The sequence below is a fragment of the Paenibacillus sp. QJM3NY_38 genome (genome assembly GCF_056173265.1).
In genome coordinates this window covers 6,675,172-6,905,857 of sequence record NZ_CM149665.1, presented here as the reverse complement: position 1 = coordinate 6,905,857, position 230,686 = coordinate 6,675,172, and the positions used below count along the sequence as shown (strand labels likewise).

The following is a 230,686-nucleotide window of genomic DNA, read 5'->3' as shown; positions in this document are numbered from 1 at the left end:
CTACTTCGTTTCGGCAATTGACTGGCAATGCGCGGGGCTGTCTCGTTTACGAGCCGCTGTTTCTTATCCCTTACAGCATGTTCACGACGTACACCTCGATCTACATGTACCAACTTGGGGTAACCGAGACGGGAATCGGCTGGATTACCTCCATCGGTTTGCTTGTGCAGGTGCTTTCTTCGTTTCTCAGCGGGTATTTAACGGACCGTTTAGGCAGAAAAAAAGCGCTGCTGTACTTCGACGTACTAAGCTGGACCGTGGCTACGCTGCTCTGGGCGGTCTCGCAGAACTTCTGGTTTTTTGTGATCGCGGCTGTTATCAACGGTTTTCAGAAGGTGCCGCATACCGCCTTTTACTGTCTGCTGGTGGAGGACACCGCACCGAAGGAGCGGACCTATGTCTTTACGCTGCTGCAGCTGATTAGCGTTGTCGGCGGCTTGTTTGCACCGATCGGCGGGCTGCTGGTGTATCATTTCACGCTTGTGCCCGGGGTGCGCATCATGTTCGTGCTGGCCTGTATCCTGATGACGATCCAGTTCATCGGGCGCCACTATGCGACAAGGGAGACGGATATCGGTTACCGCAAGATGAAAGAAACGAAGGCAATGAGCCTGCGGGAAGGGATGTCCGACTATGCTTCGGTGATGAAGAGCATGCTCGGAAACCCGCTGCTGCTGATGATCTTCGGCGTGTATATATTATTTAATTTTCAGATGACGGTGAAGACGACCTATGTCTCCATTTTCATGGTGGAATATTTGCATTTGGGCAGCGGTCTGATCTCGGTCTTCCCGGCATTCTCCTCCGTTATTATGCTCATATTCATGCGGTGGATCATGCCCCGGATCGGGGAGCAGCATGTGCACCGGACGATGGTATGGGGGTTCGTTATATCGGTATTGTCCAATGTCATACTGGTGTTTGCGCCGCAAGGGGATCTGCTGGTGCTGAGCTTGAGCACCGTCATTGCCGCAATCGGCACCATGATGACGTACCCATACTTGGAGACTGCGGTGGCCAACGCCATAGACGATGAGAACCGCGCCAAAATATTCGCGCTGCTCCAGGTGCTCATCCTTATTGTCATTTCGCCATCCGGCATCATTGGCGGCTGGGCGTATGGCATTGATCCGAGAATTCCCTTCTTGCTAGTTGCCGGGGCATTTGTGATCAGCATCCCGCTTATGCTGCTGTACGGCAAAAAGGTAAAGGCGGCGCCTGTCGAAGCCGGAGCTTAACATAGGCATGAGATTGAGCTCATGGTTAAAAAAGGTTGGGTGTGCATTTTAAGCGGCGAAAAGCGAAGAAATATGAATGGAGAGGCACTCCGGGCAAGGGGGAGCCTCTTTATTGCGTTGGTTATTGCAATTTGGTTAGTGTTCACTTATGATATGATCATGAAAAAGAAACCGCATTTCGATAGCAAGAAGAAGGATATTTTGCAGGCTGCCATGAAGCTCTTCGCCGAGAAGGGCGTGGACGGCGTATCGGTGAAGGAGATCGGCGCGGCGGCGGGTGTAACGGATGCGGCGATCTATAAGCATTTTACGAATAAGGATGCCGTGGCAGCGGAGGCGTTCGAGGAATACTGCAGCAGCTATACGCGTCTGGTGGATGATTATGCTTCCCGGTCCGGCTTGTTTGCAGAGAGGCTGTCGGCGCTCGTCAACCGGGTGCTGGCTTCGTATGACGAGGATAAATACGGCTTGCTGCTCTTGTCCCAGCATCACGAGCTGTTTACGGAGGTGCTCAAGAGCAGAGGACGCCAGCCGCTGGACGCTTTGCATGATCTGCTTGAGCAAGCGGTGTTGCAGGGGGATATTCCGCCGCAGAACACGCGATTAACCGCTGTGTTGATCATCGGTGCATTCAGCCAGCTGGCGATCGCAACGATGCAAGGGGAGCTGGAGGAACCTTTGTCGCCGCTGGCACCTGAAGTGACGGCGCATTTATTGGCATTAACAGGTTTGGGAAAAGGTCCGGCGTGACCTTTTCTTTTTACCATCAAGTTAGTGTTTGTTAACTAAATTATGAGGGGGAAGAAACATATGAAAAAGGTTTTAATTATTCAAGGCAATCCCATTGCGAACAGCTATGGCAGCCAGCTGGCAGAGGTCTATACGAGGGGGGCGGCCGAATCCGGGGCGGAGGTGCGGGAGCTGGTGCTTTCGGAGCTGGAGTTTGACCTGAATCTCTCCGGTGGCTATAAGGGTAAACAACCGCTGGAGCCGGATTTGCAAAAAGCGCAGGAACTGATCTCTTGGGCGGATCACCTGGTGTTTGTGTACCCGAATTGGTGGGGAGGCATGCCGGCGCTGCTCAAAGGGTTCATCGACCGGGTGTTTCTGCCGGGCTTTGCCTTTAAGTACCGCAAGAACTCGCCCTTGCCCGAGCAGCTGCTCAAAGGGAAAACGGCCCGTCTCATCGTCACGATGGATTCGCCGTACGTCTACTACCGTTTCTATCTCGGCCAGCCGGGGCATCAAATGATGAAACATTCCATTCTGAAGTTTTGCGGCGTAGGCAGCGTGCGTGCCACGAACATTACGCAGCTTCGCAAAATGCCTGAAGTGGCAAGAAAGCAATGGCTTGAGCGTGTACTCAGAATGGGACGGAAATTAGCCTAAAGCTGGCAGGGTGTGTGATGTACAGTTCCTTCCAATGGCTTGACTTCTCGGGCAGGAGGATTATAATTCATACAACAAATGAAACGACCAAAGAATTGAATGGGTCATGTTTCAAAATCAAATCTTGATGTATATGCCGGGGAATAGGGCCCAGGCGTTTCTACCAGGTTACCGTAAATGACTTGACTACATGAAGGTTGAGAATCCCACCACCCAGCTAAAGCTCCGCAATGATGGAAGCCGTGCTGGAAAATCATCTGAATTGGAATCCGGCAGGTTTTAACAGATGAGGTGATGTGCAGACTAGATAGCATACCATTGCTGATGCACGGGACTTCTCTTCCTCTATGGATATAAGTACAGGCACCCCGGGCAGATACGCTGCCCGGGGTGTTTGGCGTGTTATACAGCGGATCGATTTTGTATTCTTACCGTTCATTTAAAAAAGGGGAGCGTGCAATCATCATGAGTTCAATCCAGAGACAGAAACGATACGAGGTCAGCCGGCAGTTGGGGAAGGTTGCCTTAGGACAGGAGCCCGCCGACCTGGTCATCAAGAGCGGCACGCTGGTAAATGTGTTTACAGGCGAGCTTCAGGAGCGAGTGGACGTGGCCATGGCCTCCGGACGCATTGCTTATATCGGCAACGCGGATCACACGATCGGGGAGGGGACTCGGGTTATTGAAGCGAATGGCCGATATATCTCGCCGGGCCTGCTTGACGGTCATATGCATGTGGAGAGCACAATGCTCACCGTGACCGAGTTTGCCAAGGCGGCTATCGTTAGCGGAACGACCGGGGTTTATATGGATCCCCATGAGATTGCCAACGTATTCGGCATGGAGGGCGTGCGCTGGATGCATGAGGAAGGGCAGCAGCTGCCGATGAAGGTGTTCACCACCGTTCCTTCGTGTGTGCCGTCAACCTTCGATCTGGAGGATGCCGGGGCGCAGCTGGGCGTAGCCGACATTGAGGAAGGACTGACATGGCCCGGTGTTGCCGGGCTTGGCGAAGTGATGAATTTCCCGGGCGTCGTGTATGGCGATCCGACCATGAGCGGGGAGATCGAAGCCACGCTGCGTGCAGGCAAGACGGTGACGGGGCATTTTCCGGCAGAGGATGACCGGATGCTGCAGGCATATATGGCAACAGGCGTAAGCTCCGACCATGAGACGGTAACCCGGGAGCAGGCTTTGGAGAAGGTTCGCCTCGGTATGCATCTGATGATCCGCGAGGGTTCGGCATGGCAGGATGTGAAGGAAGTGGTTAAGGTCATAACGGAAGATAAGGTGCGTACAGACAATATTTCTCTGGTTACGGATGATGTGTATCCGCAGACGCTGCTGAGACTCGGACATATGAACCATGTGGTCCGCCGCGCCATGGAAGAGGGCGTGGACCCGGTTACGGCGATCCAGCTGGGAACGATCAACGTCGCTCGTTATTTCGGGATGGACATGGAGCTTGGCAGCATTTCACCTGGCAAAACGGCGGATATTTTGCTGATTGATGATCTGTTGAGCATGGTGCCTTCGGTCGTGATCACGGATGGCGAAGTGGTTGCAGAGAACGGCCGACTCGTGAAGGCGTTCCCGGTATATCAATACCCGGAAAAAGCCTTTAACTCGGTCCAGCTGCAGCGTCCGCTTACTGCGGACGACTTTCTGCTGCGCAGCAAATTCAATGCAACGCGCACGGAAGTGAATGTGGTGCGCGTCATCGAGAACAGCGCCCGTACCGCCAAAATGACCGCGGTGCTCTCCGTGGAGCAGGGCGTCATCCAGCCGGACCTGAATCAAGACGTGGTTCAGCTGGCATGCATCGAGCGCCACAGCGCAACCGGGCAAATCTCGCTCGGTTTTGCGAGCGGCTTCGGACTCAAGTCCGGCGCGGTTGCGTCCACGGTAGCGCACGACAGTCACAATCTGCTGGTGATGGGCACGAATGCCGAGGATATGGCACTCGCCGCAAATGAGCTGGCAGCGTGCGGAGGCGGCATGATCGTGGTAAGGGACGGCAGGGTGCTGGCGAAGGTGGCGATGCCGATTGCCGGTTTGCTGGCGGACCGTCCGGTTGAGATCGTAGCGGAGGAAGTCGCAGCACTGGAGGAGGCTTGGAAGGAGCTCGGATGCTTCATTCATGCCCCGTTCATGACCTTCTCGCTCATTGCGCTGCCGGTGATTCCGGAAATTCGCATTACCAATCGCGGGATCGCGGACGTAACGGAATTCAAGCTCATCGAGACCGAGATTGGCGCGGTTCAATAAGGGTGCAGATATATCGAAGCAGGTTGGCCTGATGGCGAACCTGCTTTTTTGTAGTGTAAATACAGGGTTTTAAAATGCGAGCAGAGACAGCGAACCGTTCCATATTCCTCGATGAGCACAAAATCGCAGTTCACTTAGTGATTTTCGTCACAAATTTATAACTTTTTGCCCCGGTTTCTATCCTGATATTGTGATGTTTATCACAATCCTTTAGGGCGTGGTCTGCGACAATACAAAAAGAATCAAATTTGAAGTGATCACGTGAGCTAAAGGAAGGGGTATCTGATATGGATCCGGTTATGCTGGCGCGAATTCAATTCGCATCGACAACCATTTTTCACTTTATTTTCGTACCGTTGTCCATCGGATTGGCGTTTCTGATTGCCATCATGGAGACGATGTATGTTGTTAAAGGTCAGGAAGTCTACAAGAAAATGGCCAAGTTCTGGGGAAAGCTGTTCCTGATTAACTTTGCGGTCGGGGTTGTGACAGGGATTCTGCAGGAATTCCAGTTCGGCATGAACTGGTCGGATTACTCAAGGTTTGTCGGCGACGTATTTGGCGCACCGCTTGCCATTGAAGCGTTGCTGGCGTTTTTCCTCGAGTCGACGTTTATCGGGCTGTGGATATTCGGCTGGGACCGGTTATCGAAGAAAGTCCATCTGCTTAGTATCTGGCTGGTGTCCTTCGGCACCCTGATGTCCGCATTCTGGATTCTGGCAGCGAATTCGTTCATGCAGCGTCCCGTCGGATTCGAGATGAATAATGGGCGGGCGGAGATGAATGATTTTTTGGCACTGATTACAAACGGTCAGCTGTTGGTGGAGTTCCCGCACACGATCTTCGGGGCACTGGCAACCGGGGCGTTCCTCGTTGCAGGTGTGAGTGCCTACAAGCTGATGAAGAAGCAGGATTTAGATTTCTTTAAGAAATCATTTCACATCGCCATCATGATTGGGCTCATCACCTCCATTCTGGTTGCGGTATTCGGCCACCAGCAGGCGCAGTATCTGGTGGATACGCAGCCGATGAAGATGGCCGCTGCGGAGAGCCTGTGGGAAACGAGCGATGATCCAGCGCCTTGGACGGTCATTGCGGCCATCGATCCGGATAAGCAGGAGAACACGATGGAGTTTAAAATCCCGTATTTGCTCAGCTTTTTGTCCTACAGCAAGTTTTCCGGTGAAGTCATCGGGATGAAGGAGCTGCAGGCGCAGTACGAACAGCAATATGGTCCTGGAGATTATATCCCTCCCGTGCGCACAACATTCTGGAGCTTCCGGATTATGGTGGCCGCCGGCAGCGTCATGATTCTGCTGGGATTGTACGGAGCGTGGCTGATGCTGCGCAAAAAGGTCGAGAAGGCCGGCAAGTGGTTCCTCAGACTGATGCTGCTGGGCATTTCGCTGCCGTTCATCGCCAATACGTCGGGATGGATTATGACGGAGATCGGACGCCAGCCTTGGACGGTATTCGGACTGATTACCACGGAGAACAGTGTTTCACCGAACGTCAGCGCAGGCTCGATCTTATTCTCGCTGATCATGTTTACTGCCATTTATGCGGTGCTGGCAGCCGTTATGGCGTATCTATTTATCAAAGTCATTAAGAAAGGACCGTATGCGGCGGAGGAAGAGGACCACCACGCAAGCGATCCGTTTAATAAGGAGGGCTACAATGCTGTCTCTTAACGAACTGTGGTTTGTGCTCGTTGCCGTATTGTTTATCGGGTTCTTCTTCTTGGAGGGCTTCGACTTCGGGGTCGGGATGTCCACGCAGCTGCTGGCCAAAAATGATACCCAGCGCCGGGTGCTGATCAACTCGATCGGCCCGTTCTGGGACGCCAACGAGGTCTGGCTGCTGACGGCGGGCGGCGCCATGTTCGCCGCTTTCCCGAACTGGTATGCGACGCTGTTCAGCGGCTTCTACATTCCGCTTGTCTTTCTTCTGCTGGCCTTGATCGGACGCGGGGTGGCCTTTGAATTCCGCGGCAAGGTGGGCGATGTTCGCTGGAAACGGGTGTGGGACGGTGCGATCTTCACCGGCAGCGTGCTTCCGCCATTCCTGCTCGGCGTTGTTTTTGCCTGCCTGATTCAGGGGCTCCCCATTAACGAGGAGATGCAGCTGCATGCCGGATTGTTTGATGTTGTGAATGGCTATACTGTGGTTGGCGGACTGACGATGGTGATGCTCTGCCTGCTGCATGGCTTGATGTTTACAACACTGCGCACGATGGGGGATCTTCAGGAACGGGCGCGCCGTATGGCCCGGAGACTCCTGCTTCCCGTAGCGGCCCTGTTCGTGGTATTCGGGGTGATGACGTATTTCATGACCGATATCTTCGAGAAGCGTGGCGTGGTGTTAACCGTGCTGCTGGTGCTGGCTTTGCTCGCATTCCTGCTGGGCGGATATTTCATGAACATCAAGCGGGACGGCTGGGCTTTCGGGATGACCGGGGCGGTTATCGCCCTGCTGGTAACGTCCGTGTTCGTGGGCTTGTTCCCGCGCGTGATGGTCAGTTCCATCAATTCCGCATTTGACCTGACTATTTATAATGCGGCCTCCGGACCGTATTCCCTCAAGATTATGACGATTGTGGCCGTATCGCTGCTGCCGTTTGTTTTGGGCTATCAAATTTGGAGTTACTTCGTTTTCCACAAACGGGTACATGAGAAGGAGCATTTGGAGTACTGATGGGAAAAGATCTGCTGGGATACAAAGGCGCCAAGACGGTATTCTTCCTTGTCGCCGTATGTACCCTGGCACAGAGCATGGCCATCCTTCTGCAAGCCAAATGGCTGGCGGGAGCCGTATCCGCCCTGTTTGCGGGATCAACGCTGCAGGAGCAGGGGGAGACCATTGCCTTGTTCCTGCTTGCATTTCTGGCACGCCACGGGATCTCGGCTGTGCAGCAAGGAATCGCACAGCGCTTTGCGGAGGAGACGGGCACGAGCCTGAGGAAGCAGCTGCTGGATGAGCTGTTTCGGTACGGACCGTCCTTTGTCCGGTCGGAAGGAACGGGCAATGTGGTTACGCTTGTGCTGGAGGGCATCGGCAAGTTCCGCAAATACGCGGAGCTGACCATACCGCGGATGATGGGGGCGGGCATTACCCCGGCTCTGGTATGGCTGTACGTGTTCATGACGGACCGGATATCGGGCATTATTCTGCTGGTGACCATGCCGATCCTGATCGTCTTCCTCATCCTCGTGGGGCTTGCCGCGAGAAAGCAGACCGAGCGGCAGCTGGATTCCTACCGAATGCTGTCCAATCATTTTGTAGATTCGCTTAGAGGTCTCACTACCCTGAAGTTTCTGGGACAGAGCCGCAAGCACAGTGAGAGCATACAGCAGGTCAGCGAGGGATATCGTGCAGCTACCATGCGGACGCTGCGCGTGGCGTTTCTGTCGTCCTTCGCACTGGATTTCTTTACGATGCTGTCCGTGGCATCTGTTGCAGTAAACCTGGGCTTGCGCCTCATTAACGGCAGCCTGGAGCTGCTGCCCGCGCTGCTCATCCTGATCCTAGCACCGGAGTATTTCCTGCCGGTGCGCATGGTCGGGGCGGACTTTCATGCCACGCTGGACGGCAAGCAGGCAGGGGAAGCGATGCAATCCATGATTCGGGAGGCCCGAAAGGGGCATTTGGGTGGAATCCCGGGTTCTGTTGCTGCGGAGGGTTCGGTCAATGGAGCGGGTCCATTCGGGCCAACTGGAGCGCTTGAAACCCTGGCGGCAGGAACGATGGAACGGACCTCAACGGGCTTAACATTTAAAATTCAAAATAATTTCTCTAATTCCAGCCGCAGACCGCAGCCGCCATTCCAATGGGATCACCACAGCGTGCTGGAGCTGTCCGGAATCGGCCTCAGGCACGAAGAGTTGGGGCCGGCTTCCTTGGAGGATGTCAGCTTCCGGATACCGGGTCAACGCAAGATCGGCATCGTCGGGGAGAGCGGGGCCGGCAAATCCACGCTCATCGAGCTATTGGGTGGATTCATGGCGCCTACATCCGGCGTGATGGAGCTAAACGGCGTGAAGCTGGAGGACTGGAACCGGCGGGCGTGGCGGACCGAGGTCACCTATATGCCGCAGCAGCCGTATTTATTCGGTGCTAGCCTGGCGGATAATGTTCGCTTTTATGCGCCGGAGGCGACCACAGCGCAAGTCGAGGCAGCGGTAGAAGCGGCGGGTCTGTCGGATCTGGTGAAGAGCTTGCCTGGCGGACTCGCAGAGATGATCGGCGGCGGCGGGCGCACTTTAAGCGGCGGTCAGGCACAGCGTGTAGCCTTGGCCAGAGCGCTGCTCGGGGGCCGGCGGGTTCTGCTGCTGGATGAGCCGACGGCCCATTTGGATATCGAGACGGAATACGAGCTGAAGGAGAGGATGCTTTCCCTTTTTCAAGATAAGTGGGTATTCTTCGCGACGCACAGACTGCACTGGATGCAGGATATGGATTACATCATCGTTCTGCATCAGGGGCGGGTGGCGGAAACGGGAACCCATGATGAGCTTATCGCTCGGCAAGGCGTCTATTATGGGTTGATTACATCGCAGATGGAGGGAGTACAATGAAGCAGGAATCGTGGTTTCGGCCTTACGTAACAGCAAACTTCTGGCGCTTTCTGCTCATTGTGATGCTTGGCGTGCTCACGATCCTGTTCGCCGGGATGCTGATGTTCACATCCGGGTATTTGATCTCCAAGTCTGCCCTAAGACCGGAAAATATCCTGATGGTATACGTGCCGACCGTAGGGGTTCGGACCTTCGGCATCGGACGCGCGGTCATCCATTACGTGGAGCGCCTGGTGGGGCATGACACGATTCTTCGCATCCTGTCCCAGATGCGCCTGCGGCTGTACCGCATTCTGGAACCGCAAGCCATCCGTTTATCCTCCCGGTACCGCACCGGGGATCTGCTGGGCGTGCTCTCCGAGGATATCGAGTATTTGCAGGACGTCTATATTCGTACGGTCTTTCCATCGATTGTTGCGCTTGTGTTATACACCGTGGTCATTCTGGCCGTCGGCCTGTTTGATCCGGCATTTGCTCTTCTGCTCGCGCTGTATGTAGCCGTGCTGATTCTGGTACTGCCGCTCGTTTCCCTGCTGCTCACCAAGCGGAAGAACCGGGAAATGAAGCAGGCCCGAAGCAACCTCTACCAGAAGCTGACCGACGCGGTACTGGGCATTCATGAATGGTATGTCAGCGGCCGGCAGACGGAATTCCTGACCGGATATGAGGCGGATGAAGCGGAGGTCGACCGGACCGATCGCTCTCTCAAGCGCTGGTCGCGTCTTCGGGCTTTTATCGGCCAATGCGTGGTTGCCGTGACGGTGGTATCGATGGTGTATTGGTCAGGAAGGCAGTATGCGGACGGCTCGATCGATGTTACGCTGATCGCGGCTTGCGTTCTGGTTGTGTTCCCGTTAATGGACGCATTCCTGCCGGTATCCGAAGCCGTGGAGCGGATTCCGCAGTACGGCCAATCGGTCGCAAGGCTTCAGGCGATAGAAAGCGCAGAAACATCTGAAGGGAAGCGGAAGCGGGGTCAACAGCTCAATAAGGGAGAGATCGAATCTGTCATAAGCAGCGGTGTCCATGTGAAGGCGGATGGCGTCAGCTTCCGTTATGATCAGGCGGCAGGCGGCAAATCCGGGCTGGAACGATCCGGTATGAATGGGGAAGGGGCTACGTTAACGGATGTATCCCTGGATATTCCTCCCGGGGCAAAGGTGGCCATTATAGGGCGTTCAGGTGCAGGCAAATCCACCCTGCTGCAGCTGATTCAGGGTGTGCTGGCACCCTCAGGGGGCAGCCTGACTTTAGACGGAGTGGATTCAGTACGGTTTGGCGATGAGATATCTTCCGTTATTTCGGTGTTGAACCAGAGTCCGCATTTGTTCGATACGACGCTGGCAAACAACATCCGGCTCGGACAGCCGGATGCCACGGGAGCGGAAATACGGGACGCGGTTGCTTTGGCACGGCTAGAACCGTTGGTGGCTTCCCTTCCGGAAGGTCTTCGCACCCGAATGCAGGAAGCCGGGCAGCGTTTCTCCGGAGGAGAGCGCCAGCGCGTGGCTTTGGCCCGAATCCTGCTGCAGAAAACGCCCGTTGTCATTCTGGATGAGCCTACGGTCGGGCTGGATCCCAAAACGGAGCGGGAACTGCTGTCCACCATATTCGCCAGCCTGCAGGACCGGACCTTGATCTGGGTGACGCATCATCTGGTCGGCGTGGAGCGCATGGATGAGATCCTCTTCATGGAAGACGGTCAAATCGTCATGCGGGGTACCCATGATGAGCTGATGGAGCGATATCCGCGGTATCGGAGCTTGTACCGTTTGGATCGTCCGGCGATATAGACAGCGATAGCAATTTGCCAGCAGAAGAACCGACCTTTCAGGAGGGCGGTTCTTCTTTTTGTTGCCTTCTTTTTTTCTTATAAGCCCGATAAAAGATCAGAATCCACGTGCCTTCTGGAAAGATGTAACATTAGTCTTAAGCAGGATCAAGGGTTAATTACAACGTTAGGGGTGTGGTGTAGGGTGGATTCGAAAGAGTTGGTGAACGTGTTTCGTCATTTTGCTGAACGGGAATGTCCGGGATCCAGTGTGTTCTATGAGTACTTGGCTCGCCATATAGCCGATGATGAAGAGGTGCTGCAAGTCGCTGCGTTTGTTCCTGCAGGCCAGCCTGTCCCCAATATGCTGTTTGGCGCCGTTCAATATTTGCTGCTGCAGGGTGAGGGGCCGGATCTGAGGGCGTATTACCCCGGTCTTGTGGAGCATCCGAAGGAAATGAGCTCCTGTTATCCCTATTTTCGTTCATTTGTGCTGAAGCATCAGGCAGCCATTATCAGGATCCTGGAGAGTAAACGGGTACAGACGAACGAAGTCCGCCGCTGTGCGTATTTGTACCCGGTGTTCTGCTCGATCTATGATAAGGTCCGTAAGCCGCTTGCCTTGGTGGAGCTTGGAACCAGTGCCGGATTGCAGCTGCTGTGGGATCAGTACAGCTACTCCTATGGAGATGCCGTTCGTTACGGCCTAGCGCGGTCGAAGGTTCATATTACATCGGAGATCAGAGGAGGTCGGACGCCGTTCCTGCCAGCTTCCATTCCCCCGGTCGTCTATCGGATGGGGATCGATCTGCATGTGAATGACGTGCGGAATCCGGAGCACTTTTTGTGGCTGCGGTCTTTAATCTGGCCGGGGAATCACGACAGGGTATCCATGCTGGAGCATGCGGCGGAGGTATTGAAGCAGCAGTCCGGGATACAGTTCCGGGAAGGGGACGGGACCGAACTGCTTCCCGATATCGTGAAGAGCATCCCGGAGGAGGCCGTCATTTGCGTATTTCATACGCATGTGGCCAATCAGATCCCGGAGGCATCCAAGCAAAAGCTGCTGCATCACTTGAATGAAATCGGAAGCGTCCGCGATATCGTCCATGTCTACAACAATATGCAGGATGGCGATCTTCATGCGGATTATATCCTCAGGGGCGTGCGAAGCGAGTTTACGGTCGCGCGGACGGACGGGCATGCTCGCTGGTTCCAGTGGCTGTTGTGAAGCGGCAGTAGTCCCGTTAGCTTGATTGAAGAAGCATAGCGAATCGTGAGGCACCTGCCATTGTTCCGTGTGAAGTGACGGCAAGCAAGCGAGCCTGGAAAGCAGCCGAATCAAGGCTGTATGTATGGAAGTCGCAGCTGTTCATCCGGTCTGTTTTTTTCTTGGGCAAGTCTATGTCATAATAGGGGAGATGGAATAATAAGCGCTTAAATTCAAGGAAGCCAAAGGAGGAAGTTGGGATGGATTATCGTATTGAGAAGGATACCCTGGGTGAGGTTAAAGTGCCTGCGGATAAGCTATGGGCAGCGCAGACACAGCGCAGTTCCGAGAATTTCCGGATTGGAACCGAAACGATGCCGAAGGAAATCATTCGGGCGTTTGCGATATTGAAGAAAAGCGCGGCTATCGTGAATGGCAAGCTCGGCAAGCTGGAAGCAGACAAGGTCGATGCCATTACGACCGCCGCCGATGAGATTGTGGCCGGCAAGTGGGATGAGCACTTTCCGCTGGTGGTTTGGCAGACCGGCAGCGGCACGCAGTCCAATATGAACGTGAACGAAGTCATTGCGAATCGGGCCAATCAGCTGCTTGAGCAAAAAGACAGCGCCCTGCGCGTTCATCCCAACGACGACGTCAACAAATCCCAAAGCTCTAACGATACGTTTCCGACAGCGATGCACATGGCCGCGGTCGTGGCCGTGGAAGATCATGTGCTGCCCGCGCTGCGCCGCTTGAAGAAAACGCTCGAGAAGAAAAGCGATGAATATAAGGACCTGATCAAAATCGGCCGCACGCATCTTCAAGATGCCACACCGCTGACCCTCGGACAGGAAATCAGCGGCTGGCACCGGATGCTCGAGAAGTGTGAATTGATGCTGGCTTCCGCCGTAGAACCGCTGCGTGAGCTGGCTATTGGCGGTACTGCCGTCGGCACCGGCATTAACGCACATCCGAAATTCGGAGAAATGACGGCTGCTGAAATCAGCATGCAAATTGGAAAAAGCTACACGTCAGCCAGCAACAAGTTCCATTCGCTGACCAGTCATGACGAGATTGTATTTGCCCATGGGGCGCTGAAGGCGCTGGCTGCCGATCTGATGAAGATCGCCAACGACGTTCGCTGGCTGGCAAGCGGTCCCCGTTCCGGGATTGGCGAGATCTCGATCCCTGCCAACGAACCGGGCAGCTCGATCATGCCGGGGAAAGTGAACCCAACCCAGAGCGAGGCACTGACGATGGTAGTCTGCCAAGTGATGGGCAACGATGCCACGATCGGTTTTGCAGCAAGCCAGGGTAATTTTGAGCTAAACGTCTTTAAACCGGTCATCATCTATAACTTCTTGCAGTCCGTACGCCTGCTGTCGGATGCGATGGATTCATTCGACCAGAATTGCGCGGTCGGCATCGAAGCCAACCTTGACGTTCTCCGTACGAACATGGAGCGGTCGCTGATGCTGGTGACAGCGCTGAATCCGCATATCGGATATGAGAATGCAGCGGCCATCGCAAAAAAAGCGCATAAAGAAGGGACAACGCTTCGCGAGGCGGCTCTGGCAAGCGGGCTGTTAAGCGGAGAGGATTTTGACCGGATCGTTCGTCCGGAAGAAATGATCCATCCGAAGGAGTAAGGGCTCATGTTTGGAGCTTGATCGGAAAACATGCCTCGGTTGACCCAAAGCCCATTTCACTACGGTGAAATGGGTTTTGGTTTTTAGATTTTTTCTTTTCCCAAGCTCCGCAGCGGTTATAATAGGTGTCAGGAAATTGAGCATGATTGACAAACCATTTACATGAAGGACGGATGATAACTTGAAGAAACATCAGTGGATTGCCACGCTGCTCTCTCTGATATGCACCGGGCTCGGGATGTTTTATATCGGGACGCCGGGTATGATTATAGGCGGAACGCTGCTTATGGCGTTTCAGGGAGCGGCTTTGTTTATTTTTTTCATGACATTGGGATTTTTGGGCCTGATTATTGGTCCGCTTGCTATTGGACTACATATTATAGGTCTGATTATACCGGTTATTTATTTCAACTACCGATCACCCAAGAAACCGATGTTCGACGAGAAGCGGAAGCGCCAACTCGCCTCTCCTTGGAAAATCGTCTTGCGGACGGTGATTGGACTTGCCCTGTTCGCCGGGTCCATCTACGCGGGGTATACCTGGGGATCTGCTCCGTTCATGAAGACGGCCGCCGAGAAACGAGAGGTCCAGGAGGCGGCAGAGTCCTATTTGGAACAGAAGTACAACGAACCCTTTAAAGTTACGAACGTGGACTATACCTGGGCCATCGGCTCATACAATCTGAGAGCCCATCCGGTACAGTCGCCTGAGCTGGAATTCACGCTTAGCAGCAATGAAGCCAGCCCTCCCAGCATATCGAATGATACATATTTGAATCTGCTTTGGGGACAGCAGCTGAGAGACCGGCTGAAACCACTGCTGGCTGAACTTTATCCGGACCAGGCGTTTGCGAATGCTTATGTTAACTCCGATATCGACACCATCGAGCGTGATTATAACCAACTCGTAAATACCGACGGGGATATCAGTCAGAATATCAGTTTAATCGTATTCGCGGATCTGACGGCAGACAATCTGGCGCAAGAGAAGCAACGGGTGCTGGAGCTGATTCGGCGGCTGCCTTCGGTGGCGGTACCGGGGGAGACGGACCTTCACATTGAATATTATGGGGCGGATTTGAAGACGCCGGACCGTGTGAAGAAGCTAGAGCAGGATTTTGATATGAATGGGAAGCAGAGCACCCATATTTTCAGAGAGTTTGATATTTCGAAAATCACGTCCACGGATGACATTGAAATCAGAGGACTGGATTGAGAAGTATGGAAAAATTGAAGGATTGGATTGCCTCTATTCCGAATAAAAGCCAGGCGGAGTTCGTGACTCTGCCTGGCTTTTTCAAGTATTCGTTAGGGGGAAATGGGAGCTTCAGCGCTGGGACAGATGAATGATGCGCCCTTTCTGGGTCTGCTTCATGGTCAGCTTCAGATTTAAGGCTGTGGCCATGTCTCGGACAGGTACGTAGAGGGTGTTCTTGATAAAAAGAGGGCCGTTATACTTGCTCTCATCAAGCTTGCAATGGTCCGATTCCTCGGGGCATAGCTTGGCCGGCTTATAAATGTCGATATCGTTCACGTTCATCTCTTGCGTTGCCCGCCGAACGATCGTATACCCCCATCTGTCGTTGCCCCATATCGATACCGGGGGGCTGTTCGCAGCCTTCACGTCATATTGATGAAAGTTGTCCAACTCCTCCTTCAGCGTATAGGAAATTTCATACCCCATTGCATCGGCTAAGGACTTGAGCGGAACGTACGCTTTGCCTTTGTGAACAAGAACGCTAGTCATGGGGGTGCCTGCTGCCTTCACGGAATAGTTCTCTGCATCGTTAGCGGCTGCTTGTTCGCTGTTCCAGATTAGCGAAGCGGCCAGCAGGACACTTGTCAGCGCGAACAACGATATTCTTCTGAATTTCACGATCATCATAACCTCCTTCCGTTTTTCGAATGGGTATAGGCATCCAAATCAAGGAGCCTATCTATAATATAAACCCTTTTTCAGGACATTTGGTTAGTTAAAATCCTGCTTATTGGAGCTGACCATATCCTACATGCTCACGGTGTTTTTCGCATCCCGATAACCGGACAGTTTGTTTACGAAGAACGTAATCAGGAACGAGCAGAGCATGCTGGCTGCCATGGAGATCAGGAAGCCAATGGTGTTATTCGATGTGATGGGACCGATAAAGGAAGGCACGTAGGCGGTTCCCCGAACGCCGAATAAACCGACGAGCATGCCGCCAAGACCTGCGGAAGCAATCGCTCCAGCAAACACGAGTTTGTTCGAAAACATGAAGGGATAGGCGGCTTCAACGAAGGTGCCAAAACCCATATTGATAGCAAACCCGGGAGCCGCTACGGCCGCTTCTCCCTTATCCCGCGGGGCGATAATGTTGGCCAGCGTGATTCCTGCGGACACCATCACCAGACCGACCATATCCACCGCGCCGAGGAAGCTGTTGCTTGTTGTCTCCATCTCCAGCAGTACAATTGGCAGGATGGCCGCATGATAAACGCCGCCAATGATCGCGGGCCAGATCAGCAGGCCTGCAATCAATCCGGCTATAGCCGGGCTCCAGGAGACAAGCGTTTCGATCAGGAAGCGGATGCCTTGCCCTGCACTCAGCGCAATCGGTGCAATGAGGAAGTAAACCAGCAGACCGGCAATCAGTCCCGATATACCGCCTGCAACAATGTTGACCGTGGTTGCGGGGAAACGCCACTCCACGCACTGACGGAATATGTAATGGACGATGATACCTGCGCCAATTCCGCCAATGATGCCTCCGATAATGCCCCCCTCGACGGAGAGGACACCTGCCACGATGCCTGCCACGATGGATACCTCGTCCAGTTCGGATACCTGTTTGGCAGCGATCACAGCAACGATGACCGGCAGCGCCTTAATCAATAGATCAAACACTTCGGTCAGCGAGGATAACCCCGGGATTTTGCTGACTGCGAGAATCAGGGCCATGCCGATAAACCCGGGGAGGGATGCCATCATAATGCCCCGAATATTGATGCGCCGCCATGGCGACGAGCTTCCGGACGCTCCGTGAAGGTTCGCGGCTGCATTTCCGATGACCGGCCGATACGTTAGTCGCCAATGCTTGCTGAGGGAAGTAACAAAGGTGACCGCGCGGGTTCGGTTGGTGGTTCCGGTGGTACCCGAAGCGGCGATGACATGCGCGCCTTTGGTTTGGATGATGGCCATGGAAGCTCCGCCAGTACCGGTCACTGGCAATCGGAACTTGGCAGCAGCCTCAATGGCGTGCCGGTTACTGCCCTCAGGGTCGGCACTCATAACGATGATGCCGTCAATCTCGCCGAGTTCAATCTGCTCGGCAATCTCCCGGTCCAGCCGTTCAGCCGCCTGATTGACCTGCTTAAGAGTGCCCTCGGCAATAACGATGGGCTCCCCTTGAGAAATGCTCCAGCTGTAAAGCGCGGCGGGCGTTGTATCCTTGGCTGCATCCATGGAGACCTGGGCAGCAATAAACTGCAGCGCCCCGCAGGACAGGCCTGCGCTCTCCAGCTGCATCAATATCTCATCCAGCAGCTTGCGCGGGTCTTTGCCGCCGAGATTGTACAGATTGCCCCCGCTGCTCCCAATGATAGCGATTTGACGATTCATGACTTGCTGCCCCCCATATGTATAAAATTCGATTATTTCTATATTACAGCAGAGTTATAACTTGTTAAAGTGTTAAAATGCCATTCCGGTATACGAAAAGCCGCCATGCATAACCCGGTAAGGCTGCATGGCGGCTTGGCTATCTGTTATCTATTCGTTGTTTTCGCTTGCAGCTGCGACGGCAGCTGCCTCTTCCGCTGCTGTTTCGGCTGTTTCTTTAACAATTTGCAGCTTCGTGTAGCGGTGGGTCTTCTTCTCGATGATGGTAAACGTCAGTTCACCGTAAGTCCATGTATCGCCTTTGGCAAGCTCGGAGTTATGTCCGTACAGCCAGCCGCCGATCGTATCCAGGTCATCGGTGCTCAGGTCGATGTGAAGCAGATCGTTGATCCGGTTAATGGATACCTTGCCGTCGGCAATAATGCGGTTCGGCTCAGGCTGGGTCAACTCGCGTTCTTCATCCTCGTCGAATTCGTCGCGGATTTCGCCGACGATCTCCTCGAGAATATCCTCGATCGTGATCATCCCCGAGGTGCCGCCGTATTCATCGATCAGGATGGCCATATGCGTGCCTTCCTGCTGCATTTTCCGAAGCAATTTCTTGATCGGTATCGCTTCGGATACCGTCATGGCCGGATGAATCAGCTTGGTCAAGTCGATGTTGGAATTGTCATCAAACTCCAGAAAGAACTGCTTGGTGTTCACCATGCCGACGATCTGGTCCTTGTCACCGCGTACAACCGGAAAACGGGTGTACTGCTCGCGCTTGATGATCTGCAGATTAGTGGCAAGCGGCTTATCGACATACAGGCAGATCATATCGGTACGGGGTACCATAATTTCTTTGGCAAGCATATCATCAAAAGCAAAAATTCGGCTTACATAACCGTATTCAGCTTGGTTGATCTTTCCGCTCTCATAACTGTCGCTCAGAATCATGCGGAGTTCTTCTTCCGAGTGAGCTTCCTCGTGCTCACTGGCGGGATGCATGCCGAACAGACGAACGATTTTGTTGGCGGATCCGTTCAGCAACCAGATGAACGGGTACATGATCCGGTTAAACCAGATAATAGGTGTCGCACAGAGGAACGACACGGCTTCCGCTTTATTAATAGCAATCGTCTTCGGCGCAAGTTCACCGATAACGACGTGAATATAAGTCATGATAATAAATGCAAGCAAAAACGAGATTAGCGATCCGATGGCCGCAGGAATTGCAAAGCTATCAAACACCGGGTGAAGAATTTTCTCGATGGTCGGTTCCCCGAGCCAACCAAGACCGAGCGCCGTGATGGTAATTCCCAGCTGACACGCGGACAGATATCCATCCAGATTCGAAGTTACCTTTTTGACGGCAAGCGCGCCTTTGCGCCCTTCCATTACCAATTGGTCTACCCGGCTGGGGCGAAGTCTTATGATAGCAAATTCCGTCATAACGAAAAAAGCGGTAGCTGCGATAAGCACAGCGACTAAGAATAAATTTAAGCCTATACTGTCATCCAAACAAAACACATCCTTTTTTATCTGATCCGAATTAGTTTTTTAATAACCATCACTTACTATGCATGGCTGTCAACATAATTCGACCGGAATTTTAAAGGGTCTAGTTTCATGTGCTTTAGGAGCAGAAACATATCGGTATCCGTGCGGCATGTAACGTTATGCAAGGAAAGCAGAGACACATGGTATTTCGACTCCAACATCAACCGAACGGGTTCCGGGCTCTTGGGTAACGGCGTTGGCGATGGAAGAGTCCCTTCAGACGCTTCCATTCCCTGCGTAGCAGCAGCGGAATCGGTAATGTCCACCAGGGGGACATGCGTAAAGGAAGCAATCAGAAGAAGGCCAAGTGTTGAACATATAATTCTGTTTATCCTTCGTATGGGGTCCAAGTCGGATCGTCACTCCTACAATTCATAATCGATTTGTTCATAAAAAATATATGGCTTAATTGTCAGCGTATGAGTATGAGTCATTTAAGTTGTTGTACGTAATTTCACCACGAATGCGAGTTTCAAAACAAGGTATATTGCTAAGATTATAAAATTTATAGTTTTCAGCGAAGCTGAACAAATTCGATAATCGCAAGAAAAACTTCCTCTAAACGCGGTCTGTCTACTGTGAAAGTACATCGATAGAGTTTTTCTTATTAATCATAAGAAAAAGTAAGCCGCTATGTCAAATAACCGTCGCCCTCGGGTGTGAAAAACCTTATGCATCAAGGGTTGCCGGCGATTCTCTGCCGAACACAACAAAAGGACAACCCTTTCGATTATCGAAAGAGTTGTCCTATTAAGCAACGGGCTATTTATGGTATGGCAGCTGTCTGATATAGCTGTCCGACAGATGGAGCAGCTGCAGCGCGCGTTCGAATTCTTCCTTGGTCGCCTGGATCTTCTTCTCGTCCGCGTTCGGAAGCGGATGCTTGGTTCCATCCTCAAAGCCGATTCCCGGGATGTACAGGGTCGTATTGTTAATAAAGGTACCGGAAGGAAGGTAATACCGTTCCGGCAGCAAGTTATTATCGGTGTTGTTTAACAGATCCTGGCCGAAATGAAGCTGATTGTCCATCGATACGCCGAGCAGGTTAGCCACCGTGGGCATGAGGTCGATCTGCCCGCCGACTTGCTCCCTCACTTCCGGCTGAATGCCTTCTCCGTGAATCAAAAGCGGAATATTGATCATATCCCCGGAGTTATAATCACGGCCATAAATTTCGTGCATCAGCTCTTTATCCTTGTTGTCCAAGGAATAAATCGGCAGTCCGAGGTGGTCTCCGTAGAGAACAATCAGGCTGTTATCCCACACGCCGTCTTTCTTCAGCTGCTCAATGAATTTACCAAGCGCATCATCGGCGTAATTCTGCGAACGGATGTAGTCGCCGACGAAGGTGCCTTCATAACGCTCCGGCAGTGTCATCCGATATTTATCTTCAGGAATCGTGAACGGATGGTGAGCCGACATGGAAATGACATGGCTATAGAACGGTTTATCGGCTTCGTTCATCTTCTTCAGCTCGGCTGCGGTTTTGGAATACAGGGCATCATCCGAGGCACCGAAGAACAGCTTATCTTCATCGCCGAAGAATGCTTTATCGTAATAACGGTTGAAACCGAGCGCCTTGTACAGCTCTCCACGGTTCCAGAATTCCACCACATTGGTGTGGAAAGTCGCAGTATCATAACCTTCCCCTTGCAGCAATCTCGGCAGGCTTGGCAGAACTCTGTCCGCATAATGCTGCGTTGCCGCTCCCCGCGGCGGAATGTAGAAGGAAGTATTCACCACAAACTCGGCATCCGAGGTATTACCTTGGCCGACATTCTGGTAGAAGTTCGGGAAGTATTGGCTCTCGCGGGCCAGCTTGTTGATGTTAGGCGTAATTTCCTTGCCGTCAATCTTGAGGTCGACCAGGAACTCCTGGAAGGACTCCATCTGGATAATGATCAGGTTCTTCCCTTTGGCGACACCCGAGAGCAGGGCTTCCTGATCAGCCGCTCCGAGGCCCTTCAATTCGTTGACTTTATCCTGCGTGATGGTCTTGGCGTCCACGAGCTCTTTGTTCTCCTGCTGGAAAATCGTATAGGCCTCATAGTTAAGAATGCCCATCTCCTGAGCCTTCACGATTTCGTTCATGCTTGCGCGGTTCGGCATAATTTGGAACAGGCACAGCATTAAAGAGACAACGAAAACAATAGGGATAATTTTGCGCTTTTCTTTCTTGGCATGCCGAATCTTCCATTTTTTAACGCGGTCACTTCGCCATAATAGAAAAAACATACCGATGATATCCGTGAAGATCAGCAGATAGTAAGGGTCCATTAAGGAGAATACGCTATTGCTTACCGCGGTTACCTGATTGACCTGCTCCAGCGCGTGATACGTAACAATGACACCGTAATATTTATAATACATAATGGCTGCGAAGAATATGGCGGTCAGCAATAAGTTAACACTCATATAGGCAGCGAGCTTTCGCTTGGAAGCGAACCATTCGATTAAGCTGAATACAAGCCAAATAAAAGGAATTTCCGTAATGAGCGGCTTCCATGGCATGACATCATCAAAAATAACCATCCAGGCCAGGTAGCTTTTGAGCAGCATAATGACAGAGAAAAATATAAAAGGCTTCGTAATCGTTAACCGAAACCGCGAGGTGGAAAACACCTGTATCGCCTTCCTTTCAGTGCCGCGGTATACCTAATTCTAAAACTCCAGCGGCCATTCGTTATTTAAGAATCGATAGACGTTATTCTTACTGTTGATATACATTCCGTATACCATTTATTTTACAAAACTAATGAACAGAACTTATTATGACCTCTTCGGAGGAGGTTGTCAAAGAGTTAAAGTAAGTCCCCAATCTTCTTATAACAACATGAAATAGACAGCCAAAAAAACCGGCCATCGCCGGTTTTGTCAGGGTCTTAGCAATATTAATAAAGAAAGGACATAATCAGTGGTGCGGTTCCTAGGGTGAAGAGAGCGGCGACAATCATCGAAATGCTGGAGATCGTCCCCGAAAGGGAGCTGAATTCGAATGCCTTGGAGGTGCCGGTTCCATGGGCGCTGGTCCCAAACAGCACACCTCTTGCGATATCGCCCCGAATCCGGAAGATCCGCATGACGGCCGGTCCGATCATGGAGCCAAGAATCCCGGTCATAATGACAAAGACGGCGGTCATGTTCGGCACCCCTCCAATGACCTCCGAGACGTTCATGGCAATGGGCGTTGTTATGGAGCGCGGCACGAGACTGGTGGCGAGCGAGCTGTTCAAGTGCATCCATTTTGCGAGAAATGCAGAGGATATCATCGCAAGTACCGATCCGGTCAGCACGCTGAGCATAATTTCGGCCGCATGCTTTTTAAGGGTTTGGAAGTTTTTATACAAAGGCACGGCAAAAGCGATCGTAGCCGGTCCAAGCAGCTTGCTGATCCACTGCGCCCCTTCATTGTATGATTCATAGGATACGCCTGTTTGTGTCAATATCACAACAATTAGTACAGGAGTAATCAGGAGCGGTGACAAATAGACCTTTGGCAGGCGGCGATACAGTTTTTTGGCCCCCCCATAAATCCCGATCGTTAACAATAAGCCGAGAATTACCGTCAACAGGATGTTCATGGTGTTTTTCGCTCCTTTCTGGATGAGATGAAGCCGGCGGTTAGTCCTGAGCTGACCATCACAATGACGGTGCTGAACAAAACCACGGCTAGAATCTGGAGCCCTTCGGCCTCCAGCATCGGGAAATATTTCATGATGCCGACCGCAGCAGGGATAAAGAACAGCAGCAATTCGGCGAGCAGCCAATTAGCGCCAAGTTCGATCCACTCCAGGCGGAGGACTTTGGTTTCGAGAAGTATGAATACAACAACGATTCCGAGAATGCTGCCCGGAATCCCTATATTCAACCAAGCGGCCAGTTGATCCATCCCTAAGGAGAGAAGCATGAAACCGGCCACTTGGAGCGTTCCTTTCAGCATGTTGATCATGACCGGCCTCCTTTATTTTCATTAGTAATGAAATTTTACAACGATAATTTTCATAGGTAAAATGCATATATCGAATGATATGCATTCCATTTATCTATACATAGAAGAAACCGGAGGGAGTATCGGATGGATATACGGCACCTGGAGTATTTTCTTGAGGTAGCGAGGAACCAAAGCTTCACCAAGGCCGCCGAGAAGCTGTATATTACGCAGCCAACGATCAGCAAAACGATTCGCAACATGGAGGACGAGTGGGGCGTAACTTTGTTTTATCGGCAGGGCAAGCGGATTGAGCTGACGGACGCGGGTCATATCATGTATCAGCAGGCTCAGCAAATGGTGGATTCCTTTCAGCGGGTATCGGCCGAGCTGGAGGATCTTATGAACCTGAAGCGCGGCCATCTCCGTATTGGGCTTCCGCCTATGGTAGGCTCAAGCTTTTTCCCGGAAGTGATCGGGCAGTTCCACCGGGAATATCCGAAGATTACCATTCAGCTGATTGAAGATGGGGCCAAGAAGGTCGAAGCGGATGTGGAAGGCGGTCAGACGGATATCGGCGTCGCGGTGCTGCCGGTCAATGAGGATGTATTCCACTATTATTCCTTTGTGAAAGAGAAGCTGAACCTGCTAGTCCATCCGTCCCACCAGTTGGCGGGCAGAGATCATGTGCACCTGAATGAGCTTGCTGACGAGGCGTTTGTATTGTTTCGAGAGGACTTTACGCTGCATGACCGGATTATCCGCGAATGCGTCAGCGCGGGCTTCGAGCCAAGGGTGGTCTATGAAAGCTCGCAGTGGGACCTCATCAGCGGTATGGTGGCTGCCAATCTGGGCATCGCACTGCTGCCAGAGACGATCTGTAAGGAAATCGATTCTTCTCGCGTTACGATATTGCCGCTGGATAATCCATCGATCCCCTGGCAGCTCGGGATGATCTGGAGGAAGGACCGGTACCTGTCGTTTGCCGTCAGGGAATGGATCAGCTTTACCCGCGTACTGTTGGGTGAGCATGATTAAGTTTGTTTTAAATTAAGGGACATTTCATACATTTTCACTCCTTGGACATAATATCCATAGTAAGAGAACCCATTTTACATGCCTTTAATCCAAGGAGGAATGACATTCGTGAGTGGTCAAGAACATGATGGTAATAATGGAACGAACCCAGAACGGGAAGGATTTGCCCAGAACCGCGGCGAGACGGAGCGGGAGGATACGCTGACGAACCGCCAGGGGCATCCTATTTCGGATAATCAGAATGTGAGAACGGTAGGGAATCGGGGTCCGATGACCCTGGAGAATTATCATTATCTGGAGAAAATCACGCATTTTGACCGGGAACGCATTCCGGAACGCGTCGTGCATGCTCGTGGTGCTGGAGCTCACGGTTACTTTGAAGCTTACGGGAAAGTGGGCGATGAGCCTGTTTCGAAATATACCCGGGCCAAGCTGTTTCAGGTTGAAGGCAAGCGCACACCGGTGTTTGTCCGGTTCTCCACCGTTATCCACGGTGCCGGCTCACCGGAAACTCTTCGGGATCCGCGCGGGTTTGCCGTGAAATTTTACACCGAAGAAGGCAACTGGGATCTGGTCGGCAACAACCTGAAAATATTTTTTATCCGTGATCCGCTCAAATTTCCGGATATGGTCCATGCGTTCAAACCGGATCCGGTATCCAACGTTCCGGGGCCTGTCGGCATGTTCGACTTTGTCTCCCGTTCCCCGGAAGCGACGCATATGATCACGTTTGTTTTCTCCCCATGGGGCATTCCGGCTAACTACCGCCAAATGCAGGGCTCTGGTGTGAATACATACAAATGGGTCAATGCAGAGGGCAATAGCGTGCTGATCAAATACCATTGGGAGCCGCTCAAGCAAGGCATTAAGAACCTTACCCAGGAAGAAGCAAGCAAGATCCAGGCCATGAATGACAGCCACGCGACACAGGATTTATATGAGGCCATTGAACGCGGGGATTATCCGGAATGGGAGCTATGCGTTCAGATTATGAGCGATGATGAGCATCCGGAGCTGGAATTCGATCCGCTTGATGCTACCAAGCTGTGGCCGGCAGATCAATTCCCGTTCCTGAAGGTAGGCAAAATGGTGCTGAACCGCAATCCGGAGAACTACTATAACGAAGTGGAGCAAGCGGCCTTCGGCACGGGCGTGCTGGTGGATGGGCTCGATTTCTCGGACGACAAGATGCTCCAAGGTCGCACATTTTCTTACTCGGATACCCAGCGGCATCGGGTGGGCACCAACTATTTGCAGCTGCCGATCAATGCGCCGAAGAAGCGGGTCGCTACCAATCAGCGCGGCGGGCAGATGTCTTATTACGTGGATAAGGCACCAGGGCAAAGTCCACATGTGGATTACGAGCCGTCCATGACCGACGGTCTGGTGGAAGCCGCTCAGACAGCGAAACCGCATCAGCCCCATTATAATGCCAACCTCGTCCGGCAGAAGCTGGATCGCACGCTGGATTTCAAGCAGGCCGGGGATACGTACAGAGCCTTTGAGGATTGGGAGCGAAACGAATTGATTAGCAACTTGGTGGGTGCGCTGATCCAATGCGATATCCGGATTCAAGACAAGATGGTGGAATATTTCACGAATGCGGATGAGGATTATGGACGCCGCGTGCGGGAAGGACTCGAGCAGGCCAGAAAGGGCTCGAACGAGAACGTACGGGAGCAGGCGGTAGAGGATGCAAACCGCATGGGCCATGAGGCGGATCCTTACTAAAATTCGCTAGGCCGAAAGCGGTCTTCCGGTTATCATTTAGCTATGGCAATAAAGAAAGCCGCCTGCACAGTGATTAATGTGCAGGCGGCTTTACCATTTGAGGTTGTAAAATATTTGCGGAATGTTAAGATGTTGCAAGGAATCAAAACGATACATATCGAATCAACATAGAACCATGGGAAGAGGAGGCTTGCTTTATGGCAATACAAGCGGGAATCATCGGCTACGGCCTGTCCGGGTCGGTGTTTCATGCACCTATCCTGAGAAGCGTGCCGGATTACGAAATTCACACGGTTGTGTCATCAGATCCGGACAAGGTTCATAAGGATTTGCCTGATACGTCGGTTGTCGATAGTGTGGATGAGCTTTTGTCTAATCCGGATATTGATGTTGTCATCATTACGAGTCCGAATGCAACGCATTACGAATATACCCGGCTAGCCATCGAGGCTGGTAAGCATGTGGTCGTCGAGAAGCCGTTTACCGTAACATCCGCCGAAGCGGATCAGCTGATTGATCTTGCCAAGCAGAAGGGAGTCCTGCTGACGGTATATCACAACCGCCGCTGGGACAATGACTTTCTGACCGTCCGCAATTTGCTGGAGACTGGGGCGCTCGGCAAGCTTTCCATTTATCAGGCGCAGTTCAGCCGCTACCGTCCGGAGGTGCAATCGGAGCGGTGGAGGGAACAGGGAAATCCCGGGTCCGGCATTCTGTACGATTTAGGTTCGCATCTGCTTGATCAGGCCTTGTTCCTGTTCGGTCTGCCGGAGACGCTGTGGGCGGATTTGAGGACGGAGCGCAAAGGGTCCAAAACCCATGATTATTTTCATCTGGTGTTGGGTTACAAAACGTTTCGCGTTATTCTGCATTCCGGTTCGCTGGTCCGGCAAGCCGGCCCGAAATTCGAGCTGCACGGGGATAAGGGAAGCTTCCTGAAGTATGGAACAGACCCTCAGGAAGGACAGCTGAAGCAGGGGATGCACCCGGGGGATGCGGGCTGGGGCGAAGACCAGCCGGACCAGTACGGGGAGCTTGCTACCGAGCTGAGCGGGCTTGCGGTTCAGGGCGAGATTGAGACGCTGCCCGGCCGCTACCAGGCCTTTTATCAGGGACTAGCCGAAGCGATTCAGAAGGATGGCCCGTTACCCGTCCAGCCTGAAGAAGCCCGCAATGTTATTCGCATGATCGAGTATGCATTGCAGAGTCATCAGAAGGGCCGATTGATTAAGATCACGTGAGACGCCGCTGAATCACGGTATTGTAGCTCTCGTTGGCTAACACATAGTTTGCTCCGATTTGTGGGATATTAGGTGATGCTACCCTTGGCAGGTCTTTCATCAGGGGAGTCGATCCATATCACAACAATGAAGGAGAGAGAACGGATATGAAGCAACGTGGTATCCTTCGTCCGGCCCTTATGCTTCTTATGAGCTTGGCGGTGATGCTGTCCATCGCCGGAGCGGCTTTGGCGGGCGGAAGCGGTCCGTTTCATTTTGGGTTCAAAAAAAGCGTCAATGGCCAGCTGCCCTCCATCAACGAGGAGGGTTTTAAGGAGCTCCTGCAAAAATACGATGCGATCTTTATGGGCGATGCCGAGCAGAAGGAGCTTTATCTTACGTTTGATAACGGATACGAGAACGGATATACCTCCCGTATCCTGGATACGCTCAAAGAGAAGAAGGTGCCCGCCACCTTTTTCGTGACCGGACACTACGTGAAGACGCAGGAAGATCTGCTGAAGCGGATGACGGCGGAAGGCCATATTATCGGCAACCATTCCTGGAATCATCCGGATGTGACCACGATCTCGGCAGAGAAGCTGACCGAGGAGCTGGAACGGGTGAAGAAGGAGGTTATGCGCATAACCGGTCAGCCGGACATGAAATATTTGCGTACGCCGCGGGGCATTTTTGATGAGCGGTCGCTGGCGACCAGCAAGCAGTTGGGTTACACCAATGTCTTCTGGTCGCTCGCGTATATGGATTGGGACGTGAAGTCCCAGCGTGGTGCGCAGTATGCGTATGATAAGGTAACCGCGCAGCTCCACCCGGGCGCTGTGATCCTGCTGCACTCGATCTCCAAGGACAACACCGAGGCGCTTGGGCGAATCATTGACGAGGCCAGGAATCGGGGGTACGAGTTCAAGAGTTTGGATCAGATGCAGAAGAAAGCCCCGTAAGCATATGTTGCATACAGCGTGCAGAACGCCATCCTGTCAGGATGCCTTCTGCACGTTTTTTGTTTCGAACGAACTTGGATGCTTCGCTTTCAGGAACGAATGTTTGGTATAATACCCTTCATAGAACATGAACGAAGGAGACCATCATGCCTCATACTATCCAAATATCCGTCAGGCCGCTGGTGGAATACGTCTTTCGCAGCGGCAGCATTACCTCGGGTTTTCGCACGGCGACATCCTTGACCGAGGGGACCCGGGCGCATCAACAGGTGCAGCGCGACTATGGTGAGAACGATCAGAAGGAAGTTCAGCTTGAAGTGGAGATTCCTTACGAGGATCTTCTGTTTGTCGTGGAAGGTCGCTGCGACGGTCTGATTCAGGAGGAAGAGCGGATCATGATTGACGAGATCAAGTCGACCTCCGGCGATTTGGGCGTGATTACGGAGCACACGTACCCGGTTCATTGGGCACAGGCGCAAATGTACGCCTATATGTACGCCAAGCAGCATGAGATTCCGAAGATGGCGGTGAGATTAACCTACTTCCAGGTCCCGAGCGGAGAGCGGAAGCAGTTTGTACAGGAATGGAGCTTCGCTCAGCTGGAATCCTTTGTCTTGGAGGTCGTGGCGGCTTATGCGCCTTATGCCAACCTGCTGCGGGAGCATGGCGAGCGGAGGGATCGGAGCATCCGCGAATTGAAGTTTCCGTTTCCCTCTTACCGCGAGGGGCAGCGGAAGCTGGCCGGGGCCGTCTATAAAAGCATCGGGGAAGGACGAAGATTGTTTGCCAAAGCGCCGACAGGCATAGGGAAAACCATATCCACGCTGTTTCCTTCGGTTAAAGCGATCGGGGAGGGCCTGTTGTCGCGGATTTTTTATCTGACGGCCAAGACGATCACCCGAACCACCGCGGAGGAAGCCATGGCGCGTATGGAACGTCAAGGACTCTGCATGCACACGGTCACGCTGACGGCGAAGGACAAGATTTGTTTCCGTGAGGCGGAAGGCTGCAGTCAGATGGGCTGCGCCTTCTCGGAGGGTTACTACGACCGGATTAACGGAGCCATACTGGATTTGCTCTCGAATGAAACATTGATCACGAGACCCGTTATTGAAGAGTACGCCCGGAAGCATACGGTGTGCCCGTTTGAGTTCTCACTGGATGCCGCGTATGCAGCCGATGCCGTCATCTGCGATTACAACTATGTGTTCGATCCGCGCGTATCCTTCAAGCGGATGCCGGAGGACGTGAAGAAACGCAGCGTGCTGCTCATTGACGAGGCTCACAATCTGGTAGACCGTGCGCGGGGAATGTTCTCGGCCGAGCTGAATAAATCGGCTTTTCTGGAACTGCAACGAGCTTACAAAGAGAGCAATCCCGCGCTTTACAACGCGGCGAAGCGGGTGAATAACCGCTTTAAAGTGCTGCGTAAGGTCAGTGAGGAGGAAGAGCGGATTGTCGGGTCCCAGCAGCCGGAGATGATGGTTGAGCTGCTTGAGGATTTCTCGCTCCAGGCGGAGGCAGAACTGATGACCGGCAAGAGCGGGGATGAGGCCGATGCGCTCCTGGAGTGCTATTTTGCGGTGCAGGGGTATCTGCGCATCTCCAAGCTGTATGACGACCGATTTGTCACGTATGCGGAGATGAGTCAGAGCGAGGTGTTTCTCAAGCTGTTTTGCCTGGACCCCTCTTATTTGCTTCAGCAGGCGGGAAAAAACTACCGCTCCAGCGTATTTTTCTCGGCAACACTCATGCCGCTCGGATATTACCGCGACATGCTGGGAGCAGAGGAAGAGGACTACAGCCTCTCGATTCCCTCTCCCTTCTCTTCCGAGCAATTGGATGTTCGAATTTTACCGTTATCGACGCGCTTCAAGGATCGGGAGCGCAACAGCGAGGCCATCGTCCGGATGCTGAGTGCGCTGGTTCAGGAAAAGCCGGTAAACACCTTGATCTTCCTGCCGTCTTATCCTTACATGCAGGATATTCATGAGGCGTTTGCCAGAATGAATCCGGGAGCGCGTACCTTGCTCCAGGGGCATGGGATGAGCGAGGAGGAGCGGGAGGCATTCCTGAACGCCTTCCAGGCGGATGCGGAAGTTCCGCTGATCGGCTTTGCCGTGATGGGCGGTATTTTCTCCGAAGGCATCGATTTGAAGGGAGAACGGCTTTCGAGCGTCGTGGTCATCGGGGTAGGACTGCCGCAGCTATCTTTCGAGAATGATATCATCAAGGATTATTTTGATCGTACCGGCAAGCGGGGATACGATTACGCCTACGTGTACCCCGGCATGAACAAGGTGCTGCAGGCCGGAGGGCGCCTGATTCGATCGGAGCAGGACAGCGGGACGCTGACGCTCGTTGATGACCGCTTTCTGAATCGACAGTACGGGATGCTGCTGCCGGAGGAGTGGAGGCATTACAGGCGCATCTAATTTTTTCATGAGATGTTGACACCTGGAAATACGACCCCTATAATACGGATATATTAATTAAGCTGAAGGAGGCTGATGTCAAATGGTTATGATGCATAGTGGATGGGTCGCATTGACGTTGGTCTCTTTGGACGGGAAATTCTAATGGTATAGGGGTATAAGGCATGTAGCTATACTTGTCTTTAACTCCATACTGAAAGAGCCCGCAGGAGACCGTGCTTGGTATCCTGCGGGTTTTTTGTGTCTATGCAAGGGCTTGGCATGACCTTTATCGGCTTGGCCGTACGGGGTTTGGTGCCTTCTTCTTGTATATATTCAGATTAGCCGCGGATACAAATCTGCGGTTTTTTTTGTGTTTGATAACAACCAATCCAATAACGATAAGGGGATATAACGAATTTGACTAAACAAGACATGACCATGCTGCAAGCCTATGGATGGAATGAACATTGGAGTTTGATGGCCGGGCAGATCCCGCAGCAGGATAAAGCGCTGGTACCTGCACGCATCACAGCCCAATTCTCGAAGCAGTACCGCATTATTACGCAAGAGGGAGAGCAGTCCGCGATTGTCACGGGCAAATACGAATACGAAGCAGCCAGCAAAAGCGATTTTCCCGCTGTTGGCGACTGGGTCATGGTGGAGCCGCTGCAAGGGGAATCCCGTGCCGTCATTCATCAGCTGCTCCCCCGAAAGTCCGCGGTGACGCGCAGGGAAGCGGGAAGCGTCCCGGATGAGCAGATCATTGCCGCAAACATGGATACCGTGTTTATCATTAACGCGCTGAACAAGGATTTTAATGTCCGCCGGATTGAACGCTATCTGATTGCGGTCTGGGAGAGCGGAGCTGCACCCGTCGTGCTGCTTACCAAGGCGGATTTATGTGAATCGCCGGAAGATTATGTCGCGCAGGTAGAGGCTGTTGCACCGGGCGTGCCGGTTCATGCGGTGAGCTCCTTGATGGATCAAGGGAAGGAGCAGCTTGGGGAGTATCTGGTGCAAGGGAAAACGGTCGCCATTACGGGTACCTCCGGTGCCGGCAAGTCGACGCTGCTGAACTGGCTGTCCGGTCAGGAGATGCAGCGGGTTCAAGGAATACGCGAAGAGGACGCAAGGGGACGGCACACGACGACGCATCGAGAGCTCTTTGTGCTGCCGGGAGGCGCGATTATGGTGGATACGCCGGGCATGCGGGAGCTGCAGCTGTGGGATTCGGAAGAAGGGTTCGAGGCAACCTTTGCGGACATTGCCACGCTCGCCCAGCAGTGCCGGTTCCATGATTGCCGTCATGAAACGGAGGCCGGCTGTGCGGTCCAAGAAGCGCTGCAGAACGGAACACTGGATGCAAAGCGATATGCGAACTACAAGAAAACGGAGCGGGAGTTGGCCCATATCGCCCGTAAAGAGAGGGTCAGCACCCGCCGCCAGAACAAGACCTCGGGCAAGTCGTCCCGCAAGAGCGACCGAGACCGCAAAGGGGCATATCAGCAGCTGCTGTACGATGATGAATAATGGATGTTAAGGGAAGGCCGGAGTCGATTTGACTTCGGTCATCTCCAGGTATATAGTTAGGTAACCAAATAAATTGGCAAACTATCTATTTATTCGAGCCGTTGCCGAAAAGAGGTGGACCATGGCAGAGGATCAACATCCAGATTTACATAAAGAAAGGAACGGGAACAAGGATAAACATTCGCGGGAAGGACCATGCATGAAGGATGGCAGGCGGGAGGACAGTGTTGCCGGGAGGCTCTTGTACAGCATTCGCATGTTCCACAAGCAGGAATGGGATCAGCACTTGATTTCCGGCTATACGCCCGGCGAGATCCGCGTTCTGATGGGACTCAAACATCATATCGAGCCTGATGGTCCTGGCATGAAAGTGTCCGAAATCAGCAGCATGATGAATGTTACGTCTCCGACGATCACCCAATTTATTAACGCTCTCGAGAGCAAAGGTCTGGTGGAGCGGGTGATGGATGTACAGGATCGACGTGCGGTGCGCGTACAGCTTACCGAGGAAGGGCACCGCGTTGTCCAGAAAACCTATCAGAACGTCAAGAACAACTTTAACGAGCTGGTGGATTTTCTAGGCGAAGAGGACAGCGTCAAACTGACGGAGCTGTTAACGAAGGTGTATCATTTTCACGAGCAAAAACGCAAAACGAATGAAACGATATCAGACAACGAGTAGGGGTGGGGGATTTGTTAAAACTGTTTCACTACATGAAACCGTACCGGACCGCGGTCATTTTTGTCCTGCTGTTCACATTTTTCCAATGTCTGTCTGATCTGTACCTGCCGACCTTGATGGCAGATATCGTGGATTATGGCATCGTTGAGGGAGATGTGCCTTACATTTGGCGTGTGGGCGGCTTTATGCTCCTGGTAGCAGCAGGGGGCATGGTCTGCTCTATTGCCGCGAGTTATTTGGCATCCAAATCCGCTACGGGATTCGGGAAGATTGTTCGGGGACGCGTCTTCTCCCATGTGGAGAACTTCACGCTGCAGGAATTCGACAAGATTGGTACGGCATCCCTGATTACCCGTACAACGAACGATATTACGCAGGTACAGCAGGTCACGATCATGATCCTTCGCATGATGGCGATAGCACCGATGATGTGTATCGGGGGGATTGTGATGGCCGTGTCGAGAGACCCGGGACTGACGACGGTGCTTCTGATCGTCCTGCCGATTCTGGCACTGGCTATTTTCCTTATCGCCAAAAAAGGAATTCCACTCTTCAAAGCGATCCAGGTGAAGATTGATACGCTGAGCCGCGTGCTGCGGGAGAATCTGACCGGAATCCGGGTCATCCGTTCCTTCAACCGGATGGACCATGAAACCGTCCGCTTTAACGACGCGAACGAGGACCTGACGGCCACCTCGATCAAAGTCAATAAAATCATGGGGGCGATGATGCCTGTCATGATGCTGGTTATGAACTTTGCCACGCTGGCGATTGTCTGGTTCGGAGCCCACCGCATAGATGCCGAATATATGAAGGTCGGCGACCTTATGGCATTTCTCCAATACGCGATGATGATCATGTTCTCGCTCATCATGTTATCCGTCATGTTTGTCATGATTCCGCGTGCACAGGCATCGGCGGTTCGGATCAATGAGGTGTTGAACATGATGCCGGAGATCCATGATCCGAAGCAGCCGAGCGATGCCGGCGTGGAGCACGGCTCGATTGAATTTCAGGATGTCACCTTCTATTATCCGGGTGCGGAGGAGCCTGCCATATCCGATATTTCCTTCCGTGCCGGGCCGGGTGAAATCACCGCAATTATCGGCGGAACCGGTTCAGGTAAATCGACGTTGATCAGCTTGATCCCGCGTTTCTATGACGTGACATCGGGGCGGATTCTCGTCAACGGTACGGATATCCGGGCCATAATGCAGGAGGACCTGCGGGGTCGGATCGGATTCGTGCCGCAGAAGGCGCTGCTCTTCACCGGTACCATTACGGAGAACATCCGCTACGGTAAAGAAGATGCAACAGACGAGGAGATCCGGCATGCCGCGAAGGTTGCTCAAGCCGCCGATTTCATCTCCTCCATGGAGGGCGGATACGATGCCGAGATTTCGCAAGGCGGCAGCAACGTATCCGGCGGTCAGAAGCAGCGGCTCTCGATTGCAAGGGCGCTGGTTCGACGGCCCGAAATTTATGTGTTTGACGACAGCTTCTCGGCGCTGGATTTCAAGACGGATGCCAATCTTCGGGCTGCGCTCCGCGAGGAAACGACGGAAGCTACCGTTCTGATTGTCGCTCAGCGGGTAAGCACCGTCATGGACGCTGACCGGATTATCGTGCTGGATGAGGGACGCATTGCCGGCATCGGCACGCATGAGGAGCTCATGGCTTCCAGCGATGTGTACCGCGAAATCGTTACCTCGCAGCTGTCAGAGGAGGAGATCGCATGAGTGAGAAGCAACGGGGAGGACATCCCCGGGGACCGGGCGGTCCCTTTGGCGGCCCGCACGGGCCCGGAATGGCGGGGGAGAAAGCCAAGGATTTCAAAGGCACTTTTCGCCGGTTAACGCGATATCTCAAACCGCATACCGGCAAGCTGCTGATCGTTTTGATTGCAGCTATTCTCAGTACGATATTCAGCATCGTGAGCCCGAAAATACTGGGGGATGCGACCACGATCCTGTTCAAGGGCTTCATGGCCAAGATGCAAGGCGTGCCGGGGGCCGGGATCGATTTCGACGCTATTCGGACGATCATGCTCTGGCTTGCAGGTTTATATCTCTTAAGCTCGCTGTTTGCATATATCCAGCAATATGTTATGGCTGGTGTGGCCCAGCGGACCGTGTATGATTTGCGTAAGGATGTTTACAACAAACTCGGCCGTTTGCCGCTGAAATATTTTGACGCTCGGACGCATGGGGAAACGCTGAGCCGGGTGACCAACGATATGGACAATATCAGTAGCACGCTGCAGCAGAGCCTGACGCAGATGATTACCTCCGTTGTCACGCTGGTCGGCGTTATCGTGATGATGCTCACGATCAGTCCACTGCTGACGTTGGTGGTTATTCTGACCTTGCCGCTTAGCGTGGTGGTCACCATTGTGGTTGCCAAGCGCTCGCAGAAGCATTTTGTGGCTCAGCAGAAGCATTTGGGTGAGCTGAACGGGCATGTGGAAGAAATGTACACGGGTCATAAGGTTGTGAAGGCCTTTGGCCGGGAACGACAGTCCATGGAGCAATTTGATGAGGTCAACGACAAACTCTATGATGCCGGGTGGAGAGCCCAGTTTATATCGGGTACCATTATGCCGCTGATGGGTTTTGTCGGAAATATCGGTTATGTGATCGTCAGTGTCGTCGGCGGCGTGCTCGTTACCCGCAGAGCGATTGAGATCGGGGATATTCAGGCATTCATCCAGTATTCACGCCAATTCACGCAGCCGATTACCCAGCTTGCGAATATCGCGAACGTCATTCAATCCACCATCGCATCGGCAGAGCGCGTATTTGAAGTGCTGGATGAGGAAGAAGAAGTGTCAGAGCATACAGCTCCGGCAGCGCTCAAGAAGCCGCTTGGCGATGTGTCTTTCGAGAACGTGAGCTTCGGCTATAAAGCGGACCAGCTTCTGATCGAGGATATGAATGTGGACGTGAAGCACGGGCAAACGGTCGCCATCGTCGGACCGACCGGTGCCGGGAAAACCACGCTCATTAATCTGCTGATGCGGTTCTATGAGCTGAATAAGGGCAAGATTACGATAGACGGCACGGATATTACCGCTCTTCGGCGCGGCGAACTCCGCAGCCTGTTCGGGATGGTGCTGCAGGATACATGGCTCTTTAACGGGACCATCCGGGATAATATCGGATATGGACGCGAAGGCGCCACGGAACAAGAGATCATCCGAGCGGCGGAAGCGGCTCACGCGGATCATTTCATCCGGACGCTGCCGGACGGCTACGATACCGTTCTGAACGAGGAGGCCTCTAACATATCGCAGGGGCAGAAGCAGCTTCTTACGATTGCGCGTGCCATACTGGCTAATCCATCGATTCTGATCCTCGACGAGGCAACCAGCAGCGTGGATACCCGAACGGAGCTCTATATCCAGAAAGCGATGAATGAGCTGATGAAAGACCGTACCAGCTTTGTCATAGCGCATCGACTGTCCACGATCCGGGATGCAGACCTGATTCTGGTTATGAATAAGGGCAGCATTATCGAGCAGGGAACCCATGAAGAGCTGCTGTCTCAAGGCGGCTTCTATGCGGACCTGTATAACAGTCAATTCAGCGACCAGCATGAAGCTGGATAGCGAGGCAAGGAATGTTATAATAAGAGACCCATCCGCGTGCGGAGTGGGTCTCTTATTTGGGGTGATTAATGATAGGTTTTGGTAGGTTGAGAGTAAGCTGGCAGGCATATTTGTTATTGCATTTTCATATGGTTCTTTTATAATGATGTTTATGTTTATATCTTTAAAGGGAGCCATGATCATTATTGAATAAGTCCGAACTGAACCGAATTACGCAAGAGCTTCTACGTCGGTCGGGCAGCAGTGTCACCGTGGAGATGGAGGCGTATTTCCCAGGGGGCCGGTTAATCGGCGGGAAATATGTCATGAATTCGCACAGCGTGACGATGTATACCGAAGTCATACGCCAGCAGTGTTTGCAGCTGTTTGGCACACTTGAGCTGTTTTCTGCTTATTTTGCGGTGGTATTTGCACATGAGCTTGGCCATTCGATGGACCTGACGCTGACAGAACTCTGCGACCGGATGGATCGAACGGTGGATGAATGGGAGCAGAAGCAGATCGCGCTTCAAATCGAGGAAAATGCTTGGAATAACGCCATGCCATGGCTTCAGGATATGGATCCGGAATTCATACGGATCATCGTGGACCGTTCGCTTGAGGCATACGCGAGGAACCGGCATCAGAAATCGCGTAGGCCTGCATAGGTAATCCAGGCCCAGGTCATAACATAACACAGGCACCCGTCAGGGTGCCTTTTTGGAATGGTAAGAAACTATAAGCTTTAGTGATTACTACCTTGGAGGCTTAGTTGAAGGGTCTCTAATATCGTATGTTATACAAAATAAAACCAAAGATGGCAGCCACCACAATGAAGGCACCTGCAGCGGCAAGGGTCATTAAAAAATCACTAAGCAGGCTTTGCTGCGGGATGCCGCGCAGCTTCTCTTTGGCTTTTTTCTCCGAGACGTCTTCTTTAATTCGATCCAAATACTCAGGGCCTAGAACCATGGGCTGTCCCTCCCGAAATCGATGTGTAAGCTTATTATACCGGAAATATGTTATTTTTGGTTGGATTTAGGTCATTTCTGGTGTGTAGTCCCATGTTATAAAAAAAGAAGTGAAGCTCGCATGGGCTTCACTTCTTTTAGATAAGGCGTCACTAGAGGGATCGCGGCGTCCGCTTAGCTCTCCGGGTCCAACTGCTTCAACGGCTCAATGGCCGGCCCTTCCAGCACCTCGCCGTTATAGCGATAGCGTGATCCGTGACATGGGCAATCCCATGAGCGTTCGCCCTCGTTCCATTCCACCTCGCAGCCGAGATGGGTACAGGTCGTATCCACGAGATGGAGATTCCCCTGATCATCCTTGTAAGCCCCGGCGCGCTGACCGTTATGGCGGACGACTGCGCCTTCGCCGGCTTTTAGCTCGGTTATATCGGCGTGGGACAATTCCACCTTGCCGGACACGAAATCCTTCGCAACCAAGGCATTCTGGACGACGAATGTTTTGATGCTCGGATCGGCTTTGAAGCGGGACGGGCTGTACACCTCAGAGTAACGGTTCTCTTTCTCCAGAATTTGATCGCTAATGATCTTTGCGGCTAGCGTACCAGTCGTCATTCCCCATTTCCGGAAGCCTGTCGCAACAAAGATCCGGTCTTGATTGGACGTAATCGGCCCGATATAAGGCATATTGTCCAGTGTGATCAGGTCCTGAGTCGACCAGCGATATGGAATGGCGGAAGCGCCCAGCAGCTTTCCTGCAAAAAGCTCCAGATTTTCGTAATGCTGATGGGTACAGATGCTGCGGCCCGTCGGGTGATTCTCGCCTCCGACGATAACCAGCTCCTCACCGTCATAAGAAGCTGACCGCAAGGAACGGGTTGGCTGATCTACGCTTAGATACATCCCTCCCGGATAGGCGGTTTCGGGTTTGACAGCAATGGCGTAGGAGCGTTCCACATGCAGCCGCGTGAAGAACAATCCCTTCTCGTCAACGAACGGAAAATGAGATGCCGACACGGCGTGATTGCAAGTGATCCGATGTCCGCCCCGTTTGGTCAGCAGCGTAATCGGTCCATCGGTTTCGGCCTTTTCATCCATGGTCGTGTTCTCATAGATCCGCCCCCCGAGTTTCAGAAATTGTTCCGTCAGATGTTTCAAATACTGCAGAGGATGGAACCGATACTGCCCGGGCATCTTGATGGCTCCCCGAATCGGCATAGGCAGGGGAAGGCTGTCCTGCCACTCTCCCGGAATGCCGAGCTTCTCATAAGCTTTGATTTCATCCTCGAGCTTTGTGAGATACTTGTCCTCCTGTTGAGCGTAGATATAGGCATCCTCCAGCTTCAGCCCGAATTTCCCTTCGTCTCCGCCAATAATATCCCTAATGAATTCGATCGCTTCGCGATTTCCTTCGTAGTAGAGCCTTGTCTTCTCCTCTCCAAAATGATTCATAAATTCATGATAGATCAGCCCATGCTGTGCTGTTACCTTCGCGGTTGTAAAACCTGTTGTTCCGTTCAGAATGCGGCCTGCATCGACGACGACCACATCTTTACCTGCTTTCGCCAGCAGATAGGCTGTGGTGATTCCGGTTATGCCGGCTCCGACGATGGCCACATCCGCTTCGATATCCTCGGCCAAGCGTGGGAAGTCGGGCAGTTCGGTAGTCGCTCTCCACAGCGACACCGGGTATTGCGGCAGTCCTTGGTACGATGAATTGGATGGGTTCATTCACGATTCCTCCTCAGTTTCTAGGGGTCTTGCCCTTAAACTCAGACTCTGTCTTCATTATTACCACATGGGAATGATTAGAAACGAGCTGATTTCGATCGCGGCTTTCTTAACGTTTTCTGGATGATTGTAAATAATTTGGGACATTTGTGCAGAATCTAAGGAGACAGCGTGAGATTCGGAATTTAGTGAAATGAGGGTGGTATCGGATGACCAGCGAATCATATTTAAAGGCGGAGGATGCCAAGAAGTGTCTGCAAGAACATCTACGTAATATCGGAGATATCGAGCAGCGCGAGCTGAAGAATGAAGGGGAGCACGCGTTATTGATTTATCTTAAGAGCATGTGCGATCCCATCATGGTTAACGAAAATTTGATTAACCGTTTTTATGAACTGAAATCCTTGGATCTATATGACCAATTCCTCCGGTCCTTTCCCTCAACCGTGGAGCCGAAAGATGAACAGGAATTGCTTCGGAATATACTAAGGGGCTGCGTTGCCGTATTTCTCCGGGACAGCGTGCTCCTGTTTGACGCCGTATTGGTTAATGCAGGCGCCATTCAGCCTGCCAGTACGGAGAATGTCATTCAGGGTCCCGATGATTCGTTTACGGAAAATATCGAGGTGAACCTGAACCTGATTCGCCACCGTTACCAAACCGCGAATTTAAAGACGGAATTCATGACCGTCGGCAAACTGTCGCAGACCCGAATCATCATTATGTACGATGCTTGCAAAGTGGATGAAACGGTATTACAGGAGCTTAAAAAGCGATTGTCCGAGCTCAAAGCGGATATTGTGCAATCGGCCTCCGAAATTGAGAGACACACGATGCATCCTAAGTTTCGTTTGTATCCAACACTCATGCTAACCGAACGTCCTGACCGGGCCGTATTGAATATCTCCCAAGGCAAGATTGCAGTATTGATGGATTCAACGGGGTATGCCCTTCTGCTGCCGGCCATATTCAATGATTTCTTCACGGCGATGGATGACAAAATACAGCTTCCCCCGATCGGCTGGTTTCTCAAGGGAATCCGGTATATCGCCTTGTTTGTCACCGTGCTGATGCCAAGCCTTTATGTGGCCTTCACCTCCTATAATCCGGAGATATTGAGGATGCAGGTTACGCTGCTTATTGCGGGGAGCCGGGCTACGGTGCCGTATCCGTCCTTCTTTGAAGTGATTTTCATGCTGCTGGCGATGGAATTTCTGACGGAGGCGAGTGTTCGGCTGCCCAAAGCGATCGGTCAGACCGCTACCACGGTAGGGGGTCTCATTCTGGGAACCGCGGCTACGGAGGCGGGATTGGTTAGTAACATCATGATCATCCTGGTTTCCGCCGTAGCGATAACAAATTTTGTGATCCCGATAACGATGATGAGCTCAGGCATCCGTGTCACGAAATATTTGTTCATTGCACTGGCCACCTTATTCGGCTTAGTCGGTATCGTTTTGGGGATGGTGGCCATGATCATGTACCTTACGAGCCTCCGATCCTTCGGTAAACCATACTTGAAGATGTTTGCTGTGGACTGGAACAAGAAAGGAGATCAGCGAAGTGGTTAGAAATAAATATTTTTATTACCTCTTCCTGCTCAATGCAACCATCAACCTGATTAATTATGTCCCTCGCATCTTGATTACGGATCGCTTTGACGGTGCGCTGATGTCGATTCTCGTGTCCATTCCAATCGGCACCTTGCTGTTGGTTACTTTCGTTAAGCTGATTCAAAAATTTCCAGGACAAGGGCTGCCGGAGATTTTCCACTCGGTTATGTCCAAATGGATATCCGGCATTCTGCTTTTTTTATACGGACTCGCGTGGTTTTTCTCCAGCGTGATTACCTTGGTCAGTTTCGTTGATATTACCTCTCGCTACATCAGTCCCGATGTGTCTCCCTATATTGTTCTGGTGGGATTTCTGGTGGTGGTTGGACTTAGCGCGAGGCTGGATTCCGAGTCCATTATTTATGCCCTGGAGATGATTCTGTACATCTGTGTGCCTATCATCGCCTACATGTCATGGCGTGTCTTCAGCAATCCCTATTTCAGCTGGGATTCCGTTAGACAAATCATAACCTATGCATGGAATATGCCCAATTATGAAACGGTGGCGGCGGCAACTTTTATTTTTACCGGCTACGTGAACATGGTGGTATTCAATCGGATATTTCACCGATTCAGAGTGCGCCATGTTTGGGCGATTGTGGTGGTTAGTATACTTACCCTTCTGGTTTCGATCTTTGCCCCCATTGGCATATTGGGCGCTGCGGGCGCCGGACAACACGTGTATCCTGCCTTCTCGACGGTGGACTCGCTTCGGATCCGTTATTTCATCATTGAACGGATGATTTACGTCTTTTACGTGGTGTACATGTGCCTCTCCCTCGTGAATTCCATCATTCACTGGCATGTGGGTAAGGATCTGATTCTGGGAAGCTTCGGATTAAAGGTCGATAAGGGCGAAGCGATGACAAAAAGGAGGAAAATCGAATGGTGGGTGATTCTCCTCTTTTCCCTGATTACCTTCGGGACGTCGTTTATCGTGAACCAATACATATTAAATGATATGGCGATTGTCTTTCTGGATGTTCGGTTCGCAGGGGAATTCCTGCTCATTGCCCTGTTATTCTATGCGGTATGGAGGAAAAGGAGGAAGAAAGCATGAAAGACCTGAAACGATGGCTGGTCTGGCTCATGTGCTGCTCTTTTTTGTTTCTGTCGGGATGTGATTTTAGGGATATCGATCTCAGACTTTTTGTTGTGTCCATTGGCATTGATGTCTCGAAGGAAAATCCCGGCATGAACCGATTCAGCTTCAAAATCGCGATTCCTTCGGGAGACCCGAAGACCGGGGATAAGAAGTCATTGCTTATTACGCAGGAAGCGACAAGCATCGCTGAAGCAATCAGGGAGGTTAAATCCAAAGTAGATAAGGAGCTTGACTTCGGACATTGCAAGGGAGTTATGTATGGCGAAGCATATGCCCGGGAAAATATCGGTAAAATTCAAGACTGGACCGTTCGGAGGCGAGATATGCAGCTGCTGATGTACCCAGGGGTTGCTGTTCCTACAGCGGAAGCCGTATTAAAGGCTGAACCCCCAACGGAGCGGATTGCCGGAAACGCGATATTTCTGGCGCTCAGTGAGGATGGGACGGAATCCCCGTTCATTACCAAGACATACTCCTTCGATCTGACCCGCCGAATGATGGAGGAAGGTGAAGATCCGGTTATGCCCGTCGTGGAAACGACCGAAGACCAAGTTCTGAATATCAACAAGGTAGCCTTGATGGATAAAAGCAAGGTGAAGGTGATTCTGAATCAGGAGGAAACCAGGCTGTATAACCTGCTTGACCTCCGAAATTTAAGCACCAATTTCGGGACGAGGGTTGAGGGAGAATTGCTTGAAGTGAATACGGACAGGACCCGGGCTAGATATAAGATCACAACGGATAAAGCAGGGGAAGAAACCATTGAGTACAAGATTCGGATAACGGCGATTTTGGAGGAGAAGGAGGATCCCGAACAACTGGATCCGAAGGATCTGCGTAAGATCGAAGAGCAATTTAGCAAGGAAATATCCCAATCGGTCAAAAAACTGCTGGAGAAGATTCAAAAAACGGGCCTGGATCCGCTCGGTTTCGGCCTCCGATATGGAGGCACGCACTGGAACAATCAGACGGAGATGGAGGAATGGCGTGCCATGTACCCCCATATCAAGTTTAATGTAGCGGTCAGGTTAAGGATAAAGTCGACCGGTTATAAACGTTAGACAAGGCACAACTGTCTATCGTACAGGAAGATGTTACAATAAAGAATAAGCATCTATCTTGTATGAAGGAGGTTTCGCATATGGAATTTAGAAGATTGGGCGGAAGCGGACTGAAGGTTAGCGATATCAGTCTCGGGAGCTGGCTGACGTACGGGGGATATGTGGAACGGGAGAATGCCGTGAAGTCGATTCAGACCGCGTATGGACTCGGCGTTAATTTTTTTGATACGGCGAATGTGTATGCGCAAGGGGCGGCTGAGGTGGTTGTCGGGGAAACCTTGAGAGCTTTCCCACGGGAGTCCTATGTCCTGGCCACGAAGGTATTCGGCAAGATGGGGGACGGACCCAATGATCAGGGCCTTTCCCGCAAACATATCAGAGAGCAGTGCGATGCGAGTCTGAAGCGGCTGGGTACCGATTACGTCGACATCTATTACTGCCATCGATATCATGAAGAAACACCGCTAGAGGAAACGCTGCGGGCGCTGGATGATCTTGTCCGCCAAGGCAAGGTGCTCTATATAGGCGTCAGTATGTGGACCGCTGCCCAGATGGAGGCGGCTTTGGCCGTTGCGGACCGGTACTTGCTGGATCGCATCGTGGTGAATCAGCCGCTGTACAACATGTTCGAGCGCAAGATCGAGGAGGAGATCATTCCTTTAGGCGAGAAGAAGGGCATTGGACAAGTGGTTTATTCTCCTCTAGCTCAAGGGCTTCTGACTGGCAAGTACGCCTCCAAGCAAGCCGTGCCGGAGAACAGCCGCGCATCGAAGATTGGAGCCGACCGGCTCAAAATGAGTGAAGTCCGCATTCAGAAGGTGCAGGCTCTGGGTCTCGTTGCAAGCGAGCTGGGTATGACCGTCGGCCAATTGGCCTTGGCCTGGATTCTGCGTCAGAACAACGTAGCCAGTGCGCTGGTGGGCGCCAGCCGTCCGGAGCAGGTGGAAGAGAATGTGAAGGCCTCCGGCATGAAGCTGTCTTCGGATACGCTGACTGCCATTGATGAAATACTGAAGGCGGATTCGAATTAAGAAAGAATCAAATCATTGATTTCGGGGGCGGAGCATACGCGGTTGCGCCCGCTGTCCTTGGCGCGGTACAGCTCGCGGTCCGCTTGCTGAAGCAGCTCCCTGGCATTTTTCGACCGAATCGTATCGGGGTGAACAGCAACTCCAATCGACACGGTGATCCGAATCTTGGTTCCGTCTTCCAGGACAAAGATATGGTCCGCTACGGCGGCCCGGATTCGTTCCGCAATAGCGGCCGTCTCGTCGATGGTCGCTTCCGGAACCAGCACCGAGAATTCTTCCCCGCCGTTGCGGGACACTTCGTCAAAAGAACGGGAATGCTCCCTCATCACTTTGCTGAGCTGCTGCAAAACGGCATCTCCGGCCGCATGGCCGTAGGTGTCGTTTATTTTTTTGAAGTGATCAATGTCCACGACAAGAACACCCAGCCGTTCGCTGAAATGCTGGGCTTCGAGAAAACGTTCCGACAACAGCTGCTCGAACTGGCGCAAATTGTGAAGACTGGTCAGGTAATCCGTCTCCGCATTTTTCTTCAACTGCAGAAATAGTTGATTGGACGTGTTGATATACTCGGTCAGCATGTAGATGACCACCGTGGCGAGCATGGATATGATGAGGTGCTCCGTGAAGACGGTATACACCTTGTGGTGGTCCGGGATATTCATCCACATAATACATAGGAGCACCAGCATGCTCGATACGCTCATGAGCAGCATTTTGCTTAAACGACCCCAATGGGTACGAGAAAGCGTCCCGCAGATGATTCCGATCAGCAGCATGCCGGCTCCCGCAATGGCAGAGGAAGCGGACATGCCGAACAGGATCAGCCGCCCGAGTGCAATCAGCACGCCGGCAATTAGGGAGGGAAGCCAGCCCAGGTAGCTGGCGATCACGACAATGGCCAGATGCCGCAGATCCGCAAAAAATCGGGGGTCAATCGGAAAAGAATAATACATCAAGATAATCCCGTAAATGCCAAAGAGCAGTCCGGCGTTGATCTTAACGTTGATGGACGGTGTCACAACGCCTGTTACATATTTTTTGGACAGCAGTCCGGATAAGTATAAGAAAGTCACAAATATACAAAAGTTGGTAAATAGTATATTAGTCATGGGGGATCATTCCTTTCATGTACCTTGCACAAGAGCGGCAAGGCGATGAAGACATTCACCCCCTATTTTATCGGAAAATGGAATTGTATGTCGAATATTAAATGCTTTATTTTGTTAATTTTGAGGAGCCTCTAAAGGCAGGAGAACTTCAAACATCGTCCGTTCCGTATCACTGGTCACCTGAATCGTGCCATGATGGGCATCCACGATGGTTTTGACGATAGCCAAGCCAAGGCCGGAGCCGCCGGTTTGATCGGTACGGGATTCATCCGCCCGGTAGAACCGCTCGAACAGATAGGGGATTGCATATGGGGGGATCGGGGGACCGTAATTGATTACCTGTACAATGGCAAACTTCGCATCACTTGATACCTTCAAATCCACCACCCCGGCCTCTCGCCCGTGCCGTACCGCATTGGACAGCAGATTCTCGAAGGTACGCATCAGCTTATCCCCGTCCGAGGAGATTATGATTTTCTCCGTTTCAGGCGTGAAGATGACTTGTACTCCTCCCTGCTGCCCGGTGAGCGAAAAGTCTACGGCCAATTGTGCGAGCAGCTCCACCAAATTAATGTCAACCCGGTTTATCGGGGAGTACCCCATCCGGGTGTATTCAAACAAATCGTTCACGAGTCCGCCCAGGCGCAGCGACTTATCGTACGCGATATCGGTATAATACCGGAGTTCGACCTCATCCTTGTAATGGTCTTCATTGACCAGCCGCAAGTACCCGATGATGGAGGTGAGGGGGGTACGCAGATCATGCGATACGTTGCTGATCAGCTCGTTCTTGGACTGGACTGCCATCCGCTCCTCTGCCAGCGATAGCTTCAGCTGCTTGGCCATTTGATTGATTTGCGTTGCCATCTGGCCCAGTTCGTCATTCGAGCTGACGATAATCTCTTGGTCCAATTCGCCCTTTGCCAAACGCTTTGTTCCCTCCATTAAGTGATTGATTTGACGAATGGTGCCCTGGCTCAGGAGCAAAACCATGCAGATAAACAGCACGATGCCGATGATCGTCGGGATGATGGGAAAACCGAAGAAATCCTCCAGAATACGATCAACTCTGAATAGGGTGTTTACCCAGGGCTCCTTCCAGTATTCCCGGCCGATCAATCGGATGATCTGCTGCGCGATGAACAGGATGGACAGGGTCAGGGCTCCACCGACAAAAAACAGCGTGATGATTTTCCATTGCAGCTTACGCATGGATTTTGTACCCGACGCCCCATACCGTTTGAATGAGCTTATAACCCAGCTCCTTCTCGAGCTTGTCCCGCAGGTTGCTGATGTGCACCATAACCGTATTATTGGAGACGTAATATTTCTCCTTCCAGACCTGCTGGAAAATATCCTCGGCGCTAAAGATTCTCCCCGGTTGGCGGGCAAGCAAATACAGAATTTCGAATTCTCTTGCCGTCAAAGAGATCGCTTTGCCATTGGCCGTTACTTCATGTGTTGTCCGGTTAATGTCGAGCCCGTCGATCTGGATCCGGTCGCTGTCCTCCCGAAGCAGTTCGGCATTGTACAGGGTGGAGCGCCGCAGCAGTGTTTTGACGCGAGTCGTCAGCTCCAGCGGATTGAACGGTTTGATCATATAGTCATCCGCGCCGGTCATCAGCCCCAGGATTTTATCCATGTCTTCACTCTTGGCGCTCAGCATCAGGATGGGTATGGACGAGGTTTCCCGGATTCTGCGGCAGGTGTCAATCCCGTTCAGCTTTGGCATCATGACATCGAGAATCACGAGATCCACCGTACCACCGTGCGTGGCCATCGCCAGCAGTGCTTCCTCCCCGTCATGGGCTTGGATTACGCGGTAACCCTCATTCTCCAGATAAATGGAGATCAGCCCGGATATTTCTTTATCGTCATCTACGATTAATACGCTTCTCATTGTGATATCCTCCAGTAAAACATCCATTGGAAACGATGATTCCATACGAACAGTGTACCCTAAATCAACCGCATAAAGTGCAGATTTGCCTTCAAAAATAGCGAGTTTTTGTGCAATTATCATTTAAAAAGGCCGGCGACGAGATTCGATAAAATGCCTTGACGATCGAATCCGTAATCCATCAGTTTCCGGGTTTCCTTAAACCGCTGATCTGCATCCCCGGTTCCCATCACGACGGATATCAGTCGGTTCCCACCACGCGACGCCGTTCCAGTAAAGCAATAACCGGCAGAGCGGGTATACCCGGTCTTAAATCCGTCATTACCCTCGTAAGAATATGGCTCCCCAGGGAGCATGAGATTGGTGGTATGCAGGGAAAGCTTCTTCTGCGGTACAGGCAAATCGCGCTGGCTGGTTATCTCGAGCAGATCGGGATGTTTGTTTACCAGCCATCTGGCCAGCATGGCCGTATCCCTGGAAGTCATGACGGTATCCCCTTCGGAGGCCGCTTCGGCAAAAGGAACCAGGTCTGCGGCAGGCAAACCAGATGCATTGGCGAATACGGTCCGATCAGAAAGGCCGATTTCCTTCGCCCGGGCATTCATGGTGTCCACGAACCGGGCCTCCGACCCGCTGAGATGCTCTGCAATAGCTACAGCCGCATCATTGGCCGAATGAATAATGAGCGCTTCGAACAGCTGCCTCAGCGTATAATGTTCGTCTTCATGCATGCCGATGGCCGAGCCGGGCACCTCTGCGGCATATCGACTAATCGGCACGTTCTCGTCCCAAGCATGCTGACCGGAACGAACGGCATCCAGCACCAGCAGCTCCGTCATCATTTTGGACATGCTTGCGGGAGGAAGGGGTAGATCGGCATGCATCGCATAAAGCACGCGACCGGTATCTGCATGAATCAGGATGGCCGAGCTCGCTTTGATGGGAGGCGGAATAAATATCTTCGCGATGAACACGACCAACAGAATGACGAGAAACAGCAGAAGAAGCAGACTTAAACGTGCTCGTCCCTTTCGGCGTTTTATTCGTTTGCTTCGAATCGTGCCGGTTTGCTGACGGGATCGTTCAGGGGATGAGGGTACTTGATTGGGATGCTTGGATATGGATTCCATGGCGGTCAATCGCCTCCTTTGGCGGGCTATACGTTTCATCGTTTATGTATGTTCTAATGCTAACCATACAAGCTAAAGGAATTTTTAATTGAATCTAAAGAAATCTTAAAGATTACCAGCGGCAATTTCGGCAAGGGATGTTGACCTTGAGAAGAATAGGATTTATACTTGATCTAAAAATAAATTAAAAGGGTGAATACCTTGAAATCTTTAAATCTGACGACGCAACGCCAAGCGGTGTACGATGTCCTACGGGAATCGCATGATCATCCGACTGCTGCGGATATCATGAACCGGTTGGTGGAGAAAGGATATAATTTGGCGTACGGGACGGTTTATAATTCCCTTCGTTATTTGACGGATAAGCAGTTGATTCGAGAATTGAAGCTGGGCGAGAGCGCGAGTCGGTACGACGCCCGTACTGACGATCATCAACATATTATTTGTGAAGTATGCGGTAAAGTGGACGAGGTCATGACGGAGGTGCCAGAGGATTGGGCTGCTACGGTAGCCGGTGAAACCAATTACGTCATCCATCATGCTCACGTCGTATTCGGGGGGGTGTGTCCAGAATGTCAAACCAAACGGAAGAAATGACGGCACTGGGAACGGTCTATTCGTTTCCTGATTTCCAGTCCGGCAACCTGTATGTTCGTCCGACGACGCCGATGGCGATAGGGGATGCTTGTCCCACAACCCTGCGGGCTGCGTTATTAAGCCGTTCGCCCGGACGGGTGAATGAAATGTTCATTACCTTGACCGAGAACTGCTTCGAGGTGATGATGTTCCGTAAATGGGAACCGCGTCTTCAGTCGGCACTCAATACAGGATTGATTATTGCCGATATGACGGGCTGCCGGAATATGACGGCGTTCAACAAGGAGAAGGAGCTCCTGCTGCCCGAGCATTCCTCTATTCCGATTCTGTACCTTGTAGGGGAAGAATTAATGAGCAATGCGGGCTCAAGCCTGTTGAACGAAGAGCTCATGGTATGGCCTGCCCGTTCCAAAGATACGATGATGTATCAGGTGCAGCGAACCATCCGATTGTTCTCACCGGCTGCCGGATTGTCAGGTGGAGAAGAGGTCATGCGAGGCCTCGTTTATAAAGACTTATCCATTGATCGGGATAAAATGACGATACACCGGGGCAGCACTCCGATCCATTTGACCAAGACAGAGTATCATTTGCTGATGCTCCTGCTGGACAGCGAAGGAGCCGTATGCACGCGTGAGGACCTGATGTGCAAAATTTGGGATACGGATTTTATGGGCGGCAGCAACGTGGTCGACGTCCATATCAAAAGCTTGCGTAAAAAGCTGAGCGACAACGCGGGAGCCCCGCGTTATATTGCAACGGTTAGAGGAGTGGGATACCGCCTGGCGGACTAATCCCCCTCCCTTTTTTTTGTACATTCACCGCACTCTAGAAGGTTCATCCGAACTTCATATTACGATCATAAAAGGGTCATATAACACTCATGCGACAATCATGATCCAATGGATTCTCCAATGATACAATCAATTCATAAATTTAGATTCAGTCTAAAATCAATTATAGAAATGATGGAGGGTTCATATATGGATAGAATGACAACCAATCAAGGGGCTCCGGTTGGAGATAACCAAAACTCTAAAACGGCAGGACGCCGCGGACCAACGCTGCTTGAGGATTACCATCTGATCGAAAAAATCGCTCACTTCGACCGTGAACGGATACCGGAGCGCGTCGTTCATGCCCGTGGGGCAGGTGCACACGGCACATTTGTTGTGGAGAATGACATGAAGCCTTATACGAAAGCGGCATTCCTGCAGGAAATCGGTCAAGAAACTCCTGTGTTCGTTCGCTTCTCAACGGTTATTCATGGAACGGGGTCACCGGAAACAGCACGGGACCCGCGCGGATTTGCCGTGAAGTTCTATACGGAAGAAGGCAACTATGACATTGTAGGGAACCATATCCCTGTCTTCTTTATTCGGGACGCAATCAAATTCCCTGATATGGTGCATTCCTTGAAACCTTCGCCGGAGACCAACATCCAGGAGCCCGGCCGGTACTGGGACTTCATGACGCTGTCCCCGGAATCCACGCATATGATGACCTGGGTGTTCTCCGATCACGGCACACCGGCGAACTATCGGGAGTTGGATGGCTTCAGCGTCCATGCCTTCAAGTGGGTGAATAGCGAAGGCAAAGTGACCTACATTAAATACAAGTGGGAGTCTGCACAAGGCGTGAATACACTGAATGCAGACGAAGTGGTCGAAGTCCAGGGCAAGGACTTCAATCACGCCACCCGTGATCTTCATGAGCACATCTCAAACGGGAATTTTCCGAAATGGCGCCTGCAGGTGCAGCTGATGTCCCCGGAAGAGATGGATGAATTGTCCTTTGATCCGCTGGATCCTACAAAGACCTGGCCGGAGGAGCGCTTCCCGTTCGTAACGGTTGGCACAATGACCTTGAATCGCAATCCGCAGAACTTCTTTGCTGAAGTGGAGCAGGTCGCTTTCTCCCCAAGTGCGTTGGTGCCTGGCATCGAGCCGTCGGAGGATAAATTGCTGCAAGGCCGGTTATTCTCTTACCCGGATACACAGCGTCATCGACTGGGTGCGAATTATTTGCAGATTCCGATTAACTGCCCATATGCTCCTGTGCGTAATCATCAACGGGATGGCTTGATGAACGTGAATCAAGATCCTTCACCGGTAAACTATGAGCCGAATAGCTATACAACAGGCCCTGTGGAAGATCCGTCTGTAAGTGAAAGCGAAGCACCGCTCGTCGGGCGTGTCGTTCGCCAGCGTATCGAGAAAACGGATGATTTCACACAGGCCGGAGAGTTGTATCGTTCGTTTACCGAGCAGGAGAAGGATCATCTGATCCGCAATCTGGTTGATGACCTGAGTCAGGTCAAATCCGATATTCAGCTTCGTGCCGTATGCAATTTCTACCGTGCGGACGCCGAATACGGCGCACGACTCGCTGCCGGGCTTGGTGTAGACCTAAGCGCATTCATCCCTTCCAATCAGTCGAAGTAACGTATTCTGAACGTATAAGAGCCAGCCACCTTGGTTTCCGCTGTGCAGGATGGATGGCCATTATATAGACGGTAATCCAGGATTGCCGGCAAGAGGGGTACCCGTTTAACAGGGTATCCCTCTTTTTATGGAATTAATTACCTATACATACTGCATAATGAATGGTTCAGGAGATGCCGATAAGTTGAAGGGAGTATTTTTATAGAAGACAGGCGAGATTCACTGCAGTTTAGAAAGGAAAGAAACCCATGAAGAAAAAAAGTGCCAATCGTATTCGAAGAAATCTGATCCTCACATTTCTCCTCGTGCTCCTTGTGCCCAGCTGCGCCATCGGTTTTATCACCTACCGTGACGCCAAGGGAACGATCGAGGATGAAATTCTGCGCAGTGCATCGCTGAGCGTTGATACGGCGAATGAGATTATTAACCACACGCTGCAATCCAAGTTTGATGACCTGAATTATTTAAGCACCACGATGAAGTCCGCGGAAATCGACAAGGAGCTTAAAGCGCAAGCAGGTTCAACAATCAATGCGCTGAAGCAGTACTTAGGACTTCATCCGGAGACGGTGGACGTATTTATCGGTACGGCGCAGGCCGGAATTATCAAGGCATCGAGTGAAAAGCTGCCGCCGGGCTATGACCCTAGACAAACCGGTTGGTACCAGGAGGCGATGAATGCATCGGGCCAACCGATTATTACAGCCCCCTATGCTTCGAATGCAGGCTCACTGATTGTTGTAACGATCGCCCAGATGCTGCCTGACGGCAAAGGCGTCGTGGGCATTGATCTCAACCTCCGCAGCATCCAGAGTCTGGTCGAGGTGCAGGTAGGTAAAGAAGGCTACACGATGGTGCTGGATCAAAACCACAAATATTTGTTTCACCCCGATTATGAAGCAGGAACGGACGCGTTGGCTGAGGAAACCTGGATCTCCAAGATGTATGAGCAGCCGACCGGTCATTTTCACTATGTTCATGACGGCATGGAGAAACAATTGAATTACATTACAAATGAACGAACCGGCTGGAAAATTGCCGGGACCATGTATGTTCAGGAAGTCGACGACGCCGTTAATGGCATCCGCCATACGATGATTGTGGTCATGACCGTGTCGCTGCTAACCGCCTTAATTCTGGTGACTTGGAATGTAAGCTCAGTGATCAAGCCGATCCGCCGTATGCGCCAAGCGACCGAAGTCATTAGCGGGGGGGATCTGACGCTTCGCATGAAAGGCTTCAAGCGAGATGAGATTGGAGAATTGGCCGATCACTTCCAGCAGATGGTGGATAGTCTCAGAGACATGGTTCACGGGGTCAAGGCGATGACGGAGAATGTTTCCGCATCTTCCGAGGAATTGTCCGCAAGCGCCCTGCAAAATACAAGCGCCGTCGAGCATGTCACGTCTTCCATTCAGGAGGTTGCCGCCGGCAGCGAACGCCAGTTGAACGCCGCGGAGGAGATTCTGAAGCGGATTCTTCAAGTATCCCGGCATGCAGATGAGATTGCGGAAGTGTTGGAGAAGGTTACAGACGCCATGAACCAGACGGAGGAATTGGCCCAGGAAGGGAACAAGACGGTGATTACCGCAGCAGCGACGATGCAGGATATCGATCATGCGATGAACGATTTGAATGGGGTTATCCATCAGCTGTCTGAGCGGACCGAGGAGATCGGCGGTATCGCATCTGCCATTACCGACATTGCCAAGGAGACGAGCCTACTGTCGCTGAATGCCTCAATCGAAGCTGCGAGAGCCGGGGAGCAGGGCAAAGGATTTGCGGTTGTGGCCGCCGAAATCCGTAAGCTTGCGCAAAGGTCGGAAAGCTCAGCGGATTATATATCAGGGCTGATTGCAGGGATACTTGCAGAAGTGGAACGAACCATGGAGGTGACGGAAGCCGCCAGGCAGAAGGTGTCGGACGGCGTTGACGCAGCGGATCTGACCGGGCGCTCCTTCTCCCGTATCAAAAAGGCCGTGAATACAGTGTCCGGCCAGGTAAGAACCACTTCGAGAGCGGCTAAGGAATTGGCTCAAGATACGGCCTCCACGAAAAAGTCCGTTGAAGATATCCGCGGGGTGTCGGAGCAAACCTCCAGTCAGACTCAGACGATATCGGCTGCCTCTCAGGAACAGCTTGCTTCTATGGAAGAGGTGAGCGCGTCTGCTGCAGATTTAAGCCGGTTAGCCGAAGAACTGCAGGAGATGGTGAAACGCTTCAAGATTTAAGAGTTTCCGGGGCGTGCAGTATGTCTCGAATATTTCATGTTGAAGCAGCAAGGGAACTTATATTCCTTTGCTGCTTTTTGGTTTGTGGCAGGAAAGGGGGGCTTTTTGAAGAATAAGACCAAAGTGACTTTATCTATAGGAGCAGGGCCTTTATACTGGAGTCAACTGCTAGAAGCGTAAGATTAACGGATCCACAAGCTAGAAATGATGAGAGTGGGGCATATAACATGGCACAGCATATGAAAGATCGGATCGTCGCTTTGGCTGGTCCGCGCAAGGCGGCAGACATGGCTAAGCTGGTGGAGAAGATGGGAGGAACCGCGCTGCTTCGTCCGGCCCAGGGAACCGTATTTTTGGATGATGAGGTATTGCGCCGTTCGATCGAAGCTTGGCTCAAAGCGCCTGCACCGTGGGCGATATTTACGACGGGAATCGGCCTGGAAGCCATTTATGATACGGCCGAACAGATGGGCCTTTTGGATACATTGAATGAAACGCTGCAGCGCACCTCGATTGCGGCAAGAGGGTACAAAACGGCAAATGCGCTGAAAAAACGCGGCCTGGCGCCGGTCGTCCGAGATGATGATGGCAGTACGTCGGGGCTGATCCGGTCACTTGCGCCGCATGACTTGTCGGGCAAGCGCGTCATTCTGCAGCTGCACGGCGAATCTGCCCCTAAGCTGGTGGAGTGGCTGGAGAGTCGCGGGGCGGTAGTAGAGCAGATCCTGCCGTATAAGCACATTCCGCCGCTGGAGGAGGATGTTTCGCAGCTCGTGGAGGAAATTGTGGGCGGCAAGGTTGATGCGGTTGCTTTTACAAGCGCGCCCCAGTTCCGTTTTCTTGCGGATTATGCACGTGCCCACGACAAGCTGGAGGCTGTGCTTGAGGCATTCCGCGGACCGGTCCTGGCCGCCGCTGTCGGCAAAGTTACGGCCCAGGGGCTTCGCGAGGAAGGCATTGAACGCATGGTGGTTCCCGAGGAAGAGCGAATGGGCAGCATGATGGTGGCGCTTGGCCGCTACTTTGCTCAAAGCCAAGAATAATGTCATGATATAACGTAATGAAGTTGGGGAGATTTCATTCCATGCCAGCTTCTTCATGCATGTTCTCAGGGATCATGTGAAATATTGAGTAGTAATATAGGAGGATGACCGATGGATAAGAGAAAAGCATTGCTGCTTGGCAGCTACACGCACCCGAAGTTTCATCCGCTGCAAGGCATCGATAAACAAGTGACACATCTGCTGAACGACATGTTCACCGTGCAGTGCACGGAAAATCATAAAATGCTGCATGAAAGCAATCTTTACCCTTACGAGCTCTGCATCGCCTACAGCGACCTATGGGATGAGCGCGTCTCGCCCCGGCAGACCGCAGGCCTGTTGTCTTACGTAAGCGGCGGCGGCGGCTTGCTCGTGATTCATAACGGCGTTACGCTGGCCAATCGTTATGAGCTGGCGCAGCTGATCGGCGCCCGTTTTGACGGACACCCGCCCATGGAGAAGCTGTATTTCGTTCCAGGGGAGACCGATCACGATATTACGGAAGGCGTGGAACCTTTTGTGCTCGATGAGGAGCCTTACCGATTCATATTCAGTCCGTTTACGGAAAAAACCGTGCTGCTGCATTATGAATATGAAGGGAAGCAGTGGCCTGCCGCCTGGTGCCATACGTATGGCATCGGACGCGTGGTTTTCTTGATGCCGGGCCACCACGAGCCATCCTTTCTCCAGCCTCAGCTGCGTTTAATGATTACGCAAGCGGCCAAGTGGGCGGCGCGGGTTCCGGGTTAAGGCATTTCGAAATGATGGGCAGGAGGGACGCGCGTGAGCGGGAAGATACTAATTGTTGAGGATGAAGCGAAAATATCCCGTTTGCTTGAAATCGAGCTGGAAAGTGAAGGATACCAGGTCACCAAGGCAGACAACGGGCTGGATGCGCTGGAGGCATACCGCAGTCAGGACGTGGATTTAATTCTGCTGGATGTCATGCTACCCGGAATGAGCGGGATTGAGCTGCTGCGGCGGATCCGTGCCCATGACTCGCACACCGCCGTGCTGCTGCTGACAGCCAAGAGCTCCGTTGAGGATAAAGTATCGGGGCTTGATCTAGGAGCCAATGATTATATAACGAAGCCGTTTCAGATCGAAGAGCTGCTGGCGCGGATTCGTGCTGCGCTGCGGCTTCAGGGTAAGCAGGATCCGGAAGAGCAGGCGGCAGGAGAGTGGCTTACGGCAGCGGATTTGAAATTGAACGAAGGCACGCGGGAAGTCATTCGCGATGGCAGAAGGATCGATCTGACGCCGCGTGAATTTGACTTGCTCGTCTATTTACTGAAGAACAAACGGCAGGTGCTGAACCGCGAGCAGATTCTCGCTGCCGTATGGGGATACGATTATTACGGCGACACCAACGTCGTCGATGTGTATATACGATACGTCCGCAAGAAAATCGATCATGATAGCGCAAATGAGCTCATTCACACCGTCCGCGGCGTCGGCTACGTGCTCAAAGAGACCCCATGAAGCTGAGCAGTAAAATCCACCTCTATTCGTCGGTGCTGATGGCGGCCATTCTGATAGTCATGAACTTATCCGTGTACTATGTGTTTAGCAAAATGACGGTGGACAGCCAGCTGGAGCAAGCGGAAGCGGAGGACTCTAGAATTTCGCGGGAAATGGCCAAAGCCGCGGATACGATTCCGGCGAGCGATCTTCTACGAAGCTATGTCCCTCTGAACGGGAAGATTCAATTGCTCGGGCCGGATGAAAGCTATCCGTCCACTTCAGTGACTTCCTCAGGTGAGGATATGGATGAGCTTAAGCTGCCGTACGATACGCAGAAGCAGGTGAAGGTCGTCGAGTATGATAATATCCGGTATACGATGGTTTCCCTGCCTATCATTTGGAGAGACGGGGTCGTGGTTAATATACAGGTGGCCCGCAGTCTTGCCGCTACGATGGAGACGCTCCAAGTGCTGCGCATCGTACTGGTTGCCGTAACCGCGATTGCCTTGGTTCCGGTCATCCTTTCGACGCGAATATTGGGACGTTTGATCGTACAGCCGATTACGGCTTTGATCCGTACGATGCGGGAGATCCGGCAAAGCGGGCGGTTCCGGCGCATCGAGCTGAAGGAGAGATCGAAGGATGAATTGGTGGAGATGGGGGCTGCGTTCAACGACATGATTACGCTGCTGGAGAGCAATCATGCGAGGCAGGAGCAATTCGTGTCCAACGCTTCCCATGAGTTAAAGACGCCGCTCACTATCATCGAGAGTTACGCAAGTCTGTTAAAGCGACGAGGTCTGGACCGGCCGGAGTTGTTCATGGAATCCGTGGAAGCGATCCATTCGGAAGCAATTCGGATGAAGGAGATGACGGAGCAGCTGCTGCTGCTTGCCCGCAATCAGGATCAATGGCAGGTCGAGATGGAGCAGGTGGATCTCGTGGCATTATCGGAGTCATCTGCGCGTGCCTTTCGCGATGCCTATAACCGCACGGTGGAGGTTGAAGCTGATGGCGAGGTTCTCGGCTGGACGGACAGCCGCAGGCTGAAGCAGCTCTTGTTCATTCTGCTCGATAATGCGCGCAAGTACAGTGACGAACATATTGTCATCCAGGTTGGCAAGAAATCTTCAGAGGTTTATATCCGGGTCATCGACCGCGGAATCGGCATTGCCAAAGAGGAGCTGGAGCACGTGTTCGACCGTTTCTACCGGGTGGATGAGGCTCGTACCCGCCGGGGCGGGGGGGCCGGTCTTGGTTTGTCCTTGGCGAAGGATATCGCTGAGGCCATCTCGGCTTCGATTGAGCTGGATAGTCTGCCGGGTGTCGGTACAACCGCCACGATCCGGCTGCAAGAATCGAAATAAAAGGCTAAAACGTTCCTTTTTCTCATCGTATTCTAACTATGCTGCGCTATACTGACGGTAAAGACAGATTGTATCCGAGGTGATTCGATGCGTAAAAAAGTCAGTCTGCTGCTGGGTATCGTGATGCTGGTAGCGATTATGATTATTGTGAATGCGGTATGGAGTCCTTTTAGCCGTTCTACTTCCGCTATGTCAATGGATGAAGTGGTGGAGGAGGTGCTCTCCCAATATCCTGGCGGCGAAATAACGAAGACCGCGCTGGACGGCGGGGTGTATCGTTTAGAGCTTCAGTCGGGTACCGGAACATATGAGATGACGGTGGATGCTCGTCAAGGTGATATCGTGTCCATAGAGCAGCGGGATAAGACCGCTGTGAAGCCAGATCCTGAACCGGCTGGGCCAAGGGAGCCGGATCAGCCAACGGAACCGGATCAGCCAACGGAACCGGATCCAGACACTCCTCCTTCCGAGCCAGCGGATAACGGTGGCAAGGGAGCAGCGGAGGGAGCTGCGGGCGGGGAAAGCGGAAACAGAAGCGGCACTTCGGAACCGCCTGCAACGATGATTACCAAAGAATACGCGATCAAGCTTTCTTTAGACAAGGTACCCGGAACGGTGGAAGATGTGGAATATCGCGAGAGTAAGAGCAGCCGTTACTATCTGGTGGAGGTTGAGAGAGCGGACGGGCGTGAAGCGACCATTCAAGTCCATGCCATTACCGGTAAGATCATGACGGTGACTTGGGATGATGAGGACGACGATGAATAAATGAGAGGTCTTGTCCGCGTTTTCTCATCGTTTTCTAATCTTTCTCTCCGAAAGCTCTCATGTTGAGACGGTATATTGGTTTTGTAGAGATCAACAGGAGAGAAGAATGAGGAGGCGTAATATGATGAAGAAAAAAATATGGTGGGCAGGCGCACTGTCCGTAGCTATCGCGGCGAGTGGAGTATACGGTTATAACGCTGTACAGGCGGCAGGATCAGGACAGACGACTGCAGCGGGAACTCAGGCAGCAACGAAGCAACAGCAGCAGCTGATCGGAATGGAAAAAGCGGAGCAATTGGCACTGGCTGCTGCCAGCGGCAAAGTGGAGAGCATTGATATAGACCGAAAAAAGGGCAAGCTGGTGTACGATGTGGAGATCCAGCAGAATAACCGGGACGTGGATGTATGGATTGATGCCTATACCGGCAAATCCCTTGGCGTAAGAGCCGACCGGGATGACGATGATGATGATCGTGATAACCTTCCAGGCAATCTGATCGGTGCCGGCAAGGCATCCGCTATCGCAGTTAAACACGCTAAGGGCGGTACGGCTGTGGAAGTGGATCTGGACCAAGATGACGGCAGATGGGTGTATGACGTCGAAGTGAAGACGGCAAACGGATCATCTGACGTAGAAGTCCATGCGATCAGCGGTAAAGTGATCAAGGCAGAGTATGAGAAATACGACGACCATGATGACGACGATGACGACCATGATGATGACTATGATGACCATCACGATGGGGATCATGATGATCGCGACGATCATGACGGGGATGACGACTAAGCCATTCTTCAACTGCATGAGATAACACCATAAGCGAACAGGCGGGATCATTTACTTTCCCGCCTGTTCGTTTTTTTAATTGTATTTTACATAATAAGCATGGCTGGAATGCAATTTCTTGTTATCCGCCGGATTCCCCTCATATTTCATGTGAAATCAGGGGAAATTGATAAGGCAGCTTCTCTATACTTATGAAAGCAAGTCCAAGGATAGATGTTTTTACCAGCGTTAAAGGTTATAATGGAACCAGACAACGACCGGGAGGGATGTACCGTGAGTGATCTTTTTAAGAAAGCCATCTCGTTAGGATTGGGCCTTACCGTGGTCAGCAAGGAAAAAGTAGAGAAAATCGTGGATGATCTGGTCAAACGCGGGGAGCTTGCTCCTGCGGAGTCCAAAGCGCTTGTGAACCGTCTCGTCGAACGCGGCGAAGAGGAGCAGTCGCAGATCAAGAACTATATTTATGAACAGGTGCAGCGTGTATTGTCCGAGCTGGATGTTCCCAAAGAGAGTGATGTCGCCAGCCTGGAACAGCGCATTGCTACTCTGGAGAAGAAGGTTGTAGAACTGGAAGGATCGCGGCAGGAATAGATGGCGGTCCGAATTCGACATGCCGGACGTTACCGGGAAATCGCCATGGCGCTCATGCGTCATGGCTTTGGCTATATGGTGGAGGAGATGGGACTGTTTCATGTTCTGTCGCTGCCTGTCCGCTGGAGTTCCAGGGAACAGCCGGAGACGATTACGCTCGGGGAACGCATCCGGCGAGTGCTTGAGGATCTTGGTCCCGCCTTTGTGAAGCTCGGGCAGTTGGCGAGTACAAGATCGGACCTGCTGCCTGACCATATTATCCAGGAATTGGTGAAGCTGCAGGAACGGGTGCCTCCATTTTCTTCTACGAGCGCAAGGGAGCTGATTGAGCAAGAGTGGGGCATGCCGATCGATGAAGTGTTGAGTGAGTTTGAAGACAAACCGCTGGCAGCCGCCTCGATTGGGCAGGTCCATGCCGGGAAGCTGAAATCCGGAGAGCATGTAGCGATCAAGGTTCAGCGGCCCGGTGTAGCCCGGATGATCGGCCGTGACTTGGAGATATTGCGGGATTTAATCTCGATTGCCGAGCGCCACTGGGAATGGGTGAAGCAGTACCGTGTGGACCGGATCGTTGACGAGTTTGCCAGAGCGATGATGGCCGAGCTGGATTACAGCCATGAAGCCCGAAACGCAGAGAAGATAGCCTCCCAGATGCCGGAGCATGAATATATCCGCATTCCGCGGATTTATTGGGAGTACACGTCATCTAAAGTCCTGATGATGGAGTATGTCGATGGCCTCACCTTAAGCCGGAGGCAGGAGATCGTGGACAAGGGACATGATCTGAAGGCGATCGCTGAACATTTGATCGATGGCATGCTGCAGCAGATATTTATTGAGGGATTTTTTCATGCCGACCCTCATCCGGGGAATTTACTTGTCAGAGAGGACGGCAAGCTGGTCTTTCTGGATTTTGGGCTGGTGGGACATCTCAGCGAAGATATGAAGGACCATCTGTCCGGACTCATTATTGCCTTGATGCGGCGGAATTCGGAAGGGATGATCCGGGCGGTTTCCAGAATGGGTTTGATCCCGGACGATTGCGACATGGATTCGCTCCGGTCAGACATGGACCGGCTGCGTGGAGAGTATTATGACGTGCCTTTCGCTCAAGTGCGTATCGGTAAGGCATTGACGGATCTGTTTGCCGTTGCCCAGCGGCACCGGATTATGCTGCCACCGGATATGACGCTGCTTGGCAAATCATTGCTGACGCTCGAAGGGGTCATCGAGATGCTGGACCCGAGTCTGAGTATTATCGATATGGCGGAGCCTTTTGGCCGAAAGCTATTGAAGAAGCGGTATAATACCCGCCGGATCAGCAGGAAGGTGCTGGACGGGGTAAGCGGACTTGCCGAGAGTTTGCTTGATCTGCCCGGACAGGCCAGGCAGCTGTCGGCCCTGATCAGCAAGGGGAAACTGCGGGTGGAGATCAGTGTTCCCGAACTGCAAACCCTAATGCGCAAGCTGGATCAGATCAGTAACCGGCTCTCCTTCAGCATTGTGCTTCTGGCTTTCAGCATCATCATGGTGGGTCTGATTATCGGTTCGTCGCTCAGTCGAGAGCCGATGATGCTGTGGAGATTCCCCGTGATTGAAGTCGGATTCATTGTGGCCTTGCTCATGGTTGCATGGCTGTTATATGCCATTTTCAAATCCGGCAGGTTCTAGGTAGATTCGGCTCTTGCCCGCTTGCGCTGCTGCACCCAAGTCTGGACTCCGATGAGGATCCATTCTATGAGGTGAAAGAATAAGGCAATAAGAAGCGCTTGCAGCCAGCCGCCGACAGGAATGCCGGGCACGACCAGAGACGCTATGTACAGCAAAACCGTGTCGGTCACAACGGTAACCGCCTGTTTGATATAGATGGAGCTATCCTTGCGAAGCAGCAGTCTTAGCAGGGTGATAACCAAAGGATGAAGGATGCCTTCGAAGATCAGGAACCCAATCAGGATGGTGAGCGAGAAGCCGAGCCATACGCCTTGACCGCCGTAAGCCAGGATTTCACCTGATCCGGATGGATCTGATATGGGGAACCACCGGGCATATAACATCGCAAAGAGTTCTAACGGTATAATAATAAAGGCCGACAACAGCGGGATAAGCCACAGCTTCTTTCGTAAGGGTACGGTAGGCTCCCCGTCGCGTCTTGAAATATAATTCATCATCAGATTGATAAGGCCGAACAGAATCATCAGGATGAGTGCTGACAGAATGATCTGTATGGTATGCATATCGGGGACACCTCCTTAGTTGGTGTAAACTGGATTTCTATATCATAGACATTACCAAAGTCAGGGTCTTTTGTCAGTTGAAAAGAAATACAACGACAACGTTTGTTCTTCTTAGAAACGAATTCGATCGACATTTTGTCGGACTTATATGTAAGTATGTTTGTTTGCTAAATCCAATTGATTTGACGCAACAGATGCTAAATAATTTAAATGAGGTGGAACGTTTGCCGAACTTTCAACAGCTGGGCATTGACGAACAAAGAGTACGGAAACTGAAGGAGCAGGGAATTGCCGTGCCGACTCCGGTACAGCAAGAGAGTATCCCGCTGCTGCTGCAAGGAAAGGACGTTATCGCCCGGGCAAAGACCGGCACAGGTAAAACGCTGGCTTTCATGCTGCCGATTCTGCAGCAGATCGATCCTAAGCGGGCGTACCCGCAGGCGCTCATTATTGCGCCGACACGGGAATTGGCATTGCAGATTACGGAAGAAGCCAAAAAGCTGACGGCCGGCGAGCCGGACGGGATCAAAATTCTGGCGGTCTATGGCGGTCAGGACGTGGAGAAACAGCTGCGCAAGCTCGAAGGCGGCCGACATTTGATCATCGGAACACCGGGCCGGTTGCTGGACCATTTACGCCGGGGCACGCTTGAGCTGGGTGGTGTGAAGCAACTGGTACTGGACGAAGCCGACCAGATGCTGCACATGGGCTTTCTGGATGAGGTGGAGGCACTGATGCACGCGCTTCCGTATCGGCGCCAGACGATGCTCTTCTCGGCCACGATGCCTGCCGGCGTGAAGCAGCTTGCCGGCAACTATATGAAAGACCCCGTCGATATTGTCATTAAGGGGGCTTCCCCGATTCCGCTGGAGCAGATCCAGCAGGTTGTGGTCGAGTGTACAGACCGTTCCAAGCAGGATGCCCTGCGCGCGATGATTGAGGAGCATAACCCTTTTCTCGCGATTATCTTCTGCCGGACAAAGCGCAGAGCATCAACATTGAATGAGGCGCTGCTGGCCCATGGGTATCAATCGGACGAGCTGCACGGCGACCTGTCCCAAGCGAAGCGGGAAGCGGTCATGAAGCGATTCCGGGAAGCCAAGCTGCAGCTGCTGGTGGCAACGGACGTTGCCGCGAGAGGGCTTGACGTCGAGGGCGTGACGCATGTCTTTAACTACGATATGCCACATGATGTTGAAAGTTACATCCATCGTATCGGACGGACCGGACGGGCCGGTGGAAACGGGATGGCTATCACGTTTGCAGCCGGTAAGGATCTTAACGATCTACAGCGCATCGAGGAAGGAATTTCCCTGCGCTTGAAGCGAGTCCGCTATGATTCCAGTGCTGGAGGCCTTCGGGAAAGCACGGGCGGCTCAGGCAGGGATACGGGCAGAGCGGGAAAAGCTAGAAACATCTCTTCGCTTGAAGCCGATCAGGAACGCGGCCAAGGCAGAAGCCGAGCGGATCGCGGTACGGGTTCAGGGCGGAGCCGCGGCAGCGAGCAGAGCAGAGGAAGGGCCGGATCGTCACGCAGAGATGAACGTGGATCCGGACGGGCAGGAAACCGTGACGGCCGTGTAGACGAGGGACGCGGACAATCTGCGGCTGGAGGCCGCAGCAGCGGTAGTCGTGACGGCGGGCGTGCAGGCGAAGGCCGCGGACCATTGTCGGCTGGAGGTCGCAGCAGTGGCAGTCGTGACGGGGGACGTGCAGGCGAAGGCCGTGGATCACAGGCCGGAACACGCGGTGGCAGCAGCCGTGGACCGTCCAGAACCGAGGGGCGTGGAAATCAAGGCGGTCGCGGCGGACAGGGCGGTACCCGATCCTCTGAAGGCCGTGCTGCAAGAGGCCAGAGTGGTGGCCGGCGCGGTGGACGAAGCCGCTAGAAGTTCCAGAAAAATTTCAGGAAGCATCTGTTTCAATCCGGAAGATCCCGTTTAAGTAGAGAGCGTTACCCAGTCAATGACAAGGAGGCGTTACCATGTCTGAACATAATCATGTAGTGAACAAGCAAGGTGAGCTGGATGTGAGTAAGGTCAGTGACGCAATGGACCGGATTGATGATGGGGAGAAGGAGAGAATCCTGGCCGATTTTGATGCCTTCCAATCCTATTTGAACAAGCGAATTCAGCTTGCCGAGAGCATTGGATTGAATGAAGAGCAGCTGGCGCAGGCAGCAGAAAAGGTGGCTGGTTATCTGGCTGCAAACGAGGAGCCCCGTAATTCCGAAGAGAAGCTTCTTCAGGAGTTATGGAAGGTCGGAACCCAAGCGGAGCAGCATCAGCTGGCTCATCTGCTTGTGAAGCTGGCTCAGAAACGAACGGCTCCATAAGGCAAAGCGTGAGATGGAAATCCTTCCCGGCTGACTTGCCGCGGAAGGATTTTTGGGTTCAAGAGTAGTAATTAGCATACTTATAAGGATGTAGGGATGTAGGGATGTAATGATGTAAGGATGTAGGGATGTAGAGGTGGATATTAATTTCTATACATAATATGCATGCAAAGCTAGACGTGCTGTCCGCCGCCGCTTTGGTATCATATCGAGGTGCGGTGCAATGAAATGGTATCTGGGTGCGCAACGATTTGGTATCTGGGGCAATGTTATGGTATCTAGATGCAATGATATGGTATCCGGGACGATGTTATGGTATCTAGGTGCAATGAAATGGTACTCAGGTGCTACGAAATCGCTATGACGATGGCCAGAACCCTGCCGAACGCCGAGGCTAACGGACATCAGATACGTTATTTCCCTGTAATGAGGTCCATTTATCGTTATAGCGGACACCAGAACCGTTATTTGGCCTTGAAACAGCCAAAATATCGTCTTTCCAGATGAATAACGGATCTTCTGTCCGTTCGATTCGCTTAAAACCCCATTTTTTGCGAAATAAGGTCTTCTGAGTCCGTTAGGTTAGGCTGCGAGTGAACGCAGGAAGCTGATCCATCGCTCGGCAACACTTGCAATTACAGCTCTTTTGTTACACTGCCGGACGCACGTTCTACCGTTGGCTTAACATACTATTTGGTACATCCTGCGAACTGCTCCATATTGATCTCCAATGTCCTCGTTACATGTGAGCCATAGAAACAAATGAAATAATAGTAGGGGGAGTTGCCTGAATGTCTCTGGTGATTCATGAGCAGAGAAAGCCCAAAATGCAGCCTTTTTATTGGGTGATTACATTTGAAATGCACGTGCTGGGAATACTGCTTGGCCTGGCCCTGACACTGGGTCCATTGATGCTGCTGTACCTCTGGGCCAATGTCTGGACCTGGATGAGTCTGGTTGCCATACCCGCCGGTATCTTCATGATGATTCGTCTGTCCAGAAGCCTGAAAGGGCATATCTGGAACAATACGCATCTGGACGAGTATTTGTTATACGAAGATTTTATTGAATATGAGAGATGGGACCCGGAAACGAAAGACTCCCTGAAGGGGAGCCTTAGAATCGGTGACATCAAGGAAATATACTATGGTCGATACATCTTTCAATTCAGTTATGCTTATAAGAAGAGCAAAATGACCGAATCCGTGCCTATGGCGGAGTTAATGCCGATTATGTATCTGGTTGCGGGAGAAGGGCAGACGGAACGGGCGGTGGCCATTCCTTTCACGGATCCGATGGAGGCCAACCGGTGGCTGGAGGTTATCGGCAGAGGGGACATTCCCTTATACCTGACATCCATCATCATTCATGATCTTGGGGATGAATCGGTTGCGTCTTTGCTTCGCGAGGACGAGGATTTAGAGCGTGCCGAATTTGATGGCAATATGGAACGGCAATTCCGGCCTTACCTGGACCGTCTGGTACAGGAAAATGAGAAGGAAGACCGGGAATTGACGGAGGAGGAGCTTAATCAGCTGGAATACGAGATGAAACTCCTCGAGTACGAAGAGACGCTGCAAAAGCGAAGATCGGCTTTCCGTGGAACCGGTTTGCTGGCTTGGCTGATTTTTCCGGTTCAGTTCGCTATCGGTTATTGGCTGACACGCCAGGCAGAGCTGGGTAACGCGGACCCGGAACGTCCGTTATTCCCCATTTTACTTGTTGCACTCTCCGCGATCCTGTTTTTCTTCCTGGTGAAATGGATGCGCTGGCTCCAGATCATCATGTTCTCGTTGATTACCTTTATATCGTTTATGTTTTTGGATTTTTCCGAGATCGAAACGGATCCCTCGTACCAAATGTCCAGCATGCTCCTTGCTATAGCCATGCTGTCACTGCCTGTGGTCGGTCTCTTCTATTTGGGCATCCGGCATGTGCGCAAAGGTCGGGATGCAAAGAATCTGCCGCCGATGCCGGGGGCGAATCAGCCTCTTTCCGACAACGATAAGCCGGGGATTCAGCCCGGAGATCATCTGTCAACGTAATACGAAAACAAGAAAAACGCACCCCTTCACATTTGGGGGTGCGTTTCGTATCGGTATCTGTAGGTTTCCATAGGCTGGCTGGTAAAGGCGGTGTCGAGCTTCTTCTTCTCGCCGGGGGCGAGGGTTACGTTCTTGTACATCTCGGTGAAGACTTCATCATCGTTCTTATCGTACACGAAAAGGGTGATGTGACCATGAAACGTTTGGCTATCATGGTAGTTGCCGGCATAGATCTCAATGTCCGCATCATCCTCGTTTTTATAAGCGCCGGCGTGGACCACGATGTAGTCTTCAAAGCTTTGGAGCTCGGAACCCGCCTTCTTGTCCTCAAAATTTTGATCCAAATCGGTCAGCATCGTTTCTTCTTTGTAGAGCGATTCCTGGGTGATAAGACCAATGGGGATCGTCAGTATAAAATAGAAGGCCAGCGTCGATAACCCAGTGCTGCGAAGCACGGTCTTTCGGTCATAACCCCCTTTGATTAAGCCGATGAAGGCAATTAGTGCCAGCACAATGACAATGAGATGCCATGGTGATATAAACATTTCGGGATACAGTTTCATTTCTTTTCCTCACTTACTGTTGTTGAAATACGGAATATTGCAATATTTCTCCAAACCTTAAATCATTACCCTGCTTACTTGCTGATTAAACAGCTGTTATTAGCTTATGTAAATTTTGTTTGAAGAGGTCATATATTCATCATAATGGATTTCCGGGCTGCGGGGTAGAGGCGTTGGACTAAAATTTGGTTTAAGACGATTTATTCGATATGATGGAAGGAGATTGGCTAGGCTGTAGAGCTTGGAAGCATGCCATCCATTCAAAACAAGCCGGGAGGAGATTCGAAGATGTCAGTTTACGAATATCATGCAACAAATACCAAGGGTCAGGAAGTCTCGCTCGATCAGTATGCAGGCAAGGTTCTGGTTATTGCAAATACGGCAAGCCAGTGCGGACTTACGCCGCAATATGGAGAGCTTCAGGAGCTGTATGACCAATATAGCCAGCAAGGACTGCAGGTTCTTGGTTTCCCGTGCAATCAGTTTGGCGGACAGGAGCCGGGTACAAGTGAAGAGGCCGAATCATTCTGTCAATTGAATTATGGCGTGAATTTCCCAATCTTTGCGAAGATTGACGTGAACGGGGAAGATACGCATCCGTTATTTCAATATTTGAAATCCGAGCAGCCAGGACCGAACGAAGGCGGAGAGATCGCTTGGAATTTCACAAAGTTTCTGGTAGACCGCGAGGGCAAGGTGGTTCAGCGATTCGAACCGCGAGATACGCCGGAATCGATGAAGGGCGCCATTGAATCTCTGCTTGGCTAGTGGCAGAAAGTAACGATTACATTAACAGGGCTGTTTTCTTCGGGGATATTCCTCTGGGGAGAACAGTCTTTTTTTTATTTTTATGGCACATTCCGTTAGACCAGTCCAAGCAAGATCCTCCAAGGCAGAACGTATAGGATAGGGGGAACGCGCTTGAATTTCATGAGGCTGGACCCTTATAGCTTACCCTGATACGGAACCTGTATTCTTGATCTAATCTTGAGTATTGGCGATGAGAACATCATGAGCATCATGCTCTTTAGGTCAACATCTTTTATCATTCCAACCATGTGAATTTATGAACAATGTGTGAATAACGCAATTGCCTATTGAACTGTGAAATTAATCACATTATAATAAAGGCATGAAGTGAAAACATTCACAAATAATATTACCAGTCACCGCATTCATGCTCAACAAGCGTTACCAAGCATGAATCCAGGCAAAAGAGCTCATCTTAATCAAATATACAGCTTCACACTTGGAGGAGGAAAAACCATGAAAGTAGCAGTTATCGGTTGTACCCATGCAGGAACGTCCGCCATCGTGAATACCGCCAAACTTTACCCGGAAGCACAGATCACCGTTTATGAACGCAATGATAACATCTCATTCCTGTCTTGCGGCATCGCGCTTTACGTTGGAGGCGTTGTAAAAGACCCTGACGGTCTGTTCTACTCTTCGCCTCAGAAGCTCGACGAGCTGGGTGTTGAAACCAAGATGAAGCATGAGATCATTTCGGTGGATACGGATAAGAAAAGCTTGAAAGTTCGGAACCTGGTTACAGAAGAAATTTTTGATGATGCCTATGACAAACTGATTATCACAACCGGATCATGGCCAATCGTACCGAAGCTTGAAGGCATCGATCTGAATAATATTCTGCTCTGCAAAAACTACAATCATTCCAATGCGATCATTGAAAAAGCGCAGGAAGCGAAACACATTACGGTTGTCGGCGCCGGTTATATCGGCGTGGAACTGGTTGAAGCCTTCCAACAGAACGGCAAGCAGGTTACCCTGATTGATAGTGCCGACCGCATTTTGAACAAATATCTGGATCCGGAATTTAGCGGCAAGATCGAGGAATCCTTCCGTGAAAAAGGGATTGAGATGGCTCTGGGCCAGACTGTGACTTCTTTCCAAGGCAAGGATGGCAAGCTGAACAAGGTCATCACCGACAAAGGTGAGATCGACACGGATCTCGTGATCCTCTGCATCGGCTTCCGTCCGAATACGGAGCTGGTGAAGGGGCAGGTGGATATGCTGAAAAATGGCGCCATCGTCGTGGATCAATATATGCAAAGCAGCAAGCAGGATGTATATGCAGCAGGCGATTGCTGCTCCGTGCACTATAACCCGACCGGTAAAATGATGTACATTCCACTGGCTACTAATGCAGTCCGGATGGGTACGCTCGTTGCACGCAATCTTGTGTCGCCGACAACCCCTTATATGGGAACGCAAGGTACGTCGGGATTGAAAATATACGAACACAACATTGCCTCGACGGGATTAACCGAAGGAGCCGCCAAGGACGAAGGCTTGAAGGTGGAGACGGTCACCATTACGGATCATTACCGTCCGGAATTCATGCCTACCTTCGAAGAGGTTACGCTGAAGGTGGTATATGAGCAAGACAGCCGCCGCATGCTTGGTGCACAGGTCATTTCCAAAGTGGATATGACGCAATCGATTAACACGCTGTCGGTATGCATACAGAATCGGATGACGATTGATCAATTGGCCTTCATCGACTTCTTCTTCCAGCCGCATTACAATAAACCGTGGAATTTCCTTAACACGGCTGGACTGCAGGCATTGCCGGCGGTCGAAACAAAAACACCGGTACATTCGTAATTGATTCACCAAGAAGACTCCCTGATTCGGGGGTCTTTTTCTTGTTTTTGAAGGATTATGGATTTTGACAGCGAATTGGAAAATATCCGGACATGTAGATTTCGACTTTCAGGAGGTAGGATAAAGTATGAATAAAAAAGTAATGTTGGCCTCAGCTGCATTGTTCTCCATGCTGCTGACTGCCGCTTGTTCCAATGATCAGGCTGATCCGCCTGCAGAGACTCCGCCGGCTGTTGTGGACAGTGGGGGGACAGGTCAGACGGGGACGTCTGAAGAACAGCCGCCTGCAGAACCCCAAGGTGAAGACCAACCGGCCGACAACGCAGAGGTGAAGCCGATCGGCGAACCTGCCGCAGTGGGCGATACGGTGGATTATCACGGCACGGTCATTACGCTGAACGGCGTACGTGAATCCGAGGGTGATGAATATTTGAAGCCCCAGCCCGGCCATACGTTTAAGGTGGTTGACATTACCGTGAAGAACAATGGCCAGGAGCCGCTGGTCATCTCTTCCGCACTGTCTTTTTCCCTGACGGATTCGAGCGATCTTAACTATACGGTTCCCATTACGGATGACGTGAAAATGCTGGACGGCACCGTTGCCCCAGGCGGCGAGCTGACAGGTGAAATACCGTACGAAGTGAAGCAGGGGGTTAAGGGACTGCAACTGAGTTATGGCGATCCGATGAAAGAAGGAAGAGCCATTTGGGCAGTGGAATAAAAAAATAATATTGGTTTCGGGATGTACGAATGATGAAAGGATTTTGCTGAGGCAAGGTCCTTTTTTCTATGTGATTGTGAAGACGCTGCTTTACATGCGGGAATGTTTTCAGTATGATTAAACCGTACAGTCGGTTTTTTAGCTGTGAGCGGTGTTCATCATCTTCACAGATTCATTTTTATTAAGAGAATCAGGTTTTGGTACGTGAATTCCGGACTATTATTTCCAAGCAAGGAGTGCTTACATCGATGTCTTCAGAAAAAGCGCAGCGAAAGCGCGACATGATTCTGGATAAAGCGAAGGAACTGTTCATCCAGCGCGGGTATGCGGCAACATCCATGGATGAACTGGTCAAGTATACGGGTGCCAGTAAGGGAAGCATCTACTATCACTTTGAGAGCAAGGAAGATTTGTTCGTCAAGCTGCTGGCGAAGCAGAATCAGGAATGGATGGAAGCCTGGGACGATCAAAAAGCCCGTTACGCCAGTTTCGAGGAGAAGCTGTACGGCATTGCCGATCATATGGTCGACGACTTCCAGAATCCGCTGACCAAGATTGCGGAGGAATTCTATATCAATCAGCCGGAGAATAAGACGATTTTGGGCGAGTTGCTGGCCATCCTGCAAGGTCCGCGCACGCTTTACCGCGAGATTTTAGCGGAAGGAGTAAGCGAAGGGCGAATACCTGCAGAGGATGTAGAGGAAATATCCATCATATTTGCATCGCTGCTCGATGGGATGTCGGTGTCGCACTTTGAACGGTCCCAGGAGGAATCAAGGCAGCTGTACCGCAAGGGAGTCACTTATTTTTTAAACGGTGTGTTATCTAGCCGAGGATCGTAGTGTACCGGAGGATTTATCGGAAACGCTTCTTCTCGATTTGCAAGCGGGGCGGGCGTTTCCGCATAAATATATTTAAACCGAATAGTCGGTTTTAATTAGGGGGATAAAACATGAGGCATTTGTTTGGCAACCGCGCGTTTGTGCTGCTGATGGTTTCGGATTTCATGCAAAATATCGGGATCTGGATCCGCAACATGGCATTGTTGTTCTTCATTATGGAGAAGAGCAACCATGATCCGGTTGCCGTATCGCTGCTTACCGTAATTGAATACGCGCCGATCTTTGTGATCTCCATGATTGGCGGCGTGCTGGCGGACCGTTGGCGTCCCAAGCGAACGATGATCTGGGGGGACATTCTGAGCTTTTTATCCATATTGCTTATCCTGTTCGTTGTGTATGCGGGATATTGGCAGGCCGTGTTTGCGGTGACCCTGGTTTCGGCTGTTGTATCACAATTCTCGCAGCCATCGTCCATGAAGCTCATCAAGCGCTGCTTGCCGGCTGAGCATGTGCCCGCGGCCACGGCTTTGTCCCAGACCTCAATGTCGCTGTTTATCATTTTGGGGCCGATGGTCGGTACGACGATTTATCAAGCTTTTGGATTACAGGCATCATTAATCAGCTTGTTGGTTCTATTCGGTGCTTCGGCGATCGTGCTAATGTTTCTTCCTTCCAGTGTGGATGAACCCTCTAACAATTCGGAATCGACCGGTTCCTTTATGAAGGACATGAGGGCGGGCTTCACTTATATCGGTTCCAGTCGGCTGTTGAAGGTGCTGCTGGTGGTCTACGTTTTATTGGCGCTCGGCAGTGGACTTGTTCAGCCGCTTGATATCTTTGTCATCACGGAGCGTTTACAGTTGGCAATGTCCAGCGTTCAGTGGTTCACCGCGCTAGAGGGCCTAGGTATGTTAATTGGCGGCGTCCTGGCTGCTGTCATTGCGGGGAGAGTGAAAGGCAACTACTTGTTGTTCGCCGGGCTTGCCTTCCTTGGCCTCTCGACCTTTGTCGAGGTGCTGTCTCAGTGGCCGATCCTGACCGGCACGATGCGCTTCGCAACTGGGGTGCTGATGGCGATGGCGCAGACGGTTCTGATGGCCGTGATGATGCAGCAGGTGGAAGAGAAATTCATCGGTCGGCTGAATGGCGTGATGACGCCGTTGTTTACCGGCATGCTGCTCATTGGCTCCGGGTTTACGGGATGGTATATGTCGGCAACCTCCATTGTGGTCGTGTATTTTACGGCAGGTGCGCTCTTCCTGCTGTCGTCCTTGATTAGTATGAAGCTTCCGATCTCGAACGTTCAGGCTCAGGAAAAGGAAACGCCTGTTGGGGTAGAGGCTGCCGTCGAGGCGTAGGATAGTGGTTAGAACATGTTGCTGGTAAACTGGCATAGGCTGGGTTTAGAACTTGTTGCTTGTAAGCTGGCATAAGCTTGCTGGTTTAGAACAAGAGGGCTGGTAAAAGCACCAACCAAGCGGTGTCGGGATTATTTCCTGGCACCGCTATTTTTATAAGTACCGCTGGCTCGAATTGAGCGTATGATTGATCTTAAACGTGATCAAGGGCAGCCAGAACACAAGGCTGTCCGATCCTGACGCACAAGGTCGTGATATAATTCACGTTCTTGCTCTGGCGGCTGCGGTACAATATGGGTAACTGTAACTGTAACTGTAACTGTAACTGTAACTGTAACTGTAACTGTAACTGTGACAGAAACATCAGAAGCTGCATTCGAGAGATTTCAGGACGGAATGCGGGAGAAATGGGGGAACGGCCATGGCCTATAACAAGCCTGATCGCATTGCGGAGATCACCGTGGAGAACGGGGTGAAAAAAGCACATAACTCCGTCATGAACGTAACGATATTAGGATTTTTGGCGGGTGCTTTTATCGCGCTCGGCTTTTTGCTGGATATTCGCGTGATTGCCGGGGCGTCCGAGGCTTGGGGAGGCATTGCCGGTTTTATAGGCGCGGCGATATTCCCTGTCGGACTGATTCTTGTATTGCTCGCAGGCGGAGAGCTGCTGACGGGCAACATGATGGCCGTGTCCCTGGCCAGATTCAAGAAGCGGATTTCCACGAAGGAGATGATACGGAATTTGGCTCTCGTCACGGTAAGCAATATGGCGGGGGCGTTGTTTGTCGCTTACTTCTTCGGTCATGTGACCGGTCTGACAGGCAGCGGCGTTTATCTGGAGAAGCTGGTGGATATGGCGGGACACAAGCTGGACGACAGCTTCCTGCAAGCTTTCTTGTCGGGCCTCGGCTGCAACTGGCTCGTAGCGCTCGCCGTGTGGCTGTCCTACGGATCGGACCAGATGAGTGGCAAAATTCTCGGGATCTGGTTTCCGACGATGGCGTTTGTAGCCATCGGCTTTCAGCACGTGGTGGCAAACATGTTCCTCATTCCGGCCGCGATATTTGAAGGGTATTACAGCTGGGGTGAGTATTTCATAAATTTCATTCCGGTTTGGCTTGGCAATTTCGTCGGAGGCGCGCTGTTTGTGGGGGCTGCCTACGGGACCGTATATTTGAAGAAGAATGATAAGGTTGAGGTCATTCCACGCGGCGAACAAGATGCTGCGCTGCCTTCCGCTCCGGCTACCGGCACTGCTCAACAGGTTCATTCTGCGTAGAGATGTTTCTTAATACCGTAAGTCTGGCAATACTCAAACAGTGGAAAATAGCTGCGATGGACCCATCCTTTAAGAAGGGATCGGATGATCGCAGCTTTTTTGTTGTTGGCGGAGCGGACTCTTTGTATAAGGCGCAAAAGAACAAGCCCCCTATTTTTTTAAAATGGTAAGGCACAGTCGTAATAATCACATCTCTCCGATACAGTAAATGTGCACGGATGAGCAAGCTGGATTGATTGTGCAGGAAGTTATGCCAGCCCTTCTTGGGGATGAACTGCGGGATGATCACGGAACCTGGTAGTCGGATTCGCTTGCCTTCCCCTGTACGGTATGGATAATGCCATATAAAACAAATTCGCCATGCCGGTCTCGGGGGAGGAGACATGGGCATGGCGAATTTTTGGGAGTGGTCCATGATTTGGCAAGGAAGAGAAAGGGTCTGGGTTCCTCTTCGTTGCTCTTGATAGGAATATACCCGGAAGGAAGTAGAGTGAATCACCGATGCAGAAAAAAATGTAAGACTTTACTGGAGCCCTGATTTTCTTTTAAGATAAAGGGATATGATTCAGCGTGTACAAGGGGGAATAGACGAAATGACTCAAGCGATGATTCATCAGGAAAACGGCGTGTTTCCGGCGGTCTGTCCGTTGGATTGTCCCGATACTTGCGGCCTGCTGCTGCATAAAGAGAACGGAAAAATCGTGAAGGTTACCGGTAATCCGGATCATCCGATTACGCAGGGAGCCATCTGTAATAAAGTCCGTAATATGGCACATCGGGTGTATCATCCGGAGCGCGTGTTATATCCGCTGCGGAGGGTAGGGCCCAAAGGTCAGGGAGCTTTCGAGCGAATCAGTTGGGATGAAGCGGTTCAGGAGATTGCTGAACGCTACAAGAAGCTGATCGAGGAGCACGGCTCTGAGAGCATACTGCCTTACAGCTTCTACGGCAACATGGGGATATTAAGCGTGGACGGCATGGATCGGAGGTTCTTCAACAGGCTGGGCGCCAGCCGGCTGAAGCAGTCGATCTGTAATTCCGCAGGCAATGAGGGCTGGAAATCCGTTATGGGGTTTAATGGAGGCACCGTCCCGGAGGATACCGTCCATGCCGATGTCATCATCGTCTGGGGCGGCAACATCGTCAGCACCAATATGCATCAGGTGGTGTTGGCAGAGAAAGCGCGCAAGGCCGGTGCCAAGGTCGTTGTCATCGACGTGCATAAGAACCAGACGGGGCAATGGGCGGATTGGTTCATTCCGCTGTTTCCGGGCACGGATGCGGCACTGGCCGTCGGCCTCATGCACATCATGTTCCGTGACGGTATGGTGAACGAGGAATTCCTCCGGCAGTATACGATCGGTCATGAAGCCTTGCGTGAGCATGTGAAAGACTATACACCAGAGCATGTATCCTCCATTACCGGAATTCCAGTTGAGGATATCGAGAAGCTGGCCGAGCTGTACGGCCGGGCGGATACTTCCTACATTCATATCGGTAACGGTCTTCAGCATCATGACAATGGGGGCTTGACGGTGCGCAGCATCGCGGCGCTTCCGGCCTTGACCGGACAATGGCTGAAGCGGGGCGGAGGGGCCGCCAAGTCGAACGGCGGCTACAACAGCATGGACAGCGATGCGCTCGAACGTCCCGATCTCCGGCCGAATCCGGATTCCCGGACGATTAACATGAACCGGATCGGCGAGGCGCTTGCCATGACCGAACAGCCGATTAAGTCGGTCTTCGTCTATTGCAGCAATCCGCTGGTTGTCGCTCCCGACACCGAGCGGGTAAGGGAAGGGTTTGCACGGGAGGATCTGTTTACGGTTGTGCATGACCTGTTTATGACGGATACGGCCAAGTATGCGGATATCGTGCTCCCGGCAACCTCCTCGTTCGAAAATACCGACCTGTTCGCTTCCTACTGGCATCAGTACATTCAGCTGCAGGAGCCGGTCATCCCGTCGCTTGGGGAGAGCAAGAGCAATGTAGAGCTGTTCTCCATGCTGGGGCGGGCTATGGGGTTCACTGACCCGGCCTTTCATGAGACGGAAGAGGAGATGATGGCAAGAGCGCTCGACTTCCCGGATAACCCTTATCTGAACGGCGTCACGCTGGACAAGCTAAAGGAACACCGCTATGTGAAGCTTGATATGACGCCGCTTGAAACATATCTGGATCGTTTGCCGACGCCTTCGGGCCGGATCGAGCTTTACTCCGCGCAGTTGGAGGAAGCAGGTCTTCCGCCTCTTCCGACCTACGTTCCGCTCAAGGAAGGTTATGACGGTGTAAGGCGCGGCCGCGGGCACAAATACCCGCTTATGTTCATTTCGCCGCCGAACCACAACTTCCTGAATTCGACCTTTGCGAATGTGGAGAAGCATCAGAAGCTGGAGAAGGAGCCAACCCTGCAGATCCATCCGGAGGATGCAGAGGAACGCGGTATAGAGGACGGAGACATGGTTACGGTATACAACGACCGCGGAACCTATGAAGTTCGGGCCAAGGTAACGGATAAAATGCTGCCGGGCACCGTTGTCAGCCAAGGCCTGTGGTGGGAAGGCGAGGGCCGCAAACAGCGTGCCAATGCCCTTACACCCGACAGGCTGTCGGATATGGGCGAAGGGGCTACCTTCTTCTCAACGGTGGTCGAGGTCAGTACTAAAATAACCGGTGCATAAAGATGAATACATTGACTGTCTTGCGGGTCTATATGACCTCAAGGCAGTCTTTTTTTTAGAGATAAGAAAGTATAAACATCCGAGGCTTAGTAACCCCTTATCTCGGAAGAGAAACTTCCGCTAAATGCGTCTGTCTATTGAGGAAGCGTCGATAGACGTTTTTTTGTTGGCTGGAAAGGGTGAAACATTCCGGTAGAAGTATAAAAAATCGGGGTTTTATTATATAGATTCAAAATATTTCCATAGGTAGAATGATACTAAGTCAATTGCAAGCGGTTTCGAAAACGGTAAATATTCAGAGACCCGGCGTGCTTTTACATCATTTCGTAACGGGAGGATAACTTATGCCGCAAGCTACTGCAGAACAGCAACCATCGCCCATTGCCCGGCAGCCAAAAGTCCATAGTAAAAATTTTCTTAGGCGATTCATGAAGCAATGGGATGTTCAGCTCATGGTGATACCCGGCGTCATTCTAGTTTTCATTTTTGCCTATCTGCCTATGTACGGCGTAATAACCGGATTTATGGATTATAACCTATTCACCGGCTCGAGAATTTGGGATAACCCGTGGGTTGGTTTTAAACATTTTGAAGCTTTTTTTGCCGCCCCCGAGTTTGAAAGGATTTTGCGCAACACGATTGTGATCAGTTTATTGAAATTCTTTATCGGATTTCCAGCACCGATCGTACTGGCACTTTTATTGAATGAAGTTCGCCATATGTTATTCAAAAGAGTCGTCCAGACGATTACATATCTGCCTCATTTCTTATCATGGGTTATTGTGGCAGGGTTCACCACCGCCTTGCTATCAACGGAGAACGGAAGCATCAACATTCTGCTGGAGAGCCTAGGGGCCATTGATGAACCGATCAATTTCCTTTCGTTAAAGGAGTATTTTTGGTCGATCCTGATTTCGGCCAACGTATGGAAGGAGATCGGATTTAACTCGATTGTATTCCTGGCTGCGATTGCGAGTATTGATCCTGCTCTCTATGAGGCTGCCGACATCGACGGTGCAAGCAAGTCCAAGCAAATCTACCTGATTACGATTCCTTCGATTATGCCGGTCATCATTATCTTTATGATTCTTGCGATCGGCAACTTGCTCAATGCAGGCTTTGAGGACATCCTGCTCCTGGCATCCAATCCGGTGCTGCGGCCGGTATCCGATGTTATTGATACGTATGTCTATCGAGTAGGCCTAGGGTCACACCGTTATTCTTATGCGGTTGCTATCGGATTGTTCAAGGCGATTATCAGTGTTGGACTGCTTACGATCGCGAACTATCTGGCTCGAAGATCTGGTAATAGCTTATGGTAACAATCAGCAGCCCTCAGGAGGTACGGCATGTTAAAAAGAATTAGCTTTGGTGATAAGGTCATGCTTATCGTGATTTACGTGTTCCTCAGTTTATTAGCCTTCTCGGCACTCTATCCTTTCTGGAATGCGGTGGCTGTTTCCTTCAACGTAGGTGTCGATACCGCAAAGGGCGGAGTCACCTTCTGGCCAAGAGAATTCACAACCGAAAATTATAAAATCATACTCCAGGACGACCGACTGCTTAACGGGTTCTTCATATCCATAAGCCGTACCGTAATCGGCACCGCAACCTCCATATTCATGACAGCGCTTCTCGCATTCGGGATGACCCGAACTTATCTGATCGGACGAAAATATTACACATTGTTCTTTATATTCACCCTCTACTTTGGTGGAGGGTTGATTCCAACGTATCTCCTTATCCGTTCACTCGGTCTGATGGACAGCTTTCTGGTATTTATTATTCCATCCTTAATCAGTGTGTGGAACATGATTATTTTTCGGACCTTCTTTCGAGGTCTTCCCGTAGGGCTGGAAGAGTCAGCCCATATTGACGGCTGCAGCAATTGGGGCACATTCTTTCGGATTATTCTCCCATTGTCCGGACCGGTTATCGCTACGCTGGCTCTGTTGACTGCCGTTGGACACTGGAACGACTGGTTCCTGCCGAGTATCTACATCACCAGTGATCATTTACTCCCCATTCAGACGATTCTGCGGCAGACCTTGAATGCCAATATTGTATCGGGTTCAAGCTCCGTGCTCGATAGCGCTTCTGTTGCCCTACTGGATCAAGCAAGGCAAATCACTTCAAAATCGCTCACAATGGCGATGATGATCGTGGTGACCTTACCGATCATTCTTGTCTATCCTTTTGTGCAAAAGTATTTTGTCAAAGGTGTACTGGTAGGCTCGCTGAAGGAGTAGTTGACGAACGGTTTAAGGCGAATAGCTTTGAACATATATATTTTTGTTAATGAGAGGGGTTAAGTGAATGAGAAAGACGAAAAAGCCGTTGCTCGTATTGGTCTCGTTGCTATTGATAATGGTTACGGCTCTAGCGGGATGCGGAAAATCGGCAGCTCCAGCTCCAGCACCACCGGCAGCAAACAATGATGGCGAGAAGAAAACCGATCCGCCAGCAGAGGGGAATCGTGACGGCAAATGGGTACTTGGTGAGAAGCCGCTGGAGTTTTCAGCATATTCTCACTATGAGAACTCGGACTTCCCTAAATGGGAAAGCACGCCTGTCGGTAAATATTTAAGTGAAGAAAAACAAGTGAAAATCAACATGATTGCGGCTGCTGGAGCACATACGCAAAAGCTGAGTGCGATGATGGCTTCAGACGACCTGCCGGATATGATCTGGACAGACAAGAACCATCCAGACTTGGAGAGACTCCGCAAAGAAGGAAAACTGGTAGCCTATGATGATTATTTGGATAAGTATCCCAACCTGAAGACATGGATGGGCGATCTGAACATGTTACGTTCAGATGATGGCAAACTGTATATGTTCCCTAACTGGTATTCATCCAATCCTTACGGTAACGCCGGTTACGTAGTTAACAAGAAAATCTATAAAGAGCTGGGCGAGCCTCCGCTCGAAACAACGGACGATCTATATGATTATCTAGTGAAAGTTAAAGATAAGTACGGCAGCAGCATCATTCCGTTCGAGCCGCACCGTGCACAGGAAAGACAGGGACTTGGCGTGTTATACACGGCCTTCGGAGAGGGAGCAAGTTACACGAATCTGAATGCTAGCTTGCTTGCGGTTCCAAAAGACGGAAAACTGACGTCAGTACTTACAGATCCGGTATTCCGAGAGGCTCAGAAATATATTGCTAAACTGTACAGAGAGAAGCTCATCTCTCAAGATGCCTTTAACCAAACGGAAGATCAGATTTTGGAGAAAGTCATGACAGGCAGAGTGGCAGTATTTGCAGGAGCAAGTCCCACAACGATGGCAGGCGAAGCGCACCCTGAATTGATCAAACAAGATCCGGATGGCGGGTATTTCATGATTTGGCCTATTCATAAGCCAGGTCTGGATAAGAATAAGATTTATCCAGGCACCTACACAAGCTTTGGATGGAATGCTGCCTATATTACAACGGCTGCTGAGGACCCTGAAGGGATTTTCGCATTCCTCGACTGGTACACAGGTCCGGAAGGGATGAACGTCCAATTCTTCGGTCCAGAAGGAAAGAACTGGGACGGATTCGATGAAGATGGTAAGCCGAATTTCACCGAGAATTATGATCCGGCAGAAGTAGCAGAAATTCAATCTAAGAATGAGCCTGTTATGTTCGTAGGTAATACGAGTTATATTGACCCTGCCAAATATAAATACATGGAGAATCTCCCCTTCGAAGAGCAGGACTGGAGAACACGTTACCAACAAACGATTACTTGGCCAACTCAATTAAACGTTACAGAATTTGTTAACCTCAATCCGGCTCCAGATTCGGATGAAGGCATTATCAAAGCATCTGTCGATGAACTTTTCCTCGAAATCTATGCTAAGTCCGTCATGGCGAAGAACGACGAAGAGGTTGATAAAATTCTCGATCAAGGAAACAAGGATTTGATGGATTTGGGCTATGGTCAGCTTCTGGAATGGCGGACGATCAAATGGCAGGAGAATTTAGCTAAATTGAACGGAAAATAATAACACAGTAATGTCAGGGGGGACTTCCCAAAGAATCCATAAGGTTCTTTGGGATATCTCTGTTTTGCGAACATAATTGTCTGGAGGGGGTTCTATGTACAAGGTGCTGCTTGTGGATGATGAAGAACTAGATCTCGAAGGCATGAGAAGATTCATTCCTTGGTCCGATCTGCATATGGAGTTAGTGGGGAGTGTCAATAATGCATTGTCGGCATGTGAAATTATCAAGAGCGAAGATGTTGATATTTTAGTCAGTGACGTCAATATGCCTTATATGTCTGGACTCGAGCTGGCACGGATTGCGCTTGAACATAAACCTAACATGCGAATCATATTCGTCAGCGGATATCAGGAATTCAGCTATGTACAGCAAGCACTCTTATTGAAGGCTTACAGTTATGTTCTCAAGCCGATGAACGATAGGGAGCTTGTTGCTTCCTTAATCAAGGTAAAGCGGGATCTAGATGAAGAAAACAAGCAGCGCGAGGTGGAGATGGCTTATCAGGAGATGATCCCCATTGTCAAAAGCGATTTTCTTATACGTCTGCTTGAGCGGGAAGAATCGGAAGAATTACTGACAAAGATGAGTATCTCTTATGAATTCGACCAGTTGAAATGGCCGGTTCGCGTCGCAGTCATGGAGCTCGATAATGTTTCATGGCGTCAGGCGGGGAGCCTTTCCTCACAGAGGGAATTGGCGAGAATATTCCTGCAACGTATTCAAGAGGCGATTACGGATAGTGGGAGCGGCATGCTTCCTTACTGTAAGCTGTCTTCGCAACGAGTAGCGATACTGCTGGAGGACAGTAACGCTACTCCAACGATAAGCACACTGATGGATAGCGTTCAGCAGCATTTGATGACATCCATGACAACGGGCATTGGTGAACCCGTACGCACCTTGGATCAACTTCACCTGTCGTATAGGCAGGCTGTTGAAGCGGTGGAAGGCAAGATGTTTCTGGGCAAGGGAAGTATTATCAAGTACGAAGACGTCAGTGCCGAGCCGGGAATGCTGGATGCAAGGATGCTTGATGAACGCATGAACGTCCTCTTAAAGGCAATGGAGGAATACGAGCTGGTTCAAATCTGTGATGAACTGGAAAAATTATTCGGCTCTATAAGGAGTCTGCGCTCCCGTTTTACCGTGCATAATATGTCGAATTATATTATATGGAAGCTCGAACAATATTTAAGCAGTCGCAATGAAGACTTGTTTGACCTGTTAGGCATGGATATTCATCATCTGGATATCTTGATGCAGTTCGAAACCGTCAGCGATATTCGTTCATGGTTCATCCAGCGTATATTCGAAATTTCCGAAAGATTATATGAGAAATCCAATTCCAAGGATAGTAAATTCATCCGCAGTGTCATCCAAACGATGAAAGAACGAATGAGTGAGAATATAACGATAAAGGATATTGCCCAGCATTTTTCTTTTTCGCCGAGTCATATCGGATTTTTGATTAAAGAGCGGTCAGGAAATACGTTTAATGAACTGCTTGTACAACTGCGCATGGAAAAAGCGTGTGAATTGCTAAAACAGCCTGGCCTTAAAGTTTATGAAGTCGCCGATCAGGTAGGATACCGCTATCTTCCTTATTTCAGCCGGCAGTTCAAAGAAAAATTCGCCATGACACCCATGGAATATCGAAAGAGAGAATTGGGATGAACAATCACTGGATTTCATCATCCGGAACAGACGGCAAGAAGCTGGGGTATATACCCGTCGGTTATAAGCTCATGCTGACTTTTACGGTCTTTACTTTGCTATTGGTTTCTGTAAACTTTTATATTTCGCATTCGATGTATGATGAGACTATGCGCGAACAGACCCGCGTCAACATCCAGGGGACGCTTCAGCAGATTCGGGATAACGTTGCCTATAAGGTGGATGATATCGTCCAGACATCGGCGACATTGTATGATGATCCTGCATTCATTCAGAGCATCCGCCGGGATTTATCGGGTGCTGAGAATCATGTCCGTATGAACAATGTGATTCTCCCAAAGCTAGAGAGCGCTGCAAAGGCGGTTGGCCTTAATTTAAGGCTATCCGTCTATTTTCATAATCAAACGGTGTACGAGAAGTATAAAAATTGGAATCACGAAATCAACCAAGATTTCAACGAACAAACCTATGATATTTACCATATGACCCGGGTTTCCAATGAGTTTTGGTATTTCACACTGCCGGGAGAGAAATACAATGCAACCATGATCTGGAGGCAGGTGGAAGAGGATGAGCGGGATGGACGGATTTCGATGATTCGACGAATGGTGGATATGAACAATCCGCTGCAAATTAAAGAAGTGGGAATCATGCGGTTCAGTGTGCGCTTGTCGCAGCTGTTCGATAGTGTAGATTACGCGAAACTTGGGGACGGAAGTATGTTATCGGTACTGGATCCCTTTGGGAATGTGGTGTTTACCTCTGGCCCATCTGTTGAAGATAATAACGACACCCTCGTCAAAGTAAATGAACCTACGGGGTTAACAGCACACGATCAGAAGCATTATTTGATCATCGAAGAAGATTTGCCACAGAAGAACTGGAAGATCGTTGCGCAAGTTCCGCTTAATATTATTGAACAGGAAGCGAAGAGAGTACGAACCGTTTTGATAGTCATTTGTATCATCTGCGTAGTGTTATTTACATATACGGGGTATGTTATTTCCCGATCTTTCTCTAAACGAATCCTGAAGATTGTAGGGGTACTCAATGCATTTCGGGAAGGGGATCTGCATAAACGGATCGCTTATCGGGGCAAGGGGGAGTTCCCTCAAATTGCGAATGCCTTGAATGCGATGGGCGAGGATATCGAAGCGTTAATAAAAAAAGTGTATTTAACCCAGCTACAAAAGAAGGAAGCAGAGCTTGAAATGCTGCAAACGCAGATTAATCCTCATTTCTTATACAATACGCTATCCTCCATTAATCAGCTTGCGAAATTCGGGGAGACGGAGAAACTTCAGGATATGGTGGTGCAGCTGGCACAATTTTATCGGCTTACCTTAAATTCAGGCAGAATATTGATACCCATCGCTTTAGAGATTGAGCAGGCCAATGCGTATCTGGATATTCAAAAAGTAAAATATGGTCAGCGCATGGAAGTCACTTTTGATATCGACACGAATATATGGCCTTACGAGACTATAAAACTGATTTTACAGCCCTTCATTGAAAATGTGCTGAAGCATGCTTGGAGTGGAGATCGTATTCATATTCGGGTTTCAGTCCAAAAGGAAGGCGATGATATCCTGTACAGAATCATAGATGATGGCCTGGGTATGAAGCAGGAACGAATCCAAGAGATATTGGATCCCCAGGATCATAGTCACACGGGCTGCGGGATTCGAAACATTGACCAGCGGGTGAAGCTGCATTATGGGAGCGAATACGGCGTGTCCATCTTCAGCAAAGTCGGAATCGGGACTTCGGTTCAAATACGCATACCTGCAAGATCCAGAAATTCAAACCCCGATAAGAAGGCGGCGGGGTAGACGGGGAGCTCTGAACCAAGGGATTCTTCAACAATTGAGGATCCGCTGTTTAGCGTCCTGTTCGCTGTTATGGTAAAGCGTCAATGAGTGTGCTTGCTAAAAATGGATCTCTCAAGCGATACTAGGATTTGGGCGATAAGAAGTGACAAGCAATGTTCATTCTTACAGGATTATAGGACAGCAAAAAGACGGCGTTCGCCTCTTTTTTGAAGAATAATTAGAAAAAGCCCGCATGGGCTTTTTTTTAACATATTAGAATTTATAAAGTTTTTTGGGGTCTCCGCAAAGTATTTGGAATAAGCATCGGAGCATAGGCTCCACTTTGTGGGGCTATTTTAGGTTATATGCGTAAATATACTGCTGCGAGGCTACTGGGAGATAATAAACATGAAATGGTTGGAGCAGTACCCTAAGGAAGTAAAAGGTTTTCTTGTTGCAAGTCTCGTTGCCTCTGCAGGCGGGTCCTTGATGTGGCCGCTGACAACGATGTATGTATTCGATGAACTGGGACGAAGCATGAAGGATGCGGGTTTTGTCATACTGATTCAATCCATGGGGGGAATTGCCGGTCAACTCCTTGGCGGTGCGCTGTACCACCGGGTTGGGGTGAAAAAGCTCATTGTGGGCTCGCTGCTGCTGAATGCCCTCGGACTGTTCACCCTTCCGTTCATTAATGGACTATGGGGCTTGTTCATCGCGATGATGGGTTTCATCGGATTCTGTAACGCGATATCGATGCCAGCCATACAGGCATTTATCGGCTTCCGGTTTGCCGATCGGCGGGGCGAATTGTTTAATGTCATTTATGTTGCGAATAATATCGGCGTAGCCTTGGGAACGGCCATGAGCGGTTTCCTGGCGGAGATATCGTATCATTTAAGCTTTGTCTTAAATGGCGTCACGTCCTTCGGATTTGCGATTTTCTTCCTGTCCTATCTGACGAAGCTGGGCGGAACAGGCGCATCGCAAGGGTCCCATCATCCCCAGCCCAAGAGTCCGCTGCCGGCGGGCCCCGGCGCTTGGGCATTGCTCGGGAACACCCGAATCTATCTCTTTATGGGATTGGGTTCTCTGTTTCTGTGGTTCGGTAATTCCATCTGGAATACAGGGGTGTCTCCGTTCATCATCTCGGAGGGGATGTCCAAGACGGCCTACGGTTATTTATGGACGCTGAACGGGATCCTCATTTTTGCCGCGCAGCCGCTCACGAATGCCATCAAGCGTTGGGCGGCCCGTACGGAGAGCAGTCAGATGACGGCAAGCGCTTTGTTCTATCTGGCAGCTTATGTCGTCATTGTGACGGTGCACAGTTATCCGGGCATGATCCTGGCGATGGTGTTGGCCACATTGGGGGAAATGCTGATTTCGCCTGCGATCCCGGCTTTTATCTCGGAACGTGCAGGACAAGCGGCTCCGTTCTATATCGGCGTGACAGGCGGCATGGGTGCCGCAGGCCGGGTGATTGGGCCTTATGCGATGGGAACGATGTATGACGGCGGAGGGTTGACGCCGGTGGCATGGTTGGCTGTAGGTGTTGCCGTGTTGTCATTCCTGTCATTTGCCGTACATGCCCGGATTAGTAAGGACATTCCGCTGCATCAAGACGCTCATGACAAGAATACAGGTCACCTTAACGCATAGCCCAGGTTTTAATAGTTGATATAATTTCAGGATAGAGGATTAAGCAGCAGGCCTTCTTCGGGGCTTGCGGCTTTTTTTGTCTAAGGTTTAGCGTGAAGGGAGCCGATATGTTAGGCGCGGATTTCAAGCGATTGGCCGGAGAGGGCGGCACCGATTGTCGTGGATATTTATGCCTCTATTCATGAACAATAATTCTTGACCCGTGAAACTCGTCTGCAAGAAGCAAACCGGTCTGGTATAATAGAGGGAATGGTTATCAAAGCGAGGGATGGCGATGAAGACCGGTCAAGAGACATTGACCATCCGGTTCTCCGAGATGAAGGATGCAGCTGCACTCATGGAACTCGATGAACTGGTATGGGATCGCAATACGGCCCCTGCCCCATTGGAGTGGAACTCAAGAGATCATTATCTTCTGCATTGTCCGCCAGGCACACAGCTCGTGGCCTTGCATGAGGGGGAACTGTGCGGTTACATCGGATTCCGGTCGCCCACAAGCCTTCACAGTAATCGTCATGTGCTGGAGCTGAACATCGCGGTTCACCCTGCTTATCAACGGCAGGGCATCGGGCAGCGGCTGATCGATGCTGTGAAGGATATGGCGCGCGCAGAGGGCATTTTGAAGCTGAGGCTGCGGGTGTTGTCCAGCAATCCTGGCGCATTTGCTTTTTACAGGAACTGCGGGTTTCAGGAAGAGGGCAGGCTGATTCAGGAGTTTTATGTGGATGGACGTTACGTCGATGATATCTTAATGTGCTGCTTCTTATCATGATTGATCACATTATGGTATCCCTCTAGGCCGGTTACCGAGCGGCAGAGAGATGAAGGTCATAGGGTTGAACAGTCCGGCAGCTTGCCGGGCTGTTTCGTATGTTAAGGCCAACCAGGGTTTTCTGGTTGGCCTTATGTTATTTGGCCCGCCACTTAAAACGGCTTCTGGACAAGGGCATACGCTATTGCATATAGTAGATGAAAAGAAAAGAAGGCGGAGGTTATTTTCCATGACTATGGGCATTGTATCGCTGAATGTGGGAAAGCCTGTAACGGTTGATTACCAGGGAAAGGACCTGTCCACGGGAATCTATAAGCAGCCTGTGGAGGGTCCCTTGTTCCTAAGTTCATTGAATTTCGAGGGGGATGGTCAGGCCGATCTCGTCAATCACGGCGGCGTGGATAAGGCGGTGTGCGCGTACCCCTTCGAGCATTATCCTTATTGGGAACACTCCTTGGGCAAACAGATGGCGTATGCTGCCTTTGGCGAAAACCTGACGCTGCGGGGGATGCTGGAGGATCGGGTCTGCATCGGGGATGTATACCGGATAGGCGACGCGGTGGTACAGGTCAGCCAGCCCCGATATCCTTGCTTTAAGCTGTCGCAAAAGCATGGCGTAAAAGATATGCCGGCAAGAGTATTGAATACGGGCTACAGCGGGTTTTACTTTCGAGTCCTGGAGGAAGGGGATGTCCGTGCCGATTCAGCGGTCACTCAGCTTGAGTCCCATGCTTCCGGCATAACGGTGCAGGACGTGCTTCGCATGATGAAGGATGGACGGAAGGATGAACGCGGATTGTCCCGCATGCTGGAGATCGATGTGCTGTCAGCCAGCCTGAAGTCGCAATTCGGCAAATGGCTGGAGACCCTGCGGGAGAATCAGGAGTGAGACGATGGTTCTTGCCAGGCTTCTAAGCCAAGGTCAGCCTATATTCTAGAACACATACAGACAACAAAACCGGCTTGCGTCCTTATCGTAGGATTCAAGCCGGTTTTGTTCCGGATATAGAGATTACCTCATCCGCTTCCATTCGCTCTGAATCATGCCGTAGACCGCGTGGTTAACATAGCCTTGGGGCAGCTTCTCGGCTTCCCTTATGACTCCCTCCAGCACAAACCCCAGGCGTTCCGGAATGGCCCGGCTGCGATGGTTGGCCGTTGCACAGCGGATCTCCACCCGGTTCAGGCCCATGCGCATTAGCGCGTGATCCGTGAACGCGCGGCATGCGCTTGTCATCAGGCCTTGCCCCGTGAAATGCTGATCCAGCCAGTATCCGATACTGACCGAGCGGTTGTTCCAATCGATCTCATGAAACGAGATGGTGCCTGCCAACTCCTCCCGGACCCAGATGCCGGCCGAGAAGCCGCCGTTCTCGGCCGCTTGCTTCATGGCGCCTTTGATATAATTGACGGTATCGTTGACTTCGGTGACGGCATCCACCCACGGAAGCCACTTGCGCAGGCGGTCCCGGGAACGATCGGTAATCTCGAACATCGCCCGTGCATGCTCTATGGCAAGCGGGCGCAATTCAACATGGTCATCTAATGTGTATCCAAACATAAGGTATCTCCTTTGTTCACTCGTGAAGTGTATGTAGCTTTAACGAGTCCGCTTCACTTTTTGCTCCAATGCGTAAATATCTTCTTCAAGGGAAATCATACGCTGACTGACAACCGTTCTGCAGTCGCTGAGCGCTTGATTGTATAGATGAGGCCCTAAGGTCTCCGTGAAAAAATCAAGAACACCCTCTGCGGCTAGATGGCCGAGGGTTTCGCCGCGCTCGGTCTCAAAGTATTCCTGAACCAGTCCAATCAGCTGTTCGCGTTGTTCTTTAGGGAATTTGGTAGGTTTCATAAGATGATTGCAGGCCTCCTTCATAGCTGTTTTTCTCTCCATGCTACCCTATTGATCAGCCCCCGTCAAAACGATTTTCGCCAGCATTTTCGGTTGTGGGAGAATCTTCTGTGTGCGGGTTAAGATGCTGGGAGCAGACTGCTTGCCGAATCCTCATGGCAAGCTGGCAACTTGCGGCACGGAGGTGCCGAATTCCTTGAACAATCGCGGCATTACAGGTATATTTAAGGGAAACACGTTTATACAGGAGATAGACAGAAATTACAGGACGAAAGGTTGATCAACGTGGAGAACCATCGGGGCACCCCCTCCAATTTCATAAAAAATGTTATTACCGAAGACCTGAAGTCCGGTAAAGTCAAGGAAATCGTTACCCGCTTTCCGCCGGAGCCGAACGGCTACTTGCATATTGGACATGCCAAGGCCATATGGATCAATTTCACACTGGCCGATGAATTCGGCGGACGGACGCACTTGCGGTTCGATGATACGAACCCGGTGAAGGAAGACATTGAGTATGTTAACTCCATTAAGGAGGACGTGAAGTGGCTCGGATTCGATTGGGAAGAGCTGCGGTACGCGTCCGATTATTTTGAAGAGATGTACAATCGTGCCGTGCTGCTGATTAAGAAAGGGAAAGCTTATGTGGATGACCAATCCGCTGACCAAATCCGCGAAACGCGCGGAACCCTGACCGAGCCAGGGCATAATAGTCCATACCGGGATCGCAGCGTGGAAGAGAATCTGGATCTGTTCGAGCGGATGCGCAAAGGGGAATTCGCCAACGGCGAGCGCGTGCTGCGGGCCAAGATCGACATGGCTTCGCCCAATATTAATCTGCGGGATCCGGTCATCTACCGGATCTCTCACGCGCATCATCATAATACAGGCGACAAGTGGTGCATTTATCCGATGTACGCTTTTGCCCATCCGCTGGAGGATGCCATTGAAGGGGTTACGCATTCCCTGTGCTCCCTGGAGTTTGAGGATCAGCGCCCATTCTATGATTGGGTTGTGGCGGAATGCGAGATGGACAGCACGCCGCATCAGTACGAATTCGGGCGTCTGAACGTGGCGCAGACGGTTACGAGCAAGCGCAAGCTGAAGCAGCTCGTCGACGAGAATGTGGTGGACGGCTGGGATGATCCGCGCATGCCGACGATCTCCGGACTTCGCCGCTTGGGGTATACGCCTGAAGCCATTCGCAACTTCGTGTTTGAGACGGGAATTTCGAAGGCGTACGGCACGGTGGACCGCCAAGTGATGGAACACTTTATCCGTGAGGATCTGAAGCTGAAGGCGCCGCGTACGATGGCTGTGCTGGACCCGCTGAAGGTGGTCATTACGAATTACCCTGAAGGTCAGATCGAATGGCTGGACGCCGAGAACAACACGGAGAATCCGGAGATGGGGATTCGCCAGATTCCGTTCTCGCGCGAGATTTATATTGAGCAGGAGGATTTCATGGAAGATCCTCCGAGCAAATATTTCCGCTTGTTCCCCGGCAACGAGGTCCGTTTGAAGCATGCGTATTTTATCAAGTGTAATGACGTCATTAAAGACGAGAACGGCAAGGTCGTCGAGATCCACTGCACGTATGATCCGAAGACAAAGAGCGGCAGCGGCTTTACCGGACGCAAGGTGAAGGGAACGATTCACTGGGTGGAAGCCACACAGGCCGTACCTGCTGAATTCCGCCTGTTCGAACCGCTGTTCAAGGACGAAGAGGAAGAAGCCGAATTGGTGCAGGAGGTTGCAGGCGAAGCGGAAGAAGCAACTGCCGAGAAGTCCCTCCTGGACGACATCAACCCGAACTCGCTGCAAATCGTGCAGGGATTCGTGGAACCGAATATGAAGGATGCTGCGCCGCAGGACAAGTTCCAGTTCTTCCGGCATGGATATTTCAACGTCGACTCGAAGTATTCGCAGCCAGGCCGTCCGGTATTTAACCGCGTGGTCTCACTGAAGAGCTCATTCCAGCTTCCGAAGAACTAAATCAAAATAACGGCATAGGCGCGTTGAAGAAGACTCCTGTGCTCTATAACGTAAACAAGACTCGAAGATTCCGTTACAGGATTCATTCGAGTCTTGTTATATTTACGATGGTACCATCTCGTTGATGGCTTGCGTACAGGACCACGATCTAACTCGCAGCGTACTCCTCCAGCTCGTCGCTATCGAGATCGTCCGGATGCAGCGGCTGATACCCGTGCTTGCGAAGGTTGTACCACATCCAGCCAAAACCGATGGCACCCACAATGGCAAGCATCGTGCCGGTGCGGTACATGATCTGCGCCCCGAAGTTCTGGAACATCCAGCCGCCGGCGAGACCGCCGATGACGCCGGATATGCCGCTCCAGCTTAAGGTATAGATCGCTTGTCCGGAAGCGCGATACGGCGTCGGTACAAACAGCATCGTCAGCTGCACGCCGACATAGAAATAGCCGCCGAAGGTTACGCAGTGCAGGAGCTGGATGAAGGCCACCTCCAGCGCGCTGTTGGCTTCCGCCATCAGCAGCCAGCGGAGGGCGAAGAGCAGGCTGACAATCGTCAGGCAGCCGACCAGGACATTGATTTTCCGTTTCAGGAAGCGGTCAAACAGAATGAAGATCACCACTTCAAATATCGACGAGAAGAAGATCGCAAGGCCCACCATCTGCTTGGTACCGCCAAGCTCCAGGATGTAAAGGGACATAAAAGTGTTATTGGCTGTGTTCGGGATGGATACCATAATGCCTAACAGGATAAAACAGACAAAATAGGAGTTCAGGAACAGTCTGCTGAGTCCTCTAAGGCTGACCGATGCCGATGCTGTCGTCTTCTGGATGGATGGCAGCGTAAACATGAACACGGCCGCCACTAGCAGCATAATCGAGAACACGATGGCGATGCGCCCCGACCCGAGCCGGTCGATGACAGGCCCTGCAGCGATGGCCGTCAGTGCCCATCCAAGCGAGCCCCATAGCCGGAACGAGCCGAATTTTTGCTGCGTCCCCTCAATATAGGTTAGAATCAGCGAATTTGTCTGCGAGAACATCGGAGTCTGGAAGAAATAAAAGAAAATCATTGTCATGTATATCATTGCATAGGTATTCGCCTGAAATACAAGCTGAACCAGCAGCAGCGTACCGGTCATCATGATCAGCAGCACCCGCTTGATGTTTGCCGCCCGATCACCCCAGAATCCCCAGAACGGATTGGCGAAGATGGACACAAATGGCGCGATCGCCATCAGGCTGCCGATTTCAATTTTGCTCATGCCGATGTCTTGCAAATATAACTGGAAGAAACCGGTGAAGATGACCATGGTTCCGTAAATGAAGAAGTTGAACAGCTTGAGCGATATCAGCGAAGGTTGGGCGTTGTCCATATTCCGCAAGTAGGTCATTCCTTTCAAACCGAATACAATCCACAATCGCGGCATCGAAAAAAAGCCGCTTTCCCTTTCAATGTATCACGCATTGAAAAGGGATACAAACCATCTTTTAAATGATTTTCCATTATTCTGGTTATTAACCTATAAACTGAATCGAGTTTTTTACAACGTGTAAGAAAGGCTGGTAGAACATATGAGCTGTCAACCCGTAGATGTCGGCCTTTCGCCAGATCAGGTGACGGGTATCGTACTTGCAGGTGGAGCCTCCCGGAGAATGGGAAGAAACAAGGCGCTCCTGCCCATGCAGGGAATGAGTTTGATCGAGCGAACGGTCCAGGCGCTTGACGAGGTTAGCGGCCGCGTCATCCTATCCACCAATACCCCCGAATCTTATCAATTTCTCGGGTTGGAATGCGCTCCCGACCTTTATGTCGGGCAAGGCCCGATGGCGGGACTTCATGCCGCGCTCAAGTCATCCCAAAGCACATGGAATATGGTCGCTGCGTGCGACATGCCCCATATCCATGAGCGTTTCCTTCGGGGATTGCTGAATCTGGCGAATCAGCAGCTCACAGCCGATGCTGTAATTCCTGTTGTAGAAGGCAGGGTGCATCCGCTGCTGGCGGTATATCGCAAAGAAATCGTAGAAGGCCTTGAACGCAGGCTGATCAAGGGACAACTTCGCATGGTGGAGTGGGTGCAGGAGCTGAATGCCGTCTTCGTGCACGAGGAGCAATTAGAGGCAATTACGGGCCTTGATCCGCGCAAAATTTTATTTAATATGAACACGCCTGGGGAATACGAGGCAGCAGCCGGCCTGATGAATGCCGACTTGCCTGAGGATAGATAGTAGATTTCTATAGCTGAATAAAGGTGTGCAAAAGCACGACGAAACGGTATTTATTTTAAAAAATAACCCCGCCAGCTAAATGCTTGGCGGGGATTTTAATTACAACCATATGACTGCCTTCGGCTATTATACGCACAGCCGACGGTTTACCCGCCGATCTGTGACATACGCCGGACGGTTGGGGTATGGCTTTGCATTTTTTTCTCGAGCGCGAGCGCCATTTCATGATTCAACGGTTTGGAACCCAGCGCTTTGCGGAACAGGTTTGCCACCGCGGAAGGATCATCGACGACGCGGCGCACGTTAAATTCGTCGGACCAGTACAGGCAAGCCTTGATGTGGCCGTCAGCCGTCAGCCTGAGGCGGTTGCAGGAATCGCAGAAATGATCGCTGACCGGATGGATCAGACCGAAGGTTCCTGTAGCTCCAACCACCTTCATATTTCGTGAAGGTCCGTTGCCGGATGGCCCCTGCTCTTCCTGAATGGTCCAACCCGCCTCCTGGCACACTTCAGATACCCGGCTGAGCGGCAGATACGAATCTCGCCAGGCATCGGACGCTTGCCCGATCGGCATGTATTCAATAAAGCGGACATGTAGGGGACGATCGAGCGTCAGCGCGATAAAGTCGCGAATTTCGTCTTCGTTGAAGCCCTTCATTAACACCATGTTTAGTTTGATGGGATCCAGGCCGGCTTCATAAGCGGCTTCAATGCCTTCCAGCACTTTACGCACTTGACCGCCGCGCGTAATGCGCGCGTAGCGATCCTCATGAAGCGAATCCAGACTGATGTTGATTCGGGTAAGTCCGGCTTCCTTAAGCAGGCGAGCTTTGGAGGGGAGCATGATCCCGTTGGTAGTCAGGGATATATCTTGAATTCCTTCAATGGAAGCAATCATATGGACCAAGGATTCCAGGTCCTTGCGTACCAGCGGCTCGCCGCCGGTAAGGCGTACTTTGGAGACGCCCATCGGGGCAAGGACGCGCATGATCGCTGCGATCTCTTCATAACTCATAATCTGATCGGGAGGTTGGAATTCCATCCCTTCTTCCGGCATACAATAGACACATCGAAGATTGCATCGATCTGTCACCGAGATACGAATATAATCATGGACCCGACCGAAAGAATCTTTAAGCGGTTCGATCATGGAAATCCCCCTTTATAGCATGCATGGTCACATTGTAGCCATTCCCCGAACGGGAGTCAATGCATTGTAAGGGTCATGTCAGCCGGACAAGCTGCGTGGATAAGTTCAAGGATTTGTGAGAAGTATCACAGAAAACGCTTTCGGGATCCAGTATATTGAAGCTGTGGACAAAAGCTTTCTCCCCTTGAAAGCGAGTAGTGACATTCTAGATTTCCGAAAGTTTCCTGATTTTTCCGAAATTTTCGGAAATCATTTCAAACTGCTTTCATTAGACGTTCATCTAAGATATACTGTCAAGGATATCACATCCAACAAGAAAGGTTACCAATAGGAGGTTCGATATGGCGATATCACCTGTTCAAACTTTGGAGGTGCCTGACGTCTGTCACAGATGGCTTGAAAACCGGGGTACGGTCTACGAGCTGCTCATCGATTTTTTGGGCAATTGGCCCAGCTTGTCTATGATTGCGGAATGGAGCCGCGGAAGCGGAATTAGCAAGGCTGCGGAGTGTTCGAAGGCCGGTACGGACCTGCTGACCTATTTATGTGGACGCTCACCTGAGGAATTGGTTCGGATTTGCGAATACGAAGGGGCGGAATACCGCCGATTGCTTCAGCAGTCCAAACAGCGTCAGGCGGCAAAGTCTCATTACACGAAGGATGGATGCGCTCAGGATTTAGCCGATTGTTATGCATCCGTCGGTGTTGCCTTTAATAAACTGCACGGGGAAGCGGACGATCATATAGCCATTGAACTGGAATTTATGACACTGCTTCATGACCGTATGCTGAACAATACGTATTGTGAACATAGCATGCTGCAATTGATGGAGGTTCAAGAGAAGTTTCTGGAGGAGCATCTGTTGTCATGGGTGCCATCCCTCTGCAAGGATCTAAAAGGCTCCACGGAAAGCCCGCTTTATCAGTCGGTATTCAGTCTGCTCGAGGAGTTCCTCGCACAGGATCTGAACATGTTGAAGACGTGGAAGCATTCCAGGGAAGCTGTGCTGGTACATTAACGAGCCAGGACAATATCATAGTCATCCAAAAAAAAGCCCCAGCCTCCTAATGTAGGAAGCCGGGGCTTTGATGTTCTAATTAATCTTCGATTCTTTTTTTGCTGAACTTCATCAGGAACTCGTACACGATAGGTACCACCACGAGTGTGAGCAGCGTCGAGCTGATCAGACCGCCGATAACCGTGATGCCGAGTCCTTTCGAAATGATGCCTGCGCTGTTCTCCCAACCGAATACGAGTGGCAGGAGAGCGCCGATCGTTGCGAGTGCCGTCATAAGAATTGGACGAAGACGGGTAGCGCCGGCTTCAAGCAGGGCTTCGCGGGTGCTCATGCCTTCGCGTTCCATATGGATCACGCGGTCGATCAATACAATCGCATTGGTCACGACGATACCGATCAGCATGAGTACGCCCATGAGTGCAGACACGTTCAGTGTCTCGCCTGTAACAAGCAAACCGATAATGGCTCCGATGACAATGAACGGCAGCGAGAACAGGATGGCGAACGGTGCGAGACCGCCACCGAATGTAACCACAAGCACAAAGTATACAATCGCAATGGCTGCCAGCATGGCGAGTCCAAGCTGTCCGAAGGTTTCGTTGATTTGCTCGGTAACGCCTCCGAACTGGACGGATACGCCGTCTGGAAGCTCAAGCTTGTTCATTTCAGTCTCCAGGTTGGTGGAGGCCGACCCAACATCGCTGGACAGGATATCGGCTGTGACGGTCACAACCATTTTCCCGTCGATGCGCATAATAGAGTCAGGAGTCGTTCCTTTTTCCACCTTGGCCACGTCCTTGATCGGCACTTCGATACCGAGTGGAGAGGTGACGGTTTCGTTCTCGATTTCTTTGATGCTCTTATAGGTTTTGCTGTCCGTTTCAATGTAAACATTGTAAGTCTTGTCCTCAATTTTGACTTCGGTCAAGACCGGACGTTCCCGTACGGGAGACAGCTTCATTGCCAATTGTCCTGCGGTCAGGCCAAGGGAGCTCAGCTTCTCTTGGTCAGCAACCAGCGTATACTGCTCGAACGCTTCGGACAAGCTGGTTTCTGCATTCTCGAAAGTGGCTGTATCCTTGTTGGCAAGCTCTGCAATTTGATCAGCTACCGGCTTGATCTGCTCCAGAGAATCGCCAAAGACGTTAACCGTTAACTGGCCGCCGCCAAAGCCGCCGGCTGCCATGTCCATATTGGACCAAGTACCGTCCGGTACTTCCTTGGCAAGATCTTCGACAAGGGCTTTTTTGACATCTTCGAAGTTTTTCGTGTCCGGGTCATACATAATATAGAACAATCCGGAATTCGCTGATCCCATACCAAGCGGATTGCTTCCACCGATGGAGTACTGCATCGTTTCGACTCCAGGTTGATCCAGGATCAATTTCTCCGCTTTTAATGCGCGTTCCTCCACATCCTCCAGCATGACGCCAGGTTCAGGAGAATAAGTCACCATGGCATATTTGTCTTCCTGTTCCGGAATGAAGCTAACGCCAAGGTACTTCGTCAGGAACAAGCTTCCTACTAATAACGCGATGGCTGCCAGGAATGTAATGGCTTTGTGATTCAGCGTCCATTTCAGAATGGAACGATACCCGCGGGCCATTGCGCCCGGTTTCTCCGCATGATCATGTTTGTTCTTCAAGCCTTTGCGGAACAGGCTGTGCGCCATAGCGGGCACGAGCGTGATCGCTACGACCAGGGAAGCGAGCAGTGCGAAGACCATCGTCAATGCAAATGGCATGAACAGCTCTCCGACCATACCGCTGACCAGGGTAAGCGGCAGGAATACCGCGATGGTTACGATAGTGGAGGACATGATCGGCACAAACATTTCACGTGTAGCGGCGCTGATGAGCTCCCGGCCCGTTAATTTCTCGGTCGAGAGGGACATGCGCCGGTAGATATTCTCGATAACGACGATCGAGTCATCGACAACCCGGCCGATGGCAACGGTCATGGCACCGAGCGACATCATATTCAGGGTGATATCCATTTGTCTCAGACAGAGCACCGCAATCAGCAAGGACAATGGGATCGAAATAATCGATATAATCGTCGAACGGATGTTGCGCAGGAATACCATTATGATCAGAACGGCGAACAATGCGCCGAATAATGCCTTGGAAAGCATCGTATGAACAGAGTCTTCAATTGGCTTGCCTTGGTCCAGCATGATCGTCAGATCCATGCCAGGATAGAGGCCTCTCAATTCTTCTGCCTTGTCTTTCACCTGATTGACAACGTCAACCGTATTGGCATCGTTTGCTTTCACGATTTGGATACCGATTGATTCCTTCCCGTTGGTGCGGGAGATGGATTCCGAGGTTCCAATAACTTCAATTTTGGCAATCTCGCTGAGTTTTACGGTTGGAATGCCGGTTGGAACGGCAGGAGCACCGCTTGGTCCGCCTGCAGCAGCACCGGTTCCAGGAGCACCTTGTTGGCCTGCCCCGGCATTCGGAGCGCCGGCTCCGGCAGCTGCATCACCGGAAGGCTGCGATGGTTGTTGACCTGCCCCGGCATTCGGAGTGCCGGCTCCGGCAGCTGCATCTGCACCGCCGCCGCCCGGAATAACCGGAATAGCGATATTTTTCAGATCGTCAATGCCGATAATGCCGCCATCAATAGCAACGGCCTTCTGGGATTTGTCCATTTCGAACATGCCGAGCGGAACGTACAGCGCGGAACCCTGCACAATACCTTTGACGGTATCCTCCGTCAAGCCAAGCTCGTTCAGTTTGTCCTGATTAAACTTAAGCTGTACCTCGTTCACGAATTGGCCAGCTACCTGGATGGAAGCAACGCCGTCCAAATCCTCCAGCTCCGGAACGATATCGTTCTCTGTGATGCGTGTTAATTCATCCAATGCCATGTTGTCTTTGTTCGCAATACTTAGGGAGACAACCGGCATGGAGCTCATGCTGAATTTGGATATGGTAGGTTTCTGAGCGTCATCGGGCAGCTTTACCTCGTTTATGGCTTCACGAACAGCGGCTGTAGCGTTGTCCAGATCACTACCATAATCAAACTCAACCATGACGTTGGCTGCATTCTCCATGGATGTGGAGGTTACGGTTTTGACGCCGTCAATATTGCGGAGTCTCGTTTCGAGCGGTTTGGTGACATCCTCCACAACACCTTCAGGGGCTGCGCCCGGATAGATCGCGGTGACACTTAAGAACGGGACGTTAATATCCGGAATGGTTTCCTGCTTCATCGTCAGTCCGCTGTATAACCCACCGAAGCTGACGATGATGGTCAGCAGCCAGATCGCAAACTTGTTGCGAAGCGAGAAATTGATAATTCCTTTCATTAGGCGATTCTCTCTCCTCTCCAAAACTCTATGTCTCTAACTTAGACTAATTTCCCTGCATCATTCCACCGGGTGTCAGATAGCTTTCGAGCACGGTAACAATGGTTCCCTTCAGCTCCGCAAACAATGCTTCAATTTCCTCGATTCCCTCCAAGTTAGCAAGCATTCCTTTCAGAACGGCCCGGCTGGGCTGGAGGGCAAGCAGTTCTTTCTCCATAATATTGAGCGACTCCATCGCATCTTCCCGGACATCCGTCTCTACCTGAATCTTCTTTAGTTCATTCTTCATCGCCTTAATGACGATGAGCGGGTGACGAGTTGTACGAATGTCGGTTTGGCATAATTGGCCCAATTGCCCTACCGCCTCCATCGGGATCAGGGGCTCGGGCCGTCTGCGCAGAATACTGTCCACAATATCATCGAGCAGCTGAATTTGGTGATCAGCGGTGATTCCCACATTCAAATGGAACCCGGGCATGAACAGGAAGCGGATATACGAACCCAGCATACTGCCCATAAACATGCCGATTTCCAATGTGTATGGCTCTACTTCGGGCCCATAAATGGATTTCAGCTTATTGTTAAACCACTGCAATGCAGCCAGCATTTCCTGTTGCATGTCTTCTTTGTCAAAAGGCGGTTTCCCCGGCATCTGATCATGGAACTGCTTCAGGAGAAATTCCCGGATCTCCAGAAAATGGATCAGAAGCACTTCCGTCTGCTTGCGCAGCTGCTCCTTGGGCGCGAGAAGCGGATCGTGGTCGACCCGGAGAATCTCATCTTTAATCCGGCTTGCGATATGCTCGTAAATGCTCTTTTCCAGTTCCTCTTTGGACTTGAAATGAAGATAGAGGCTGCCTTTCGACATCCCGCATACTTCGGCGATTTCCTGCATGGAGGTAACCGAAGAGCCCTTCGCGGAAAACAGCTGCATCGCAGTGATGAGAATTTGCTGTCGTTTTTCTGCCGTTTTATCAGCCAATCAATAGCTCACCTCACTTGAGAACTTTGCGGTTCTTGGATTGACCATAAGGTCAAGAATTATTATATATGAAAAAGAACGACCGTTTCAACTTTACTACGGTCGTCCTTTACGTTAGGTTCTGAAAACTTATGAAATTTTACAAAAGTAACTAACTGATCAATTTCAGGCCGACGGCCGAGCACAGGATCATGGCGATAAAGAGCACGCGCCGCCATTCCTTCGGTTCACCGAACAGGAGCATTCCGGTAATGGCGCCTCCCACCGTCCCGATTCCCGTCCAGATGGCATAAGCGGTACCCATAGGCAGTACGGTCATGGCGTAGGAGAGGAGGGTGAAGCTGGCGGCAAAAGATAAGGCCAAAATCAGTACATATTGCCATCCCTTGCGCTCCGACACGCCTTTGATGCCGATGACGCCGCCGATTTCGAATAATCCGGCAAATACAAGAGCAACCCAGGCCATTACTTACTCACCTCCGGTTCCGCATGATCCGCCGTAACCAGCTTCAGGCCGATCACGCCTGCCAGCAGCACGCAGATCAGAAGCACCTTGAGCAGTTTAAACGGTTCTCCGAAGAACAGCATTTCGGAAGCGACCGTTCCGGCTGTGCCGATTCCCGTGAATACGGCATACACCGTTCCGACCGGCAGCCGTTTGGCTGCCTCGATAATAAGATAGAAGCTGACTGCAATGGCGGCTATGGTTCCAATCCATTCCCAGATGTTAGAGGAATGCTTCAAACCCATAACCCATATGATTTCGACCAATCCACCAAGCAGCACAAAAATCCAGTTGCGATTCATTATGATTGTTCACTCCTCTTATGAAAAAAAACAACAGTAAACTTACACTTACAAATTCTTGTCGACTTGAACTTCCTGCTTATGATGCGTCACTTCACCGAGATTTAACACTTGTGGTTTGTATTTTTGTTTGTTACCCCTAACCAATACACAGGCCAAGCCGCGGCAAGACGTCTCATGGCCCGTTCCTCCCCGCCGTACACGGTTTCCAGATGGATTCCATCCACCAAGGTCATAAAGGCAATCGCCGCATTGCGCGGATGACGGATGATACGTCCATGCTCCGGACAGCCCGCGGCAAGCAGTCTCGACAAGTTCTGCTCCTGTTGATCCAGCAGCGGATACACCATCGCCATCACTTCGTCATACAGCGTACTTGGCGGAAAGAAGGCCATTCGCATGAAGAACCGTACTTCATCATCCAGACGATAGGCTTGGAGACGGCTTTCAAGAAATCCGTGCAGCTGCTGCTCCAGCGGCCAATCGGCATGGTTTAGAAAATAGGCCACCATCGACTCCTCTTGACGCTGGAATACGTCCTGAAGCACCTGCAGAAACAAATCGTTCTTGCTCGAAAAATGGGCGTAAATCGACGGTTTTTTGATCCCGCAGTCGTCTGCAATATGTTTTAGCGATGCCCCTTCGTAACCGTTTTTGGCAAAGTGGGCAAGGGCGGATTGCTTAATATCGGCGGCACTCATAACATTCCTCCTAACTAACGGTCGTTAGTTATATTTTTAACAAATGGCGTTACCATTGTCAATATTTTATTTTGGGGCATCGGTCCCTTGTCAGCTCGCGGAGAACAGTCTTTAGTTCCTGGGGGAGATCATGTAGAATATGGTGTGACCAGCATCGTACATACATAGAGACATTTAACGATGAAGAACAAGGGGTATACGATATGAGAAAGGGAATACAGGCTGTATTGATTACCGCGCTTTTGTTCGCGTTTTATTATTTTGGCCTGGATTATTTCGGGAAGACGACCGGGACCATTATCGGGATATTCTCCACGCTAACCGTAGTATCCATCGGTTTCATGATTTTTATGGAGAACCGTCATCCCACCAGCACGATGGCCTGGATTCTGCTCTTGGCGTTAGTCCCTATCGTGGGGCTTGTGTTTTATTTTTTGTTTGGACAGAACTATTTTAAGCGGAGAAAATACGACAAAAAGGCACGTAAGGACGTTCTGGTATACACCAGCGAAGTGCTCCGCAAGAACACCCCGGACATCTCCTGCTTTAAGCCCGAAGTGCAGCAGCTCCTTCAGCTGTCTACCCGCCTGGCACGCACGCCGATTTCCTTCTCGAGCGATACCAAGGTGCTGACCGACGGGGAAGAGACATTTGCAGCCTTGATTGCGGAGCTGGAACAAGCGGCGCATCACATTCATATGGAATATTACATTTACCGTCCGGATGCGATCGGGACGCAGATCCAGGAAATATTAATTCGGAAGGCGAGAGAGGGGGTTGCCGTGCGGTTTATGGTAGACGCCGTTGGCAGCTTGCAGCTGCCGCCTTCCTTTTTGCAGGAGATGAGGGATGCGGGTGTACAGGTCGCCGTATTCGGCAGTCCAAAGACGATTTTCTTCACGAGCCGTGTAAATTACCGCAATCATCGCAAAATCGTTGTGATTGACGGGAGTGTCGGATTCGTTGGCGGATTGAATGTAGGGGATGAGTATTTAAGCCGCAGCAAGGCATTCGGTTTCTGGCGTGATACCCATATGCTTGTTCGCGGAGAGGCTGTCAGAACGCTCCAGGTTGTCTTTCTGCAGGATTGGCAGTACATGACGGGAGAGCAGCCGAGTGAGCCGATATATTATTCACCGGATTTACTGGAGAGTCGTGCCGGCGCCGTTCAGATTATCGCAAGCGGACCGGACAATGAGCGAAGAGCCCTGAAGAACATTTTCTTCTCCATGATTGTGTCGGCTCGCAAGTCGGTATGGCTGGCTACGCCGTATTTTATACCGGATGAAGACATATTCACCGCGCTCAGGGTTGCTGCCCTGTCCGGTCTTGATGTACGGATTTTGTTTCCGTCGAAGCCGGACAAATGGCTGCCCTTTCTGGCTTCCCATTCCTATTTTCCGGATCTGCTGGACGCCGGGGTAAGGGTATATGAATATGAAAAAGGGTTCATGCATTCGAAGCTGCTGATCGTTGACGGGGAGGTTGCAACCATTGGCACGGCTAACATGGACATGCGGAGCTTCCACCTTAATTTTGAGGTTAACGCTTTACTCGTTCATACGGAAAGTGTAGGCAAGCTGGTGTCCGATTTCGAGCAGGACCTGGAGTCCGCCCTCCTGTACGATCGCAATCATACCCGTAAAAAGAGAATCATGACCCGCCTGCTGGAGTCGGCCGCCCGACTGATGTCACCTCTGCTGTAGGCCAAGCGGAGGTTGGCCATTCAGGCCTAGACCGGCCCTTCATGCGCGTACATACATACTATTGAAGGAATTGTTAAAAGGTTGTGAATCCCAGCCATTTTTGCAGTTTAAACAGGATGTCCTTCATCCATGTCGTTTCACCTTGGTAAGCCTCGGCTTCGAGACTAAAGGCTGCGCCTTCGTTGAACCATATTCGATGAAAATAACGGTTCAGATCCCGGGTAAGCGGATGATCTTTAGGCGCGGCTATCCACAAGTTGTTTTCCAGATTGAGATCGGCCAGATTCCGCTGGGTAAAATTGGTTGACCCGCCGGTAATGACGGATTTCCCCGTCGGTTTGGCAATGTACATGAGCTTGGTATGATACTGCTCCGTACCGGTGTTGTACCAGCGAATGGAGATGTTCCCTTTGGATTTCTTGATGAGCTCGGCCGCAGCAGGACGGTTGGGGATGCCGATCTTATCCCGGCCGAAGGCGTTCTGGTTCGGATCCAGGATGAGGCGTATATCAACGCCGCGGTCCGAAGCTTTTAGAAGCTGGTCCATGACTTTGCTGTCAGCCAGATAGAACATCCCCATCCAGAGCGTGTCCCCGGGCTGTGATTGCTCGATGGCCTCCAGAACATATTTATAAATTTTCCCTTCCGTCAAATAACGAACATCGACATCGTTAGCTTGACCTGAAGGCAGCAGAGGTGGCTTTGAGCCCGGCTCATACTCCGGCAGTTTGATCGGGCTTGTAAGGTTAACGGCGGCTTGCTCGGCTGCAAGCATATCCCTGATGATGTCCCCGCTCGTTTCGAAGGCGATGTTCGAGTGGAACGCGCTGGCGTCATGGATGTTGGCTGATGTGACCAGCGCGGTGTTCTCGCTGATGACGACTTTACGGTGATTGGCCTTCACGTTCAGCAGCTTCAGATAGGAGCGCACCGTAATATCGGGTGCTTCGCTTGCCATCAGATTGGGAAGTGTCCCCGTGCCCGACTGGCCAAACCACTGGAAGAATGTGCGCCATACGGCAGAATAGGCGGGCGTGGAGTCTCGCAGCCGGTCGACATCGGTCATGATTACATGAATGCCGGCAGCCTTCATGGCCTCGAATTCCGGCAGCGAATAGGAGCCATACCCGGTATTCACTTCATCGGAAATAAAGAAGATATCCATATCGGGATATTTCTTCTTATGGGCAACAAGGCGATGGGCAAGCTCTTCGCTGACTTCGGGGAATTCCTGACCTTTATGAGTGTAGCCGTTGAACAGAAACATATCGATCACCAGGAATTTTCGGGATTCGTCGATAATTTGACCGATGCGGGGTCCGATTTCGCGATCATGTACCGGTTGACCATCCGGTCCGGGGTAGGTCAGGTCGGTCCACATTTTAACGTCGCTCTGGTACAGCGGGCTTTCATAGGAGATCCCTTTCGGTAGTGGCTTATGAGTCTGATAGATCATCACGCCGATGAGCCATAGTATAAGAAGGACAAGGCAGATGAAACTCGTTGTTCGCGTTCGGGAGCTTTTGGTATTCGGTTTCCCTGACACGAACAGCGTGCCTGAATCGGTTGTAGGTAGATTTTCTGAATTGCGGTTATGAATGAAATGGCGGAAACCCAAGATAGCCCATCCTCCTATCGCTGTTGTATACCGTTAATTAACATGAAAGTCCCGTTCTGACGCACTCTTCGTTTCTGCAATTCAGCAAGTGTGAGATATGGAGACGTGGAGACGGAGTTGATCCTAGGAAGCCGGGGTAGAATGATATTCGGGTTTGTTTTTTCAAAACATGCGGTAGAATGGGTCAAGACCGAGTCGTTTATACTTTTTGCTAATGGATGATGTGCGTATCATGCAGACGGGATAACCTGATGCCAATGATATGCTTATATATGGCTTATCTAAAGGATGAGCGTAGTGGATAAGGAGGCACGGGATGAATTCAGAACATAACGAGACTGCGGGTCAAACAGCTGAAACCATTTCAGGCAGAGGTTTGGAAAGACCCGAGGGCAGGCTGGTGCCGGAAGTGCCTACGGGCGAGCGAAAAATAGAGCATGTGCGCTTATGCCTGAATGAAGAAGTTGGCTCCGTAGGGGTAACCACCGGTTTTGAACGTTACCGCTTCCGTCACTCCGCACTGCCGGAAATCGACTTTGAAGATATTAAGCTGGACACTGCATTTCTTGGTTTTTCCGTACGAACCCCATTTCTGATCAGCTCCATGACTGGGGGAAGCAAGGCCACCGGAGAGATTAATAGACGTCTGGCTGAAGCAGCGGAACGGCGCGGCTGGGCACTTGGAGTAGGCTCCGTGCGGGCTGCGGTGGAGAAGGAAGAGCTTGCTCCCACGTTCCGTGTCCGGGAGAGTGCGCCGAGCGTTCCGGTTATCGCCAACCTTGGAGCGGTGCAGCTGAACTATGGCTTTGGCCTTGACGATTGTCAGCGGGCGGTGGATATCGCGGGGGCGGACATGCTGGTCCTTCATTTAAACGGACTTCAAGAGGTGTTTCAGCCGGAAGGGAATACACGGTTTGGCTGTTTGCTTAGGCGAATTGAGGATCTGTGCCGTACGCTTTCGGTACCGGTCGGCATTAAAGAAGTCGGATGGGGCATCGATGGTGAAACGGCGCGGAACCTGCTCAATATCGGGGCAGCCTTCATCGATGTGGCTGGTGCGGGCGGTACCTCATGGAGCCAGGTTGAAAAATTCCGCAGCCCGGATCCGGTTCGCCGCGCTGCGGCTGAGGCTTTCGCCGGGTGGGGCAATCCTACCGCGGAATGCATCGTGGAGGTGCGCGAAGCTGCGCCAACCTGTGCGCTTATCGGCAGCGGCGGGCTGCAAAGCGGCGTTGATGCGGCTAAAGCGATCTCGCTTGGCGCCGATCTGGCAGGCTTCGGGCGTGGACTCCTGGGATCGGCCGTCGAATCGGTGGAAGCGCTGGATCAGCGGCTTGCCCAGGTGGAGTTAGAGCTGCGGACGGCGATGTTCGGAATCGGCGCAGGGAATATCGATGCGCTGAAGTCAACCCAACGGCTGATTCGCGTTTGAATGGCCGGGGTGATTGGCGGAATCTGCCTTAAAGCGATGGCAGTATATTCGTGTTGAAGTCTATCGGGTATCTGCTATAATTAATAAGATTGTTTAGCTTACGATTAGTAGCTTCGGCGGTAAGAACCGAAGCTGTGTAATACTTACAAATATAGAAGTAAACCTGATAAGGAGTTGTCACATAAATGGCTTTAAAAGCAGGAATTGTCGGTTTGCCAAACGTCGGCAAATCAACATTGTTTAATGCGATCACGCAAGCGGGCGCCGAATCGGCCAACTATCCGTTCTGTACGATTGATCCTAACGTCGGTGTTGTGGAAGTGCCGGATGAGCGCCTCGACAAGCTGACCGAGCTGGTTCAACCGAACAAAACGGTACCAACCGCTTTTGAATTCGTGGACATCGCGGGCTTGGTCCGCGGGGCGAGCAAAGGGGAAGGTCTTGGGAACAAGTTTCTTGCCCATATTCGTGAAGTGGATGCCATCGTTCATGTTGTTCGCTGCTTTGAAGACGAGAACATTACCCACGTTGACGGTAAAGTGAACCCGGTCAGCGATATCCAGACGATTAATTTGGAGCTGATCCTTGCGGATCTCGACAGCGTGGAGAAGCGGATTGACCGCGCGAAGAAGAACATGAAGGGCGGCAACAAGCAGTATGCTCAGGAAGTAGAACTGCTGGAGCGCCTGAAGGAAGCCCTTTACAACGATCAACCGGCACGCAGCGTGGAGCTGAGCGATGATGAGAAGCTGATTGTTCGCGATTTGCACCTGCTGACATTGAAGCCGGTATTGTACGCGGCTAACCTGAGCGAAGACGGCGTTGCGGAAGCCGACAGCAATCCTTATGTACAGCAGGTTCGTGATTTCGCGGCTGCGGAGAACGCGATCGTGGTTCCGATCAGCGCGAAGGTTGAAGCTGAAATTGCCGAGCTTGAAGGCGAGGACAAAGCGATGTTCCTTGAGGAGCTGGGTCTGGAAGAATCCGGTTTGAACCGTCTCATCAAGGCTGCTTACAGTCTTCTGGGATTGTACACCTACTTTACGGCAGGCGTGCAGGAAGTACGTGCCTGGACGATCCGCAAAGGAACGAAGGCTCCGCAAGCGGCAGGCGTGATTCATACCGACTTCGAACGCGGCTTCATTCGTGCAGAGGTTGTAGCTTACGATGACCTCGTTGCAGCCGGATCGATGAACGGCGCGAAGGAACGCGGACAGCTTCGCCTGGAAGGCAAAGAGTACGTTGTGAATGACGGCGATGTAATGCACTTCCGTTTTAATGTGTAGGAATTGAACGATTCAAAGGCCATGGCTCCATGTCACTTTGTGCATGGGACCGTGGTTTTTTTGAAGGGGAGAACCTTTCCGTGCGGCCAACTGCCTGCTAGTCAAATGCGTCGTTTCATGGTAAAATAAAAAGTCGTTTACACTTCATTGATATGCGAAATGGAGTGCAAAAAGGAATATATTCAGGAATATATCTTAGAGAGGTGAATTCCTTTGTTGGACCGATTACAATCCCTTGCGGACCGTTACGAGAAGTTAAGTGAGCTGTTGTGCGATCCCGATGTCGCTAATGACTCCAAGAAGCTCAGGGATTATTCCAAAGAACAATCCGATTTACAGCCTGCTTATGAGGCTTATGTTGAATATAAAAATGTAATTGAAGAGCTCGAAGCTGCCAAAACCATGCAGGGCGAAAAGTTGGATGACGAAATGCGCGAAATGGTGAAAATGGAGATCGAGGAGCTTACCCAGCGCGAGCAAGAGCTGGCGGAGAAGATTCGGATTTTGCTGCTGCCGAAGGACCCGAACGATGACAAGAACGTGATCATCGAGATTCGCGGCGCTGCCGGCGGCGACGAGGCGGCGCTGTTTGCTTCCGACCTGTACCGGATGTATACCCGTTATGCGGATACTCAAGGCTGGAAGGTTGAGCTCATGGACGTGAACACGAACGATCTGGGCGGCTTCAAGGAAGTCATCTTCATGATCAATGGCCGCGGCGCATACAGCAAAATGAAATTCGAGAGCGGCGCGCACCGTGTTCAGCGTATTCCGACAACGGAATCCGGCGGGCGTATCCATACCTCCACCTCCACCGTGGCGGTTATGCCGGAGGCGGAAGAAGTGGACATCGAAATCCATGACAAGGACATCCGCGTAGATACCTTCTGCTCCAGTGGTGCAGGCGGTCAGTCCGTTAACACCACCAAGTCGGCGGTACGCGTAACGCATATCCCGACGGGGATCGTGGCTACGTGCCAAGACGGCAAATCGCAAAACTCCAATAAGGAGAAGGCGCTGCAGGTGCTTCGGGCCCGTATCTTTGATATGATGCGCCAAGAGGAAGAAGCGAAGTATGCCGGTGAGCGGAAGAGCAAAGTAGGTACAGGTGACCGCAGTGAGCGGATCCGTACGTACAACTTCCCGCAAAGCCGTGTAACCGATCATCGGATCGGACTTACCGTTCACAAGCTGGATCAAGTGATGAACGGGGAGATTGAAGAGATCGTTTCGGCGCTGACCCTTGCGGAGCAGGCTGAAGCGATGGAAAAAGGAGTATAACGCATTGAAGCGGACGAGATTTGAATTGACGCCGCAGCGCAGCATAAGAGAAGCCTTTGTGGAGGCTTCTTCTTTTTTAGATGGCATGCGGGTGATGGAGCCGCAGCGGAATGCGCAGCTGCTGCTGGAGCATGTGCTGGAATTGTCGGGAACCTCATATTATATGGCGCTCGCGGAGCCGTTTCCGGCGGATCGCCGCCACGCCTTGGAGGACGTCATTAATAGCAAGGCGCAGGGCGTCCCTGCGCAGTATATTATCGGCGAGCAGGAGTTCTACGGCCGGCCGTTTGAAGTTACGCCGGCGGTTCTCATTCCGCGTCCGGAAACGGAACTGCTCGTGGAAGCGGTGCTGAAGTATGGACGGGAGCTCACTCCGCGGTCAAAAAGGTTAAAGGCCATAGACATCGGCACCGGCAGCGGGGCCATTGCCATTACGTTGGCATTGCAGGAGGCGGCGTGGGATTTGCTGGCGAGTGATATTTCGCCTGATGCGCTTGAGGTTGCTGCGCGTAATGCGAAGCATCTGAATGCCGATGTCGAGTTCCGGCAGGGGAACCTGCTGGAGCCGTTCGCCGGCATGGCGCCGGACATCCTCGTCTCCAACCCGCCTTACATTCCGGCGGAAGATATCGAGGGACTGCAGCCGGAAGTCCGAGACTATGAACCGCGAACGGCACTGGATGGGGGGCCGGACGGATTGAATCCGTACCGGATCATGATGGAGCAGCTGCCCTTGCTGTCAACGCCGCCGCGGATGATTGCCTTTGAGCTGGGCATGGGCCAAGCCGGGGATGTGGCAGAGCTTTTACGGAGTGCAGGGCACTGGAAGGAAATCGTCACGGTGCCGGATTTGGCGGGCATTGACAGGCATGTCTTGGGAATATCCCGTTAATTGTGTTCTGGAAGAATATCTTTTAAAATAGATGATGGGCTGAGCCGATTAAATGGGGTGTTGTCGTTCAGATCGTTACATGGCCTCAATCGGCAAATCAGTGTTTACAGCTCCGGGCACAGGGGGACCAAAGCATGCTTCAGAAATTCAAGAAGATTGATTTTGTTATCGTTTTTGTACTGTTGATGCTAATGGTTGTCAGTATTACATCGATATATAGTGCCACGCTCGACACCATCGGATTCGAAAAACACCATATCAAGATGGCGATATTTTATATCCTCGGATTCGCAGCCTTTTTCGGACTCAGCTTGATTGATTATCGTTTATGGAATAAATACGCACTGCACATATACATCGGAGGGTTATTAACCCTTTTGCTGCCTTCCTTCATCGGCCAGACCAAAAATAATGCCACAGGCTGGATTAATCTCGGTATCGTTGATTTTCAACCTGCAGAGTTGTTTAAGCTGGTGCTGATCATATTTATCACCTATATTCTTATCCGTAAGAACAGAGCGAAGTTGTCTTTTTGGCGGGACATCGTACCGGTTGGGCTATTGACGTTTATTCCGTTTGCCGTTGTCATGGTGCAGAATGACTTGGGTAATGGACTAAGTTATATTGTCATCTTGCTTGGGCTGTTATGGATCGGTAATGTGAAGTTCTCGCACGCTCTTATCGGATTGCTGCTTGTAGCAGGGATTGCATTTGGTGGAGCCCAGGCCTATATCCACTATCATGATGAAATTAAAGAATCGAAAATCATGGAGAGCCGCGGTCATTGGATGGAACGGATCGATCCATGGCTGGTACCCGAAAAAGCTACCGCGAAGGCGAGTTATCATACGAACAACGCCAAGCTGGCCATTGCTTCCGGCGGTATGAGCGGGGAAGGGTACTTGCAGGGGAGCTCCGTACAATCCTCACGTGTGCCTTATACGTATTCGGATTCGATTTTTGTGCAAATTGCAGAGGAATATGGCTTCATCGGTTCTTCCGTTCTGTTGTTGTTATATTTCATACTCATTCACAGGATAATTTTGATATCATTGGAAAGTCGGGACAAAGCAGGTCCGTTTCTAATCATCGGTATTGTTGCCATGCTGCTGTATCAAATCTTTGAGAATATCGGCATGTTTATTGGATTAATGCCTTTGACCGGGATTACGCTGCCCTTCATCAGTTATGGCGGAACCTCACTCATCATTAATATGGCGTGTCTCGGGGTCGTCATGAGTGTGAAGCTGCATGGACAGGAAGTGGAGGAGGATATGCCCAATCCTCAAACGTACCGTTCCGCTCCGCCCAAACAGGCTTGATTCGGTTTATTGGGATTTAGATTCAGAGAGATGCTATCGAGAGCAGCATCTCTTTTGTATTTTTTGCTGGTAACTACAGGAGGGCCCGTGAATTGTATTAGAGGAGGAAATCTTTTAGAATATTTCATAGGGGCTGGCATACTCATTGAAACGCTCCATCGCAGTGCTGCCTTTAGGCTTTCGTCTCTATCAACGATAAGCAGTGTCAAACTTTTTTTTCGAATAATCGTTATATGCCTGTATAGGCAAACCGGGGCTAACTGCTTCGGGCACAGGGGGACCATAAAGCATGCTTCAAAAATTTAAGAAGATGGATTACGTTATTGTTTTCGTACTGGTTTTGATGATGGGTATCAGCATTACGTCGATATACAGCACAACCGTTGACACCAAATTCGAAGGCTCTCATCTTCGCATGATTGCCTTTTATATTGTCGGCTTCATTGCCTTTTTCGGAATAAGTCTGCTGGATTACCGGTTGTTGATTAAATATGCTAAATATATTTACTTGGGCGGCTTGGCCGTGCTGGTCCTCGTCATGTTTATCGGTAAGGATATCAACGGTGCCCAAGGCTGGATTTACATTGGCAGTTTAAGTATACAGCCGGCGGAATTGTTCAAGCTGATCCTGATTATTTTCCTTTCTTTTGTATTGGTGCGCAAAAACAAACCGCTGCTGTCCTTCTGGAAGGACGTTGTTCCGATTGGACTTTTGGCATTCGTGCCTTTTGTGCTCGTCATGGCCCAGAATGATCTGGGTAACGCGCTCAGTTATGTCGTCATTTTGCTGGGGCTGCTCTGGATCGGGAACGTCAAGTTCTCCCATGCGCTCATTGGGCTTGCGCTTGTGGCAGGCGTGGCCTTCGGCGGCGCTCAGGCCTATATTCATTATCATGATGAGCTGCTGGAATCGAAAATTTTGAAGCCGCACTGGGTGGAGCGGATTGATCCGTGGCTGTATCCGGAGAAAGCGACCGCCAAGGCCAGCTATCATACGACGAATGCGAAGCTTGCCATCGCCTCGGGCGGCATGAGCGGCGAGGGCTACATGCAGGGATCGTCGATCCAGTCGGGCAGAGTGCCTTATGCGTACTCTGATTCCATATTTGTGCAGATTGCCGAGGAATTCGGGTTTATCGGATCATCCGTTCTGCTTCTGTTATATTTCATCCTGATCCATCGGCTGATCCTGATCTCCCTGGAATCCCGGGAGCGTGCGGGGCCGTTTCTCATTATAGGGATCGTGGCCATGTTCCTATATCAGATCTTCGAGAATATCGGCATGTTTATCGGTTTGATGCCGCTGACGGGGATTACGCTGCCCTTCATCAGTTACGGGGGGACATCCCTTGTGATCAGTATGGCGAGCCTCGGGGTCGCCATGAGCGTCAAGCTCCATGGCCAGGAAGTGGAGGAAGATATGCCGGATCCGCATGCCTATCGCCCGGCGGCTTCTAAGCAGGCGTAAGCTATTCTTTGCGGGAAGCTCCATAATCACGGAGACGAACTGAATAACCGATCTTGACGAAGATGCGATTCCGACTGGGGATCGCATCTTTTTTTGGTTCATGCTGCACCAATCTATGAATTTTTATCGAAATTGCTAGATTCAACGTTTATATCTTTTGCCTGCGGACATACTGATAGCATCATAGAGTTTCGTTCATAGAGAGGCGGTTGTCCGAGATGAAAAATTATAGTGAAACCCTCCGAATTATCGTAAAAAAAATGGTTGTGCTCTTATCCTGTATGTTTATGGTCATCATGGCTTGGGAAGGACAGCAGATTGATGCTTCCGTTGTTGGCGGTCCGATCCCTCAGGAATCGATACGACTTCGCATATTGGCGAATTCCGATAGCCCGTCCGATCAGCTGGTCAAAAGAGAGATTCGTGATTCGGTCGTTGAGCAAATGCAGCTCTGGGTCCTGCAGCTGGAGAACCCGCAAAGCCTGGAAGACGCCAAAGAATTAACCCGGCAGCATCTTCCGGAAATCCGCCAATTGGTGGGTGAAGAGTTGAAGAAAAGAGGGATTACGTACAGTTACACCGTAGAGCTTGGCGTTGTGCCGTTTCCGACGAAGTTATACGGGGGCACGGTGTATCCGGCCGGCGATTACGATGCGCTGCGGATTACGTTAGGTGAAGGTCAAGGGCAGAACTGGTGGTGCGTCTTGTTCCCGCCGCTTTGTTTCATCGATGGTGGCAGCGGGGATGCGGCGGCGCAGCCTGTTGACACAGGTATCCAAACGGTTTCAGCAGAGGCCGGCGACGAGGCTTCCCAAGAGGAAACACCGAAGAATGCAGGCGACAGTGAACCGGAGGTCCGCTTCTTCTTGTGGGATATGTTCCTTGGCATTTGGAACTGGGTGGTAAGCTTGTTCTAGGATTATAAACGAGTTGATTTTCAATCCTGATCGGGTATGATAAACTTTGAAGTAGAAGTGCGAGTTCAAAAAGTCGGATTTTCAGCACCGAAGCTTATGCTTCCGATGTGCGTTTTTCCAAAACGCTTCAGTTGGATGAAGCTAGGGAGTGAGGAGCGGAGCTACACGTTTTCAGAAAACGCCTTCGAAAGCATCTGCTGTTTTGGGTACGTGAGCACCTAAGATGTTTCCGCAGGAAACATGACTTCGTAAGCATCCACTTAGGCCCGGCTGAATTCAAGATTCGATACCGAGCTGCTTCCTGATTCGCTTCGTGTTAGATATAGGATTTATAAGTTATCAACGGAGTTGATGGAATTCTATATCGCAAGAAAACCTACTTCCGAATCGCGGTCGCTCAGCTCTGAATTGACCTCGATTGGTTTTCTTATCAAAAGCGGACTTTTTGAACAACCTCTAGAAGAGTGCTTTCTCTTTGGCGCGACTGGTTTGAATGGGAACCGGCACGGGACTGAAGAACGAAAAGCGCTTTTTATTTTGGGGCATAGGCAACACATGCGTTGGAGTTTATATAATTCATATACAGAAAGTTTGGGATAGGAATGGAACAGAACGGGAATGGCATGGAACCTAGCCAGCTGCGGGATAACGGCTTCCGCGAGGCTGCTGCAAATTCAACCCAGGTGTGGCATGTATCGAACTCGCTTTCCAGGGAGAGCTTGAGTTTGGAGAAGGAGGCGAAGCAGGCGCTGCAGGAAGCGGGGCAGATGCTCGAGCGGGGCGGAACCGTGGCCTTTCCGACGGAAACAGTCTACGGGCTTGGCGCAGACGCCGGTAATACGGAAGCGGTCGAGCGTGTCTTTGCCGCGAAGGGCCGGCCGTCGGACAATCCATTGATCGTGCATATTTCAGAGCTAACTCAGCTTGACGGTTTGGTCCGTCATGTGAATGAGACAGAAAGGGCGCTGATGGCAAGGTTCTGGCCTGGGCCGCTATCGCTGGTGCTGCCCGTTAAACCGGGTGCCGTATCCCCTCGTGTGACGGCAGGGCTCGATACCGTTGCCGTGCGGATGCCAGATCACAACGTGGCGCTGGCCTTGATCAGCGCCGCCGGGCGTCCGCTGGCTGCGCCGAGCGCGAACCGTTCCGGTCGGCCAAGCCCGACGCTGGCCAGCCATGTCCTGGAGGATTTGGCCGGGGCGATCGACGGCGTCCTCGACGGCGGCCCTGCCGGGGTGGGCGTCGAGTCGACGGTGGTGCAAGTCGGCGAAGACGGCGCCGTCACGGTGCTCCGCCCGGGCGGCGTCACGGCCGAGCAGCTTGCCGCGGTTGCGGCAAGCGTGCGCATGGACCCGGCGCTTCATCGCGCCGCCGGGGAGGCGGAGAGCCCGGCGCCGCGCTCGCCGGGCATGAAGTACACGCACTACGCACCGAAGGGTGCGATGTGCGTGGTGCAGGGCCCGCGTGCCGACGCGGTGTCGGCACGCATCGCGGCCGAGCTTGAGGCGGCTGCCCGGCGCGGGGAGGTGACCGGCGTGCTGTCGTTTGACGAGCACATCGGTCACTACCGCGCGGACGTTGCCGTCTCGCTCGGCAGCCTGGCCGCGCCGGAGGAAGCGGCCCGCCGGCTGTACGCCGGCCTGCGCCGGTTCGATGATGAAGGCGCAACCTTCATCCTGGCCGAAGCGTGCCCGGAGCAGGGCCTCGGAGCAGCCGTCATGAACCGGCTGCTGAAGGCCGCGGGACACCACATCATCGACGTGAATTAAAGCTGCCGCATGAACGCTGTTGGCATCATTTACCCCTTGTCCGCATATGGTGTACAAGACCATGGGACTTGGGGGAATGGGCATGCTGGAGGCGTCTGTCCAATCGGGACAGCTTGCGGCGATTCTGCTGATGGCGGTTGCACTCGGGCTAGACGCATTTTCGCTTGGAATCGGAGTTGGAATGAGAGGCGGTATGCGCTTAGGCCATATGCTGGGCATCAGTTTTATGATCGCGTTGTTTCACATGCTGATGCCGCTGCTGGGCTTATTTGCCGGCCGCTATGTTGGCATGTTACTGGGCCACGTCACAGGGCTTGCAGCCGGCGGGCTGCTGCTTTTACTGGGCGGGCATATGATGTATAACGCCCTGCGGGGCGGAGAGGGACAGCGAATACATCCTACCGCATTTTTAGGCATGCTGCTGTTTTCGCTTAGCGTCAGCATCGACTCCTTCTCGGTAGGCGTTTCGCTCGGAATGTTTGTGGATGATGTGCTGTTAATCGTAATTTCCTTCGGGGTCGTGGGCGGTTTGCTGTCCATTCTCGGTTTGCTGCTTGGCCGTCAGGTAAGCAATAAGCTGGGGGAGTACGGTGAAATGCTGGGCGGACTGATTTTGGTTATCTTTGGCACCATGTTTATTTTTTGACGCAATATTTGTTACAATAACCCCAAAGAACCTACGAACGGGAGGAACGGACCGTGAAAAATATATTGTTTGTCTGCACGGGAAATACCTGCCGCAGTCCAATGGCGGAAGGCATGCTGCGCAAGCTTGCCAAACAACGGGGCATTCCGCTGGAAACGAAGTCCGCCGGTGTCTCGGCCGTGGATGGAATGCCGGTGTCCCATCATGCGGAATCCATCCTGCGAGACCAGGATATCCAGGATCGCTTGGTGTCCAAGCCGTTGACCGCGAACCTTGTAGAATGGGCGGACCTGATTCTGACACTGACCCAGTCGCATAAGCAGTATGCTATAAGGCAGTTCCCGCACGCCGCAGACAAGATGCACACGCTGAAAGAGTTTGTTGAGGATGACCGCCGGGTGCTGGACGATCTGCGGGAGCAGGATAGTCTGTATGCAGCGCTTGAGCTGGCCAGATCTCTGGGCCACGATGTCAGCGACCGTGACCGGGAGCGTCTGATCGAGCTGCGCCAGCGCATCCCGAGCTTCGATATCTCCGACCCTTTCGGAGGCTCGCGGGAGGAATATGAAGCCACGGCCGCAGAGATACGGACGGCGTTGTTCCGTCTTTTGGACAAGCTGGAAGCGGATCGGTATAACTAAGCCTTGCCTTTAGAGATATGAAGCCTTGCATTGGGCTAAAAAGCCACTTGCCTTTCGCAGGGTATTGCTTTAAGATGAAGGTGAAAAACAAATGATCCGGTGTAACTGGCGACGAAGTGGATGAAACCACGATGGAGCATCGGAATATACGGCCGGTCGCCTGGGCAAAGAGCATTTGGAGCACAATACGTGCGCCGACTGCTCTTTTTTCGTCTTTTGCGCCCGATTTGGGTTATAATGAAACAAGCTAAAACGCAAAAGCGAACATACGAGGGGGTTTTTCATAGATGAAAATTGCATTGGGTACGGATCATGCCGGCATTCGTCTGAAAGAGGAAATAATGGAAGTCATTCGGGGTCTTGGCCACGAGGTGGAGGATCTGGGCTGCGGCTGTTCCGATTCCGTGGATTATCCCGATTATGCCCTTCCGGTGTGCGAGAAGGTCGTCTCGGGTGAAGCGGACCGCGGCATTCTGATCTGCGGTACGGGGATCGGCATGAGCATTGCGGCCAACAAGGTGCCGGGCATTCGCTGCGCGCTGACACATGATGTGTTCTCAGCTAAAGCGACGCGCGAGCATAACGACAGCAACGTGATTGCGCTGGGTGAGCGTGTCGTCGGTCCCGGACTTGCTGCCGAAATCGTCAGCGCATGGCTGACGACGGATTTCAGTCATGGCGAGCGCCATGTCGGCCGCGTGAACAAGATCAAGGCCATCGAGGAGCGTTACCTGAAGAATGAATCGCGATAAGTGAACGCGTAATACAGCTGCGGCTATCGTGATATGGGATTGAAGCATCTTCTGTGAAAAAATCATCGGGAGGACTGTGACATGACGGATATCTCCAAGGTTTCCTTGAACGAACAGACAGCGCGTATTGTCCGCGAACTGGCCGAAGCGGCCGATTTAGGCCCGGGTAAAGTGCTGGTCATCGGAGCCAGCACCAGTGAAGTGGTTGGACGCCGAATCGGTACGGGCGGCGCTCTTGAAACGGCGCAGCGGCTTCTCCAGGGCATTGCCGCGGTTCAAGCGGAATTCGGTTTCGCGGTGGCCTATCAATGCTGTGAGCATCTGAACCGTGCGCTTGTCATGGAACGCGAGCTGCTCGAGCGGCTGGGCTTGACGGAAGTGGCGGCAGTTCCCATTCCGGGTGCGGGCGGGTCGATGGCTTCTGCAGCTTACCGCAGCATGAAGGAGCCCTGCCTTGCGGAATCGATTGAAGCCCATGCGGGTGTCGATATCGGCGAGACGCTGATCGGCATGCATTTGCGGAGAGTGGCGGTTCCGTTCCGGCCGACCGAGCGTTATATCGGGGAGGCGCGCGTAACTGCGGCTTATACCCGCCCCAAGCTGATCGGCGGAGAACGTGCGGTGTACCGACTCGAGCAGAGGGATGATTCCACGCTGTGCGATTGATTCGAATGAGAACTCGCTTTTTCAATGATGACTACTTGTAGTTTTTAAGTTTGCAAGAAAAAATAACGATGGATTATGGGAGGATATGAACATGATGGAACATTTGCGGAAGAGTGACCCGGCTGTATTGGAAGCGATGGATTTGGAGCTGAAGCGTCAACGCAGCAACATTGAGCTGATTGCCTCTGAGAATATTGTCAGCGAAGCGGTTATGGAAGCAATGGGGACGGTGCTGACGAATAAATATGCGGAAGGCTACCCTGGCAAACGCTATTACGGTGGCTGTGAGCGTGTGGATATCGTGGAAGATATCGCCCGTGACCGCGCCAAAGAATTGTTCGGAGCCGAGCATGCCAACGTTCAGCCGCACTCCGGTGCCCAAGCGAACATGGCGGTATACTTGGCAGCCCTGAAGCCTGGAGATACCGTGCTCGGCATGAACCTGGCCCATGGCGGCCATTTGACTCACGGAAGCCCGGTTAACGCTTCCGGCCTTCTGTACAATTTCGTTGCCTACGGCGTGCAAGAAGACACGTTCCTTATCGATTACGACGAAGTCCGCAAAGCGGCATTCAAGCATCGCCCTCGTCTGATCGTGGCGGGTGCAAGTGCCTATCCTCGCATTATTGATTTTGAAAAGCTGGCTGCCATCGCCAATGACGTAGGCGCGTTGTTCATGGTCGACATGGCTCATATTGCAGGACTCGTTGCGGCAGGTCTTCATCCGAATCCGGTTCCGCATGCCCATTTTGTAACGACAACGACGCATAAGACGCTTCGCGGACCTCGCGGCGGTATGATTCTGTGCAAAAAGGCTTGGGCGCAAGCGATTGATAAAGCGGTATTCCCCGGCTCACAAGGCGGGCCGCTCATGCATGTGATTGCTTCCAAAGCCGTTGCGCTTGGCGAAGCCTTAGATCCGTCTTTCAAGACGTATGCAGAGAATGTCGTGAAGAACGCGAAAGTGCTGGCCGATACCCTGATCGAGGAAGGCCTGAACATCGTTTCCGGCGGAACCGATAACCACCTGATGCTGGTGGATACCCGTAATCTGGACATCACCGGCAAAGACGCGGAGAAGGTTCTGGACTCCATCGGGATTACCGTGAACAAGAATGCCATCCCGTTTGATCCGACCAGCCCGTTCGTAACGAGCGGTATCCGTATTGGTACCCCTGCGGTTACTTCCCGCGGTATGGATGAGCAAGCGATGGTTACAATCGCGAAAATTATTGCCATGACTTTGAAGCAGCCGAAAGACGAGGCAACGCTTGAAAAAGCAGGCCGTTTGGTGGCTGAGCTTACCGATCAATATCCTCTCTATGCTGAAATGAAATATTAATCACAGTTTCCTTCGCATAAGAAGTCTATGATAAGAGGACCCCGCCTGATGCAGGTGGGGTCCTTTTAGGAGCTATGAACATTCTGGCCAGATTGCTATGCTCTTATTTTCCCAGTCAGGTCCTTTCGCGGTTAGCATCAATATAGGCGAGAATGGAAAACCTAGGTTCAGGGCAGAAGAAGATCCGATTCCGTTATAAGGTCAAAAACTCATGGAATAAAACATGACCCGTGCAGGTGTCAATTGACTATAGGGAATGATATAATAGACAGGATTTATGGAGCTCACAACTATTTACGCCCATATTGAAATAACATTTGTACTCAAACCGGAGGGACCAGACATGGGAAAATTGGTGATTTGTGATCACCCGTTGATTCAACACAAACTTACATTTATCCGCGATATGCGGACTAACACAAAAGACTTTCGCGAATTGGTAGACGAAGTCGCGACTTTGATGGCTTATGAAATTACGCGGGAGGTTCCTCTTGAATCGATATCCGTGCAGACGCCGGTAGCTGAAACCCAAGGGAAAGTCATTTCCGGCCGCATGCTCGGCTTGGTTCCGATCCTGCGCGCCGGTCTGGGCATGCTGGACGGCGTTGTCAAGCTGCTTCCAGCGGCAAAGGTAGGGCATGTCGGATTGTTCCGTGACCCCGAAACGCTTCAGCCTGTTGAATATTATACGAAGCTTCCAACCGATGTGACGGAACGGGAATTGATCGTCATTGATCCGATGCTCGCGACGGGCGGATCCGCTATCGCTGCTATCGACGTGCTGAAGAAACGCGGCTGTACCCAGATCAAGATGATGAACCTCGTGGCTGCACCGGAAGGTGTGAAGGCTGTCCATGATGCTCACCCGGACGTGGACATTTATGTTGCTGCTCTCGATGAGGGTCTTAACGACCATGGTTACATCGTACCGGGCCTTGGTGATGCAGGGGATCGGCTGTACGGCACGAAATAAGAGTCAAGCCAGTCACTCGTACGTCTTGATATTTGAAAACAAGCAAAGAGGGGTATTTTCAAACATGTCAAAAGTGAAAGTGATGACGATATTTGGGGTCCGCCCCGAAGCCATCAAGATGGCGCCGCTAATTCTAGAGCTTCAACGTCACCCTGAGCATATCGAATCGGTCGTTTGTGTTACTGCGCAGCATCGGCAAATGCTGGATCAGGTGCTGGATGTGTTCAAGATTGTTCCGGATTATGATTTGGATGTCATGAAGGACCGTCAGACGCTCAACGAGATCACCGTGCGCGTCCTGGAGGGTCTTGAGCCTGTTCTGCGTGAAGCCAAGCCGGATATTGTATTGGTGCACGGCGATACGCTGACAACGTTCCTGGCCAGCTATGCAGCCTTTCTGCAGCAGATTCAGGTCGGCCATGTGGAGGCGGGTCTGCGCACATGGAACAAGCTGAATCCTTATCCGGAAGAGATGAACCGTCAGCTGACCGGCGTGCTTGCTGATCTTCACTTTGCGCCGACGGACTGGTCCGCTGAGAATCTCCGCAAGGAGAACAAGCCGGATTCCCGCATTTATGTAACGGGTAACACGGCTACGGATGTATTCCAGTACACGGTGCGCGAAGGTTATACCCATCCGGTTCTGGACTGGGCGAAGGGCAAACGCTTGATCCTGATGACGGCACACCGCCGCGAATCCCAAGGGGAGCCGCATCGTCAAATATTTGAAGCGGTAAAGCGCATTGCCGATGAATTTGAGGATATTGCCATCGTATATCCTGTACATCCGAGTCCAGCTGTTAAAGAGCCGGCTCATCGCATTCTGGGAGATCACCCGCGCATCAAGCTGATTGATCCGCTGGATGTCGTGGATATGAACAATATTTACACCCATACGCATTTCATCATTACGGATTCCGGCGGCATGCAGGAGGAAGCTCCGTCATTCGGCGTGCCGACGCTGGTGCTTCGGGATACGACCGAACGTCCGGAGGGCATTGAAGCCGGTACCCTGGAGCTGGTAGGCACCCAGGAGGAGAATGTGTATGAACGCATTAAGGTTCTTCTGACCGATCAGGCGCTCTACGAAAAGATGAGCAAAGCTGCTAATCCGTATGGCGATGGACAAGCTTCACAGCGGATTGTCAATGCGATTTTGCACCATTTCGGCATCCGAAAAGAGCGTCCAGAAGAATTTCACAGAATGTTCACAAAGGTATAGTTTACCGTATTCTGATGAGCAAGGGGACAGCATACAGTTGAACTGTACGGTTACCGCGGCGTTTTGCGCAATTTAGACTGCTCAAAACGCCGATTTTACACGGTAAATCCATCAAATCGATTCATTGACAAACTCTTGTTATATTCAGTAAAATGAGTTGGGATTAGAGGTTCATATGAAAAATCCGAAAAGTCAAGATAACCCTTGGTTGATAGCGCTATACATTAGCGGGGCAGGCGGTTTGCTTGCCGCTTACATTCTCATCGGTTTTTTTACCGGGCGATGGCTCATGAATCATTTGGACGGGCCCAGAGTGTGGCTTGCCATTGGTACGCTTTCGGGGCTCTTTGTAGGGATTTTGAATATCGCTCTTCTCATTAAGAAGTATTTGGGGGCGCAAAGTGAATGATTTGACAACATCCATTGTGAACGGTGTGACTAGAGTATCGATACTCTTATTATCTGCTTTATTTCTGGGATGGGCATTATATCCGGATTATCGACCTGAGGTATCAGGCCTGATACTGGGTATTGTTGGCGGCTTGTTCAACGTACGCTTTCTTTCCATTAAAGTGAGGCAGCTTGCGGACTTGGCGGTCAGTCAAGAGCGCAGACGGTTCAGCTTTGGATATGTCACAAGACTTTGTATCGCGTTTTTGATTGTGATGATGGCGGCCAAGCTTGAACAAGTGTCGCTCGGCGCGACTATCGTTGGTCTGTTCATTCCCCAATTGTTGACCATTCCAGTCAGCATTATTGTTAGCTTGAGAACCAAGAATTGATCAGCGCTAATTGGAAAGGGGTGAAAACAATTTCATGCATGATTCACCGATTATTGATTTAGGTGGATTTCGACTTGACCTATCAGCCGTCATTATGCTGCTCGTAACGGGGATTATTGTCTTTGTGCTTGCGAGGTTGGCCGTTCGAAATCTATCAGTCGAAAACCCTTCCAAAATGCAAAACTTCATGGAGTGGGTCGTAGAATTTGTGCAAGGCATCGTAGCCAGCGCTATGGATTTGAAAAAAGGGAAGCCTTACATTTCGTTGGGCCTGACCTTGATTATATTCATCTTCGTAGCCAACGTGCTTGGATTGCCGTTTGCTATCATCACAGACTTGCCTGCTAACTTTCAAGTGTTTGGGCAGACGATCGAAGCGACGAAAGATCTTCATGATGGTCATATGGCTCACGTTCTCTGGTGGAAATCGCCGACAGCAGACATATCCATCACTGCGGGTCTGGCGATCGTCGTATTCTTCCTTATGAACTATTTGGGTCTGAAGCTGAACCGCAAGCATTACCTGAAACACTATATTGAACCGTTCCCGGTGTTTTTGCCATTGAACATCATTGAGAACCTTGCGAAGCCGGTTGCACTGGCGATCCGTTTGTTTGCCAACATCTTTGCAGGTGAGGTACTCATCACGGTAATCCTGAAGATGGGATACTTCGGCATTCCATTCCTGGCAGTATGGCAGGGCTTCAGTATATTTATCGGTGCATTGCAAGCGTTCATTTTTACCATCTTGACCATGGTTTACATTGCACAAACCACGATTCACGAAGAAGAAGCGCATTAATAAGCTCGGCCGAAACGTGCCGGCATATCGGCAATTTCGAAAGAGATATATTATATTAACCAAAATTTGAACCAACTTTAAGGAGGATATTTAACAATGGAATTTTTAGCAGCAGCTATTGCAGTAGGTTTGGGCGCACTTGGCGCAGGTTTGGGTAACGGTATGATCGTAAGTAGAACAGTAGAATCTATCGCTCGTCAGCCGGAAGCTCGCGGTCCGTTGCAAACGACTATGTTTATCGGTGTTGGTATCGTCGAGGTAGTTCCACTCGCTGCTACCGTTATTGCTTTCTTGATCATGTTTTCTTAATAAGAATACAACGGTTTGGCGGGGAGGGCCGATGCCATCCGCGCCTTCGTTTTGTTAAGAACTGCACTTCGCATTAACGGAAAGGAGTGACTTCATTCACATGGTAGTACTTTGGGAGAATATTGTAATCTCAATTCTTGCATTCGGAGTTCTGTATGTACTGCTTCATAAATTTGCTTTTGGCAAACTATTTGCAATCATGGAGCAACGTCGTGAATTGGTTGTGAGCCAGATGGACGAAGCTTCTAAAACTCGCGAACAGGCACATGTCTATGTTGAAGAACAAAAACAGGCGCTAAATCAGGCTCGTCAAGAAGCTCACGAAATCATCGAGCGTTCCAAGCAGACCAGTAACAAGCAGGCTGAACAGATTCTGGAACTGGCAAAAGAGGAAGCGGATCGCATCAAAGTGGATGCCATACGCGAAATCGAGAGTGAGAAGGCGAAAGCCGTCGACGAGCTTCGCAGTGAAATCGGCAGTGTTTCCGTGAAAATCGCTACCAAGCTGATTGAACGGGAAGTGAAGAATGACAAAGCTCAAGAAGAACTGGTGGATCAATACCTTAAAGAGGTAGGAGGCAGACCATGAGCCAAAATACAGTAGCAGCCAAGCGGTATGCGCGGGCGCTGTTCGAAGTGGCGGCTCAGCAGCAGAAGGGTCTGGAAGTGGAAGAGGAATTGCGAGCTGTTGTGCATGCCATTGAAGGCGATGCCGACATACAGAAATTCATCTCCACGCCGAATATTCCCCAGTCCGTGAAGATGAACGTAATCAGCCAGGCGTTGGCAGGGAAGGTATCGCAGCCTGTATTGAACACGATCGAATTGCTTCTCGACAGAGGGCGTACAGAAATGTTCGCTGAACTGCTGAACAGTTATGTGAAGATACAAGGTGCGAGCTTAGGTTTGGCGGACGCCACTGTATACTCCACCTACCCGCTTAGCGATCAGGAAAAAGAACAGGTAGCTTCGGAATTCGGACAGCTAGCGCATCAGAATATCCGGGTGACCAATGTTGTGGACGAGAGTTTGCTCGGCGGCCTGAAAGTCGTTATTGGCGACAAGCTTTATGACGGAAGTCTTGCCGGGAAGCTCGAACGTCTTGAAAAGTCTTTTAATAGACGAGCATAGTAGATAGGGGTGAAAACGTTGAGTATCAGACCTGAAGAAATCAGTACTTTAATCAAAAGTCAAATTGAAGAATATAAATCCGATATCACTGTCTCTGAAGTAGGTACGGTAATTCAAGTAAGTGACGGTATTGCTCGCGTGTACGGCCTGGAGAACGCGATGTCCGGGGAGCTTTTGGAGTTCCAGAACGGCGTGTTCGGTCTGGCGCTGAACCTTGAGGAGAGCAATGTCGGTGTCGTTATCCTGGGACCATACTCCGAAATCAAGGAAGGCGACCAGGTAAAGCGTACGGGACGTATTATGGAGGTTCCTGTAGGTGAAGCTCTGCTAGGACGCGTTGTCAATCCGCTGGGTCAACCGCTTGACGGCAAAGGCCCGATCGAAGCGGCTGCCTACCGTCCAGTTGAGAGCAGCGCACCAGGCGTTATCGACCGTAAATCCGTACATGAGCCTATGCAGACAGGTATTAAAGCGATCGACGCGATGGTACCTATCGGCCGCGGACAGCGCGAGCTGATCATCGGTGACCGCCAAACGGGTAAAACCACCGTTGCAATCGATACGATCCTGAACCAAAAAGGTAGCGGTGTTAAATGTATCTATGTAGCCATTGGGCAAAAACAATCCACTGTAGCACAGGTTGTTGAAACGCTTCGCCGTCATGGCGCACTGGAGTACACGATTGTTGTTACGGCTTCGGCTTCTGAGCCGGCTCCACTGCAGTACATCGCTCCATACGCAGGCTGCGCAATGGGTGAGTACTTCATGTACAAGGGCGAGCATGCGCTTATCATCTATGATGACTTGTCGAAACAAGCAGCAGCATACCGTGAGTTGTCCTTGCTCCTCCGTCGTCCTCCGGGTCGGGAAGCTTATCCGGGTGACGTTTTCTACCTACACTCCCGTTTGCTGGAACGTGCAGCGAAGCTCAACGATGAGCTTGGTGGTGGTTCATTAACCGCGCTGCCATTTATTGAAACACAGGCTTCTGACGTATCTGCATACATTCCAACCAACGTAATTTCGATTACGGATGGACAGATCTTCCTGGAGTCTGAGTTGTTCTACTCCGGTCAGCGTCCAGCGATTAACGTCGGTATTTCGGTATCCCGTGTCGGTGGTTCCGCGCAGATCAAAGCGATGAAAAAGGTTGCAGGCGGCATGAAGCTGGATCTTGCGCAATATCGTGAGCTCCAGGCGTTCTCCCAGTTCGGATCCGATCTGGATAAATCAACCTTGGCTCGTTTGAACCGTGGTGCAAGATTGATGGAAATCCTGAAACAGGGTGTAAACCAGCCGTTATCCGTAGAACAACAGGTGGTTAGCTTGTACGCAGCCGTTAAAGGATATATCGATGATATCGAGGTTGCTGATGTTCGTCGTTTCGAGAGCGAATTCCTTGCTTTTATTGGAAGCAATAAACCGGAAATTCTTCAATCCATTACGGATACGAAGGATCTGACGTCCGATAACGAAAACGCATTGAAAGCGGCAATCGATCAATTTAAGAAGGGCTTTGCCGCTTCGGTTTAAGCTCCTCAGGTAAGTAATAGGAGGGGAGCCGGGGTAAGCCCGGCATCCTCTTTCATCATATGGAATGTAGCTTTGGCTGTGACCAAAGTGATTTTTACAAAAGGTACGGCTTTGGTCCTAGCCAAAGCTTAGTCTACGCGTACGAAGTTAGCTTTGGCTTCGCCAAAGCAAGGTGTTTGCTTACGAAGTTTAGCTTTGGCTTCGCCAAAGCAAGGTGTTTGCTTACGAAGTTTAGCTTTGGCTTCGCCAAAGCTTTAAGGTGGTGAAAACATGGCAAGAGGATTACGTGATATTAAGCGGCAGATCAAGAGTGTTCAGAACACAAGGCAGATCACCAAGGCGATGGAAATGGTTGCTGCCGCCAAGCTGAGAAGAGCTCAAGAGAAGGCAACCTCCGCACTTCCATACTCCGAGAAGCTGAAAGAAGTGGTTGGCAGCATTGCTGCTGGAACCAAGGGAATCAGCCATCCGATGCTGGAAAAGCGTGAAGTGAAGAAAACCGGTTATCTGGTGATCACTTCCGACCGCGGTCTTGCTGGTGCATCAAACTCCAACATTTTGCGAAAAGTATCGAACTTCATCGCAGAACGCCATCAGTCCAAGGATGAGTATTGCCTGTTTGTAATCGGACGTAAAGGACGGGATTATTTCCGCCGTCGTGAACTTCCGGTTGTTGAGGAACTCACCGATTTATCCGATAGTCCGACCTATGCAGATATTAAGACCATCGCTAATGCGGCGGTTCATCAATATGAGCTGGGTCAGATCGATGAGTTATACGTGTGCTATAACCAATTCGTGAATGCTTTGACTCAGCTCCAGGAGATCTCCAAGCTTCTGCCGATGGAGAACATTGGCAGCGCCGAGAACCTGACGGGTTATGAGTATGAACCGTCTCCTGAAGGCGTGCTTGAGGTGCTGCTTCCGAAATATGCGGAAACACTGATTTTCAGTGCGATGCTGAATGCGAAGGCAAGTGAGCTGGGTGCGAAGATGACTGCTATGGGAGCTGCAACGAAGAATGCAAGCAAGATCATCAACGAGTTGAACCTCACTTACAACCGTGCTCGTCAGGCTGCCATTACGCAGGAAATTTCCGAGATTGTGGGCGGAGCAAACGCTCAGCAATAATGCACGGCTCTGAATTCTTAATTTAGTACTTTACGGATATGCGGCCATGTCATGAATAAGCCGCTTTTACGATCATCGTTCACCGCTAGAGGTGAGCGGGTAGGAGGGAAAACGAATCAATGAAAAAAGGACGCGTTGTCAGCATTACAGGTGCTGTAGTTGACATTGAATTTGAGCGCGGTCATCTTCCCGAGATTTTTAATGCTGTCAAGATTGAAGCAACGCTGGAAGGCGGCCGCTCGGTTGATTTGACTTTGGAAGTATCCAATCATTTGGGTGATAATCTGGTTCGTTGTATCGCGATGTCATCCACGGATGGTCTCGTTCGCGGTATCGAAGCTGTGGATTTGGGCAGACCGATCACGGTTCCTGTAGGTTCCGCTACACTCGGTCGCGTATTTAACGTCTTGGGTGAGCCGATCGATAATGCAGGCGATGTAGTATCCGAAGTTAATAACCCGATCCACCGTGAAGCTCCTGCATACGATGAGCTCTCCACGCAAGCTGAAATGCTTGAAACGGGGATTAAGGTTATCGACTTGCTTGCTCCATACCAAAAAGGCGGTAAGATCGGTCTGTTTGGTGGTGCCGGCGTAGGTAAAACCGTTGCGATCCAGGAATTGATCAATAACATCGCTCAAGAACACGGCGGTATTTCCGTATTCGCCGGCGTAGGGGAGCGTACTCGTGAAGGGAACGACCTTTACCACGAGATGAGCGATTCCGGCGTTATCAGCAAAACCGCGATGGTATTCGGTCAAATGAACGAGCCTCCGGGTGCCCGTCTTCGCGTAGCGTTGACCGGTTTGACAATGGCGGAATATTTCCGTGATCAAGAAGGTAAAGACGTACTTCTCTTTATCGACAACATCTTCCGCTTTACTCAAGCGGGTTCGGAAGTATCCGCCCTTCTCGGTCGTATGCCTTCCGCGGTAGGTTACCAGCCAACGCTGGCATCCGAAATGGGACGCTTGCAGGAGCGGATTACCTCTACCAAAAAAGGTTCCGTTACATCCATCCAGGCTATCTATGTACCGGCGGATGACTATACGGATCCGGCTCCAGCTACAACGTTTGCTCACTTGGATGCAACAACGAACCTGGAGCGTAAAATTTCCGAGATGGGTATCTATCCTGCGGTAGATCCGCTTGCATCCAGTTCCCGTATCTTGGCTCCGGAAATTGTTGGTGAAGAGCACTATAACGTCGCTCAAGGCGTTAAGAAAATTTTGGCTCGTTATAATGAGCTTCAAGATATCATTGCGATCCTCGGTATGGATGAGCTGAGCGAGGAAGATAAAGCGATTGTTGGACGTGCTCGTCGTGTTCAACGTTTCCTTTCCCAAGCTTTCCACGTTGCCGAGCAGTTCAACGGCATCCCGGGTAAATATGTACCGGTTAAAGAAACTGTACGCAGCTTTAAAGAGATCCTGGAAGGCAAGTATGACCACCTTCCGGAAGCGGCTTTCCTGTTCGTAGGTACGATTGAAGAGGCAGTTGAAAAAGCTAAAACATTGTAAGCTGACGCTCCGTGATCGGCAGACCGGAACAGTACTTCTTGCGAGTCTGTGAGGTCTGCTGCGCGAGTTTTCTGCGGAAAACGGTGAGGAGGGATGGAAGTGAGCACCATTTTGTTGGAAATCGTAACGCCGGACCGCCTGGTCTACTCAGAGCAGGTGAATAGTGTTACGGTGCGTGGGGTCGAGGGAGAACTGGGCATTTTACCTGGTCATATTTCCTTTGTTACGCCGCTTCAGATAGCGCCAGTTTATGTGAAGATCGGTAACCAGAGAACCCCGTTTGCGGTACAAGGCGGTTTCGTCGAAGTCCGCAAAGATAAGATTGTCATCCTGGCGGAAAGCGCAGAGAAAGCGGAAGAAATCGATCTGGAGCGTGCGGAAGCCGCGAAGGAAAGAGCGGAGACCCGCCTGAATGCGAAGGGAAGACAAGATGAAGTTGACCATCGTCGCGCGGAAATGGCTCTGCAAAGAGCGATGAACCGGATTAAAGTGACGCGGAACTAATAAGGTGAACGAGGACAGCTTGCTGTAATGATACAGCCAAGCTGTCTTTTTTGTGCTCTATTACTGAGAGGTGAAATCCCATATTTGTTATGAAAGTACTCGATTCTCCCAAATCACATATAGGGTGGATATTTCTATTGGGACAATGGGGCCGATGGTATACACCTTTGATTGGTGGCGTGATTGGGTCCACAGCCATCGATTACTTATAGAAAGGACCTGAGGCATAGATTTATTTGATGCATAAATATTCACCTTTTGTAACCCTATTTCAGCTATACCTGGTCTGTGAACATTATTATTTTCAAAGACTGGGTATTTTTTTGTTATATCATCGGTATAAATAGAAGTTCGAAATATAAAACTATACTATGATTTTGGCTACTGGATGTATTTTTCAAGTGTAATAAATGGAAAATCAGGCTTCCTCTAATAGCGCATACATGATCGTTTTGGGAAGTTGTCGATAAACTTAATTATTTCCGAGGAAATGTCGTATAGAAAGTGCTGGATTCTTAGCCTCCAGCCAAGTATTATAGAAGAGTCGGTCCTGAACAGGGCAGGATAATTTATGAAGGAGGAGGGAGTATGAACCAGGATTTATCTAATTCAATCAGTGCTGTAGGTGTTAACGGGTTGTTGTCTATTGTCATTTCGCTGATCTGTATCGCACTGGCTTGGTGGGCATTACAACAACTGAAGCTGGATTTGATTGTCCGTCATCCAAAAGGGCCGCAGGGAAAGCTGCTGCATTTGCTGCTGGCGGTGGTGCTTGGACGATTCGTGGCTGAATTCCTAATTGACTATATTACATGGAGTCAAATGATCCGATATATATTTTAACGCAGAGAATGAGCGTCATACATAACACGAGGTGCTGCAGCTAGTAATCAAACATTTGTTGCATGTTGGTTATGTGTTTGGCGATATATTACTCGTCTGTTTTAATTGCGGCATGAATGGTTATATCTCTGTTAGGTTGCTTGGAGAGAAGATGTCGAATAAACGCATTTTATTATGTTAACACTTAAAATAAGAAATTGATCGGGCGGACGGTATGACTTCCGGACTATAATGTTCACCCGGTAATTGTTATGCATTGACAAGTGCTGGTCGGTCATGGTACCTTTCGTAGGTCCATACTGCGGATAACAGATGCTTCATAAGGTGGCATCATGGATTTCTGAAACCTGATGTGGACACCGAAACAGATGTCATAAATAGTTCGAAAATCGCTTGTTTAGCGGAAATCTCTAATGTTAAGATGAAAGTTAGGGAATTAGCAACAACTAATTACTAACACACGCAATCAGGAAAATTATGGACGCGGAGGGAAACCATGATGAGCAAATTTATCGTCCGCGGTGGCAAAAGACTGACCGGAAGCGTCAAAGTCAGCGGAGCAAAAAATTCAGTTCTTCCGATCATCGCTGCCTCTCTACTAGGGGAAGTTGGGGAAAGTGTTATTATTGACGCGCCTCCTCTTGACGATGTAATTACAATCAGTAAAGTATTGGAGTCGCTTGGTGCGGGCATTACATATCAGGATGAAGTGATACGTGTGAATGCAGAGCACATAACGACATGTGAAGCGCCTTATGAATGGGTGCGGAAGATGCGGGCGTCTTTTCTGGTCATGGGGCCTTTATTGGCACGTTGTGGACGAACCCGGATTTCGCTTCCCGGGGGATGTGCTATCGGCACAAGACCCATTGACCAACACCTAAAGGGATTTGAAGCTCTCGGGGCAGAGATCAGCCTCGGACAAGGATATATTGAAGCTAAAAGCAATGGCAGATTGCGTGGGGCGAAGGTCTATTTGGACGTAGCCAGCGTAGGTGCTACTGAAAATATTATGATGGCTGCTACATTGGCTGAAGGAATCACGGTAATCGAAAATGCGGCGAAAGAGCCGGAAATTGTCGATTTAGCGAATTACCTGAATGCGATGGGTGCCAAAGTTCGCGGTGCGGGCACGGGTGTGATTCGGATCGAGGGCGTTGAGCAGATGCATGGCGTCAAGCATAACGTGATTCCTGACCGGATTGAAGCAGGCACCTTCATGGCTGCGGCTGCGATCACGGGCGGGGATGTATATGTGGAAGGAGCCATTGCGGACCACCTTGGACCGGTTATTTCCAAAATGGAAGAGATGGGGATTACCATTGAACCGGACGAGAATGGGATTCGCGTTATCGCTGACAAACCATTAAAGTCGGTTGATGTGAAAACCTTGCCTTATCCTGGCTTCCCAACGGATATGCAGTCCCAGATGATGGCGCTTTTGCTGGTTTCCGAAGGTACAAGTGTTGTTACGGAAACGGTATTTGAGAACCGCTTTATGCATGTGGATGAATTCCAGCTGATGAATGCGGAGATCAAGGTTGAGGGACGTTCTGCGATCGTTACGGGCGGAGCTAAGCTTAAAGGAGCCAAAGTAACCGCAACGGATCTGCGTGCAGGGGCTGCCTTGATATTAGCCGGGCTCGTCTCGGAAGGGACTACCGAAGTTGGCGGCGTACAGCATATCGATCGCGGTTATGTTCATTTAGCGGAAAAGCTGTCTGGACTTGGCGCGGATATCTGGCGTATTTCAACGGAGGACCAGAGCTCGGAGAAGGTTTCGAAAAAAGTGGCAGGCGAAACAGAAGACGCAAAAGTTTTCAAAGTTCAACCTACCTGGGTGTAAACAACAGGATGGATCTGGCGACTCAGGATAGACCACAATAGAGTATAGGAGAAGGAGCTTTGCCGATAAGGGCGAAGCTCCTTCTTTTTGTAATGCATCACCATAGGCTATCATTCATTCTCTTATGTTGAGATTCCCGGTTGATTGGCAGACTCTTTGCTAGCTTGCTTGCAGTCAGTGACCCCGTTCTTCATCCATGTGACTTTGTCCTTTCTCTTAGAATAGTTCTATCAAATGCCCGTGTCTCATAAGTATAAGTAGAGCGTGCAGGAACATGTACAAGAGTATATACCAGGGGAAAAAGGCACAGGGGGGAAGTGCAATGAAAGATTCAAAGGTTCGGGTGAATGTGAGTTCTGCAGGAAAAAAACGAGCGATTGATTCAAAAGACGATTTGAAGGAAGGAAATTCTCAATCATACCAGGTACCATCCGAGGGATCGGCTGCTCCCGTATTGAAGTGGGACTTTCCCGGAGAACTTGAGAAGAAAGCCGGATCGACTGAAGAACATAGCCATGATTCCAATCCGGATAAAAAGGATATACAGGAAGGGCCGCGCGGGCACCGCGGCCCGGGGAGAGCGCCGGACGCCTTCGGCGAGTCCGGCCACAGCCCACGGGCGGCCCATACGCCGCCGCCCGGAAGCCCCGCTGGCGCGCCTGCGCACGGCGCCGCGCCAGCGGCAGCGGGCCGCGTACCGCGCGGCGGCCGCACGTTCCGTGTGCGGCCTGCGCGTTGGGGGCGCCGCGGCTTTGCCTCGCGGCGCCCGGCCGCCGGAAGGCGGCGGGTGCGGGTGCACCCAGCCGTCTGGGCGGTGGCGGTGCTGCTGGCCTTGGCGCTGGCGCTGCCTCTGCTGGTGGTTGCCCCCGGCAACAACGCACCAGAGCCGCTTCCGCCGGGGCCTGCCCCGCTGCCTTCCGCCGAGCCGCAGGCGGCGGAAGAGCCCACGGTATCCGTCTACGTAACCAAGACGGATACCGTGGAGGAACTGCCGCTGGAACAATATCTCGTCGGCGTCCTGGCCGCCGAGATGCCGGCCGAGTTCCAGCTGGAGGCACTCAAGGCCCAGGCCATCGCGGCACGGACCTATATCGTGCAGCGGCTGGCGTCCGGCGACCGCAGCGGCGTGCCGGACGGCAAGGCCGTGGTGACCGATACGGTCAGCCACCAGGCTTACATCGCCCAAGACGAATTGACGAAGGAATGGCAGCGGCTCGGGAAGGAAGCCGAGCTGGCGAAGCTCCAGCGAGCGGTAAAGGAAACGGCAGGAGTGGTGATGACATATGAGGGTCAGCCGATTACCGCTTCTTTTTTCTCCACCAGTAACGGTTATACCGAAAATTCAGAGGATTATTGGAAGAACGAGATTCCCTACCTGCGCAGTGTGGAGAGTCCATGGGATAAACAGATTTCACCGAAGTACAAGACAACGATCACGATGCCCCGCTCGGAATTCATAGGAAAGCTTGGTCTGACGGATGGAGCCGTACCGGTATCGGCAGGCGGGGATGGGGGAGCTTCTTTTTTGAAAGTACTCTCATATACGCAAGGTCATCGAATTGAGAGCGTACGGGTTGGCGGCAAGAAGTTCACCGGTCGCGAGGTGAGAGAGAAGCTGGGGCTTCGTTCGAGCCAATTCACCCTTCATATGAAAGACAGCGAGATTGAGATAACGACCTACGGCAACGGTCACGGCGTGGGCATGAGCCAGTACGGAGCAGAGGGCATGGCCCGCGAAGGATATGAAGCGAAAGAGATTCTGGCACACTACTATACGAATATTTCTTTTGACAAAACTTCAAATCTTCTCTCTTTAAGTGGAAATTCAAAAGGTCGGATTTTCAGCACCGAGAAGGTTGAATGAAGCTAGGGCCTGAGGAGCGGAGCGTACTTTTTGGGTACGTGAGCACTGGAAGGCCCGGCTGAATTCAAGATTCGATGCCGAACTACTTCTTGATTCACTTCGTGATCAAAAGACGACTTTTTGAACAACCTCTCAAAAAAATAATAGTTAGATAACGTATAAAAGAGTTGCCCCCGGTAACAATGGTTACTGAGGTGATTGCAAATGAATGAACAGAACAAAAATAGTAAACCCCACGAAGAAACTCCTAAAACTGTGCAAGGAGATTCGGCGGTACCGTCATCTTCGTGGAAGAAAGCATTATCCAAACGGTGGGTGTTCCCGGCAGCATACTTAGCAGCAGCGGCAATTATACTAACCCTCGTGTGGGTCTACCAGGACGCCAGCCAAAAGACGCTGAACCCACAAGAGGAAGCAACAACCGTATCGGAATCCGTACAAGGTTCAGAGAAACCTGCTGCAACGGAAGGCAATGACGGAGAAGCTGTAGAAGTGACGGCCAATGCGCAATCGATGATCTGGCCGGTAGCCGATGACGTGGCAGTCAGCATCGTCAAGCCTTACTTTGACGAGACGAACCCGGATTCGCATCAAGAGGCGATGGTACAGTATAATGACACCTTTACGCCGAATATGGGAATCGACCTGGCTGCTGCGGATGACACGATGTTTGAAGTTCGTGCCGCACTGACAGGTAAAGTGACCCGGGTCGAGAATCATCCGGTTAACGGCAACGTTGTGGAAATTACGTCAGGTGACACGAAAACCGTGTACCAAAGCTTGAACGAAGTGAAAGTGAAGGAAGGCGCTGAAGTGAAGCAGGGCGATTCCATCGCGACTGCCGGGCGCAGTGAGCTTGAGAAGGATCTCGGCAACCATGTGCACTTCGAAGTGTACGAGGGCGGGAAACTGGTCAACCCTGTGAGCGTGCTTCCGCAAAAATAATTTCATTTCTTTGTAGCCATGCGCCCACCGCGCACATGAAGAGGGCAGGATCTTGTGATCCTGTCTTTTTTTTGTTGCGGTTTCGGACGGCAAGTCCAACCCTTGCTGGGCCTTGTTTCTTGGACTTTTTAGACTTGTCCGTCACAGGCATGTCCAGAAAATAAATGGGTCCAAGTAAGCTTGTCACCCCTTGAAACCGAGAATATCCCGTCATGCCCCTCATATAATGTACCAAACTATCCACACAGTAGGGAGGCGGGAGCGTGCACGATTACATCAAAGAGCGGACCATTAAGATCGGACGCTGTATCGTGGAAACGAGGCATACGGTTCGAACTATAGCCAAAGAATTTGGCGTGTCGAAGAGCACGGTGCATAAGGACTTAACCGAACGTCTGCCGGAGATCAACCCGGACCTGGCGGATCAGGTGAAGCACATTCTCGAATACCACAAATCCATCCGCCATCTGAGAGGCGGAGAAGCTACCAAGATCAAGTACAAAAAAACCGGCAGCAACCGCGAACCGGTGGCCACGGCGAAATCCTGATTTTTAGGGCTTAGGTCACTAGATTGACGTTGAATCCCTCCCCTAAAGTATGATATGTTAAAAGCTGGTATAGGATCGAAATATGGGACCTGTTTTGCCGAAGATCATCATCGATTGCTAGATTATGTCGAAGGATGGTTCGGTACAGCGAACAGACTCTTTTACCATAAAATAACACTTTGGGGGCTTTTCATGATGTTGAGCAAGGATATTGGAATCGATCTCGGAACGGCGAACGTGCTCATACACGTAAAGGGGAAGGGGGTAGTGTTAGACGAACCTTCCGTTGTCACTATTGAGACCGACACCAAACGAGTCCTTGCCGTCGGTGAGGAAGCACGGCGCATGGTCGGGCGCACTCCCGGCAACATTACGGCGATCCGCCCGCTGAGGGACGGGGTCATCGCCGACTTCGAAATTACGGAAGCGATGCTGAAGTACTTTATTGATCGCGTGGGCGCGCGCAGTTGGCACAGCCGGCCCCGAATCCTCATCTGTGCACCGACCAACATTACTTCGGTAGAGCAGAAGGCGATCCGGGAAGCGGCTGAGCGCAGCGGCGCAAGGGATGTGTTCCTTGAAGAAGAACCGAAGGCAGCGGCAATTGGCGCAGGAATGGATATTTTCCAGCCGAGCGGTAACATGGTTGTGGACATCGGGGGCGGCACCACGGATGTGGCCGTCCTGTCCATGGGCGATGTCGTCACCGCTTCTTCGATTAAAATGGCGGGGGACAAGTTCGACGAGGCGATCACGAAGTATGTGAAGCATAAATATAAATTGCTGATCGGGGAACGGACGGCAGAAGATTTGAAGGTAGCAATCGGAACGGTTCGTCCAGGCGGTAGACAAGCTGAGATGGATATTCGCGGACGCGATATGGTATCGGGGCTGCCGTTTACTGTAACGGTGTCTTCGGCAGAGGTGCAGGAAGCACTGTGGGATCCGGTGTCATCGATCGTACTCGCAGCCAAATCTGTTTTGGAGCGGACCCCGCCGGAGCTGTCGGCGGACATTATCGATCGCGGCGTCATATTGACCGGCGGTGGCGCACTGCTTCATGGTTTGGACGAGCTGTTAACGGACGAGCTGCGGGTGCCGGTGCTTGTTGCGGAGGATCCGATGCATTGTGTGGTTAAGGGAACGGGAATTATGCTGGATAATTTGGACAAGGTCGTAAAGAAAAAGTTCTAACCTTCCGATATAGATGATAGGAACAACATGAATATAGATACGAATCGGTATAATACCACGATGAAATTAGCGATCTGCTCCGCATTATATACACGCTGATAACAGCGGAGAGGGCGGAATTGTAATGGAAAAGAGAAGCGTTCGCCTTTGTTTTTGGATTTCAACCAAATCCAAGATGGTAACAAGAAATCCAAAGACAACAGCGATTGGAAGTACAATCCGTCATCGTAGCGGTCGTTATATCGATTAAGGTTGTTATGATTCGTTAATGGAAGGGAAGTGCCTTCATTGTTAAGAGGTCTATATACAGCCGCTTCAGGGATGATGACTCAGGAGCAGCGACATAATACGGTGACGCAGAACATCGCTAACGTCAACACGACAGGCTACAAGGCAACCAACAGCGTACAGCGTTCGTTCCCTGAAGTTCTTGTCTCCATGATCGGCGGCAATGATTCGACGAATGCAGGACGGAAGCTCGGTAAGTTCAACACGGGTGTTTACGCTGAGGAGAGCATATCGCTTTATACGGAAGGCGCGCTCCGTGAAACGGGCAAGTCAACAGACTTTGCGCTGGTATCCTCTTTTATAGTACAGAATCCGGCAACGGGCCAACCTTATCCCTTTGATGCTTCCGGCAGATACGTGGATGAGAACGGCGAGGTGATCTACCGGCCGGAAGGTTTTTTTACGGTTCAGAATGAGAATGGGGATATCCGTTACACCCGTAATGGCAGCTTCCGGGTTAGCCCGAATGGGAGCCTCTTGAGCGATGGTGGCTATCAGGTTCTGGATAACAATAACAGACCGATTGTATTGACAGGCTCGGCGAGTAACTTTACAGTGAATGAGCAAGGAGAAATCATGGACGCAGAAGGCAATGGGACAGGCATCATTCTCGGAGTAAGCATCGTGAGCGAGCCTCATGGACTGATTCGTGAAGGTCATGGCGTGTTCCGTATGGCCGATCCGGACGGGGAAGTGCGTTTTATGGCACCCGGTGATAACGGAGTCATCCGCCAGGGATTCATCGAGGGGTCCAACGTGGATCCGACGCAATCGATGGTTGAATTGACAGCTGCGCTGCGCGCGTATGAAACAAACCAAAAAATCGTTCAGTATTACGACAGAACGCTGGAGAAGGCGGTCAATGAGATCGGCCGAGTCTAAGCTGTGTTTGTAAGTAGGCAGGCAGCACAACTGCTGTATGAAAATGTGAGCCCACGGGAGGTAAGTGATGAACAACTCGATGATTAGCGCCATGGTGTCGATGAATGCCCTCCAGCAGCGATTGGATGTCATTGCGGACAATATAGCAAACGTCAATACGGCTGGTTATAAAAAAAAGGAGGCTTCCTTTGAAGATGTGCTGACGCAGGTTCAGCGGCATCACAAGGATTTCGACCGGACGGGCCGTGCGACACCGCTTGGCTATACACTCGGGTATGGCATGAGACTATCTTCCGTTGTGCAAAACATGGAGCAGGGAGCCATGAAGGAAACCGGAAATCCATTTGATCTGATGATTGATGGACAAGCCATGTTTGCCGTTCAGGGAGATGGCGCGATTGGATATACCCGCGAAGGTGGATTCCATGTATCTCCGGATGCCAGTAACCCTAACAACCTGCTCCTGGTCAATTCACAAGGCTATCCTGTACTTGACGTGAACAATAAGCCAATCTCACTTCCGGCCAAAGGGAAAGTTGCCATTAACGAGAAAGGGCAGATTATCGTGGAAACCCCCACGGGACGTACGGCTCCTTATGCAACCTTGAAGTTGGTCGAGCTTGAGCGTCCGGAGGGCTTGGTCGCTGTCGGCGATAACCTGTTCGTCGTAGGAAACGGTTTGGCGGAAGGCGATGTGTTCGATTTGACACCGGCGGCTCCAGGCGAGCCTCTTAAATCGAAGGTACTGTCCGGATTTATGGAACAATCGAATGTCAATCTGACCGACGAGATGACCAAAATGATGGAAGTTCAGCGGGCCTACCAGCTGACAGCACGTGCGCTTAGTTCAAGCGATACCATGATGAACCTTGCCAACACAATGCGAGGGTAGGTGGGCATCATGAGTGAATCAAATGCCAAAAAACGATCCAAGACATCCGGATGGAAAATCGCTGTCCGTATCATGATTCCTGTATTGCTCGTATTGGCATTATTCGGAGGCATGGTCTTCGGATATGTTGTCCTCGGCGATCAGGAGTTCAGTGAAGTGTTTGAATGGGGCACATGGAAGCATGTTTTTGATTTGATTTTCGCACCGTGACGTTAGGTCAGGGTGAACACAATGTCTTGAGATTAGATGCCAAACTCCCTTTAAGGGAGTTTTCTTTTTTTGGGGTTAAACGGTATAATGGGATGGGACTTGCGTATTAACTTTGTCATTTCATGACAATGGACGGATGTATATAAAATAACCACACAAAGTGGAGCCTATGCTGCGATGCTTATTCCAAATACTTTGCGGGGACCCCAAAAAACTTGTAAAAGGGCCCTCTCCTCGCACACAAGTGTCCGATGGGAGAAAGCCCCTTATCTAAAACCTTCACTTCTGCAGCGGTGAAGGATATCCATCATTTTTTCCGCAGATCCTTCTTTTTATGCACATGATCTGAAATTCGTTAAGAAAACCTCAAGAGAAAGCATGATACAGCCGTAATAATACCTCCCGCGGCTTGAGAAAGCGGCACAGCGGCAGCAAATGGAACGAACAACCCTTTTCAAACGCTGTGCTTGGCGGGTACGTACATAAGGAGGATTTTAATACTATGTTGAACATCAAACAGATTCAAGAAATTATTCCCCATCGCCCCCCGTTTTTGCTGGTCGATAAAATTGTGGAGATTGAGGACGGCAAACGAGCGGTCGGCATCAAGAACGTGACGATCAATGAGCCTTTTTTTGTCGGCCATTTCCCTGAATATGCTGTTATGCCGGGAGTCCTGATTGTAGAAGCTTTGGCGCAGGTCGGTGCTGTTGCGATTCTTAATGTAGAGAGCAACCGGGGAAAGCTTGGCTTTTTGGCGGGCATTGACGGTTTCCGTTTCCGTGGGCAAGTGGTACCGGGAGATACGCTGCGGCTGGAAGTCGAGATCATTCGTTTGAAGGGCATGATCGGTAAAGGGAAAGCAACCGCTACAGTGGATGGACGTGTAGTTGCCGAGGGAGAAATTATGTTTGCTCTCGCGGATAAGGAGTAATTTTCAGACTATTCTTGTTTGGATGAGGAAGGGAGACTTTTTTTCATGTCAGAGATGAGTCAGAGAACAATCGATACGGTACAACGTTGGTTGAATGATCCTTATGTAGATGAGGAGACGAAACAGGAACTGCGTTCACTCGAGCACGACACCAAAGAACTTGAGGAACGGTTTTATCGTGATCTGGAATTTGGCACGGGCGGTCTGCGCGGTGTTATCGGTGCAGGCAGCAACCGGATTAATAAATATACGGTAGGCCGCGCAACGCAAGGCTTTGCACAATATATCCTGGAGGCTCACGGCACCGCCGAGGGCAAGCCTTCGGTTGTCATTGCCCATGACTCCCGGCATTTCTCGCCGGAATTTGCGTTAGAGGCTGCTTTGGTTTTGGCCGGAAACGGGATTGTAGCGAAGCTGTATCCATCCTTGCGATCAACGCCGCAATTGTCATTCAGCGTGCGTCACTTGGGTGCTACCGGAGGGATTGTCATCACTGCAAGCCATAATCCGCCGGAATACAACGGTTATAAGGTGTACAACCGTGAAGGCGGCCAGTTGGTACCGGACGAAGCAGAGAACGTGATTGCCCGGATACAGGAGGTGGATTCCTTCTCTGCGGTTAAGAGGCTGTCTCAAGCGGATGCAGAGGCTCAAGGCCTGCTGGTTTGGCTGGGCGAAGCGGAGGACCAGGCTTTTGCGGATACGGTGGCGAGTGTCAGCGTGAACCGGGATCTTATCGAATCCAAGCTGGGCGAAGATATCCATATCGTATTCACGCCGTTACATGGCACAGGGCAAGCACCCGTAGAGCGCGTGCTTAAGAGCATCGGCTTTAAGCATATTCATGTCGTTCCGGAGCAAGCCGAGCCGGATGCTAACTTCTCCACCGTCAAATCCCCGAATCCGGAGGAGCGGGAAGCTTTTACCCTCGCGATGAAGCTGGGCGAGAAAGTGGGAGCTGACATTTTGATCGGGACGGATCCCGATGCGGATCGTATGGGGGCTGTCGTGAAGAATAGCCAGGGCGAGTACGTGGTGCTGACAGGCAATCAATCCGGCGCGATTATGATCCACTATTTGCTGGGGCAATTGAAGGAAGCGGGTAAGCTGCCTAATCATGGTGCGGTTATCAAGACGATCGTAACGAGTGAGATGGGGGCGGCGATTGCCGAGTATTATGGTGCCACCGTCTTTAATACATTGACAGGCTTCAAATACATTGGTGAGAAAATGACCCAGTTCGAGGAGTCCGGCAGCCATACGTATCTGTTTGGTTATGAGGAGAGTTACGGCTATTTGGCTGGCAATTATGCCCGCGACAAGGATGCCGTATTGGCCTCGATGCTCATATGCGAAGCAGCCGCTTATTATAAAGGACAAGGCAAGACGCTGTACGATGTCCTGCAGGAGCTGTATGAGCAGTTCGGTTATTTCCTCGAGACACTGGAATCTCGGACGCTCAAAGGTAAGGATGGTGTCGCCCAGATTCAAGCGAAGATGTCCGATTGGCGCGATAATCCGCCAGGGGAAGTCGGAGGCGTGCCGGTTAAGCAGGTGCTTGATTATGCCGAAGGCCTGGACGGGTTGCCGAAGGAAAATGTGTTAAAGTATCTGCTTGATGACGGATCTTGGTTCTGCCTGAGACCTTCCGGTACCGAACCGAAGATCAAAGTGTATTTTGCCGTGCGCGGCGAATCTCTCGCCGATGCGAATCGCAAAATTCAATCGCTCTCGGCTCAAGTCATGGCCCGGGTAGACGCTTAAACATAAATACATTGAATGAGAGAAGAGAACGAAGGAAATTTACGATGGTTGCTGCAAGGCTCCTAAGAGCTATTGCCCTCCATCGTAAATTTCCATAGGTTCAATGAGGAGGTACTTTCGTGGTTCAGAATTGGAAACGCTGGAACACAGCAGCCCGCAAGTGGCTGTGGATTCTGGTTGTTCTTGGCGTTGCAGCGGCCCTGCCGGTGGGTTATGACCGACTGCAAACAGAATCAACATCAAAGAATGTAGAGCTGGTGTTTGATTATCGGGATTTGTTGGATGTCGCGGCGTATCAATCCAAGCCGCAGGATTTTGTATCTGAGCAGCTGGATCGCCTGAAAGAAGCCGGCGTAATCAGTATGGCGCTTTATGAAAGCACGCTGGACGAGCTGGTGAAATCGCGGCGAATATCGGTATATGACGGGCAGCAGGTCGCTGATCTGACAGGTACGACGGTCTCCCCGAATGAGAATTTTACGTATGTTTCATTCCTGAACGAGGAAAGCGCGACTTTAATTAAACCCATTATCGAAGAAACCTACACGAGATTGGGTATTCCGGTAAGATCCTGGCAGTTCGATCGTGGAGTGGATGGGTTGGTGCTGGAAACTCCGCGTTCCAATGCGGTGATTAAGCCGCTGTCTCCAGACCCGATTACCATTGGTATGCTGCGAGAGAAGGGCTTTAACATTGTGCCGCGTCTGTCGGACAGTCTTCCGTATGACCAGGCCTATATGGAGAAGCTGATGGCGTACTTCGCGGACAACGGCGTAAAACGAATTTTGTTTGAAGGTGATTCCGCAAGAGGCTTCAATGATGATGCAGACATGAAAAGCTTGGATTCCTTTGGCGAGCTTTTGAACCAACATGGCATCGGCCTCGTGGCGATTGAGAATATCAAGCGTCCGCAAAAAGGATTTACGAAACTTGCTTATTTAACAGATTACAATGTAACCCGTATTTATTCCTTAAGCGAGCGGGATGCTAATCTGGAGCCTGAGGTTATTGGAGACCGTTTTGCTCTGGCTTCCAAAGATCGTAACATTCGAATGTTCTATTTAAACGCGGAGCCGAGCCGAGATATGACCAAAGCATCCGTTACTCACCCGCTGGATAATTTGATTGACAGTTTGACAGGTACAGGTCAGGCCATTAAACAGATCGAGGACAATGGCTTCACCATGGGTCCTGCAGAGCCGTTTAAGGTAACCGACTCTTCCTTGCAGCGTTACTTCAAGCTTGGGGCTGTCGTGGGAGCCCTAGCTCTGATCACGCTCATGATTTCCTATTACATTCCGTTCCTAACGATTGCCGCTTTCCTGATCGGGCTTTTGGGCAGTGCGGGATTGTATGTTCTGAAGCCTACCTTGCTTGAACAGGCCTTGGCTTTATTTGCGGCGATCAGTGCTCCAACGGTTGCCGTCATTCTGGCGATTCGCAAAGTCAATGAAACGCAGCAGAGCATACCGGACATGAGTTCTGGCCGAAGAGTGACCCATTCGATCGTACTATTGATAAAGACCACGATCTTGTCGCTTGCAGCCGTACCAATCGTTGTTGCGTTATTGAATAATGTGACCTATATGCTCGTTCTGGATCAGTTCCGCGGCGTGAGCTTGCTGGCTGCAGCGCCGATAGGACTCATTGCAATCTACGTGGTTCTGTACCGAGGCGGATCTACTTATAGCTCAATTCTGAAACTGCTTAAAGCACCGATCTCGCTGACATGGGTCATCGCAGCCGGCATTGTGGCTATTGTCGGTTGGTACTATCTCACCCGTACAGGTAATGCAGGCTCTGTGTCGTCGATCGAAATGGCATTCCGTACATTCCTGGAAAATACGTTTGGCGTACGTCCGCGTAATAAGGAGTTCTTGCTTGCCCATCCAATGATGGTACTCGGCGTGTTCCTGTCATTTAAATACCGTCATGCCGTTTATCTGCTCATTATCGGTGTAATGGGGCAGCTGTCGATGGTCGGAACATTCACGCATATTCACACGCCACTCTATATTTCGGCCATTCGCGTTGTACTGGGTCTTGGACTCGGCTTGATTATCGGATTGATCGCGATATTGGTATGGCAAGTGGCAGAAAGGATCTGGAAACGATGGTCTCCACTTCTAAGACAATAGTCATCTCCGGATACTACGGATTCAAAAATAGCGGTGACGAAGCGGTCCTCAAATCCATCTTGACCGCTCTGGAGCAGGAGGGTAAGGCAACGGGGATTGAGATCAATCCCGTTGTACTTTCCATTGACCCGGATTGGACTTCGGCCGCCTATGGGGTAAAATCCGTTCACCGAATGAAGCTGGGAGAAGTTCGACAGGCAATCAAGGACAGTGACGGTTTGATCAGCGGTGGAGGAAGCTTGCTGCAGGATGCCACCAGCCCGAAGACAATCCCGTATTATCTGGGCGTCCTCAAGATCGCGCAGTGGCTTGGTAAACCGACGTTTATTTATGCGCAGGGCGTCGGACCTGTCAACCGTAAGCTGTTTTATCCGATGATTCGCTCGATCTTCCGAAAATGCACCTACATCTCGGTGCGTGACATTCAGTCAGGTGAACTGCTTCAGTCGATGGGAATATCTGCGGAAGCCATTCACGTCGTACCCGATCCGGTGATGGGCATGCCGCTGCCAGAGGGTGAGGATGTTCAGCGTGATTTTAACCCGGGATCGGGGTTAGAAGAGAACGATGTCGCATCAGTTTCTTCTATAGAAGAACATCGTGAATCATTCGAAGAAGCTTTAGTGCAGTCCTCATTATCCAATCGCGAAACGGAAGGGGAAGGATCTCTGCCGGTTATCGGTATTTCGGTTCGATATTGGCACCCGGAACGCAAAGAGCTGAAGGCTGTTACGGAAGGTTTAAAAGCATTAGCCGCACAGCGTCCGGTACATCTTCGCTTTCTCCCTTTTCATCAGCCGGATGATCTTGAGGCTTCGCAGTTTATTGCTAGCGGCATTGGCGATATTTCCAAGAATGGTTCGATTATCAGTTTCTATCGTGATGAGAAGCAGCCGCAGGACATGCTGCGAGAGGTCAGCCATTGTGATATGATACTGGGCATGCGTCTGCATAGCCTGATCTATGCCGCGAATCAGTGTGTGCCGTTACTCGGAATTTCCTATGATCCGAAAATCAATCACTTTTTGAAGCGGCTGGGCAGCGAACCTGCGGGAAGCAGTGAATCACTTGACGCAGATGCGTTAAAGGATCAGATGCTGAAGCTGTTAGACGATGCAGCGGCATGGAAGGCGGAGCACGGCGAGCAGATATCCGTATTGAAACAAGAGGCTGCGCTGCCTGCACGCCACATTGCCCAATATTTACGCCATAGAGGATGATAAACATGAAACAGACCTATCCATTTCCTACCGTATCGGTGTTCGAGATTCCTTTTTCCAAGCTTAGTATGAAAGATACGGTGAAGTTCCTGACCGAGGCTGTTCAGTCAAGACAGCCCCACCATGTCATAACGGCGAATCCGATCATGGTGATGACGGCCGTCAACCAACCGGAATATAAACAGATGATGCAAAGTGCCGAAATCATCGTTCCGGATGGGACGGGGATCGTCTGGGCTGCCAGTGTGGGCGGCGAACCGCTGGAGGGGCGCGTCACCGGCTTTGAGCTGTTACATGAATTGTTGAAGGTCGGGGAAACCTATAGATGGAAGTTCTTTCTGCTGGGAACCACTGCCGAAGTGATTCAGGAAGCTGCCGAAAGGTTACAAATGCAATATCCGGCTGCGATTATATGCGGCTACCGGGACGGTTTTTTTGGACCTGACGAAGATGCTGCCGTCATTGAGCAGATTCGGGCAGCTTCACCGGATATTTTGTTTGTCGCCCGTGGTGCGGACAACCAAGAGCCTTGGATTGCGCAGCATAAACAAGCGCTTCAGGTTCCGGTTGTTATGGGAGTCGGGGGATCTTTCGATATTATCTCCGGCAAACTGAAGCGGGCGCCGAAAGTATTCCAAAAGCTTCGTCTCGAATGGTTTTACCGCCTTCTGAAGGAGCCCACCCGTTACAAAAGAATGCTTGCGCTGCCGAAATTCGTAGTGAAAGTGCTGCGCGAGAAAGAAAACGTAACGAAATCGAGCTAAATGGCTCATTTCTGTGGGGGAAATCCGGGATTTCACCGGAAATTGGTATTGGTTTTTGGACCCGAAGGGAGTATAATTCAACCGGTAGACTTTTATTGGGGGTCGAATGATTACATGTTAATGATATACATCATCGGGTTTATCGTATCGCTGACGCTCGCCCTGCTCTTAACGCCGCTTGTGAAGAAGTTTGCGGTTAAGATTGGTGCCGTTGACGTTCCTAATGCCCGCAAGGTTCATACCCGGATCATGCCCCGACTCGGGGGACTCGGCATCTATCTGGCTTTTATTCTTGGACTGATTGCAGTTCTTCCTTTTCTTCCGGATAGCCTGTCGCCTCGGGATGCCAACTTTATGAAGGCATTTCTGATCGGCGGTTCCATGATCGTATTGATCGGAGCCTTGGATGATCGATTTGAACTTTCGGCCAAAGTGAAGTTTCTGGCTCAAATTGCAGCTGCTTGCGTAGTTGTATTCGGATTTAATATTACCGTGGACTTTGTAAATATACCGTTCCAGGACCGGTACTCCATGCTGGAGAGCTGGGTATCGATTCCACTGACAATCTTCTGGATTGTCGGCGTAACCAACGCGATTAATCTCATTGACGGACTGGATGGACTTGCAGCCGGTGTTTCGGGTATTGCAATCGGCACGATTCTGGTCATGGCCGTCTTGATGGGCAACACCACCGTTGCCTTGCTCTGTCTGCTGCTGCTTGGCAGCATTATCGGGTTCCTGTTCTTCAACTTCCATCCGGCCAAGATTTTCATGGGGGATACGGGCTCGTTATTCCTTGGATTCTGTTTGGCCATGCTGTCCCTGCTTGGATTTAAACAGATTGCGATTGTATCCTTCATTACGCCGCTGATTATTATCGGTGTTCCGTTGTCCGATACGTTTTTCGCTATCATTCGTCGTAAAATCCAGAAGAAACCGATCTTCGCTCCGGACAAGGGGCATCTGCATCACTGTCTGCGCGAGCTTGGATTCAGTCATCGCCAGACGGTGTTGATCATTTACGTGATTGCCGCATTTTTCGGCGTACTGGCCGTCATTCAATCTTCGGCTGCCTTGTATGAAGCCAACTGGGTCACCTTCGTCGTGATCTGCGTCATGATGTGTTTCATGCAGATCGGTGCTGAAATTATCGGACTGGTCGGCAAGACCAAACGGCCGATTCTGGGTCTGATTAACCGTATGCGAATGAAGGCAAATCCCGAAAGCCGCACGAAGTAGAACTTATTCTTTTTCATGATGTGTCACAATAGACAAGCCTTGCCCAAAAAAAGGGTGAGGCTTTTTTGTGTATTTTCTAAATAATGGTGGTTGTGTTGCCGATACATTAATTAGAGGAAATTTAACATGTGATTTTGGAAAGTGAGGGAATATAGTGACCAAAACGAAACAAGAGTCGATTGGGTTGGAAGGTCAGCAGAAGGGAGAGCGAGGCGTGAAAACGAAGTTACAGTCCTGGGTCAGCTTGATGCTTGCCGTGGCTTTATTATTTACTTTGGTGCCGCCACTACCGGCTGCTGCAGCGGATGAAGACGGAGCAAGATTTTTCTACTTTGACAGTATAAGCAGTGACTCAAAAACACCAACTCCTGAAAACCGGGGGACGGTTGACATTACTGGTACTTACTGGGGGATCGTTCCCAACTCCATCACTTACAACATACAGCGCATGGATGACCAAGGTCTCCCTTCTGGAGAGGGATCTAAGCCAGTAGTGGATGAGGCAGCCAGCACTTTTAAATTAGTGAATGTAAGATTGTATTCGGGAGTCAATAAAATTACGATCTCGGGTGTGAACAATCTGGGTAAATCCGTCAGTAAGGACGGTTATATTAAATATACGGATGCGCCTGCGATCTATGAAGTCTCTCTAACTGACGGGACTGTATTGCCGGATCCGGCAGTGTCTCCGGACCCTGTCATTACCACAAGGCAAACCATCAGTATTTCGGTAAAAGCCGCGAATAGCAGCAAGAGCATGACCGTAAACGGTGTTACCATGTTTGCGGGAGGTGGGGATGCCTATTATTCTGGAGGTATTCGTCTGAATGATGGTGCCAACCAATTGGTGATTGTCGCACGATCCGATTCGAAGGAACAGACTATAGTCCGACAGATAGTGTACCATCCACCAGGAGGCATTACATTATACAAACCGGAGTTCGCTGAGAAAAGTATCGGTCCTTCAGAGGTCATCACCGTGAATAGAGGTAGATTGTCCGGTGAAATTATAGTAGATAAGGATAACACAGCAACTCAAGCAACGATCCAATTGTTCAGTCCTAATAACAAAAATACACCAATGGCCGACGCTAATGAAGTTATTCAGTTGAACCGTGATAATGCTAGTGTAAAGGGCGACACGGTTAGATATAAGTTTAGGACTTCGGCCGATATAGAACTGAATAATAATGGCGAATACGTACTTAAGGTTATTGTAGGCGGGAAGGTAAGGGAACTGTCTTTCAAGTATCGCAGTGATGGTTCCCCGGTAATTCAGGAGATTCATCGGTTATTACCTGATGGGAGTGGCTTTACCGAATCCAAATTCCCTGAAGGAGGCAGTCTGACAGTAAGCGAACTGCCACTGTATATATCTGTTACTACTCAAAATGGCGGGGAACTCAAGTTAAGGACAACTGCGAATGCAAATGGACTGGTATACGATGACCCCATAGCTACAATTAATGGTAGAGAAACGTTCATTATTAGAAGTCTCCCTTCAGGAGAACAGTCATTAGTTATTGAGCTTTTTAATGGGACAGAATTAACTGACTCTAGAATATTGCCAATTACGTTCCTGTCGGCGCCATTTATTGAAGTTGACGAATTGTATAATAATAAAGTCTTCAAAGACCCGGAATCAGAATTCACAAGCATTAAGGGACGTGTGGTAAACTTTGACCCTGAAGAAATTATAGTGAGGGTTAATGGCACCAGTGAAATTGTAAAGGTGGAAGATGGGCGTTTCAGTGTGGATAAGAGCCTGAGATCTGACTTGTTTAAATTGTTGCCCGGCCCTAATAAAATCACCATAACGACGGATTCTGGTACACCGAAGACAGAGTTTACGGTGCTTTACTTCAATAATAACGCTTCGGTTATCAAGAATATAACCCCGTTCGTGAATGCGATGGGCGTTCCTAATCCGGGCAGTAATATTGATAAGGAAGTGTTTAGAGAGACAGGACAATTGCAGTATTCAACATACGAGAAAAGTCTCGGACTGACTTTTTCAGTTGAGGATACCGATGAAATAACGATTAATCTTAGCCATCCAAGCAGCGGATTGTATGCTGCATTTACTAAGGAAGGAGTTCAATGGAATCTTAAGGGTGGTAAACTTCTTAGTGATATAGCTGGAAACAATCCTTCGGATTATTACACGATTATTGATAATGGCAAGGAAGTTATTGTGGTTCTGAACAAGATTGAATTGCCAAGGACAGGGGTTCAAGCCGTCACGATCGGTTCCCGTATACAGTCTACATCAACCTCCGAAACCGTTGAATTTACAAGAGAAGTGCCGGATGCACTGCTGTTGTCACCTAAACTTCCGCAGGAAAGTGTAGTGAAGCAAAATTTCGTAATGGTAAGCATCTTGGCGGATGGTGCAGATGATATTCTGATCGGTAAGGAAAAGATGGTGAAATCAAGTACAAACAGCGGTATTTTTAGACTGGAAGTCAAGAATTTGAAAAAAGGGAAGAATACGATCAAGTATACGATTGTAACCGGTGAAGAGAAGAAGAATAGATCATTCGATATTACTTATTCAAATGAAGCTTCAGAAGGTGCGCAATACAAGACAAGCTTGCCGAAGTCAGGGAAGGTATCCGTATTCGATGGCAATCTTGTTATGAATGTTCCGAAGGGCACGGTATTAAGACAAGCTTTGGGAGGGGATGACGCACCGACCATCAACCTTTTTGATGAGCGTAATATCATCTTCGGCATAGCTAATCCGGTCGATGGACGTACTCTCAAAGAGTACAATCGTGTTGGAGAAGTATCCAATGAGGAGGAGCAAGATGGAAGGCTTGATTTTATCAGGCCGAACACAGGTATCCAGGCGATGCTCCGCCCTGTAGATCACTTTGGACATGCATCGAATCTGTATTGGGTGGACGCAGGATATTTCGATAACATCAATCAAGCTGCCATTGACTTGGATAAGTATGAGTTGACGGAGGCTGATCATCCATACAGTACACGAGGAAGTAATGACTTAATGCACCGGTTAACAGCTAAAGATTGGATGGAACCAACGCAACCCGGGACAATCACGTTAAAATACGATAGCAAACTCGTGAACTCAGCGTCAGACAATCTGGCCATTGGTTGGCTGAATCCGACTAACAACTCAAGTAACGGAACCCATTGGGTGAACCTTGGGGGTAAAGTAGATGCCAAGAAGAACACTGTCACGGCACCGTTTAACGGTTTTGGTTATTACGTAGTTATGTCATTGCGTTATAGTTACGATGATGTAATTGCACATAAGACAGCAAGAGCAGACATTGAGCTTATGCTCGCACGTGGGATCATGAACGCTTCCTATACGAATAATTTTGGGGTGTTCGATGAAGTATCCCGCGGTGAATTTGCAACACTGCTGGTTAAAGCGCTGAATATTCCGCTGGATTATGACACGGATGTGGACAAGCTGACCTTTGATGACATTGGGGATACCATAACTCCGTTGTGGGATTACCGGTACATTGAAACTGCGGCTCGCAAAGGCATTATTCGCGGTACGGGCCCAAGAGTGTTCGGACCGAATGCTGTCCTGACTCGTGAAGAGGCTGCGAACATATTGGCTCGTGCCATGAATTTAAAGTTGGGGGATATCGAGAAGGACAAAGCCAGCTTGCAGAAGCAGTTCACTGATGCTAACACGATTAAGTCCAGTTATTCCTATCCAGCAATTCTTGCAGTAACGAAGGCAGGAATCATCACGGGCATTCCGAATTCGATGCGGGAAGGCGAGAAAAAACCAACTTATCGATTCGATCCGAATCGGGTGTTAACCCGTGCGGATACCGCAACGATTGTAAAAAGAATGATGGCAAAATTAAAAGTGCTCTAAGAAAAAGATATATGATGGAAAGCCGCCCGATTCCCACGGAATCGGGCGGCGCTAATTCAATAAGGCCTTGGTGTTAGAGCTATCGTCAGAGATCGAGGCACCTATTTCCAACTACATTGTTTTGTAATTTTGTGTAGAATACGCTACAATAGCGGAAGCACATACTATTTTTAGAGGGTGAAGATGAATTTATGAAGCCGATATTATCAAAAGCGCAGCTCGACTACATGAAGGCGAAGACCAAGTTCGAGGAAAAAGCCAAAGTAATGGAGAAGAAGATTGAGCTGGCTCGTGCCGCTCATGATGAGATAACTCAGGAAGTCATGGAGGGACTCGTTGTTGAGACAGGCTTTCATGATTCATTTAACGAAATGACAGCAGCAGAGAATGCGTTGATCCAGTGGTCTCATACAACAATAAAACATGACAAAACATATCGTACGAATAAAGCGGAGATTGATCTGATGTACGAAACGCTGCACAGTAATCCAGAGATGCGTGCACGTATTATCCAGCTTGCTATGAAGATTCGATAGTATTCTACAGAAGGCGCCTACAAGGCGTCTTTTTTTGTTGTCGTAAAATGTAATTAAGTCGTTGTTATGCGATTCAAAAATAATTTCAGAAATATTTTTAAAAAAACTTTGCAACTGCCGCAACTTTTCGGGAAATTAAACGTTTATAATGTAGAACCCAATGAGGAACCCAAGATTATCCGAAACAAGAAACTTGTCTATTAATTAGAAAAATGTTCTTTACGGAGTATGGGACTCGTTGTATAATACCTAGGTAGGATTAGGAATCTATGTTTGTAGTGTTCTCTCGTTAACAAGATTCTGTGATATCGTCACAGACATCATTTATGATTTACGCTCAACTCGAGAAAGGAGGTGCAGGACAAATGAGTGATAAGAGCTACCAAATTAAAGAAAACAATCAAGTGATGATTCAAGGAGGAGAAAAAAAGGTTATGAAGAAAATTTTATCCGTAGCACTGTCTACAGCAATGGCATTCTCCATGTTTGCTTCTGTTGCATTCGGTGACGATGCGCTTAACACACAACAGAAATTTGATGTACTGAAAGAAAAAGGGATCTTCACTGGATATCCAGACGGTACTGCTGGCCTGGACAAAGAAATGACTCGCGCTGAATTTGCAAAAGTTCTCGTGGGCATCATGGGTCTTGAGCCAATTCAAGGCAAAGCATCTTTCAAAGACAAAAACTACAAAGCTGACAAATGGCCAGCTCCTTATGTAGAAGCAGTATACGCTGCTGGTCTGATGGAAGGTAAAAACACAACGAAAATGATCTTCGACTTCAACGGTAAAATCACCGTTCAAGAAATGGCGAAGGTTCTCGTTACTGCTCAGAAACTTGAAGTTCCAACAGAAACTGATAACAACGCTTCTGACTGGGCTAAAGGTTATGTTCAAGCAGCAATCAACGCTGGTCTGGTAGACGCTAAAGCTAATCCTAAAGCGAACGCTTCCCGTTCCCAACTGGTTGAAGTTGCTTACACAATCTACCTGTCCCAACAAAAACCAAAAGTAGTTTCTTATGATGTTACTGAGAGCGGTAAAGTTGTAACTTTCAAACTTGCTAACAACGAAGAAGTGAAAGTTGAACTGGAAACAGCTCTGAAAGCTAACACAGCTACTGAAGTTAAGTTCAAACATAACAACTACGAGTACACTGAAAGTGTAACATGGGTTGTAACAGCAGCTACTAAGGTTGAGTCTGCAAGCTCCGTTAACCTGAAAGAAGTTGATGTAGTATTTGACGGTAAAGTAGACAAAGCTACTGCAACTGACAAAAATAACTACACTGTTGATTCCAACTCGAGAAAAGTTAAATCGGTATCTTTGCTGGAAGACGGTAAAACGGCTCGTATCCTGTTAGACACAACTTCCGCTGGAACGTTCACTCAAGGTACAACTTACAAGGTTGTAGTTAAAAACGTTAAGAATTCCGAAGGTTCTGTGGTGCCGCAAGGTGAAGTTTCCTTCACATCTGCTGATAACACACTTCCTACAGTAACAGAAGTAAAAGCTCTGGGTACTAAAGCGATCAAAGTAACTTTCTCCGAGCCGATCAAGACCCCAACAAGCAGCAACTTCCAATTGGATGATAAAGCTTATGTTGGTTCTGTAACTCTTGGTGCGAACGAAAGAGAAGTGATCTTGCGTGACTACACAGGAACTATCTCTGAAGGTGCGCACAAATTGACAACTTCTTTGGTTGAAGACTACGCTGGTCTGAAATCCTTGGCAGCAAGCACTGATTTCACAGCAGCAGTTGATTCTGAAGGACCTAAAGTAACTGAGATCTCTGCTACTTTGGAAAAAGTAACTGTTACTTTTGATGAAGAAATTGATCCGAATTCTGTAACAAATGACAGCTTCTACTGGAAGAATGGAGATAGCAAAAAGACTGGTAAGGTAACTCAAATCGCTTCTAATGTTTACGAAGTGCAATTTGATCAAGCCAACCGTCTGCCAGGCTATGAATCCACTCTGTTTGTTGAAGTGAAGGATTATTCTGGTAATGCAAATGCTCAAAAAGAGCATAAAGTAACAGCTACTGTTGACCTTGTTCAACCTAAAGTGGTTGATGTATCTTTTGGTACGGACGTAGCTAATCAGTTGACAGTACGTTTTGATAAGCCGGTTCAAATTGGTGCTAACGACATCAAATTCTTTTCTGTTAAAAAAGGCAGTGATGTAATTCCTGTTAAAGCTGTACATGAAAAGGCTGGATCTGATCATAAAGTTTACAATGTAGAGTTCTACTCTAAATTGTCCGGTACTTATAACCTGAAAGTATCTGATGTTAAGGACAGAACAGCTCTTGCTAACACTATGGTAACTTATGAAGGTACTTTCTTGGCAAGTGACAGTGCAGCACCGCGCTTGGAAGCTTATGGTGTAGATGTTAACAATACTAACCGTACTGTTTCCCTTACTTTCGATAGAGAGATTGACCTTGCTACATTGAATAATCGTGCTAATTACTATATTGGATTCGTGAAAAACGGTTCTGCTACACCACAAAACATCTCTCTTCCAAGTGATGTTCAAGTGAATGTGTTCGAGAATGGTAAATCAGTTGTATTGGTATTCCCTCAATACGTTGAAGGAACAGAGGTAACATTCCCTGGAACTGTTCAATCTGTAAGCATTGCTGGACTGAAGTCCAAGACAGGTCAGGCTACTGGTTGGATTACTACTGATCCTTTGAATGAGGTAGCATTGACAGCAAATTCTGCGGCTCAAAAAGACAGCAGAACTATTGAGGTTGCATTTAATAAAGCTATCGCTAACGCTTATGCTAGCGACTTTAGAGTTGAAGGAACAACAGTAACATCAGTATCTATCAGTGGCAATAAAGTCACTCTGAAAACTAATTCTGATGTATCTACAGGTAGCGGCGTTTCTACTGTAAGCAATAACGCCATTCAAACTTACACTGGTAAGAAAATTGGTGCTGTAAACGTAACTACAGTAGGTGAAGTGGCTCCGAAGGTTGCGATTTCAACTGATACAGTTCTTATTCAAACTGATCGTACTGTAAAACTTCCATTCACAACAAATCTTGATGCTACTGCAGATAAAGCAGGCATGGCAGCAAATCTTCTTGTTAAACGTGCTGACAAACCTAGTGATAGTGATGCGCTGAAAGCCGTAGATGAGTATGGAGTTGAGGTTGTTGAGGGTAATAAGTTGGCGATTACTTTCAAAGATAACAATCCTGATAACATTGTGTACATTGTTAGTGTGAAAGATAATGCAACATTTATTCGCAATGCTGTTCAACCTGATAAATTTGCAGGTAAATCAGGTGAGTACAGAACATCTGGTACTGTAACTACTCCAACAGGCGTTAGAACATCTTTCGCTAACACTACTCCTGGTGCAGTTGCGGATCCTGGCCAAGTACAAGTGAATGAATTGGCCCTTACTGGAACTCCTGAAGCTGGCGATTTGGTAGTAAGTTTCAATGATGGATCTGGCACTGCCAGTGAAACTATTACAATTTCAGCTGGTGATGATTTAGATGCTGTAGCAACTGCTATCGCTACTGCATTTAATACTGCTTTAACAGCGGACTATGATGTTACAAGCGATGGTTCTGTAGTGACCTTTACTACAAAAGCTCCAGCAGCTAAAAATGTTCGAATCAGCTTGTTAGGATCTGTTAATGGAGAAGTCACTACTGCGATCGAAGGTAGAGCAGCAGTGGCTGCTACTCAACAGGTGGCTACACTTACTGTAACTGCAGGTGCTACCCGAGATGGGAAAAACACAGTGAAGTTTACAGATGGCAGAGTTAACAAAGAAGTAACAATTGATGTTGCCGAAGGTGACTCTAAAGCAACTATCGCTGGTTTGATCGCAACTGCATTTAGCGGTAAACTGCCAGGGTACACTGTTGCGGCTAATGGTGATGATGTAGTCTTCACTGCTAATATTGCGGCTCCTAATAAAACAATTAGCATCACTACCTCTGCTTACTAATATCAAAGTTAAGAAAGTCTGTCCTTAGGGACAGACTTTTTTTGTTTGGATAAAATCACAGATGCTATGATGTTTGCTAACAACCTCGCAGCAAAACTAAGAGCAAGAAGTTTTCACTTGTCGAGGTTCTGATTATTCTCTATAGTTAAATAGAGATGAATTAACCTAGGAGGAATAAGAACCCCGTATGAAACCTTATATGAAAGTATCACTGTTCGCGCTGGCTATCGGCGTGGGTGTATGGGTTGGCTCAGTGTACAGCAACACTGCAACTGGCGCCGGCACCACCCCAGGCACCACCGACGACCCAGTCGTCACCAAGAGCTACGTAGACCAACAAATACAGCAAGCGTTGAATGGCGGTAGTGGAGGATCTACGAACCCAACAAACCCTACAAATCCAACTCAGCCATCCCAAGGTGCTGATGAAGTCAAGAACGTTGCGCTGAAGCCAGGCAAGATTCTAATTGCCGACGCAGGAACGGAGTTCATCGTGCGTTCAGGTAATGCTGTGATCTACACAGAAGTCGCTAGCGGCGTTGCGGACCTAACGGACGGTAAAGACCTGTTAAATGGAGAAACGGCGCCCAAGAACCATTTGCTTTCCTTCCCGCGTGAAGGTCGCGGTATCCAGGTGAAAGAAGGACAGACAAGCAATCTGATTGTCATGGTGCGCGGCGGTTACACCATTAAATAGTGATCGACAACTAGGGGCGTTAGAACCTACTGGTATTGCTTTTATCCTCCGAGTTGCATTGCAATAACTTTCTTCCGGTATAATTCTCTTATAATTATTGCCAGTTGTGACAACGTTTTATACGTGTGAGTGCCTTGAAATCGACAAATAATACTTCTGTAAAAACCAATACAGGAGGTGTATTTTCATGGCACGCAGCAGTCGTAACCGTCAAGTGGTACCGGAGAGTCGTGAAATGCTGAAGCAAATGAAATACGAAATTGCAGCAGAGTTTGGATTGCCTGTAGGATATGGTAGCGGTTCCAATGGAGCCGATACGGAATTTGGTTCTGAGTTAGGAACCATCGGAGGTGGATCTGCCAGCCGTCGTCCTGGATGGGGACATCTAACATCCCGTGAGAACGGATCCGTTGGTGGAGAGATCACTAAACGTTTGGTTCGAAACGCTGAACAAAGTCTCTTCGGTAGACTGTAGTCGTTTTTCAGTTACAAGTGGAACTTATTCTTGATTGAAATGATTGAAAAACCCAAGAAAATCCTTGAAAAACAGCTTACTTACTGGATTGACACCTGGTAACAAATAAGTTAATATGCATGTTGAGGATTGTACATTTCAAACCTTTTCCTGTCGGAAAAGGTTCATTTTTTGTGTAGGACCTCTTGATATATCACATACTATTCATATGGGAGGTTGATCTCATGTCTTTAACAGGGCGACGTTTATTTACATCTGAGTCCGTAACTGAAGGACATCCGGATAAAATCTGTGACCAGATTTCTGATGCGGTACTCGATGCTTTTTTGGCTAACGATCCGAACGCACGCGTAGCTTGTGAAGTTTCCGTGGCGACTGGTCTTGTTTTGGTCATTGGTGAAATTAGCACTAAATCTGAATACGTGGATATTCCATCCATCGTACGCAATACCGTGAAGGAAATCGGGTATACCCGTGCAAAATACGGTTTTGATTCCAATACATGTGCGGTGTTGACATCGCTGAATGAGCAATCTGCCGATATTGCACAGGGGGTAAACGCTGCACTGGAGAATCGTGATCCTTCCCAAGTGGACAAGGAAACCGAGAACATCGGTGCTGGTGACCAAGGTCTGATGTTTGGTTTTGCAACGAACGAGACCCCAGAGCTGATGCCTCTTCCGATTGCATTGTCTCACCGTATCGCTCGTCGGTTGTCCGAGGTTCGTAAAAACGGTACGCTGGAATACCTGCGTCCGGACGGTAAAACCCAGGTAACGGTTGAGTATGATGGCAATACGCCAGTTCGCGTGGATACGATCGTAGTATCGACTCAACATGCCGAAGAAGCAACGCTGGAGCAAATCCAGAAGGATATTAAAGAACAAGTTATTCTTCCTGTCGTACCGGCTGAATTGCTGGACGCAGAAACTAAATATTTCATTAACCCAACCGGCCGTTTCGTAATCGGTGGACCACAAGGGGACGCTGGTCTGACAGGCCGCAAAATCATCGTGGACACCTATGGCGGCTACGCTCGTCATGGCGGCGGTGCATTTTCCGGTAAGGATCCTACAAAGGTTGACCGCTCCGCTGCTTACGCGGCTCGCTACGTGGCTAAAAACCTGGTTGCTGCAGGACTTGCCGACAAGTGCGAAATTCAATTGGCTTACGCTATTGGTGTCGCTAACCCAGTGTCGATTAGTGTAGATACTTATGGAACAGGTAAAGTGAGCGAAGAGAAGCTGGTTGAGCTTGTGCGTAACAACTTCGACCTGCGTCCGGCTGGAATCATTCGCATGCTGGATCTTCGCCGTCCGATCTACAAACAAACCGCTGCTTACGGACATTTTGGACGTACGGATCTCGATCTTCCTTGGGAGCGCGTTGACAAAGCGGAAGCGTTGAAAGAACAAGCTGGCGTAAACTAAGGTAATTTTAAGATATGTAACAGATATAAAATTTAGGCATGTGCTGATTTAATTTTTCTTCTGAAAAAAATCGGTGCATGCCTTTTTTCTGCTTTTTTTTCTATTTAAGAGTAGAGATTCAACTCAGCTGAACCAGATAATATGACAAAAATGCAATAATTAAAAAAGCTAATGAACTATTGTCGTTATCAGATTTTCATTTAATAAATGGAAAATCAGGAATATAATTTATGACAAACTAGTTACTTTTGCAAGAAAATATAGTAACATAGGATTGATTTACATAGACTCCTAAAAAATGCCGCTACAAATTGTACAAGACTTGGTGTACGATACGCGAAAGTGTTTTTTTATAACAAATTCGTAACTTTTCCGCAAAAATGAAGTCTATTAATTAGAGACTTTATATGTTCGGCATCCGTGTTGAACGAGAGATGGGAGAGTTACGATTACATGGTTAGTCAGGGGAAAACACTGAAGTCTACAACATATGGTGTAGGCAAGAAATGGTTGATTATTACATTGGCAGGGGTCATCTGGGTAGGTCCTGTGCTGAGCAGCGGAATACCAGTGATAGGGAATCTATCAACATCCTCGGTAGCTTATGCGGCATCAACATCGGCTAAGAAGCTTGGTGAGGAAATCATTACTTCCGGTGCGGTTTTAATGAAATATCAGTATATCAACAGTACTGGCGCAAAATCGCTGGCCAATGTCATTCGAGTGGACTTGAACAACAAGTACGTAAAACTGGATGTCATGACAGGCCAAGGGAATCAATTTACAACGAGACAAAGCACGGGCGGAATGGCTAAGGAGAACGGAGCGGTTGCTGCTATTAACGGTGACTTTTTTAATACCGGCAGCGAAGGGGCTCCGATGGGTGCTCAAGTATCGAACGGTCAGTTGATGTCAACCCCATCGGAACTGAAAGGCATGTATGCTTTTGGAGTAACGAACGATGGAACGCCAATTCTGGATGAGTTTGCATTCTCGGGGAGTATTACAGCTGAAAATGGAGCCTCGTTCCCACTCGCGGGTATGAACAAAACATCATATGCTCCTGAGGGCACCGGATCAACGTATAGCCATGCGAATTCAGCTTATATCTACACCAGCGCTTGGAAGGCTATTGAGCGTCCTAAGAACAGCTCGACAACGCCTACGGAGGTTATGGTAACGGATGGGGTCATCACCGATATTTCAGTAATGGCAGGATTGCAAACAGCGATACCGGAGGGAAGCTACATCTTGCGAACCCATGGGGCTGCGGCAGAGTTCGTGAAACAAAATCTGGCAGTCGGACAAAGGCTGGAAGCCGATTATGCTTTGGTGTCCAAAAAATCAGGTAAAGAACTGGACCCATCTACACTCCAAATGATGATTGGCGGCCATACGATACTGGTGGATAACGGCAAGGCAACTTCATTCTCGCGAAACGTGAATTCGATTGGAGGAAGCAGGGCACGTACAGCCGTAGGATACTCCAAAGACGGGCGTTACGCTTACCTGATTGCCACGGAGAGCAACGATAACAGCAAAGGCATGACGCTGCAGCAGCTTCAGGATTTCATGACGAAGGTTGGAGTATGGAAGGGAATGAACCTGGACGGCGGCGGATCGACAACGATGGTAAACCGTCCACTTGCCGAGATGAACACGCAGCTGACCTTCAATACGGAATACGGCACCACGCAGCGCAGCATCGTTAACGCACTCGGCGTGTTCTCCACGGCACCTCAGGGCAGCTTGAAGGGCTTAAAAGTAAGCGGAAGCAACACGCTCCTGATCGGCCAGATCGGCACGTATGAACTGAAGGGCTATGATACTTACTATAATCCAATTGAGGCAGGTTCGATTAAACCGACTTGGAAGTCCAGCAACGGCAATCTAGCGGTCAACGGACAAAGCATAAAAGCGACAAAGCCGGGTACCTCAACACTGACGGCAGTAAGCGGCAGCACGAAAGCTACGATGCAAGTCAAAGTGCTGGGCGCGGATGATCTTGTTGCATTGACTACCGGCGTATCAAGCGCACCGCTGCAGGCTGGAACGAGCGTTTCCGTGCCGGTGACGGCCGTAACAGGCAACGGTCAAAGCTTGGAGGTTCCGAGCAGTGCGCTGAAATGGGAGTTTATCGGATTTAAAGGCAGCGTGAAAGACGGCCGCCTGACCGTATCCTCCGTGAACAGCAATACGAAAGTCGGTTATGCGATCGCACGCTATGACGGCTTTAGCACGGTCGTTATTTTGTCGGCGGCGGGCGAGAGCACGTGGGAGAACTTCGAAAATGTGAATTACCCGGTGAAGTTCACGACCAATGTGCCGGCAGTTACCGGGGCTGCAGCGATCAAAAATGGCAGCGGAGCAAAAGCATCATCTAAAGTCTTGAACTTGACCTATGATATGACAGGCGGATTAGGGCAAAAAATGTACGCTTACGCCGAGTTGAATGGCGCAACTGGCAAAGTGATCCCTGCACAGGCAACGGCCATGACCATCGATGTGGAGGGAGATAACAGCCTGAACTGGCTGCGCGCCGAGCTCAAGGATAATAATGGGAAAACCGTGTACGTCGATCTGGCTAAGGCAATTGATTGGAGCGGCTGGAAGACACTGAGCATCGATCTCAGCGGATATAACATTGCATTCCCGGCACAGATGAAGCGGTTGTATGTGGTGAACGTGGAAGAAGGCCAGGATGAGCGTGCATTGACAGGAGCTGTATCTTTTGACGATATCCGCTTCACGATGCCGTCCCTATCCGGGAATGAAGGTCTTCCAACAGGCAAGGCGGTCATGACCATTGGGCAAAAATCGCTTATGCTGAATGGTTCGAAAGTGGCAATTGATTCGGCGCCAATCTTGAAGAATGGAACGACTTACGTTCCGATTAAGCATGTGCTCGACGCGTTCGGCGGGCAAGCAACCTGGAACCAATCCGCTCAGCGGGTGGGTGTCCTGAGGGGCGGCATGCTCATGGAACTGACGGTCGGCAAGAAGGAATTCATTCTAAACGGTAAGCGCAGTTCGGCGGCTGTAGCACCTATGGTTCAAGGCGGTAGGACTTTGGTCCCTCTTCGTCTCGTTTCCGAGCAATTAGGCCTTAAAGTAAAATGGGACAAGAACACGAAGACCGTTACGATCGAATCGTGATATGGTATGATATGTATATGAAACGTTAGAAATGGAGTAGAGTGCGTGGATTATCAAGCCGATGCCATCGACCGTGTCATAAAAAATGCCATCAAAGTGATGGAGGACAGCAAATACCAAATGTTCGAAATATTGGAGGCGTCGCGGCAGGAGCTCGCGTCTCTCAATCATGAACTGCAGCGGACATTAAAAGAAACGACGGAAACCCTAGAGAAGGTAGATCAGCTGGAGCTGAACTACCGCCGTTCCCGGATCCGGCTGACCGAGGTCAGCCGGGATTTTGTCCGGTACAAGGAAGAGGACATCAAGCAGGCGTATGAGAAAGCGACGCAGCTTCAGCTTGACCTCATGATCTACCGGGAAAAGGAAATGTATCTGAAGGCAAGACGAGATGAGCTGCAGAAGCGGGTTCGTAATGTCGAGAACTCCGTGGAGCGTGCAGAATCGATCGGATCTCAGATGGGCGTGGTATTGGAATACTTGTCCGGAGAGCTGGGGCAGGTATCCCGAATCATCGAATCTGCGAAAAACAGACAGGTCATTGGTCTCAAAATTATTTTGGCGCAGGAAGAGGAACGGAAACGCATTTCCAGAGAGATTCATGATGGACCTGCACAATTGCTGGCGAATCTGGTTCTTAGGACGGAAATTGTAGAAAGAATGCTCGCAAAGCAGGAATTTAAGATGGTGCAGGACGAAATAGTAGATTTGAAGGGCCAGGTTCGATCGAGCTTGGAGGAAATGCGAAAAGTCATTTTCAATCTGCGTCCAATGGCACTCGATGATCTAGGATTAATCCCCACACTGCGTAAATACGTGCATGATTATGAAGAGAAATCGAAAATCCGCACGATCTTCGAGACACGGGGAAAAGAGCATCGTCTCTCTTCTGCGATGGAGGCTGCCATCTACCGGTTGGTGCAGGAAGCACTTTCGAATGCTGCAAAACATGCTTACCCGACTTATGTGCTTGTTGAAATCACGTACCAGGCGCAATTGGTCAAAATCGTTGTACAGGACAATGGCCTGGGATTCAATGTCGATTTGCTGGAGCAGAAAAGCAAGGACCACTTTGGGTTAATTGGCATGCGGGAGAGGGTTGAGCTGCTCGAAGGGAGAATGGAGATCAATTCAGCTGAGAATCAAGGAACCAAGATCGTGATTCATATCCCGACGAACGTAGAAAAGAGAAAGGAGTAATCGGATGGAACATTTGGAAAAAGAGAACACGATTATAAAAGTATTACTAGCGGATGACCACCAGCTATTTAGGGAGGGTCTGAAGCGTATACTGAATATGGAGGACGACATTGACGTAATCGGAGAATGCGGCGATGGAATTCAAGTACTTGAGTTCTGTAATGAAGTGAAGCCGGATATCGTGCTGATGGATATCAACATGCCTACCGAAAATGGCGTTCAAGCAACTGAGAAACTACGTGAAATGTTTCCTGAGATCAAAGTTATTATTCTGTCGATTCATGACGACGAAAGTTATGTGTTTGAAACGCTCCGTAAGGGAGCAAACGGTTACCTCCTGAAGGATATGGAAGCCGAGTCACTGATTAATGCGATTCGTTCGGTACATGAGGGATATGCATTTATCCATCCGAAGGTTACGGGCAAGCTTATTCAACAGCTCCGTCGGATGACTTATGTAAACGAAGCAGGCGCTATGGCTGAGAGCGGTTCGCGTGAGGCTGGAGTCAAATTCGTGGCAGGCGAGAATAACCCATTGACAAGGCGCGAAGCGGAAGTGCTTAGACTAATGGCTGAAGGCAAGAGCAACAAGATGATAGGGGAGTACCTGTTCATTAGTGAAAAAACTGTAAAAAACCACGTCAGCAGCATTTTGCAGAAGATGGAAGTGGACGACCGTACGCAAGCGGTTATCAACTCGATCAAATATGGCTGGGTGACGTTGTAATCGCCGATCCGAATGCACGGACGCGTCTTACATAGGGAGGGAACTGCCAAGGGCGGTTCCTTTTTGTTATGATATGGAATTTAAAAGTTTCCAACGAAGCTGAACAACCTTGATTATGATAAGAAGAACTTATTCAGCGAGGTCGACCTTTCGTGAAGGTCATTACATAGTTATTCATCTTAAGATATCAGAAAGTATAAATTTCGAAGTATGGGTCTTTTTGATATTGCAAGGAAATCTAATTAGGCATGCGGTATGTCTTTCGTGAATTTACATCGATGATGCTCTTCTTAAGATATCAGGCATGTATAAACTTCGAAGTGGGCCATCTTGGTATCGCAATAAGACATATTTCAAAAGGTGGTCTGGTCTTTCCGTGAAGACAAGCTGCGACAGATGTTCTGCTTACGGTGTTTGAGCCGTTCCCATAAAGTTCCGTGTGGGCTCTGGTTAAATCACTGTCACCGTCCCCTCCTGATCAGCATATATTGTTGATAAGAGAAGGAGGTGAGTCTCATGGTTGCCCAATTGCTGTGGATACTCGCGGTGTACGGGATTGCTGTAGCTCTGATTCATATTGTGCATGCCCGTCAACTCAGAAGAGCCGGTGAAGGAACGGGGCGGCGTAAGCATTATGTGCTGATCACGTCCAACCATGAGCGGCAGGTGGAATGGTATTTGAGAGCCCTTTCATGGTATGCCCTGCTGAGCGGGACGCGCGTGCGTGTCACCGTCCTTGATGATCAGTCGTACGATGATACACTGAAGATTGTCCAGAGATTGACTCATTTGTCCGGAATTGAACTGGTATATGGGACTTGGAGGTCCGATGATTCGGCATCACGGGAAGTGGATGCCGATCCGAATGAAGAAGAAGTGATACGGATCGATCTAAGAAACCCGATGGAGGCTGTTCGAATTCCATATGTACAGGGATAAACATCTGCAAGTTGTTTTGGTTACCAGGTTCGTATTCATATTGTTAAAGGCGTGAAGCACACTCCTAGCGTAAGCGAGGGGTGTGTTTTTTGTTTTTCTGGGGAGAGGAGCGGCTTTGCCACATCCAAGCGTGTTTGTTCTTATTTTGTCTATGGCTGAACCTCACTGAACCTCCTGCACTCAACTCCGATCTTGGTTCTATGTGATTGACTGTCCCTCGTAGCGGTACGTGTACCCGAGCTGGAGAATTGGGAATAAGGCAGCTAAAAGAAGGGGTGACAGATTCAACATATGACAGCGTGAGAAGGATCTGTTTCATAATGTAATGTTCTCAGCATAGGAGTTGGTAGCTGTAGATATGAAATCTTGAAGTAGGCGCTTCTTAATAACGTAACCAGCACTCGGCTTTTTACCAGCTTATATGTCTCGATATTGGAGTTGATGTCATGCAGATTGCCGTATATGCCGTTCGAACAACAGAGAAATGGGAGTGTTATCTCTCGCTGGATATGCGGGTGGATATTCGATGGTGGTGTGAAGTGAATAGATGGACGGATGAGAAGACGAGAGCCCTGTCATTAGTGCTGTTATCAACACGGGTTCCACTTGGATGGGCGGTTGTTATTCAAGAGAGATTTCGATCTATCCAAGACATGGATCAATGGGAGAAATCGGATTGGCAGAAATATTTGTACCAGAACTTAAGTTCGTTCTTATTACATGAGCCTGAAGGAAGCAGAACGCAGTGGAGTGTTTTGTTTAAGGGGATTCAGATGTTGGACGGATCGTATGTAAATTACTCTATCGAGGATAGGAACGAGGCTGAGGATTGGGGTTTGTTGATGCAGCGGGCGGAGCTGCTGATTCAGTGCATGGCAGGACGAGCTTTGCTTGCCGGCGAGGTTGAGGCCTTATTGGCGGAGGTCGCCGGAGATACCGGCGACTGGCGCTCCGCGGCCCAGCTCGGCATCCTGCTGGGCCGCCTGCGGTTGGAAGCGGGGCTGGATCAGCCCGCCCCACGTAGTGCGCCCGGCTGGCTGCGCCGCCGGGCCATGGCCCCCCGCTGCCGGCGATGCGGCAGCGAGGCCCGAAGCCGCACGGCATGCGCCGCGTGCGGCTCGGCGGCTTGCGCCTATTGCGAGGCCTGCCTCGCGATGGGGCGCAGCCGCGCCTGTGCCCTGCTGCTGCATGGCGCAGCGGGATCGGCCGTGCGGGGCACGGCCGGGGGTTCCCCCACCGCGGCCTTGGGCCGGTGGGGGCTTAGCGCAGCGCAGAGCGCCGCCGCTGGCGCTGCGCTGCGGTTTTTGGCGGAGCCGCCCGCAGGGGGCTCCGCGGTCACCGCCCGGTTTCTCATCTGGGCGGTGACCGGTGCCGGAAAGACGGAAATGATCTTTCCGCTGTTGCAATCTATTCTGGATGCGGGTGGACGCGTGTTGGTTGCTGCACCAAGACGGGACGTGGTGCTGGAGCTGGCACCACGTTTATCCAAGGCTTTTCCCGAGGAGACGGTGGTCACGTTATATGGGGGAAGTCCGGACCGTTGGAAGAGGGGGAGCGTCACACTGGCAACGACGCATCAACTGATGCGTTTCAAGAGAGCTTTTGACCTGGTCGTGATCGACGAGATTGATGCATTCCCATATCATAACGATCCGATGCTGGATTTCGCGGCCAAGGGCGCTTGCAAAATAGGGGGAAAGTATATCTACCTATCAGCCACTCCGCCAACGCCATTACAGCATGAGGCGGCTGCAGGCAGATTGCCACATGCCAAAGTCCCCGCACGCTTCCACGGTCATCCGTTACCCGTTCCACAAAAGCTGAAAATCTTGACGGTGAACCGCTGTCTACAGGAAAAAAAGCTTCCCCCACTCTTGGTTCGCAGTCTGAGCGCATCTCTATCCCGTGGTGCTCAAGTGTTCTTGTTCGTTTCCCGCATCAAGCATATTTCTCCAATTCTGGAGCTGCTTCGAAAGGCCATAACCAATATGCCGATTGAAGGGACTTCATCCATTGATCCGGAACGGACAAGCAAAGTGATGGCCTTTCGTAACCGTGAGATTCGCTTGCTTGTAACAACGACCATTCTTGAACGCGGGGTAACGGTTCCGAAGAGCGACGTGTTTATTTTAGATGCGGACAGTGAGCTTTTTGACGAAGCTGCATTGATTCAAATGGCCGGCCGCGCGGGCCGATCCAAGGATGATCCGGCAGGACGTGTGGTATTTGCTGCGCCCCAATGGACTCGGAGCCAAAGCTCGGCAGTCCGGCAAATTAAGGCGATGAACAGAATCGCCCGTAAGGGTGGGTATTTACGGGAGTAACAGATTTATGTGAGAATGATTTTTTGCTATAGATGGGAGTTTCGATAATGCTAGGTTACTTCAAAAATTTTACGAGTCATATTCAGAGTTTACTTGCGCCAGTTGGAGTGAACTGTTTAACATGTGGGAAAAGAACAGCTTCACTAAGAGAACCGTATGGTATTTGCGAAGCATGTTTCAAAGCTATTCCATGGATCTTGACTCCAAGATGCATCCGATGTGGACGAGGCATCGGATGTCCAGATTGCAGCAGGTCGTCTGATGAGCGCCGTTATTTTATAGCTAATCGCAGTGCCGTTCTCTATGATGAGAGAATGCGTGAGTGGTTAGCCCAATATAAATACCGTGGTCAGGAGAGATATGCTCCCTTGTTGATTATGATGTTAGATCAGGCTTTTGATATTATGATTAGAGAGTATCAGGACCGAAGCCTGAAGCATTCTCGATTCTGGGACAATAAGGACACGAAGCAGGGCGAAACATTATTTTGGAAGATAGATATCGTCACATCCGTACCAGTTAGTGGACAACGATTAGTGGAAAGAGGGTTCAATCAAGCTGAGGTACTGGGTAGAGGAATAGCCTTGAAGAGATCTATTCCATACGCAGAATTACTTACTAGAGAACGCCACTCTGATAAGCAAAGTTTTAAGAATCGAGCTACGCGTATTAAAGATATGAAGGATGTATTCATGATTAATATAAATGCCGTAGAGAAGATTGTAAATTCAGGTTCAACGGATCTGCAGGATGGAATGAAAGAAAATTCAATCATTACACCCCTACGAATTTTATTGGTTGATGATATTTATACGACAGGCAGTACAGTTAATGCTTGTTCTCGGATGTTGCATCGATGGGCTTCTACTATTCAGATACCAATTGAGGTATTCTCTCTAACATGGGCACGTTCTTAATTTAAGTTTAGATCCATCCGATAATATAGATATGTATTTAAATTCCAGAATTGTGTGTTAAAAATAAATGGTGCACGAAAATGGGCTGATGGAACTATTCATATGTATCCGTTAGAATAGAGCATATGATATAATTGGGAGCATAGGTATAGGGATATATTATGCCAGTGGAGGTTTATCATGAACATAGGGAATTGTCCTAGATGTGGGAAGCTATACGCGTTGAATCTCAAGGAAATGTGCGGCAATTGTCTGAAGGATATTGAACGGGAATACGAACGCTGCGTTGAATTTCTAAGAGAACAAAAAGGGGCTACAATAAATGAGGTCTCCGAAGCGACAGGGGTTTCAATTCGTCAAATTACCCGCTTTATCAAGGAAGGGCGAATATCGGTAGCTGATGCTCCCAATATGACTTATCCTTGCGAGGTTTGTGGGACCTTAATCCGTGAAAGTAATATGTGTGATTCTTGCCGAGCGCGCTTAACCAAAGAACTACGACAGGCTGCATCTGATGATAAGAGTGGGTCGGATGATTATCGTAGAGGAAATGGCGCCTACAGTGCTATAGATAAACTCCGTTAAGCAAACGATACAAATGAACTATTAAATATGTTTCAATATCCGCCGATAATCTTAGTAAAGGTTATCGGTTGTTTTATAATGAATTCATCTAATGAACATAAATTAACTTTCATACAACCTTTATAAAGAGGAAGGTGAGCGAAATGAAAATTAACGAGACAGGACGTGTTGGTGGTGTTAGTTCCTATCAACGCAATATGGATATGCCACGACAAGAAGAACAGAAGAAAAACCGTAGGAAAGACGAAGTATCCATTTCCGCGGAAGCTATGGAGATGCTTCAGGCTCAGGATAAAACAACAGACACCGAACGGGCACAGAAAATTCAATCGCTGAAAGAACAGGTCTCATCAGGGACTTATCACGTGAGTGCTGACAAACTAGTGGAAAAGCTGCTACCTTACTTCAAGCAGTTTCCTGAGAACTGAGGATGTTTGACATGAATACAACGATACAGGCAATAACTGACTCCCTTCAGCGGCTCCAAATGGTATATATTGAGATGCTGGCTGTGGCTGACTCTAAGAAGCAAGCCATTATCCAGAACGATGTAGACACTGTAGTTCAGCTGCTGAATCGGGAGTCTAAAGGAATGAAGGAGATTGAACGACTGGAACGGGACCGCGTGGAAGCTGCATATATTTTTTTGCAGAGTCGGGGAATTAAGTCGCAGTTGGAGTTAACAGTTACTGAACTAACACGGCTTGTATTCGACCCGGAGGAGAAAAAGAAATTGTTGGATGTCCAGTCACGCTTATCCCGCACTCTTCAAGAGCTTAAGATAAAGAATGATCTGAATCAACAGTTGTTGGTGCAATCTCTTGACTTTATCGATTTTTCCCTCGATATGTTGACTGGAAAGTCAATACAAGACGAGGTCACATATCACCATCCGTCTGAAAGAGGCGGCAGTACAGGACGACCGGGCCTCTTCGATACCCGAGCGTAAACAGGAGGATTTTATCATGCGATCTACATTTCATTCATTAGAAACAGCCAAGCGGAGCCTGTTTACGCAGACAGCCGCACTCGGAACGACAGGTCATAATATTGCTAATGCCAATACGGAGGGGTACTCCCGGCAAGTAGTAAAGATGCAAGCTTCCCTTCCGATGGAAGCCTACGGTTTGTCGCGTTCCACTGTCGCAGGACAGATGGGTACCGGCGTTGAGTTTAATGATATTGAGCGTATCCGTGAGATGTTTTTGGATGATCAGTTCCGTGGTGAGAACAGCTCGTTTGGCAGCTGGAACATCCAATACGATACACTGGATAAATTGGAGGCGATTATCAATGAGCCTTCCGATACGGGTATCCGCAAGGTGATGGATAAGTTCTGGAATTCCTTCTCAGAGCTTTCCAAGAACCCTGAGGACCCGACAGCACGTAAAATTGTAAAGCAAACCGCGGAATCTCTGACAGATGCGCTTAATCATATGAGTCGACAACTGGATAATCTGACTGCAGATTTGAATAAGAATGTGGAAATCAAGGCAAACGAAATTCAGAGTTATCTTACCACGATAGCAGATCTCAACCGTTCGATTAACCGTATTGAGGGGCTGGGCGACAATGCTAACGATCTGCGGGATCAACGTGATCTTTTGACAGACAAGCTATCCAAGATTGTCAATATTACAGTGACTGATTCTGAAGTGGGATACAACATTTCGTTAGGCGGACAAGAGCTTGTGCAGGGAGCTGAAGTAGCGGCTAATGTTGACAGTGCATTTTTAAATACCGCCTTTAGCAGTGGTAATCTTAGAGGCGGAGAAGTACATGGGATGATGGTGTCCAAGGACCTCTTTGTAGTCGATTGCCGGAATCAGCTTAATTCGATGGCGAACACGCTGGTGAATGGAGACGTGCAAGTGACGTTACCTGCGGGTGCAATGCCTCCGGAAGGAACAGTTCTGACCTCCGATGCGGAAGTTCTTGTTAATGGACAAATAAGCCTTATCACCGCAGGGCAATCGATTCCTAAAGGAGCCATATTACAAAAAGATGTCTCAACCACGGTGAAAGGTTTTAATGGCTTGCACGCGCTTGGGTATTCCATGGACGGAACAACGGACAAGGGAGTGCCATTCTTCACAGCGGCAGATGGAGGTACAGACATCACTGCTGGTAACATCCGGTTGAACCAGGTGATTTCGGATAATCCAGATAAAATAGCGACATCGATGCGTCTTTCGGGTGACGGGAACTCAGTCATTAAAGGTAATAATGATCTGGCTAACATGCTCACAAATCTAAAAAGCTCACCGTTTACTATACCTGGGGGGACAAGCACCTCAACTATTGACGGAATGTTCAGTTCCATGGTTGGACAACTGGGTGTTCAGGCACAGGAAGCCTCACGTCAGACGGAGAACTCCACTTTCTTGGTTCAGCAAGTGGAAAGCAGGCGTCAATCGGTTAGTGGGGTATCGCTGGACGAAGAAATGTCGAATATGATCAAGTTCCAACACGCCTATAGCGCAGCCTCCCGTTTTTTAACGACATTTGATCAGTTGCTGGACAAATTGATTAATTCTACTGGTGTAGTAGGCCGCTAACAGGGAAGGGGATAAAATAGTATGTTAAGAGTTACATCCAATATGATGAGCAGTCAAATGATGTTGAACTTAAATCGGAATGCCCAGAGAATGAACGAAACACAGCTTCAGTTGGCAACGGGCCGCAAGATCAACAAACCTTCAGACGATCCAGTGGGCATTACCTATGGCTTGCGATACCGAGCAGAACTGGCTTCTAATGAACAGTATCAGAAAAATGTAGACAATGCGATTTCCTGGTTAGAGTTTAATGATACTGTCCTAAACCAGACAGGCAATGTACTTCAAAAGGTCAGAGAATTGAGTGTACAAGCTGCTAACGGAACCAATCCGCAATCTGCCTTAGACAGCATTAAGGAAGAAATGGGGCAATTGAAAGAACAACTGGTTGACATAGCCAACAGCAAGTTGAATGGAAAGTATGTCTTTAATGGTCAGGAGTATGATAAGAAGCCCTATGATTTTCCTTCCAACGCTGATGGTACTTCGGATACATCCGGGGCTGCTTCCGTAACAACAGACATAGGTGAACTTCAGTATATGGTCGGCGAGAGTGTGCAGCTTTCTATAAATGTGACTGGAACGGAAGTTTTTGGATCAGGGCAGGTTAGTGTATTTGTGCTGATGGATCGGATTAGTGATGCTCTTGCCAATGGGGAGTATGATAAAATATCCGATGAGCTGGATAACATTGATTCACGTATGGAGAAAATTCTAAGTACAAGAGCTGAGGTCGGGGCCAAAACCAATCGAATTGAACTCATGCAAGGTCGTTTAGGAGACCTGGAGGTTAATTTGACTGAACTGCAATCGAAGACAGAAGATGCGAATTATGCAGAACTAATCATGAGATCAAAGATTCAGGAGAACATTTATAATGCCTCCCTTTCTTCCGGTGCAAAAATTATTCAACCATCTCTGGTTGATTTTTTGAGATAATTCTGAGGAGGGTAGTGTCATGCGGCCTGTTCTACAAATTCATCAGACCCCAGGTCTCATAGGGTTGGATATTCAACCGGGTCAATTTTCCATACGCCAAGCAAAGGCTGATCTACAAATCAAGACCACACAAGGTCAGTGGGAGATTCGCAAGCATCAACCGGAACTGTCTATAGATCAGTCAAAAGCTTGGGCTGCATATCATGGTGGTAATCCCTTGGAGATGAATGCTCGAATATATTCGGGGATCCAGCAGATCTTTTTGCAGGGAATAGCTCATCGAGTAGAGCTTGGTAATCGAATGGCTGCGATTCATCAACCGGGAAACTCGATTGCAGCCATTTGGGGTGGAGATTGGCAGACTCCCCGTATGCCGGAATTCAGGGGTGTCGCATCGATGGATAATGTGGACGTCCGCATAAATACCAGACCTCCAGATATTACTTATCACGAGGGTTCGACAGATATTCAAGTGAAAGTGAACCGGCCAGAAACGTTGTATCAGATGGGGGATGTACGTGTCTATATGAGACAGTATCCTTCTGTATCTTTTACACCGCCTGAATTGGACATTCAATTATAAACTTGTTTGAGAGCTGTAGATGACTGAAATTGCGTCTATGGCTTTTCTGTTTCATTTATGTATTTTATATTTTTAAGGAGTGGTAAACAATATGCTTATAGAGACTTCAACGTGGGGCAGTCTGGAGATCACAGAAGAACAAACTTATGAGTTCCCCAAGGGGATCCCTGGATTTGAAAAGGAAACCAGGTTTGCTCTTCTGACATTAGAACAGGGACCTTTCGCTTACCTTCAATCTTTGAAAGAGAAGGAACTGGCTTTTGTTATCGCTGATCCCTTTGTTTTTTATCCCGATTATGAATTTGAATTGCAGGAGAGCGAGAGTAAGGAGCTTGCGTTAAAAGAAGATCAAATATATGTCCGCAGTATCGTTACGATCAAGGACCCTGTTGAGTATTCCAGCTTGAATCTTCTGGCACCGATCATCATGAACACAGAATTGAGGCTGGGAAGACAGGTCGTTCTGCATAATTCCCCATACCGGACAAATCATCTTCTGTGGGTTGATGCTGGTGAAAGTACTAACGCAATGGATAGAAAGGACGGTGCCTAAGATGCTCGTTCTATCACGCAAAATGGGGGAATCTATCGTTATTCAAGATCAGATTGAAGTCACTGTGCTTGGAGTGGAAGGCGATAACGTGCGCATCGGCATTTCTGCTCCCAAGGATGTGGATATTTTTCGTAAAGAAGTATATCAGGCTATTCAGCAATCCAACCGCGAATCTGCTATGCCAACACAGGTGAATCTGAATGCATTAATTAAGAGGCTGGATGACTCCAACAAAAAGTGAAAAAAAACTTTAAGCTGCTATAAAAAGATTCCTCTTCCTGACGATATATATAGTAGAGCTACTGAGGGGCGGCCGACCTCACCGGTAGTGAACAATAAACCACATGGACGTGGGATCATTTATTTCAGGGAGGAAATATTACTATGATTATTAATCACAATATCGCAGCTTTGAACACTCACCGTCAATTGGGTGCAAACACTGCAGCAACTAGCAAAAACATCGAAAAACTGTCTTCAGGTCTTCGCATCAACCGTGCAGGTGATGATGCTGCGGGTCTAGCAATTTCCGAAAAAATGCGCGGTCAAATCCGCGGTTTGGATCAAGCTTCCCGTAACTCGCAAGACGGTATCTCTTTGATTCAAACAGCTGAGGGCGCTTTGAACGAAACTCACAGCATTCTTCAACGTATGCGTGAGTTGGCAGTACAGTCCGGTAACGATACAAACACAATTGATGACAGAAAAGAAATTCAAAAAGAAGTTGAACAGTTGAAATCTGAAATCAATCGTATTTCCGAAACAACCGAGTTCAACACTCAAAAACTTTTGAATGGTAGCTTGGGAGTTACAGGAACTTCTTCTGATAAGGATGCAGTAGACATTACATCCGCTACGGGCCTAGCAAAAGGTGATTATGTTGTTACAGTCGATACAGCTGCTACAAAAGCAAGTGCTGCTGCTGGTACTTTAGACCTTAATACTGCTCCTGTAGACGTTTCTAGCAAAGAGCTAGTTATTAATGGTATTAAAATTGACTTTTCGGGTATGACAGCTGCAACTACGCAAGATGTTGTAAATAAAATTAATGAATACAAAGATAAAACTGGTGTACAAGCGACTGTAAGTACTAATTTTGTTAAATTAGATCAAACAGAATTCGGCTCTAATGCAAGTATTACAGTAGGTGGAGCTGATGCTGTTGATTTCGGTGGTGCTGTTACAGCTGGTGTAGATGCAGTTGCTACAGTAGTTGGTCCAAATGGAGCATCTGAGCAAGTAACAGGAATAGGCCAATCAGTAGGTTTCCACGGAGCTGAATTTATTGCTAAAGGTGCAGCAACTGATTCCGCAACTATTACGGTTGCTGGCGGTGGAGCAACACTTCAAATCGGTGCAAATAAAGACCAAAGCATGACAATTGATGTTAACGAAGTTAGTGCTAACACGCTTGGAGATAAAGCTAATAACAAGTTGGTGAAAGATGTTAGCCTATTAACACAAACAGGTTCAAACGATGCACTGAAAGTTTTAGACGAAGCAATGAAACAAGTTTCTGGCGAGCGTTCTAAACTTGGTGCTTTCCAAAACCGTTTAGAGCACACAATCAACAACTTGGGCGCTTCTTCCGAGAACTTGACTGCAGCTGAATCCCGTGTCCGCGATGTGGATATGGCTAAAGAAATGATGAATCAAACGAAGAACAACATCCTTGCTCAAGCTGCACAAGCTATGCTTGCACAAGCTAATCAACAACCACAAGGCGTACTTCAATTGCTTCGTTAATCTTTATAGATTATTAAGGAGACCCTAGACTAACCTAGGGTCTCTTTTATTTGTATTTAACTAATAAATTCCCTTCACTTAAAAAGGTAACAAATGAGTATCGCCATTAGCGCTGATCTTGGGTTGTCCATAACCTATAACCTATGAATTCTTCGAAACATGTATAATCAATTAACCACTAGAAATGTTCACTAACAAAGACAACGGTAGTTTCTACGAGAAAAGGACATCTACATTTACACATAAATTTTGACGCTGTTTTAGAGGATCCTTACCAGGAAATTAATGTATGAATATGACTGATAAGACTTCTGATAACTATGAATAATACACATTTATGAGGTTGTAGACCAATCTGACCTAAATAATATCAATAGTTGATCCGATATATATATTAAAATCGAATCGTTGCCGGGGGTAATAAGAATGAATGTGCAGTTATCTCTTTCTGCCAGTACGTCTTTACAACCACAGACTCAGTCGCAAGGAATAACGAACACAAATAATGCGACTGCTAATCAAGAGTCACTAGCTAAAGATATTATGTCGTTAACAGAGAAGGAACGGCAAGGTGTTAAAGTGTCCATCGGAGAAGAGCAGCTAATCCGTACGATTGAACGGGCCGTGAAATCCCTCCAGGGACCTGAAACAACTTTGGATATCAGCATACACGAAAAGACCAACGAAATAATGGTGAAAGTTCTGAACAAAGATACTGGAGATGTAATCCGCGAAGTCCCGCCTGAGCGGACGCTGGATTTGGTAGCCAGTATGATGGAGATCGCGGGAATATTGATCGACGAAAAGGTATAACTGGAGGGATTGTATACATGAGAATTAACGGATTTTCCGGTATGGATATCGACAGCATGGTAAAGTCTTTAATGACAGCCAAGCGGATTCCGCTGGATAAGTTGAATCAACAAAAAACAACCTTGCAATGGACGAGAGACAGTTATAGGGAAATTAATAGTAAGATTGTTGACTTTAGAAACAATAAGTTGTGGAAATACGGAAATTCCGCAGAGATGAATACTCAAAAGGCTTCGGTGACAGGAAATTTAGAAGCTGTGAAAGCCGAGGCTTCTCCCAATAACAATGGCATTCCCATGAAGGTCAGCGTAACTCAATTAGCTACTCGCACGAGCTTAGAAACTAATGGAGTGACTGCGGGGAAGAACGTAACCTCTAAAACTACATTGGGAGATCTCGAGGCGATTAAGAATGGAGAGGTTCCTACCGAGGGCAATTATAAGGATAATTCATACTCACTAAAGATAAACGGAGAGAGCTTTACGTTTTATGGCTCAACAAGCATATCTGCTGTTGTCTCTACAATAAATAGTAACAGTAAAGCGGATGCCGTGGCTGCATTTGATGAATTGACGGGTAAATTAGTAATCTCTTCAAAAAATTATGGTCAAGAGGGAAAATTAGATGGCATCGATGCAGTTGGAAATACCATGTTGGGACTTTTTGGAGGTATAGGTGCAGATCCAGTTAAAACCGGTCAGGGTTCAATTGCATTTATAAATGGAACAATGGTGGAAAGAGATAGTAATTCCTACACTATAAATGGAATCCAATTAACATTCTTGTCAACGACAGTTGATCAACCGGATCCAAAAGTAGATCCATCGGGTTCCGCCACCGATAAACCAGCTAGCATTACAACTCAGACTGATCCTCAGAAAGCTATGGACACAATAAAGGCATTTATTGAAGATTATAATAGTTTACTGAGCCTAATGAACAAAAGGGTAGGGGAAGAGAAATACAGAGGATTTCCTCCACTTACAGATGAACAGAAAAAGGAAATGAAAGAAAAAGATATTGAGCTCTGGGAAGATAAGGCAAAAAGTGGCCTTCTTAAAAATGATGAAATTCTTAAATCAACCATCTCTTCCATGCGAACGATTATTACAAGTAATTTGGGGGATTTGAGCTCCATAGGTATTACAACTGGAAAGTATTATGAGGGGGGTAAGATTCAACTTGATGAAGCTAAGCTGAAACAAGCTCTTAGTGATAATCCGCAGAGAATCATGGAATTATTCCAAGGTCCGTCAAGTGCGCCTGATTCAGGTGTTTTTGATAAACTGTCTAATGAGTTGAACAAGACACTTGATAAGCTGGTTGAGAAGGCTGGTACAAATAAATACTCCACAGATTTGAATAGTGTATATAAAACCGAAAGCTCTATGGGCAAGTTGCTCAAAAATTATAATACACGTATAGAAGATATGACTAGTCGTCTCACACGAGCAGAAACTGCATATTACAAACAGTTCACCGCCATGGAGACGGCAATGAGTAAATATGAGTCCCAGTCGTCGAGCCTTGCTAATTACTTCAAATAACCAAGTGAAGGATGGGAGTCAATATGATAACTTCACCCTATGAGAAATACCGTCAATCATCGGTGCAGACGGCAACGCCTGAGCATCTTGTTGTTATGTTGTATGATGGGGCAATCCGTTTTATACGTACCGCTATCCAAGGGATTGATGCGCGTGACGTCGAGAAGGCCAACCTTCATTTCGGTAAAGCTCAGACGATCATTAGTGAGTTGATGTCAACGTTAGATCGGTCAATTGATATCTCCAAAAATTTATATATTCTCTATGAATACACCAACTATCTGTTGATTGAGGCGAATATAAAGAAGGATAAGACAAAAGCGGAAGAGGCACTGGGGTATATTATGGATTTGCGCCAGACGTGGGCTGAAGCTTCTAAGATTGCATTATCCCAAACACCTCAGGGCAATCGGGTAGGACAAGGTGAAATCGTGAATGGCTGATGGCATAGAGATGGATAGGCTTATTACTGAGTTGGAGAGTGAGACGCTAAAGGTAACAAAGGAACTATCGAATTTATCCTATGAGGAGATCGAGAGGTTTGTTGATCGTAGACAAGGTATCGTCAATGAATTGATTGGTTTGGCTGAGATTGCAACTCCCTCTGTTGTTCAAAACGAGAGAGTCCTGGATGTTTTGAAGAATGACGATGTTATTATGTCACGTATGAATCTGTTACGCCTTGAGGCGCAGGATTCGATAAGACAATGTAATCAAGCTAAGGCCCAGCGAAATGCTTATGAGGGTTACGGTGGGCCCATGGATAGTATTTTAATGGATCGTAAGAATTGAACCTGTGAATTACATACCAATAGGTGGAAGATGTTTTAATAACAGTTGCCATTTTTGTTTTATTTTCTCTAGCATTACCTAGGTCGAAATTAAATGATGCTATATTCATGGTCGATTTTACTTAAAATATACAGTCTGTTTACTATCTAATCATAACTGATCGAGAAGAATACTAAAAAAAAGCGGCATGGCACTGATCTGGAATAATTATGTTTCGCCCCCTCCCTCGCTGGTTAAATAAACCTGAATTTCGAAAGTAACCCTCATAAAAAAAAAGTGCTCCAGATCTTTGGTAAAATGGTGTTTGCCTAAAACAACATTATCCAAAGAGAGGAGCACCCTTTAGGTGAAGTCTACCACACCCATACACAAAATCAAGACGGAATTCTCATTAAATTCTGCTCTATCTGAACGTCGGCTGGATGCTCGGCCGCGAGCGGATCTTTCATTTTCGAAAGCTGTAACATGATTCGCTCATCCGACGTTTTCTAGGCGGACGATGTCCGCACCATTCCTTGCTTTACAAAGAATTGGTGCGACTGCGCAAGACTTGTCCGAACCTTTTACTTGATTTACGTAAAATCAATCAGGACATTATTCGGCATTGTCTGCCGTCGAAACTCATCTTGGATCTAGACTCCACTGTGGAGACCGTGTATGGCGATCAATCCGGTGCGGCCAAAGGAACAAATCCGCATAAGCCTGGCCGAAAAGGCTATCATCCCTTGCTAGCTTTCGAAGGGCAATCTCGCCTATGTTTGAATGCCGTTCTCCGGGCAAAAAATACGCACTCCTCCACGGACCGTGCCTCCTTCCTGGAGCAGACGTTCTACCTCATCGACGAGTGTCCGATGAAGTACGCCAAATTCGATAAGGGATCCGGAGGCGAAGACTTTTACCATTTGTGGGAAAGCAGACGAATCGGCTATGTTGGCAAATTGAAGTGAACGAAGCGTCTTGCTGCGGAAGTCGCAGCCTGTCGTTACTGGAAACGCTTTGTCGACGATGAGGACTGGGTCATCGAAGGCATTATGTTCATCTACAAGGCCCCCTTCTTGGAAAAAGACACGTCGTGTCGCGATCATCCGAAAAGCGCAGGTGGTCGATGATGGCCAGTCACTTTTGATTTTCGAAATGGACTGGAGGTACGAAGCAATCGTTACCAACCTCGAGTCGGGAGCGGATTGTTTTATGGTGTTTCTACAAGCAACGTTGCTGCATGGAAAACTACATCAAGGAAGCCAAAAGCGGGTTTTCCATTGACCGGATTGCGCCCAGCGATTTTGGGGCGAATGAACTCGACTTGTTAATCAAACTGCTCGCCTATAACCTCTATGAGCGGTTACAGAATTCAATCGGGGATAGGTCGCCGATTTGTTTTGGAAGGTTCTTTATTGTAAGTCACTTTTACTTTTGAGTATTTGATTTCAGCTACAACTCTCATGCAAGCTAGGATTGGGCTTTTTAGTATACTCCCCTCGCTTTTTTAATAGCTTATTTTCTTCTATTTTTTATTTTTAGCAACTTAAAATCTTAAGTTAGCATTTTTCTTTGTTGTAAGGGTGATGGCTTTGGCTATTTTGGAAGCCTTTCATTTACTACAGGGGAAGTTCCAGCGAAACTATGAATTGTTGTTGAAATATTTACCATACGAATATGGAGTGGTATACTAACAACCACATTCCAAACCTTGAAAGGGTACGTATTTCATGCGAGTCTTCTTAACTCTAATCTGTCTTGTCGCTTTATTCATTGGAACATGCAGTGAAGGCGTCAAACCGATCCTTACAGATTTTCAAATTCATTTCAAATTGAATCCCCAACCGACCTGGTCAGACCTATGGCAATTGTACACCTTTAAATCGAAAACATTTATCATTCAGAAAATTGGCCATTTTTCAGGGTTCTTTATACTTTCTCTATTAATGACTAACTTTGGACGTAACCGAACGGGAGTAATATGGGCCATTGGCTATGGCGTTCTGACCGAACTGGTACAACCCTTTTTTAATCGGGATGCCAGAATTCTGGATATGCTTATTAATGCAGCTGGTGTATGTCTAGCTTACTATCTATGCAGAAATTTCAAAAAAATAAAATAAATATATAGATTAGCCTAAGAACGAAAAAGATAACTAAAGTTAATCGCACTTACGATATATTATTTCAATTATTTACATATATCTTGTGAATTTTTCTGAAATCTCTGAATTTTGTCGTAGTTTTTGATAAATTAATAGGAGATTTGACCTAAGGTCTTTCATAATTTGTTACAATTTGGTACAATTAAGTAGCTTATAGAGGAAAATTGAGGTAATCTATTAACAAAAGTTAATAATCTTTACCCTTTTCGACCAATATTTGGAGGGGGTTTCTTACATGATTGATATACATAGTCATATCCTTCCTTTTCTAGATGACGGGGCAAGTGACTGGGGTGAGTCTGTGGTCATGGCCAGGCAGGCCCGTGAGGATGGGATTCGTGTGATTATTGCAACTCCCCATCATCATAATGGCAGATATGTGAATAAGCCTTCCAACGTTCTGGAATCAGTTGATCTGTTGAATGCTAAGTTGCGAGAGGAAGGGCTGGATGTCACTATTCTGCCAGGGCAAGAAATACGCCTACATCATGAATTGCTGGAGCACTGGGATACTGGAGAATTGATGCTCCTTCATGACAGCCGTTATATGCTATTGGAGCTGCCTTCATCGCACATTCCGAAGACAACGGAAGAACTGATCTACGAACTATCTGTTCTCGGCATCCAGGTGGTTATAGCACATCCAGAACGGAATGCCGAGATTGTACGCCAACCTGAACGTCTGAGAAGACTGGTAGATCTAGGGGCTTTGGGTCAGTTAACAGCACAGTCCGTTACTGGAGATAGAGGCAGTAAGCTTCAGAGAATTTCTTTGGACTTTTGCGAGAAAAACCTGGTACATTTCATAGCGACAGATGCTCATGATCCGGTACGCAGGCCTTTTCGTTTATCCCAGAGTTATCAGGTGATTGAACAGAAGCTGGGATCAGCAGCGGCAAATTACTTCCGAGAAAATGCAACAAGACTGATCAGGAATGAAACCATCCCAACCATAGAGATCCCGACAAGATCATCTGGAAGGAAACGTTTATCCAGGGTCTTTTCCACTATGTTCGGATTATCCCGGTAAGTACCAGGTTGTTATGACTTGGTTAGTCGCAAAGGCTGACTGTAGCATAAATATAAGAAACCTATTACATAACAGAGGTGAGAGAATCGTGACACTCAGAAAAAAGATTACCGTATCGACCCTTGCAGTCAGCATGGCGGCTGCAACATTGGCGGGCATCCCGCTGAGTAATGAAACATTATCCAAATATGTAGGAAGCACAGCCGTATTGGCTGCCGATTACAATCTGGATTATGTAAAGGACAAGTTGAACCGGATTTACGCTCATTTGAGCGACGCAGACAAGACCAAGCTTCGTGCGCTCCGCTTGGAAGTAGACAACAAAGTGAACTTTGCTGCTTTTGAGGAAAGCTTCGCGCCACTTTTGTCCGCGACAAGATCCGCTGGTGTCTCTGACACTACGCTTTACGATCTGTTTAAAGCCGTGACTTCACTGTCTTTCGATCCACAGTATGACAATCTGGTCGCGATCCGGACGAATCCGGAGTACGTGGAGGCAGCTAAGAAGATTGGAGAAGCAGGAGGGGTTCCTAACCTCACGGTGGATGATCTCGCGAGTTTCCTTTTCGGGCCGAGTGGTGTGGAGAAACAGCTGGTCTCGATTGTGAAGAACAAGACCTTGGCAGAACTGAATAATCTGCTGAACAACAGTGAAGCGCGTAATGCACTAATCCGTGACTCCTTCCGCAGTGTATTAAACACCCCGGTGAGTAACCAGACCCTTTCTCAGGTGCTGAACAATCTGGGGATCACAGAGAACGATATTGCAGGCTCGGTATCCAGTGTTCAAGATCGCCTGGATCCTGCCATAGTGAAGGAAGCAACGGTAGTATTGGCCATGGCTTATCTGGCTGCTGAAAATATTGATCTCGAGAACCCTGGAACAACCCCTCCACCAACAGGTGGTGGTGGAGGTGGTGGCGGTGGTGGCGGCGCTACTCCAGGAGGTGGCGGTGGTGGCGTCACAACTCCAATTCCCGATGGACCGCTGGATAAACTTTTGACTCTGGATGCTTCGGCTTGGGTTCAGCTTGTAGGCGGAAAAGCGGTAGTGAATCTGGATGAGAACTACGTTCTTAAGTTGATCGACGCGATCAAAGCTAAGGCGAATAACCAAGACCAACTTAAGTTGATCGTTAATCTGGGCTCCGTGAACTATGAGTCTTTGGAAGTACTGGTATCAGACAGCATTGTGAAAGCTGCCAAAGCAGCGGGTATTGAGGAGATTGAGATCGTGGTGAACAGCTTATCGGTGACACTGCCGGTCCAGCAATTCGCTGATGCATTGAAGCTGCAGATAACTAAGAAATCAGATGCAGCAATAACGACTATTACCGAGCTGAAGCTGGCTTCAGATGTATATGAATTTGGTCTTCAAGTAGGCGGTAAACAGGTTACGACATTCCGTCAACCAATCATCATAACGCTTCCAATTCGGGACGTTAATGTGGATCAAGAACTGCTGTCTGTTGTTAAGATTGTGAATAACAAGCTGGAGTTCCACGGTGGTGTGGGGAATGGCAAGTTTATCGTAGAACCACGTGATGCCTTCTCGTCTTATGCGGTAGTAGAGAACAAAGTATCCTTTACGGATATCGCAAGTGTTCAATCCTGGGCTGGACGTCAGATTCAGGTTGTAGCAGCTAAAGGTGCGATTGAAGGAAGATCGAATGGCATCTTCGCTCCACAGGACTCAGTGACACGTGCTGAATTCTCGAAAATGTTGATTCGTGCTTTGAACCTGGAGAACAGCATGGCTACAGAATCATTCGCCGATGTTAATACAAGTGACTGGTTTGCACCATATGTGGCTGCAGCAGCAGAGAAAGGTATTATTCAAGGGCGCTCTAGTACATCCTTTGCACCACATGCCAAGATTACACGGGCCGAGATGGCAACTATGATCTCTCGTGCACTCAAGGTATCCAAAGATCTGGGGAATGAATCCGCTCTGGAGAGCGTGCTGAACCAGTTCGGTGATGCAGGTGAAATTAATCCAACGTTAAAACAAGGTGTTGCCTTTGCGGCTTCGAAAGGTCTTGTAATCGGAAGTAACGGCAAGTTCAAACCGAATGACAATGCAACCCGGGCTGAAGCAGCTGTGATGATCTATCGTACGATGAATTTTAAATAATCCAGCATGAACGACACCTTCCTCACTCGTAGACGGAGGAAGGTGTCTTTTCTTGAATAAGGGTGGAACAGGTTCCATCCTTGAGGGAATTAGGAAGTGAACTTTATAACAGCTGGAGGTAAATTGCGTGTCACGTGAATTGGAGCTAAGGGATTATTTCCGGATTGTCCGAAAGAGAATCTGGTTGATCGTCCTTATTGTTGTCTTGGTATGTTCGCTCGTAGGGGCATACAGTATCTTTATCAAGAAGCCGGTCTTTGAGGCTTCGACAAAAATTGTTGTCAATCAGACACCGAATCAATCGGCGGCAAACCAATTAGATCTTAACGAGATCAATACCAACATCCAATTGATCAATACATATAAGGAGGTCATCAAGACTCCTGCTATTTTGGATGAAGTAGTGGTGAACTACCCCGAATTTCAGCTGACGACAGAAGACTTGTCTAAAATGGTCAATGTCAGCTCTGTGAATAATACACAGGTTATGACGGTAGTGGTTAAGGATACATCCTATGTGAAAGCCGCGGAGATTGCCAATGCGATATCCAAAGTATTTCAAAAGGAAATTCCGTCTATTTTTAATGTGCAGAATGTGTCGATTCTTAATGAGGCGAAAACCGAACCAACGGTACGGCCTCAACCGGTTGAACCCAATATTGTTCTGAATCTCGCTATTGGATTCGTTCTATCACTCATGATGGGATTGGGCATTGCGTTTGTATTAGAGTATCTGGATGACACCATTAAGTCTGAAGAAGATGTAAGAGAGTTTCTGGATATTCCGACTTTGGCCATGATTACACGGGTAAGTGAGGAAGACAAGAAGTCATCCAAGTCGGCCCTGGGAGCTGGCGCGCTATCGAAGGGAGGAAATAATAATGTCACGATTGCAAAATAAACAGCGTTACTTGATCGTGCAGACCAATCCACGCTCTCCAATCTCTGAAGCGTACCGCTCGCTGCGGACCAATATTGATTTCTCCTCCGTGGATGAGCAGACACAGGTTATTATGGTCACTTCATCTGGGCCGGAGGAAGGGAAATCGACCGTCATTGCCAATTTGGCTGTCACTTATGCTCAAAACAATCGGAAGGTTCTGTTGATTGATGCCGATATGAGAAAGCCGACAGTACACCGAACGTTCCAGCTGTCCAACCGTGAGGGGTTATCCTCTTATCTGTCTCACTCGGATCCGCTAGAGAACGTTATTCAGCTAACAGATGTAGAGGATCTGTTCGTCATGACAGCAGGTCCCATTCCGCCGAACCCAGCGGAGATGTTGAGCTCCAAAAGCATGGCGAATCTAGTTAAACTACTGCGTGAGCAGTTTGATGTGATTCTGATTGATACGCCCCCTGTTCTTGCGGTTACGGATGCTCAATTGCTTGCGTCCAATAGTGACGGGGTGATTATGGTCATCAATTCAGGAAAGGTTAAGAAAGATATTGCAAACAAAGCAAAGGAAACACTGCTACGTGTGAATGCTCGAATTCTGGGCGTGGTGTTAAATAATGTGAAGCGCAAGACCAGTGAGGAATACTACTACTACTACTATGGAAACTAACTAGCGCTGTTTCATGCAAACATCTCTATAAATGAAGTCTATAAAAAAATTTTTCGGAGGCACCGAAAAACCATGAAGTTGCGTAAAGATCGAGTAGCGCTGTTCCTGATAGATATTATAATCGTTTGCTTCAGCATAGTGACGTCATATTTGTTCCGCTTCTATGATAATTTTACGCCGGAATATAAGCTCCAGATGCTTCAATTCTCTGTTATTTCGGTGATCGGGTTTGGACTAAGCTTTTATTATTTCCACCTCTACCGCCGGGCTTGGCAGTATGCAAGCATTGAAGAGATCAAATCTATATTCAAAGCTGTTATTCTGGGTAGCGCAGTATCTTATCTGGCTGCCTGGATCCTGCTTCCCGAACGTGTCCCGTTCTCGGTAATCATTCGCACACTGCAGTCTGTTTTGCTCTTAGCAGGAGGGATACGGTTTTTGGTCAGAGTAGTGGTACCTAGAGAGTTGAAGAACTCAGATCAGCAGGATTTCAAGAAAGTCTTGATTGTAGGTGCAGGAGACTGCGGTATCCTGATAGCCAGGGAGCTCAGAAATGCCAAGCTTGGCATGAAGTTGATTGGTTTTGTCGACGATGACCTTCAGAAGTACAAACTTCAGGTGCTTGGATCCCCGGTGTTAGGAACCAGAGAAAACATACCAGGAATCGTAGAAAAAAAGGATATTCAGGAGATTATTATTGCCATTCCTTCTGCCAGCAGGCAACAAATATCCGAGATTGCAGGAATATGTAAGGATACGGGCGTTAAACTAAAAATGATCCCAAGACTAAACGATCTGATTTCCGGGAAGGTCTCCCTGAACAAAATCCGCGAAGTCAGTGTAGAAGATTTGCTCGGCAGAGATCCCATTCGCACCGATCTCAAAGGAATTATGAATTATGTGAAGGATAAAGTGGTCCTGGTAACGGGGGCTGGTGGGTCGATCGGGTCTGAGCTGTGCCGTCAGATATCGTTATTTAAACCGAACAAGCTTCTTCTACTGGGGCATGGGGAAAACAGTATTTTCAATATTGAGATGGAGTTGAGAAGAACCTTTCCTGACATTGTGCTAGAGACCATAATCGCAGATATCCAAGATCGGGAACGAATGAACATGGTATTTCAACAATTCCGGCCACAAGTCGTATTTCATGCGGCAGCGCATAAACACGTTCCATTAATGGAGCGAAATCCATCAGAGGCTGTAAAGAATAACGTGTTCGGAACGCAAAATGTTGCAGATTGTGCGGATCTCTATCAAGCGGAACGGTTCGTATTGATTTCATCGGATAAAGCGGTAAATCCGACTAGCGTAATGGGTGCGACCAAGAGGATCGCCGAGATGTATATTCAGAGCCTGAACGCAACCAGTCAGACGAAGTTTGCTGCGGTCCGTTTCGGGAATGTGTTAGGCAGCCGAGGGAGTGTCATCCCATTCTTTAAGCAGCAGATCCTGGATGGTGGGCCGGTGACGGTGACCCATCCCGAAATGGTACGTTACTTTATGACCATCCCTGAAGCGGTACAACTAGTACTTCAGGCAGGTTCGCTCGCGAAAGGCGGTGAAATCTTCGTTCTTGATATGGGCAATCCGGTAAAGATTCTCACATTAGCAGAAGATTTAATTCGCTTATCAGGTTTTGAACCTTATCAGGATATTGAGATCAAGTTTACAGGTATTCGTGAGGGTGAGAAGCTCTACGAAGAATTGCTGACAGACGAAGAGAATGTTACAGCCACTCAGCATAACCGTATTTTCATCGGCAAGCCAAGTGATCTAAGCCGTCATCAACTGGAACTGGAAATCAAGAGAATGCACAAGGTTATTTCGGAAGATTCTGGTTCCATCAGAGATATGATCGATAAGCTGGTGCCGATGTACGAAGTGGTTTCGTAATAAAACTAATATAAAGGTGGGGATCGCATGAAGAAGAACTTATTCCGACATTTAACCGCATTATTAGCAGTCATCATGATACTCGGTGTTATTCCGGCATATACAGCGACGGCTGCTAACAACGTGAAAATAAAACCTGTGGATGTACGTATGAACTTTGATGGAATGGAGCTCCGCCCCCCAGCCGGACAGTTTGTTTTCATCTATAAAGGCACGACTTACGTGCCACTGCGTTTTGTTTCCTATGCTGTGCAAAAGAATGTTAACTGGAACGGTAAGGAGTCGAAGGTTACCATAACCGATCCAACACCGGCGCAGCTAATCTCTATTAAGGAGAAAATGATTAACGCTAGCTCTACGAAAAATCCATCATCAACAGACTATAAGGTGCTAGCTCCAATGCAGGTCAATTATGTATTTAATGGGGAGAGCAAAAGCCTGCCTAAGGGCCAACTGAGCTTGATGTACAAGGGAACATTGTATGTTCCGATTCGCTTCGTATCCGAGTCAGCAGGAGTATCCATTAAGTGGGACGCTACTACCAAAACCGTGAAGGGTGTATCCCAAATTTATACGGAGAACCCTACAGACGGATCTTGGACAAGCGATGGTAATGGAACGAATACACAAACCAAGCCAACTCAACCGGAAACACCAGCTACCGGATCGCCGGGAACAGGAGGTAGTGGAAGTGGTGAAAACAAAATGTCTTATGAATCTATTACCAGTAATACAGAATCAAAGTTACAATCACTTCAAGCAGAAAGCAAATCAACGCTTTTGAATTTGGCCAAGCAATATCTATCTGCTTCCGATGAGAGTACCAAGCAAAAACTGCTAGCACAAGGTCAACAGCAGCTTAACAGCTTGACGGCCAGATTTGAAAATATCGTTGGCGCTGCAGAGAGTGAACTCAAAGGCAATGGCTACAGCACAGACATTATTAATCAATATCGTAAAGCGTTCCAGGAAGAGATTGAAGCAGGTAAACAATTGGCAGAAGGGCTTGCTGGATAAGCAAGCTTCTTCCTGGATAAAAGGATGGATGAAGGACATGAAGATTCGTAAAGCAATTATTCCTGCAGCTGGTCTAGGTACTCGATTCCTTCCGGCGACGAAAGCAATGCCTAAAGAGATGCTGCCTATCGTCGATAAACCGACAATTCAGTACATCGTTGAAGAAGCTATCGAGTCGGGTATCGAAGATATCCTCATTGTTACGGGAAAAGGAAAGAGAGCTATTGAAGATCACTTTGATCATTCGTTTGAGCTGGAACAGAATTTATTCGAAAAAGGAAAGTTTGCTCTTCTGGATGAAGTCCAGAAATCCTCAAAAATGGCTGATATACATTATATTCGGCAAAAGGAACCAAAAGGTTTAGGTCATGCCGTGTGGTGTGCCCGAAAATTTATTGGAGATGAGCCTTTTGCAGTACTTCTCGGTGATGATATCGTTCAAGCGAATAAGCCATGTTTAAAACAAATGATTGAACAGTACGAACAATTGGGGTCATCCATTATAGGTGTTCAGCATGTGCCTTGGGAGGAAACATCCCGGTACGGTATTGTGGATGGTCAGCAAATCAGTGAGTGTCTCTATAAGGTAGAAGGACTTGTCGAAAAACCGAAGGATAATGAAGCCCCATCAAATCTTGCAATTATGGGACGCTACATATTGAGCCCAACGGTATTTCAGATTCTGACTCATCAAAAGCCAGGGGCTGGCGGTGAGATTCAATTAACTGATGCTTTGTCCCTGCTAAACCAGCTGGAATCTGTTCATGCTTTCAATTTTAATGGAAAACGTTATGATGTTGGAGACAAGATAGGGTTTATTAAGACAACACTGGAGTTTGCTTTGCAGCGTGAGGATTTACGGGAGCAGCTGTTTAAGTATATGAAAGAAGAGATCGGTAACTATTCTCGAATATTATCTTGATATAACCGTAAATGCTCCAACAAAGTCTGAAATGATAACAGATCTGTCTTCCTGCTATATTGTATTTCCCAATCAAATATAGCAGGGATAATCAGATATTTTATTAGTGATTTAGTAGTTAATTGGTAAAAGACTTTGATCCAAATAAGTCCTAACTTACTAAGCATTAACCTAATTGAGAAAGGAAGTATTAGTGATGGGGTCAACAACAGCAAAAGAAAGAATATTCCTTTCTTCTCCACATATGAGCGATGAAGGTTATGAGATGCAGTACATAAAAGAAGCGTTTGATACCAACTGGATTGCACCACTTGGAGAAAACGTAGACGGATTTGAAAGAGAATTAGCTAATAAAGTTGGCTCTACAGCCGCGGCAGCTTTATCCTCTGGAACGGCAGCTATTCACTTAGCTTTAAGGGCTGCGGGAGTTGGAAAAGATGATATTGTTTTTTGCCCGACACTTACATTCTCTGCCACTGCAAATCCGATTATCTATCAGAATGCGATTCCAGTATTTATAGACAGTAATTATGAAACTTGGAATATGTGTCCGTTAGCTTTGGAAGAAGCTTTTATTAAATATCCAGAGGCAAAAGCGGTAATTGTTGTTCACTTATATGGCTTGTCTGCAGATATGGATAAAATTATGGATATTTGCACCAAGCATAATGTTGTAGTAATTGAAGACGCCGCGGAGTCATTGGGCACTTACTACAAAGGACAACATACCGGAACTTTTGGCGATTATGGCGTCTTCTCTTTTAATGGAAACAAAATTATTACGTCTTCCGGTGGTGGAATGCTTGTCTCTGATGATGAAGAGCGAACTGCTAAAGTAAGATTTTGGGCAACTCAATCAAGAGATCATGCTAGGCATTATCAACATAGCGAATTAGGATTTAATTATCGTATGAGTAATGTTGTTGCTGGAATAGGAAGAGGACAGCTTAAGGTATTGGAGCAGAGGGTTGAGAAGAAGAGGTACATTTTTGAATTTTATAAAAGAGAGCTTGATCAGTTAGAGGGAATACAATTCATGCCTGTAAATGAATGGGACAGCCCGAACTACTGGCTGAGCTCAATGATCTTAACCGGTAGCGTAAGACCGAATGATATTATGAATGCTTTAGCGAAAGAGAATATCGAGTCCAGGCCTGTTTGGAAGCCGATGCATTTGCAGCCGTTTTTTGAACGCTTTGATTATATAGGAAATGGTATATCAGATGCATTATTTCAGAATGGTATTTGTCTACCTTCTGATACAAAGATGACGGAGCTCGATTTAGAGAGAGTTGTTCAGGTAATAAAGGAGTTGTGGACGAATTAATGGCTAAGTCAAAGGTGAATACGTACAGAAGGTTTATCAAAAGACCTATGGATACCGTACTATCAATGATAGCTATAATACTGTTACTTCCGGTGTATTCTATAGTAGCCATACTTGTGAGATTAAAGTTGGGAAGCCCGGTATTATTTAAGCAGAGTAGACCTGGTCTAAATGAAAAGATATTCATGATGTATAAGTTTAGAACGATGACAGATGATCGAGATGGCAACGGAGATCTACTTCCTGACAGCGCAAGGCTAACAAAATTCGGTAAGTTTTTAAGGTCTACATCACTTGATGAATTACCAGAACTCTTGAATATTTTGAAGGGTGACATGTCGTTTGTAGGACCGAGACCGCTTTTAGTGAAATATTTACCGCTATATAACGAACACCAAAAAAGACGCCATGAAATAAGACCAGGATTGTCTGGCCTGGCACAGGTGAACGGAAGAAACGCAATTAGTTGGGATGAGAAATTCAATTTGGATGTAGAATATGTTGATAACGTAAGCTTTATTAATGATTGGAAAATTATTCTCTTAACGATAAAGAAGGTGTTCCTGAGAGAGGGGATTAACTCAACAACAGTTGCAGCTACAGTAGAACCCTTTAAAGGAACAAAAGGAAAGATGCAGCTATGAACAAACTTCTTATTATTGGAGCGGGTGGGCACGGGAGAGTCGTTGCTGATATTGCTTTAAAAATGGGGAGATGGCAGAGTATTGCCTTCTTAGACGATAGTAGTACTAAAACTTTCATGGGAATAAACGTAATAGGATCGACCAGTAATCTATCTGAATATATCAATGATTACGAAATGTTTGTGGGTATTGGTGATAATAACAAACGAAAAGAGCTATATGATATTGTTGAATCATTAGGGGTTAGGATTCCAGTGCTCATTCACCCCGATGCAGTAATTGGATCAGAAGTTAAATTAGGAACGGGAACGGTTGTTATGGCAGGCGTAATTATAAACTGCTGTACTGTCATAGGCAAAGGATGCATCGTTAATACTGGTTCGACCCTAGACCACGATAATCATATTGAAGATTTTGTTCATATTTCACCAGGAGCGCATTTAGCAGGATCAGTTAAAGTGGGGAATGGAACATGGTTGGGGATTGGAAGTGTAGTTAGTAATAATGTGGAAGTCACAGATCACTGCAATGTAGGGGCTGGCTCTGTCGTAATAAAGGACATAACTGAACCTGGAGTTTATGTAGGTATTCCAGTTAGGAGAGTTTGAGTATGAATGTATTATTTTTAACACTTTTAGATTTTTCAACACTTGATGAAAGTGGAATATACACTGATTTAATGAGAGAGTTTATAAAAGACAAACATAAAGTGTACATTATATCCCCAACTGAAAAAAGGGAGCAACAACCTACAAGACTAATTTCCAGTGATAATTATAAGATACTGAAACTACAGATAGGAAACACTCAAAAAACAAATTTAATAGAAAAGGGAATTTCAACTCTTACTCTTGAGTCTAAGTTCCTTAGAGGGATAAAAAGTTATTTTTCGAATGTGAAATTTGATTTGATTCTTTATACTACACCTCCCATAACACTGCAAAAGGCTATTGAGTATGTGAAAAAAAGAGATAATGCCATAACTTATTTATTGTTAAAAGATATTTTTCCTCAAAATGCAGTAGATCTCGGAATAATTAAAAAATCCGGAATTAGAGGCGTTTTGTATTGGTATTTCAAATTCAAAGAGAACAAGTTATATGAAATCTCGGACTATATTGGATGTATGTCCCAAGCAAATGTGGATTTTTTATTAAATAATAATTCTGGAATAAATCCAAATAAAATTGAAGTATGTCCAAATAGTATAGAACCTCTAATGATGAAAAAAAATGTATATGAGATAAATGAAGTAAGAGGAAAATATAAAATACCGCCTGATCGTACGGTGTTTATTTATGGGGGGAATCTTGGAAGACCCCAAGGTATTGACTTTTTAATTGACTGTTTAAAGGCAAATGAAAATAACGATAAAATTTACTTTGTTATTGCTGGCTCAGGAACAGAATTTATTAAGTTGAAAACCTATTTTGATAGTATGAAGCCAACCAATTTTCAACTACTTCAACAACTTTCAAAGAAGGATTACGAAGCTTTGGTAAACTCATGTGATGTAGGATTGATTTTATTAGATAAACGTTTTACGATTCCGAATTTCCCATCAAGACTTCTTTCCTATATGCAGGCAGCAATTCCTGTTTTATCAGCAACTGACATAAATACTGATATTGGAAAAGTCATTGAGACGGGGGGCTTTGGGGTCTGGTGTGAGAGTAATAATGTTGAACAATTTAATGAGAAAATAAAGCAGTTATGTGATGTAGAACTAAGAAAAGAAATGGGAATTAACTCTAGAAAATATCTAGAGAATAACTATACAAGTAAGCATTCATATGAAATTATAATTAGCCATTTTAAATAATATGAAAAGAGGCAGGTTATGTTTAAAGATAAAACCTTATTAATAACTGGTGGAACTGGGTCGTTTGGTAACGCTGTGATGGAGAGGTTTTTAAAAAGTGATATAAAAGAAATTCGGATTTTTTCCAGAGATGAAAAAAAACAAGATGATATGCGCAACTTATATAGAAATGAAAAATTAAAGTTTTACATTGGAGATGTAAGGGATCTTGCAAGTGTAAAGAATGCTATGCATGGAGTTGATTATGTCTTCCATGCTGCGGCTTTAAAACAAGTGCCATCGTGTGAATTTTTTCCGTTAGAAGCAGTCAAAACAAATATCATAGGTACTGATAATATATTAACAGCTTCTATTGATTATGGGGTAGAGAAGGTAATTTGCCTTTCAACGGATAAAGCAGCATATCCTATTAATGCCATGGGGATATCTAAAGCAATGATGGAAAAAGTATTTGTTGCAAAATCAAAGACGGTATCATCCGATAGAACTCTCATCTGCGGTACAAGATACGGCAATGTAATGGCTTCACGCGGCTCCGTGATTCCATTATTCATTGAAAAAATTAAAAATAGTCAGCCCTTAACAGTTACAGATCCTAACATGACCAGGTTTCTTATGAGTCTAGAAGAGGCAGTTGATTTGGTTATATTTGCATTTCATAATGCTTCGGCAGGAGATATTATGGTTCAAAAATCTCCAGCAAGTAAAATCGGAGATCTTGCAGTAGCATTACTGGAATTGTTTGATGTCAATAACGAAATAATAATAATCGGCACTCGTCATGGAGAGAAGCGCTATGAAACTCTCCTAACGAAAGAAGAGTTTGTAGTTGCAGAGGATTGCGGAGGTTTTTTTAGAATTCCAGCCGATCAAAGAGATCTTAATTACGATAAGTACTTTTTCGAGGGAAATAAGAAGCTTTCAAACATAGAAGAATATAATTCTGATAACACTCGAATTCTTGGCATCTCAGAAATCAAAGAAAAATTACTACAATTAGAATATGTTCAAAATGAATTGAGAAAATGGAATTCGAAAAATCCTGTAATGAACTAAAGGGTGGAATCAATCAATGAATATACTTGTGACAGGTGCTAATGGTTTCTTGGGGAAAAATCTTATTGCTGAACTAAAATCTAATGAATCGCATAAAATATTTGAAATCACTCGGGAAAGTGATCCTTCATTACTGAAAGAGTACACAAGAAAATGTGACTTTGTTTTTCACTTGGCCGGGGTTAATAGGCCGAAAGAAGAACGAGAGTTCATGGAGGTGAATTATGGATTTACTGCTAAATTGCTAGAGTTATTAAAGAATCATGGCAATAAAGCGCCGATTCTTATAACTTCTTCAATTCAAGCTGAATATGATAACCCGTACGGGACAAGTAAAAGAGCTGGAGAAGAATTGCTATTTAATTATTATAAAGAAACAGATGCGAAAATTTATATTTATAGACTTCCTAACTTATTTGGAAAGTGGAGTAAGCCAAACTACAATTCTGTCGTCGCTACCTTTTGCTATAACATCGCGAGAAATTTAGATATTAAGATAAATAACCCAGAAGCTAAAATGACTCTTTGCTATATAGATGATGTATTAGAAGAATTTTTAAATGCTTTGCAAGGGAATCCAACAACCCAAAATGATTACTGTGTCGTGCCTGTAACATATACCATCGAGCTTAAGGAATTAGCTAATCGTGTATTTAGTTTTAATAGAAGTCGAGAAAATTTAGAAGTACCAAATATGAGTGATGAACTGACGAAAAAACTTTATAGTACTTATTTGAGCTTTTTACCTGAGGACAATTTTTCTTATGATCTTAAAATGAACTGTGATCATCGAGGGTCTTTCACAGAATTTATACGGACTCCAGATCGAGGACAGATTTCTATAAATGTGTCGAAACCAGGGATTACAAAAGGGAATCATTGGCATCATACTAAAAATGAAAAATTCTTAGTAGTTAGTGGTGAAGCCCTAATCCGTTTTAGAAAGATAGGTTCTGATGAAATAATAGAATACAGAGTCAGTGATGATAAGCTGCAGGTTGTAGATATTCCTGTAGGATATACTCATTCCATTGTTAATGTCGGAGATAAAGATCTAGTAACAGTTATGTGGGTAAATGAATGCTTCGACCCAGAAAAACCAGACACTAATTTCTTGGAGGTCTAAATTGTGAATAAATTGAAAGTCATGACAGTCGTAGGAACTAGGCCAGAAATTATTAGATTGTCATCCGTTATACAAAAACTAGATGAATCAGATGCTATTAAACATATCCTTGTACATACAGGACAAAATTATGATTATGAATTAAATGAAGTGTTTTTTAAGGACTTCAACTTAAAGAAACCAGATTATTTTCTTAATGCAGCTAACGGAACAGCAGTTGAAACCATTGGGAATATATTACTGAAAATAGATCCTGTCATGGAAGAAGTAAAACCCGATGCTTTTTTGGTACTGGGAGACACGAATAGTTGCTTGTGTGCAATTGCGGCAAAGAGAAGGCAAATTCCGATTTTTCACATGGAGGCAGGAAATAGATGCTTCGATCAAAGAGTTCCCGAGGAGACAAATAGAAAAATTGTCGATCATACGGCTGATATAAATTTAACTTATAGTGATATTGCAAGAGAGTATCTACTAAAAGAGGGCTTTCCAGCGGATCGAGTTATTAAAACAGGAAGTCCCATGTATGAAGTATTGAACTCTAGAGTAGATGACATCGAGAAGTCAGATGTACTAGAGAGGTTAGGTCTCGAAGAAGGAAAGTATTTTGTTGTTTCAGCTCATAGAGAAGAAAATATCAATTCAGTGGGTAACTTTTTAGATTTGGTGGATAGTTTAAATGCTATTGCTGAAAAGTACAATATGCCATTGATTATGAGCACACATCCTAGAACTAGGAAAATGATCGAGGCTAAAGAAATCGAATTCAATCCTTTAATTAAAACGATGAAACCTTTAGGTTTTAATGATTATATTAAACTTCAAGTGATGTCAAAAACAGTCTTAAGTGATAGCGGGACAATAAGTGAGGAGTCCTCTATTCTTGGATTTAAAGCTCTCAATATTAGAGAAGCACATGAAAGACCGGAAGCGATGGAGGAAGCGGCTGTCATGATGGTTGGATTGAAAAAGGAACGTATTTTACAAGGGCTTGAAATACTAGAAAAACAGGAGAAAGGAACTCTGAGAATTGTGATTGATTATTCTATGCCTAATGTATCGGAAAAGGTACTTAGAATAATTTTGTCCTATACAAATTATGTAAATAGGGTTATCTGGGGGAAATAAATATGGAGCTTCTGGTTGCAGCTGATTCTTTATTTTCGAAAACACCTGATGGGAGATATTGGTGCAAGACTATTTATGGATATGATTTTTGGACACGTTATTTAAAAGTATTTGAAAAGGTGGCGGTTGTTTCTAGAACAAAGTCTGCTGAGTTAGGTGAAGTAGAGGGTTATCTAAGAGTGGATGGTCCAAATTTACGAGTAATCGAATTGCCATATATGCGTGGTATGAAACAATATATTTATAATTACTATTCATTTTGTAAGGCAGCTAAGAAGGCGGCTGAAGAACCAGATTGTGCATTAATAAGATTACCGTCTGTTGCTGCTTCAATGGTGCTTAAATACTATGAACGTAAAAAAAAACCTTATGCATTAGAAATAGTTGCTGATCCATTCGATGCATATAGCTCAAATAAAATAGCTCAGTATTTTTATACTAATAAGCTTAAGAAATCAACAATGAAAGGAAATGGTGTTTCTTATGTAACTCAATTCTATTTACAGAAGAGATATCCTTCCTATGCAAGCAAACACGGTGAAACATCTGAATATTTTGAAAATTATTACTCTACTATAAATCTACCATCCTCATACCTAACAGAACCTAGAATTTATAATATTGAAAAAAAGCAATATACAATAGTGCATACTGCTAACAGTATTAATAGTGATATTAAGGGACACAGTACTTTATTAAAAGTTTTAAAAAGGGTGCGGGAAAAAAAATATGATGTAAATATTATATTTATAGGTGATGGAGATAAAAGGAGTTATTATGAACAAATGTCCAGAGAATTGGGGGTTGAAAAGCATGTAACATTTACAGGATTGTTATCAACTCCACAAGAAGTAAGAAATATATTGTTAGAAGGAGATATATTCGTATTTCCAACAATGGCCGAAGGACTTCCAAGAGCTTTAATTGAAGCGATGGCAGTTGGATTGCCGTGCCTATCAACTCCAGTTAATGGTATTCCAGAATTGCTGAATAGTAATTATCTATTTGATTGTAACGATATAGAGGGGTTTGCCAATAAAATTTTAGAATTGATAGATAACCCTATTTTTTTAAATGAGATGAGTAAAGAGAATATTATCAGGGCAGGGGAATACGTCTCGGATAAGTTAGATATTAGAAGAATGGAGTTCTATACTAACTTAAAAAGGCTTACTGAATCCAGAATCCATGCTGATAAATAAAATAAAAGTATTAATGTGTGTTTGGAGAAGATAATAATGAAAATTGTTCTCGTAATAGGAGCTCTTTCTTTTGGAGGAGCTGAGAGAGTTATGAGTAATCTGGCGAATCATTTTGCGGAGAGTGGCGATGAAGTTAGGCTAGTTGCAATTAGCCGTAAGGACATTTCTTATACTATTGATAGTAGAGTTAGCATAATAAACGGGATTGATCGAAAAAACGAAATAGATGCTATACGAAAGCTGAGGGATATCTTACTAACAACTAAACCTGATATAGTATTGTCTTTTCTAACGCATATAAATATTGCAACTATTATTGCTGCAAGGGGAACTGGTATTCCAGTAGTGGTCTCTGAAAGAAATGATCCTAAGAATATGCCGCCAGAAAGGATAAGGAAATTTCTAAGAGCGTTGACCTATCCATTTGCAAATGGACTAGTGTTCCAAACACATCAGGCAAAACAATATTTCAATATGTATATTCAAAGAAAATCAGTAGTTATACCAAATCCGATATTTTTAAATTCTGACTCTCTTGAGACTAAGGATAGAAAGAAAGAGATAGTTTCGGTTGGGAGGTTAGTTCCACAAAAAAAGCATGATTTGATAATTAGAGCATTTTCAAAACTGGCTCATAAAAATAGTGAATATACATTAAATATATATGGTGAGGGTAGTCAGAGAGATTACCTTAGTAAATTAATTAATGATCTTAATCTAGGAAATCGAATATTTCTGCATGGTGAAACTCAAAAGCTCCATGAAAAAATTAAGAGTGCAGAGATCTTTGTTATGGCGTCAGACTTTGAAGGGTTGCCCAATGCATTGATGGAGGGAATGGCACTAGGACTAGCATGTATTAGTACTGATTGTCCTTCGGGCGGACCGGCGTTTGTAATTAATAATATGAAAAATGGGATTCTTATACCCGTGGGAGATGAATTGAGATTAGAAAATGCGATGGAAGAGTTGATGACAAATAACTCACTTCGTATCAAATTATCAGAAGAAGCTAAGAAGATATATGTTAATCCAAGTACAGTTTATGAGCAATGGAGTGAATACTTAAAGGAAAGAGCAAAAAAGATTTTGTAATGAGAATAAGTATATCTTCATTTATATATAGACTACTTTGTAATTTAACATTGTAGAGGAGATTCCGGGTGCTAATATTACCATATTTAACTATTCTTATTTTTATGACAATTACTATATTTGTAGTTAACAAATTTTTTGTAACAAAATCACAAATTGATAATAGATTGTATGGAAAATTTGTGTACGCCTCTACAGGTAAAATTATTCTGCTTATTATCTATATAGTCTTCATTTTATTTACAGTATTTAGGGTTATAGATGTAGGAATAGGAGGATTAGATGCTTATGCGTATAAACAATATTTTTTAGGTTCAGATGGATCTTGGAGTATGGCATTAGAATTCCAGAAATATGAAATTGGTTACGCCACTATAATTTGGATATTCCGTAAAATTACTGCTGATTATAGGGTAGTTCTACTTTTTATATATTCAGCTATTTTTGTTATCTTGGTGAAATATGTAAAACATATTATCTGGAATAGGTACTCGATTCTATCAATATTTCTTCTATTAGCTTTGATTATTAATAGTTTTAATACACTTCGTGTTATATTGGCTGTGTTCATAGGAATGGTAGTTTATATCTCTCTTTATCAAGAGAAATATAAGAGGGCTGTTTTACTATCTATAATCGCCATTACCATACATGTTTCTGCTCTAATTTTGTTGCCAGTGACGTTTATATTTATCTTGATAAACAATCGAAGATATATAAGTTTTAAAAGGTTAGTCAGTTATGTATTAATAGGAACACTGTTATCGGTAATTGTATTGAGAATAGCCAATCCATTTATTACAAATAGTAAATATTATGTATATGGTAATGAGAACGGAATAGCCATTCAAACTTATATAATGATATTGATCGTTTTTTTGTTGTCAGTCTTTAAGTTTGAAAAAATGGTAGAAATAAACCCTTTTAATAAAGTTCTTATAGTGATTCTACCAGTTGGGTTGCTTATTTTACCATTACAAATACAATTTTCTATTTTATATAGAATGGTGTTATTTTTTATACCTATTCTCTATACTCTTATCCCTTCTCTTTTAAAAGTATACTCTGTTACTTCATTGAAGAAAATTCACTATTACCCTATAAAGATAGGATTGCTATCATATTTGATTGTAAAAATATATGTTTTCTTGACAATTGAGATAGATAGTGCTGGATTGCCTTATATAAATTTGTTATTCGATTAAGGTATTGAGATGGCCTTTTGGGAGGATTTGCACCAATATTTATGATAATTTTAGATTATATCATTAAATCATTAAATATATGTGGATAGAGGTATGAGATATGATGTTACACCTCTCAGATTTTTATTTGTTTTATCTGCGCTGCATTCCTTTATATCAGTGGCAAGGAGCTTTTTCCATTTGTTATTAAAGGATTGGTTTTATGTTGTCTTCATATTATGTATTTTTATACTATTAGTGAGAGTTGTTCTTCAATTATTCAGATTCCAAAAGGTCTGTTAAGGCGGTGTGGTATTTATAGTTAAACTTTTTCAGGTCTTACTGTAAAAGAATAAAACTTCTGAGGTGGTAAGGTATGACTGAATACTTGAAAAAAATAGTAAAAGAAAGTGAGCTAATTGCTAATCTATATTATAAATCTAAAGAGATTTATTATAGGTATTTTATTTCAGATAAAGGTTTAATAAATAAGAAATTTAAAGAGAGATTAGGAAGAGAAATTGAAATAGATAATCCAGTTAAATATAATGATAAATTGCAGTGGCTAAAGTTGAATTGGTATGATCCATTAGCGACAAAATGTGCAGATAAATATATGGTGCGCAAAATTGTAGCAGAGAGAATAGGGAAAGAGTATTTGAATGAACTTCATGGAGTTTTTGAATCTATCGAAGACATTGATTTAAATAAATTACCTAACTCTTTTGTCCTAAAAGGAACTCATGGTTCAGGCTTAAATATTATATGTAAAGACAAGTCTAAACTTAATTGGAATAAAGAATTCAAAAAGATGAGAAGTTGGTTTAAATATAATTATTATTGGCAGAACCGTGAGTGGGTATACAAAGATATAAAACCAAGAATTATTTGTGAGAAATTTATTGAGCAAGAAGCCGGAGTTGAACTTCGAGATTACCGTTTCTTTTGTTTTAATGGTGAACCCAAGTTTATTTCAGTTGATTTTAGTATAACCGATAAAAGTAAAACTAGAAGAAATATATATGATTTGGGTTGGAATCTTTTAGATGCTGAAATATCTTATCCTAAGGAACTGTCTATAAAGGTGGATAAACCCTTTAAATTAGATAACATGATTGAATTGAGTAGAAAATTATCAGCTGGATTTCCTCATGCAAGGATTGATTTTTATTATATTAACGAAAAGATTATATTTGGTGAAATAACATTTTTCCATCAGAGTGGTATGGGCAAAATTAAACCTATTGAGTTTGAGGAGGAAATCGGTAATTGGATAAACCTTAATGAAGTGTAAACTAAGATCAATATTCAATTATTGAACCTTTATGTATTACTAATAATAAGAGAAGCTTAACCGGTTTAATTTAATTGAAATGGAGAAATGGGAATTGGAAGATGAGCAGCTAGGGCGAAAAATTGCTAGTGCAACTAAGTGGTCATCTATTACTGAGATTATTGCAAAGGTAATAGTACCTTTAACGAACATAATATTGGCAAGAATTCTTGCACCGGAAGCTTTTGGTGTGATTGCTACGATTACGATGATTATTAGTTTTGTAGATGTGTTTACCGATGCAGGATTTCAGAAATACTTAGTTCAAAGAGAATTTATAAATGAAGAAGAAAAGTATACCAATGCAAATGTAGCTTTTTGGACGAATTTTGTTTTTTCCTGTGTATTATGGGGAATAGTCACGATATTTAATAAACAGATTGCCACAATGCTAGGAAATTCATCACTTGGTTTAGTGATTATTGTAGCCTGTATTCAATTGCCTTTAACCTCTTTTTCGAGTATTCAAATGGCGCTTTTCAGAAGGGATTTTGACTTTAAAACACTCTTTACTGTTCGGATAATCACGATAATGCTTCCTTTTGTTATTACAATACCTTTAGCCCTTTTGGGGTTCAGTTATTGGTCCCTAATTATTGGGATGATAAGTATGCAACTTTTTAATGCAGTACTTCTAACTATAAAATCTAATTGGAAGCCTAAACTATATTATAATTTCAAGACACTAAAAGAAATGCTGTCTTTTAGTGTTTGGACATTAATAGAATCTATTTCTATTTGGCTAACTGTGTGGGTTGATACTTTTGTCATTGCTTACTTCTTAAATGAATATTACGTAGGAATATATAAAACTTCTACAATGATGGTTAATTCATTATTATCATTAATTACAGCAGCAATTGTTCCAGTATTATTTTCAGCCTTATCAAGATTACAAAATGATGTAGATAAATTTAATAAAATGTTTTTTCAATTTCAAAGACTTATAGCCATGCTAGTATTTCCTTTAGGTGTAGGTGTTTTTTTATATAGTGACCTAGCAACACAATTATTACTAGGTAGCCAATGGGCTGAAGCGAACGATGTTATAGGTATTTGGGCTTTAACTAGTGCAATAATGATTGTATTTGGTAATTTTTGCAGCGAGGTATATAGAGCGAAAGGTAGACCCAAATTATCATTATTAGCACAAATATTACATCTCATAGTATTAATACCAACTTGTATTATTGCTGGAAAATACGGTTTTTGGATATTAGTACTTTCTAGGTCTTTAATAAGAATCCAGTTTGTGATGGTTCATCTTGCAATAATGAAAATTGCAATGAAAACTCCTATACTTTGGACATTAAAAAATGTATTACCATCTATTATTGCTACTATTGCAATGGGGACAATAGGATATTTTTTGAGAACTATTAGTGATAGTCTATTATGGAGCATCTTTTCTATATTATTATGTGCTGTTCTTTATGCCCTTTTTCTTTGCCTTTCTCCTAGTACTAGATTAGAATTAGTTGGTTTTGGAAAAAAAATGATTCCGCAAAGGTTTTTGAAAAGTGCTTAGGAATCAAACCATTTAGTATATATGAGAACAGTGAATCTTCCCCCTTAATTTTTGCACAATATAAAAAATCATAAGCATCCTAATTTAATTACACCTTGTCTAATCTTGTTCAACAATATTTATTTTAATAAAAGGTATAAGAAAGGAAGATATTTATGTACAAAATTGCAGTAGCGGGAACAGGCTATGTTGGCCTAGTCGCTGGCGTGTGTTTTGCCGAAGTAGGTCATCAAGTAACTTGTGTGGACATTGACGAAAAGAAAGTTGAGAAGATGAGACAAGGTGTGTCTCCAATCTACGAATCCGGTTTGGAAGAGTTAATGAAAAAAAACTATAGTGCAGGCAGAATTAATTACACAACAGATTACCAAACAGCTTACAAGGATGCGGATGCGATATTCATCGGTGTAGGCACTCCAGAACAACCTGATGGGTCAGCTAATTTATCCTACATAGCGACTGTTGCAAGACAGATTTCAGAATCGGTAGAAAAGGACTGTCTAGTTGTTGTGAAGTCAACTGTCCCGGTTGGAACGAATGATAAAGTGGAGCAATTCATCCAGGATTTTTTGGTGAACGATCTGAAAGTAGAAGTGGCGTCTAATCCCGAATTCTTATCCCAAGGATCAGCTGTGCATGATACTCTGTATGCGGACAGGATTATTATTGGAACTGAGAGTAAGTGGGCCGAAGATTTGCTTACACAGCTCTATGAGCCATTTCATATACCGATCGTTTCCGTAAACCGAAGATCAGCAGAGATGATTAAATATGCATCCAACGATTTCTTAGCCTTGAAAATTTCCTATATGAATGATATCGCTAATCTTTGTGAGTTAGTTGGAGCTGATATTCAAGATGTTGCAAAAGGGATGAGTTTCGATGAACGAATTGGAAGTAAGTTCTTAAATGCTGGCATTGGTTTTGGAGGTTCCTGTTTTCCTAAAGATACCAAGGCGTTAGAGTACATTGCTAGACAGCATGGATATGAACTTAAGACCGTAAAGGCTGCCATTGATGTAAATACGGAGCAGAAAACTATGCTATTTAAAAAAGCTAGTAAAAGGCTTATCACCATTAATGGTCTTAAAGTAGCTGTGCTCGGACTAACATTTAAACCTGGAACGGACGATATAAGAGAAGCCGCATCCCTTGAGAATATACCGCTATTATTGGAACAAGGCGCCGACATTTATGCTTATGACCCTGTTGGAGCTCAGAATTTCAATAAAATTTATCCAGAAGGAAAGCGTGACAGAGGCAGCATCACGTATGTTCCTGATATTAAAGAGGCTCTAGAAGGAGCGAATGTTTGTTTTATCTTTACTGAATGGGGAGAAATTAAAGCCCTAACCCCTGAGACATACAAGAAGCTGATGCGAACTCCTCTAGTATATGATGGTAGAAATATCTACTCCGTCGAAGAAATGCAGGACGCCGGCGTTGAATATTATTCGATCGGGAGAAAGGCAGCGTCTAGAGAAGATGTAAGGGAGTCGAAGAAGCTTGAATTACAAAAATCTTGATCCTCACAAAACTTACTTAGTCTCCGGGGCGGCAGGGTTTATTGGGTATTACTTGAGCAAAAAGTTATTAGAACAAGGTTGTAACGTGATTGGTATTGATAATGTAAATGATTATTATGATGTTAACCTTAAATATACTCGACTGAGTCAATTAGAAGCTTGTAAGAAGTTTAACTTCATTAAAGGAGACATCTCTAACAAGGAGTTAGTGATGAAAACCTTTGAAGAGCATAAGCCAAACGTGGTTGTAAATCTTGCAGCTCAAGCAGGTGTAAGGTACTCAATAGAGAACCCGGATGTATATATTCAGAGTAATATCATTGGCTTTTATAATATTCTTGAAGCGTGCAGGTATTATCCGGTAGATCACTTAGTTTATGCATCATCCAGTTCTGTTTATGGAGCCAATAAAAAGATTCCATTTGAAGAAACGGACTTTGTGGACAATCCAGTTTCACTATATGCGTCCACCAAGAAAACCAACGAATTGATGGCTCATACTTATAGTCATCTCTATAAGATCCCATCTACTGGACTTCGTTTTTTTACTGTTTATGGACCTATGGGAAGACCGGATATGGCATACTTCGGATTTGTTAAAAAGTACTTTGCTGGTGAGCCAATTAGAATATTCAATAATGGCGATTTTGATAATGATCTGTATCGTGACTTTACTTATATAGATGATATCATTGAAGGAATCGAACGTTTATTGAATAATCCACCTGAAGGAGAAGTTCAACACCTAGTCTACAACATCGGAAACAATAACCCAGAGAAGTTGATGGTTTTTATTACAACTCTAGAGAAGGCTTTGAGTAAAGCTTTAGGTAGAGAAGTACATTTCGAGAAAATCTTCGAACCTATTCAACCAGGTGATGTACGGGCTACTTACGCGTCAACAGATTTACTACATAGAGCTGTAAACTTTAAGCCTGAAACCTCAATCCAGGAAGGATTACAAAAGTTTGCAGATTGGTACGTGGATTATTATAAGATGAAATAAGCTAATAGTGTGACGTGGTTGCTTGGATCTAAAGGGCGAAATTTTTGGCCTGAAACACAAAAAAATGTCTGCGAGGTACAGCCATGAGCGAAGTAAAAAGAAGAAAACGTAAAAGAAGAAGAAAATCCAAAAAAGCTTTATGGATCACTCTTATCGTTCTTTTAATTATTGGTGGAGGCGGCTGGGCAGGAATCCATCATCTGACACATCGTGACATTCAAGCTGAAGATATCGGTGTGGAACAAGATTTCTTTGATTTCTCTGAATTTGAACGTGAAATGGATACGGAAGCAGTCACAAATAATCAGCCTAATAAGGATACTCCAAATAACAACGACGTAAGCCAGTCAGGAAATGTTAAAGGCGGAGGAAAGGGAACTGCTGACTCTAAACTGAACAATGACCCACCAACGAACGAGACAAGCCCAAGTCAGGAAGAAGGTACTACCACACCTATAGTGGTGGATAAAGAACAGCAGATTGAGAACAAATATGCTGTAGCTTTTGCTAGACTGGAGGATATTGCACTCTCCAGATTGGACACGTTGGCAGCTAATGCCGTTAAAGATTACAAATCTGGTCGTTCTTTAGCTGATATCTCTTCTACCTATTCGAGTGCAGCCAACAAGCTTCAGGAGAAGGTAGATGGGGCCTTTTATAATCAACTGAAACTGATGAAAAACGAATTAAAAGCAAATGGTCTTGATAACAGTCTGGCCACGAAGGCTGAGAACAAATACAAACAGGCGATTTCTGCCAAGAAATCAGAGCTAATGGACAAGGTGGTTCAGATTTCAGGAAAATAATTGTTTGAGACTTAAGATCTAACCATCCATATACTATTTGAATAAAAAAGAGGATGAAGCATGAGAGCTCATCATAAAGATGACCTGACTCTTCTATTAGATGAATATATAACCGATGGGTTTCTTCCCAAGCTGCGTGGTAAATCAGAGCAACTGGAGAGAATGAGGATTCAGCGCTTTATTGATTTTATGTTGAATGCATGGTATCCAGAGATGAGTCCCGATATCATAGAACGATGGCTTCATCATATGAGTCGGGCGATTATTCGAAGAGGTACCGTTCAGCAGAGGCAATTGGAGGCTTACAGGACCGCGGTGACGAAATTCTATCAGTGGACTTTGACTCGTCCAAGTGAGTATTCTACGGAGCAGATATATCTTTCTTCGTCATTAACCGAATCGACATGGCCGAGGGCCAGGAAGTACATAGGCAAGAAGGGGATTCGTCCGTATCGTGATGAAGCGATTCTTATCATGATACAAAGTATGGAAGTGTCGATCCCTCAACTGATCGCTATGAATCTGGAGGATTTGCAACCGAACGATGCCTATGCACTAAAAAACGAATCTACGGCATTTATATCTGTGAAGGGTTCTGTCAGATGTAACCACAGATTATCTCAAGAACTTGTACAGGCGTTAGTCGAATATATAGAGCAGGAGCGATATCGAGATGTTACGGATCAATCTTGCACAGCGCTGTTCTTAAACTCCATTGAAATTCCTAATCGCAATCCCAGCGGGCGCATGTCTTTAGGTAACGTGTATCGTATCTGCAGGAAGTTAGGTAATATTCAATGATAAAGAAAAAGATTTCGCGGGCTATGGAGGGATCGTTGTGGAATTCGCAGATTTACCGGAGCGCATGGAAGTCAGTGTGCTAAGGTTGTATTTTGTTCGTTTCTTAAATTGTTTAAGGGATGGCTCCATCAGTCTAGATAGTGCTCTATATCAATTGAAAGAATTGACGTATCGACAGTGGTATACTTTCGAGCTGTTGGACGAGGAAATTCGACAAAATATTGATGATTGGCTGATTCAGGTATGGGACTCAACATCTGTCGAAAAAGCAGATATTGTGACTTTTATTGTGGCTAATCTCGGTTTAACCCGTACTTTTGCTTTTCTGGAACAAGAGTACCGTTTTATCACCTCGGATCAAGTTAGAGATATTGTTGCCGAGACGATCCGTGAACTGAAGGATAGTATAGCAGATCCTTATCAGGAATTGAGCCAATATGTTGTAATATGATATTCAGCTAACGCCGGATTTTAAACATTCAGGTGAAGTCTCTACTTTCTTTAAATGATTACATATATGAGTAAGTTATATTTTAATTACCTCATGTTTCACGCCCACTCTCCCTGGTTAAATAACCATAAACCTATTTTGTCCGCAAACTATTTTCGCCCGCCAACTCAGTCGTGAAGCCAAGTCGACATTTTTCCCGGTTTTCTGCAAAAGAAAACCTTTTCCTTGGTAATTGACACTGGATAAGTCGGGTGCTATAGTCGGAAATGTGGACAATTAGTGTCACACTTTATTTGACAATGAAGGGAATGTTAGTGCATGCAAGGTAAAGTGAAATGGTTCAACGCAGAGAAAGGTTATGGCTTCATCGAGACTGAGGACGGCGGCGACGTATTCGTACATTTCTCCGCGATCCAATCCGAGGGCTTCAAGACTCTGGAAGAAGGACAATCCGTAGAATTCGAGATCGTTGAAGGCGCTCGTGGCCCGCAAGCAGCTAACGTAATCAAATTATAATCATCCCGGCTTAGCCGACCTACATAAACGGTAATCGATGGTTAACAATTGGAGATTCGCTAGCCCAAGACTCCGGAACTTCCGGGGTCTTTTTTTTGTATCCGACCTCGATAAATATTGTGCTAAAATTCACAATTCTGACTTTTTACATAGCCTTAACAAAATGCTATAATGAAGGTGCAAAGGAGGAGTGCCCAATGCAATTCACTATCCGAGGTCAACAAATTGAAGTGACCGATGCTTTGAAGGACTATGTTGACAAGAAACTCAGCAGGCTAGATAAGTATTTTGATGCACCCCCCACCTCTGAAGGATATGTCACCCTGAATGTCATTCGAGGATTGCACACAGTGGAAGTGACCATTCCGCTCACAGGCGTGGTACTGCGTGCGGAAGACCGAAGCGACGATATGTACGCTTCCATTGACGCTGTTGTGGACAAGTTGGAACGTCAGATTCGCAAGCACAAAACCAAGCTGAACCGTAAGATCAAGCAAGAGGGCGGATTGAAGACGCTCATTGCGGCGAACGGAGCAGCAACCAGTCAGATGGAGGCAGAGCAAGTCGAGTATGACGAGGACAATTACGAAGTTGTCCGTACGAAACGTTTTACCATGAAGCCAATGGACGTGGAAGAAGCGATCCTGCAGATGAACATGGTAGGCCATAATTTCTTCGTATTTTCCAACATTGACACACAAGAAGTAAATGTCGTTTACAAGCGTGATGACGGCAAGTACGGATTGATCGAGCGGGACTAAGCTTTAGCGGCATTCCAAGCAGAATGCAAAGGAAACTGGACCCGGTTCGAATTTAAAAACGGTGAAATGAAATTGAAATGTAAGATGAGCCTTCATCCGTGTAAGCGGGTGGGGCTCTTTATTTGGATAAATACGTTTTGATGCGATAGGCATCGTAAAGACGCTGGCATCTGATGGTAAGCCATCGGGTCTGTGCTGAATAGTGCAACCATTATTTTAATAAGAGTTGGCTCATAGAGGACTTGGGGGCCGTTTCTCATACAGCTTCAGGTACAACGTCTTAAGGGCTTCCTATATAAGAGGATTAACGTTCGGTTAGCCACGATTCAGCGATAGTTCTGGGGCGGAGTCTTTGTTATTTTCGGACAATGGGCGATGAATATTTGGCACCCATTTAGATGTAGAGTTTCATTTTATGAAATGAATATACTTCCATTGGTTATGGCTGGGTAAATGCACCACGCAACTTTTTTGAGCCCTCCCGCGTCTCATAGAGTAAGGCTTCGCGTAACAGACACCTCTTGTAATAGCACATATTGTTGCGGCATCCCTTACAAACTGTTACAATTTATGCAAACCCTCATTTTATGGGACGGGCTTTTTAGCCTGCATGAAATGGGACCATCATAAGGAATCAATGAATCGATTTCATCATTTAACCCTTTGGCATTTAATGAAGTTGATTCTATCACTTGTTTTGCACGAAAGGGGTTAACCATGCTAGGACTTGTCAAAAAGATATTCGGCGACACCAACGAGCGTGATGTCAAACGTCTCATGAAGACGGTCGATGTAATCAACAAACTGGAACCGGATTTTGAGAAGCTCTCCGATGAGCAGCTGCAATCTAAAACCGAAGAGTTCCGTGCGCGGATCGAGAAAGGTGAGACGCTGGAGGAATTGCTTCCTGAAGCGTTTGCGACCGTTCGTGAAGCTTCCAGACGGACACTCGGCAAGCGTCACTATGACGTGCAGCTGATCGGAGGAATGGCCCTCCACGAAGGCAGAATTGCAGAGATGAAGACCGGTGAAGGTAAGACCCTTGTAGGTACGCTGCCGGTTTACTTAAATGCCCTGCTTGGCAAAGGTGTTCACGTGGTAACCGTCAATGATTATCTGGCACAGCGTGACAGCCAAGAGATGGCGCAAATATATAACTTCCTGGGAATGACGGTCGGGGTTAACCTGAGCGGTATGGAACACCCGGATAAACAGCAGGCGTATGCTTGCGATATTACGTACGGGACGAACAATGAGTTCGGCTTTGACTATCTGCGGGACAATATGGTCCTCTACAAAGAGCAGATGGTTCAGCGTCCGCTTTATTTCTGTATCATTGACGAAGTGGACTCTATCCTGGTTGACGAAGCGCGTACGCCGCTCATCATTTCGGGACAAGCTCAGAAATCGACCGAGCTATATTTTGCAGCTGACCGCTTCGTGAAGCGTCTGACTGCGGAAGAGGATTATACGGTAGACATTAAGGTCAAATCCGTGGCCTTAACCGAAAAAGGCGTGGCGCTAGCGGAGCGTTCCTTCGGGATCGACAACCTGTATGACCATAACCACGTAACCTTGAACCACCACATTGTACAAGCGCTGAAAGCGAACGTCATTATGCGCCGCGATGTGGATTATGTCGTTACCGACGATGAAGTGGTCATCGTTGACGAATTCACGGGACGTCTGATGGCTGGACGCCGCTATAGCGACGGTCTCCACCAGGCGATTGAAGCGAAGGAAGGCATCGAGGTTCAGAACGAGAGCATGACCCTGGCAACAATCACCTTCCAGAACTACTTCCGTATGTATCGCAAGCTGGCAGGTATGACCGGTACGGCGAAAACCGAGGAAGAAGAATTCAAGAAGATTTATGGCCTTGAAGTGCTGCAAATTCCTACGAACAAACCGAATCAGCGTATCGACATGCCGGATGTGGTTTACAAGAGCGAAGAGGGCAAGTTTAAGGCGGTCGTTGCTGAGATCGTGGAACGCCATAAAAAGAACCAGCCAATTCTGGTGGGTACGGTTTCCATCGAGAACTCCGAACGTTTATCGGAAATGCTGAAGCGCAAAGGCGTCCAGCATAAAGTTCTGAATGCGAAGTACCATGCGGAGGAAGCGGAAATCATCTCCCGCGCCGGTCAGCCGGGATCGGTAACGATCGCGACGAACATGGCGGGACGCGGTACGGATATTTTGCTTGGTGAAGGCGTGCAGGATATTGGCGGGCTTCACATTATCGGTACAGAACGTCACGAATCGCGCCGGATCGATAACCAGCTGCGTGGTCGTGCCGGTCGTCAGGGTGACCCGGGGTCGACTCAGTTCTATCTGTCCCTCGGCGATGAGTTGATGAAACGTTTTGGTACGGACAACGTGCTGAACATGATGGAGCGTCTTGGTTTTGAAGAAGACCAGCCGATTGAGAGCAAAATGATTACCCGTGCGGTTGAATCCGCGCAGAAGCGGGTAGAAGGCAATAACTTCGACATGCGTAAAGTCGTTCTCCAATATGATGACGTCATGAACCAGCAGCGTGAGATCATCTACAAACAGCGCCGCGAGATCTTGGAGTCCCAAGACATTAAGCAAATCGTTGTAGAGATGATTAAGCCGGTCATTGATCGTGTCGTTCAGGCTCACTGCAGCGATGACATTCCGGAGAACTGGGAACTGCAAGAAGTGGCAGACTACGTCAACAGCAAGCTGCTGGACGAGGGTGCCGTTACCCGCGAAGATCTGTGGGGTAAAGAAGCAGAAGAGCTTACCGAGTACATCTTCGATCGCGTGATGAAGAAGTACGAAGAGCGTGAGCAAGCCATCGGCGAAGAAATGGTTCGCGAGTTCGAGAAGGTTATCGTGCTGCGTGCGGTAGACAGTAAGTGGATGGATCATATCGATGCAATGGACCAATTGCGTCAAGGTATTCACCTTCGTGCTTACGGCGGTACCGATCCGCTTCGCGAATACCAATTCGAAGGCTTCGAAATGTTTAATGCCATGATCGCGACGATCCAGGAAGAAGTGGCGACGTACATCATGAAGGCCCAAATCGCGACGAATCAGGAGCGTCAAGCCGTTGTGGACGAGAACAAAGTCTCCACGAACAGCAGCAGCGAACCTGCCGAGAAGCGTCCGGTCCAAGTGGCTGAACAGATCGGCCGGAATGATGCATGCCCTTGCGGCAGCGGCAAGAAATATAAGCACTGCCATGGACAGAACGCATAAGCGATACGGCCTATTGGCGATGAATATAATATAAGAAAAGCATCCATCGACACGCTTTTACAGCAGTCGGATCGCGTGTAGAGGATCATTTTCTTACGATGATCGAATTTGTTCAGTTTCGCTAAAACCGACAATTTCGGTGATCCTTATAAGCCCGTCCAGAATATGGGCGCGAACTTTTCAACTCCCTTAAGAGCGGCAGATGAACCGGGTGATTGTGGTCTATTCCACCGTGATCCGGAATCACTGTTGCGCTTAAGGGAGTTTATCTGAATAAACAGCGAAACCTGTTGTGAAGCGATATGACATGGATTTTCTCTTGAAATGGAACGTTTTTCATACAGGAGAGGGTATACTGAAATTATTACATGAAGATAAGAAAGGACGAGGACTCATGATCGATCCAAGTGTGAAGCAGGACCTGCGTGAAATTAGCAAGAAACTAACCAATCTTAGGGGGTCTCTTTGACTTAGATTTAAAGCAGGAGATGATTGAGAACTTTGAAGAGAAGATGGCGGCCCCGGATTTCTGGGACGACAATGAGAAAGCGCAGGCGCTCATTGCCGAGATGAATGCCGTGAAGTCATCCGTGGATCAATATCTGAAGCTGCAAGCGGATTACGACGATGCCGTCGTGATGATCGAGCTGGCGGATGAAGAAGGCGATGACTCTCTTGCGGGAGAAATTGGAGAGACGATCAAGGACCTGGTTGGGCGTGTGGAAGAGTTTGAACTCCAACTGCTGTTGAACCAGCCTTACGATAAAATGAATGCCATCCTTGAGCTGCATCCGGGCGCGGGGGGTACCGAGTCGCAGGACTGGGGCCAAATGCTGCATCGCATGTATACGCGTTGGGCGGAAAAACGCGGCTTCAAGGTAGAGACGCTGGATTATTTGCCTGGGGATGAAGCGGGAATCAAAAGCGTGACGTTGCTCATTAAGGGCTACAATGCTTATGGGTATTTGAAGGCCGAAAAAGGCGTGCATCGCCTGGTTCGGATCTCCCCGTTCGATTCTTCCGGCCGTCGCCATACCTCATTTGTGTCCTGTGACGTCGTTCCGGAGATTAACGATGAGATTGAACTGGACATCCGCACGGAGGACCTGAAGATTGATACTTACCGTGCGAGCGGTGCCGGTGGTCAGCATATCAATACGACGGACTCGGCCGTACGGATCACTCACTTGCCAACGGGTGTGGTCGTAACCTGTCAGAATGAACGGTCCCAGATTAAGAACCGTGAGCGTGCGATGACCATGCTTCGTTCCAAGCTCTACGAGCGCAAGATTGAAGAGCAGCAGAAGGAATTGGCGGAAATCCGCGGCGAGCAGTCCGACATCGCATGGGGTAGCCAGATCCGCTCGTATGTTTTCCATCCGTACAGCATGGTGAAAGACCATCGTACACAGGTGGAGACCGGAAATATAGGAGCCGTCATGGACGGGGATCTGGATGCTTTTATCGATGGATATTTGCGCAGCCAGATCAAGCAGGAAGTCGAGTAGGACGTTGAGGAGAGATTTGAAGAACTATGGCGCAATCCGCTGGCAATCCATCGATTAACAAAAGAAAAAGAGAACCCCTGATTCCGATCAACGGTCCCCTCAGGCAGACGGTGGACACCGTTTTTATCATCATCGGCTCCTTTATTATGGCGCTGTCATTTAATCTGTTTTTCTTGCCCAACCACATCGCCTCAGGCGGTGTGTCCGGATTGTCGGTTCTCGCGCAAGCATGGCTCGGTATTGAACCGGCCTTTACGCAGTGGGCGCTCAATATCCCCTTGTTTGTGCTCGGCTTCTGGCTGCTAGGACGTGACTATGGCATTCGTTCCCTTTTGGGAAGCGTGGTTTTGCCATTGTTCGTATTTTTGACCAAGGACTGGCCGATTCCAACCTCCAATCCCCTCTTGGCTTCCATCTATGGCGGGATCGGCGTCGGGATCGGCATGGGGCTGGTCTATCGCGGCAGGGGTTCAACCGGTGGATTGACCATCGTGGCTCAGCTCCTGCAAAAATACAGCGGCCTCAGCTTCTCCCTTTGCGTCGTGCTCTTGGATGCGATTGTGATCTCTTCGGCAGCCCTCGTGCTGTCGCTGGAGCAGGCGTTGTACGCACTCATTGGACTGTACGTGACAGGCAAAGTGATTGATGCGATTGAGCTGGGCTTTAGCTTCACCAAGGTGGCTTACATTATATCCGATCATACGGAGCCGATAACCAAGGCCATCCTCGAGGACCTCGACCGTGGATTAACCAAGCTGACCGCAGAGGGAGGCTATACGGGTGAACACCGGACGGTTCTGATGGTTGTGGTCGGACAGAGTGAAATTCCACGTCTGAAGACGGTGGTACAATCGGTGGACCCGAATGCGTTTGTCATCATTAGCAATGCCCATGAGGTATTGGGTGAGGGCTTCCGCAATATTAAGGCGTAAAACAATAAAAGCTGTGTCGAGAGGTTCTCGGCACTTGAAGAGGCGGTGTATATCACCGTCTCTTTTTTTTGTGGACTATAGAATGTATAAGTTTTCAGCGAAGCTGAACTGTTCGTTGAGTTGCAAGCAAAACTTCGAGGCATGAGCCTTCCTGATATCGCAAGCAGAACTTCCTCTAAACGCCGTCATCTTCTGTGAAGTGCGTCGATCGTCGTTTTTCTTATGGGATCGGCCTTTAGGGTAGGGTCAGACTATCGTCCATGAATTTTTCTTTATTTTTCTAGTAAAGAGCATATAATGGTATCTAATATTGTTCAGGGGGTAGGAGATTATGGAAATCGAACAGATCTTTGCTAATTTGCCGGTATTGGAAACCGAGCGCCTCCGGCTTCGCAGAATATCGATGCAGGATGCCGACCAGATGTATGCCTATGCCTCTGATGATGAGGTTGCCAAGTACGTAACATGGGAAACTCACCGCTCGATCAACGACAGTAAGAAATTTATCCAGTTTATACTGGTCCAGTATGCCAAGCATGATATTGCCCCTTGGGGGATCGAGCTAAAGGAGAACGGACGTCTGGTCGGGACGGTGGATTTCGTATGGTGGAAGCCGGAACAGCAGAGTGCCGAGATTGGATATGTACTCGCGCGGGATTGTTGGGGACAAGGTCTCATGACGGAAGCTGCTTCTGCTCTATTGAAACTCGGATTTGGTGAAATGGATCTTGTGCGCATCCAAGCTCGTTGCATAGAAGGGAATATCGGCTCTCAGCGTGTTATGGAGAAGATCGGCATGTCCTATGAGGGGACGTTGAGGAAGGGGATTAAGACCAAAGGGCGGCATTGGGACCTCAAATTATATTCCATTCTAAAAGAAGAATATGAATCAGCACTTTAGTCATTGTATGAAACGGATTTAACTTGTAATTGGGATCAAATTTGAATAATCCATTGTATTTATATGAATACAGTCGTATAATAATACATATTTATGAGACGGATAAAGTCAATGAATACCTAGGAATAAAGCGTGTGCTAACGCAGGAGACAAAAAACTCCGAAGAAGATCATCACCAGCTTGACTGCTTCTTGAAGCAAAAAAGATATCAAGAAGCACCAGTAGACACGCGTGGTTTTTGATAACCCATCATATGATGAGGATAGCATCAGCGCAGCGTGATCGATCGGGTGAAGGAAACGGATGAGCATGGAGTACAGATGAAGGATGGATGAATGGGACCTTGCATAAGGTCCTTCAGCTGTTCCTTGGGGAGAGGGATGAGGAGAAATGACGGACACAAACATAGTAAAAGTAGCTATTGTAGGATCTACCGGCTATGGTGGCGTGGAACTGATCCGGCTGCTGCAAGCACACCCGCGCGTTGAGATTACATCGGTAATCTCGTCCTCAACTGCAGGGGTACCGATCACGGACGGTTTTCCGCATTTGACAAATATCATGACCCAGAACCTAGATGGTGTTAACCCAGCGGAAATCGCTGAGGTGGCAGACCTCGTGTTCGCGGCCACGCCTTCGGGGGTCAGTGCCAAGCTGGTGCCGGAGCTGCTGGATGCAGGCCTGAAGGTCATTGATCTGTCGGGAGATTTTCGCTTAAAAGACGGGGCAGCGTATGAACAGTGGTATAAGCATACGGCTCCGAGTGCGGAACTATTAGAGAAAGCCGTATACGGTCTATGCGAAGTGTTTGGCGAAGAGGTCCGCGATGTCGATTTCATCTCCAATCCGGGCTGCTATCCGACAGCGACGCTGCTCGGGCTGATTCCGGCTATCAGCGCGGGATGGATTGATGCCTCTTCCCTTATTATCGATGCCAAATCCGGTGTGTCCGGTGCAGGCCGGGGAACGAGTTTGATGACGCATTATGCCGAGATCAATGAGAACTTCAAAGCCTATAAGGTGAATAAACACCAGCATATTCCCGAGGTTGAGCAGGTATTGACTCAGGTGGCGGGCGAACCGATTACCGTTACCTTTACCACCCATTTGGTGCCGATGACGAGGGGAATCATGACCACCATGTATGCCACGCTGAATGGTCCATACACGGAAGAGGATTTTATTGAACTGTATCGCCAGTATTTCAAGGATCGCAAGTTTGTGAGAATCCGGGACTTGGGCGTATGGCCTGCGACAAAAGAAGTCAGCGGGTCCAATTACTGCGACATCGGATTCGCGGTAGATGCGCGTACGAACAGAGTGACCATTATATCGGTCATTGACAACGTGGTGAAGGGTGCGGCCGGTCAGGCAATCCAGAACCTGAATTTGATGATGGGATGGGAGGAGAGCCTCGGACTTACGTTTACGCCGATTTATCCGTAAGCGGCTGGGGATACAGACATGGGAGAGAATATGTTTGCGATTATTGATGGGGGCAGCATCGTAACGCCGCAAGGCTTCAAGGCTGCCGGACTCCACTGTGGACTTAAGAAGACCGACCGTAACGATCTGGGTGTCATTGTATGTGACGTGCCTGCCGTGGCGGCAGCTGTATATACGACGAATCTGTTTCAAGCGGCACCGCTGAAGGTAACGCGTGAAAGCCTGCAGGACGGCAAGCTTCGCGCGATTGTCGTGAACAGCGGGAATGCCAATGCCTGTACGGGTAAGCAGGGTGAAGAGGATGCTTACACGATGCGTGCCAATACGGCTGCGCAATTCGGCCTGGACGAGAACGATGTGGCCGTCGCCTCAACGGGAGTCATCGGGGAACTGCTGAAGATGGACCGCGTTTCCTCGGGGATCGCCGGCCTGCCTGCACGACTCAGCGGCGGAAGCGAAGGGGCTGAGAGCTTCAGCCAAGCGATTTTGACAACCGATCTCGTGAAAAAAGAAGCCTGCGTGACCGTTCAAGTTAACGGTACGAAGGTGACTATCGCCGGAACAGCGAAGGGGTCGGGGATGATTCATCCGAACATGGCGACCATGCTCGGATTTATGACGACAGATGCGGTCATTGGTCAGGAAGCGCTGCAGCTGCTGCTGCGCGAAACGACCAATCTGACCTTTAATATGATTACGGTGGATGGCGATACGAGCACCAACGATATGCTTGTCGCGATGGCTAGCGGCATGGCGGGGCACGACATGCTTTCGCCGGAGCACCCGGATTGGGATGCATTCGCAGCTGGCTTCCATTATGTTTGCCAGCAGCTGGCGAAGGCGATCGCGCGTGACGGAGAGGGAGCTTCCCGCCTGATCGAGGTTCGCGTGGACGGTGCTGAAAGCGATGATGACGCGCAAGCAATTGCCAAGACGATCATTGGCTCCAGCCTGGTCAAATCCGCCGTATTCGGCGCAGATGCCAACTGGGGACGCATTATTGCGGCTGTCGGCCGTGCGGGCCGTCCGGTTAATCCGGAGACGGTCGATATTGCCATAGGCCCGATTTCGGTGCTGGAGCAGTCAAGACCCGTTGCTTTTGACGAGGATGCGGCTCTGGTTTACCTTCAGGGAGACACCGTGGATATTGACGTGAAGCTGCATATCGGAAATGGCTCGGCTACGGCCTGGGGCTGTGATTTAACTTATGATTATGTCCGCATTAATGCGGCTTATCGTACTTAGATAATCAAACATTCAGTAGGACGGAGGAGACGGATATGAAGAGCACGATCGATCAAAAGGTTACGCTGCCGGTTCAAACATCAGGTGCGGATACGTTCGTGATGAAATGCGGCGGTAGTACGCTCGCAGCCCTTCCTGACAGCTTCTTCGGGGATTTGAAGAATCTGCAGCAAAAGGGAGTTAATCCCGTTATCGTTCATGGTGGCGGACCCGCGATCTCCGGCAATCTGGAGAAGCTTGGCATCGAGACCGAGTTCGTGAACGGGCTGCGCAAGACGACGGAGGATGTGCTGGACGTTGTGGAGATGGTGCTTGCGGGCACCATCAATAAGCAGATCGTACGACGGATTCAAAGCGTAGGCGGCTCTGCCATCGGTTTATCCGGTTCGGACGGCGGGCTGATCGAGGCCAAACCGGTGACGAACCACGCGGAGGTCGGCTGGGTCGGCGACGTTACGTTCGTGAAGTCATCCATCCTGAGCGGCGTGCTGGAGATGGGATACATGCCGGTGGTTGCGCCGATTGGGGTGGATCTGTCCGGTCAGCGCTACAACATTAATGCCGATACGGCGGCGGGTGCCGTTGCCTCTCACCTGGGGGTTCGCCGGATGATCGTAGTCACCGACGTACCCGGGATCATGAAGGGATCGGGCGGCGAGAAGCGGGTGCTTCCAACCGTGACCGTGCAGGAGATCGAGGATATGATCGGGACAGGCGAAATCTACGGCGGCATGATACCGAAGGTCAGAGCGGCCATCAGCTGCATCCACGGCAAAGTGAGCGAGGTTGTCATCGTGGACGGAAGCGAGCCGAACGTGCTGAGCCGAGTGCTTGGCGGAGAAGTGCTGGGAACACGCATCGTGCGGATGTAATAAGGCACGGTTTGATATTCAAACCGGAACTATAAAAAAACTTCAACGGAGAAGGCGGAATCATTCCGGAGAAGCGAAGCGGGCCCCTTTGTCCACGGAATTTATCCTTGATTACATGATTCCATAAAAATCTGTGGGCAACAGGGATCGGAGGAATGATCCGAATTCGCAGTGCTGGTTAAGCTTAATGGATATTCATATCGTAGGACGGTTCAAACGTGAAACACGAAGCTATGCCAAATGCAAAGGAGAGTGTGAAGGCTATGGGAAAAGAAGCAGCAGGCGGCATCAAAGCCGCTAATGAAAGCTCGTTATTCCAAACGTACGCCAGATACCCAATCGCCCTGGTCAAAGGGGAAGGAAGCTGGTTATGGGACGCTCAAGGCAACAAATATCTTGATTTTATGGCGGGCCTGGCGGTAACGAACCTCGGCCATGCCCCGGTAAAAGTGAAAGAGAAGCTGAAGGCCCAGCTGGATGAATTGTGGCATGTCTCGAACCTGTTCCACATTCCCGGTCAGGAAAAAGCAGCCGAGCTGCTGACAGCGAACACCTGCGCGGATGCGGTATTCTTCTGCAACAGTGGGGCGGAAGCGAACGAAGCGGCCATTAAGCTGGCGCGCCGCTACCATCAGAAGGTGAAGGGAACGGGGCGCTACGAGGTCATTACGTTTACGCAGTCCTTCCATGGACGGACGCTGGCTACGCTGACGGCCACCGGCCAGGATAAGGTAAAGGAAGGTTTCCTTCCGCTTCCGGCAGGCTTCAAGAGCGTTCCGCTGCATGACCTTCCGGCACTGGAATCGGCCATTAACGATAACACCGCTGCGATCATGATCGAAATGGTGCAGGCGGAAGGCGGCGTGCATCCGGTGGAGCCGGAGTTCCTTCAAGCCGTCACCGGGCTGTGCAAGAAGCATGGACTGCTGCTGATCGTGGACGAGGTGCAGACGGGCATGGGCCGGACCGGGAAGCTGTTTGCGCATGAGCATTACGGCATTGAGCCGGATATCTTTACTGTGGCCAAAGGGCTCGGCTCCGGATTCCCGGTCGGCGCGATGCTGGGCAAAGCTTACTTGCGCGAAGCCTTCACGGCAGGAAGCCATGCGACAACGTTTGGCGGCACGCCGATTGCGAGCGCCGTCATCCAGGCCACTATCGAAACGATGCTGGAGGACAATGTGCCGCAGCGTGCGGCCGAAGCCGGAGAATATTTGATGACGGAGCTGAATGAGAGCCTCGGCAGTCATCCCTTTGTGAAGGCGATCCGGGGTAAAGGTCTGCTGATCGGCATCGAATGCGTTGAGCCGGTTGGCGAGCTGGTGCTGAAAGGGCAGAGCCGCGGGCTGCTGTTCGTAACGGCAGGACCGAATGTGATCCGGCTGCTTCCGAATCTGTACGTCACTAAAGAAGAGATCGACCAGGCGGTATCGATTGTTACGGAACTTATACATGAGCATACGGCGGTTAGCCAAGCATAGAAGAATCGTGCAGTGACATTTTGGACAATAACAGCATGGTTAAGGAGGACTGGAGAATATGGCCACTAGCGGACAAGTGAAGGAATTAAGCCTGAAAGGGCGGGATATGATCGAGCTGGACGAATACTCGACGGAAGAGATTCAGTTCTTGCTTGATTCGGCAATTGAGATCAAACGCAAGCAGAAGAACGGCGAAGTCTATCAGCCGCTGAAAGGCAAGACGATCGGGTTGATTTTTGAGAAGTCGTCCACGCGGACGCGGGTTTCATTCGAGGCTGGGATGTTCCAGCTGGGCGGACATGCACTCTTTTTAAGTAAAAACGATATTCAGCTCGGACGCGGCGAGCCGATCAGCGATACGGCTCAGGTGATGTCCCGTTATTTGGACGGCTTGATGATCCGTACCTTCGGGCACGACAACGTGGTCAACCTGGCAAAATATGCCTCCATTCCGGTTATCAACGGCCTGAGCGACATGGCGCATCCATGTCAGGTGCTGGCCGATTTGCAGACCGTGCTGGAGCACAAGGGTAAGCTGAAAGGTCTCAAAATGGCCTTTATCGGCGATGGCAACAATATGGCGCATTCGCTCCTGATTGGCGGTGCCAAGATGGGCATGCATGTGGCCGTAGCCAGTCCGAAGGGCTATGAGGCGGATGCCAGCATCGTGAAGCTGAGCGAGGAAATCGCGGCGCAAACGGGTGGCAAAATTACGATTACGCAAGACCCGATCGAAGCCGCGAAGGATGCGGACGTGATCTATACGGATGTATGGGCAAGCATGGGCTTTGAAGAGGAGCAGGCACAGCGGGAGGCTGCGTTTGCGGACTACCAGGTGAATGAGGAGCTTGTGAAGGCGGCGAAGCCGGATTACTTGTTCCTGCATTGTCTCCCGGCCCATCGGGGCGAAGAGGTCAGTGAAGGCGTGATCGACGGTGCCAATTCCGTCATTTTTGATCAGGCCGAGAACCGTCTCCATGCCCAGAAGGCTTTGATGGTTGCTTTGATGGCATAATGCCGTTGATGGCAAGCGAACATTCTCTATGAAAATGCGTCAATGGACGTTATCTTTAGTATAATGAACGACAGGGTTGTTAGTAACAAAGAGAGGGAGTTTAACGATGGCAAAACAAAAAATCGTGCTGGCGTATTCCGGTGGCCTGGATACGTCCGTTATTCTGAAATGGCTGAAAGAAACTTACGATGCGGAGATCATTGCTTTCACGGCCGATATCGGCCAGAAGGAAGAGCTGGACGGACTTGAGGAAAAAGCGCTGGCGACCGGCGCCTCCAAAGTATACATCGATGATCTGCGCGACGAATTTGCAACAGATTTCATCTATCCGATGTTCCAGGCGGGTGCCATGTACGAAGGGCAGTACCTGCTCGGTACCAGCATCGCGCGTCCGTTGATTGCCAAACGCATGGTGGATATCGCTCGTGCCGAAGGCGCGACGGCGATTGCGCACGGCGCTACGGGCAAAGGGAACGACCAGGTCCGTTTTGAGCTTGGCGTAGCCGGCTTGGCACCGGACATTGAAGTAATCGCGCCTTGGCGCATCGAGGAGTTCCGTAACTCCTTCCCGGGTCGCGCAGAGATGATCGCTTACGCAGAAGCCCATGGCATTCCGGTAACGGCATCCGCGGCGAAATCCTACTCCATGGACCGCAACCTGCTCCATATCAGTTATGAGAGCGGCGTGCTGGAGGATCCTTGGTTCGATGCAAGCGCAGAGGACAGCAAGGATATGTACCTGCTCAGCGTATCGCCTGAGGATGCGCCGGACGAGGCGGAATACCTCGAGCTTACGTTTGAGCAAGGGAATGTTGTTGCGCTGAACGGCGAAACGATGAGCCCGCTGCAAGTGATGGAGAAGCTGAACGAGCTGGGCGGCAAGCACGGCATCGGTCGCGTGGATATGGTGGAGAACCGTTTCGTAGGCATGAAGAGCCGCGGTGTCTACGAGACGCCGGGTGGAACGATCCTGTTCACCGCTCATCGCAAAATGGAATCCATCACGATGGACCGCGAAGTGATGAACCTGCGCGACAGCCTGATTACCCGTTACAGCACCTTGGTTTATAACGGTTTCTGGTTTGCGCCGGAACGTCTGGCACTGCAGGCCCTGGTAACCGAGAGCCAGAAGAACGTATCCGGTACGGTGCGCGTGAAGCTGTATAAAGGCAACATTATCGGCGCAGGCGTAAAGAGTCCGGTTAGTCTGTACAACCCGGATATCGCTACGATGGAAGCCGATCCAACGCAAGCTTATGATCAGGGCGATGCGACCGGCTTTATCCGCTTGAACGCACTGCGTTTGAAAGTGGCAACCGGCGTGAACCAGAATCAATAAGTTTACAATAATGAACAGGCTGAAGGCCGTTTTCATGCAAGGGAGCTCCGTTGATTCTCGCGTAACCGGGATCAATGGGACTTCTTAAGCGGGAAGCGGCCCTCTGCCTTAAACAGAGAGGGGCAAGTGTTGTGAGCAAGTTATGGGGCGGACGCTTTACGAAGCAGACCAACGCATTGGTAGAGGAATATACGGCATCCATCGGTTTTGATAAGCAGCTGGCTGAGGAGGATATCCAGGGAAGCCTTGCGCATGTGTCCATGCTGGGCAAATGCGGCATCGTGCCGGCCGAAGATGTGGAGACGATCAAGGCTGGCTTGAACAAGGTGCTGGAGCGCATCCGTGAGGGCAGCATCGAGTTCTCCGTTTCGGATGAGGATATCCATATGAACATCGAGAAGAATCTGATCGAGGAAATCGGACCTGTCGGCGGCAAGCTCCACACAGGGCGCAGCCGTAACGATCAAGTGGCTACGGATATGCATCTGTATTTGCGTAACCGCGTGGTGGCGCTGACCGGCATGCTGCATGAGCTGCAAACCGCATTAATCGGGCAAGCGAAGGATAACCTGGACACGATTATTCCGGGCTATACGCATCTGCAGCGTGCCCAGCCAATTCTGTTTGCGCATCATCTGATGGCTTACGTGTCTATGTTCCAGCGGGATATCGACCGTCTGATCGACAGCTATAAGCGCATTAATGTGTTGCCGCTCGGGGCAGGCGCGCTTGCGGGGACGACGTTCCCGATCGACCGTCATTTCGTGGCGGAGCAGCTTGGGTTTGACGGCGTTTACGAGAACAGTCTGGATGCGGTCAGCGACCGCGACTTCATTCTGGAATTCCTCTCGGATGCTTCCATCATCATGATGCACTTGTCCCGCCTGAGCGAGGAACTGGTACTCTGGAGCAGCACCGAGTTCAACTTCATCGAGCTGGATGATGCGTTCTGTACGGGCAGCAGCATTATGCCGCAGAAGAAGAATCCGGATGTACCAGAGCTGGTCCGCGGCAAAACCGGTCGGGTATATGGCAACCTGATGGGTCTGCTCACCGTGCTGAAGTCGCTGCCGCTTGCTTATAACAAGGATATGCAGGAAGATAAAGAGGGCATGTTCGACACGGTGGCTACGCTGGAAGGCGCATTGCAGCTGTTTGCTCCGATGATTGCCACGATGAAGGTCAACAAAGGGCGCATGCGCGAAGCGGTGAATACCGACTTCTCCAACGCAACCGACATCGCGGACTTCCTGGTCGGCAAAGGGCTTCCTTTCCGTCAAGCGCATGAAGTGATCGGCAAGACCGTATTGTACTGCATCCAGAACAACAAGTATCTGCTGGACCTGACGCTGGATGAGTTCAAGCAGTTCTCGGAGCTGTTCGACGACTCCATTTATGGCGTGCTTCAACCGGAGACGGTGGTCAATGCGCGTAACGTTTACGGCGGCACGGCAACCGAGCAGGTGAAGGCAGCCATTGACCGCAGCGTGCAGACCCTACAGGTTACGGATGAATGGCTGGGTCTCCGTCAAGGGAATGCAGAGTAACGATACAGAATTCGCAGCGTGAAAAAATAGAGGTGGACCGGCAAACATTACATTTGCCGATCCACCTTTTTTAAGATATCAGAAAAGTATGGACGAATCGCAGAGGCGGCGTACTCCATTGCCACGGATAAACCGAATAGAGGGGCAACTGCCGCCCGTAGGATTGCATGCATATCTTTATTCATCAGGCTTTCAACGGAAGCCACTTCAGCACATCCTGAATGTGAGTATCCCAATATCCCCAATCATGACCGCCTGGGCCTTCCAGATAGGTGAGGTCGAAGGAGGTTTCTTCGCACGCTTTGCGGAATGCTTGATTGTCTTCATAGAGGAAGTCTTCGGTTCCGCAGCATTGATACAGCAGCGGCTTAGGCCCCTCTGATCGATCGACTTCCTGAAGCAGCCACAGCAAGTCGTTGTCGGTGCCGGTAATATCTTGATCTCCGTAGACTAATTGATGTTCAAACAAGGCCTCATTCCTCCGGACATGACCCGCCATATCGAGCGCGCCCGACAAACTGGCAGCTGCGGCAAAGGCTTCGGGGCAGCGAAGGGCCAGTTTGAATGCCCCGTATCCGCCCATGGACAAGCCAGCGACGAAGTTATCTTCTCTCGCGTGGGATAACGGGAAGAAGGAACGGGCAATGGCTGGCAGCTCCTGGCTGATGAAGGTCCAGTATTTGCCGCCGTATTCCATGTCCGTATAGAAGCTGCGGTGCACCTGCGGCATAACGACGGCAATGCCCATCTCGGCCACATAGCGTTCGATGGAGGTTCTGCGCAGCCAGATGGAATCGTCGTCGGACAGGCCGTGCAGCAGGAAGAGCGTCGGATGCAGCCCCTTTTTGGCATGATTGGTCATACCGATCTGCGAAGAGGTTTGCTGAGGGAGAATAACGGTCATGGACGTGCTGAGACCGAGTACCTCCGAGTAGAAGTGACATTGCATAAGAGCCATGTTATGTATCCCCTTTCACTTTTGTAAATGTGAGATCGAAAAGACGAGTCTATTTAAATCATATCACAATCGATCTCCCTTCCTCCAAGCAAATCTGAACCAGCTTCTGCGGGCGTGAACGGATGTACAGTCTGCTGCGTTTGGCCACCTCGCTAATCCTCGGGGATATAAAGGCTGCTCGGGCCGGAATTGTAATGGATGGGATAAGATGCATACTTCGTCTCGGTCTTGAGACCGAGGCGAAGTTCAGCCATCGGGCTGTTCTATGATTAGCGGGGTTGTGGTATCTTAGAGGGAGATTATGGCTCCACCAGGTGGAGGGTGGACATTTATTAAGGTAATTGTTGTGATGAAGCAGTTTAGATATAGATAGTGATTACTTTGTGAATATGGAGGATACTCATGATACCACATGACGACAAGCTATCCGATCTGAAGATTACGGGAACCGGAAGTTCAAGCGGCGGCCAATACGACAAGGTACGCATTGACGGTGCTGGGCAGATAAATGGAGATCTGGATTGCCGGGAATTGATAGGCAATGGAACGATGAGCGTCAATGGCGCCGTCGCTGCGCGTACGATTCGCGTGAACGGTTCGGGAACCATTAAGGGGGCCGTGGAGTCTGAGGAGCTGAATGTAGCCGGCAGCCTGAGCTTGAAGGAAGGATTGCGCAGCCGATCCATCTACATCGGGGGGCATTGCAGCGTTCACGGAGATTCCGAATCGAAGAAGCTTGAGGTGACCGGACACCTGAGAAGCCATGGTGACGTACGGAGTGAATTCGCCACGTTCCAGGGAGGCTTTAAAATCGATGGCCGCCTGCATGTTGGAACAGCGGATATCCGAGTATTGGGTCACTGCCTTGCACAGGAAATCGTTGGAGATCGAATAACGGTTCGCAAAAAAGGGAAGCGGCTCTGGGAAATGCTGTCCTTGTCTTTAAAGGGAACACGTCTGGAGGCTCGTATTATTGAAGGGGACGTCCTAGATCTCGAGTATGTCGAAGCTGATATCGTCCGCGGTAATCGGGTGATCCTAGGCAAAGGCTGCGAGATTCGGCAAGTGGAGTACAGAGACGAACTGTCACAGCATCCGGAAGCCGAGGTCAGAGCGTCCAGGCGGTTTTAAGGGGGAAACGATCCTCCCCACGTTCAGGCCTTAGGCCGAACAGATGGAATATACGAGGCCTTCAGCGCAGATGCCATGGCAGAAGTAGGGACCTTTTATAAAATCGATGTCTTACACTAAATAGCGGCAAGGCAAACAGCCCGGATTCGCGGTTCTATTCGCGAATCCGGGCTGTTCCATGTTTCTACTACGTTGGTATGACCAATCGAAAATCCTCAAGGCTTTTGCCGCAGAACGGAATTGATAGAGTGGACGTCGATGTTTTCAACTTTATCTCCAGGTTTACGGTGCGCTGATACCGTCCTCCACCACTTCCTCCTTCGGTGTATCATTCGCTTCCGGCAGTTGGACCTCGCTTGTCGGATTGATGGCAACGATGCTGCTCTGGGGGCGATAGGTATCCTTGGATATTTTAATCTTCTCTTCAACCTTGCCGTTTACTTTCTTGGTTCGGTAGGTTTCAACCACATAGCCTGGCTTCCCGTTCTGAACCACCTGCTTGAGACCTGGCGGCAGCGAGTTATTGTGAATGACCTTCTCTGGCGAAGGCAAGGTTTCAACGGTGGTGGACACAAGCTCATATTCCGTATTTTCCGGAAAGGTGCCAAACATCTTCAGCGTTAAATTACCGTGCGATACTTCCGATAAAATAAGCAGATGCTTGCCTGTATTGTTACGGAAACGGAAATTGATCGCCCCTTCCGCGAAGGTGGCATCCTGCCCCTTGGGCAGGTAGCTGACCGGAAGGGAATGATTGCGCCTTTCGGTGATCTCCAGTCCGATCAGCAGGGCGGCATGATACACCGTGCTGGATACCTGGCAGATTCCGCCGCCGATTCCGGGGACCAGCTTGCCGTTCACGATGACAGGGGCTTCTTCAAAGCCGTATTCCTTTTTCGCGGTATCAATAATATGAGCATAATTGAATTCATCGCCGGGCTTTAGGATCATGCCGTCAACGGATTTGGCAGCGGCGGTCACGTTATGAACGCGTCCAGGCCCGCTGGATCCGAGACTGGTGGAGAATTCAACGATTTTGCGTTCAATCCCTTCATCCTGCAGCGATTTTACGGTAACGGAGGGCTTTTGACGGATGAGAGGCAGCGAAACCGTAATGATCTCTTCGGGATTCGGCTCGGTGAAGTGAGACTCATTCGGGAGCACAGCGCCAAACCCTTCATAGAATGCCGGCCAATCGATGCGGTATGCCGTTTTCTCCGGAGTGTACCGGACAACATCATCTTCGGATATGCTCCGTACCGCATTGACGGGTTCCCCGAAGCGTTCCTTTTGCCACTCTTCGCTCAGCCTCCCTTTTAACACATCGCGATCCCAGTCCGTGGATATATGCCATTCCAGCTGAAAGTTACGCCGGTATAGAACTTGATCCCATAGTGATCCTTCGGACAACCTGGCGATAGCCTCCTGAAAATCGGCTGCGTTGAATTGAACTCCGGCCTCTCGGAGAGTGAAGCTTTCCGTGTGTCCCTTAAGCGCGTCCGATTGCAGCTCCACCTTCAACGCTGTCATCGTCTGCAGCCGTTGATCCAGCTCCGACAGCACCTCGTCTGATGGTTTGCCGCCTACCTGCCAACCGGAGAGAACCACCCCCTTCGGGAGTTCCTTCTGGTTCACGTACATCGTCAATAGACCGAAGCCGACGGAGAGGAGAAGACCGAAACTGATGACAATGATGAGACCAAGATGAATTTTTTTCATTCGAAACCACCTTCTTAACTTCGTATTGGCCGCAGTTCATGCACTTGTTCATGTATATGTCACGGTGGGCTTAAACTTTCGGGTACTCAAAAGGTAACAAATTTGTTACAATAGACGATGTCGTGAGGATTTTTCATGGATTTTAAAGGAATTCGATGGAAACTGTCGAAAGTATAATGGCTAATTAAGGATTGGGAAGTGATGAAGTGATCGAAATGCAGGACGTATGGAAGACTTATCCGAACGGCGCTCATGCGCTTCAAGGAGTTTCCGTCAAAATCAATCGAAATGAATTCGTCTATGTTGTCGGACCGTCAGGTGCGGGCAAATCGACGTTTATGAAACTTATCTATAGAGAAGAAGTGCCTACCAAGGGGCAAATTTCCGTTAACGGATTTAATATCGGGAAGCTGAAGCAGCGCAAAATTCCCTATGTTCGCCGAAATATCGGGGTTATTTTTCAGGACTATCGTCTACTGCCCAAGCTGACTGCTTACGAAAATGTAGCTTTTGCCATGGAGGTTATCGAAGCGCCGCAGCGTCTCATCAAGAGACGGGTCATGGAGGTGCTGGAGCTGGTGGGCTTGAAAGCCAAGGCGAACCGCGAGCCTTCACAGCTCTCCGGCGGGGAGCAGCAGCGGATCGCAATCGCCAGAGCGATTGTGAACAACCCCTCCGTCATTATTGCGGACGAGCCTACAGGTAACCTGGATCCGGAAACCTCGTGGGGCATCATGCAGCTGCTGGATGAAATCAATTTCAGGGGAACCACCATCGTAATGGCTACCCACAACAGGGATATCGTGAACACCATGCGTAAACGCGTTCTTGCGATTGAGCACGGACAGATCGTCCGTGACCAGCAGAGAGGAGATTACGGGTATGAATTTTAGAACCTTCTTGCGGCACTTGCGGGAAGGGGCGAAGAGCGTTTTCCGGAACGGATGGATGTCGGTCGCATCCGTCACTTCCATCGTGGTGTCTTTGTTTATACTGGGCGTTTTCATGCTGTTAGTCATGAATGTGAACGCTTTAGCCGATAAAGCAGATAGCAATGTGCAAATCAATACGTACTTAAATCTCAACGTGGATGAGAAGCTGCGCGAGACCATTAAGGGTGAACTCGAGGCCATGCCGGAGGTCAGCGCCATCAAGTTCGTGTCCAAGGAAGAGGGCATGAAGGAGCTTGAGGAAAGCCTGGGCTCGGAATGGGTGGAAGGCTTCAGCGAGGCGGACCAGAATCCGCTTCCGGATGCATTCGAGGTTTCCGTTATTGAACCGACCACGGTCGGTTTTGTTGCCGACAAGATTACCGCCCTGAACAAGAAGTATACGGAGGAGCCGATCCTGCGTGTCAAGTATGGGGAAGGCACGGTAGAAACCCTGTTCAAGATTACGAAGACGGTGCGGAATATCGGCTTTATTTTCGTAGCGGGACTCGGCTTGATGTCCATGTTCCTGATCTCGAACACCATTCGGGTTACGATTTTGGCCCGTCGCCGCGAGATCGGCATTATGAAGCTTGTCGGCGCGACCAACAACTTCATTCGCTGGCCGTTCTTCGTGGAAGGCGCGATGATCGGCCTGATGGGCTCCATTGTGACGGTCACGCTGTTGTTTGTAGGCTACAACCGCCTGTACGCCGCATCGCAAACGGATTTGACGTTAGCCAAAAGTTTAATCCCTCTAGGAGATTTGTGGCTGCCGATCGGCACCATTGTTGTTGGGCTGGGCATTGTCATCGGCATCTGGGGAAGCACCATGTCGATACGTAAATTTTTGAAAGTATAAAACAAGGTAAAGGATGGGGAGCGAAACTTGAAGAAGATCGCCGCAGGAGTAGCAGCCTTATTACTGGCCACTGTTATGATCCAACCGACCGTCGGACAAGCCGAGAAGAAGACTTCAGCCGATGTAGATCGAGAGCTGAGAGTGCTTCAGGAGCAGGTCAAGAAAGCTCGGGCGCAGAAGAACAAAGCAGCGGAAAATAAACAAGAAGCTCAGCATTACAAGAAGAAAACAACGAAGAATCTGAAATATGTGTTGGAGCAGATCAGCATCGTCAGCAATGAATTGACCAAAATCTCCATGAAGATCGAGGAGACAGAGGATCTGCTGAGAAAAACGACCAAGGAACTTGAAGCGGCGGAGGAGCGCATCGCCTCCCGAGAGAAGCTGTTGGAATCCCGAATTCGCCTCATCTATATGGATGGTCAAGTATCGTATCTGGATGTGCTGCTCTCCTCGACCAGCTTCAGCGATTTTATTGAGCGTGCGGATTCCTTGAAGACGATCGTTAACCAGGACCAGGATTTGCTGGTGGAGCATAAGCAGGACAAGCTGCTGGTCATTGACAAGAAGAAGGAACTTGAAGGACAGTATGCAACCGCTAAGGATCTGTATGGCCAAATGGAGGACCGCAAGAGCATCCTGAACGAGAAGGAACAGGAGAAGCGCGTACTACTGGCCCAGTATGATCAGGAAATTGAGGATGCGGACATCTTGACCGAAGAGCAGGATAGAATGCTGGTTGCCCTGGCAAGCAAACGTTCGGATCTGCAGAAGGAAAAGAATAAGCTTGCGGCTGAGGAAGCTGCACGTAAAGCGGCGGCTGCCAAAGCGGCTGCGGCGAAAAGAGCCAAGGCGACTACCCTCGGCGGCAGTAAAGGCGGCGGGGGATATACGGGGAACGGCGGACCATTCGCCATTCCGGTCTCCGGGGCCAGACTGTCCTCCGGTTATGGGCCTCGGGTCCATCCGGTAACGGGTGAAGTCGGCAAGATGCACACAGGCCAGGATTTCGCCGCTCCGCAGGGAACTGAAATCCGCGCAGCCGAGAGCGGCACGGTCATTTTGGCCGAGTGGTGGAGCGGTTACGGAAACTGTGTTATTGTTGATCATGGGGGCGGCGTATGGACCTTGTATGGACATATCCGCAACGGCGGCATTAAAGTCAGTGAAGGCGACAAGGTGTCCAGAGGGCAGAAGATTGCCGAAGTAGGCTCCACGGGTCAGAGCACAGGACCGCATCTTCATTTTGAGGTTCGTGTCAATGGATCGCCGGTGAATCCTTCGCCTTATCTGTAACAAAATTTCAGGACTTATACCATATAACCTTCAGACCGCTGTATAAATATTCCCGGCAAGCCAATCATATACTAGGTGGACGGGATTCCCCGTGTGTGTAGCAGTTGAAACGTACAAAGGCGGTGAAGTACTTGCTGAAAAAACGAACGGCTGTCTTTCTGGTCATAGCTGCCATGCTATGCGGCGTGCTGTTAACGATGGCTTTGACCCAGCTGCCCGCTCCCAGCCAGACTGGAGACGGTGAGGGGCTGCTGGCCAGTATAGCGAACAGGAATGGGCTGGAGCAGTCTGAAGCGAAAAAACTGGGGACAGCAATTGACCTCATCGAAAGCAATTATTACAAGGATATCGATCGGTCGAAACTGATCGACGGCGCCATCAATGGGATGATGGAAGCGCTGGAGGATCCATATTCCAACTATATGGGAAAAGAAACGGCAGCTCAGTTTGAAGAGAGCATCGAGGGCTCCTTCTCGGGGATTGGCGCGGAGGTGTCCTCTGTAGATGGCAGTGTGGTCGTTGTGTCTCCGATCAAGGGATCTCCCGCGGATAAAGCCGGCATTCGGGCGAAGGACACCATCCTTTCAGTCAATGGCGAATCCTTGCAAGGCCTTGAGCTGAACGCGGCCGTCAACAAGATTCGCGGTCCGAAGGGCTCCAAGGCCGTTCTTCAGATCAAGCGTGCTGGCTCCGAGCAGCCGATCGAGTATGTTATCGTTCGTGATGACGTCGATCTGGAAACCGTATCGGCACGGATGGAGAAGGGCGGAATCGGCGTTATTGAGATCTCCCAATTCTCGCTGAATACAGGCGAACGCTTTAAGGAAGAACTCGAGAAGCTGGAAAGCCAGGGCATGAAGGGACTGCTGATCGACGTCCGGAACAATCCAGGCGGCGTGCTGTCCGTTGTCATTGACATTGCAGAGCAGTTCGTACCTAAAGGCGAGTTGATCGTTCAGGTAGAGGATAAGAATAAGAAGCGGGAGAAGCATCCTTCGAACGGTGAGGCGAAATCCTATCCGATTACGGTGCTGATGAACAAGGGCAGCGCCAGCGCTTCCGAAATTTTGGCGGGCGCACTGCAGCAATCGGCGGGAGCTACCTTGATGGGTGAGCATTCCTTCGGTAAAGGAACCGTGCAAACGAGCTTTGATAAGCAGTTTGGCGATGGAAGCCTGCTCAAGGTAACGATTGCCAAATGGTTGACACCAAACGGTACCTGGATCCATGAAAAGGGAATTGAGCCGGATATTCAGGTGTCACAGCCGGAATACTTTACCGTTGCACCAATCGATAAGAAGAAAACCTATACGTACGACACCAATAGCACGGATGTGAAGAACGCGCAGATCATGCTTGAAGCCGTTGGCTATAAGACTGGGCGTGCCGATGGCTATTTCGACCGGAACACGGAGAAGGCGATCAAGAGCTTCCAGAGCAAGCACAAGCTGAAAGCGGACGGTATCCTTAACGGTGCCACAGCCGAGGCGTTGGAAGCCGCATTGATCGAGAAGATTCAGGATCCGAAAGAGGATAATCAAATGAATCGCGGAATTGCCGAGGTTCGGAAGGAAATCGCCGCTCAGGCGTCGAACAAGTAAGAAGGCTGAACGTTAGCCTTCTTTTTTTCTTTTAAGTATTAGAAAGTATAAGCTTTGAAGCGTCTTGAAGCTGAAAGGAGCGTGGCAAGCTGTTGGAGACATTGAAACAACTGCTTTTGTATGGGATAGATGCAGGCATACAACTGCTGACGCAGCCCTTTTATTATATTTCGATTTTGTTTGTGATGCTGTTTTACCGAAGGCAGGTGCTGGTGGAGCGTAAGCTGTTCCATGTGAAGCTGCATTCCTGGGGGTTGCAGACATGGCGAACGTTTCTGGGCGGGCTGCTGGCAGGAATCGGCGTGTCCATCGTTGTGGCCTTCCTCGGGATATCCTTAAGCCTGGAAGCCATTATATGCATATGGGTGACTTCCCTGATCCTGATGCTCTTTCATATCCGGTACTTATGCTTTGCTTATTCCATCGGCCTTCTTGGGATCATTCAGTTTGGATTAAGCTGGTTTCCGAATTGGCAGCCGGATGGCTGGATCAGTCAAGTAACCAAAACGATTGTTGGATTGGACATTCCCGCGCTGCTGGCTTTATCCGCCGTCCTGCATTTTGCCGAAGCCTTGCTTGTCAGGATACAGGGTTCGGGTTTTGCTACACCGTTGTTCCTTGAGGGGAAGCGTGGCAAGCTCGTTGGCGGCTATCATATGCAGAGTTTCTGGCCATTGCCCTTGTTCCTCCTTGTTCCGGCGGTAAGCGGAGGCAGCGTACTGCCCTGGACGCCATTCTTCGGCGGTGATGCCTGGAGCACAGGCTTTACCATGATGGCGCTCCCGGTCGTGATTGGCTTCGGGGAAATGACGCAGAGCATGCTCCCGCAGGAGAAGGCAGGAATCACATCGAAGCGGCTCATTTTCTATGGAGCGATTGTGCTGGCATTGAGCCTGCTTGCCGAGTGGTGGACACCGCTTACTATCGTGGCTGCACTAGCGGCATTACTGCTGCACGAGGGCTTGGTGTGGTACAGCCGTTATGAAGAGCAGCAGCGCAGTCCGATCTTTGTGCATCCGATTCGTGGACTACGCGTCCTCGCGGTGCTTCCGAATAGTCCGGCAAGCGAACTGGGCATTCTGGCCGGAGAGACGATTCTGAAGGTGAACGGTAAACTGATTCATAGTAAGGAACAGC

The 230,686-nt window shown here is 48.8% G+C and carries 195 protein-coding genes, 2 pseudogenes and 2 riboswitches (2 of these 199 running past the window's edge); of the genes and pseudogenes, 170 read left to right on the top strand and 27 right to left on the bottom strand.

Translation table 11 applies throughout. The annotated features are described in order from the left end of the window. From AC0VZ8_RS32065 to AC0VZ8_RS32015, 11 genes are all read left to right on the top strand, one after another. Positions 1 to 1,238, top strand: the 3' portion of a protein-coding gene (locus tag AC0VZ8_RS32065; protein ID WP_071218778.1) for an MFS transporter. The gene continues 7 nt to the left of window position 1, outside the view; 1,238 of the gene's 1,245 nt are visible here — the last part of the coding sequence; the start codon falls outside the window, past its left edge; it ends in the stop codon at positions 1,236 to 1,238. A 159-nt stretch (positions 1,239 to 1,397) separates the two neighbouring features. Continuing rightward, positions 1,398 to 1,988, top strand: a complete 591-nt coding sequence (locus tag AC0VZ8_RS32060) for a TetR/AcrR family transcriptional regulator (protein WP_475487792.1) — start codon at positions 1,398 to 1,400, stop codon at positions 1,986 to 1,988. Between the two features lie 60 nt (positions 1,989 to 2,048). Then, the gene (locus tag AC0VZ8_RS32055; protein ID WP_475485485.1) at positions 2,049 to 2,627 is read left to right on the top strand and encodes an NAD(P)H-dependent oxidoreductase; all 579 of its coding nucleotides are present in this window, start codon (positions 2,049 to 2,051) and stop codon (positions 2,625 to 2,627) included. 107 nt (positions 2,628 to 2,734) lie between these two features. After that, positions 2,735 to 2,836: riboswitch (purine riboswitch) on the top strand. Between the two features lie 256 nt (positions 2,837 to 3,092). Further along, positions 3,093 to 4,895: an adenine deaminase gene (ade, locus tag AC0VZ8_RS32050; protein ID WP_475485484.1), complete on the top strand. Its 1,803-nt coding sequence runs from the start codon at positions 3,093 to 3,095 to the stop codon at positions 4,893 to 4,895. 287 nt (positions 4,896 to 5,182) lie between these two features. Beyond that, entirely contained in the window at positions 5,183 to 6,586 is a 1,404-nt protein-coding gene (locus tag AC0VZ8_RS32045; protein WP_475485483.1) for a cytochrome ubiquinol oxidase subunit I, read from the top strand. Next, the gene (gene cydB / locus AC0VZ8_RS32040; protein WP_475485482.1) at positions 6,573 to 7,589 is read left to right on the top strand and encodes a cytochrome d ubiquinol oxidase subunit II; all 1,017 of its coding nucleotides are present in this window, start codon (positions 6,573 to 6,575) and stop codon (positions 7,587 to 7,589) included. The genes AC0VZ8_RS32045 and cydB overlap by 14 nt, the downstream gene beginning before the upstream one ends. Further along, complete coding sequence (locus tag AC0VZ8_RS32035; protein ID WP_475485481.1) at positions 7,589 to 9,469, top strand: ABC transporter ATP-binding protein/permease; 1,881 nt, start codon at positions 7,589 to 7,591, stop codon at positions 9,467 to 9,469. The genes cydB and AC0VZ8_RS32035 overlap by 1 nt, the downstream gene beginning before the upstream one ends. Next, a complete protein-coding gene (cydC, locus tag AC0VZ8_RS32030; protein ID WP_475485480.1) occupies positions 9,466 to 11,262 on the top strand; it encodes a thiol reductant ABC exporter subunit CydC in 1,797 nt (598 codons plus the stop codon). Before AC0VZ8_RS32035 ends, cydC begins: the two co-directional genes overlap by 4 nt. A gap of 183 nt (positions 11,263 to 11,445) precedes the next feature. Next, a complete protein-coding gene (locus AC0VZ8_RS32025; protein ID WP_475485479.1) occupies positions 11,446 to 12,471 on the top strand; it encodes a DUF2332 domain-containing protein in 1,026 nt (341 codons plus the stop codon). 239 nt (positions 12,472 to 12,710) lie between these two features. Then, on the top strand, positions 12,711 to 14,099 hold the full coding sequence (gene fumC / locus AC0VZ8_RS32020) for a class II fumarate hydratase (protein WP_194540010.1): 1,389 nt from the start codon (positions 12,711 to 12,713) through the stop codon (positions 14,097 to 14,099). 181 nt (positions 14,100 to 14,280) lie between these two features. Beyond that, positions 14,281 to 15,315 (top strand): hypothetical protein, encoded by a 1,035-nt coding sequence (locus AC0VZ8_RS32015; protein WP_475485478.1) that lies wholly within the window; start codon positions 14,281 to 14,283, stop codon positions 15,313 to 15,315. A 111-nt stretch (positions 15,316 to 15,426) separates the two neighbouring features. Here AC0VZ8_RS32015 and AC0VZ8_RS32010 read toward each other — a convergent pair whose 3' ends face one another. The 6 genes from AC0VZ8_RS32010 to AC0VZ8_RS31985 form a co-directional block, all read right to left on the bottom strand. After that, complete coding sequence (locus tag AC0VZ8_RS32010) at positions 15,427 to 15,981, bottom strand: hypothetical protein (protein WP_233355145.1); 555 nt, start codon at positions 15,979 to 15,981, stop codon at positions 15,427 to 15,429. 123 nt (positions 15,982 to 16,104) lie between these two features. After that, the gene (locus AC0VZ8_RS32005; RefSeq protein ID WP_194540007.1) at positions 16,105 to 17,694 is read right to left on the bottom strand and encodes a PTS sugar transporter; all 1,590 of its coding nucleotides are present in this window, start codon (positions 17,692 to 17,694) and stop codon (positions 16,105 to 16,107) included. A gap of 150 nt (positions 17,695 to 17,844) precedes the next feature. Continuing rightward, positions 17,845 to 19,197, bottom strand: a complete 1,353-nt coding sequence (locus AC0VZ8_RS32000; protein WP_194540006.1) for a hemolysin family protein — start codon at positions 19,195 to 19,197, stop codon at positions 17,845 to 17,847. Positions 19,198 to 19,998: 801 nt separating this feature from the next. Further along, positions 19,999 to 21,858: an LTA synthase family protein gene (locus AC0VZ8_RS31995; RefSeq protein ID WP_260068648.1), complete on the bottom strand. Its 1,860-nt coding sequence runs from the start codon at positions 21,856 to 21,858 to the stop codon at positions 19,999 to 20,001. 269 nt (positions 21,859 to 22,127) lie between these two features. Continuing rightward, the gene (locus tag AC0VZ8_RS31990; protein WP_071218792.1) at positions 22,128 to 22,817 is read right to left on the bottom strand and encodes a CidB/LrgB family autolysis modulator; all 690 of its coding nucleotides are present in this window, start codon (positions 22,815 to 22,817) and stop codon (positions 22,128 to 22,130) included. Further along, positions 22,814 to 23,185 carry a CidA/LrgA family protein gene (locus AC0VZ8_RS31985; protein ID WP_100541038.1) on the bottom strand — a complete coding sequence of 124 codons (372 nt, stop codon included), beginning with the start codon at positions 23,183 to 23,185 and terminating at the stop codon, positions 22,814 to 22,816. The genes AC0VZ8_RS31990 and AC0VZ8_RS31985 overlap by 4 nt, the downstream gene beginning before the upstream one ends. A gap of 126 nt (positions 23,186 to 23,311) precedes the next feature. Between AC0VZ8_RS31985 and cidR the strand changes: the two genes are divergently transcribed. From cidR to AC0VZ8_RS31935, 10 genes are all read left to right on the top strand, one after another. Continuing rightward, entirely contained in the window at positions 23,312 to 24,202 is an 891-nt protein-coding gene (gene cidR, locus AC0VZ8_RS31980; protein WP_260068647.1) for a cidABC operon transcriptional activator CidR, read from the top strand. A 108-nt stretch (positions 24,203 to 24,310) separates the two neighbouring features. Then, the gene (locus tag AC0VZ8_RS31975; RefSeq protein WP_071218795.1) at positions 24,311 to 25,933 is read left to right on the top strand and encodes a catalase; all 1,623 of its coding nucleotides are present in this window, start codon (positions 24,311 to 24,313) and stop codon (positions 25,931 to 25,933) included. Positions 25,934 to 26,130: 197 nt separating this feature from the next. Next, positions 26,131 to 27,174: an oxidoreductase gene (locus AC0VZ8_RS31970; RefSeq protein WP_475485477.1), complete on the top strand. Its 1,044-nt coding sequence runs from the start codon at positions 26,131 to 26,133 to the stop codon at positions 27,172 to 27,174. Between the two features lie 146 nt (positions 27,175 to 27,320). Then, a complete protein-coding gene (pdaA, locus tag AC0VZ8_RS31965; protein ID WP_071218797.1) occupies positions 27,321 to 28,115 on the top strand; it encodes a delta-lactam-biosynthetic de-N-acetylase in 795 nt (264 codons plus the stop codon). A 146-nt stretch (positions 28,116 to 28,261) separates the two neighbouring features. Next, positions 28,262 to 30,550 carry an ATP-dependent DNA helicase gene (locus AC0VZ8_RS31960; protein ID WP_475485476.1) on the top strand — a complete coding sequence of 763 codons (2,289 nt, stop codon included), beginning with the start codon at positions 28,262 to 28,264 and terminating at the stop codon, positions 30,548 to 30,550. Between the two features lie 399 nt (positions 30,551 to 30,949). Then, complete coding sequence (gene rsgA, locus AC0VZ8_RS31955; protein ID WP_475485475.1) at positions 30,950 to 32,062, top strand: ribosome small subunit-dependent GTPase A; 1,113 nt, start codon at positions 30,950 to 30,952, stop codon at positions 32,060 to 32,062. Positions 32,063 to 32,183: 121 nt separating this feature from the next. After that, the gene (locus tag AC0VZ8_RS31950) at positions 32,184 to 32,744 is read left to right on the top strand and encodes a MarR family winged helix-turn-helix transcriptional regulator (RefSeq protein WP_475485474.1); all 561 of its coding nucleotides are present in this window, start codon (positions 32,184 to 32,186) and stop codon (positions 32,742 to 32,744) included. Positions 32,745 to 32,755: 11 nt separating this feature from the next. Then, the gene (locus AC0VZ8_RS31945) at positions 32,756 to 34,483 is read left to right on the top strand and encodes an ABC transporter ATP-binding protein (protein ID WP_475485473.1); all 1,728 of its coding nucleotides are present in this window, start codon (positions 32,756 to 32,758) and stop codon (positions 34,481 to 34,483) included. Then, on the top strand, positions 34,480 to 36,351 hold the full coding sequence (locus AC0VZ8_RS31940; RefSeq protein WP_475485472.1) for an ABC transporter ATP-binding protein: 1,872 nt from the start codon (positions 34,480 to 34,482) through the stop codon (positions 36,349 to 36,351). Before AC0VZ8_RS31945 ends, AC0VZ8_RS31940 begins: the two co-directional genes overlap by 4 nt. A 185-nt stretch (positions 36,352 to 36,536) precedes the next feature. After that, positions 36,537 to 36,998, top strand: coding sequence for a hypothetical protein (locus AC0VZ8_RS31935; protein ID WP_475485471.1), 462 nt, complete (start codon positions 36,537 to 36,539; stop codon positions 36,996 to 36,998). A gap of 115 nt (positions 36,999 to 37,113) precedes the next feature. Here AC0VZ8_RS31935 and AC0VZ8_RS31930 read toward each other — a convergent pair whose 3' ends face one another. Both AC0VZ8_RS31930 and AC0VZ8_RS31925 read right to left on the bottom strand, forming a co-directional pair. Next, positions 37,114 to 37,302, bottom strand: a complete 189-nt coding sequence (locus tag AC0VZ8_RS31930) for a hypothetical protein (protein ID WP_475485470.1) — start codon at positions 37,300 to 37,302, stop codon at positions 37,114 to 37,116. A 173-nt stretch (positions 37,303 to 37,475) separates the two neighbouring features. After that, entirely contained in the window at positions 37,476 to 39,029 is a 1,554-nt protein-coding gene (locus AC0VZ8_RS31925; protein WP_475485469.1) for an FAD-dependent oxidoreductase, read from the bottom strand. 209 nt (positions 39,030 to 39,238) lie between these two features. Here AC0VZ8_RS31925 and AC0VZ8_RS31920 point away from each other — a divergent pair, with 209 nt between their 5' ends. The 4 genes from AC0VZ8_RS31920 to AC0VZ8_RS31905 all read left to right on the top strand — a co-directional run bounded on the left by AC0VZ8_RS31920 (position 39,239) and on the right by AC0VZ8_RS31905 (position 43,839). Beyond that, positions 39,239 to 40,600, top strand: coding sequence for a spore germination protein (locus AC0VZ8_RS31920; protein ID WP_475485468.1), 1,362 nt, complete (start codon positions 39,239 to 39,241; stop codon positions 40,598 to 40,600). Further along, positions 40,593 to 41,702 carry a GerAB/ArcD/ProY family transporter gene (locus AC0VZ8_RS31915; protein ID WP_475485467.1) on the top strand — a complete coding sequence of 370 codons (1,110 nt, stop codon included), beginning with the start codon at positions 40,593 to 40,595 and terminating at the stop codon, positions 41,700 to 41,702. The genes AC0VZ8_RS31920 and AC0VZ8_RS31915 overlap by 8 nt, the downstream gene beginning before the upstream one ends. Next, positions 41,699 to 42,808 carry a Ger(x)C family spore germination protein gene (locus tag AC0VZ8_RS31910; protein ID WP_475485466.1) on the top strand — a complete coding sequence of 370 codons (1,110 nt, stop codon included), beginning with the start codon at positions 41,699 to 41,701 and terminating at the stop codon, positions 42,806 to 42,808. Before AC0VZ8_RS31915 ends, AC0VZ8_RS31910 begins: the two co-directional genes overlap by 4 nt. 80 nt (positions 42,809 to 42,888) lie before the next feature. Then, positions 42,889 to 43,839, top strand: coding sequence for an aldo/keto reductase family protein (locus AC0VZ8_RS31905; protein WP_475485465.1), 951 nt, complete (start codon positions 42,889 to 42,891; stop codon positions 43,837 to 43,839). On the opposite strand, the gene AC0VZ8_RS31900 is transcribed toward AC0VZ8_RS31905, so the two are convergent. From AC0VZ8_RS31900 to AC0VZ8_RS31885, 4 genes are all read right to left on the bottom strand, one after another. Then, entirely contained in the window at positions 43,836 to 44,948 is a 1,113-nt protein-coding gene (locus AC0VZ8_RS31900) for a diguanylate cyclase (protein WP_071218810.1), read from the bottom strand. The genes AC0VZ8_RS31905 and AC0VZ8_RS31900 overlap by 4 nt on opposite strands. Before the next feature lie 114 nt (positions 44,949 to 45,062). Beyond that, a complete protein-coding gene (locus AC0VZ8_RS31895) occupies positions 45,063 to 46,160 on the bottom strand; it encodes a sensor histidine kinase (RefSeq protein ID WP_071218811.1) in 1,098 nt (365 codons plus the stop codon). Next, complete coding sequence (locus tag AC0VZ8_RS31890) at positions 46,153 to 46,848, bottom strand: response regulator transcription factor (protein ID WP_071218812.1); 696 nt, start codon at positions 46,846 to 46,848, stop codon at positions 46,153 to 46,155. Before AC0VZ8_RS31890 ends, AC0VZ8_RS31895 begins: the two co-directional genes overlap by 8 nt. Before the next feature lie 119 nt (positions 46,849 to 46,967). Next, the gene (locus tag AC0VZ8_RS31885) at positions 46,968 to 47,978 is read right to left on the bottom strand and encodes a D-alanyl-D-alanine carboxypeptidase family protein (protein ID WP_475485464.1); all 1,011 of its coding nucleotides are present in this window, start codon (positions 47,976 to 47,978) and stop codon (positions 46,968 to 46,970) included. Positions 47,979 to 48,179: 201 nt separating this feature from the next. Between AC0VZ8_RS31885 and AC0VZ8_RS31880 the strand changes: the two genes are divergently transcribed. From AC0VZ8_RS31880 to AC0VZ8_RS31825, 12 genes are all read left to right on the top strand, one after another. Next, positions 48,180 to 48,575, top strand: a complete 396-nt coding sequence (locus tag AC0VZ8_RS31880; RefSeq protein WP_071218814.1) for a Fur family transcriptional regulator — start codon at positions 48,180 to 48,182, stop codon at positions 48,573 to 48,575. Next, the gene (locus tag AC0VZ8_RS31875; protein ID WP_194539989.1) at positions 48,551 to 49,369 is read left to right on the top strand and encodes a winged helix family transcriptional regulator; all 819 of its coding nucleotides are present in this window, start codon (positions 48,551 to 48,553) and stop codon (positions 49,367 to 49,369) included. Before AC0VZ8_RS31880 ends, AC0VZ8_RS31875 begins: the two co-directional genes overlap by 25 nt. A gap of 189 nt (positions 49,370 to 49,558) precedes the next feature. Continuing rightward, positions 49,559 to 51,019, top strand: a complete 1,461-nt coding sequence (locus tag AC0VZ8_RS31870) for a catalase (RefSeq protein WP_475485463.1) — start codon at positions 49,559 to 49,561, stop codon at positions 51,017 to 51,019. A 248-nt stretch (positions 51,020 to 51,267) separates the two neighbouring features. After that, positions 51,268 to 53,250: a methyl-accepting chemotaxis protein gene (locus AC0VZ8_RS31865; protein WP_475485462.1), complete on the top strand. Its 1,983-nt coding sequence runs from the start codon at positions 51,268 to 51,270 to the stop codon at positions 53,248 to 53,250. Positions 53,251 to 53,477: 227 nt separating this feature from the next. After that, positions 53,478 to 54,293: a uroporphyrinogen-III synthase gene (locus AC0VZ8_RS31860; RefSeq protein WP_475485461.1), complete on the top strand. Its 816-nt coding sequence runs from the start codon at positions 53,478 to 53,480 to the stop codon at positions 54,291 to 54,293. Positions 54,294 to 54,404: 111 nt separating this feature from the next. Next, entirely contained in the window at positions 54,405 to 55,043 is a 639-nt protein-coding gene (locus tag AC0VZ8_RS31855) for a ThuA domain-containing protein (protein ID WP_071218819.1), read from the top strand. 33 nt (positions 55,044 to 55,076) lie between these two features. After that, complete coding sequence (locus AC0VZ8_RS31850) at positions 55,077 to 55,775, top strand: response regulator transcription factor (protein WP_260068625.1); 699 nt, start codon at positions 55,077 to 55,079, stop codon at positions 55,773 to 55,775. Next, positions 55,772 to 57,124, top strand: a complete 1,353-nt coding sequence (locus AC0VZ8_RS31845) for a sensor histidine kinase (protein ID WP_475485460.1) — start codon at positions 55,772 to 55,774, stop codon at positions 57,122 to 57,124. The genes AC0VZ8_RS31850 and AC0VZ8_RS31845 overlap by 4 nt, the downstream gene beginning before the upstream one ends. 87 nt (positions 57,125 to 57,211) lie before the next feature. Then, complete coding sequence (locus AC0VZ8_RS31840; RefSeq protein WP_071218822.1) at positions 57,212 to 57,892, top strand: PepSY domain-containing protein; 681 nt, start codon at positions 57,212 to 57,214, stop codon at positions 57,890 to 57,892. A 121-nt stretch (positions 57,893 to 58,013) separates the two neighbouring features. Continuing rightward, positions 58,014 to 58,679 (top strand): PepSY domain-containing protein, encoded by a 666-nt coding sequence (locus AC0VZ8_RS31835; protein WP_475485459.1) that lies wholly within the window; start codon positions 58,014 to 58,016, stop codon positions 58,677 to 58,679. 273 nt (positions 58,680 to 58,952) lie between these two features. After that, complete coding sequence (locus tag AC0VZ8_RS31830; protein WP_475485458.1) at positions 58,953 to 59,270, top strand: phasin family protein; 318 nt, start codon at positions 58,953 to 58,955, stop codon at positions 59,268 to 59,270. Continuing rightward, positions 59,271 to 60,941, top strand: a complete 1,671-nt coding sequence (locus tag AC0VZ8_RS31825) for an ABC1 kinase family protein (protein WP_475485457.1) — start codon at positions 59,271 to 59,273, stop codon at positions 60,939 to 60,941. Here AC0VZ8_RS31825 and AC0VZ8_RS31820 read toward each other — a convergent pair. Continuing rightward, positions 60,938 to 61,504: a hypothetical protein gene (locus AC0VZ8_RS31820; RefSeq protein ID WP_475485456.1), complete on the bottom strand. Its 567-nt coding sequence runs from the start codon at positions 61,502 to 61,504 to the stop codon at positions 60,938 to 60,940. The genes AC0VZ8_RS31825 and AC0VZ8_RS31820 overlap by 4 nt on opposite strands. A 194-nt stretch (positions 61,505 to 61,698) precedes the next feature. Between AC0VZ8_RS31820 and AC0VZ8_RS31815 the strand changes: the two genes are divergently transcribed. The 3 genes from AC0VZ8_RS31815 to AC0VZ8_RS31805 all read left to right on the top strand — a co-directional run bounded on the left by AC0VZ8_RS31815 (position 61,699) and on the right by AC0VZ8_RS31805 (position 65,884). Next, positions 61,699 to 63,393, top strand: a complete 1,695-nt coding sequence (locus AC0VZ8_RS31815) for a DEAD/DEAH box helicase (RefSeq protein WP_475485455.1) — start codon at positions 61,699 to 61,701, stop codon at positions 63,391 to 63,393. 95 nt (positions 63,394 to 63,488) lie between these two features. Further along, a complete protein-coding gene (locus tag AC0VZ8_RS31810; protein ID WP_475485454.1) occupies positions 63,489 to 63,839 on the top strand; it encodes a DUF3243 domain-containing protein in 351 nt (116 codons plus the stop codon). A gap of 791 nt (positions 63,840 to 64,630) precedes the next feature. Continuing rightward, entirely contained in the window at positions 64,631 to 65,884 is a 1,254-nt protein-coding gene (locus AC0VZ8_RS31805) for a hypothetical protein (protein ID WP_475485453.1), read from the top strand. Between the two features lie 26 nt (positions 65,885 to 65,910). Here AC0VZ8_RS31805 and AC0VZ8_RS31800 read toward each other — a convergent pair whose 3' ends face one another. Continuing rightward, positions 65,911 to 66,447: a hypothetical protein gene (locus AC0VZ8_RS31800; protein WP_475485452.1), complete on the bottom strand. Its 537-nt coding sequence runs from the start codon at positions 66,445 to 66,447 to the stop codon at positions 65,911 to 65,913. Positions 66,448 to 66,735: 288 nt separating this feature from the next. Here AC0VZ8_RS31800 and AC0VZ8_RS31795 point away from each other — a divergent pair, with 288 nt between their 5' ends. The 6 genes from AC0VZ8_RS31795 (at position 66,736) to AC0VZ8_RS31770 (ending at position 73,278) form a co-directional block, all read left to right on the top strand. Further along, the gene (locus tag AC0VZ8_RS31795) at positions 66,736 to 67,215 is read left to right on the top strand and encodes a glutathione peroxidase (RefSeq protein ID WP_475485450.1); all 480 of its coding nucleotides are present in this window, start codon (positions 66,736 to 66,738) and stop codon (positions 67,213 to 67,215) included. Between the two features lie 498 nt (positions 67,216 to 67,713). Then, positions 67,714 to 69,075 carry an FAD-dependent oxidoreductase gene (locus AC0VZ8_RS31790; RefSeq protein WP_475485449.1) on the top strand — a complete coding sequence of 454 codons (1,362 nt, stop codon included), beginning with the start codon at positions 67,714 to 67,716 and terminating at the stop codon, positions 69,073 to 69,075. A 127-nt stretch (positions 69,076 to 69,202) separates the two neighbouring features. Next, entirely contained in the window at positions 69,203 to 69,796 is a 594-nt protein-coding gene (locus AC0VZ8_RS31785; RefSeq protein ID WP_475485448.1) for a DUF4352 domain-containing protein, read from the top strand. 248 nt (positions 69,797 to 70,044) lie between these two features. Continuing rightward, the gene (locus AC0VZ8_RS31780) at positions 70,045 to 70,638 is read left to right on the top strand and encodes a TetR/AcrR family transcriptional regulator (RefSeq protein WP_260068617.1); all 594 of its coding nucleotides are present in this window, start codon (positions 70,045 to 70,047) and stop codon (positions 70,636 to 70,638) included. Positions 70,639 to 70,748: 110 nt separating this feature from the next. After that, the gene (locus AC0VZ8_RS31775; RefSeq protein WP_475485447.1) at positions 70,749 to 71,996 is read left to right on the top strand and encodes an MFS transporter; all 1,248 of its coding nucleotides are present in this window, start codon (positions 70,749 to 70,751) and stop codon (positions 71,994 to 71,996) included. A gap of 421 nt (positions 71,997 to 72,417) precedes the next feature. Beyond that, positions 72,418 to 73,278 (top strand): formate/nitrite transporter family protein, encoded by an 861-nt coding sequence (locus AC0VZ8_RS31770; protein ID WP_475485446.1) that lies wholly within the window; start codon positions 72,418 to 72,420, stop codon positions 73,276 to 73,278. A gap of 154 nt (positions 73,279 to 73,432) precedes the next feature. On the opposite strand, the pseudogene AC0VZ8_RS31765 reads toward AC0VZ8_RS31770, so the two are convergent. Then, positions 73,433 to 73,614: pseudogene (locus AC0VZ8_RS31765) on the bottom strand (amino acid permease); the annotation flags it as partial. 257 nt (positions 73,615 to 73,871) lie between these two features. Between AC0VZ8_RS31765 and AC0VZ8_RS31760 the strand changes: the two are divergent. The 9 genes from AC0VZ8_RS31760 to AC0VZ8_RS31720 all read left to right on the top strand — a co-directional run bounded on the left by AC0VZ8_RS31760 (position 73,872) and on the right by AC0VZ8_RS31720 (position 86,764). Further along, positions 73,872 to 75,959, top strand: coding sequence for a molybdopterin-containing oxidoreductase family protein (locus AC0VZ8_RS31760; RefSeq protein ID WP_475485445.1), 2,088 nt, complete (start codon positions 73,872 to 73,874; stop codon positions 75,957 to 75,959). Positions 75,960 to 76,303: 344 nt separating this feature from the next. Next, positions 76,304 to 77,281: an ABC transporter permease gene (locus AC0VZ8_RS31755; protein WP_475485444.1), complete on the top strand. Its 978-nt coding sequence runs from the start codon at positions 76,304 to 76,306 to the stop codon at positions 77,279 to 77,281. A 27-nt stretch (positions 77,282 to 77,308) separates the two neighbouring features. After that, the gene (locus tag AC0VZ8_RS31750; RefSeq protein ID WP_194539970.1) at positions 77,309 to 78,208 is read left to right on the top strand and encodes a carbohydrate ABC transporter permease; all 900 of its coding nucleotides are present in this window, start codon (positions 77,309 to 77,311) and stop codon (positions 78,206 to 78,208) included. Positions 78,209 to 78,275: 67 nt separating this feature from the next. Continuing rightward, positions 78,276 to 79,955 (top strand): extracellular solute-binding protein, encoded by a 1,680-nt coding sequence (locus AC0VZ8_RS31745; protein ID WP_475485443.1) that lies wholly within the window; start codon positions 78,276 to 78,278, stop codon positions 79,953 to 79,955. Between the two features lie 94 nt (positions 79,956 to 80,049). Then, positions 80,050 to 81,630 carry a response regulator gene (locus AC0VZ8_RS31740; protein ID WP_194539968.1) on the top strand — a complete coding sequence of 527 codons (1,581 nt, stop codon included), beginning with the start codon at positions 80,050 to 80,052 and terminating at the stop codon, positions 81,628 to 81,630. Then, entirely contained in the window at positions 81,627 to 83,462 is a 1,836-nt protein-coding gene (locus AC0VZ8_RS31735) for a cache domain-containing sensor histidine kinase (RefSeq protein WP_220687279.1), read from the top strand. The genes AC0VZ8_RS31740 and AC0VZ8_RS31735 overlap by 4 nt, the downstream gene beginning before the upstream one ends. Positions 83,463 to 83,849: 387 nt before the next feature. Beyond that, positions 83,850 to 85,103: an MFS transporter gene (locus AC0VZ8_RS31730; RefSeq protein ID WP_475485442.1), complete on the top strand. Its 1,254-nt coding sequence runs from the start codon at positions 83,850 to 83,852 to the stop codon at positions 85,101 to 85,103. Between the two features lie 274 nt (positions 85,104 to 85,377). After that, positions 85,378 to 85,875 (top strand): GNAT family N-acetyltransferase, encoded by a 498-nt coding sequence (locus tag AC0VZ8_RS31725; RefSeq protein WP_071218898.1) that lies wholly within the window; start codon positions 85,378 to 85,380, stop codon positions 85,873 to 85,875. A gap of 229 nt (positions 85,876 to 86,104) precedes the next feature. Then, positions 86,105 to 86,764: an MOSC domain-containing protein gene (locus tag AC0VZ8_RS31720; RefSeq protein ID WP_475485441.1), complete on the top strand. Its 660-nt coding sequence runs from the start codon at positions 86,105 to 86,107 to the stop codon at positions 86,762 to 86,764. 123 nt (positions 86,765 to 86,887) lie between these two features. Here the strand turns inward: AC0VZ8_RS31720 and AC0VZ8_RS31715 are convergent, their stop codons facing one another. Together AC0VZ8_RS31715 and AC0VZ8_RS31710 are read right to left on the bottom strand one after the other, a co-directional pair. Continuing rightward, a complete protein-coding gene (locus AC0VZ8_RS31715; RefSeq protein ID WP_113059576.1) occupies positions 86,888 to 87,436 on the bottom strand; it encodes a GNAT family N-acetyltransferase in 549 nt (182 codons plus the stop codon). A 39-nt stretch (positions 87,437 to 87,475) separates the two neighbouring features. Next, positions 87,476 to 87,730 (bottom strand): DUF2164 domain-containing protein, encoded by a 255-nt coding sequence (locus AC0VZ8_RS31710; protein WP_071218900.1) that lies wholly within the window; start codon positions 87,728 to 87,730, stop codon positions 87,476 to 87,478. Positions 87,731 to 87,842: 112 nt separating this feature from the next. Here AC0VZ8_RS31710 and AC0VZ8_RS31705 point away from each other — a divergent pair, with 112 nt between their 5' ends. Both AC0VZ8_RS31705 and AC0VZ8_RS31700 read left to right on the top strand, forming a co-directional pair. Then, entirely contained in the window at positions 87,843 to 88,010 is a 168-nt protein-coding gene (locus tag AC0VZ8_RS31705) for a hypothetical protein (RefSeq protein ID WP_220687284.1), read from the top strand. Beyond that, positions 88,007 to 89,725 (top strand): glutamine--tRNA ligase/YqeY domain fusion protein, encoded by a 1,719-nt coding sequence (locus AC0VZ8_RS31700; RefSeq protein WP_475485440.1) that lies wholly within the window; start codon positions 88,007 to 88,009, stop codon positions 89,723 to 89,725. Before AC0VZ8_RS31705 ends, AC0VZ8_RS31700 begins: the two co-directional genes overlap by 4 nt. Positions 89,726 to 89,873: 148 nt before the next feature. On the opposite strand, the gene AC0VZ8_RS31695 is transcribed toward AC0VZ8_RS31700, so the two are convergent. Continuing rightward, entirely contained in the window at positions 89,874 to 91,154 is a 1,281-nt protein-coding gene (locus AC0VZ8_RS31695) for an MFS transporter (RefSeq protein ID WP_475485439.1), read from the bottom strand. A 145-nt stretch (positions 91,155 to 91,299) separates the two neighbouring features. Between AC0VZ8_RS31695 and mobA the strand changes: the two genes are divergently transcribed. Continuing rightward, positions 91,300 to 91,956, top strand: a complete 657-nt coding sequence (gene mobA / locus AC0VZ8_RS31690) for a molybdenum cofactor guanylyltransferase (protein ID WP_475485438.1) — start codon at positions 91,300 to 91,302, stop codon at positions 91,954 to 91,956. A 146-nt stretch (positions 91,957 to 92,102) separates the two neighbouring features. On the opposite strand, the gene moaA is transcribed toward mobA, so the two are convergent. Beyond that, the gene (gene moaA / locus AC0VZ8_RS31685) at positions 92,103 to 93,107 is read right to left on the bottom strand and encodes a GTP 3',8-cyclase MoaA (protein ID WP_216534412.1); all 1,005 of its coding nucleotides are present in this window, start codon (positions 93,105 to 93,107) and stop codon (positions 92,103 to 92,105) included. A 341-nt stretch (positions 93,108 to 93,448) separates the two neighbouring features. On the opposite strand from moaA, the gene AC0VZ8_RS31680 reads away from it, so the two are divergent. After that, positions 93,449 to 94,126 (top strand): TorD/DmsD family molecular chaperone, encoded by a 678-nt coding sequence (locus AC0VZ8_RS31680; protein WP_475485437.1) that lies wholly within the window; start codon positions 93,449 to 93,451, stop codon positions 94,124 to 94,126. 79 nt (positions 94,127 to 94,205) lie between these two features. Here AC0VZ8_RS31680 and AC0VZ8_RS31675 read toward each other — a convergent pair whose 3' ends face one another. The 5 genes from AC0VZ8_RS31675 to AC0VZ8_RS31655 all read right to left on the bottom strand — a co-directional run bounded on the left by AC0VZ8_RS31675 (position 94,206) and on the right by AC0VZ8_RS31655 (position 99,932). Continuing rightward, positions 94,206 to 97,442 (bottom strand): efflux RND transporter permease subunit, encoded by a 3,237-nt coding sequence (locus AC0VZ8_RS31675; RefSeq protein ID WP_475485436.1) that lies wholly within the window; start codon positions 97,440 to 97,442, stop codon positions 94,206 to 94,208. Positions 97,443 to 97,488: 46 nt separating this feature from the next. Beyond that, positions 97,489 to 98,424: a TetR/AcrR family transcriptional regulator gene (locus AC0VZ8_RS31670; RefSeq protein WP_071218848.1), complete on the bottom strand. Its 936-nt coding sequence runs from the start codon at positions 98,422 to 98,424 to the stop codon at positions 97,489 to 97,491. Positions 98,425 to 98,575: 151 nt separating this feature from the next. Next, positions 98,576 to 98,890, bottom strand: coding sequence for a DMT family transporter (locus AC0VZ8_RS31665; protein WP_475485435.1), 315 nt, complete (start codon positions 98,888 to 98,890; stop codon positions 98,576 to 98,578). Further along, positions 98,890 to 99,231, bottom strand: coding sequence for a DMT family transporter (locus tag AC0VZ8_RS31660; protein ID WP_475485434.1), 342 nt, complete (start codon positions 99,229 to 99,231; stop codon positions 98,890 to 98,892). The genes AC0VZ8_RS31665 and AC0VZ8_RS31660 overlap by 1 nt, the downstream gene beginning before the upstream one ends. Positions 99,232 to 99,335: 104 nt before the next feature. Then, positions 99,336 to 99,932 carry a TetR/AcrR family transcriptional regulator gene (locus AC0VZ8_RS31655; protein ID WP_475485432.1) on the bottom strand — a complete coding sequence of 199 codons (597 nt, stop codon included), beginning with the start codon at positions 99,930 to 99,932 and terminating at the stop codon, positions 99,336 to 99,338. 203 nt (positions 99,933 to 100,135) lie between these two features. Here AC0VZ8_RS31655 and cls point away from each other — a divergent pair, with 203 nt between their 5' ends. Beyond that, complete coding sequence (gene cls / locus AC0VZ8_RS31650) at positions 100,136 to 101,638, top strand: cardiolipin synthase (RefSeq protein ID WP_475485431.1); 1,503 nt, start codon at positions 100,136 to 100,138, stop codon at positions 101,636 to 101,638. Positions 101,639 to 101,711: 73 nt separating this feature from the next. On the opposite strand, the gene AC0VZ8_RS31645 is transcribed toward cls, so the two are convergent. Further along, positions 101,712 to 103,190, bottom strand: a complete 1,479-nt coding sequence (locus tag AC0VZ8_RS31645) for a phospholipase D family protein (RefSeq protein ID WP_475487791.1) — start codon at positions 103,188 to 103,190, stop codon at positions 101,712 to 101,714. A gap of 382 nt (positions 103,191 to 103,572) precedes the next feature. On the opposite strand from AC0VZ8_RS31645, the gene fni reads away from it, so the two are divergent. From fni to argH, 104 genes and pseudogenes are all read left to right on the top strand, one after another. Then, the gene (gene fni, locus AC0VZ8_RS31640) at positions 103,573 to 104,688 is read left to right on the top strand and encodes a type 2 isopentenyl-diphosphate Delta-isomerase (RefSeq protein WP_475485430.1); all 1,116 of its coding nucleotides are present in this window, start codon (positions 103,573 to 103,575) and stop codon (positions 104,686 to 104,688) included. Positions 104,689 to 104,873: 185 nt separating this feature from the next. Then, positions 104,874 to 105,974, top strand: a complete 1,101-nt coding sequence (gene ychF / locus AC0VZ8_RS31635; RefSeq protein WP_015737759.1) for a redox-regulated ATPase YchF — start codon at positions 104,874 to 104,876, stop codon at positions 105,972 to 105,974. 213 nt (positions 105,975 to 106,187) lie between these two features. Further along, entirely contained in the window at positions 106,188 to 107,255 is a 1,068-nt protein-coding gene (prfA, locus tag AC0VZ8_RS31630) for a peptide chain release factor 1 (RefSeq protein ID WP_475485429.1), read from the top strand. A gap of 4 nt (positions 107,256 to 107,259) precedes the next feature. Next, positions 107,260 to 108,147 carry a peptide chain release factor N(5)-glutamine methyltransferase gene (gene prmC / locus AC0VZ8_RS31625; RefSeq protein WP_475485428.1) on the top strand — a complete coding sequence of 296 codons (888 nt, stop codon included), beginning with the start codon at positions 107,260 to 107,262 and terminating at the stop codon, positions 108,145 to 108,147. A 134-nt stretch (positions 108,148 to 108,281) separates the two neighbouring features. After that, positions 108,282 to 109,469, top strand: a complete 1,188-nt coding sequence (locus AC0VZ8_RS31620; protein ID WP_071218856.1) for an FtsW/RodA/SpoVE family cell cycle protein — start codon at positions 108,282 to 108,284, stop codon at positions 109,467 to 109,469. Positions 109,470 to 109,758: 289 nt separating this feature from the next. Continuing rightward, positions 109,759 to 110,937: an FtsW/RodA/SpoVE family cell cycle protein gene (locus AC0VZ8_RS31615; RefSeq protein ID WP_100540968.1), complete on the top strand. Its 1,179-nt coding sequence runs from the start codon at positions 109,759 to 109,761 to the stop codon at positions 110,935 to 110,937. A 218-nt stretch (positions 110,938 to 111,155) separates the two neighbouring features. After that, a complete protein-coding gene (gene spoIIR / locus AC0VZ8_RS31610) occupies positions 111,156 to 111,854 on the top strand; it encodes a stage II sporulation protein R (RefSeq protein ID WP_071218858.1) in 699 nt (232 codons plus the stop codon). A gap of 602 nt (positions 111,855 to 112,456) precedes the next feature. Further along, positions 112,457 to 113,623, top strand: coding sequence for an L-threonylcarbamoyladenylate synthase (locus AC0VZ8_RS31605; RefSeq protein ID WP_475485427.1), 1,167 nt, complete (start codon positions 112,457 to 112,459; stop codon positions 113,621 to 113,623). A gap of 82 nt (positions 113,624 to 113,705) precedes the next feature. Next, positions 113,706 to 114,269: a manganese efflux pump MntP gene (locus tag AC0VZ8_RS31600; protein WP_260068663.1), complete on the top strand. Its 564-nt coding sequence runs from the start codon at positions 113,706 to 113,708 to the stop codon at positions 114,267 to 114,269. A 53-nt stretch (positions 114,270 to 114,322) separates the two neighbouring features. Then, positions 114,323 to 114,910 (top strand): low molecular weight protein arginine phosphatase, encoded by a 588-nt coding sequence (locus tag AC0VZ8_RS31595; protein WP_475485426.1) that lies wholly within the window; start codon positions 114,323 to 114,325, stop codon positions 114,908 to 114,910. A 91-nt stretch (positions 114,911 to 115,001) separates the two neighbouring features. Further along, positions 115,002 to 115,083, top strand: a riboswitch (ZMP/ZTP riboswitch). A 114-nt stretch (positions 115,084 to 115,197) separates the two neighbouring features. Then, the gene (gene rpiB, locus AC0VZ8_RS31590) at positions 115,198 to 115,662 is read left to right on the top strand and encodes a ribose 5-phosphate isomerase B (protein ID WP_260068594.1); all 465 of its coding nucleotides are present in this window, start codon (positions 115,198 to 115,200) and stop codon (positions 115,660 to 115,662) included. 81 nt (positions 115,663 to 115,743) lie between these two features. Continuing rightward, positions 115,744 to 116,328 carry a TIGR01440 family protein gene (locus AC0VZ8_RS31585; protein ID WP_339295046.1) on the top strand — a complete coding sequence of 195 codons (585 nt, stop codon included), beginning with the start codon at positions 115,744 to 115,746 and terminating at the stop codon, positions 116,326 to 116,328. A 91-nt stretch (positions 116,329 to 116,419) separates the two neighbouring features. After that, the gene (locus tag AC0VZ8_RS31580) at positions 116,420 to 117,670 is read left to right on the top strand and encodes a serine hydroxymethyltransferase (RefSeq protein WP_071218864.1); all 1,251 of its coding nucleotides are present in this window, start codon (positions 116,420 to 116,422) and stop codon (positions 117,668 to 117,670) included. Between the two features lie 343 nt (positions 117,671 to 118,013). After that, positions 118,014 to 118,643 (top strand): uracil phosphoribosyltransferase, encoded by a 630-nt coding sequence (gene upp, locus AC0VZ8_RS31575; RefSeq protein WP_006213103.1) that lies wholly within the window; start codon positions 118,014 to 118,016, stop codon positions 118,641 to 118,643. Between the two features lie 64 nt (positions 118,644 to 118,707). Then, the gene (gene wecB / locus AC0VZ8_RS31570; RefSeq protein WP_071218865.1) at positions 118,708 to 119,865 is read left to right on the top strand and encodes a non-hydrolyzing UDP-N-acetylglucosamine 2-epimerase; all 1,158 of its coding nucleotides are present in this window, start codon (positions 118,708 to 118,710) and stop codon (positions 119,863 to 119,865) included. A gap of 175 nt (positions 119,866 to 120,040) precedes the next feature. Beyond that, positions 120,041 to 120,274, top strand: coding sequence for an AtpZ/AtpI family protein (locus tag AC0VZ8_RS31565; RefSeq protein WP_071218866.1), 234 nt, complete (start codon positions 120,041 to 120,043; stop codon positions 120,272 to 120,274). Continuing rightward, positions 120,267 to 120,647: an ATP synthase subunit I gene (locus AC0VZ8_RS31560; RefSeq protein ID WP_475485425.1), complete on the top strand. Its 381-nt coding sequence runs from the start codon at positions 120,267 to 120,269 to the stop codon at positions 120,645 to 120,647. Before AC0VZ8_RS31565 ends, AC0VZ8_RS31560 begins: the two co-directional genes overlap by 8 nt. A 34-nt stretch (positions 120,648 to 120,681) precedes the next feature. Next, entirely contained in the window at positions 120,682 to 121,449 is a 768-nt protein-coding gene (gene atpB, locus AC0VZ8_RS31555; RefSeq protein ID WP_475485424.1) for a F0F1 ATP synthase subunit A, read from the top strand. Between the two features lie 96 nt (positions 121,450 to 121,545). Further along, on the top strand, positions 121,546 to 121,758 hold the full coding sequence (gene atpE, locus AC0VZ8_RS31550; protein ID WP_006213098.1) for a F0F1 ATP synthase subunit C: 213 nt from the start codon (positions 121,546 to 121,548) through the stop codon (positions 121,756 to 121,758). Between the two features lie 100 nt (positions 121,759 to 121,858). Then, positions 121,859 to 122,347: a F0F1 ATP synthase subunit B gene (gene atpF / locus AC0VZ8_RS31545; RefSeq protein ID WP_475485423.1), complete on the top strand. Its 489-nt coding sequence runs from the start codon at positions 121,859 to 121,861 to the stop codon at positions 122,345 to 122,347. Further along, entirely contained in the window at positions 122,344 to 122,889 is a 546-nt protein-coding gene (locus AC0VZ8_RS31540; protein WP_071218870.1) for a F0F1 ATP synthase subunit delta, read from the top strand. The genes atpF and AC0VZ8_RS31540 overlap by 4 nt, the downstream gene beginning before the upstream one ends. A gap of 18 nt (positions 122,890 to 122,907) precedes the next feature. Then, positions 122,908 to 124,422 (top strand): F0F1 ATP synthase subunit alpha, encoded by a 1,515-nt coding sequence (gene atpA, locus AC0VZ8_RS31535; protein WP_071218871.1) that lies wholly within the window; start codon positions 122,908 to 122,910, stop codon positions 124,420 to 124,422. Between the two features lie 270 nt (positions 124,423 to 124,692). Further along, positions 124,693 to 125,553 (top strand): ATP synthase F1 subunit gamma, encoded by an 861-nt coding sequence (atpG, locus tag AC0VZ8_RS31530; protein ID WP_071218872.1) that lies wholly within the window; start codon positions 124,693 to 124,695, stop codon positions 125,551 to 125,553. A 119-nt stretch (positions 125,554 to 125,672) separates the two neighbouring features. After that, on the top strand, positions 125,673 to 127,073 hold the full coding sequence (atpD, locus tag AC0VZ8_RS31525; protein WP_475485422.1) for a F0F1 ATP synthase subunit beta: 1,401 nt from the start codon (positions 125,673 to 125,675) through the stop codon (positions 127,071 to 127,073). A 99-nt stretch (positions 127,074 to 127,172) separates the two neighbouring features. Next, positions 127,173 to 127,577 (top strand): F0F1 ATP synthase subunit epsilon, encoded by a 405-nt coding sequence (locus tag AC0VZ8_RS31520; protein ID WP_100540954.1) that lies wholly within the window; start codon positions 127,173 to 127,175, stop codon positions 127,575 to 127,577. Between the two features lie 588 nt (positions 127,578 to 128,165). Further along, a complete protein-coding gene (locus tag AC0VZ8_RS31515) occupies positions 128,166 to 128,420 on the top strand; it encodes a DUF1146 family protein (RefSeq protein WP_071218875.1) in 255 nt (84 codons plus the stop codon). Positions 128,421 to 128,919: 499 nt separating this feature from the next. After that, positions 128,920 to 130,266 carry a UDP-N-acetylglucosamine 1-carboxyvinyltransferase gene (murA, locus tag AC0VZ8_RS31510; RefSeq protein WP_181469847.1) on the top strand — a complete coding sequence of 449 codons (1,347 nt, stop codon included), beginning with the start codon at positions 128,920 to 128,922 and terminating at the stop codon, positions 130,264 to 130,266. 322 nt (positions 130,267 to 130,588) lie between these two features. Beyond that, complete coding sequence (spoIID, locus tag AC0VZ8_RS31505; RefSeq protein WP_475485421.1) at positions 130,589 to 132,130, top strand: stage II sporulation protein D; 1,542 nt, start codon at positions 130,589 to 130,591, stop codon at positions 132,128 to 132,130. A 204-nt stretch (positions 132,131 to 132,334) separates the two neighbouring features. Further along, the gene (locus AC0VZ8_RS31500; RefSeq protein WP_071218877.1) at positions 132,335 to 133,075 is read left to right on the top strand and encodes a M23 family metallopeptidase; all 741 of its coding nucleotides are present in this window, start codon (positions 132,335 to 132,337) and stop codon (positions 133,073 to 133,075) included. A gap of 263 nt (positions 133,076 to 133,338) precedes the next feature. Next, positions 133,339 to 133,623: a sporulation transcriptional regulator SpoIIID gene (spoIIID, locus tag AC0VZ8_RS31495; protein WP_009594246.1), complete on the top strand. Its 285-nt coding sequence runs from the start codon at positions 133,339 to 133,341 to the stop codon at positions 133,621 to 133,623. Positions 133,624 to 133,818: 195 nt separating this feature from the next. Next, positions 133,819 to 134,817 carry a rod shape-determining protein gene (mreB, locus tag AC0VZ8_RS31490; RefSeq protein WP_063479709.1) on the top strand — a complete coding sequence of 333 codons (999 nt, stop codon included), beginning with the start codon at positions 133,819 to 133,821 and terminating at the stop codon, positions 134,815 to 134,817. A 288-nt stretch (positions 134,818 to 135,105) separates the two neighbouring features. Next, positions 135,106 to 135,987, top strand: a complete 882-nt coding sequence (locus tag AC0VZ8_RS31485) for a flagellar hook-basal body protein (protein WP_475485420.1) — start codon at positions 135,106 to 135,108, stop codon at positions 135,985 to 135,987. A 67-nt stretch (positions 135,988 to 136,054) separates the two neighbouring features. Further along, positions 136,055 to 136,879, top strand: a complete 825-nt coding sequence (locus tag AC0VZ8_RS31480; protein ID WP_475485419.1) for a flagellar hook-basal body protein — start codon at positions 136,055 to 136,057, stop codon at positions 136,877 to 136,879. A gap of 9 nt (positions 136,880 to 136,888) precedes the next feature. Then, on the top strand, positions 136,889 to 137,089 hold the full coding sequence (locus tag AC0VZ8_RS31475) for a DNA-directed RNA polymerase subunit beta (protein ID WP_475485418.1): 201 nt from the start codon (positions 136,889 to 136,891) through the stop codon (positions 137,087 to 137,089). A gap of 502 nt (positions 137,090 to 137,591) precedes the next feature. Further along, positions 137,592 to 138,023: a 3-hydroxyacyl-ACP dehydratase FabZ gene (gene fabZ / locus AC0VZ8_RS31470; protein ID WP_007133270.1), complete on the top strand. Its 432-nt coding sequence runs from the start codon at positions 137,592 to 137,594 to the stop codon at positions 138,021 to 138,023. A gap of 45 nt (positions 138,024 to 138,068) precedes the next feature. Beyond that, positions 138,069 to 139,787, top strand: coding sequence for a phospho-sugar mutase (locus tag AC0VZ8_RS31465; protein ID WP_071219821.1), 1,719 nt, complete (start codon positions 138,069 to 138,071; stop codon positions 139,785 to 139,787). Between the two features lie 119 nt (positions 139,788 to 139,906). Further along, on the top strand, positions 139,907 to 141,925 hold the full coding sequence (locus tag AC0VZ8_RS31460) for a DUF5693 family protein (protein ID WP_475485417.1): 2,019 nt from the start codon (positions 139,907 to 139,909) through the stop codon (positions 141,923 to 141,925). Continuing rightward, the gene (gene csaB, locus AC0VZ8_RS31455; RefSeq protein ID WP_475485416.1) at positions 141,901 to 143,145 is read left to right on the top strand and encodes a polysaccharide pyruvyl transferase CsaB; all 1,245 of its coding nucleotides are present in this window, start codon (positions 141,901 to 141,903) and stop codon (positions 143,143 to 143,145) included. Before AC0VZ8_RS31460 ends, csaB begins: the two co-directional genes overlap by 25 nt. A gap of 5 nt (positions 143,146 to 143,150) precedes the next feature. Further along, the gene (locus AC0VZ8_RS31450) at positions 143,151 to 143,909 is read left to right on the top strand and encodes a WecB/TagA/CpsF family glycosyltransferase (RefSeq protein WP_071219818.1); all 759 of its coding nucleotides are present in this window, start codon (positions 143,151 to 143,153) and stop codon (positions 143,907 to 143,909) included. Positions 143,910 to 144,023: 114 nt separating this feature from the next. Further along, entirely contained in the window at positions 144,024 to 145,148 is a 1,125-nt protein-coding gene (locus AC0VZ8_RS31445; RefSeq protein WP_475485415.1) for a glycosyltransferase family 4 protein, read from the top strand. A 154-nt stretch (positions 145,149 to 145,302) separates the two neighbouring features. Further along, positions 145,303 to 149,016, top strand: a complete 3,714-nt coding sequence (locus AC0VZ8_RS31440; protein ID WP_475485414.1) for an S-layer homology domain-containing protein — start codon at positions 145,303 to 145,305, stop codon at positions 149,014 to 149,016. Between the two features lie 191 nt (positions 149,017 to 149,207). Beyond that, complete coding sequence (locus tag AC0VZ8_RS31435; protein ID WP_071219815.1) at positions 149,208 to 149,552, top strand: hypothetical protein; 345 nt, start codon at positions 149,208 to 149,210, stop codon at positions 149,550 to 149,552. A 365-nt stretch (positions 149,553 to 149,917) separates the two neighbouring features. Continuing rightward, positions 149,918 to 153,532, top strand: coding sequence for an S-layer protein (locus AC0VZ8_RS31430; RefSeq protein WP_475485413.1), 3,615 nt, complete (start codon positions 149,918 to 149,920; stop codon positions 153,530 to 153,532). A 187-nt stretch (positions 153,533 to 153,719) separates the two neighbouring features. Then, on the top strand, positions 153,720 to 154,229 hold the full coding sequence (locus AC0VZ8_RS31425) for a hypothetical protein (protein WP_475485412.1): 510 nt from the start codon (positions 153,720 to 153,722) through the stop codon (positions 154,227 to 154,229). Positions 154,230 to 154,416: 187 nt separating this feature from the next. Continuing rightward, positions 154,417 to 154,704, top strand: coding sequence for an alpha/beta-type small acid-soluble spore protein (locus AC0VZ8_RS31420; protein WP_113061596.1), 288 nt, complete (start codon positions 154,417 to 154,419; stop codon positions 154,702 to 154,704). 224 nt (positions 154,705 to 154,928) lie between these two features. Then, positions 154,929 to 156,134: a methionine adenosyltransferase gene (gene metK / locus AC0VZ8_RS31415; protein WP_194539927.1), complete on the top strand. Its 1,206-nt coding sequence runs from the start codon at positions 154,929 to 154,931 to the stop codon at positions 156,132 to 156,134. A 453-nt stretch (positions 156,135 to 156,587) separates the two neighbouring features. Next, positions 156,588 to 159,290 (top strand): phosphodiester glycosidase family protein, encoded by a 2,703-nt coding sequence (locus AC0VZ8_RS31410; RefSeq protein WP_475485411.1) that lies wholly within the window; start codon positions 156,588 to 156,590, stop codon positions 159,288 to 159,290. 45 nt (positions 159,291 to 159,335) lie between these two features. Beyond that, on the top strand, positions 159,336 to 160,490 hold the full coding sequence (locus tag AC0VZ8_RS31405; protein WP_475485410.1) for a sensor histidine kinase: 1,155 nt from the start codon (positions 159,336 to 159,338) through the stop codon (positions 160,488 to 160,490). A 4-nt stretch (positions 160,491 to 160,494) separates the two neighbouring features. After that, on the top strand, positions 160,495 to 161,217 hold the full coding sequence (locus AC0VZ8_RS31400; protein WP_071219809.1) for a response regulator: 723 nt from the start codon (positions 160,495 to 160,497) through the stop codon (positions 161,215 to 161,217). 516 nt (positions 161,218 to 161,733) lie between these two features. After that, the gene (locus AC0VZ8_RS31395; protein ID WP_475485409.1) at positions 161,734 to 162,156 is read left to right on the top strand and encodes a hypothetical protein; all 423 of its coding nucleotides are present in this window, start codon (positions 161,734 to 161,736) and stop codon (positions 162,154 to 162,156) included. Between the two features lie 446 nt (positions 162,157 to 162,602). After that, complete coding sequence (locus AC0VZ8_RS31390) at positions 162,603 to 164,480, top strand: helicase-related protein (protein ID WP_475485408.1); 1,878 nt, start codon at positions 162,603 to 162,605, stop codon at positions 164,478 to 164,480. Positions 164,481 to 164,527: 47 nt separating this feature from the next. Then, positions 164,528 to 165,397, top strand: a complete 870-nt coding sequence (locus AC0VZ8_RS31385) for a ComF family protein (RefSeq protein WP_475485407.1) — start codon at positions 164,528 to 164,530, stop codon at positions 165,395 to 165,397. A 180-nt stretch (positions 165,398 to 165,577) separates the two neighbouring features. Further along, a complete protein-coding gene (locus AC0VZ8_RS31380) occupies positions 165,578 to 165,982 on the top strand; it encodes a TIGR03826 family flagellar region protein (protein WP_475485406.1) in 405 nt (134 codons plus the stop codon). A gap of 143 nt (positions 165,983 to 166,125) precedes the next feature. Then, positions 166,126 to 166,410: a flagellar biosynthesis anti-sigma factor FlgM gene (flgM, locus tag AC0VZ8_RS31375; protein WP_475485405.1), complete on the top strand. Its 285-nt coding sequence runs from the start codon at positions 166,126 to 166,128 to the stop codon at positions 166,408 to 166,410. Between the two features lie 11 nt (positions 166,411 to 166,421). Then, positions 166,422 to 166,931, top strand: coding sequence for a flagellar protein FlgN (locus AC0VZ8_RS31370; RefSeq protein ID WP_475485404.1), 510 nt, complete (start codon positions 166,422 to 166,424; stop codon positions 166,929 to 166,931). Between the two features lie 16 nt (positions 166,932 to 166,947). Continuing rightward, complete coding sequence (gene flgK / locus AC0VZ8_RS31365) at positions 166,948 to 168,540, top strand: flagellar hook-associated protein FlgK (RefSeq protein WP_475485403.1); 1,593 nt, start codon at positions 166,948 to 166,950, stop codon at positions 168,538 to 168,540. 21 nt (positions 168,541 to 168,561) lie between these two features. Continuing rightward, entirely contained in the window at positions 168,562 to 169,479 is a 918-nt protein-coding gene (flgL, locus tag AC0VZ8_RS31360; protein ID WP_475485402.1) for a flagellar hook-associated protein FlgL, read from the top strand. Positions 169,480 to 169,498: 19 nt separating this feature from the next. Next, entirely contained in the window at positions 169,499 to 170,062 is a 564-nt protein-coding gene (locus tag AC0VZ8_RS31355) for a DUF6470 family protein (RefSeq protein WP_475485401.1), read from the top strand. 91 nt (positions 170,063 to 170,153) lie between these two features. Continuing rightward, positions 170,154 to 170,615: a flagellar assembly protein FliW gene (gene fliW, locus AC0VZ8_RS31350; protein WP_475485400.1), complete on the top strand. Its 462-nt coding sequence runs from the start codon at positions 170,154 to 170,156 to the stop codon at positions 170,613 to 170,615. Between the two features lies 1 nt (position 170,616). Continuing rightward, positions 170,617 to 170,856 (top strand): carbon storage regulator CsrA, encoded by a 240-nt coding sequence (csrA, locus tag AC0VZ8_RS31345; RefSeq protein ID WP_475485399.1) that lies wholly within the window; start codon positions 170,617 to 170,619, stop codon positions 170,854 to 170,856. Positions 170,857 to 170,999: 143 nt separating this feature from the next. Then, entirely contained in the window at positions 171,000 to 172,361 is a 1,362-nt protein-coding gene (locus tag AC0VZ8_RS31340) for a flagellin N-terminal helical domain-containing protein (protein ID WP_475485398.1), read from the top strand. Between the two features lie 426 nt (positions 172,362 to 172,787). Beyond that, positions 172,788 to 173,174, top strand: a complete 387-nt coding sequence (locus AC0VZ8_RS31335) for a flagellar protein FlaG (protein WP_475485397.1) — start codon at positions 172,788 to 172,790, stop codon at positions 173,172 to 173,174. Positions 173,175 to 173,191: 17 nt separating this feature from the next. Beyond that, positions 173,192 to 174,721, top strand: a complete 1,530-nt coding sequence (fliD, locus tag AC0VZ8_RS31330; RefSeq protein ID WP_475485396.1) for a flagellar filament capping protein FliD — start codon at positions 173,192 to 173,194, stop codon at positions 174,719 to 174,721. A 23-nt stretch (positions 174,722 to 174,744) separates the two neighbouring features. Continuing rightward, complete coding sequence (gene fliS, locus AC0VZ8_RS31325; protein WP_475485395.1) at positions 174,745 to 175,164, top strand: flagellar export chaperone FliS; 420 nt, start codon at positions 174,745 to 174,747, stop codon at positions 175,162 to 175,164. Further along, complete coding sequence (gene fliT, locus AC0VZ8_RS31320; RefSeq protein WP_475485394.1) at positions 175,157 to 175,513, top strand: flagellar protein FliT; 357 nt, start codon at positions 175,157 to 175,159, stop codon at positions 175,511 to 175,513. The genes fliS and fliT overlap by 8 nt, the downstream gene beginning before the upstream one ends. 395 nt (positions 175,514 to 175,908) lie before the next feature. Further along, positions 175,909 to 176,861: pseudogene (locus AC0VZ8_RS31315) on the top strand (IS1380 family transposase); the annotation flags it as partial. 361 nt (positions 176,862 to 177,222) lie between these two features. After that, a complete protein-coding gene (locus AC0VZ8_RS31310) occupies positions 177,223 to 177,615 on the top strand; it encodes a VanZ family protein (RefSeq protein ID WP_475485393.1) in 393 nt (130 codons plus the stop codon). Between the two features lie 277 nt (positions 177,616 to 177,892). Further along, a complete protein-coding gene (locus tag AC0VZ8_RS31305; RefSeq protein WP_475485392.1) occupies positions 177,893 to 178,687 on the top strand; it encodes a tyrosine-protein phosphatase in 795 nt (264 codons plus the stop codon). 88 nt (positions 178,688 to 178,775) lie between these two features. Beyond that, positions 178,776 to 180,821: an S-layer homology domain-containing protein gene (locus tag AC0VZ8_RS31300; protein WP_475485391.1), complete on the top strand. Its 2,046-nt coding sequence runs from the start codon at positions 178,776 to 178,778 to the stop codon at positions 180,819 to 180,821. A 127-nt stretch (positions 180,822 to 180,948) separates the two neighbouring features. Continuing rightward, a complete protein-coding gene (locus AC0VZ8_RS31295) occupies positions 180,949 to 181,722 on the top strand; it encodes a YveK family protein (RefSeq protein ID WP_475485390.1) in 774 nt (257 codons plus the stop codon). Further along, a complete protein-coding gene (locus tag AC0VZ8_RS31290) occupies positions 181,703 to 182,389 on the top strand; it encodes a CpsD/CapB family tyrosine-protein kinase (RefSeq protein ID WP_475485389.1) in 687 nt (228 codons plus the stop codon). The genes AC0VZ8_RS31295 and AC0VZ8_RS31290 overlap by 20 nt, the downstream gene beginning before the upstream one ends. Before the next feature lie 72 nt (positions 182,390 to 182,461). After that, complete coding sequence (locus AC0VZ8_RS31285) at positions 182,462 to 184,285, top strand: polysaccharide biosynthesis protein (RefSeq protein ID WP_475485388.1); 1,824 nt, start codon at positions 182,462 to 182,464, stop codon at positions 184,283 to 184,285. Between the two features lie 27 nt (positions 184,286 to 184,312). Then, entirely contained in the window at positions 184,313 to 185,302 is a 990-nt protein-coding gene (locus AC0VZ8_RS31280; RefSeq protein WP_475485387.1) for a stalk domain-containing protein, read from the top strand. Between the two features lie 37 nt (positions 185,303 to 185,339). Continuing rightward, positions 185,340 to 186,224 carry a UTP--glucose-1-phosphate uridylyltransferase GalU gene (galU, locus tag AC0VZ8_RS31275; protein ID WP_475485386.1) on the top strand — a complete coding sequence of 295 codons (885 nt, stop codon included), beginning with the start codon at positions 185,340 to 185,342 and terminating at the stop codon, positions 186,222 to 186,224. Positions 186,225 to 186,420: 196 nt separating this feature from the next. Then, the gene (locus AC0VZ8_RS31270) at positions 186,421 to 187,551 is read left to right on the top strand and encodes a DegT/DnrJ/EryC1/StrS family aminotransferase (protein ID WP_475485385.1); all 1,131 of its coding nucleotides are present in this window, start codon (positions 186,421 to 186,423) and stop codon (positions 187,549 to 187,551) included. Continuing rightward, positions 187,551 to 188,195, top strand: a complete 645-nt coding sequence (locus AC0VZ8_RS31265) for a sugar transferase (protein WP_475485384.1) — start codon at positions 187,551 to 187,553, stop codon at positions 188,193 to 188,195. Before AC0VZ8_RS31270 ends, AC0VZ8_RS31265 begins: the two co-directional genes overlap by 1 nt. Further along, entirely contained in the window at positions 188,192 to 188,803 is a 612-nt protein-coding gene (locus AC0VZ8_RS31260) for an acetyltransferase (RefSeq protein WP_475485383.1), read from the top strand. The genes AC0VZ8_RS31265 and AC0VZ8_RS31260 overlap by 4 nt, the downstream gene beginning before the upstream one ends. Before the next feature lie 2 nt (positions 188,804 to 188,805). Further along, positions 188,806 to 190,017 (top strand): glycosyltransferase family 4 protein, encoded by a 1,212-nt coding sequence (locus AC0VZ8_RS31255; RefSeq protein WP_475485382.1) that lies wholly within the window; start codon positions 188,806 to 188,808, stop codon positions 190,015 to 190,017. A gap of 18 nt (positions 190,018 to 190,035) precedes the next feature. Further along, positions 190,036 to 191,073, top strand: coding sequence for a polysaccharide biosynthesis protein (locus AC0VZ8_RS31250; RefSeq protein ID WP_475485381.1), 1,038 nt, complete (start codon positions 190,036 to 190,038; stop codon positions 191,071 to 191,073). Between the two features lie 16 nt (positions 191,074 to 191,089). Further along, a complete protein-coding gene (locus AC0VZ8_RS31245) occupies positions 191,090 to 192,199 on the top strand; it encodes a capsular polysaccharide biosynthesis protein CapF (protein ID WP_475485380.1) in 1,110 nt (369 codons plus the stop codon). A 3-nt stretch (positions 192,200 to 192,202) separates the two neighbouring features. Continuing rightward, complete coding sequence (gene wecB, locus AC0VZ8_RS31240; RefSeq protein WP_475485379.1) at positions 192,203 to 193,327, top strand: non-hydrolyzing UDP-N-acetylglucosamine 2-epimerase; 1,125 nt, start codon at positions 192,203 to 192,205, stop codon at positions 193,325 to 193,327. 2 nt (positions 193,328 to 193,329) lie between these two features. Continuing rightward, the gene (locus tag AC0VZ8_RS31235) at positions 193,330 to 194,529 is read left to right on the top strand and encodes a glycosyltransferase (protein WP_475485378.1); all 1,200 of its coding nucleotides are present in this window, start codon (positions 193,330 to 193,332) and stop codon (positions 194,527 to 194,529) included. Positions 194,530 to 194,565: 36 nt separating this feature from the next. Further along, on the top strand, positions 194,566 to 195,624 hold the full coding sequence (locus AC0VZ8_RS31230; protein ID WP_475485377.1) for a glycosyltransferase family 4 protein: 1,059 nt from the start codon (positions 194,566 to 194,568) through the stop codon (positions 195,622 to 195,624). Between the two features lie 68 nt (positions 195,625 to 195,692). Beyond that, positions 195,693 to 196,829, top strand: coding sequence for an EpsG family protein (locus AC0VZ8_RS31225; RefSeq protein ID WP_475485376.1), 1,137 nt, complete (start codon positions 195,693 to 195,695; stop codon positions 196,827 to 196,829). A 355-nt stretch (positions 196,830 to 197,184) separates the two neighbouring features. Continuing rightward, positions 197,185 to 198,102, top strand: a complete 918-nt coding sequence (locus tag AC0VZ8_RS31220; RefSeq protein ID WP_475485375.1) for an ATP-grasp fold amidoligase family protein — start codon at positions 197,185 to 197,187, stop codon at positions 198,100 to 198,102. A 94-nt stretch (positions 198,103 to 198,196) separates the two neighbouring features. Further along, positions 198,197 to 199,669 (top strand): lipopolysaccharide biosynthesis protein, encoded by a 1,473-nt coding sequence (locus tag AC0VZ8_RS31215; protein ID WP_475485374.1) that lies wholly within the window; start codon positions 198,197 to 198,199, stop codon positions 199,667 to 199,669. A gap of 155 nt (positions 199,670 to 199,824) precedes the next feature. After that, positions 199,825 to 201,195: a UDP-glucose dehydrogenase family protein gene (locus AC0VZ8_RS31210; RefSeq protein ID WP_475485373.1), complete on the top strand. Its 1,371-nt coding sequence runs from the start codon at positions 199,825 to 199,827 to the stop codon at positions 201,193 to 201,195. Further along, positions 201,176 to 202,201, top strand: coding sequence for an NAD-dependent epimerase/dehydratase family protein (locus tag AC0VZ8_RS31205; protein WP_475485372.1), 1,026 nt, complete (start codon positions 201,176 to 201,178; stop codon positions 202,199 to 202,201). Before AC0VZ8_RS31210 ends, AC0VZ8_RS31205 begins: the two co-directional genes overlap by 20 nt. An 83-nt stretch (positions 202,202 to 202,284) precedes the next feature. Beyond that, positions 202,285 to 203,007, top strand: a complete 723-nt coding sequence (locus AC0VZ8_RS31200; RefSeq protein WP_475485371.1) for a hypothetical protein — start codon at positions 202,285 to 202,287, stop codon at positions 203,005 to 203,007. A 60-nt stretch (positions 203,008 to 203,067) separates the two neighbouring features. Next, a complete protein-coding gene (locus AC0VZ8_RS31195; RefSeq protein WP_475485370.1) occupies positions 203,068 to 203,808 on the top strand; it encodes a hypothetical protein in 741 nt (246 codons plus the stop codon). Positions 203,809 to 203,845: 37 nt separating this feature from the next. Then, on the top strand, positions 203,846 to 204,259 hold the full coding sequence (locus AC0VZ8_RS31190) for a hypothetical protein (RefSeq protein WP_475485369.1): 414 nt from the start codon (positions 203,846 to 203,848) through the stop codon (positions 204,257 to 204,259). A gap of 318 nt (positions 204,260 to 204,577) precedes the next feature. Next, a complete protein-coding gene (locus AC0VZ8_RS31185; protein ID WP_009594275.1) occupies positions 204,578 to 204,775 on the top strand; it encodes a cold shock domain-containing protein in 198 nt (65 codons plus the stop codon). Between the two features lie 197 nt (positions 204,776 to 204,972). Further along, on the top strand, positions 204,973 to 205,536 hold the full coding sequence (gene hpf / locus AC0VZ8_RS31180) for a ribosome hibernation-promoting factor, HPF/YfiA family (protein ID WP_100540918.1): 564 nt from the start codon (positions 204,973 to 204,975) through the stop codon (positions 205,534 to 205,536). Positions 205,537 to 206,253: 717 nt separating this feature from the next. Next, entirely contained in the window at positions 206,254 to 208,767 is a 2,514-nt protein-coding gene (secA, locus tag AC0VZ8_RS31175) for a preprotein translocase subunit SecA (RefSeq protein ID WP_071219788.1), read from the top strand. Positions 208,768 to 209,161: 394 nt separating this feature from the next. After that, a protein-coding gene (gene prfB / locus AC0VZ8_RS31170) for a peptide chain release factor 2 (protein ID WP_113059739.1) occupies positions 209,162 to 210,275 on the top strand; the annotation gives its coding sequence in 2 pieces (ribosomal slippage) (positions 209,162 to 209,233 and positions 209,235 to 210,275; 1,113 coding nt in all). A gap of 26 nt (positions 210,276 to 210,301) precedes the next feature. Next, a complete protein-coding gene (locus AC0VZ8_RS31165) occupies positions 210,302 to 211,207 on the top strand; it encodes a YitT family protein (protein WP_071219787.1) in 906 nt (301 codons plus the stop codon). Positions 211,208 to 211,538: 331 nt separating this feature from the next. Next, positions 211,539 to 212,108, top strand: a complete 570-nt coding sequence (locus AC0VZ8_RS31160) for a GNAT family N-acetyltransferase (RefSeq protein ID WP_475485368.1) — start codon at positions 211,539 to 211,541, stop codon at positions 212,106 to 212,108. A 390-nt stretch (positions 212,109 to 212,498) separates the two neighbouring features. Then, on the top strand, positions 212,499 to 213,554 hold the full coding sequence (gene argC / locus AC0VZ8_RS31155) for an N-acetyl-gamma-glutamyl-phosphate reductase (protein WP_260069444.1): 1,056 nt from the start codon (positions 212,499 to 212,501) through the stop codon (positions 213,552 to 213,554). Between the two features lie 18 nt (positions 213,555 to 213,572). Continuing rightward, positions 213,573 to 214,799: a bifunctional glutamate N-acetyltransferase/amino-acid acetyltransferase ArgJ gene (gene argJ, locus AC0VZ8_RS31150; protein ID WP_194539901.1), complete on the top strand. Its 1,227-nt coding sequence runs from the start codon at positions 213,573 to 213,575 to the stop codon at positions 214,797 to 214,799. 35 nt (positions 214,800 to 214,834) lie between these two features. Continuing rightward, the gene (argB, locus tag AC0VZ8_RS31145; protein ID WP_475485367.1) at positions 214,835 to 215,671 is read left to right on the top strand and encodes an acetylglutamate kinase; all 837 of its coding nucleotides are present in this window, start codon (positions 214,835 to 214,837) and stop codon (positions 215,669 to 215,671) included. A 263-nt stretch (positions 215,672 to 215,934) separates the two neighbouring features. Continuing rightward, positions 215,935 to 217,152, top strand: a complete 1,218-nt coding sequence (locus AC0VZ8_RS31140; RefSeq protein ID WP_475485366.1) for an acetylornithine transaminase — start codon at positions 215,935 to 215,937, stop codon at positions 217,150 to 217,152. A gap of 58 nt (positions 217,153 to 217,210) precedes the next feature. Next, positions 217,211 to 218,167 carry an ornithine carbamoyltransferase gene (gene argF / locus AC0VZ8_RS31135; RefSeq protein ID WP_194539898.1) on the top strand — a complete coding sequence of 319 codons (957 nt, stop codon included), beginning with the start codon at positions 217,211 to 217,213 and terminating at the stop codon, positions 218,165 to 218,167. 106 nt (positions 218,168 to 218,273) lie between these two features. After that, positions 218,274 to 219,506 carry an argininosuccinate synthase gene (locus AC0VZ8_RS31130; protein WP_194539897.1) on the top strand — a complete coding sequence of 411 codons (1,233 nt, stop codon included), beginning with the start codon at positions 218,274 to 218,276 and terminating at the stop codon, positions 219,504 to 219,506. A gap of 131 nt (positions 219,507 to 219,637) precedes the next feature. Further along, the gene (gene argH, locus AC0VZ8_RS31125) at positions 219,638 to 221,053 is read left to right on the top strand and encodes an argininosuccinate lyase (RefSeq protein WP_475485365.1); all 1,416 of its coding nucleotides are present in this window, start codon (positions 219,638 to 219,640) and stop codon (positions 221,051 to 221,053) included. 184 nt (positions 221,054 to 221,237) lie between these two features. Here the strand turns inward: argH and AC0VZ8_RS31120 are convergent, their stop codons facing one another. Further along, positions 221,238 to 222,011 (bottom strand): alpha/beta hydrolase, encoded by a 774-nt coding sequence (locus AC0VZ8_RS31120; RefSeq protein WP_475485364.1) that lies wholly within the window; start codon positions 222,009 to 222,011, stop codon positions 221,238 to 221,240. Positions 222,012 to 222,413: 402 nt separating this feature from the next. On the opposite strand from AC0VZ8_RS31120, the gene AC0VZ8_RS31115 reads away from it, so the two are divergent. Further along, positions 222,414 to 223,142 (top strand): bactofilin family protein, encoded by a 729-nt coding sequence (locus tag AC0VZ8_RS31115; protein ID WP_475485363.1) that lies wholly within the window; start codon positions 222,414 to 222,416, stop codon positions 223,140 to 223,142. A 282-nt stretch (positions 223,143 to 223,424) separates the two neighbouring features. Here AC0VZ8_RS31115 and AC0VZ8_RS31110 read toward each other — a convergent pair whose 3' ends face one another. Beyond that, on the bottom strand, positions 223,425 to 224,861 hold the full coding sequence (locus AC0VZ8_RS31110; protein ID WP_475485362.1) for a VanW family protein: 1,437 nt from the start codon (positions 224,859 to 224,861) through the stop codon (positions 223,425 to 223,427). 206 nt (positions 224,862 to 225,067) lie between these two features. On the opposite strand from AC0VZ8_RS31110, the gene ftsE reads away from it, so the two are divergent. The 5 genes from ftsE to AC0VZ8_RS31085 form a co-directional block, all read left to right on the top strand. After that, on the top strand, positions 225,068 to 225,754 hold the full coding sequence (gene ftsE, locus AC0VZ8_RS31105; RefSeq protein ID WP_394059638.1) for a cell division ATP-binding protein FtsE: 687 nt from the start codon (positions 225,068 to 225,070) through the stop codon (positions 225,752 to 225,754). Beyond that, positions 225,744 to 226,652: a permease-like cell division protein FtsX gene (ftsX, locus tag AC0VZ8_RS31100; protein WP_071219773.1), complete on the top strand. Its 909-nt coding sequence runs from the start codon at positions 225,744 to 225,746 to the stop codon at positions 226,650 to 226,652. The genes ftsE and ftsX overlap by 11 nt, the downstream gene beginning before the upstream one ends. Before the next feature lie 27 nt (positions 226,653 to 226,679). Continuing rightward, on the top strand, positions 226,680 to 227,948 hold the full coding sequence (locus AC0VZ8_RS31095) for a murein hydrolase activator EnvC family protein (protein WP_475485360.1): 1,269 nt from the start codon (positions 226,680 to 226,682) through the stop codon (positions 227,946 to 227,948). A 131-nt stretch (positions 227,949 to 228,079) separates the two neighbouring features. Continuing rightward, a complete protein-coding gene (locus AC0VZ8_RS31090; RefSeq protein WP_475485359.1) occupies positions 228,080 to 229,549 on the top strand; it encodes a S41 family peptidase in 1,470 nt (489 codons plus the stop codon). Positions 229,550 to 229,641: 92 nt separating this feature from the next. After that, a protein-coding gene (locus AC0VZ8_RS31085; RefSeq protein WP_475485358.1) for a PDZ domain-containing protein crosses the window boundary here: on the top strand, positions 229,642 to 230,686 show its 5' portion. It continues 278 nt past the right edge of the window; 1,045 of the gene's 1,323 nt are visible here — the first part of the coding sequence; the start codon lies at positions 229,642 to 229,644; the stop codon falls past the right edge of the window.

Bases quoted from the DNA above. Each gene is read 5' to 3' on its own strand.
- argC (WP_260069444.1), top strand. From the start codon at position 212,499: ATGACGGACACAAACATAGTAAAAGTAGCTATTGTAGGATCTACCGGC.
- AC0VZ8_RS31250 (WP_475485381.1), top strand. From the start codon at position 190,036: ATGTTTAAAGATAAAACCTTATTAATAACTGGTGGAACTGGGTCGTTT.
- AC0VZ8_RS31695 (WP_475485439.1), bottom strand. From the start codon at position 91,154: ATGCCGCGATTGTGGATTGTATTCGGTTTGAAAGGAATGACCTACTTG.
- AC0VZ8_RS32045 (WP_475485483.1), top strand. From the start codon at position 5,183: ATGGATCCGGTTATGCTGGCGCGAATTCAATTCGCATCGACAACCATT.
- AC0VZ8_RS31860 (WP_475485461.1), top strand. From the start codon at position 53,478: ATGGCACAGCATATGAAAGATCGGATCGTCGCTTTGGCTGGTCCGCGC.
- spoIIR (WP_071218858.1), top strand. From the start codon at position 111,156: ATGAAAAATTATAGTGAAACCCTCCGAATTATCGTAAAAAAAATGGTT.
- AC0VZ8_RS31875 (WP_194539989.1), top strand. From the start codon at position 48,551: ATGTCAAACCAAACGGAAGAAATGACGGCACTGGGAACGGTCTATTCG.
- ychF (WP_015737759.1), top strand. From the start codon at position 104,874: ATGGCTTTAAAAGCAGGAATTGTCGGTTTGCCAAACGTCGGCAAATCA.
- AC0VZ8_RS31740 (WP_194539968.1), top strand. From the start codon at position 80,050: ATGTACAAGGTGCTGCTTGTGGATGATGAAGAACTAGATCTCGAAGGC.
- atpF (WP_475485423.1), top strand. From the start codon at position 121,859: ATGGTAGTACTTTGGGAGAATATTGTAATCTCAATTCTTGCATTCGGA.
- AC0VZ8_RS31730 (WP_475485442.1), top strand. From the start codon at position 83,850: ATGAAATGGTTGGAGCAGTACCCTAAGGAAGTAAAAGGTTTTCTTGTT.
- AC0VZ8_RS31160 (WP_475485368.1), top strand. From the start codon at position 211,539: ATGGAAATCGAACAGATCTTTGCTAATTTGCCGGTATTGGAAACCGAG.
- AC0VZ8_RS31750 (WP_194539970.1), top strand. From the start codon at position 77,309: ATGTTAAAAAGAATTAGCTTTGGTGATAAGGTCATGCTTATCGTGATT.
- wecB (WP_071218865.1), top strand. From the start codon at position 118,708: ATGTCAAAAGTGAAAGTGATGACGATATTTGGGGTCCGCCCCGAAGCC.
- AC0VZ8_RS31885 (WP_475485464.1), bottom strand. From the start codon at position 47,978: ATGGAATCCATATCCAAGCATCCCAATCAAGTACCCTCATCCCCTGAA.
- AC0VZ8_RS31230 (WP_475485377.1), top strand. From the start codon at position 194,566: ATGAAAATTGTTCTCGTAATAGGAGCTCTTTCTTTTGGAGGAGCTGAG.
- rpiB (WP_260068594.1), top strand. From the start codon at position 115,198: ATGAAAATTGCATTGGGTACGGATCATGCCGGCATTCGTCTGAAAGAG.
- AC0VZ8_RS31725 (WP_071218898.1), top strand. From the start codon at position 85,378: ATGAAGACCGGTCAAGAGACATTGACCATCCGGTTCTCCGAGATGAAG.
- AC0VZ8_RS31465 (WP_071219821.1), top strand. From the start codon at position 138,069: ATGTCAGAGATGAGTCAGAGAACAATCGATACGGTACAACGTTGGTTG.
- AC0VZ8_RS31140 (WP_475485366.1), top strand. From the start codon at position 215,935: ATGGGAAAAGAAGCAGCAGGCGGCATCAAAGCCGCTAATGAAAGCTCG.
- atpB (WP_475485424.1), top strand. From the start codon at position 120,682: ATGCATGATTCACCGATTATTGATTTAGGTGGATTTCGACTTGACCTA.
- AC0VZ8_RS31805 (WP_475485453.1), top strand. From the start codon at position 64,631: ATGTCTCTGGTGATTCATGAGCAGAGAAAGCCCAAAATGCAGCCTTTT.
- AC0VZ8_RS31760 (WP_475485445.1), top strand. From the start codon at position 73,872: ATGACTCAAGCGATGATTCATCAGGAAAACGGCGTGTTTCCGGCGGTC.
- AC0VZ8_RS31265 (WP_475485384.1), top strand. From the start codon at position 187,551: ATGGCTAAGTCAAAGGTGAATACGTACAGAAGGTTTATCAAAAGACCT.
- AC0VZ8_RS31285 (WP_475485388.1), top strand. From the start codon at position 182,462: ATGAAGTTGCGTAAAGATCGAGTAGCGCTGTTCCTGATAGATATTATA.
- AC0VZ8_RS31290 (WP_475485389.1), top strand. From the start codon at position 181,703: ATGTCACGATTGCAAAATAAACAGCGTTACTTGATCGTGCAGACCAAT.
- AC0VZ8_RS31430 (WP_475485413.1), top strand. From the start codon at position 149,918: ATGAGTGATAAGAGCTACCAAATTAAAGAAAACAATCAAGTGATGATT.
- galU (WP_475485386.1), top strand. From the start codon at position 185,340: ATGAAGATTCGTAAAGCAATTATTCCTGCAGCTGGTCTAGGTACTCGA.
- AC0VZ8_RS31210 (WP_475485373.1), top strand. From the start codon at position 199,825: ATGTACAAAATTGCAGTAGCGGGAACAGGCTATGTTGGCCTAGTCGCT.
- AC0VZ8_RS31340 (WP_475485398.1), top strand. From the start codon at position 171,000: ATGATTATTAATCACAATATCGCAGCTTTGAACACTCACCGTCAATTG.
- argJ (WP_194539901.1), top strand. From the start codon at position 213,573: ATGGGAGAGAATATGTTTGCGATTATTGATGGGGGCAGCATCGTAACG.
- AC0VZ8_RS31515 (WP_071218875.1), top strand. From the start codon at position 128,166: ATGAACCAGGATTTATCTAATTCAATCAGTGCTGTAGGTGTTAACGGG.
- AC0VZ8_RS31865 (WP_475485462.1), top strand. From the start codon at position 51,268: ATGAAGAAAAAAAGTGCCAATCGTATTCGAAGAAATCTGATCCTCACA.
- cydB (WP_475485482.1), top strand. From the start codon at position 6,573: ATGCTGTCTCTTAACGAACTGTGGTTTGTGCTCGTTGCCGTATTGTTT.
- AC0VZ8_RS31660 (WP_475485434.1), bottom strand. From the start codon at position 99,231: ATGAATCGCAACTGGATTTTTGTGCTGCTTGGTGGATTGGTCGAAATC.
- AC0VZ8_RS31120 (WP_475485364.1), bottom strand. From the start codon at position 222,011: ATGGCTCTTATGCAATGTCACTTCTACTCGGAGGTACTCGGTCTCAGC.
- flgM (WP_475485405.1), top strand. From the start codon at position 166,126: ATGAAAATTAACGAGACAGGACGTGTTGGTGGTGTTAGTTCCTATCAA.
- AC0VZ8_RS32005 (WP_194540007.1), bottom strand. From the start codon at position 17,694: ATGAATCGTCAAATCGCTATCATTGGGAGCAGCGGGGGCAATCTGTAC.
- hpf (WP_100540918.1), top strand. From the start codon at position 204,973: ATGCAATTCACTATCCGAGGTCAACAAATTGAAGTGACCGATGCTTTG.
- AC0VZ8_RS31310 (WP_475485393.1), top strand. From the start codon at position 177,223: ATGCGAGTCTTCTTAACTCTAATCTGTCTTGTCGCTTTATTCATTGGA.
- AC0VZ8_RS31970 (WP_475485477.1), top strand. From the start codon at position 26,131: ATGGCAATACAAGCGGGAATCATCGGCTACGGCCTGTCCGGGTCGGTG.
- AC0VZ8_RS31720 (WP_475485441.1), top strand. From the start codon at position 86,105: ATGACTATGGGCATTGTATCGCTGAATGTGGGAAAGCCTGTAACGGTT.
- AC0VZ8_RS31255 (WP_475485382.1), top strand. From the start codon at position 188,806: ATGAATGTATTATTTTTAACACTTTTAGATTTTTCAACACTTGATGAA.
- AC0VZ8_RS31580 (WP_071218864.1), top strand. From the start codon at position 116,420: ATGATGGAACATTTGCGGAAGAGTGACCCGGCTGTATTGGAAGCGATG.
- ftsX (WP_071219773.1), top strand. From the start codon at position 225,744: ATGAATTTTAGAACCTTCTTGCGGCACTTGCGGGAAGGGGCGAAGAGC.
- AC0VZ8_RS31565 (WP_071218866.1), top strand. From the start codon at position 120,041: ATGAAAAATCCGAAAAGTCAAGATAACCCTTGGTTGATAGCGCTATAC.
- AC0VZ8_RS31410 (WP_475485411.1), top strand. From the start codon at position 156,588: ATGGTTAGTCAGGGGAAAACACTGAAGTCTACAACATATGGTGTAGGC.
- AC0VZ8_RS31665 (WP_475485435.1), bottom strand. From the start codon at position 98,890: ATGGCCTGGGTTGCTCTTGTATTTGCCGGATTATTCGAAATCGGCGGC.
- AC0VZ8_RS31785 (WP_475485448.1), top strand. From the start codon at position 69,203: ATGAATAAAAAAGTAATGTTGGCCTCAGCTGCATTGTTCTCCATGCTG.
- AC0VZ8_RS31245 (WP_475485380.1), top strand. From the start codon at position 191,090: ATGAATATACTTGTGACAGGTGCTAATGGTTTCTTGGGGAAAAATCTT.
- AC0VZ8_RS31480 (WP_475485419.1), top strand. From the start codon at position 136,055: ATGAACAACTCGATGATTAGCGCCATGGTGTCGATGAATGCCCTCCAG.
- AC0VZ8_RS31420 (WP_113061596.1), top strand. From the start codon at position 154,417: ATGGCACGCAGCAGTCGTAACCGTCAAGTGGTACCGGAGAGTCGTGAA.
- AC0VZ8_RS31385 (WP_475485407.1), top strand. From the start codon at position 164,528: ATGCTAGGTTACTTCAAAAATTTTACGAGTCATATTCAGAGTTTACTT.
- AC0VZ8_RS31675 (WP_475485436.1), bottom strand. From the start codon at position 97,442: ATGAAAGGAATTATCAATTTCTCGCTTCGCAACAAGTTTGCGATCTGG.
- AC0VZ8_RS31475 (WP_475485418.1), top strand. From the start codon at position 136,889: ATGAGTGAATCAAATGCCAAAAAACGATCCAAGACATCCGGATGGAAA.
- AC0VZ8_RS31925 (WP_475485469.1), bottom strand. From the start codon at position 39,029: ATGAACCCATCCAATTCATCGTACCAAGGACTGCCGCAATACCCGGTG.
- AC0VZ8_RS32010 (WP_233355145.1), bottom strand. From the start codon at position 15,981: ATGATCGTGAAATTCAGAAGAATATCGTTGTTCGCGCTGACAAGTGTC.
- secA (WP_071219788.1), top strand. From the start codon at position 206,254: ATGCTAGGACTTGTCAAAAAGATATTCGGCGACACCAACGAGCGTGAT.
- AC0VZ8_RS31910 (WP_475485466.1), top strand. From the start codon at position 41,699: ATGAAAGACCTGAAACGATGGCTGGTCTGGCTCATGTGCTGCTCTTTT.
- mreB (WP_063479709.1), top strand. From the start codon at position 133,819: ATGTTGAGCAAGGATATTGGAATCGATCTCGGAACGGCGAACGTGCTC.
- cls (WP_475485431.1), top strand. From the start codon at position 100,136: ATGAGAAAGGGAATACAGGCTGTATTGATTACCGCGCTTTTGTTCGCG.
- AC0VZ8_RS31990 (WP_071218792.1), bottom strand. From the start codon at position 22,817: ATGAACATCCTGTTGACGGTAATTCTCGGCTTATTGTTAACGATCGGG.
- fni (WP_475485430.1), top strand. From the start codon at position 103,573: ATGAATTCAGAACATAACGAGACTGCGGGTCAAACAGCTGAAACCATT.
- AC0VZ8_RS31810 (WP_475485454.1), top strand. From the start codon at position 63,489: ATGTCTGAACATAATCATGTAGTGAACAAGCAAGGTGAGCTGGATGTG.
- AC0VZ8_RS31950 (WP_475485474.1), top strand. From the start codon at position 32,184: ATGGCAGAGGATCAACATCCAGATTTACATAAAGAAAGGAACGGGAAC.
- pdaA (WP_071218797.1), top strand. From the start codon at position 27,321: ATGAAGCAACGTGGTATCCTTCGTCCGGCCCTTATGCTTCTTATGAGC.
- AC0VZ8_RS31745 (WP_475485443.1), top strand. From the start codon at position 78,276: ATGAGAAAGACGAAAAAGCCGTTGCTCGTATTGGTCTCGTTGCTATTG.
- AC0VZ8_RS31840 (WP_071218822.1), top strand. From the start codon at position 57,212: ATGCGTAAAAAAGTCAGTCTGCTGCTGGGTATCGTGATGCTGGTAGCG.
- AC0VZ8_RS31200 (WP_475485371.1), top strand. From the start codon at position 202,285: ATGAGCGAAGTAAAAAGAAGAAAACGTAAAAGAAGAAGAAAATCCAAA.
- AC0VZ8_RS31790 (WP_475485449.1), top strand. From the start codon at position 67,714: ATGAAAGTAGCAGTTATCGGTTGTACCCATGCAGGAACGTCCGCCATC.
- AC0VZ8_RS31280 (WP_475485387.1), top strand. From the start codon at position 184,313: ATGAAGAAGAACTTATTCCGACATTTAACCGCATTATTAGCAGTCATC.
- AC0VZ8_RS31960 (WP_475485476.1), top strand. From the start codon at position 28,262: ATGCCTCATACTATCCAAATATCCGTCAGGCCGCTGGTGGAATACGTC.
- csrA (WP_475485399.1), top strand. From the start codon at position 170,617: ATGCTCGTTCTATCACGCAAAATGGGGGAATCTATCGTTATTCAAGAT.
- fliW (WP_475485400.1), top strand. From the start codon at position 170,154: ATGCTTATAGAGACTTCAACGTGGGGCAGTCTGGAGATCACAGAAGAA.
- fliT (WP_475485394.1), top strand. From the start codon at position 175,157: ATGGCTGATGGCATAGAGATGGATAGGCTTATTACTGAGTTGGAGAGT.
- AC0VZ8_RS31605 (WP_475485427.1), top strand. From the start codon at position 112,457: ATGGAACAGAACGGGAATGGCATGGAACCTAGCCAGCTGCGGGATAAC.
- AC0VZ8_RS31450 (WP_071219818.1), top strand. From the start codon at position 143,151: ATGAAACAGACCTATCCATTTCCTACCGTATCGGTGTTCGAGATTCCT.
- AC0VZ8_RS31710 (WP_071218900.1), bottom strand. From the start codon at position 87,730: ATGAAACCTACCAAATTCCCTAAAGAACAACGCGAACAGCTGATTGGA.
- AC0VZ8_RS31425 (WP_475485412.1), top strand. From the start codon at position 153,720: ATGAAACCTTATATGAAAGTATCACTGTTCGCGCTGGCTATCGGCGTG.
- metK (WP_194539927.1), top strand. From the start codon at position 154,929: ATGTCTTTAACAGGGCGACGTTTATTTACATCTGAGTCCGTAACTGAA.
- AC0VZ8_RS31370 (WP_475485404.1), top strand. From the start codon at position 166,422: ATGAATACAACGATACAGGCAATAACTGACTCCCTTCAGCGGCTCCAA.
- AC0VZ8_RS31940 (WP_475485472.1), top strand. From the start codon at position 34,480: ATGAGTGAGAAGCAACGGGGAGGACATCCCCGGGGACCGGGCGGTCCC.
- AC0VZ8_RS31985 (WP_100541038.1), bottom strand. From the start codon at position 23,185: ATGATCAACATGCTGAAAGGAACGCTCCAAGTGGCCGGTTTCATGCTT.
- AC0VZ8_RS31715 (WP_113059576.1), bottom strand. From the start codon at position 87,436: ATGTTTGGATACACATTAGATGACCATGTTGAATTGCGCCCGCTTGCC.
- mobA (WP_475485438.1), top strand. From the start codon at position 91,300: ATGAGCTGTCAACCCGTAGATGTCGGCCTTTCGCCAGATCAGGTGACG.
- moaA (WP_216534412.1), bottom strand. From the start codon at position 93,107: ATGATCGAACCGCTTAAAGATTCTTTCGGTCGGGTCCATGATTATATT.
- AC0VZ8_RS31800 (WP_475485452.1), bottom strand. From the start codon at position 66,447: ATGAAACTGTATCCCGAAATGTTTATATCACCATGGCATCTCATTGTC.
- cidR (WP_260068647.1), top strand. From the start codon at position 23,312: ATGGATATACGGCACCTGGAGTATTTTCTTGAGGTAGCGAGGAACCAA.
- AC0VZ8_RS31870 (WP_475485463.1), top strand. From the start codon at position 49,559: ATGGATAGAATGACAACCAATCAAGGGGCTCCGGTTGGAGATAACCAA.
- csaB (WP_475485416.1), top strand. From the start codon at position 141,901: ATGGTCTCCACTTCTAAGACAATAGTCATCTCCGGATACTACGGATTC.
- AC0VZ8_RS31305 (WP_475485392.1), top strand. From the start codon at position 177,893: ATGATTGATATACATAGTCATATCCTTCCTTTTCTAGATGACGGGGCA.
- AC0VZ8_RS31620 (WP_071218856.1), top strand. From the start codon at position 108,282: ATGCTTCAGAAATTCAAGAAGATTGATTTTGTTATCGTTTTTGTACTG.
- AC0VZ8_RS31905 (WP_475485465.1), top strand. From the start codon at position 42,889: ATGGAATTTAGAAGATTGGGCGGAAGCGGACTGAAGGTTAGCGATATC.
- argB (WP_475485367.1), top strand. From the start codon at position 214,835: ATGAAGAGCACGATCGATCAAAAGGTTACGCTGCCGGTTCAAACATCA.
- AC0VZ8_RS31540 (WP_071218870.1), top strand. From the start codon at position 122,344: ATGAGCCAAAATACAGTAGCAGCCAAGCGGTATGCGCGGGCGCTGTTC.
- AC0VZ8_RS31395 (WP_475485409.1), top strand. From the start codon at position 161,734: ATGGTTGCCCAATTGCTGTGGATACTCGCGGTGTACGGGATTGCTGTA.
- AC0VZ8_RS31855 (WP_071218819.1), top strand. From the start codon at position 54,405: ATGGATAAGAGAAAAGCATTGCTGCTTGGCAGCTACACGCACCCGAAG.
- AC0VZ8_RS31815 (WP_475485455.1), top strand. From the start codon at position 61,699: ATGCTAAATAATTTAAATGAGGTGGAACGTTTGCCGAACTTTCAACAG.
- AC0VZ8_RS31895 (WP_071218811.1), bottom strand. From the start codon at position 46,160: ATGCGTAAGCTGCAATGGAAAATCATCACGCTGTTTTTTGTCGGTGGA.
- AC0VZ8_RS31115 (WP_475485363.1), top strand. From the start codon at position 222,414: ATGATACCACATGACGACAAGCTATCCGATCTGAAGATTACGGGAACC.
- AC0VZ8_RS31655 (WP_475485432.1), bottom strand. From the start codon at position 99,932: ATGAGTGCCGCCGATATTAAGCAATCCGCCCTTGCCCACTTTGCCAAA.
- AC0VZ8_RS31770 (WP_475485446.1), top strand. From the start codon at position 72,418: ATGGCCTATAACAAGCCTGATCGCATTGCGGAGATCACCGTGGAGAAC.
- AC0VZ8_RS31835 (WP_475485459.1), top strand. From the start codon at position 58,014: ATGATGAAGAAAAAAATATGGTGGGCAGGCGCACTGTCCGTAGCTATC.
- ade (WP_475485484.1), top strand. From the start codon at position 3,093: ATGAGTTCAATCCAGAGACAGAAACGATACGAGGTCAGCCGGCAGTTG.
- AC0VZ8_RS31845 (WP_475485460.1), top strand. From the start codon at position 55,772: ATGAAGCTGAGCAGTAAAATCCACCTCTATTCGTCGGTGCTGATGGCG.
- AC0VZ8_RS31390 (WP_475485408.1), top strand. From the start codon at position 162,603: ATGCAGATTGCCGTATATGCCGTTCGAACAACAGAGAAATGGGAGTGT.
- spoIID (WP_475485421.1), top strand. From the start codon at position 130,589: ATGAAAGATTCAAAGGTTCGGGTGAATGTGAGTTCTGCAGGAAAAAAA.
- AC0VZ8_RS32035 (WP_475485481.1), top strand. From the start codon at position 7,589: ATGGGAAAAGATCTGCTGGGATACAAAGGCGCCAAGACGGTATTCTTC.
- AC0VZ8_RS31500 (WP_071218877.1), top strand. From the start codon at position 132,335: ATGAATGAACAGAACAAAAATAGTAAACCCCACGAAGAAACTCCTAAA.
- AC0VZ8_RS31270 (WP_475485385.1), top strand. From the start codon at position 186,421: ATGGGGTCAACAACAGCAAAAGAAAGAATATTCCTTTCTTCTCCACAT.
- flgK (WP_475485403.1), top strand. From the start codon at position 166,948: ATGCGATCTACATTTCATTCATTAGAAACAGCCAAGCGGAGCCTGTTT.
- AC0VZ8_RS31165 (WP_071219787.1), top strand. From the start codon at position 210,302: ATGGCGCAATCCGCTGGCAATCCATCGATTAACAAAAGAAAAAGAGAA.
- argF (WP_194539898.1), top strand. From the start codon at position 217,211: ATGGCCACTAGCGGACAAGTGAAGGAATTAAGCCTGAAAGGGCGGGAT.
- fumC (WP_194540010.1), top strand. From the start codon at position 12,711: ATGGATTATCGTATTGAGAAGGATACCCTGGGTGAGGTTAAAGTGCCT.
- AC0VZ8_RS31185 (WP_009594275.1), top strand. From the start codon at position 204,578: ATGCAAGGTAAAGTGAAATGGTTCAACGCAGAGAAAGGTTATGGCTTC.
- AC0VZ8_RS31195 (WP_475485370.1), top strand. From the start codon at position 203,068: ATGAGAGCTCATCATAAAGATGACCTGACTCTTCTATTAGATGAATAT.
- AC0VZ8_RS31890 (WP_071218812.1), bottom strand. From the start codon at position 46,848: ATGAGAAGCGTATTAATCGTAGATGACGATAAAGAAATATCCGGGCTG.
- fliS (WP_475485395.1), top strand. From the start codon at position 174,745: ATGATAACTTCACCCTATGAGAAATACCGTCAATCATCGGTGCAGACG.
- AC0VZ8_RS31920 (WP_475485468.1), top strand. From the start codon at position 39,239: ATGACCAGCGAATCATATTTAAAGGCGGAGGATGCCAAGAAGTGTCTG.
- AC0VZ8_RS31735 (WP_220687279.1), top strand. From the start codon at position 81,627: ATGAACAATCACTGGATTTCATCATCCGGAACAGACGGCAAGAAGCTG.
- AC0VZ8_RS31820 (WP_475485456.1), bottom strand. From the start codon at position 61,504: ATGCATACCATACAGATCATTCTGTCAGCACTCATCCTGATGATTCTG.
- AC0VZ8_RS31110 (WP_475485362.1), bottom strand. From the start codon at position 224,861: ATGAAAAAAATTCATCTTGGTCTCATCATTGTCATCAGTTTCGGTCTT.
- AC0VZ8_RS32055 (WP_475485485.1), top strand. From the start codon at position 2,049: ATGAAAAAGGTTTTAATTATTCAAGGCAATCCCATTGCGAACAGCTAT.
- AC0VZ8_RS31585 (WP_339295046.1), top strand. From the start codon at position 115,744: ATGACGGATATCTCCAAGGTTTCCTTGAACGAACAGACAGCGCGTATT.
- flgL (WP_475485402.1), top strand. From the start codon at position 168,562: ATGTTAAGAGTTACATCCAATATGATGAGCAGTCAAATGATGTTGAAC.
- AC0VZ8_RS32060 (WP_475487792.1), top strand. From the start codon at position 1,398: ATGAAAAAGAAACCGCATTTCGATAGCAAGAAGAAGGATATTTTGCAG.
- atpE (WP_006213098.1), top strand. From the start codon at position 121,546: ATGGAATTTTTAGCAGCAGCTATTGCAGTAGGTTTGGGCGCACTTGGC.
- AC0VZ8_RS31380 (WP_475485406.1), top strand. From the start codon at position 165,578: ATGAACATAGGGAATTGTCCTAGATGTGGGAAGCTATACGCGTTGAAT.
- murA (WP_181469847.1), top strand. From the start codon at position 128,920: ATGAGCAAATTTATCGTCCGCGGTGGCAAAAGACTGACCGGAAGCGTC.
- AC0VZ8_RS31600 (WP_260068663.1), top strand. From the start codon at position 113,706: ATGCTGGAGGCGTCTGTCCAATCGGGACAGCTTGCGGCGATTCTGCTG.
- atpD (WP_475485422.1), top strand. From the start codon at position 125,673: ATGAAAAAAGGACGCGTTGTCAGCATTACAGGTGCTGTAGTTGACATT.
- AC0VZ8_RS31355 (WP_475485401.1), top strand. From the start codon at position 169,499: ATGCGGCCTGTTCTACAAATTCATCAGACCCCAGGTCTCATAGGGTTG.
- AC0VZ8_RS31400 (WP_071219809.1), top strand. From the start codon at position 160,495: ATGGAACATTTGGAAAAAGAGAACACGATTATAAAAGTATTACTAGCG.
- AC0VZ8_RS31615 (WP_100540968.1), top strand. From the start codon at position 109,759: ATGCTTCAAAAATTTAAGAAGATGGATTACGTTATTGTTTTCGTACTG.
- AC0VZ8_RS31445 (WP_475485415.1), top strand. From the start codon at position 144,024: ATGTTAATGATATACATCATCGGGTTTATCGTATCGCTGACGCTCGCC.
- AC0VZ8_RS31235 (WP_475485378.1), top strand. From the start codon at position 193,330: ATGGAGCTTCTGGTTGCAGCTGATTCTTTATTTTCGAAAACACCTGAT.
- AC0VZ8_RS31900 (WP_071218810.1), bottom strand. From the start codon at position 44,948: ATGACTAATATACTATTTACCAACTTTTGTATATTTGTGACTTTCTTA.
- AC0VZ8_RS31260 (WP_475485383.1), top strand. From the start codon at position 188,192: ATGAACAAACTTCTTATTATTGGAGCGGGTGGGCACGGGAGAGTCGTT.
- cydC (WP_475485480.1), top strand. From the start codon at position 9,466: ATGAAGCAGGAATCGTGGTTTCGGCCTTACGTAACAGCAAACTTCTGG.
- AC0VZ8_RS31335 (WP_475485397.1), top strand. From the start codon at position 172,788: ATGAATGTGCAGTTATCTCTTTCTGCCAGTACGTCTTTACAACCACAG.
- AC0VZ8_RS31930 (WP_475485470.1), bottom strand. From the start codon at position 37,302: ATGGTTCTAGGCCCTGAGTATTTGGATCGAATTAAAGAAGACGTCTCG.
- AC0VZ8_RS31220 (WP_475485375.1), top strand. From the start codon at position 197,185: ATGACTGAATACTTGAAAAAAATAGTAAAAGAAAGTGAGCTAATTGCT.
- AC0VZ8_RS31775 (WP_475485447.1), top strand. From the start codon at position 70,749: ATGAGGCATTTGTTTGGCAACCGCGCGTTTGTGCTGCTGATGGTTTCG.
- AC0VZ8_RS31795 (WP_475485450.1), top strand. From the start codon at position 66,736: ATGTCAGTTTACGAATATCATGCAACAAATACCAAGGGTCAGGAAGTC.
- AC0VZ8_RS31680 (WP_475485437.1), top strand. From the start codon at position 93,449: ATGGCGATATCACCTGTTCAAACTTTGGAGGTGCCTGACGTCTGTCAC.
- AC0VZ8_RS31755 (WP_475485444.1), top strand. From the start codon at position 76,304: ATGCCGCAAGCTACTGCAGAACAGCAACCATCGCCCATTGCCCGGCAG.
- AC0VZ8_RS31130 (WP_194539897.1), top strand. From the start codon at position 218,274: ATGGCAAAACAAAAAATCGTGCTGGCGTATTCCGGTGGCCTGGATACG.
- AC0VZ8_RS31780 (WP_260068617.1), top strand. From the start codon at position 70,045: ATGTCTTCAGAAAAAGCGCAGCGAAAGCGCGACATGATTCTGGATAAA.
- atpG (WP_071218872.1), top strand. From the start codon at position 124,693: ATGGCAAGAGGATTACGTGATATTAAGCGGCAGATCAAGAGTGTTCAG.
- fabZ (WP_007133270.1), top strand. From the start codon at position 137,592: ATGTTGAACATCAAACAGATTCAAGAAATTATTCCCCATCGCCCCCCG.
- fliD (WP_475485396.1), top strand. From the start codon at position 173,192: ATGAGAATTAACGGATTTTCCGGTATGGATATCGACAGCATGGTAAAG.
- AC0VZ8_RS31825 (WP_475485457.1), top strand. From the start codon at position 59,271: ATGGCGGTCCGAATTCGACATGCCGGACGTTACCGGGAAATCGCCATG.
- AC0VZ8_RS31435 (WP_071219815.1), top strand. From the start codon at position 149,208: ATGAAGCCGATATTATCAAAAGCGCAGCTCGACTACATGAAGGCGAAG.
- upp (WP_006213103.1), top strand. From the start codon at position 118,014: ATGGGAAAATTGGTGATTTGTGATCACCCGTTGATTCAACACAAACTT.